Origin of the sequence: Pseudomonas sp. NFACC25, assembly GCF_900100935.1 — a bacterium.
GTDB lineage: Bacteria > Pseudomonadota > Gammaproteobacteria > Pseudomonadales > Pseudomonadaceae > Aquipseudomonas > Aquipseudomonas marginalis.
In genome coordinates this window covers 1-227,392 of sequence record NZ_FMUC01000002.1, presented here as the reverse complement: position 1 = coordinate 227,392, position 227,392 = coordinate 1, and the positions used below count along the sequence as shown (strand labels likewise).

The window sequence follows — 227,392 nt, the reverse complement described above, 5'->3', positions numbered from 1 at the left end:
GATGATTGAAATGCGATCCAAATGTGGGAGGGGCTTGCCCCCTCCCACACTAGATCTCTATTGGCTTTGAGATCCAGGCAACCCACGAATTCTAAGCGGAGCAGTTATGGTTGATCGGCACGACTACGTGGCCCTTGAATGGGTCAAGGGCGACATTGCCGAAACCCTGAAGCAGGCCCGTTCGGCGCTGGATGCATTTGTCGAGACCCACGACGATGGCGTGATCAGCCAGTGCCTGGACGCTATCCACCAGGTGCATGGTGCGCTGCAAATGGTCGAGTTCTACGGCGCGGCGCTGCTGGCCGAAGAGATCGAGGAACTGGCCCTTGCGCTCCAGGCCGGGCATGTCGGCCAGCGCGAGGAAAGTATCCGCCTGCTGCAACAGGCCTTGGGCCAACTTCCGTTGTACCTTGACCGGGTGCACAGCGCTCGCCGTGATTTACCGCTGGTGGTGCTGCCGCTGCTCAACGACCTGCGCAGTGCCCACGGCGAAAGCCTGCTGTCGGAAACCAGCTTGTTCAGCCCGCAACTGCTGTCGATTGCGCCGCTTGCCGAGGACGCCCTGGCCCAACGCGCGCCGGCCGACCTCCAGGCGCAACTGCGCCAGTGGCATCAACTGTTGCAGCAAGCCCTCGCCGGGCTGCTGCGTGAAGACCACGGGCCGAGCAACCTGGAAGACATGGCGCGGGTGTTCGCGCGCCTTGAGGCGCTGTGCCAGGGCGCGCCGCTGTTGCCGCTGTGGCAAGTGGCGTCGGCGCTGGTCGAGGGCATGCTCACCGGCGTGGTCGCCAACAGCCCGGCGCTGCGCAGCCTGCTCAAGGCCAGCGACAAGCAGCTCAAGCGCCTGCTGGCGCAGGGCATCGGCGGGATCAACCAGCCCGCACCGGATGAACTGCTCAAGAGCCTGTTGTTTTACGTCGCCAAAGTCACCCGGCCGACCCCACGCATGCAGAGTCTGAAAGAGCGCTACAGCCTGGATGAGGCCTTGCCCGACAGCGCAGTGGTGGACGCCGAACGCGCGCGCCTTGCCGGGCCGGATCGCAACGCCATGGGCTCGGTGCTCGGTGCGTTGTGTGAAGAGTTGGTGCGGGTCAAAGAGCGCCTCGACCTGTTCGTGCGCAGCGACCGCCAGCACACGAGCGACCTCGACGCGCTGCTGGCGCCCCTGCGACAGATTGCCGATACCCTCGCGGTGCTGGGGTTTGGCCAGCCGCGCAAAGTCATCATCGACCAGCTGGCCGTGGTATTGAGCCTGGCCCAGGGGCATCGCGAGCCCAACGATGCGGTGTTGATGGACGTCGCCGGCGCGCTGCTCTATGTGGAAGCCACGCTGGCGGGAATGGTCGGCACCGTCGAGCCGGAAGGCCACGAAGAAAGCCGCCTGCCCACCACCGACCTGACCCAGATCCACCAGTTGGTCATCCGCGAATCCTGCCAGTGCCTGCAGCAAGCCAAGGAGCTGGTGATCGACTGTATCGAAGCCGATTGGGACCGCCAGCGCCTGGAATCCCTGCCGGAACTGCTGAGCCAGGTGCGCGGCGCGCTGGCGATGATCCCCTTGCCCCGCGCGGCCAGCCTGATGCGCGGTTGCACCGATTACGTCGACGAACAGTTGATGGTCAACGACAGCCCGCCGTCGGAGCTGCAACTGGGGCATTTCGCTGACGTGATCAGCAGCCTGGAGTATTACCTCGAACGCATGCTCCAGGACCCGGACGCCGCCGGTGAGCGGGTGTTGGAACTGGCCACCCAAAGCCTGGCTGCGCTGGGTTACCTGCCCGCCGAAAAACCCTGGCGCCAGGCGCTGGCAGCACCCGATGGCGCGCTGTCGAGCGAGGTTGCGCCCAGCCAGTCCCAGTTCGACGCATTGGCCAACCCCACTTCGGGCCTCAATCCGCCGGCCTTGCAACGCCCCGGTAGCCTGCTGCCGCCGCCGGCCGATGAAGCGCCCATCGACGATGAACTGCGCGACGTCTTCCTCGAAGAAACCGAGGAAGTCCTTGAGGTGCTGCACCGTCACCTGCCCAACAGCGCGGACAAAACCGCCCAGGGCGAAATGCGCCGCGCCTTCCACACCCTGAAAGGCAGCGGCCGCATGGTGCGCGCCCTGGTGCTGGCAGAATTGGCCTGGGCCGTGGAAAACCTGCTGAACCGTGTGCTCGAGCGCAGCGTGGCCCTCGGCCCCGAGATCCAACAGGTGCTGGATGACGCCGTGGCCCTGCTGCCGGCATTGATCGCCGACTTCGCGACGGGCGAGCAACACCAGCGCGATGAGGTCGACGCCCTGGCCGCCCGCGCCCACGCCTGGGCCAACGGCGCCCCAGCGTCGGTCGGCGAACCCCACGATCCGATGCTGCTGGAGATCTTCCGCAACGAAGCCCAGAGCCATCTGGACAGCCTCAACCACTTCCTGCAGCAGGCCGCCGAGCATGTGCCGCTGCAAGTCAGCGATGAACTGCAACGCGCCCTGCACACCCTCAAGGGCAGCGCCTACATGGCCGGCGTGTTGCCGATCGCCGAGCTGGTGCGCCCACTGGATCACCTGACCCGCGAATACAAGGCCCATCGCCTGCCGCTGGACCTGGACGAAGTCGAGTTGCTGCTGGAAGCCGAAGGCCTGTTCCAGCGTGGGTTGCGTCAACTGGACCGCGATCCCCTGGTGTCGATCAAGGGCGCGGATGACTTGATCCGCCGGACCCAGGCCCTGCTCGACCATCAACTGGCCGCGCTGCTCGACGCCCCCAACACGGGGTTGCGGATCAAGCGCGACCCGCAACTGATCGCCAACTTCCTGGCCCAGGGCATGGACATTCTGCTCGACGCCGAAAACCTGCTGCGCCGCTGGCAGCAGCACCCCGGCGAACGCCAGGAACTCACCGCGCTGCTGGATGAATTGACCACGCTGGGGGAGGGCGCCCATGTCGCTGACCTGCAGGCCATCGATGAACTCTGCGAAGCCTTGCTCGACCTCTACGGCGCCGTGGAAGAAAGCAGCCTGGCGGTCAGCGAGCGATTTTTCCATGAGGCCGAGCAGGCCCATGAAGCGCTGATCAACATGCTCGATCAATTGGCCGCCGGCCAGGAAATCATCCCGGCACCGGCACGTGTACACGCCCTGCGCGAACTGTTGGACGATGCACTGGACCCTTCTGCCACCGGCCTGATCAAAAGCGACGGCAGCCGCGCCCTGAGCATCTCCGAGCTGGGCGCCGCCACCGCGCAACTGCAGGATGAAACGTGGATCGACGATGAACTCGTGGAAATCTTCCTCGAAGAAGCCGTGGATATTCTCGACAGTGCGGGGCAGTCCCTGAAACGCTGGCTGCTGGAGCCGGACAGTGCCGCGCCGTTGTCGTCCCTGCAGCGCGACCTGCATACCCTCAAGGGCGGCGCGCGCATGGCCGACATCGGACCGGTGGCCGACCTGGCCCATGAACTGGAATGCCTGTACGAAGGCCTGGTGGATCGGCGCTACAGCTACTCCAGCGAGTTGTCGCAGGTGCTGATGGCCAGCCATGAGCGACTGGCCTTGCAACTGGAGGAACTGCAGCACCATCAACCCTTGAGCGACAGCGCCGAACTGGTCGCCCGGTTGCGCGCGCTACGCCAGGGCGGCATGCCGGCTGTACAGGCCGCCCCACCTGCGGAAACGCCGGGCACCGACCCCGAGTTGCTGGACATCTTCCTCGAAGAAGCCGCCGACATTCTCGACAGCTCCGGCAGCGCCTTGCTGCGCTGGCAGGCCGAGCCGAACAATCGCCAGGAAGTCGAAACCCTGCTGCGCGACCTGCACACCCTCAAGGGCGGCGCGCGCATGGTCGAGATCGGGCCGATCGGTGACCTGGCCCATGAGCTGGAATTTCTCTACGAAGGGCTGTCCGCCGGTTTGCTCGCGCCGTCCGCCGAACTGTTCGCGTTGCTGCAGGGCTGCCACGACCGCCTGGCGCAGATGATCGACGCCGTGGCGGATGGGCTGCCGGTGGGTTCGGTGGACAAGCTTATCGAACGTATCAAGAGCCTGGTGCACCCCAGCGATGAGCCCGTGACGCCCGTGGCGCTGCCCGCAGGCAAGGCCGAAGCGGTGGTTGATCCCGGCGCCGACATGGTGAAGATTTCCGCTGACCTGCTGGACGACCTGGTCAACCTGGCCGGCGAGACCTCGATCTTCCGTGGTCGTATCGAGCAGCAAGTCAACGACGCGCGCATTGCCCTGCATGAGGTGGAAACCACTATCGAACGCATGCGCGACCAACTGCGCCGCCTCGACACCGAAACCCAGGGGCGAATCCTCAGTCGTCAACAGGCCGAGGCCGAGCGCCTGGGCTATGAAGAATTCGATCCGCTGGAAATGGACCGTCATTCGCAGTTGCAGCAGCTGTCCCGGGCGCTGTCGGAATCGGCCTCCGACCTGCTCGACCTCAAGGACACCCTCGACCGCCGCAACGAGGACGCCCATGGCCTGTTGCAGCAACAGGCGCGCATCAACACCGAGTTGCAGGAAGGCCTGATGCGCACGCGCATGGTGCCCTTCGAGCGCATGCTGCCGCGCCTCAAACGCATCGTGCGCCAGGTGGCGGGCGAGTTGGGCAAGGACGTGGAGTTCATCGTCGGCAACGCCGAGGGTGAAATGGACCGCAATGTGCTGGAGCGCATGGCGGCACCGCTGGAACACATGCTGCGCAACGCCGTCGACCATGGCCTGGAGCCCCGCGATGCGCGGCTGTTGGCCGGCAAGCCGGAGAAGGGCCGCATCACCCTGGACCTGACCCACGAAGGCGGCGATATCGTTTTCGACATGCGCGACGACGGTGCCGGTGTGCCTCTGGACGCGGTGCGGCGCAAGGCGATCAAGCGCGGTTTGCTCGCCCCTCATCAAGAGATGAGCGACCGTGATGTGTTGCAGTTCATTCTGCAGCCGGGGTTCTCTACGGCGGAAAAGATCACGCAGATTTCCGGGCGTGGCGTGGGCATGGACGTGGTGCACGAAGAAGTGCGCCAGCTCGGCGGCTCGATGTTCATTGACTCGACACCGGGGGAGGGCGTGCACTTTCGCATCCGCCTGCCGTTTACGGTGTCGGTCAATCGGGCGTTGATGGTGCACTGCGCGGACGATCAATATGCGATCCCGCTCAACACCATCGAAGGTCTGGTGCGGGTGCTGCCCCATGAGCTGGCGGGGCACTACCAGCAGGATCCGCCGTGTTATGAATATGCCGGCCAACGCTACGAGCTGTTTTACCTGGGTGACCTGCTGCACACCGTCGGTCGCCCGAAATTACTGGGCCAGTATCAACCCGTGCCGGTGTTGCTGGTGCAGTGCAACGAGCGCCGTGTGGCGGTGCATGTGGACGCCATGGCCGGCACCCGGGAGATTGTGGTCAAGGGCCTGGGCCCGCAGTTTTCCGGGGTGCAGGGGTTATCCGGCGCGACCATCCTGGGGGATGGGCGCGTGGTGTTGATCATCGACCTGCTCGCGCACATCCGCGCCCGGCAACCGGCCTTGCCGGCCCAGGCGGTGGATGCTCCGTTGATCCTCAACGACCCGCTGAAAAAGCGCCCGCTGCTGGTGCTGGTGGTGGACGACTCGGTCACCGTGCGCAAAGTCACCAGCCGCCTGTTGGAGCGCAACGGCATGAACGTACTCACCGCCAAGGACGGCATCGACGCCCTTGCCGTGCTCGAGGAACATACCCCCGACCTGATGCTGCTCGACATCGAAATGCCGCGCATGGACGGCTTCGAAGTGGCCATCCAGGTGCGCAATGACCCCCGGCTGATGCGCCTGCCGATCATCATGATCACCTCCCGCACCGGCCAGAAACACCGCGACCGCGCCATGGCCATCGGCGTCAACGACTACCTGGGCAAGCCGTACCAGGAATCGGTGCTGCTCGAAAGCATCGCCTACTGGAGCAAATCCCGTGCTTGACCACCGCACCAGCCAACTCACCGGCCTGCTCCTGCCCCTGGCCGACCGCCACCTGATACTGCCCAACGTCGCCATCGCCGAGTTGATCGACTTCCAGCGCGGCGAACCGGCCAGCGATGCGCCGCCGTGGTATTTGCGGCAAGTGACGTGGCGAGATCGACAAATCCCGTTGATCAGCTTTGAAGCGGCGTGCGGCGAGGCCGGCGTGACCGGCGAACGCTCGCGGATCGTGGTGTTGAATGCACTGGGCGACCGACCGACGTTGAAGTTCATTGCGCTGGTGATCCAGGGGATTCCACGGTCGTACAAGCTCGATAGCGAATTGAGCTACGTGGACGTGCCGCTGTGCCCGCTGGAACTGGCGGCGGTGCAGGTGGGGGAACATGTGGCTAAGGTGCCGGATTTGATGGGGCTTGAAGCCTTATTGGTCGAGTCCGGACTGGCCTGAATCTAAGTCATGTGAGGATCCCCTGTGGGAGGGGGCTTGCCCCCGATGGCGGTATGTCAGTCACTGCATCTGGTGGCTGACCCACTGCCATCGGGGGCAAGCCCCCTCCCACATTAAAGTGCCGGTGTTTGACGGATTGCGGGTGGTCTTAGGATTTTTCCTGCAAGATTTTGGGCTGTGCATGAACTTGTCGCGTGCAGCCCGCGCGCCTAGTCTTCGTCCCGTCATCGCAAAAAACGGTGACACGGACGTGCAAGTCCGACGAAACTGTTTAGGCGTACAAACGCCCTGCCAACCAACGGGCGTTTTTTGTGCTCGCTGCTTTATGGCGGCTGCGCGCAGGAGGTCTTCGGACCTGCTGGGTGTCCTAAACAGGCCCGGTCTTGCACACCTGCGCACGGTCGCCACCCTCATTCGCGTGCAAGCGAACGGTGGCGCTCCTTACTGACTGTTTAGGAGTTTCATCATGATCAAACCTACCCCTAATCTGCCTCTCTTCGCCGTAAACCCCCACCAAACCACCGAAACGCTGCTGGTCAACGCCAGCGAAACCCTGTCCTCCCTCAACGCACTCACCTGCAACCTGGCCTTCGACCTGGACACTTCCCAGCGCGCCATCATGCTCGGGATCCAGCAAATGGCCGAGTTGGGGCAGTTGTTGGTGGATCGGGCGCTGGAGCAGGTCAGCCCTTCGCTGGAAAAGGTCCCAAACAGGGACTGATCAGCCCCTGTTTGGGACCGCTATCTAACAGGCATCACTGAACAAATGTGGGAGGGGGCTTGCCCCCGATGGCTGAGTGTCAGTTGATACATCACTTAGCTGACCCTCCGCTATCGGGGGCAAGCCCCTCCCACATTTAGATCATCTTTTGGCTCGGATCAGTGTTTGCTGATTCTCCATTACTCCAACCGTAACGATCCACCGCTAAGCTTGATTGATGGCCCCCCGAATCACTCCTAAGGTACAGCCCACGACAGCAAACCCGTGGAGCGACCATGACAACAATAACTACCCCCGACTCGCGCTGGACGCGGCGGCGTGACGAGAAGCAGCGGCGGCTCGGGCGGGTTTTGCAGTATGCAGACGGGGCGGTTTTGCCCAGTGACAGGATTGTCGAAGCGCTTGAGGCCCTGATCCTCCCCGGCGACCGCGTGGTGCTGGAAGGCAACAACCAGAAGCAGGCCGACTTCCTCTCGCGCTCCCTGGCCAAGGCCGACCCGGCCAAGCTCCACGATTTGCACATGATCATGCCCAGCGTCGGGCGGTCCGAGCACCTGGACCTGTTTGAAAAGGGCATCGCGCGCAAGCTGGACTTTTCCTTCGCCGGCACCCAATCCCTGCGCATCAGCCAACTGCTCGAAGACGGCCTGCTGGAAATCGGTGCGATCCACACTTACATCGAACTCTATGCACGGCTGGTGGTGGACCTGATCCCCAACGTCGTACTGTCCGCCGGTTTCATGGCCGACCGTGCCGGCAATATCTACACCGGCGCCAGCACCGAAGATACTCCCGCGCTGATCGAACCCGCCGCGTTCAGCGATGGCATCGTGATCGTGCAGGTCAACCAGTTGGTGGATGACGTCAGCGACTTGCCCCGCGTCGACATCCCTGCCAGTTGGGTGGATTTCGTGGTGGTGGCCGACAAGCCGTTCTACATCGAGCCGCTGTTCACCCGCGACCCGCGCCATATCAAGCCGGTGCATGTGCTGATGGCGATGATGGCGATCCGCGGCATCTACGAAAAACACAATGTTCAGTCCCTCAACCATGGGATCGGCTTCAACACCGCCGCCATTGAATTGATCCTGCCCACCTACGGTGAATCCCTGGGCCTGAAGGGCAAGATCTGCCGTAACTGGACCCTCAACCCGCACCCCACGCTGATCCCTGCCATCGAAAGCGGCTGGGTGGAAAGCGTGCACTGCTTCGGCACCGAACTGGGCATGGAGAACTACATCGCCGCGCGCCCGGATGTGTTTTTCACCGGCCGCGACGGTTCGATGCGTTCCAACCGAATGTTCTGCCAGCTGGCCGGCCAATACGCGGTGGACCTGTTTATCGGTGCGACCCTGCAAGTCGACGGCGACGGTCATTCCAGCACCGTGACCCGTGGCCGCCTCGCCGGTTTCGGTGGGGCGCCGAACATGGGCCACGACCCGCGCGGTCGTCGTCACGGCACGCCGGCATGGCTGGACATGCGCCACGGCGACGCGCCGGAAGCGCTGCTGGAACGCGGCAAAAAGCTCGTGGTGCAGATGGTCGAGACCTTCCAGGAAGGGGGCAAGCCCACCTTCGTCGACACCCTCGACGCCGTGGAAGTGGCGCGCAAAAGCGGTATGCCCCTGGCGCCGATCATGATCTACGGTGACGACGTCACCCACCTGCTCACCGAAGAAGGCATCGCCTACCTGTACAAGGCGCGGTCCCTGGAAGAGCGCCAGGCGATGATCGCCGCCGTCGCCGGGGTGACCGCCATCGGCATGCGCCACAACCCCAAGGACACCGCGCGCATGCGCCGCGAAGGCCTGATCGCCTTGCCCGAAGACTTGGGCATCCGCCGCACCGACGCCACCCGCGAGTTGTTGGCCGCCAAGAGCGTGGCCGACCTGGTGGAGTGGTCCGGTGGCCTGTACAACCCGCCCGCCAAATTCAGGAGCTGGTAAATGCACGCCCTTAAACTGCACGAACTCAGCCTCGCGGATCGCCTGGCGGATATGGCCGTCGATGCGCTGATCGATGAAGCCGACCTGTCACCCAAGCCCGCCTTGGTGGATCGCCGCGGCAACGGCGCCCACAGTGATCTGCACCTGGGGCTGATGCACGCTTCGGCGCTGTCGCTGTGGCCGATGTTCAAGGCGATGGCCGAGGCGGCGCTTGAATTCGGCGAGGTCGGCTTGCCGCTGCGCGAAGCGCTCGGCCGTATCGGGCGCGAAGGCGAACAGGCGATGCTCGTCACCACCCACGGCGTGAACACCCATCGCGGTGCGATCTGGGCCCTCGGCCTGCTGACCGCAGCGGCTGCCCTGGAACCGCGTGCCATAACGCTGAACGCCGCCAGACTGGCCCTGCTCAACGACCGTTACGCGCCGCAAACCCCGAGCCACGGCGCCCAGGTCGCCCAGCGTTATGGCGCACGCGGTGCCCGTGAAGAAGCGCAACTGGGCTTCCCCGCCGTGACCCAACGTGGTCTGCCGCAACTGCACAAAAGCCGCCAGCAAAATGCTGGTGAACAGAACGCGCGCCTGGACGCCTTGCTCGCGATCATGACCGAGCTGGCCGACACCTGCGTGCTCTATCGCGCCGGCGTGGAAGGCCTGCATGCCATGCAGCGCGGCGCCCAGGCCGTGCTGGACGCCGGCGGCAGCGCAAGCCTCGCCGGGCGCCGCCAATTGCATGAACTGGACCACCAACTGCTGGCCCTGAATGCCTCCCCCGGCGGCGCCGCCGACCTGTTGGCCGCCTGCCTGTTTATCGACCGCCTCGACGGAGCGTTGTGATGGAAACCTTATCCTTTGAATTCCCCGCCGGGCAGCCGCCAAAAGGCCGTGCGCTGGTGGGCTGCGTCGGCTCGGGCGACCTGGAAGTGCTGCTGGAGCCGGGCACGGCCGGCACGCTGACCATCCAGGTCCAGACCTCGGTAAATGGCGCCGAACAACGCTGGCAGCACCTGTTTGAACGCATCTTCCAGGAGCAGACGCCCCCGGCCCTGAACATTGATATCCACGATTTCGGCGCCACCCCCGGCGTGGTGCGCCTGCGCCTGGAGCAGGGTTTCGAGGAGATCGACCATGACTGACTTGCTGGCTAAACACAGCTTCGTGGAACTGGGGGCGCGGCAGCGGGCCAAGGCCTTGTTGGATGCCGGCACCTTTCGCGAACTGATCGACCCGTTCCAGCGGGTCATGTCGCCTTGGCTCAGCCGCCAAGGTGTGGTGCCCCAGGCCGATGACGGCGTGGTGATCGCCAAGGGCAGCCTCGGCGACTTGCCTGTGGTGATTGCGGCCATTGAAGGCAACTTCCAGGGCGGCAGCCTCGGTGAAGTGGGCGGCGCGAAAATCGCCGGCGCCCTGGAACTGGCGGCCGAAGACAACCGCAAGGGCATCCCGACCCGCGCCGTGCTGCTGCTGGAAACCGGCGGCGTGCGCTTGCAGGAAGCCAACCTTGGCCTTGCAGCGATTGCCGATATACACGCGGCGATTGTCGACCTGCGCCAGTACCAGCCGGTGATCGGCGTAGTGGCGGGCAGCGTTGGCTGTTTCGGCGGCATGTCCATCGCGGCCGGGCTGTGCAGTTATCTCGTCGTCACCCGTGAAGCGCGCCTGGGGCTGAACGGTCCGCAGGTGATCGAGCAGGAGGCCGGGCTGGAAGAGTACGACTCCCGCGACCGTCCTTTTATCTGGAGCCTCACGGGCGGCGAACAGCGTTTTAACAGTGGCCTGGCCGACCGTTACGTGGCCGATGATGTGGCGCAGATCCAGCAGACGGTCAGCGCGTTGCTGCAGCAGGGTGTGCCCGCACAACAGCGCAGTCGCCAGGCTGATGATTACCTCGCACGCTTGGCCGAGTTGGACGCCGTAGCGCAAATCGACCCGGCGACGGTGCGCGAGCTGTATCAGGGAGAACGCTCATGAGAGGCTTGCAGTGGTTCAACGCATTGAGCGCCGGCGCTCCAGTTGTAGACGATTTGCCGGCGTCGCTGAGGGTGGCCGACGGTGTATTGGGTGAGCAACAGGTGCGCTTTGTCGCCGTAGTGACCGACGCGCAAAACCGCTTCCCTCGGGCACGCAATGGCGAAGTCGGTTTGTTGGAGGGCTGGGGGTTGGCCAAGGCCGTCGATGAAGCCATCGCCCGGGGTGACAAGCGCCCGATCATCGCCATCGTCGACGTGCCCAGCCAGGCCTACGGCCGTCGTGAAGAAGCCCTCGGCATCCATCAGGCCCTGGCCGCTGCCGCCGACAGTTATGCCCGCGCGCGCCTGGCCGGGCACCCGGTGATTGCGCTGCTGGTGGGCAAGGCCATGTCCGGTGCGTTCCTGGCCCATGGCTACCAGGCCAACCGCCTGATTGCCCTGCGCGATCCCGGCGTGATGGTGCACGCCATGGGCAAGGCCTCGGCCGCGCGGGTGACCCTGCGCAGCGTCGAAGAGCTGGAAGCCCTGGCCGCCAGTGTGCCGCCCATGGCCTATGACATCGACAGCTATGCCAGCCTCGGCTTGCTGTGGGAGACCTTGTCGGTCTGCCAGATTGAACAGCCCACGGCGGACGATGTAGCGCGGGTCAGCGATTGCCTGGTGAATGCGATCAAGGACGTCGGCAGCGCCGATCTGCGCGGACGCCTCGGCGCGACTAATCGCGCAGCCTCAAGCCAGGTTCGCCAACTGCTGCGGGAACAATGGTGAACGCCCACGACTTGCTCTGGGGCATGACCCCGGCGCATGCGTCCGTCGATGCACCGGCCTGGGTGCTGGAGGCGCTAGGCGCCGGCCACCCGGTGGTGGTGCGCCGCGCCATTGCCGCGCCGGGGCATGTGGCGGTCGGCGTGCGCGGGCGTTTGCGTGAGCAGCGGTTCGCCGCCGAGATGCCGCTGGCGGCGGTGCAGCGGCGCGTTGCACCGGAAGCCCTGCGCGACGTGGTTTCGCTACGGGACGTACCCGCACTGCAAGCGCTTGCTCAATTGCGTTCGGTGCTGGTGCACGAGGCATGGGGCGTCAGCGGTAGCGCAGGCTTTGAATTGGCCACCGGCATCGAAGCACTGCATGCCCAGAGTGATCTGGATTTGATCCTGCGCACGCCCAAGCGCCTTGAACGCGCCGATGCCGAGGACCTGTTGGCGAGCCTGGACACGGCGGTGTGCCCTGTGGACCTGCAACTGCAAACCCCGTTTGGCGCCGTGGCCTTGCGCGAATGGGCTGGCGGATCACGTCGCGTGCTGTTGAAAACCATCAGCGGCGCGCGCCTGGTCGACGATCCCTGGCAGGCCGTGGCATGAGCAGCCTCCTGGTGTTTCCGGGGCAGGGTGCCCAGCGACTCGGCATGCTCCAGTCGCTGCCCGAACCTGTGCTGGAAGAAGCCAGCGATGCCCTGGGCGAAGACGTGCGCCGGCTCGATTCAGCGCAAGCCCTGGCCAGTACCCGCGCCGTGCAACTGTGCCTGTTGATCGCCGGCGTCGCCCACGCCCGCCTGTTGGAGCGCACCCCGGATTACGTGGCGGGCCTGTCCATCGGCGCCTACCCGGCTGCGGTCATCGCCGGGGCCCTGGATTTTGCCGATGCGGTAAAGCTGGTCAGCCTGCGCGGCCAACTGATGCAAAACGCTTATCCACACGGCTACGGCATGACCGCGATCATCGGCGTGGAGTTATCCACCGTCGAAACACTCCTCGCCGACATCCACAGCCCTGAAACCCCGGTGTACCTGGCCAATATCAACGCCGATAACCAGAGCGTGATCGCCGGCAGCGACGAGGCCATGAAGCGTGTCGCCGCGCGCATCAAGGGCAACGGCATCGCCAAACGCCTGGCCGTCAGTGTGCCGTCCCATTGCGCGCTGCTGGCGCAGCCGGCCGAGGCCCTGGCCCAGGTATTTGTCCCGCTCAAGGCGCCGCGCATCACCTACCTGAGCAGCACCCGCGCGCGGCCGATCCACCACCCCGAACACCTTCGCGACGACCTGGCCTTCAACATGTGCCGCGTCGTTGACTGGCGCGGCACCGTACAAGGCGCCTACGAGCGCGGTGTGCGCCTGCAAATCGAACTGCCCCCGGGCGCCGTGCTCACCGGCCTGTCACGCCGCGTGTTCGAACAAGGCACCGTGATCGCCTGCGAAGGCGCACGCCTGGATACCTTGCAGGCCCTGCTGGAAGAGGAGGAGCGCCACCACCGATAAAGCACCACCCAAGGCTGTCGAAGCACAAAAACAACAATTTCGATCGAGCACTTCGAGGACAACAACAATGATTATTTACGGTGTGGCATTGCTGGCGATCTGCACGCTGGCAGGTGTGATCATGGGCGACATGCTCGGCGTGTTGCTGGGCGTCAAATCCAACGTGGGCGGGGTGGGCATCGCCATGATCCTGCTGATCTGCGCCCGCCTGTGGATGCAAAAACGCGGCGGCATGACCAAGGAATGCGAGATGGGCGTGGGCTTTTGGGGCGCCATGTATATCCCCGTGGTGGTGGCGATGGCCGCGCAACAAAACGTCGTGACCGCCTTGCACGGCGGCCCGGTCGCGGTACTGGCGGCGATTGGTTCGGTAGTGGTCTGCGGTTGCACCATTGCGTTGATCAGCCGTACCCACAAGGGCGAGCCTCTGCCCGCCGAAGAGCCGCTGATCGTGCCTGCGGGAGGTCGCTGATATGTGGGATCTCATCGAAAAAGGCCTGGAACATAACGGCCTGATCACTGCGTTTGCGTTTGTTGGCGTGGTGATGTGGATTTCCGTGGTGCTGTCCAAGCGCCTGACGTTCGGGCGCATCCACGGCTCGGCGATTGCCATCGTCATCGGCCTAGTCCTGGCCTGGGTCGGCGGCACCCTTACCGGCGGGCAAAAAGGCCTGGCTGACCTGGCGCTGTTCTCCGGCATCGGCCTGATGGGCGGCGCGATGCTGCGCGACTTCGCCATTGTTGCCACGGCGTTCGAGGTACAGGCCACCGAAGCGCGCAAGGCCGGGATGATCGGCGTGATTGCGCTGCTGCTGGGCACGATCCTGCCGTTTATCGTCGGCGCCAGCATGGCCTGGGTGTTTGGCTATCGCGACGCTATCAGCATGACCACCATCGGCGCGGGTGCCGTGACCTACATCGTCGGCCCGGTGACCGGTGCGGCGATTGGCGCGACTTCGGATGTGATGGCGCTGTCCATTGCGACCGGGTTGATCAAGGCGATCCTGGTGATGGTCGGTACCCCGGTGGCGGCGCGTTGGATGGGCTTGGACAACCCGCGTTCGGCGATGGTGTTCGGTGGCCTGGCCGGCACCGTGAGCGGTGTGACGGCAGGGCTGGCGGCGACGGATCGGCGCTTGGTGCCGTATGGCGCGTTGACGGCGACGTTCCATACCGGGCTTGGGTGTTTGCTGGGGCCTTCGTTGCTGTACTTCATTGTGCGTGGGTTGGTGGGCTGACCTTGGGGATTGCGGAGTGTCAGGCTGTTCCCTGCCGATTGGCATACATCCGACACTCCGCCAACAACGCCAGTAAATTCGGATCACGCTCCTTGGCCTTCAGGAACACCACGCCGATATGCTGCTGCAACCGATACCTGGGTTGCAGCGGTATCAGCTTCACGCGGTTCTCGTACACCGCCGCGATCCTTCCCGGCAGCAACGCATAACCCACCCCTGAACTGACCATGCTCAGCAGTGTGAAGATGTCATTGACCTGCATCGCCACCTTCGGCTCGAACCCCGCCTGCTTGAACACCCGGTTGCCATCCTGATGAGTGGCGAAGCCTTGGGTGAGGGTGATGAAGGTGGCGTCGCGCACGTCGGCCAGGTCGATTTCCTGGGCGCGGTCGAAGGGCGAGTCGGCCGGGGTGGCGAGGAAGATGTCGTCGCAGAACAGCTCGATCTGTTCGCAGTCGGGGTCGTTGGCGTGTTCGTCGAGGGAGATGAGGATTGCGTCGACTTCCATGTTCTTGAGCTTGTACAGCAGGTCGAAATTGGAGCCGAGGATCAGGTCGATATTGAGTTCGCTGCGCCTGATCTTCAGGCCCATGATCAATTGCGGCACGGTCTTGACGGTCAGTGAATACAACGAGCCGAGCTTGAAGCGTTCGGCGGAGAAACCGGCGGCTTCGCGGGTCAGGCGTACGCTGTCGACGACATCGGCGATCAGTTTCTGTGCGCGTTCTTCCAGCACGTAGGCGCTTTCCAGCGGCGTGAGGTTGCGGCCCTCGTGTTTGAACAGCGGGCAGCGCAAGGCATTTTCCAGTGAGTGGATGGCGCGGTGGACGCTGACATTGCTGGTTTGCAGCTCGGCGGCGGCGCGGGCCAGGTTGCCGGTGCGCATGAATGCCAGGAAGATTTCCAGCTTCTTGAGGGTGAATTCTTCGTCGATCAGCATGGCCGTGGGCTCTTGTTCGAATGCGTCCGATTGTGCCCGCAAAACCCGGCGGCGTCCTCGGAACGTCACAAGTCGCTTGCACTCTTATGCGCAAGGCTGGACGCTTGCCAGCCAGTTCCAGCGGCTACAGGAGGTCAGTGACAGATGTATCACGGGGAACGATTCAACGCCTGGAGCCATTTGCTCGGTGCAGTCGCGGCGTGTATTGGCGCCGTGTGGATGTTGGTGGTGGCGAGCCTGGATGGCAGCCCCTGGAAGATCGTCAGCGTGGCGATTTATGGCTTTACGCTGATGGTGCTGTACAGCGCGTCGACCGTGTACCACAGCGTACAGGGGCGGCGAAAAGAGATCATGCAGAAGGTCGATCACTTTTCGATCTACCTGCTGATCGCCGGCAGCTACACGCCGTTTTGCCTGGTGACGTTGAGAGGCCCTTGGGGCTGGACGCTGTTCGGCATCGTGTGGGGGCTGGCGGTGATCGGCATCCTGCAGGAGATCAAGCCGCGCTCCGAGGCGCGCATCCTGTCCATCGTGATCTACGCGGTGATGGGCTGGATCGTGCTGGTGGCGGTCAAGCCACTGATCGCCGCGCTGGGCACCGCCGGGTTTATCTGGCTGGCGGCGGGCGGCGTGCTGTACACCGTCGGCATCATCTTCTTTGCCCTGGAGGATCGCCTGCGGCATTCCCATGGGATCTGGCATTTGTTTGTGATCGGCGGCAGCCTGCTGCATTTCGTGGCGATCATGCACTACGTGTTATAGGCGCTCCAGCAGCTCCCGAGCCCGGTTGCCGAGGATCTGTAGCAGATTGGCCAGCATATGCGGCGGCGGTTCATCGGCACGGGTCAGGGCGTAGAGGGTGATCGGCAGCGGCGGTGTAAGCGTGCGGATGCAGGTGGTCGCCGTCGATGCGCCGAGGGCGGTAAAGGGGTCGATGACCGTCAATCCGGCGCCGGACTCCACCATCGCCCGTGCCAGGGAATAGGTTTGCACCGATATCGTCACCCGAGGCGGCGGGTCGACGCTCTCCAGGTAGTTGTCGAGCCTCGCCGCCAGTGGGTCGGCGCTGGACAGGCCAATCAACGGTGCCCCCGCCAGGTCTGCCAGGGGCAGGGCTTGATGCAGCTCAGCGTCCGGCCAGTAGTTTTTCGACGCCAGGGCCACCAACACACCGTTGGCCAACACTTGTGTGGTCAACCCGGGATGGCCGGAGAAGCTGAGGGTCAGTGCCAGGTCGATCTCGCGCATCAACAGTTTTTGCACCAGCTCGCGGCTATGGTCGCTGGACAGTTCGCAGGCGATGTCCGGGTAGTCGCGCTTCCATTCCAGGATCGCCGGGGGCAGCAACGACAGTGCCAATGCCGGGATTGCACCAATCCGTACACTTTGCCCCGGGGCGCGGCGCAGGCTCTTGGCCAGGCGCCGCACGCCTTGCAGGCTCGCGGTGACTTTTTCGACTTCACTTTCCAGCGCCAGGGCTTCGGGCGTGGGCTGCAATTTGCCGCGTACCCGCAAAAACAGCGGGAAACCCAATTGTAACTCGGCATGTTGCAACACCTTGGTCACCGCTGGTTGGGAGACATGCAGCAACTGCGCGGCGGCGCTGATGGAGCCGGTCTGGCGGATGGCCTGGAAGATTTCGATATGACGCAAGCGCATGGCAGGTCCATAACCTTTGTTTATAGGTGCCCCATCTTTATTCATTGTCGGCGGCCTGTCACCTGCACCTACCCTGGGGCTTTCTTGGATCAAGGGCTGGGGGTGTTGAATGGCCAGGCAGGTTTGCATCATTGGTGGAGGCGTTATCGGCCTGGCGAGTGCCTACGCGTTGGTACGTGCAGGTCATGAAGTGACGGTGATCGACGCGCGTGACACCGTGGGCAGCGAAACCAGCTTCGCCAATGGCGGGCAATTGTCCTACCGCTACGTCGCACCGCTGGCGGATGCGGGAGTGCCGCTACAGGCGATTGGCTGGTTGCTGCGCGGTGACTCGCCACTGAAGCTGCGCCCACGCCTGGATCCCCGACAATGGCGCTGGATGGCCGCGTTCATCGGCGCCTGCCGTGGCTCGGTGAACAAGCGCAACGCCGCGCACTTGCTGCGCCTGGCGAGCCTGAGCCAAAACACCTTGCAGCAATGGCGCGTCGACGATCGCCTGGACACGTTCAATTGGCGGCGTAACGGCAAGCTGGTGACCTTTCGCAATGCCGATACCTTTGAGCGTGCGCGCAGCAAGGTCACCGACATCCTGCAACAACAGGTGCTGTCGGCGCTGGATTGTGCGCGGCTGGAGCCGGCGCTGGCGCAGGTGGCGGGTGAGTTTGTCGGTGGTATCTATACGCCCAATGAAGAAGTGGCGGACTGTCATGCCTTCTGCCAACAACTGGCGGCACGCCTTGAAGCGTCGGGGCGCTGCACCTTTCTGCTGGGGCGCAAGGTCACCAGGATTCGCCATGCCGACGGCGCGGTGCAAGCCATCGAGCTGGGCGACGAAGTGATGCCGGTGGAACACCTGGTGCTGGCGGCCGGCCATCGCAGCGCCGAGTTGGCATTGCCCGGCGTGTCACTGCCACTGTATCCACTCAAGGGCTATAGCCTCAGCGTGCCGATTGGCGCACAGCATCAGGCGCCGAATGTGAGCATCACCGACTACGACCGCAAGATGGTCTACGCGCGTATCGGCGAACAGCTGCGGGTGGCGGCCATGGTGGATATCGTCGGCTTTGACGCCAGCCTTGAGCCCAAGCGCCTGGCGCTGATGAAACGCCAGGCGGTCGAGACATTTCCTACGGCTGGCGACTATGCCAATGCTGTGGAATGGGCCGGTATGCGTCCCGCCACCCCGACCGGTGTGCCGCTGATTGGCCCCAGCGTGTATCGCAACCTGTGGCTGAACCTGGGCCACGGCGCCCTCGGCTTTACCCTGGCGTGCGGCAGCGGCCAATTGCTGGCCGAGCTGATCGGCCACCACCTACCTTCCATAGATATGCAGGGCCTGGCGCCCCGCGCCGCGTGAGGATTGACCCATGACCATCAACCGAATCAGCAGCAACGACCGACTGTCCGGCGCCGTTACGTTCAAGGATCTGGTATTCCTTTCGGGCCAGGTGCCCGGCGAAGGCCAGGATGTGGCGACGCAGACCCGCGAAGTGCTGGCCAGGATCGATGCGCTGCTGGCCCAGGCCGGCAGTGACAAGGATCATTTGCTCAATGCGACCATTTACTTGAAAGACATCGGCAGCGGTTTCGCGCCGATGAATGAGGTATGGGCCGCCTGGCTATCGCCCGGGATGGCGCCTACGCGCACCACCCTGCAGGCGGAGCTGGCGCGGCCGAGCGTGCTGGTGGAAATCAGCGTGATTGCGGTACGAAAATAACGTCAAAAACCAACGGAGAATAACAATGAAAAAAATCCTGTTGACCGGCTGCATCGGCCTTTTGCTGGGAGTACACGCCCATGCCAACCAGGCGCCGCTGGACGGTACGCTGGGCAAGATCGCCAGCACCCAGTCCATCACCCTGGGCTATCGCGATGCGTCGGTGCCGTTTTCCTACGTGGGGGATCACACCGGTAAGCCGATGGGCTATTCGGTGGACCTGGCCAGCAAGATCGTCGAGCGTATCCAGCAGAAAACCGGGGTGCCTGACCTGAAGGTGAAGTACAACCTGGTGACCTCTCAAACGCGGATTCCGCTGGTGCAGAATGGCACCGTCGACCTGGAGTGCGGCTCCACCGGAGTCACGGCCGAGCGGCAGAAACAGGTGGCATTTTCCTACGGGTTTATTTACGTGAAAGGCCAGTTGCTGACGGCTAAGGACAGCGGCATCAAGGGCTTCGCCGACCTGGCGGGCAAGAACGTGGTGACTACCGCCGGCACCACCAACGAGCGTTTTCTAAAGAGCTACAACGCCGAGCATAAGAGCAATATGTTCGTGATCAGCGCCAAGGACCACGGCGAGGCGTTCAAGATGCTCGAGACGGGCCGCGCGGCCGCGTTCTATATGGACGATGCATTGCTCTACGGCGAACGTGCCAAGGCCAAGGACCCACACAACTGGGTGGTGGTGGGCGAGGAGCAGTCGCGGGAGATCTACAGCTGCATGGTGCGCAAGGATGACCCGCAGTTTCTTGCGGTGGTCAACGAGACCCTCGGCGACCTTTACCGTTCGGGGGAGATCAACGGGATTTACCAGCGCTGGTTTGAACAGCCGATTCCGCCCAAGGGCTTGAACCTGGAATTCCCGATGACCAGTGAGTTGAAGGCGATCATTGCCAAGCCGATCAGCGATCCGGTGGACTGATCACCCCTCCCACATTTAGAAGTCGCCCCAGAGTTGTTGGGCAACCGCCAACGCGACGACGGGCGCAGTCTCGGTGCGCAACACGCGCGGGCCGAGGCGGGCGGCGTGGAAGCCAGCGCCTTGGGCGGTGTCGACTTCGTTGTCGGTCAGCCCGCCCTCCGGGCCGATCAGAAACGCCAGGCTCGCAGGTTTGGCATGGCTGACCAGCGGCTCGGCCACCGGGTGCAGCACCAGTTTCAGGTCCGCCTCGACCTGCTTCAACCAGTCCGCCAGCAGCAACGGCGGGTGAATCACCGGTACCGTCGAACGCCCGCACTGCTCGCACGCGCTGATCGCCACCTGGCGCCAGTGCAGCAGGCGTTTGTCGGCGCGTTCGTCCTTCAGACGCACTTCGCAGCGGTCGCTGAAGATCGGCGTGATGGCATTGACACCCAGTTCGGTGGCTTTCTGGATCGCCCAGTCCATGCGTTCGCCCCGGGACAGGCCCTGGCCGAGGTGGATGTGCAGCGGCGATTCGGCCTGGCCGGCGAAGCTTTCCGTCAGTTGCACGGTGACGCGTTTCTTCCCGACTTCCAGCAGGCTGCCCAGGAATTCCTGGCCGGAGCCGTCGAACAATTGCACGGCGTCACCTTCGCCCATGCGCAGCACGCGGCTGATGTAGTGCGCCTGGGCTTCGGGCAGTTCGTGATCGCCGAGGCTCAGCGGGGTGTCGGTGAAAAAGCGGGACAGTCTCATGTCGGTTCTCTGGAAAAAGGTGTAGGTGTGCCGGCAATCAACCCGGATCGCGGAAACCAGGGTGGAAATCCTTCGGCACCGCTACGCTGACTTTGCTGTTGGTGGCGATATCGATGCCTTCGCTGGCGACTTCGGCGAGGAAGTCGATCTGCTCCGGTGTAATCACATAGGGCGGGAGGAAATACACCACGCTGCCCAACGGCCGCAACAACGCACCGCGTTCCAGGGCGTGTTCGAACACCTTGAGACCACGGCGCTCCTGCCACGGGTAAGCGGTCTTGGTGGCCTTGTCCTGGACCATCTCGATGGCCAGCACCATGCCGGTCTGGCGTACTTCCGAGACATGCGGATGGTCGACCAGATGAGCCGTTGCCGTGGCCATGCGCCGGGCCAGGGCCTTGTTGTTTTCGATGACGTTGTCTTCTTCGAAAATATCCAGGGTCGCCAGGGCCGCCGCACACGCCAGCGGGTTGCCGGTGTAGCTGTGGGAGTGCAGGAAGGCGCGCAGGGTCGGGTAGTCGTCGTAGAACGCGTCGTAGACGTCATCGGTGGTGACCACGGCGGCCAACGGCAGGTAGCCGCCGGTCAGGGCCTTGGACAAACACAGGAAGTCCGGGCGGATGCCGGCCTGTTCACAGGCGAACAGGGTCCCGGTGCGGCCGAAGCCCACGGCGATTTCATCGTGGATCAGGTGCACGCCATAGCGGTCGCAGGCCTCGCGCAGCAGCTTGAGGTACACCGGGTGGTACATGCGCATGCCGCCGGCGCCCTGGATCAGCGGCTCGACGATCACGGCGGCGACGCTGTCGTGGTGCTCGGCCAGGGTCTGTTCCATGGCCAGGAACATCGTGCGCGAGTGTTCTTCCCAGCTCATGCCCTCGGGGCGCAGGTAGCAATCCGGGCTCGGCACCTTGAGGGTGTCCAGCAGCAGCGCCTTGTAGGTCTCGGTAAACAGCGGCACGTCGCCCACCGACATCGCGGCGATGGTTTCGCCGTGGTAGCTGTTGGTCAGGGTGACGAAGCGTTTTTTGTTTGGCAGGCCACGGTTGAGCCAATAGTGAAAGCTCATCTTCAGCGCGACTTCAATGCACGACGAACCGTTATCGGCATAGAAGCAGCGGGTCAGGCCCTCGGGGGTCATCTTGATCAGGCGCTCGGACAGCTCGATCACCGGCTGGTGGCTGAAACCGGCGAGGATCACGTGTTCCAGCTGGTCGACCTGGTCCTTGATGCGCTGGTTGATGCGCGGGTTGGCGTGGCCGAAGACGTTGACCCACCAGGAGCTGACGGCGTCGAGGTAGCGCTTGCCTTCGAAGTCTTCCAGCCAGACGCCTTCACCGCGCTTGATCGGGATCAGCGGCAGTTGCTGGTGGTCTTTCATCTGGGTGCAGGGATGCCACAGCACCGCGAGGTCGCGTTGCATCCACTGGTTGTTCAAGCCCATCGGTGATCTCCTCGAAGCGGTCCTGCGAGCGGCGCAGGTAAAACAATCGCGCAAGCCTATGCAATGGGCGGCGGTGTCACAACCCATAACGCATGAATTGGCAGTAAACACAGGACGGACTGTCACGTTTCTTCTGGATAGTCCTTAATCCTTGGTTAATTTACTGTTCATACCCTCAAGATCATATTTCTCGATATTTCAAAGCGAAATTTTCCGCTTTAATTCGATAGGTAAATCGCTAGTCTTGGGCGCAGCTCTTACGGGATTAAGTACATGCAGCTACGTAACTCACCGGCCCGTTACGGCTGGGTCAGTATGGTTTTGCACTGGGGCGTGGCCCTGGTGGTGTTCGGCCTGTTCGCCCTGGGCTTGTGGATGGTGGGTCTGGACTACTACAGCGCCTGGCGCAAGGACGCACCGGACCTGCACAAGAGCATCGGCATCACGCTGTTCGCCATCATGCTGGTGCGTATTGTCTGGCGCCTGATCAGCCCGCCGCCTCCGCCGCTGGCCAGTTACAGCCGCTTGACCCGTATCGGTGCCGCGTTTGGCCACGCGTTCCTTTATCTCGGGCTGTTTGCCGTGATGATCGCCGGTTACCTGATTTCCACCGCAGACGGTGTCGGTATCCCGGTGTTTGGCCTGTTCGAAATTCCTGCCGTGGTTTCCGGTCTACCGGACCAGGCAGACACAGCCGGCGTGGTGCACCTGTACCTCGCCTGGGTGTTGGTAGTCTTCGCCGGCCTGCACGGCGTGGCTGCGTTGAAACACCACTTTATCGATCGTGATGCGACCCTCACGCGAATGCTGGGGCGCAAAGCCTGATGTTCAACCTCGACTCACAAGGAATAGAAAGCATGTTGAAAAAGACCCTCGCCGCTCTGGCAATCGGTACAGCGCTGCTGTCTGCAGGTCAGGTGATGGCTGCCGACTACAAGATCGACAAGGAAGGCCAGCACGCCTTCATCGACTGGAAAATCAGCCACCTGGGCTACAGCTACATCCACGGTACCTTCAAGGACTGGGATGGTACGTTCAGCTGGGATGCCGCCAAGCCTGAAGCCAGCAAAATCGCGGTCGACGTGAAAACCGCCAGCCTGTGGTCCAACCACGCCGAACGTGACAAGCACATCGCCAGCAAGGACTTCCTGGATGTCGGCAAGTTCGCCGATGCCAAGTTCGTCTCCACTGCGGTTAAATCCACCGGCGAGAAAACCGCTGATGTGACCGGCGACCTGACCTTCCACGGCGTGACCAAGCCTGTGACCTTCAAGGCCACGTTCAACGGTGAAGGCAAGGATCCATGGGGCGGCGAACGTGCCGGCTTCAACGCCAAGACCACGCTGAACCTGAACGACTTCGGCATCAAGGGCCCTGGCCCGACTTCCCAGACTGTCGACCTGGACATCTCGCTGGAAGGCGTCAAGCAGAAGTAATTTCTGTCCGCACACAAAAAACCGGATCTCAGGATCCGGTTTTTTTTGGCCTGTATTTCCTGTAGTGAGCGAGCTTGCTCGCGCTGGGGCGCGAAGCGGCCCTAATCAGATACACCATGATTCTTCTGGCAGAACACGGTGACAGGTGTTGGGGCTGCTGCGCAGCCCAGCGCGAGCAAGCTCGCTCACCACAGCAAGCTCGCTCACCACAACCAGTTCGCTCATCCCAGGGAACGTGTGGGGAGGAGATAAAAAATGCCCCGCATCTTTCGATGCGAGGCATTTTTCATGGCGCTTTGAAACTCAGCGGTTGCGGGTCAGCAATGCTGGTTTTTCACCACGCGGACGGCCTGGCAGTTGATCCAACTGCTCGGGTGTCGGGAAGCGGTCGGCTTTCGACTCCTTGTGGATGATCTTCGGCGCCGGGCCACCGCGCGGGTTCTGCACGGCTGGCTCGGACAAACGCGGCTGGTCGTCACGGGCCGGGCGGCGGTTGTTGCTGCGCGAATCTTCGCGACGCGCCTGGCCGTCACGCGGTGCACCGTTACGCGGGCCGCTGCGCTTGGCCGGTGGAGTGCCGGTCGTGCCGCCGCTGCTGTTGCGCGGGCCGTTCTGACGACCGCCCTGGGGCTGGCCGCCACGTGGAGCGCCGGCGCCTGCGCCCTGTGCCGGAGCACCTGGACGACGGCCGCGGCCCTGGGCCGGTTTGGCCTGGGGCACGTAGTCCACGCGGTTACCGAAGTTATCCACGTCGTCGTCGAGGAATTCGTCCGGGGCGCGGTCGGCTGCGGCGCGTGGGGGCTGGCTCGGCTGGCGCTGTTCGCGGGCCGGGGTGCCTTCACGGGGCTTCTGCTCACGGGCCGGGCGTTCACCACGGCCGTTGGTTGGCGCTTTTTCCTTGCCGCCCTTGTCCTTGCCCTTGTCGCGACGACCACCGCCACCACCGCCGCCGTTCGGGCCATCGCCCTTCGGACCGCGTGGATTGCGCGGGTTGCGCACGTCCGGACGTTCGCGCACTTCAGGCTTTTCGGCCTCAACGGCGCTGGCATCGAAGCCCATCAGGTCGCCATCGGCGATTTTCTGCTTGGTCATGCGTTCGATGCTTTTCAGCAGTTTCTCTTCGTCCGGGGCAACCAGGGAAATGGCTTCACCCGAACGACCGGCACGGCCGGTACGGCCGATACGGTGCACGTAGTCTTCGTCGACGTTTGGCAGCTCGAAGTTGACCACGTGTGGCAACTGGTCGATGTCCAGGCCACGGGCGGCGATATCGGTGGCCACCAGGATGCGCACTTCACCGGCCTTGAAGTCGGCCAGCGCCTTGGTGCGTGCGTTCTGGCTCTTGTTGCCGTGGATGGCGACGGCGGTGAGGCCGTGCTTGTCCAGGTACTCGGCCAGGCGGTTGGCGCCGTGCTTGGTGCGGGTGAACACCAGTACCTGTTCCCACGCGCCGGCGGTGATCAGGTGGGCCAGCAGCGCACGCTTGTGGCTGGCGGCCAGGCGGAATACGCGTTGCTCGATACGCTCGACCGTGGTGTTCGGCGGCGTGACCTCGATGCGCTCCGGGTTGTGCAGCAGCTTGCCGGCCAGGGCGGTGATGTCGTTGGAGAACGTTGCCGAGAACAGCAGGTTCTGACGTTTGGCCGGCAGGCGGGCGAGGACCTTCTTCACGTCATGGACAAAGCCCATGTCGAGCATGCGGTCGGCTTCGTCCAGCACGAGGATTTCCACGTGGGACAAATCAACGCTGCCTTGGCCGCACAGGTCGAGCAAACGACCGGGGCACGCCACCAGCACGTCAACACCACGGGACATGGCCTGAACCTGTGGGTTCATGCCAACGCCGCCGAAGATGCAGGCGCTGACGAACTTCAGGTCGCGGGCATACAGCTTGAAGCTGTCGTGCACCTGGGCGGCGAGTTCGCGGGTAGGGGTCAGGACCAGTACGCGCGGTTGGCGCGGGCCGTGACGCTGGGATTTGTCCGGATGACCGTTGGGGAACAACCGCTCCAGAATCGGGAGGGCGAAGCCGCCGGTTTTACCCGTACCTGTCTGAGCCGCAACCATCAGGTCGCGACCTTGCAACACGGCGGGAATAGCCCGCTGTTGCACCGGAGTAGGCTCGGTATAGCCCGCTGCCTCGATGGCGCGGACTAAAGCCTCGGAGAGACCGAGGGAAGCAAAGGACATGAGTAATCCTGTTTTAGTTAGGGCTTGGCCCAGAGGGATAATCTTGCCGGGCGTGAATGGCGCTTAGGGGAGCGCAATCCCGTCCGGTCCTGCTGCGTCTGGCGGGCACTCCACCGGCTCGCGCGGGCTGAAAGCTGCGCAGTAGCGGGGTTGGGTGCCTTTTTCAGGACCTCAGCGGCCGGGCGTAAGCCTGGCGGAAAGGCCGGAGTATAACAGAGCAATCACTGTGCGCCGCTTTCCTGCTGCTCAACGGTGTGTCCGGACGCGGTTATGGCTTGGATTCCACCATATTTGGCGCTTAAAGCGGCGTAGGCCGGTTCCTGTTTGAAGCGCTTGAGCTCGGCGGCAAAGCGTTGCACCAGCAGGTCCATCCCCGCGCCACGGCGTACCGCGAGGTATTGCTGCTGGCGGCTGACCACGATGGGCGCCTGGCTGACCTTGCCTTCCAGGCCCAGGGCCTTGATCACATGTTGGCCGACCCGGCGGTCGGTGATCAGCAGGTCGATGCGTCCCAGCAGCAATTTACCGAAGTTGGCCTCGTGGCTGGGGGCCGGCTCGCGGCTGAACCGGGTGGAGTCGCTGAATGGCGCGCCGTACAGGTAGCCTGGCGAGGTGCCGACAGTGAGGCCGTCCAACTCGTCGAGGCCTTGGACCGGATGAGGGCGTTCGTTGGCGTAGAACATCACGAATTCCACTTCCGACAACGGTTCGCTGGGGTACAGCAGCAGGGCGTCGCGTTCGTGGCTGTGGAAAATATCCAGTGCGCCATCGGCATGACCCTGATCGAGCATGGCCAGACAGCGCTTCCAGGGCAGGAACTGCCATTGCACCTCGACCCCCAGGCGCTGGAACACGATCACCGTGGTTTCGTAGTCCAGCCCGTGCATGGCGCCGTGCTCTTCGTACACATAAGGCGCCCAGGGCTCGGTGACAATGCGCAATTTCTCGCCATAAGCGGCGAGGCTCAAGCAAGTAAAAAGCGCAACGGTCAACAGCTTCAGAGTGACGGGCATGCCCCGAGGTTACGACGCCCGTGCGCTAAAGAGAAGCGCTGGCACACGCATCTGCGGGCGACGCTATTTTGTGGGTGAGGTCATCAGGTGCTCATAGATGGCTGCACGTCGCTCGCCCAGAATCAGGCGCACCACTGGGTTGGCGAACCAATGTTCGAGCTGGTGCGCATCGACCGGGCTTTTTTGCCGCTCTTCCTGATTCTGCAAAGCCTTGTCCCACCAAACCGGGCCACAGGCCTGGTCGAATTCATTTTCGTGCTCGTAGCAGCCGTAGAGAATTTCGCGGATGAACTGCTGCTTGCGTTTGGGCAAGGCCAGGGTGATCAGCTTGTACATCAAGCGTTGCAATCGCGGCGGGCGGGGCAGGTGGGCAGACACATTGCGGGTGTCGGCCAGGGCCTGGGCGCAGATGGGGTCCGCGGCGTGCTTGGTGACCCACGCCTTGACCTTGGCCCGGAACAACTGCTTGCGGCTCCAGTAGTGGTGGATCAGGTCGGGGCACTGGCGCACATTGAGCGTACGGTACGCGGCCACCGACAGGCAGAACTCTTCCAGGGTGTAGGCACCGTGGGCCATCGGGAACAGCTCGTCCATCAACTCGATCGAGCGATCAAGGATGTGCGCATCTTGCCGGGTCAGGCCCATGACGCCGGAGTTGAGCAGCCACATGTCGTCGTCGGCCAGGCCTTTGTCTGCAAGGTGCCTGGCCAGGGCTTCATACAGTACGCTTTCGCGGTTGTCGCCGTACTTGGCGTGGAAGGCATTGCACAGCACGGTGCCGGGCGCGACACGTTCGAACAGCGCCATGGGCGAGTCGTGAAAAAAGGTATCGGTGTCGATCAACAGCGCCCGTTCCGCTGTTTCCAGCACCTGGCGCAACAGCACGTGCTTGGTGCGGAAATGGTAGCCGTGGGGCTCGCTCCAGCGTCTGCGCGTGGCGTCGTCCAGGGTGTGAACCTGTACCGGCAAGCCGCGATAGGGGGCCGGATTGTCGCTGAACACCTGGATGTCCAATGGCATGCCCTGGGGACCGCCCAGGTGGGCCAGGGCGCTGGCGATGCTGAATACGGCTTCCTGATGATAGGTCTCGGCGCCGAATACCAGGTACACCAGCTGCGGGCGGGGAGTCGGGGACGCTGTATTCATGTACTGCAGGCTTCCTTTCCGGGGATATATAGACGAAAAAAACCCCCGTAATAACGAGGGCCGGGTACAGCGATTAAACCGGCCTAACGTGGCAGTTTAAGGTTGTTCCAGATCGCGAGGCTGGGTTCAGCCTGGTTCAGGGTATAGAAGTGCAGGCCTGGTGCGCCACCTTGCAACAATTCTTCACACATATTGCTGATCACCTGTTCGCCGAACGCCTGGATGCTCTTGACGTCGTCGCCATAGGCTTCCAGTTGCTTGCGCACCCAACGTGGGATCTCAGCACCGCAGGCGTCGGAGAAGCGCGCCAGCTTGCTGTAGTTGGTGATCGGCATGATGCCCGGCACGATCGGGATGTTCACGCCCATGGCGCGTACACGCTCGACGAAGTAGAAGTAGCTGTCGGCGTTGAAGAAGTACTGGGTGATCGCGCTGTCGGCGCCGGCGTTGGCTTTGCGTACGAAATTCTGCAGATCGTCTTCGAAATGGCGCGCCTGGGGGTGCATCTCCGGGTAAGCGGCCACTTCGATATGGAAGTGATCGCCGCTTTCTTCACGAATGAAGCTCACCAGGTCATTGGCGTAGCGCAGCTCACCGCTGGCCATGCCCATACCGGACGGCAAGTCGCCACGCAGGGCAACGATGCGCTTGATTCCGGCGGCCTTGTATTGAGTGAGCAGGCTGCGCAGGTCGGCCTTGCTGTCGCCCACGCAGGACAAATGCGGAGCGGCGGGAATGTTGACTTCGCTTTCAAGCTGCAACACGGTGTTGATCGTACGATCGCGGGTCGAGCCGCCGGCGCCGTAGGTGCAGGAGAAGAAATCGGGGTGGTAAGTGGCCAACTGCTTGGCAGTCGCCATTAGTTTTTCATGCCCAGCATCGGTCTTGGTGGGGAAGAACTCGAAGCTGTAGCGACGGTCTTGGGACATGGTCATACCCTTGGGAACTCGAAAGCCTGTAAGGCGAACCCGCCCCTGAAGGGGCGGGCAGCCAAGCCGATCAGTAGCGGTAAGCGTGCGGCTTGAACGGACCTTCGACGGTCACGCCGATGTAGTCGGCCTGGGTCTTGGTCAGCTGAGTCACCACGCCGCCGAAGCCGCGGACCATTTCCAGGGCCACTTCTTCGTCGAGTTTCTTCGGCAGTACTTCCACGGTCAGGCGCTCGGCTTTCTGGGCTGGCGACAGGTCGGCGTATTTCTGGCCGAACAGGAAGATCTGGGCCAGTACCTGGTTGGCGAACGAGCCGTCCATGATGCGGCTTGGGTGGCCGGTGGCGTTGCCCAGGTTAACCAGGCGGCCTTCAGCCAGCAGGATCAGGTAGTCGTCGTTCTGTGGGTCGAAATCGCCAGCGCCGGTACGGTGAACCTTGTGTACCTGCGGCTTCACTTCTTCCCATGCCCAGTTCTTGCGCATGAAAGCGGTGTCGATCTCGTTGTCGAAGTGACCGATGTTGCACACCACGGCGCGCTTCTTCAGGGCCTTGAGCATGTTGGCATCGCAGACGTTGACGTTACCGGTGGTGGTCACGATCAGGTCGATCTTGCCCAGCAGGGCCTTGTCGATGCTGGCTTCGGTGCCGTCATTGACGCCATCGATGAACGGCGAAACCACTTCGAAACCGTCCATGCAGGCTTGCATGGCGCAGATCGGGTCGACTTCGGAGACTTTAACGATCATGCCTTCCTGGCGCAGGGACTGGGACGAACCCTTGCCCACGTCACCGTAGCCGATCACCAGGGCTTGCTTGCCCGACAGCAGGTGGTCGGTGCCGCGCTTGATGGCATCGTTCAGGCTGTGACGGCAGCCGTACTTGTTGTCGTTCTTGCTCTTGGTCACCGAGTCGTTGACGTTGATGGCCGGGATTTTCAGCTCGCCCTTGGCCAGCATGTCCAGCAGGCGGTGTACGCCGGTGGTGGTTTCTTCGGTCACGCCGTGGACGCGGTCGAGGATCTGCGGGTACTTCTTGTGCAGCAGCTCGGTCAGGTCGCCGCCGTCGTCGAGGATCATGTTGGCATCCCAAGGCGCGCCATCTTTAAGGATGGTTTGCTCCAGGCACCACTCGTACTCTTCTTCGGTCTCGCCTTTCCAGGCGAATACCGGGATACCGGCAGCGGCGATGGCGGCAGCGGCCTGGTCTTGCGTCGAGAAGATGTTGCAGGACGACCAACGCACTTCGGCACCCAGGGCAACCAGGGTTTCGATCAGCACGGCGGTCTGGATGGTCATGTGGATGCAGCCGAGGATCTTCGCGCCCTTGAGCGGTTGCTCGGCGGCATACTTGCGACGCAGGCCCATCAGGGCTGGCATTTCGGATTCGGCGATAAAGGTTTCGCGACGGCCCCAGGCGGCGAGGGACATGTCGGCGACTTTGTAGTCGTTGAAATCTGCAGGCGTAATTACAGCGCTCATGAAGAGCCTCCATTCGTAGTGTGCGAATGGGCGCCGTTGTGCGTTTAGTATCAGGCCAGGGCAACCAGGCCGGACAACGCCCCATCCGAGCCTGACAGGTTGAACCTGCTGCAGCGCCCCTCGGACAGGTGGCGGGAGAAACGGTATCAACTGAAGATGACCGTTTTGAAGCGGGGGCGATTATAGCCGTGTACGCGGCACTTCCCAAGCCTTTCTGTCGGCCATATGAAGATCGCACATGGGGTTGATAGGCAATGGCGCATAGAGCTTGGGGGCAGGCTCTGCCATGATGTTGCCCATCATTCGGCAAGACGCTTTGGAGTGACCATGAACTTCCACACCCGCAAATGGGTAAAACCTGAAGACCTCAACCCCAACGGCACCCTGTTCGGCGGTAGCCTGCTGCGTTGGATCGACGAAGAAGCAGCCATCTACGCCATCGTCCAACTGGGCAACCAGCGTGTTGTGACCAAGTACATCTCCGAAATCAACTTTGTCAGCGCCTCGCGCCAGGGCGACATCATCGAACTCGGGATCACTGCTACCGAGTTTGGCCGCACCTCCATCACCCTCACCTGTGAAGTGCGTAACAAGATCACCCGCAAAAGCATCCTGACTGTAGAGAAGATGGTCTTCGTCAACCTCGGCGAAGACGGTTTGCCGGCACCGCATGGTCGTACCGAGATCAAGTACGTCAAGGATCAGTTCCAGGACGACGGCATCAGCGAGTAAACCTGCGCCGGGCCAGTGAACGCTCTTGATCAACCATAGGTCGTACCTGAACATCGCCCCCCGTTCAGGTATCACCATGGCCACGCAAGAAGACGGCAAGACCCCCAACCTGTCCCAGGAAGAGCAGCAGGACGTCGACAAGAACCAGCCGCCCCGCGCGGCGGTGCTGCATGAAATTATCCGCACCCAGGGCGATCAGGAGCTGGAGCGAAGCGTCGCCGCCTTGTGGTGGTCGGCACTTGCGGCCGGCCTGACCATGGGCCTGTCATTGATGGCCATGGGGCTGCTCAATTCACGCCTTCCGGACGGAGAGGCCTTCAAGGTGATCGCCAGCTTCGGCTACTGCGCAGGCTTTCTCGCGGTGATCCTGGCGCGCCAGCAACTGTTCACTGAAAACACCCTGACCGCCGTGCTGCCGGTGATGAGCAAGCCGACCCTGGCCAATGCCGGACGCCTGTTGCGGTTGTGGTCGGTGGTGCTGGTGGGCAACCTCTGCGGCACCCTGCTGGTGGCCTACGTGATGCTGCACCTGCCGATCTTCGACACCAAGACCGACCTGGCCTTCCTCGAAATCGGGCGCAAGATCATGGAAAACGACGCCGGCCAGATGTTTGCCAAGGGCATCGTCTCCGGTTGGATGATCGCGACCATGGTGTGGATGATCCCGTCGATGGAAAGCGCCAAGATGTGGATCATCATTCTGATCACCTACCTGATGGCCCTGGGGGATTTCACCCATATCGTGGTGGGTTCGGCGGAAGTGTCATACCTGGTGTTTGCCGGCGAGTTGCCGTGGAAGGATTTCTGGCTGGTATTTGCTGGCCCAACCCTGGCCGGCAATATCATCGGTGGCAGCTTTATCTTTGCGTTGATCAGTCATGCGCAGATTCGCAGCGAGAGTAGCTTGCCGGGCAAGCACGCTGCGGACCCGAGGCATCCGCAGCGGATCAACAAGGATCAGTGAACGTCAGGTGCGGCCTGGGGTTCGCCCTGGGTCACGCGCTTGACCAGCTTGCCGATGCTCAGCCCCTGCAACAGGATCGACGACAGCACCACGATGTAGGTGATGCTCAGCAGCAGATCGCGCTCCGGGCCCAGTGGCAGGGCCAGCGCCAGTGCCACCGAGACCCCGCCGCGCAGGCCGCCCCAGGTCAGGATACGGATGGTGCCGCGCGGCACTGTGCGCCAGCGGCGCAGCAACAGGATCGCCGGGGCCACGGTCAGCAGGCGCGACAGCAGGATCGCCACCGCCAGCAAACTGGCCGCGAACACGTGCAGCCAGTTGAACGGCAACAGCAGCAGCTCCATGCCGATCAGCGCGAACAGCAGCGCGTTAAGCATGTCGTCCAGCAGTTCCCAGAAGCCGTCCAGGTAGCGCCGGGTCATGTCGTTCATCGCCAGCTTGCGCCCCAGGTTGCCGATGATCAGCCCGGCCACCACCATCGCGATCGGTGCGGAGACGTGCAGTTCGGTGGCCATCGCCGAGCCGCCGATGACCAGGGCGAGGGTCAGCATCACTTCGATCTGGTGCTGTTCGATGCTCTTGATCATCAGGTACACCAGGTAGCCGATGAGCCCGCCGAAGACCACGCCGCCAATTGCCTCATGGGCGAACAGCAAGGCCGTGGCGCCCACGGTAGGCGTCTCGCCCAACTGCGCGATGCCCAGCAATACGGTAAACACCACCACTGCCGTGCCGTCGTTGAACAGGCTCTCGCCCACAATCGTGGTCTTCAGCGGTTTCGACGCATTGGCGGTTCGCAGCACGCCCAGTACCGCAATGGGGTCGGTGGGCGAGATCAGTGCGCCGAACAACAGGCAGTAAAGGAAGCTCACGTGCCAGCCAAACAGGGCGAAGATGTAATACGCCAGGCTGCCGATCACCACGGTGGCGATCAATACGCCGAAGGTGGCCAGCAGGCCGATGGGCCAGCGGTAGCTGCGCAGGTCGTTCAAGTTGACGTGCAAGGCGCCGGCGAACAGCAGGAACGACAGCATCCAGTTCATCAGCAGGTCGCCGAAGTCGATCTGGCCGATCAATTGCTGGATGCGCTCCTCAAGGCCTGGGTAGCCGAGCACGCTCAGGCCTTGCAGGATCAGGGAGAACAGCAGGGCCGTGACCATCACGCCGATGGTGGGCGGCAGGCCGATAAAGCGGAAGTTCACATAGGTGAGCAGGGTTGTGAGGCAAATAAAGGCGGCGACAAGTTCAAGCATCCGGGGTCCTTGGAAGGTGGGGGTGGGTTGTTAATGGGGGATGGACCGCAGTGGCGGCGTGAGGTTGCAACGTCTTGGGTGAAAGTGCGGTAGAACCTTTCGGTGTCGCGCGGCTCATAGCGGTTAGGTGCGATATCGGGTTTTTAGTGCTAGAACTCTAATCGCTGCATAAAACGACAAAAGGACTGAGTGATGACGGCTGCTTTCTGGTGTGTGTTGATCGCGATTTTCCTGCCTTACCTGTGCACGGGCGTGGCCAAGTTCAGTGGCGGCAAGTTCGGGCCGCGGCAGAACCACGACCCGCGTGCTTTCCTGGATACCCTTGAAGGGGTTGCCAAGCGCGCCCACAGTGCGCAGCTCAACAGCTTTGAAGTCACCCCCGCCTTTGCCGCCGCGGTGATTATCGCCCACCTGGCCGGCACGGCCGCACTGGTGACCATCAATGTGCTGGCGGTGCTGTTTATCACCAGCCGCCTGCTGTACATCATTTGCTACCTGGCCGACTGGGCGATACTGCGCTCGCTGGTGTGGGCGGTGGGCATGGCGTTGATTGCGAGCTTCTTCTTCGTGTCGATCTGACTTGTGACGCAGATCCAGTTGTGGGGGGCACCCCTCCCACATTTGAACTAGAGCGTCTCCGGCACCTGCGGCAACGCCGCGCCCTTGGGCCACAGCATCCAGATCTGCCCTTGCTGCTTCATATTTCCCGCCAGCTCTCCGGCAGCGTCACCCGTGCCCCAGAACAAATCCGCGCGCACTTCTCCGGTGATTGCACCGCCGGTGTCCTGCGCGGCGACCGGGCGTGCCAATGGCGAGCCGTCGGGCTTGGTAGTCGACAGCCACAACAGGCTGCCCAACGGAATCACCTTGCGATCCACCGCTACGCTGTAGCCGGCGGTCAACGGCACATTCAGCGAACCGCGCGGGCCGTCATTACTGTCGGGGCGAGCGCTGAAGAATACGTAGCTGGGATTGCTGGCCAGCAGTTCCGGGATGCGCTCCGGGTGCGCCTTGGCCCAAGCGCTGATGGCGCCCATGGTCACGTCTTCTTTCTTCAGTTCGCCTTGCTCCACCAGCCAACGGCCGATAGGGCGATAGGGGTAGCCGTTCTGGTCGCCGTAACCGACGCGTAGCTGGCGACCGCCCTTGAGTTGAATGCGCCCCGAGCCCTGGATCTGCAGGAATTGCAGGTCCATCGGGTTGGTCAGCCAGGCAATCGGCTTGGCGGTGGAGCCCTGGCCGTTGATGGCGCTGGCATCGTCATAGGGCTTGAGCACGCGCCCTTCGAGGCGGCCGCGCAGGCGCTTGCCCTTGAGTTCCGGGTAGATGCTTTCCAGATTGACGATGATCAGGTCATCCGGTACGCCATACACGGGAACATGGGCGGCGGCGGTCCTGGTCAGGCTGCCGGGGTAGACCGGCTCGTAGTAGCCGGTGATCAAGCCGTTGGGGGTGTTGTCAGCCGAACGCAGGCCGAACACGTCCAGGCGCTCCTTGAGAAAACCGCGCACCGCCACGGCATCGGCTGGCACGGGACCCGCTGCTGCGCAGGTGGCCCCCCATATAGGGTCGGCCTTGAGGCGTTGGCAGGCGCTGCGCCAGGATTCGAAGCCGGCCAGCAGGTCGCTGTCGGACACGGCGGGCAACGCCTCCCAGGGAGCGCTTACATAGGTGGCGACGGCGTGGGGCTTGGCAGCTTCTTCTTTAGCCGTGTCTTTACCGCTGTCCTTGCCCGCGTCACAGCCTGCCAGCAGTGCAATCATCGGCAGAGCCCATGCCAGACGGCGGCTCAAGTGTTTCAATGTGAGATTCATACAAACGGTTCCTGAAGCGATTGCCCGCGCCTTAGCGCCTGTGGACAACCCTTATTATTAATAGGGCTATTGGTCTTTACGGGCAGGGCGAGGATACTGGCCGCCGTTTCCCGTGACCCTGAGCCGCCATGACTTTTAAAAAAATGACGCTTGTGCTGTTGGCCTGCCTGGCACTGTCCGCCTGCGGCGGCGTCGATCCGAATTCGCCCCTGGGCCAGCGCAAGGCGATCTTCAAGCAAATGCTCAAGACCGCTGAAGACCTGGGCGGCATGTTGCGCGGGCGCATTGCCTTCGATGGCGCGAAATTCGCCGAGGGCGCGGTCAAGCTCGATGCGCTGTCCCATGAACCGTGGAAACACTTTCCGAGTGTGCGCGAGGAGGATCACACCAGCGCCAAGGACGACGTGTGGCAAAAACAGGCGCAGTTCCAGCAACTGGCCCGCGATCTGGAAGCGGCCACCGGTGAGTTGGTGATCGCCAGCCAGGTGCAGCCCTACAAGGCCAGCAACCTTACGCCTGCCGTACAGAAAGTCGAAGATGCCTGCAGTGCCTGCCATAAACAATTTCGCGACCACTGACCGGTTTTACTGGTCGAGTTCTTCCACGGCGTCCTGCAGTTCCTTGCGTGACTCGGCGAGTTTGTCCTTACGCTTGTTGATCTTGTCCGCGTCGCCTTTTTTCATCGCCTTGTCGAGGTCGGCCTGACGGCGGCTGACCTCGTGCTTGGCGTCGAGTACCTTGTTTTCGCGCTCCTTCCTCAAGGCGGCATCCGTGCAGTTGGCGGTGACTTCGCTCAGGGCTTTTTCCAGGCCGGCTTGCTGGTCGCTGTTGCCGTGGGCCTTGGCCTGTTCGAGCTGGGTGCTGATGGCCTGGCGCTTGGCGGCACAGCCGGTGAGTGGAGTGGCTTCTTCGGCGGCGAGCAGTGGCGTGGCCATGAAGCTTGCGACGGTCAACAGGGCAAAAGGGGCGAGGAATTTCATGTGGAGCTCCGGGGTCGCAAATAGCAGGGTGAATTCTGCTGTGATTTAAAGGTGGCTGGGTCTGGTTCAAAACCCGTCTATTCCGGCCACACGTAATGTTTCAGCCAATGTCTGTACGTGTGGGTCGCGAAAAAAAGCGCTCAGTTGCGCCGCGCGACCCGGGCCGATGCCATCGATGGCCAGCCAGGCCTGGGTGTCTCTGGCGACCAGCGTCTGCCAGTTGCCCTCCAGGTTACCGCGTGCCGCAGGCGGTACACCCAAGGCCTTGAGCCATTGTACGAAGGGGCGTTGCCGAGCGCTGTGAAGGCTGTCGAGCAGCCGCGTGCGGCTGCGCTCACCGAAGCCATCAATGTTAGCAAGCTCTGCCGCATCCAGGGTTAACCAATCGAGAAAGCCTGCGATTAGACCGGCCTGGATCAATATGTTCCACGTCTCGCGGCCTATGTGCGGCAATGCCAGGCCCTGGTTGCCGCTCAGCCAGGTAAGGCGTGCGAGCAGCTGTTCTTCGCAGCCGGGGTCCAGCTGCCAGCAACTCAAGGCGTGAAAGTCCCGAGGGTCGGGCACTGGCAGGTCGACCCTGGTGGTATTGCGCAGGATCACCTGGTCCAGCCGAGGGATCACTTGGCCAGCCAGGCTGATGGACACCTGGTCGCCCGGGCGAATATCCAGGGCCTGCCAGCGCTTCAAGGAGCCGGCGCTGACCCGGCTGATCCGGCGGTCGTCCAGGCGCACCGGCTCCAGTTCCAGAATGGGGGTGATGCGTCCGGTGCGGCCGATCTTGAATTGCACCTGGCGTACCAGGGCCAGGGCTTGGGAGGCGGGGTACTTCCAGGCGACCGCCCAATAAGGCGCACTGGCCTGCCAGCGCTCAGCGGGTGCGCGCTGCGCCTGGTGCAGCACCACGCCGTCACTGGCAAAGGGCAGGGGGTGGTTGTACCAATAGGTGCGCCAATGTGCTGCTTCGATGATGTCCTGGACGGGCTGGCTGTAGCGCTGGCTGTCGGTGAACCCCCAGCGTGCCAGGGTGGCCAGGCGTTCGGTAAAGGCTGCGGGGCCATTCGGCCAGGCCCAGACAAACAGGCCGATGCCGGCGGCGTCGGTGTCGCTCAACTGCCGACGGTTCATCATCCCGGCCACCTTGCTGCGCGCGTTGAGCCCGCCGCGTGCCGATTGCACATGCTCGTCGAGGCGCCAATAAAGTTCGCCTTGCAGCACCAGGTCGATGGGTTCCGGCAGTTGCTGGACAATGCCGGGGATCTTGCGCGCGGAGGCCGACCAGTCCTGGCCCAGCTTGCCATCGCCACGGCTGATCAGCTGTTTCAACCGCCCCTGGCGGTACACCAGAGTCACCGCAACGCCGTCCACCTTGGGTTGGATCCATACATCCCGGCGCGTGCCCAGCCAGGCGCCCACGGCTTGCTCATCCAGGCGCTTTTCCAGGCCGGTATGGGCGACCGGGTGCGGCAAGGTGCCCCGTGAACTGGCCAGCGGATCATCAGGCGCGGTGGGGTTGGGGACGCACTGGCGCCAGTGGGCCAGGCGCTGGCGAGCCTGGTCGTAGAGTTCATCACTGACGGGGGATTGGCCGAGGCGGTGGTAACTGTCGTCCCACAGGCGGATTTGTTCGGCCAGGGTGTCGACCTGGGCCCGGGCATCATCAGGGCAGTTTTCAGCCCAGGCCGAAAAGGGTAGAGCGCTGAGTAGCAGAACAATCAGTAAACGCATCATGAGCATCCTTGCTCGGAAGGGGCGCCCAGCCTAAATGATCCGTTCACCCACAAAAAAGCCCCGACGCTGCGGGGCTTTTTACCGGGTGTTTCGGCTTACTTGAACAGGCCGCCCAGTGCTTTCACGGCATCAGGCTTATCAGCCTTGGCTTCCTGGGTTTGCTGCTTGGCGTCGGCTTTGGCCTGGGCTTCGGAGAGTTTGTCACAACCTTTGTTGATCTGGTCCTGCGCTGCTTTGAAGGCCTTCACTTTCAAGCTGTCTTTGCTGGCTTCGGCCGCATCGATCTTGGTTTGCAGGTCTGCGGATTGCTTTTGGCAGTCGCCGGAATTGCCGACACCCAGCTGGGAGCCCAGGGCGCCACTCAGTGCGCTCAGGTCGGCGGCGTGGGCCGGCAGGGCGAACAGGCTGAGCAGAAGGGCGGCAGGGGCGAGCGTGGAGATGCGCATGAAAAACCTCAATGTTCGATTGCCTGCGCACTTATGAATCCCGGGCGGGTGCAGGGCAATATCCAAAATAAGGTGAAGGCCCGAGAGGGCGCGGATTCTAGAGGGCCATTATTGTGCCTGCAAGCTTTGGATCCAAAAAATGTGAAGGCGCTCCCGCAGGCAATAAAAAGCCCCGCCGGGCAAACCCGGCGAGGCTTTATGTACCGTGTGCGATTACAGGCCGGCGGCAGTGCGCAGGTCGTTGGCGCGGTCGGTTTTTTCCCAGGTAAAGGTGGTGAAGGTGTCGTCGCCGACGGTCTTCTGCGCAGGGGTACGACCGAAGTGGCCGTAGGCTGCGGTTTCCTGGTACATCGGGTGCAGCAGGTCGAGCATGGTGGTGATCGCGTAAGGGCGCAGGTCGAAGATCTCGCGCACCAGCTTGACGATCTTGTCATCGCTGATCTTGCCGGTGCCGAAGGTATTCAGCGAGATCGACGTAGGCTGAGCCACGCCGATGGCGTAGGACACCTGAATCTCGCAACGCTCGGCGAGGCCGGCAGCAACGATGTTCTTGGCCACGTAGCGACCGGCGTAGGCAGCGGAGCGGTCAACCTTGGATGGATCCTTGCCGGAGAACGCGCCACCGCCGTGACGGGCCATGCCGCCGTAGCTGTCGACGATGATCTTGCGACCGGTCAGGCCGCAGTCACCGACCGGGCCGCCAATGATGAACTGGCCGGTCGGGTTGATGTGGAACTGGGTGTCCTTGCTCAGCAGTTCGGCCGGCAGCACGTGCTTGACGATCAGCTCCATCACGCCTTCGCGCAGGTCGGCGTAGGAAACGTCCGGGTTGTGCTGGGTCGACAGTACGACCGCGTCAATGCCGACCACCTTGCCGCCTTCGTAGCGGCAGGTCACCTGGGACTTTGCGTCCGGGCGCAGCCAAGGCAGCACGCCGGATTTACGCGCTTCGGCCTGGCGTTGCACGAGCTGGTGCGAGAAGGTGATCGGTGCCGGCATCAGCACCTCGGTTTCGTTGCTGGCGTAGCCGAACATCAGGCCCTGGTCGCCGGCGCCCTGGTCTTCCGGCTTGGCACGGTCGACGCCCTGGTTGATGTCGGGCGACTGCTTGCCGATGATGTTCATCACGCCGCAGGTCGCACCGTCGAAACCGACGTCGGAGCTGTTGTAGCCGATGTCGGTGATCACGTCACGAACGATCTGCTCCAGGTCAACCCAGGCGGTAGTGGTCACTTCGCCGGCGATGATCGCTACACCGGTTTTCACCAGGGTCTCGCACGCCACACGGGCGAACTTGTCTTCAGCGATGATGGCGTCCAGCACCGCATCAGAAATCTGGTCGGCGATTTTGTCCGGATGCCCTTCAGACACGGACTCGGAGGTGAAAAGGGAGTATTCGCTCATCTCGATGTTTTCCTGATATTTACCGATGGTGAGTGTCGCCAGTCGGTCGCTGAAAGTGGCGGACCTGGATCTGGAAACCATTACGTAAACCTACATAGAGGCTTTCCCCGGGAACGAGTCCCGCAGCGGTGGCCCAACGGGCCAGATCGTCCTGTTCAAAACCCAACCAGAGATCACCGCAGGCCTCCCTGGCCCAATTCTGGTTGTGGCTGCATAAATCCGTAACCAACAGGCTACCGCCGGGGTGCAGCAACCCGGCCATTTGCTTTAAAGCGTCGGCGGGGGCGGCGAAATGGTGCAAGACCATGTTCAGCACCACGCAGTCGGCCTTGATCGTTGTGCTGCTCAGGGCGTCAGCCAACTGCAGGCTGACATTGCCCAATGCCTCGCGCTCACAGAGCTGGCGTGCCAGTTCGAGCATCGCCGGGCTGTTGTCCAGCGCCGTGACCTGCCGAAAGCGGCGGGCCAGTTCCGGCAGGAAGCCGCCATCTCCAGGCCCGACTTCCAGCGCCGTCGCTTCTTCACTGAAGCTCAGCTTGTCCAGCAGCGCCAGTACGCTGTCGCGGTATTGGGCCAGGCCTGCGATCAAGTCCTGCTGGGCGCGAAATTTTTCGGCAACCCGTGCAAAAAAGTCCTGGCTCGCGGCGGCACGTTGCCCATGGACCTGGCCGATGCGTGACTGCACGTCATGGGGCAGGCTCAGGCTGTCCACTTCCTCAAGCAGGGCCGCGTGCAACTTGCCGCCGAGCAGGTCGGCGTGGGGCAGGGCGCGGCGGTAGAAAATCGCATTGCCTTCGCGGCGGGTGGCGACCAGGTCGGCCTGGGCCAGCACCTTCAGATGGTGGCTCATGCCCGACTGGCCGATGGCGAAGATCTGTGCCAGTTCCAGCACGCCGAATGAATCGTTGGTCAGTGCGCGCAATACGTTCAGACGCAATGGGTCGCCAGCGGCCTTGCACAAGGCTGCCAGCTCTTCGCCGTCGTCAGGACGCAGGGTGGGCACGGGTAGGTTCATAAGGCCAGCAGTCTAGTGACGGGTGAGTATCCCCGCAAGGCCAATATCAAAAAGTTTTGATATTGGTCGATAAGTGGCGGTTATAAGCAGCCGCTATAACCTTTAGACGAAGCGGTTAAAGGTTTCTGCAAGCGATTGCCGCCCAAAGCACAGGAAAAACACCTGCAAGTGACTATCTGTCATTGCCCGCAGGCGGTGGCTGAGGGAAAATGCCGATCCTTTTTTCCGTTTCTTTTAATCATTCACTCTTCAAAATCCTCAGGAGAACAGCGATGCCCAGCCGTCGTGAGCGTGCCAACGCCATTCGTGCCCTCAGCATGGATGCCGTGCAAAAAGCCAACAGCGGCCATCCCGGTGCCCCGATGGGCATGGCGGATATCGCCGAGGTACTTTGGCGTGATTACCTGAAGCACAACCCGAGCAACCCGTCGTTCGCCGACCGTGACCGCTTCGTGCTGTCCAACGGCCACGGCTCGATGCTGATCTACTCGCTGCTGCACCTGACCGGCTACGACGTCACCATCGATGACCTCAAGAGCTTCCGCCAGTTGCACAGCCGCACCCCGGGTCACCCTGAATTCGGCTACACCCCAGGCGTCGAGACCACCACCGGTCCCCTGGGCCAAGGCCTGGCCAACGCCGTAGGTTTCGCGCTGGCCGAAAAAGTCCTGGGCGCGCAATTCAACCGCCCTGGCCACGACATCGTCGATCACCACACCTATGTGTTCCTGGGTGATGGCTGCATGATGGAAGGCATTTCCCACGAAGTCGCGTCCCTGGCCGGTACCCTGGGCCTGGGCAAGCTGATCGCCTTCTACGATGACAACGGCATCTCCATCGACGGCGAAGTCGAAGGCTGGTTCACCGACGACACCCCCAAGCGTTTCGAAGCCTACAACTGGCAGGTAATCCGCAATGTCGACGGCCACGATCCGGAAGAGATCAAGACTGCCATCGACACCGCCCGCAAGAGCGCGCAGCCGACCCTGATCTGCTGCAAGACCACCATCGGCTTCGGCTCGCCGAACAAGCAAGGCAAGGAAGACTGCCACGGCGCCCCATTGGGTGACGCTGAGATCGCCCTGACCCGCGAAGCGCTGAAGTGGAACCACGGCCCGTTCGAAATCCCGGCCGACATCTACGCCGAATGGGATGCCAAGGAAAAAGGCCTGGCCACCGAAGCCGAGTGGGATCAGCGTTTCGCTGCCTACTCCGCCGAATTCCCTGAGCTGGCCAATGAACTGGTGCGTCGCCTGGCCGGTGACCTGCCTGCCGACTTCGCGGAAAAAGCCTCGGCCTACATTGCCGAAGTCGCGGCCAAGGGCGAGACCATCGCCAGCCGTAAAGCCAGCCAGAACACCCTGAACGCCTTTGGCCCGCTGCTGCCTGAGTTCCTCGGTGGTTCGGCCGACCTGGCCGGTTCCAACCTGACCCTGTGGAAAGGCTGCAAAGGTGTCTCGGCCGAAGACGCCAGCGGCAACTACATGTACTACGGCGTGCGCGAATTCGGCATGAGCGCCATCATGAACGGCGTGTCCCTGCACGGCGGCCTGGTGCCTTACGGCGCGACCTTCCTGATGTTCATGGAGTACGCGCGCAATGCCGTACGTATGGCTGCGCTGATGAAGAAGCGCGTGATCCATGTGTACACCCATGACTCCATCGGCCTCGGCGAAGACGGCCCGACGCACCAGCCGGTCGAACAACTGACCAGCCTGCGTACCACGCCGAACCTGGATTGCTGGCGCCCAGCCGACGCGGTGGAATCCGCGGTGGCCTGGAAGCACGCGATCGAGCGCAAGGACGGCCCTTCGGCGCTGATCTTCTCCCGTCAGAACCTGCAACACCAGGTGCGTACCGACGCGCAGATCGCCGACATCAGCCGTGGCGGCTACGTGCTCAAGGACTGCATCGGCGAGCCGGAGCTGATTTTGATCTCCACCGGTTCCGAAGTGGGCCTGACCGTTCAGGCGTACGACAAGCTGACTGCCCAAGGCCGTAACGTGCGCGTTGTGTCCATGCCGTGCACCAGCGTGTTCGAGGCCCAGGACGCCGGCTACAAGCAATCGGTGCTGCCGTTGCAGGTCAGCGCGCGTATCGCCATCGAAGCGGCGCACGCCGACTACTGGTACAAGTACGTGGGCCTGGAAGGCCGCGTGATCGGCATGACCACCTACGGTGAGTCGGCGCCGGCGCCAGCGTTGTTCGAAGAGTTCGGTTTCACCCTGGAAAACATCCTGGGTCAGGCTGAAGAGCTGCTGGAAGACTAAGTCAGTCTGCGTTGTCTGTACTGGCGCTATCGCGGGCAAGCCCGCTCCCACATTTGGATCGCGGTCTGATGTGGGAGCGGGCTTGCCCGCGATAGCGTCAGAACATTCAACACCGAACTAACCTTGATCGAGAACCCCATGCCCCAACCGCGTCCCTACAAAGTTGCACTCAACGGCTACGGCCGCATTGGTCGTTGCGTCTTGCGTGCTCTGTTCGAGCGAGGGGCGGCAGCCGGGTTTGAAATTGTCGCGATCAACGACCTGGCCGACATGGCCAGCATCGAATACCTGACACGCTTTGATTCCACCCACGGCCGCTTTCCCGGCGAAGTGCGGGTCGAAGGCGATTGTCTGCATATCAACGGCGACTGCGTGAAAGTGTTGCGCAGCGCCACACCCGAGGGCATCGACTGGGCGGCGCTGGGCGTCGACCTGGTGTTGGAATGCTCCGGTGCCTATCACACCCGTGCCGATGGCCAGCGTTTCCTCGACGCCGGCGCACCGCGTGTGCTGTTTTCCCAGCCGATGGCCAGCGAGGCGGATGTCGATGCCACCATCGTCTACGGCATCAACCAGGATTGCCTGACCGGCAGTGAGCTGCTGGTGTCCAACGCCTCCTGCACCACCAACTGCAGCGTGCCGCTGTTGCGCCTGCTGGATCAGGCGATCGGCCTGGACTACGTGTCGATCACCACCATCCACTCGGCGATGAACGACCAGCCGGTGATCGACGCCTATCACCATGAAGACCTGCGCCGCACGCGCTCGGCGTTCCAATCGGTAATTCCGGTATCCACCGGTCTGGCGCGCGGCATCGAACGCCTGCTGCCGGAACTTGCCGGGCGAATCCAGGCCAAAGCCGTACGGGTGCCGACGGTGAACGTGTCCTGCCTGGACATCACCATGCAAACCGTCAGCGACACGGATGCGACGGAGGTCAACCGGATCCTGCGCGACGCCGCCACCAGCGGCCCGCTCAAAGGCTTGCTGGCCTACACCGAGTTGCCCCACGCCAGTTGTGATTTCAACCATGACCCGCATTCGGCGATTGTCGATGCCAGCCAGACCCGCGTTTCCGGCCCGAGGCTGGTGAACATCCTGGCCTGGTTCGACAACGAATGGGGCTTTGCCAACCGAATGCTGGATGTTGCGGAACATTATCTGCATATCGCCTCTAAACAACCTCAACAGTAATTCAGGAACTGCCACCCATGACCGTGTTGAAGATGACCGACCTCGATCTGCAAGGTAAGCGCGTACTGATTCGCGAAGACCTCAACGTCCCCGTCAAGGACGGTGTTGTCACCAGCGATGCGCGAATCCTGGCCTCGCTGCCGACCATCAAGCTGGCCCTGGAAAAAGGCGCGGCCGTGATGGTCTGCTCCCACCTGGGTCGCCCGACCGAAGGTGAGTTCTCCGCCGAAAACAGCCTCAAGCCGGTAGCCGACTACCTGAGCAAGGCCCTGGGCCGTGATGTGCCGCTGGTGGCTGACTACCTGGGCGGTGTCGACGTTAAGCCTGGCGACATCGTGCTGTTCGAAAACGTGCGCTTCAACAAAGGCGAGAAAAAGAACAGCGACGAACTGGCCCAGCAATACGCCGCCCTGTGCGACGTGTTCGTGATGGACGCGTTCGGCACCGCCCACCGTGCCGAGGGTTCGACCCACGGCGTGGCCAAGTTCGCCAAGGTGGCGGCTGCCGGCCCATTGCTGGCGGCTGAACTGGAGGCATTGGGCAAGGCCCTGGGCGCTCCGGCCCAACCGATGGCTGCCATCGTTGCCGGCTCCAAGGTGTCCACCAAGTTGGACGTGCTCAACAGCCTGAGCCAGATCTGCAACCAGTTGATCGTTGGCGGTGGCATTGCCAATACCTTCCTGGCGGCAGCAGGCCACCCGGTGGGCAAATCCCTGTACGAGCCGGACCTGCTCGACACCGCCCGTGCCATCGCCGCCAAGGTCAGCGTGCCGTTGCCGGTGGACGTGGTGGTTGCCAAGGAGTTCGCTGAAACCGCCGAAGCCACCGTCAAGCTCATCGCCGACGTGGCCGCCGACGACATGATCCTGGACATCGGCCCGCAAACTGCAGCCAATTTTGCAGAACTGCTGAAAGCCTCCCAGACCATCCTGTGGAACGGTCCGGTCGGCGTGTTCGAGTTCGACCAGTTCGGCAACGGCACCAAAGTGCTGGCCAAGGCCATCGCAGACAGCTCGGCATTCTCCATCGCCGGCGGCGGCGACACCCTGGCGGCCATCGATAAATATGGCGTTGCCGACCAGATCTCCTACATTTCTACCGGTGGCGGCGCATTCCTCGAATTCGTCGAAGGCAAAGTCCTGCCCGCCGTTGAAGTGCTGGAAACCCGAGCCAAAGGCTAAGGCTCGTGATCCGGAAAAGGAGTGTTCCCATGATCAAGTCGTTGGCAATGGTGATCGCAGCGGGCCTGTTGGCCGGCTGCGGCAGCACGCCAAGCGCAGCGCCGGCGGCAGGCAAACCTGCCACGGAGCAGAAAAAAAGCTGCTATCAGGCTGACTGGCAAGCCGAGACCATGCCGGTAATCAACAAGCGCATCGGCAACGAACGGCTGGAGAAATACGACTCCGCGCCCAACGGTCAGGAACAGGGTTGCCCTTGACGGGTCTGATCAACTAACCGACGGCATCGGCGGCCTTTGGCCCCGCTGCGAGGATTGGCAATGAAAGGCGTTTTCGCCCTGGCAGCCCTGGCCCTATTGGCCGGTTGCAGCAGCATGAACATGTTCAACAAGGCAGAGCCGGAAGGTAAGTGGACCACCTGGACCTGCGACAGCAAGGCCGAGGTCAACTGGCGCTTCGCCAACCAGGCCCGCAGTGAGGTGGATGTACGCCTCGGCGGTTCCGACCAGGTTTATCGCCTCAAACAGGATGTGGCGGCTTCGGGCGTGCTGTACAGCAACGACCAGTTGGCGTTTCACACAAAAGGTGAGGAAGGCCTGGTTTACTGGGTTGCCACTGACGATTTGATCGGGCGGGGCTGCAAGGCCCAATAAGATTTCAACTTTGATGAGATCCAAATGTGGGAGGGGGCTTGCCCCCGATAGCGGTTTGTCAGCACCCCCATGTGCTGACTGAGGCACTGTCATCGGGGGCAAGCCCCCCTTCCACATCAGCAATAACGATTCAGCACGCCAGGCATGCAAAGCCTGACCTGCAATAACTTGAATAGCAGCCGCTGCTACGGCAGGCTTGCACGATTAACGACCCTCGACCGGGAGAGACAACACAATGGCACTTATCAGCATGCGTCAAATGCTGGACCACGCAGCCGAGTTCGGCTACGGCGTCCCAGCCTTTAACGTCAACAACCTTGAGCAGATGCGCGCCATCATGGAAGCCGCTGACAAGACCGACTCCCCAGTGATCGTCCAGGCTTCGGCCGGTGCGCGCAAATACGCCGGTGCCCCGTTCCTGCGTCACCTGATCCTCGCCGCGATCGAAGAATTCCCGCACATCCCGGTGTGCATGCACCAGGACCACGGCACCAGCCCTGACGTGTGCCAGCGTTCCATCCAACTGGGCTTCAGCTCGGTGATGATGGACGGCTCCCTCGGCGAAGACGGCAAGACCCCGACCGACTACGAGTACAACGTACGCGTAACCCAACAAACCGTGGCCATGGCCCACGCCTGCGGCGTTTCGGTTGAAGGCGAACTGGGTTGCCTGGGCTCCCTGGAAACCGGCATGGCCGGTGAAGAAGACGGCATCGGCGCCGAAGGCGTGCTGGATCACAGCCAGATGCTGACCGACCCGGAAGAAGCCGCCGACTTCGTCAAGAAGACCCAAGTGGACGCCCTGGCGATCGCTATCGGCACCAGCCACGGCGCCTACAAGTTCACCAAGCCACCGACCGGCGACGTACTGGCCATCGACCGCATCAAGGAAATCCACAAGCGCATCCCTAACACCCACCTGGTGATGCACGGTTCTTCCTCGGTCCCGCAGGAATGGCTGGCGATCATCAACCAGTACGGCGGCGACATCAAAGAAACCTACGGCGTACCGGTTGAAGAAATCGTCGAAGGCATCAAGTACGGCGTGCGCAAGGTCAACATCGACACCGACCTGCGCCTGGCGTCCACCGGCGCGATGCGCCGCCTGATGGCCACCAACCCGAGCGAGTTCGACCCGCGCAAGTTCTTCGGCGCGACTGTGACCGCGATGCGTGATGTGTGTATCGCTCGTTACGAAGCCTTCGGCACTGCGGGCAACGCTTCGAAGATCAAGCCGATCTCGTTGGAAGCGATGTACCAGCGTTATCTGAAAGGTGAGTTGAACGCTAAGGTGAATTGAGCCTCAGGCGTTAAAAAAGAAGCCCGCAGCGATGCGGGCTTTTTTTTGGCAGGAAATCAGTCTTGCGCCTATCGGGCATTGCCTGCTCGAATCGAGGCCGATCCGTTCACTCGTGATCAATATCCAACTTGGCAAACGTCACCTTCGCGCCTTCCTTGCTGTCCCCGCTGTTGTCCTGCACATATGCGCCCGCCTTGAAGTACAAGGGCTTGGCGGCCCACGCCGCACCAATGCGCTCGTTCCACTCACTGTCAGCGGCGTACACGCTGAGCAGGCCGGCCTTGTTGAGGTTGATCACGTAGGTGAAGCTTTTCTCCAGCGGCACATTGGACGCGACGATGATCACGCGGCTTTCATCTTCGTCCGGGCGCATGCGCACCTTGGCGACGATGTTGCCGGTCTGGGTCTTTTCCTTGAACTGGTATTCGAGCTTGATCAGCGGTTTCTGGCTGTCGTAGGCGTGGATCTGGCCGATGACGATCTTGCCGCTGGAGGGCACCTGGTTGACCGCCAGGGTGGCGCGCAGGAAGTTGTCGGCTTCGGGGTAGGTCCAGTTGCGCAGGCGGCCGTCGGCGTAGGTTTCGCGCAGTTCGCTGCGCGGGTACACGGCGTTTTCGGTGCGGGTGCCGGTGACGGGGGTCCAGAATTGCACGTTGCTGCCTTCGGCCTGGAAGTATTGGTCGTTGAAGCCGCTGAGTAGCTTTGGCGTGTCGATGGTCGCGGGGGGCGAGCCGACCGGAATGCTCAGGTTCCAAGTGGAGAGGTCGATCATGGCATTGGCCTTTTACAGGGGGTGAAGGCTTTGGCCCGGGGGCCTGACAGGTTCTTTATAGGCGGTGGTCAGCCAGTTGTTAAACACTTGCTGGCAATTTATTGGCGCCAAGGGAATGCCAAAAAGCCATGTTTCCCATGAACCGTGGGCTGTAGAGGTTGACCGTTAGTCGGCTGACTGAACTTTGGCGCAATGATGGCGTCCACGTCACTTCTGATTTTCAGGATCCGGGGCTAGAGTGAGGCCTCAATGTTTGTCCGGGTTTTCTCTCAGAAGTGACCGGAGTAGACCCAAGGAAGAGACCTAGCATGGAATGCGCTCCACCTCATGGCGATGGCAGTTCGGTTCTTCTGGTGGTCGATGACTACCCGGAAAATCTGATCAGCATGCGTGCGCTTCTGCAACGTGATGATTGGGTGGTGATCACCGCCGCGTCCGGGGTGGAAGCCCTCGAGTTGCTGCTGCAGCATGAGGTCGACCTGGTGCTGCTGGATGTGATGATGCCCGGCATGGACGGTTTCGAAGTCGCTCGCTTGATGCGCGGCAGCCAGCGCACGCGCATGACCCCGATCATCTTTCTGAGTGCCAACGCCCAATCCCCCGCCGCCGTGCTGGAAGGCTACGCCAGCGGCGCCATCGACTACCTGTTCAAGCCCTTCGACCCGCACATCCTCAAGCCCAAGGTCCAGGCGTTGCTGGAGCACCAGCGCAACCGCCGGGCCTTGCAGCGCCTGAGCCATGACCTGGAGTCCGCCCGGGCGTTCAATGCCTCGGTATTGGACAACGCCGCCGAGGGCATCCTGGTGGTGAGTGAAGAGGGCGTGATCGAATACGCCAATCCGGCGATTTCGCGCCTGCTCAATGCCACGATCCAGGAACTGCAAGGCCAGGACTTCCTGAGTTTCCTGCAAAAGCCCCATGTGCCCACATGGCCAGATTCGCAAATGTACGCCGACTACCGCCGCGGTGAAACCTGGCGCCTGCACGATGCGCTCCTGCGCACCAGCCGTGGCCAGCAAGTGCCGGTGGCGTTGTCCTGCGCGCCGCTGCCCGCAGAACAGAAGGCCATGGTGGTGACGGTGCTGGATATGTCCGAAGTGCGCCACCTGCACCAGCAGCTGGAATTCCAGGCCGTGACGGATCCGCTGACCGGGCTGTTGAACCGGCGCGGTTTCTACCAGGCGGTGGAAAACACCTTATCCCGCAGTGAGCGGACAGAGCAGTCCCTGGTGTTGCTGTACCTGGACCTTGACGGTTTCAAGCGGGTCAACGATTCCCTGGGCCATGATGCCGGCGACCGTGTATTGCGCTGGGTCTCGGAGCAATTGCAGGGTTGTCTGCGCTCCTACGACATTATCGGCCGCATGGGCGGCGATGAATTCACGGCGTTGCTGGAGCTGGAGTTTCCGGAGCAGGCGGCAAAGATCTCGGAAAAGCTGATCGAGCGAGTGTCGGTGTGCCAGCAGGTCGACGGTTTGGATGTGATGCTCGGCGTCAGCATCGGCATTGCCACCTTCCCGGATTGCGGCTCGGATTTGAGTGGGTTGCTGCGCGCGGCCGACATCGCCATGTACGAAGCCAAGCGCGCCGGCCGCCAGCAATATCGTTATTACGACCAGGAAATGAACGGTCGCGCCCGCTCGCGGTTGATGCTTGAAGACAGCGTGCGCACGGCGATTCAAAACAAGGATTTCACCCTGGTCTATCAGCCCCAGGTTTCGCTGGTGGATGGGCGTTTGCGCGGCGTTGAGGTGTTGTTGCGCTGGCGGCACCCCAGCGTCGGCGATGTGCCGCCGGGGCTGTTTTTACCCTTGCTGGAAGAGGCGCGGCTGATCAGTCAACTGAGCGCGTGGATCTATCAGCAGATCGCCGCCCAGCGCCAGGCGTGGCAAGCCGCGTTCGACGATGAATTGGTGCTGAGCGTGAGCCTGAGCAGCAGCCAGTTCAATATGCCTAACCTGGTGAACCAACTGCAGCAGATGCTGGAGCGCTATGGGCTGGAGGGGTACCAGTTGGAGGTGGAAATCAGCGAGGACTGCCTGATGAGTAACCTGGAAGAGGCCGCCAAGCAGCTCAAGTTGCTGCGCCGTATCGGGGTGCGTATCGCCCTGGATGACTTCGGTTCGGGGCAATGTTCCCTGGCGCATTTGCGCGACCTGGCCTTCGATACGCTCAAGCTTGATCCGCAATTGGTTGCGCGGCTGCCGGGCTCGGTGCGGGACGCGGCGATGGCGCGCAGTATTATCGAGCTGTGCAGGCATTTTGAGGTGGTCGTGGTGGCCGAGGGCGTGGAAACCCAGGAGCAGGCCCAGTGGCTCAAGGCCCAGGGTTGCCCGTTTATCCAGGGGCCGTGGGCGGCGCAGCCCCTGATGGCTGAAGAAGTGGTCGACTGGTCACGCGCCCGCGTGCGCTGAATTCGCTACACTGGCGCCCATCCGAATCCTGTTGCAGACCCCAATGACCGCGCTGAAATACCTCCAGGCCTACCCCGCTGCCCTCCAGGAGCAAGTGCGCCAACTGATCGCCAAGGACCAGTTGGGCGCCTACCTGGAACAGCGTTACCCCGACCGCCATGGGGTGCAGAGCGACAAAGCCCTGTACGCCTATGCCCAGGCCTTGAAGCAGGAACACCTGCGCAACGCGCCGGCCATCGACAAAGTGCTGTTCGATAACCGCCTGGACCTGACCCACCGCGCCCTGGGCCTGCACACCACGATTTCGCGGGTGCAGGGCGGCAACCTCAAATCCAAGAAAGAGATCCGCATTGCCTCGCTGTTCAAAGAGGCCGCGCCGCAATTCCTGCGCATGATCGTGGTTCACGAGCTGGCGCACTTCAAGGAATCGGACCACAACAAAGCGTTCTACAAACTCTGCGACTACATGATGCCCGGCTACCACCAGGTGGAATTCGACCTGCGGGTGTACCTCACGTATCGCGACCTGCAGGGCAAACCCTGACCGCACAAGGCGACTGACCATGGATGTGAGCAAGACCAAAAGCAGCTTCTACCGCCGGCTGTACGTGGCGTACCTGATCGACAGTGGGCTGGCCAGCAGCGTCCCGGCGCTGACCGAGGTCACCGGCATGCCCCGGCGCACCGCGCAGGACACGATTGCGGCGCTGGCGGACCTGGATATTGTGTGTGAGTTCGAGCAGGAGGATGGGGCCCGCAACCATGCCGGGCATTATCGGATTCGCGATTGGGGCGCGATTGATCGGGGGTGGATCGAGGTGAATCTCAGCCAGATCAAGCGGGTTTTGGATTACCCCTGAGTTCAGCGGTGGCGGGGCCGACGCTATCGGGAGCAAGCCTCAAGTACGCCGCATCCCGATATGCGGAATGTCATCCTCCAGGTATTCCTCACCCGCCACCACAAACCCATACCGCCCGTAATACCCCTGCAGATGGGCCTGGGCTGACAGGAAGATCGGCGTCTCAGGCCAGATATCGTCAATCTGCCTGAGGGTTTCTTCCATCATCTGGTGCCCCAGCCCGGTGCCCCGTGCAACCGGCGCCACGATCACGCGGCCGATCACCACGTCGCCGCCCTGGGACTCCGGATCCAGCAGCCGCAGGTAGGCCACCAGCTCGTCGTCTTTCCAGGCCATCAGGTGATGGGTATCGCCCGCCAGGTCTTGCCCGTCGATATCCTGGTAGACGCACTTCTGCTCGACAACAAAGACCTCGCCGCGCAAACGCAAAATGGCGTACAGCTGCTCCTTGCCAAGGTCGGTGTGATGTTTACAGACCCAATCGACTGTCATGGTGTGTTCTCGCTTGAATGTCTGTTCTGGATAGTAAGCGCAGCGGGCGACTCTGTCTAAATCGACTATTTTTGTGAATGAAATCAATTTGCCATCATTGAGTGCTCTCGACGTCCGTTTCTTTGTGTAATCTGAGCTAATGTTAGAACCTCAGGCCCTGCCTGAGCCAAGGCCACCGCCTGCCGCCAAGGATTTTGAGCATGCCGCGATTGTCTCGTGCCGTTGCTTTGATTGGAGTGTTGTTGCTGGCGACACCTGTGTTCGCACAGCGTCTGCGCCTGGTCGCGGATGCCTGGCCACCGTTTACCGATGCCACCTTGATCAACGGTGGCCTGGCCACCGATATAGTCACCACGGCCCTAGCCCGTGCGGGCTATGCCAGCGACTTCCAACAGGTGCCCTGGGCGCGGGCGCTGATGGGGGTGGGCGACGGGCGCTATGACGTGCTGGTCAACGCCTGGTACGACGAGGCCCGTACACAATTGGGGCAGTTTTCCGGCGAATACCTGCTCAATCGCGTACGTTTTATCAAGCGCCGTGACGATCCCATCGAGTTCCAGAACCTGGAGCAGTTGCACGACTATCCCATTGCCGTGGTGCGCGGTTATGCCTATTCAGCGGCGTTCGATGGGGATGGGCAGTTGCAGAAAGTGCCGGTGCATAACTTCGCCATGGCGGTGCGCATGCTGGCGGCGCAGCGGGTGCGGTTGACCGTGGAGGATGAGTATGTGGCGCGCTATTACTTGTCGCGCGAGTCGGTGCGGGTGCGCAATGCGGTGGAGTTTCTGCCCACACCGCTGAGCGAAAACAGCCTGCATATCCTGGTCAGCCTGAAGAACCCTGAGCATGCGCAGATCGTTGCCGGTTTTGACCGCGAGATTGCCAGGATGAAGGCGGATGGCAGTTATGAGCGGTTGATGAAGGCCCATGGCATGTAGGGCCTGTGCGGGCCTCATCGGGGGCAAGCCCCCTCCCACAGTTTTGATTTGTAAACACAGTCAACATGTGGGAGGGGGCTTGCCCCCGATAGCGGTCTAAGCCGCGCTGGTGTCCTTGATCAAATGCGCCGCCAGCGTGCGCAACGGTCCCAACTGTCTGCATATCAACGCCAACTGCGTCTGCACCAGCCGCTGCCCTTCATCAATCTCATCCGGCATCTGCTCCAGGTCCGCCGCCAAGGCCTCCTCGGCATCGCTCTGAATCGCAATCGGCTGCTTGTTCGCCAGCCCGGTGGCGATTTCGTCAATGCTCGCCGCCAGGCTATTGCCGGCGCCATCGATCAAGTGCGCGCGCACCTCGGCCGGCAGTTGGGTTTCGCGGTGTGCCCCGAGCCCCGACAGGTAGCTGAGCAAGGTGTGCGACAGCACCAGGAAGCGGAAGCCCACATCCGCTTCCTTACGGAAATGCCCAGGCTCCATCAGCATATTCGCCAGGGTGGTGGACAGCGCCGCATCGGCGTTGTGGGCATTGCGCCGGGCCAGGCGGTAGGCCAGGTCGTCGCTCTTGCCGGCGGCGTATTGCTGCATGATCTGGCGCAGGTAGATGCTGTTGCAGGTCAGGGTGTTGGCCAGCACTTTGTTCAGTCGTCGGCCTTGCCAGTCCGGGAGGAACAGGAACACCGCCAGGCCCGCGATCAGGCTGCCGAGCAGGGTATCGAACAGGCGTGGCAGGAACAGTCCGTAGCCATCGCCCACCTGGTTGAAGCAGAACAGCACCATCAGGGTGATCGCCGCCGTGGCCAGGGTGTAGCGGGTGGTGCGGTTGATAAAGAACACCAGGCCGGCGGCGATTGCGAACATTGATTGCACCAGCGGGCTTGGGAACAGGTCGAACAGCGCCCACGCCACGGTGAGGCCGATGGCGGTGCCGATGATTCGCTGGCCGAGCTTGCGCCGCGTGGCACCGTAGTTCGGTTGGCAAACGAACAGCGTGGTGAGGATGATCCAGTAGCCCTGGGAGGCGTGGATCGCATGCAGCATGCCGTAGCCGACGGTCAGCGCCAGGGACAGGCGCAGCGCATGGCGGAACAGCAGCGATGTCGGCGTGAGTTGGGTACGCAGGCGCGTCCACATTTCCTTCAGGTTGCGTGGGGCGCGGTCCAGCAGGTTGCTGTCGGTGGCATCGGCCAGGGCGTCTGGGTTGCTGGCGTCGCCGAGCAGGCGGTCGAGGGTGGACAGGTTGGCCGCCAGGGCGCGCAAGGAGCGCAGCAGGCCGCGCCAGGCCGGGTTGCTCTGGATGCGCAGGTGTTCCAGGGAGGCGTTCAGGTCGCTGAGGGCTTCGGCGAAGCTGTCGTCATAGATGAACGGCTGACGCAACTGGATCGACTCGGCCAGGGACTGGCAGGCCTTGCCTTGCTGGCGCAACAGGCGTTGGCAGCGGAACAGCACATCGCTGTGGAAGAACGCATCGGCCAGGGCGTTGTAAGGATAGTGGGACGAGCTGGCGCGTTCGTGGATGTCCTGGGCCAGGAAGTACAGCTTGAGGTAGCGACTGACCTTCGAGCCGGGTCGGCCATTGCCGACGCGGTGCAGGATGATTTCCTTCGCCGCATTCAGCGCCGCCACCACCCGGCCGTTTTGCTGGGCCAGTTCCAGGCGGCGGGCTTCCACGTCCAGTTGGCGAATCGGTTCGAACAACGACGACTTGAGCTTCAGGTAGCGCCCCAGCTCACGGAACAACCGCGCCAGGCTCTGCTGCACCGGCTGGTTGGAAAACAGCGCCTGCCACAGCACCGATAACGCGCCGTACCAGGCGGCGCCGGCCACCAGCAGCAACGGCTCATGCCAGAAATCACTGACGGCGCCGCCGCGCTGGTCCACGCCGATCATGGTGTAGACCGACAGGATCAAGGTGGCCGAAGCAATCGCACCATAGCGTTCGCCCAAGGCGCCGAGCATGGTCAGGCAGAACGTGGCCAGGGCCAGGGAGATGGCGAAAATCCAGGGGTAGGGGAACAACAGCTCCACCGACAGCGCGGCAATGCTGAAACACACCAGCGTCACCGCCAGGGCGTTGAGGCGGCCTTGCCAACTGTCGTCGGTCTCGGCCAGGGCGCTGGCGATAATCCCCAGGAACAGCGGGATCAGCAGGGTCATTTCATCCTGATACCAGCACAGCGCCATGCTGCCGGTGAGGGCGATAAACACCCGGATGCTGTAGCTGAATTTATCCAGCGCCCACAGGCGCCGCATGGACTGCTTGAACGAGGTCGATGACATGAAGTCTGGAGTCTTCCGGGACGATGCCGCTAAATTGAGCCATCAGTGACGCCACGGCAAGGGTGGTGATCACATCTGGCAGCAAATTATTCCCAGGCATACCGCAAATCAAATGTGGGAAGGAGCCAGCCCCCTCCCACATTCATCAGGCGTACTGCGCTGCGGCGTAACCCGAGGCCCACGCCCACTGGAAGTTAAACCCGCCCAGATGCCCGGTCACATCCAGCACTTCCCCAATAAAGTACAAGCCCGGGCTTTTCAGCGATTCCATGGTCTTGGACGAGACTTCCCGCGTATCCACCCCGCCCAAGGTCACCTCGGCCGTGCGGTAGCCTTCGGTGCCCGCCGGCACCAGCTGCCAGCTCGAGAGTTTTTGCGCGATATCGGCCACTTCAGCGTGGGTGTACTGCTTCATCGGCTTGGACGCGAACCAGGTGTCCGCCAGCAGGTTGGCCATCTTCTTGGTGAAGATTTCACCCAGCAGGGTTTTCAGCTCGCTGTTGGGGCGCTCGACCTGCTGCTGTTGCAGCCAGGTGTGGGCGTCGTGGTCGGGCAGCAGGTTGATCTCCAGCGTGTCGCCGGACTCCCAGTAGGAGGAAATCTGCAGAATCGCCGGGCCGCTGAGGCCGCGATGGGTAAACAGGAGGTTTTCGCGAAAGCTCTGGCCGTTGCAGCTGACCAGGCAATCCACCGAGGTCCCGGACAGCTCGCCACACAAGTCCTTGAGCTGGTCGGTGATGGTGAACGGCACCAGCCCGGCGCGGGTCGGCAACAGCTCATGGCCGAACTGCCTGGCGACTTGATAGCCAAAGCCGCTGGCGCCCAGGGTCGGGATCGACAGGCCGCCGGTGGCGATCACCAGGGATTCGCAGCGCAGTTCACCCAAGGTGGTCTGCAACTGGTAGCCGCTGTCGAGCTTGGCGATTTCTTCAATCGAAGTGTCCAGGTGCAGGCTCACGCCGGTCTGGATGCATTCGTCCAACAGCATGCCGAGGATGTCGCTGGATTTGTTATCGCAGAACAGCTGGCCGAGTTTCTTCTCGTGGTACGGCACGCCGTGCTTGGCCACCAGGCCGATGAAATCCCACTGGGTGTAACGGGCCAGGGCCGACTTGCAGAAGTGCGCGTTGTGCGAGAGGAAATTGGCCGGCTCGGTGTACATATTGGTGAAATTGCAGCGGCCACCGCCGGACATCAGGATCTTCTTGCCGGCCTTGTTCGCATGGTCGAGCAGCATCACCTTGCGCCCACGCCCGGCGGCGGTCAGTGCGCACATCAAGCCTGCGGCACCGGCGCCAATGATCACAACTTCGGTCGAGCGCACAGCAATGTCCTCACAAAAATACGGGTCTGAAATGCAATCAAAATTGTGGGAGGGGGGCTTGCGCCCCGATTCAATGGGGCTGCTTCGCAGCCCAGCGCGGGGCAAGCCCGCTCACCACAGCAAGCCCGTTCACCACAGCAAGCTCACTCACCACAGCAAGCGCCCTCCCACATTGGATCTCCATATAGGTCGGAGATCGTGTTACAGGATCCGCACACGCAACGAGCGGCCTTTGATCTTGCCGTCGTTCAAGCGCTGCAACGCCTGCTTGGCGATGCCGCGTTCCACGGCCACGAAGGCCTGGAAGTCGAAGATCGCGATCTTGCCGACCTGGGCACCCGGGATGCCGGCTTCGCCCGTCAATGCGCCGAGGATGTCGCCCGGGCGCACCTTGTCTTTGCGTCCGGCGGCGATGCACAGGGTGCTCATCACCGGCAGCAGCGGACCACCGCTTTGCGGCTTGAGGTTGTCCAGTTGGTCCCAGTTCAGCGGCGACTTCTGCAGTTGCTCGATGGCTTGGGCGCGGTGTGCTTCGGACGGCGCCACCAGGCTGATGGCGATGCCGGTCTCACCGGCGCGACCGGTACGGCCCACGCGGTGGATGTGGATTTCCGAGTCGCGGGCCAGTTCGACGTTGATGACCATGTCCAGCGCGTCGATGTCCAGGCCGCGGGCGGCGACGTCGGTGGCCACCAGCACCGAGGTACTGCGGTTGGCGAACATCGCCAATACCTGGTCACGGTCGCGCTGTTCCAGGTCGCCATGCAGGCCGACGGCGGAAATGCCCTTGGCCGTCAGGTGGTCGACGGTTTCCTGCACTTGCTGCTTGGTGAAGCAGAACGCCACGCAGGAGGCCGGGCGGAAATGCGCCAGCACCTTGGTCACGGCGTCCATGCGTTCTTCCGGGGAGATCTCGTAGAAACGCTGCTCGATCTGGTCGTCGGAGTGGAACGCTTCGGCTTTCACTTGCTGCGGCGCGCGCATGAATTTCGACGCCAGTTGCTTGATGCTCACCGGGTAGGTGGCCGAGAACAGCAGGGTCTGGCGGCGCGGCGGGGTCTTGCTGATGATGTCTTCGATGGCGTCGTAGAAGCCCATGTCGAGCATGCGGTCGGCTTCGTCGAGGATCAGGGTGTTCAAGCCGTCCAGCACCAGCGAACCCTTGCGCAGGTGTTGCTGGATACGGCCCGGGGTGCCGACGATCACGTGGGCGCCGTGCTCCAGGGAAGCGATCTGCGGACCGAGGGACACGCCGCCGCACAGGGTCAGGACCTTGATGTTGTCTTCGGCGCGGGCCAGGCGGCGGATTTCCTTGGCGACCTGGTCGGCCAGCTCACGGGTCGGGCACATCACCAGGGCCTGGCAGCCGAAGTAGCGCGGGTTGATCGGGTTCAGCAGGCCAATGCCGAACGCCGCGGTCTTGCCGCTGCCGGTCTTGGCCTGGGCAATCAGGTCCAGCCCCTTGAGGATCACCGGCAAGCTTTGCGCCTGGATCTGCGTCATCTCGACATAACCCAGCGAGTCGAGGTTAGCCAGCATGGTGGCGGACAGGGGCAAAGTATTAAAAGCGGTGGCGATGGTAGTCACGGGACTGGCTCTGCAAAACAAAATGTCGCGCAGTGTACCAGCCCTGTGGGAATTTCCCCGCAAGTTCTAGACGAGACGCCGGTTAATGCTCGATATGCTGTTCCGGGCTGGCCGCCCGTTTGCCGTCTTGGGGCGACAGTTGCAGGAAGATCGCCGCCGCCAGCATTGCCATGATGCCCACGGTGAGGAAGGTCAGCTGGAACGCGCCGAGCACCGTGCTCACGCCGTCGTTGCCCGACTCGGCGGTAAACCCGCCGAGCAATGCACCGGCGCAGGCCACCCCCAGGCTCAGGGACAGTTGCGCCACCACCGACAGCAGACTGTTGCCGCTGCTGGCCTGGGCGTCATCGAGGTCGATGAGGGTGACGGTGTTCATCGCGGTAAATTGCAGCGAGTTGATCGCCCCCAGCACCGCCAGCATGGCCAGCAGCAGCGGGTAGGGCGTCTGTTCGCTGACCAGGCCCATGCTCGCCAGCATGATGCCCAGGGCCAGGGTGTTGCCGGTCAGCACCACGCGATAACCCAGACGCTCGATCAACGGACGCGCCACCGACTTGGCGAACATCGCCGCCGCCGCCAGGGGCAGCATGCTCATGCCGGCCTGGGACGGCGAGTACCCCAGGGCCACCTGCAGCAGCAACGGCACCAGGAACGGCAAGGCACCGCTGCCCAGGCGCGCGAACAGGTTGCCGAGGATGCCCACCGCGAAGGTGCGGGTCTTGAACAGCGCCGGTGAAAACAGCGGGTTATCGATATGCCCGGCGCGCAGCCAGTACGCCGCCAGGCACGCCAACCCGCCGAACAGCAGCAGCATCACCCGCAGGTGCGGCAGGTGCAGCTCGCCCAGGCCTTCCATGGCAATGGTGATCAGCACCATCGCCGCGCCGAACAACAGAAAGCCGAGGCCATCGAAGCGTGTGCGCTCGCTGCCGCGCAGGTCAGGGATGAATTTCCACACGGCGTAGCAACCGATCATGCCCACCGGCAGGTTGATCAGGAAGATCCAGTGCCAGGTCAGGTATTGCACCATCCAGCCGCCCATGGTCGGGCCGAGCAAGGGCCCGAGCAGACCGGGGATGGTGATGAAGCCCATGATCCGCACCAGTTCGGAGCGGGGGTAGGCACGTAGCACCACGAGCCGCCCGACCGGCAGCATCAGCGCACCGCCGAGGCCCTGGATGACCCGCGCGCCCACCAGCATGGTCAGGCTGCTGGACAGGGCGCACAGCAAGGAGCCGATGCTGAACAGCATGATCGCACCGAAGAAAATCTTCTTGGTGCCGAAGCGGTCGGCGATCCAGCCCGAGGCCGGGATCAGCAGGGCGACGGTGAGCATGTAGGCGATCACCACCCCTTGCATGCGCAGCGGGTTTTCCGCCAGGTCCCGGGCCATGGCCGGCAGTGCCGTGTTGAGAATCGTCCCATCCAGCGATTGCATGAAGAAGGCAATCGCGACCACCCAGGGGAGCCAGCGGGCGGTCTTGGCATCGAGAGGGGCACGATCTGGCATGGGGTACCTTTTTGTTAGCCGGCTATGTGTCGGCGATTATGCGCCATTCGTCGCTCCTTTTCCCACTGGCGGTTCATCTAAGTCCGACAAGTTCGCGTGCTCTCCCACCAGGAAATCCAACAACGCCCGGTGCACCGCCAAAGCCGCCTCGCGGGACTCCAGGTCGAGTAAATGCCCAGTGTGTTCGGCCACCGCAAAGCTGCTGTGGCCCACGTACTGTTGGAACAGTCGGGCCTCGGCGGCGGGGGTGTATTCGTCCAGCGCACCATTGAGAAAGTGCACCGGGGTTTCGATCTGCCGCAGCGCCGGCAGGTAGTTGCCATCACCCAATGCCAGCACCTGGTGGATATGAAAGCGCGCCTGACGGTACTCGGTGGTGGCCATGTTCGACAGGTGCCGATGGTTGTTGCGCTTGAGGCGTGGCGACAGGTATTTGCCGACGGTCTCGTTCAGCAGGTGGCCGACGGCGGATTTGTCATCGGCCTCGATCAGCACCCGCACGCGCTCCACATAGTCGAGCATGGCCTGGTTGAGGTTGGGCGCCAGGGCCATCACCACCGAGCTTTCGATCGACGGCGGGTTGTGCGCCAGGGTCAGCAGCGTGGAGATGCCGCCCCAGGAGGCCGAGACCAGGTGGTTGACCTGGAAGCGCTCGACCAGGGCGCGCAGGATTTGCACCTCGTCATCCTTGGTCACCAGATCCAGGTCGGTGTTGTGTTCGCGGGAATAGCCCGAGAAGGGCAGGTCGAACAACAACACATTGAAATGCTCGGCCAGGCATTTGCTGGTACGGGCGAATGAGCGTGTGGTGGACAGTGCGCCATTGACCATCAGGATGGTCTTCTTTTCCGAATCGTTTCCCAACTGCTCAACATGAACGTTGTAGTGCTTGAACAGCTTTTCTATGACAAAACTTCCATGGTTCATGTCAACGCTCCAGCTTGCCCTTCCCGGGCAAGGTCGTGCTCTCGTGGGTGAGGTGGCGGGGTGCCACTAACCGTTATAACGAGGTTTTCCGCAGGCGACAACAGGCTGCCCGTGCAGACTGGGAGGAAGAGAATCTACGGTAGGAAGGGCTGAAACCGGGATGTCTGAAATCAGCACAGGACAAGGTGGGAGAGGGCAAGCCTGCTCCCACAGGGGGGTGTATCTACAGGGTCAGGGTCAGGCGTTTAACCAGGGCACCCGGTAACAGGTTGGACGCGGTATTGCGCTGGCTATAAGTGCTGGCCGACAACAGCAGTTCCCGCTCGGCGGTCAGCGCTTCCAGTTGCGAACCGAGCAACTGGTAGACGCTGTCATCAAAACGCATGGTGCTGACCGGCGCCTTGATCTCGCCGTCTTCCACCCAGAACGTGGCGAAGCGCGTCATGCCGGTCAGGCGTGCGGCGGGCAGGTCGGAGTAGTTCAGGTACCACAGGTTGCTGATGTAGAGCCCGGTGCCCAGTTGCTTGAGGATCTCGGCCTGGGCCAGGTTGCCCGCCGCGATCTGCAAGGCGCTCGGTGACTCATCGCCGCTGGCGCCGTTGGCGCTGAGGCCATATTCGGCGGCGCTGCGGGAGTTCACCAGTTGGCCCTCGGCCTGGCCGGCATTGATCAGGGTGACGTCACTGCGCGGGTAGCCTTCGCTGGAGAACGCCTGGCTCAGGGAGTCGGTGATATGTTCTTTCACCGTCACCAGGGGGCTCAAGGACTGCTCGCGGGCATACAGCCGTTGCAACGAGCTGCCTTTGCTGGCGATGGCCTGGGCGGAAAAACCACCCCAGGTGATGATGCTGATGATTTCTTCCAACGCCGCCGGCGCGAGGTAGGCGCGGTACTGCCCGGGCGCCACGGTGTGCAGCGGGCGGCCGAGGAATTCCAGCTGTTCACGCGCCAGCTGGAAGCGCCGGGCGAACTCGGCGCTGTCCCAGGCGTCGCCGGCGTAGCTGGCTTTTACAGCCTCGCCATTGGCGTGGAACAGGCTGAAATCGAAGTTGAAGCTATTGGCCTGATGCCAGCCAAACGCACCGTCCGAACTGGCGAAGCCCCGGCTGATCGGGCCGGCGGCATAGAAGCCGACCAGGTCGAGGCCATCGGCGGCCTGGCTGATTTCTTCCAGTACCTGGGCCAGGTCGGGCAAGGGGCGGGCCTGTTCGTGGTGGCTTTGCCAGGCGTTGTGGTTGAGCAGCAGGTACGGGTCATGGGGCAGCAGCGGCAGGGTTTCGCGCAATTGCCGCAGGCCATCGGCGAGGCGCTGGCGATCCAGCTCGGGCTCGCCGGCCAGGGTGATGCCGAGGTCGGCATGGCGGCCATCGTTGATCAGCTTGAGGTTGAGGCTGGCCTGCTGCACGTGCCCGGCCTGACGCACCTTGGCGTGGTTGAAGCGCACGAACTCGGACGATTCTGCCGCATAGCCCAGGTGGAATTGTTCCTTGTCGGTGATGGCCTGCTTGAGCCACTGCACCAATGCCTTGAAGGTGTTCATTCGGCATCTCCTCCAAATACGTCAACGTTGCTGAACACACAGGCCGGCGACGCATGGCCGACGCGGATCACCTGGTTGGGCTCGCCCTTGCCGCAGTTCGGCGTGCCCAGCACCTTGAAGGTGCTGGCGTCGCCCACGGCGCTGAGGTTGCGCCAGAACTGCGCGGAAATCGCCCGGTAGTTGGGGTTCTTTACCACGCCCTTGAGCTCGCCGTTTTCAATCAACTGGCCCCACTCGCAGCCGAACTGGAACTTGTTGCGCGCATCGTCGATGGACCACGAGCGGTTGGTCGACATCAGGATGCCGCTGTCGATGCCGCCGATCAGTTGCGCCAGGCTCTTATCGCCGGCTTCGATATTCAGGTTGGCCATGCGGTCGATCGGCGCGCGGTTCCAGCTGCTGGCGCGGCTGTTGGCCACGCCGCCCATGCCCGAACGGAACTGCGACAACGCCCCACCCAGCGGCTTGAGCAGCAGCCCTTCGCGGATCAGGAATTGCTTGCTGGCGGCGGTGCCGTCGTCGTCATGGCCGTAGCTGGCCAGTTGCTCGGGAATGTCCGGGTCGAACGTCACGTTCAACAGCTTGGAGCCGTATTGCAGCTGGCCGAAGTCGCTGGCCTTCACAAAACTGGTGCCGGCGTAATTGCGCTCGTCGCCGAGAATGCGGTCGAGTTCCAGGGGGTGGCCGATGGACTCGTGGATCTGCAGGATCATCTGGTCGGGCATCAGCAGCAGGTCGCGCGGGCCCTGGGGCGTGTTGGGCGCCAGCAGCAGTTGCAGGGCTTCGTCGGCAATGCGCGGCGCGGCGCCCACCAGGCCGAAGCGGCTGATCACGTCAAACCCGCCTTGCTGGCCGAAGTTACTGCCGCCGAGGGTGCGCGATTGGCTGTCGGTGCCGTCGTAGGCGGTGACGTTGACGCCGGGGAACACAAACCGCTGGGCCTGGCGCAGTTCGGCGCCGGCACTGTTGAGGTAGATCTGCTCGACATGGGTCAGGCCGAGGCTGACTTCCCAGTTCACCAGGCGCTCGTCCTGGGGCACCGCAGAGGACTCATCGCCGAGCAGTTGGTAGCAGTCGCTCAAGGACGGGAAGGCGTGCTCGAGGTGCGGCGACAGGTAGTCGGCGACGTCGCTGGACACCGGTTGGTCGCGCAGGTCGAGCAGGGCGTGAGGTTTTATCAGGCGTGCTTGCTGTTCGGCGCGCTCGAGGGCGGCTTGCAGGCCAGGCAGGGAAATATCGTGGGTCGCGGCGTAGGTTTCCACACCGTTCAAACGCACGGTGAGCATGGCGCCTTCGTCGTGGTTCAGGTGCGGCGGTTCGGCGACGTTCTTGCGCACCGACAGGTACTGGCCGGACTCGCGCACGTAACGCAGGGAGAAAAATTCGGCGGTGGTGCGCAGGGCACTGAAGTGCTGCTTGAGTGTGGCGTGGTGTTCGAACATGGGGCCTTCCTTGTGGGCGGCTCAGCGCGGGCAGGCACACAGAGTAGGCCGGGGCTGGGGAGCGATCAAGGAGAGGTGATTCTTTGTGGCAAGTGCCCCTGTGGCGAGCGGGCTTGCCCCGCGTTGGGCTGCGCAGCGGCCCCCAAAAGCTTGGGAGCGCTGCGCACTCCAGCGCGGGGCAAGCCCGCTCACCACAGGGTTTGGCGTTATTGCGCCAATGGTCCCACTTCACGCAACGGCTTGCCACGTACCGGCGCATCGCCGGCCACGTAGTAGTCGGCAGTGCTGCGCGGCAGCGGCTGGCGGCCACGGATCTTGTCGGCGATTTTCTCGGCGATCATGATCGTCGGTGCGTTCAGGTTGCCGGTGGTGATGATCGGCATGATCGACGCATCGACTACGCGCAGGCCCTGCATGCCATGCACGCGGCCTTCGCCATCGACCACGGCCATCTCGTCGTCGCCCATCTTGCATGAGCAGGACGGGTGGAACGCGGTCTCGGCGTGCTCGCGGATGAACTTGTCCAACTGCTCATCGGTTTGCACCTCGATGCCCGGGCTGATTTCGCGGCCACGGTACGGGTCCAGTGCCGGCTGCTGCATGATTTCACGGGTCAGGCGGATGCCGTCGCGGAATTCCTGCCAGTCCTGCTCGGTGGCCATGTAGTTGAAGAGGATGCTCGGGTAGTCCCGTGGGTTCTTCGACTTCAGTTGCACGCGGCCACGGCTCGGCGAGCGCATGGAGCCCATGTGCGCCTGGAAACCGTGCTCTTTCACACCGTTGCTGCCGTTGTAGTTAATCGCGACCGGGAGGAAGTGGTACTGGATGTTCGGCCATTCGAATTCTTCACGGGTACGGATAAAACCACCCGCTTCGAACTGGTTGCTGGCGCCGATGCCGGTGCCGTTGAACAGCCACTCTGCACCGATGGCCGGCTGGTTGTACCAGAGCAGCGACGGGTACAGCGACACCGGCTGGGTGCATGCATATTGCAGGTACAGCTCAAGGTGGTCCTGCAGGTTTTCGCCGACGCCGGGCAGGTCGTGGACCACCGGGATGTCGAGGCTTTCCAGCAGCTTGGCCGGGCCGACGCCGGAGCGTTGCAGCAGCTGCGGCGAAGCGATTGCGCCGCTGCACACCAGCACTTCTTTACGCGCACGGGCTTCCACGCGCTCTTCGGCGGCACCGATCAGGTAACGCACGCCAACGGCACGCTTGCCTTCGAACAACACCTTGTCGGTGAGGGCGTGGGTGACGATGGTCAGTGTGGAGCGCTTCTTGGCTATGTCCAGGTAACCGCGCGCGGTGCTGGCGCGACGGCCGTTAGGCGTGACGGTGCGGTCCATCGGGCCGAAGCCTTCCTGCTGGTAGCCGTTCAAGTCTTCGGTGCGCGGGTAACCGGCCTGCACGCCCGCTTCCACCATGGCGTGGAACAGCGGGTTGTTGCCGGCTTTAGGCGTGGTCACGCTGACCGGGCCATCGCCGCCGTGCCAGTCGTTGGGGCCGATGTCGCGGGTTTCGGCCTTGCGGAAATACGGCAGGCAGTCGAGGTAGCTCCAGTCTTCCAGGCCTGGCAGTTTCGACCAGTTGTCGTAGTCCATGGCGTTGCCACGGATGTAGCACATGCCGTTGATCAGCGAAGAGCCACCCAGGCCCTTGCCGCGACCGCATTCCATCCGGCGGCCGTCCATGTGTGGCTCCGGATCGGTTTCGTAGGCCCAGTTGTAGCGCCGGCCTTGCAGCGGGAAGGCCAGGGCGGCGGGCATCTGGGTACGGAAGTCGAGGCGGTAGTCGGGGCCGCCGGCTTCCAGCAGCAGGACGGTGACGCCTTCGTCTTCGGTCAGGCGGGTTGCCAGGGTGTTACCGGCGGAGCCGGCACCCACAATGATGTAGTCGTATTCTTGGGACATAAATGCACCCTCTTTGAAGTGTGGTCAGCAGGTCGGGCCTCATCGGGGGCCTGCCCCGATGACGGCCTCAAAGGCACGACAAAACCCGGGTCTTAGAACACCGAGGCGTAGTCGCCCAGCTCAACCTGTACCGATTTGATGCGGGTGAAGTTGTTCAGCGAGCTGATGCCGTTTTCACGGCCCACACCGGATTGCTTGTAGCCACCCACCGGCATCTTCGCGTCGGATTCGCCCCAGGCGTTGATCCAGCAGATGCCCGCTTCCAGCTGGTGAATCACGCGGTGGGCGCGGTTCAGGTCCTTGGTCACAAGGCCCGCAGCCAGGCCGAAGTCGGTGTCGTTGGCGCGGCGGATCACTTCTTCTTCGGTTTCGTAGGTGAGGATGCTCATCACCGGGCCGAAGATTTCTTCACGGACGATGGTCATCTCGTCGGTGCAGTCGGTGAACACGGTCGGGGCCACAAAGGCGCCTTTGGCCAGGTCGCCGTCGGTCAGGCGGTCGCCGCCGCACAGCACGCGGGCGCCTTCTTCCTTGCCTTTGGCGATGTAGCCCAGCACGCTTTCCATGTGGGCGAAGCTGACCAGCGGACCGAAGTTGGTGTTGGCGTCCTGCGGGTCGCCAACGCGGATGCGCGCAACACGCTCAACGATCTTGGCTTCGAATGCCGCTTGCAGGTGCTTGGGCACGAACACGCGGGTGCCATTGGTGCAGACCTGGCCGGAGCTGTAGAAGTTGGCCATCATCGCGATGTCGGCCGCACGATCCAGGTCGGCGTCTTCGAACACGATCAGCGGCGACTTGCCGCCCAGTTCCATGGTCACTTCCTTGAGCGACGAGCTCGAAGCGCTGGCCATGACTTTCTTGCCGGTGTCGGTGCCGCCGGTGAACGAGACTTTCTCGATGCGCGGGTGCTCGGTCAGCCAGGTGCCGACTTCACGGCCGCTGCCGGTCAAGACGTTGAACACGCCTGCTGGAACGCCGGCTTCGGTGTAGATCTCGGCCAGTTTCAGGGTGGTCAGCGAGGTGACTTCGCTTGGCTTGAAGATCATCGCGTTGCCGGCGGCCAGGGCCGGTGCGGATTTCCACAGGGCGATCTGGATCGGGTAGTTCCAGGCGCCGATACCGGCGACCACGCCCAGGGGCTCGCGGCGGGTGTAGACGAACGAGGTGTCGCGCAGCGGGATCTGCTCGCCTTCGATGGCCGGTACCAGGCCTGCGTAGTATTCCAGCACGTCGGCGCCGGTGACGATGTCGACGTACTGGGTTTCGGAGAAGGCTTTACCGGTGTCCAGGGTTTCCAGGGCGGCCAGTTCGTCGTTGCGCTCGCGCAGGATGTCGACGGCACGACGCAGGATGCGCGAACGCTCCATGGCGGTCATGGCGGCCCAGATTTTCTGGCCTTTTTCCGCGCTGACCACGGCACGTTCAACGTCGTCGAACGTGGCGCGTTGCACTTGGGCGAGAACTTCACCGTTAGCCGGGTTGATGGCGTCGAAGGTGGCATCGCTGCCAGCGTCGCTGTAGCCGCCGTCAATGTAGAGTTTTTGCAGGTCGAAACGGGCCATAAAGTCCTCGCAAGTGCATAAGTGGTTGGCGTTACCCACCGCAAAGTGGGCCATGAGGGTGTGGCAACACTGGGCGGCGGACGTTCAGGGGTTGAGCGTTTATAAGGGCTCTAACTCACCTGCTTGGCCAATTGGAAATCCATGTATTCGTAAGCGATCCGTTGCGCCTGCGCCGTGTCGAAAGCGTCCCCCGACAGGGCACCGCGCAACCACAAACCGTCGATCAGGGCCGCCAGGCCTCTGGCTGCTTTGCGTGCGTGCGGCAGCGGCAGCACTCGGCGGAACTGGCAGCACAGGTTGGAATACAGACGTTGATCGTTGATCCGCTGCAACCTGTGCAATGACGGGTGATGCATGCTGGTGGCCCAGAAGGCCAGCCAGGTTTTCATTGCCGGGCCATTGACCTGGCTGGCGTCGAAGTTGCCCTCGATGATCACCCGGAGGTGCGCCCGTGGGCTGTCGTCCTTCAGCGCAAGCCTGCGTTCGTGGACGTTCTCGATCAGCATGTTCATCAGGTAGCGCATCGTCGCGGCGATCAGGCCGTTCTTGTCCTGAAAGTAGTGACTGATGATGCCGTTCGAGACCCCGGCCAAACGGGCGATCAGCGCAATGCTGGCATCTCCCATTCCGACCTGGTCGATGGCCGTCAACGTGGCTTCGATCAACTGTTGGCGGCGTATGGGTTGCATACCGACCTTGGGCATGTAGCACCTCTCCTTAGGCCTGCCGACGGGCGATGAACGTTCGTCGACTTGAAGGCCAGTCTATTTTGTTTTGATTGAACGTTCAATCAACAAAGAATAAGCTCTGCGACAAATGGTCGCTGTCTACAGGTATTTCCTACGTGAGGGCCGCGACATCCGGCACCTGCAAAAACCTTTGAAACAGGCGGTATCAAGGCCTGCCCACTGCCTGGTGGGGCTCAAGGATTTTCGGGGTGTCTTTATAACACCCGTCCGTCGACTGCCGAAAAATCGATAGGTCGGGATAACCGCTGCCTTGTGTTTCTCTCTCGCACTGCCCGGAGCATCTGCGCCATGAGTTCTGCCTCTCTTATAAAGACCCCGCCGGAAAAGGTACGGGTCAACGGTTGGGTGTTCTACACCTCCACCGCACTGATTCTGTTGTTGACCGCCATTCTGATCATCGCCCCGCAGGAGGCCGGGCGCATGCTCGGCGTAGCCCAGGCCTGGCTTTCCAAAAGCTTCGGCTGGTACTACATGGTGGTCATCGCCGCTTACCTGGTGTTTGTGGTCGGCCTGGCGTTTTCGTCCTATGGCAAGTTGAAACTGGGCAGCAAGGACGACACCCCGGACTTCAGCTACGGCGCCTGGGCCGGCATGCTGTTCTCGTCGGGCATCGGTATCTCGTTGCTGTACTTCGGTGCCTCCGAGCCACTGGATCACTACTTCAACCCGCCCGAAGGCGCCGCCGCCAGCAACGGCGCGGCACGCCAGGCGTTGCAGTTGACCTTTTTGCACTGGGGCCTGCATGGCTGGGCGATCTATGCGCTGGTCGGCCTGGCGGTGGCGTACTTCGCCTACCGGCATAACCAGCCGCTGGCCTTGCGTTCGGCGTTGTACCCGCTGGTGGGTGAGCGTTGGGTGAAGGGCGCGGCCGGTCACGCGGTGGACGGTTTCGGCATGTTCGTGACCCTGCTGGGCCTGGTAACGAACCTGGGCATCGGTTCGATGCAGGTGTCGTCCGGCCTGGAAAACCTGTTCGGCATGGCGCACAGCAACACCAACCTGCTGATCGTGATCATTGTGATGAGCACCGTGGCGACCATCGCCGCCGTGTCGGGCGTGGAGAACGGCATCCGCCGCCTGTCCAACCTCAACATCGTGCTGTTCAGCGGCTTGCTGATCTTCGTGCTGCTGTTCGGCCCGACCCTGCACCTGCTCAATGGCCTGGTGCAGAACACCGGCGACTACCTCAACGGCATCGTGCTGAAAACCTTCGACCTCTATGTGTACGAAGGCGACGGTGACAAGACCGAACGCTGGATGGGCCTGTGGACCCTGTTCTACTGGGCCTGGTGGATTTCCTGGGCACCGTTCGTGGGCATGTTCATCGCGCGGATTTCCCGTGGCCGTACGGTGCGTGAACTGGTGGCCGGCGTGTTGCTGATTCCCCTGGGCTTTACCCTGGCGTGGCTGTCGATCTTCGGTAACTCGGCGCTGGACCTGGTGTTGAACCATGGTGCGGTGGAGTTGGGCAAGACGGCGCTGGAACAACCGTCCATGGCTATCTACCAGTTGCTGGAGCATTACCCGGCGTCGAAAATCGTTATCGGCGTGTCGATCTTCGTGGGCTTTGTGCTGTTCCTGACCCCGGCGGATTCCGGCGCGGTGATGATGGCCAACCTTTCCTGCAAAGGCGGTAATGTGGATGAAGATGCGCCGCACTGGCTGCGCATCTTCTGGTCGGCGGTGATCACCCTGGTGACCATCGGCCTGCTGTTTGCCGGCAACTTCGAAGCCATGCAAACCATGGTGGTGCTGGCGGGGCTGCCGTTCTCGGTGGTGCTGATTTTCTTTATGTTCGGTTTGCACAAGGCGATGCGCCAGGACGTGGCGATCGAACAGGAGCAAGCGCAACTGGCTGAACGCGGGCGTCGCGGCTTCAGCGAGCGCTTGACGGCACTCGACCTGCAACCGAGCCAGGGCACTGTGCAGCGCTTTATGGACAAGCACGTCACGCCGGCGCTGGAAGAAGCGGCGACGGCGTTGCGTGAACAAGGTTTGGAAGTGCAGACGCTGCTGGGTAAATCCAAGCGCTGCATCGGTGTGCGCATCGAGATGGAAGAGGGCAACCCCTTCGTTTATGAGGTGAGCCTGGATGCTTACTCGTCGGCGCCGAGCGACCTGCCCGAAGAAGAACGCACCCGCTATTACCGGGCCGAGGTGTACCTGCACAACGGGCCTCAGGAATACGACCTGATGGGCTTCGCCCAGGAACAGATCACCCGGGACGTGCTCGATCAGTTTGAAAGCCATCGGCAGCTCCTTGGCCGTGTCTATAGCTGATGCGTTGAAAGCCCGGTGGTGTCACTGACGCCACTGGGGCAAAAAATGTGGGAGGGGGCTTGCCCCCGATTGCAGTGTGTCAGTCAGTCCATCTGTTACTGATCCACCGCTATCGGGGGCAAGCCCCCTCCCACAGTTGTTTTGCAGTGTGTGTTAGCCCAGGTTTTTGCCCAACAGGGCGTGGTAGAGCTCACTGTCGCCGAGGATCCCCACCACCTGGTTGTTGTCATGCAACACCAGCTTGTTCCCCGTCTGGTAACGAATCTGCAGCGCATCACGCATGCCGATATTCGAATCCACCAGGGTCGGTACCCGGCCCAAACCTTCCACCGGTTGCCCCGGTGCCCAGTTTTGCAGGTTCATCACCACGCCATTCTGGCGGGCGCCCTGGATGGTGTTGCCTTCGGACAGGTCCAGCCACGAATCGCCGCCCGGGTCGAGGCACACCGAGCCGTTGACGCGTTTGCAGTTGTCCAGCGTGCGCATCAGGCTGCGGCCGCACAGCACGTTCAGCGGGTTGGTATGGGCGACGAAGGTGCGTACGTAGTCGTCCGCCGGGTTCAGCACGATCTCTTCCGGCACGCTGTACTGGATGATCTTGCCGTCTTTCATGATCGCGATGCGGCTGCCCAGCTTGAGCGCCTCGTCGAGGTCGTGGCTGACGAACACGATGGTCTTGCTCAGTTTGCTTTGCAGTTCCAGCAACTCGTCCTGCAGGCCCTGGCGGATCAGCGGGTCGAGGGCGGAGAAGGGCTCGTCCATCAGCAGGATGTCGGCATCCATCGCCAACGCGCGGGCCAGGCCGACGCGTTGTTGCATGCCGCCGGACAGCTCATCGGGCTTCTTGTTGCGCCACTGGGTCAGGCCCACCAGCTCGAGTTTCTCGTCCACCAGCTTGCGCCGTTCTTTTTCCGGGCGGCCCTGCATTTCCAGACCAAAGCTGATGTTCTCGCGCACCGTCAGCCAGGGCATCAGGGCAAACTTCTGGAACACCATGGCGATGCGCTTGGTGCGCATCATTTTCAGCTCGGCGGGGCTGCAGGAGGCGATGTCGATCTGGCGACCTTCATGCTCGACGAACAGCTGGCCACGGCTGACGGTGTTGAGGCCGTTGATGCAGCGCAGCAGGCTCGACTTGCCGGAGCCCGACAGGCCCATCAGCACGCAGATCTCGCCTTTTTCCACATCCAGGCTGGCCTTTTCAACGCCGACAATCTGCCCGGTCTTTTTCAGGATTTCGTTACGGCTCATGCCCTGGTCCAGCAGCTTGAGCGCTTCGCGTGGGTCTTTGGAGAAGATCACGTCGACATTGTCGAATCGGATAATGCTCATGCATCACCCCCTACTTTGGCGTCGGGTTGTTTGCAGATGCGGTCGAGCATGATGGCCAGCAGCACAATCGCCAGGCCGGCTTCGAAGCCCAGGGCGATATCGGCGGTGTTCAGCGCGTTGACCACCGGCTTGCCGAGGCCGTCGGCGCCCACCAGGGCGGCGATCACCACCATCGACAACGACAGCATGATGCATTGGGTAATACCGGCAGCGATGCTCGGCATGGCGTGGGGCAGTTCAATGCGCGAGAGCAACTGACGGCGCGAGCAGCCAAAGGCCTTGCCGGCGTCCATCAACTCTTGCGGTACATCACGGATACCCAGGTAGGTCAGGCGGATCGGCGCGGCAATCGCGAACACCACCGTGGAAATCAACCCAGGCACCACACCCAGCCCGAAGAGGGTCAGGGTAGGGATGAGGTAGACGAAGGTCGGTACGGTCTGCATCAGATCGAGCACCGGCCGCATCATGGTGTAGAACAGCGGTTTGTGCGCGGCAACAATGCCCAGCGGCACACCGATGACCACGCAGACCAGGGTGGCGAACAGCACCTGCGCGAGGGTCTCCATGGTTTCCTGCCAGTACCCCAGGTTGAGGATCAGCAGGAAGGAGGCGATGACAAAAACAGTCAGTCCCCATTTACGTTGAATAAAGTGAGCCAGCAGCGCAATCAGACCGATCAATGCCAGCGGATTGAACCAGGTCAGCGCGAACGTCACGCCGTGGATCATCGTTTCCAGTGTCGATGCGATTGCGTCGAAGTAGTTGGCGCCGTGTTGGGTCAACCATTCGACGAAGGCAGCGATGTACTGGCCTAGTGGGATTTTCTGTTCAGTCAGCATGGTAGTGAATGTCCACATGCGAAGAGGGAAAACATCCCGGGGCAGCGCACCGCCCCGGGGTCAGCGGGATTACTTGGCGAGATACGCTTTGACGGCCTCCAGGCCTGGTTTGCCATCGACGGTATTGACTCCGGCGAGCCAGGTGTCGAGGACTTGCGGGTTCTTTTTCAGCCAGGCCTTGGCGGCGGCATCGGGCTTCATCTTGTCGTCCAGGACGTTACCCATCAGGGTGCTTTCCATGTTCAAGGTGAACACCAGGTTTTTCAGCAACTGACCGACGTTGCTGCATTCCTCGGTGTAGCCCTTGCGGGTGTTGGTGTAGATGGTGGCCTGGCCGTAGTTGGGGCCGAACGAATCGTCACCTCCGGTCAGGTACTTCATCTTGAAGCGGGTGTTCATCGGGTGCGGTTCCCAGCCGAGGAACACGATGGCCTGGTCACGCTTGGTGGCGCGCTCAACCTGGGAAAGCATCCCGGCTTCGCTGGATTCGACCACTTTGAAACCGGCGGTCTTGAGGCCGAAGGCGTCTTTGTCGATCAGCGTCTGGATGGTGCGGTTGCCGTCGTTACCCGGCTCGATGCCGTAGATCTTGCCGCCCAGCTCATCCTTGAATTTGGCGATATCGGCGAAGTCTTTCAGGCCCTTGTTGTACAGCGCCTCGGGTACCGCCAGGGTGTACTTGGCGTTTTCCAGGTTGGCGCGCACGGTTTCCACGGTGCCGGCATCACGGTACTGCTTGATGTCGTTTTCCATGGTCGGCATCCAGTTGCCGAGGAACACGTCCATGTTCTTGCCGTCGGCCAGGGACTTGTAGGTCACAGGAACGGAAATCATCGTGGTCTTGGTCTTGTAGCCCAGGCCCTTGAGGATTTCGCTGGTGGTCGCGGTCGTGACGGTGATGTCGGTCCAGCCGACATCGGAGAAGTTGACGGTCTTGCACTGTTCCGGTTCTGCGGCGTGCGCCATGACTGGCAGACTCAGCATGGCGGCCAACAACAACGAGGGTGAACCTTTCATCTGGGTAGACTCCTGTGTTTTTTCTGGCGGCATTCGCCGCGCTTTATAAGTGTTGCGGTTGGAGCGTGCGGCAACAGCTCTGCCACGGTGCCTTGCAAACGAGTCGAGACTGATCATGTACCAGTGAAAATCTGACGCCTACAGGGGGCGTCGTATCCAGTACAGGGAGGGTCGTATCCAGTGTCGGTGACGTCGCTTACAGGTTTTTCCCAAGGTAAAACCGCTGTTTTTGCCCATCTGCACCGCTAAAAACGGCTGAAACAGGCGATCGCACGGGAGCGACGCTGGTGAGCATGGGTGCGTCGGTGTGAGACGCCGTGAGCGACAGCAAAAGCTTGATGATGCCGCCATCTGGGCGATCTGAGCGTAGCACCTCGTTCAAGCCTGGCCGTGCTTATCGAGGAGTTCTACCGCAATGGCTATCAGTGTTTTCGACCTGTTCAAGATCGGCATCGGGCCTTCCAGTTCTCACACCGTCGGCCCCATGCGCGCCGCGGCGTTGTTCGTCCAGGGGTTACGTGAACGTGAACTGTTGGAACAAGTCAGGCGTGTCGAAGTTCAGCTGTACGGTTCGCTGTCCGCCACCGGCATCGGCCACGGCAGCGACACCGCCACCATCATGGGCTTGATGAGCGAGTGGCCGGACGCGATCGATCCGTCGCAGATCGGCCTGCGCATCCACACCCTGCGCGAAACCGACACATTGCTGCTCGACGGGCGTTTGCCCGTGCCGTTCGTGTGGGCCCGGGACATGCGCCTGCTCGACGAAAACCTGCCGTTCCACCCCAACGCCATGACCCTGCTGGTGTACGGCGATGAAGGCGAGCTGCACCGCGACACCTACTACTCAGTGGGCGGTGGTTTCGTGGTGGATGAATCCCAGGCGCAGAGCGGCGTGGCAGACATGGACCGCACCGAGTTGCCCTATGATTTCTCCAGCGCGGTGGAACTGCTGCACTTGTGCAAGACCCACAACCTGCGCGTTGCCGAGTTGATGCTGGCCAATGAAAAAGTCTGGCGCTCCGAAGACGAAATCCGCAGTGGTCTGATGAAACTCTGGCGCGCTATGCAGGCGTGCGTGGAGGAGGGCCTCAAGCACGAAGGCATCCTGCCCGGCGGCCTCAATGTGCGCCGTCGCGCCGCCAAGTTGCACCGCAGTCTGCAGGAGTTGAACAAGCCCAATGTGATCGGCTCGACCTTGAGTGCGATGGAGTGGGTCAACCTGTTCGCCCTGGCGGTGAATGAAGAAAACGCCGCCGGTGGACGCATGGTCACGGCGCCCACCAACGGTGCGGCGGGGATCATTCCGGCGGTGCTGCACTACTTCATGAAGTTCAGCGACGAAGTCACCGAAGCCAACGTGGTCGACTACCTGCTCAGTGCGGCGGCGGTGGGGATCCTGTGCAAGAAGAACGCCTCGATCTCCGGCGCCGAAGTCGGTTGCCAGGGTGAAGTGGGTTCGGCCTGCGCCATGGCCGCTGCCGGGCTGGCGGAGATCCTCGGCGCAACCCCGGAGCAACTGTGCAACGCCGCCGAGATCGGCCTTGAGCACAACCTCGGCCTGACCTGCGACCCGGTGGGCGGGCTGGTGCAAGTGCCGTGCATCGAGCGCAATGCGATTGCCGCGGTGAAGGCGATCAACGCGGCGCAGATGGCCCTGCGCGGTGATGGCCAGCACTTTATCTCCCTGGACCGCGTGATCCGCACCATGCGCGATACCGGGGCGGATATGCATGACAAGTACAAGGAGACGTCCCGGGGCGGGTTGGCGGTCAGTGCGGTGGAGTGCTGATTAGCTTGTTGTGATGAACAGGGCCTTTGTGGTGAGCGGGCTTGCCCCGCGCTGGGTAAAGGCACCACATAGTTTCAGATAAAACCCGGTCGCCTGATTTTGGGGCGGCTTCGCCACCCAGCGCGGGGCGAGCCCGCTCACTACAAGTGAACACTCCAACCAAAATCGCCACCTTTTAGCGCGTCGCAAACAGATAAGTAGCTTCCAAACGATTTTCCCCTCGACCACCCGTCACCTGTGCGTGCGGTGACAGACTTTTCCTACGCGCTGAAAGCGCCTTCCCACAAGTGATACCGAACTGCTCACACACCTTGAGCAGGGCCGCTCCGACGTCTATTTCAGCCATATCCCGTACTCCTCGCGTGGGCTTATTTAGACGCGTCATCAGGTCGTTTTCAGGATTTGTTGAATGGCCATTCAAATTTAGGCATGGCATTTGCTCTACCAATTCAAAGCCTCTCGCCTTGCCGGATGAAGAGCGCAATAACAAGAGCCTCGCCTGAGGCCATCACCCGCTTTGTGTGAGGAGATACCGCGATGACGTCGTTCAACTCAGGGGCCCAACCCCAGAACCGTGCGCCTCAATCCATCGGCTTTTTGCTGCTGGACAATTTCACGCTGATTTCCCTGGCGTCGGCCGTGGAACCGCTGCGCATGGCCAACCAGCTGTCCGGCCGCGAGCTGTATCGCTGGACAACCCTGAGTGTCGACGGCAACCAGGTATGGGCCAGCGACGGTCTGCAGATCACCCCCGATGCCTCCATGCACAAAGCCCCGGTCCTGGACACTGTGATTGTGTGCGGCGGCGTGGGTATCCAGCGTACCGTGACCCGTGAGCATGTGTCGTGGCTGCAAAGCCAGGCGCGCCAGTCCCGTCGCCTTGGCGCGGTGTGCACCGGCAGCTGGGCCCTGGCCTGTGCCGGTCTGCTCGACGGCTTCGATTGCAGCGTGCACTGGGAATGCCTGGCGTCGATGCAGGAAGCCTTCCCGCGCGTGTCGATGAGCACCCGTTTGTTCACCCTCGACCGCAACCGCTTCACCAGTTCGGGCGGCACCGCGCCGCTGGACATGATGCTGCACCTGATCAGCCGCGACCACGGCCGCGAACTGTCGGCGGCTATCTCCGAGATGTTCGTGTACGAGCGCATCCGCAACGAACAGGATCACCAGCGTGTGCCGCTCAAGCACATGCTGGGCACCAACCAGCCGAAGCTGCAGGAAATCGTCGCGCTGATGGAAGCCAACCTCGAAGAGCCGATCGACCTCGACGAACTGGCGGTGTACGTCGCCGTGTCGCGTCGCCAGCTGGAGCGGCTGTTCCAGAAATACCTGCACTGCTCGCCGTCGCGCTATTACCTCAAGCTGCGCCTGATTCGCGCGCGGCAGTTGCTCAAGCAAACGCCGATGTCGATCATCGAAGTGGCCTCGGTGTGCGGGTTTGTCTCCACGCCACACTTCTCCAAGTGCTACCGCGAATACTTCGGCATTCCGCCACGGGATGAGCGCGTAGGCTCCAACACCACCCAGCAGGTGGCGATGATGCCGATTCCGCAGGCGCTGGTGTTGTCACCGCTGTCGGGACCGATGGCGGCGCTGAGCCAGGCGCGCAATGAGTCGACGTTTGCGAGCGTACGGCTCTAAACCGAGTTGACTGCATCGGGGGCAAGCCCCCTCCCACACTTGACCGAGTTGTCATGACGAACATGGCCAGATGTGGGAGGGGGCTTGCCCCCTGATAGCGGTCTGTCAGGCGCCGGAGTTCTGCTTGAACTGCATCAGCGCTGGTAACAACTGCTTGTCGATCGCCTGGCGCACCGCCGGCAAAATCGTCGCACTGCCGGTGTACATCTGCTCAACCATACCCTTGAGGGCCTTGGCCCGCGCTTCGCTCAAACCGCGTACCGCGCACTCGCAAGCCTGTTCGGCGCTGGCGCCGCTGGACACCTCGAAACCCAGGGAGCGCAGTTGGCTCAGCAGGTCATCCTGGTCAATCAAATCCGCATGCATCATGACGTTTATCCTGGTGAAGGGAGCGGGGATCGACTTGGATTCTGGTAGGCCCCCGGCCGGTCGGCAAGGGCAGAATGCACGAATGGCTCAGATGGCTATGAGCGTGTCGTTTTCGGGCCATTTACCCACTGAAGTAATAGGCACACTGTCCATCAGCAAGCAGCTTGAAGGTTTGGTCACCCTCGGGATGTACGGCTCACACAAGGCACTCTGCCCCGATCCAGTCACGGCTGGACCGGGGCTTTTTTAGCGCTGCAGCACCAGGATTCGTGAAAGCAGTTCGTCCCGGTCGATATAGCAACCCTGAAAGTGCCGCGCCCCGGAGGTGGGATCAAACGCATTGCGCGCATGCAACGTGCGGCGGTTATCGAAGCACCACAGCTCGCCCGGGTCCAGGCGCTTGACCAGCCGAAAGCGCGCCTCGCGCGTCATCGCGATAAAGCGTCGATAAGCCCGATACAGCAACGGCATCTGCGCCACCGACGTCTCGAACGGCCCACGCAAGAAGTTGGCCATGCGAATCTCTGCCACATCCCCCAAGGCGTCCAATGCGATGATCGGCGCGAGGCGACGATAGTCGCTGTGGCGGTCTTTGTTGCGAAACTCCACGGGTATTTCACACAAGGCACGAAACGCTTCGGGATCTTCCTCGCGCAGGGCATTGGCGATGGCAAACCCATCGACAAAAATACTTTCGCCCCCGTCGGCATCGTTGACCAGGCAATGCAGGAATTGCAGCCCCGGTTGCAGCTCCCGGGTCGGCAAATCACTGTGCAAGGGCAGGTTGAAAGCGGTGTAGGCATTGCTGTCGGCATCGGCCTTGGATTGCACGTTGAACAGCACGCCGAAATTGCTCTCGCGGATAAATGAAATACGCTGGGCGACACGCGCCAGGGAGCCGGGTTCGGTGGGTACGCCGCGCATTTGCGTCAGGCCCGCGTCACGCAAGGCCAGCAGCCATTGCAGCAGCGCCGCAGGGTCTTGCATGACCGTCGCGTAGTCGAATATAGGCAGTTCGAAGGTGTTGTCCCAGAGCCGCGATTTTGCTTTCGCCGCCCGGCGTTCGGCGCGGGATTCATCGTCGTAGGCATGGGCCCGCAGCCAGCCGGGATCGTACCGGCTGCGATGACCGCCGTGCCATTCCACGCTGAGGAGGCCCTGGTCGATACGCACGCTGATGGCGCCGAGGTTTTCATCCACATCGACAATTTCCAGCACTTGCTCGCGGGTCACGCTGTACACGCATTGCGTGCACGGGCAGTTGTCCCGCAGCCACTGATGGTGAAACGGGCTGACCCGACCATCGGCCCATATCACGCGAACCTGATCGTCCAGCACCTGTGCATCGGCGAGGTCGCAGAGTTTCGGGTAAGTACGGAAATCGGCAACAGCGGCGGCGGTTTGCATGATGGCTCCTTATTTTTTCGGGGGCAGTCCAATCACTCGGCCGAGGAGGGCGGGCCTTGGCAGGTCGGCTTGCTCAGCGCTGATCGCAATGAGTTTCTCCAATGTCGCCTCGGCAAACGGAGCCGAATGCGGACCGGCCAGGTCGACGTGCAGCAGCATCTGTTCGTTGCCGGCCAGTTCTTTCTCATCGCCCACTAAATGCAGGCTGTGATAAAGATGCAGGCGCTTGGCATCGTGGGCGATCAGTTGCGTGTGCACCTCCACTTCGGCACCGAGTTTCACTTCGTGCAGGTAGTTCAGGTGCAGTTCCAGGGTGAACAGCGAATGGCCGCTGGCTTCGCGGTTTTCGCTGTCCAGGCCGAGGGTGTCCATCAGCGCGTCGGTGGCGTAGCTGAAGATCAGCAGGTAGAACGCGTCGCGCAGGTGGCCGTTGTAGTCCACCCAGTCGGCAAGGACTGGGGTGGTGTAGGTGGTCAGTGCAGGCATGGTGAGGGTTCCGTTATTCGGCGAAGGTCATGCCGTGCTTGGCTTTGGTGGTTTTCACCGCTTCCAGCACCGCCAGCAGGCAATCATCACGATAGCGTTCCAGCGCCGAAATGCTGTGTTTGCCCAGCTGGTCGCTGGTGCCATCGACCACATCGTCGATCAACTTGTCGGTCAGCTCCGGAGCCGGCAGGTAGGTCCACGGCAATTGCAACGCCGGGCCGAACTGCGCCATGAAGTGGCGCATGCCCGCATCGCCACCCGCCAGGGTGTAGGTGAGGAAGGTGCCCATGAACGACCAGCGCAGGCCGGCGCCAAAGCGGATGGCATCGTCGATCTCGCCAGTGGTGGCCACGCCGTCATTGACCAGGTGCAACGCCTCGCGCCACAGGGCTTCGAGCAAGCGGTCGGCGATAAACCCGGGGACCTCCTTGCGCACATGCAGCGGGCGCATGCCGAGGGATTCATACACCTTGATCGCGGCCTGGATCGCTTCCGGCGCGGTGTGCTTGCCGCCGACCACTTCCACCAGCGGCAGCAGATAGACCGGGTTGAACGGATGGCCGACCACACAGCGTTCCGGATGGGTCGAGCCCTCGTAGAACTCACTCGGCAACAGCCCCGAGGTACTTGAACCGATCAATGCATCGGGCTTGGCCGCGGCGCTGATCCTGCTGTGCAATTCCAGCTTCAGTTCCAGGCGTTCCGGGGCGCTTTCCTGGATGAAGTCGGCGTCTTTCACGCATTCTTCGATGGTGGCCACAAAGCGCAGGCGGTCTTGGGATGCGCCGGGTGCCAGGCCCTGTTTTTCCAGGGCGCCCCAGGCATTGGAGACGCGCTTGCGCAGCGCCGCTTCGGCACCCGGCGCCGGGTCCCAGGCCACCACATCCAGGCCGTGGGCCAGGGCACGGGACACCCAGCCGCTGCCGATGACACCGCTGCCCAGGGCGGCGAAGGTTTTGATCTCAGTGATAAAGCGCATGGCAAATTCCTAAAGCGTTCGGTGGTTCCCTGTGGGAGGGGGCAAGCTCCTCCCACATTTTTTGATTCGGTTAGCCGCGTTTGGTCAGGCCCATCTTGATGCGACCCTCCGCCGGGGTCATGACCCGCGCGCCCAGGCGACTGAGGATTTCGCCGGCGCGTTCCACCAGTTGACCGTTGGTGGCAAGTACGCCTTTGTCCAGCCACAGGTTGTCCTCCAGGCCGACCCGCACGTTGCCGCCCAGCAGCACCGCTTGCGCGGCCATGGGCATTTGCATGCGGCCGATCCCGAACCCGGCCCACACCGCATCGGCCGGCAGGTTGTCGACCATGGCCTTCATGGTGGTGGTGTCGGCCGGCGCGCCCCATGGGATGCCCAGGCACAGTTGGAACAGCGGGTTGTCGAGCAGGCCTTCCTTGATCATCTGCTTGGCGAACCACAGGTGGCCGGTGTCGAAGATCTCCAGCTCGGCCTTCACGCCCAGTTCCTGGATGCGCTTGGCGCCCGCCCGCAACTGCGCCGGGGTGGAGACGTAAATCGTGTCGCCGTCACCGAAGTTCAGGGTGCCGCAGTCCAGGGTGCAGATTTCCGGCAGCAGCTCTTCCACATGGGCCAGGCGGGTCAGCGGGCCGACCAGGTCGGTATTGGGACCGAACTCCATCGGGTGCTCGCCGCCGCCGATCTCGAGGTCGCCGCCCATGCCGGCGGTGAGGTTGACGATGATGTCGATGTCGGCCTCACGGATGCGCTCCATCACCTCGCGGTACAGGGCGACGTCGCGGCTGAACTTGCCGGTCTCGGGGTCGCGCACATGGCAGTGCACCACGGTGGCGCCCGCCTTGGCGGCTTCCACCGCAGCGGCGGCGATTTGCTTGGGGGTGACCGGCACGTGTGGGCTTCTGGCGGTCGTGTCGCCAGCACCGGTGAGTGCGCAGGTGATGATGACGTCGTGGTTCATGGGGCGGTTCCTTACGGGCGTAGTGGTGCCGTTCGCAGCCAGGAGCGGCTGCGACACGGTGGTTCAAATCAGGTTATTTGCTGGTGAGTTGCAGGTTGGCTGCAGCCGGTTTGCCGTCGAAGGTGGTCACGCCTTCGAGCCAGCGCGCCTGGTCCTGGGGGTGATCCTTGAGCCACTGCCTGGCGGACTCGAGGGCATCCTTGTGATCCAGCAACGGCTGCATCATCCGGCTCTCGTCGGCGGCGGTGAAGGTCAGGTTGGTCAGCAGCTTGTGCACGTTGGGGCACTGTTCGGCGTAGGTCGGCGCGGTCACGGTCCAGACGGTGGCCATGCCTTCGTTCGGGCCCAGGGCGTCGTCGCTGCCGGTGAGGTAGGTCATCGCGATATTGACGTTCATCGGGTGCGGCGCCCAGCCGAAGAACACCACGGCTTCCTTGCGGCGTACCGCACGGTCCACGGCGGCAAGCATGCCGGCTTCGCTGGATTCCACCAGTTGGAACTTGCCCAGGCCGAACTGGTTCTTGGCGATCATCGCCTTGATCTGGGTGTTGGCCCCCGAGCCCGGCTCGATGCCGTAGATCTTGCCGCCCAGCTCCTTCTCGAATTTGGCGATGTCGGCAAAGGTCTTCAGGCCTTTGTCCGCCAGGTAAGTCGGCACCGCGAGGGTCGCGCGGGCGTCTTCCAGGCTGGGTTTGTCGAGGACTTTGACCTGCTTGGCGTCGACGAACGGCGTGATGGTCTGGGTCATCAGCGGGTTCCAGTAGCCGAGGAACAGGTCCAGGCGCTGGTCACGGATACCGGCGAAGATGATTTGCTGGGAGGCGCTGGTTTGTTTGGTCTTGTAGCCGAGGCCGTCGAGCAGCACTTGGGTCATGGCGCTGGTGGCGATGACGTCGGTCCAGTTCACCACGCCCATGCGCACGTTCTGGCAGGATGCCGCGTCGGCAGCCCATACGTTCGTGCTCAAGATGGCGCTGGCGCTGAGTGCAAGCACGCAGCGGCGAATCAGTCGGTTCATGGTGGATCCCTCGGCAGGTCGTTATTGTGGGGGCCGGCGTCTTTGTGCGCCGTGAGGCCAAGTTACGTAGCTTTGGAGGCGACAAAACGCACGGCGGCGACCAGCTCTTGCACTGCAGCGACCTGCCCCCTTGAATCCACCCGAGAACGGGAGTATCACAGTGCCACGCTGCCCGTCCTACGAGAGCGCCACCATGTCCCAGGATTTCTACTTTCTGCTGATGCCGGGGTTCTCGGCCATCGGTTTTATTTCTGCACTGGAACCTTTACGCGTGGCCAACCGCTTTCGTGGCGAGTTGTACCGCTGGCATGTGCTGAGCGCCGATGGCGGCGCGGTGCTGGCGAGCAATGGCATGTCGGTCAACGCCGACGCCGCGCTGGAACCGCTGAAAAAGGGTGCGACGCTGTTGGTGGTGGCCGGCTTCGAACCGCTGCAGTTCGCCACGCCGGCGCTGGAGCACTGGCTGCGCCGTCTGGACCATGACGGCGTGACCCTCGGCGCCATCGACACCGGCGCCTGCGTGCTCGCCGAAGCCGGCCTGCTCGACGGTCATCGCCTGACCCTGCACTGGGAAGCCATCGATGCCTTCAAGGAGTCGTACCCGCACCTGAGCGTGACCCAGGAACTGTTCGAAATCGACCGCCGCCGCATCACCTGCGCCGGCGGCACCGCCTCCATCGACCTGATGCTCGACCTGATCGCCCAGGCCCACGGCGCCGACCTGGCGATCCAGGTCTCCGAACAGTTCGTACTCGGCCGCATCCGCCCGCGCAAGGACCACCAGCGCATGCAGATCGCCACGCGCTACGGCATCAACAACAAGAAGCTGGTGCAAGTGATCGGCGAGATGGAGCAGCACACCGAACCGCCCCTGAGCACCTTGGCGTTGGCCGACGCGATCAAAGTTACCCGGCGCCAGTTGGAGCGTCTGTTTCGCCTGCATTTGAACGATACCCCGAGCAACTTCTACCTTGGCCTGCGCCTGGAAAAAGCCCGGCAGCTGCTGCGCCAGAGCGATATGAGCGTGCTGGAGGTGAGCATTGCCTGCGGGTTCGAGTCGCCGTCGTATTTCACCCGGAGTTATCGGGCGAGGTTTGCCAAGTGTCCGAGGGAGGATCGGCGACGGGAGGTGGTTTGACGGGCAATTATAGTGAATTATACTCATCACTATAATTTATAGTTGTTTTCATAATTGAGTATAAATCCATGTCCAAGCACAGCGGCTTCGTGTTCCGTCGCCCCGCCCTGGCAAGCAGTATTGCCGATGGCCTGGTGGGCGCCGGTATTCAGGATTTCACCTCTGGCCTGTTCCTCGCGGCGCCCCGTCGCACCGGCAAAAGCACTTTCCTGCGCGAAGACCTGATTCCGGAATGTCAGCTCCGGGGCTGGCTGGCGGTGTATGTGGATCTCTGGGCTGACAAGGAGAAAGATCCTGCGGAGTTGATTGCCAGTGCTATTGCGGCTGCCCTGGTTCCCTATGAAAAGGGCATCCGCAAACTGGCCAAGAATATTGGCATCGAGAAACTGAGCTTTCTGCGGACGCTCTCCTGGGACTTTACCCAGCCACAATTGCCTGTCGGTGCGACGCTGACCCAAGCCCTGGAATTGCTCCACAGTGCTGCAGAAAAACCCGTTGTGCTGGTGATTGACGAAGCGCAGCACGCCTTGACCACCGAGTCGGGTATCAATGCGATGTTCGCGTTGAAGGCTGCCCGGGATCAGCTCAACCAGGGCCGTGACGAAGAGGGCAGCGGCTTGCGCCTGGTGTTTACCGGTTCCAATCGCGACAAACTCGCCCATTTGGTATTGGGTAAAAGCCAGCCGTTCTTCGGTTCCAGCATCACGCCGTTTCCGCTGCTGGGTAAAGAGTTCACCCAAGCCTACACTGTGCACCTCAACGCGCACCTGGCCGAGACCAACCAGTTCAACGCGGCTGATATTGATGAGGCGTTTGAGCTGGTAGGCCGGCGTCCCGAGATGTTGCGCACGATCATCGGTGAAGTCGCGTTGGAACTGGGCGAGGCGAGCAATCTGGGCCAATTGCTGCACAGTCGCGCCGAACTGCTGCGCGCGGGTGTATGGACCGAGTTCGAAAGCGCCTGGAACGCCCTGACCATCCCGCAGCGCGCCGTGCTGGAGGTGATGGTGGAGCGCTCCCAGAACAACGAACCCTTCGCGCCCTTCACCGACAGCACCCTCACGGCTGTCAGCAAGGCGCTGGAAGCCATGGGCAGTGACGTGGTGCCGGGTACCCAGACCGTCCAGGCCTGCATCGATGCCTTGCGCGACAAGGAGTTGGTGTGGAAGTCGGGCCGCGGTGGTTATGCCCTGGAAGACAAGTCGTTCGGGGATTGGCTGCGGCACAAGCGCCATACACCCCACTGAAAACACCCCACATCTAATGTGGGGGCTTGCTCCCGATGACGGACTGTCAGTTGATACAGCTTTGGCTGACTCACCGCTATCGGGGGCAAGCCCCCTCCCACATAGGATTGTGGTGTAGCTTACTTCTTCAGCAGTGCCGAACACGCCGCCTTGAAGGCCTCATGCTGATATTTGTTCAACGTCGCCGGCAGTTCAAAGTTGTGCTTCTTGTTCTGCGCATTGATGGTCTGCGGCGACAGCAACGTCACCTCAACCCCCTCCAGCAATTGAAACACCCCTTCAATCTTGAACGTGGTCGGGCCACCGGCGAATTCGCCTTTTTTGCTGCGCTTCTTGATCGCGATGCGAGTGACGGCGTTGGCCTGCACGAAGGCCTTCACCTGGGCGGCAAAGGCTTTGACGTTGGCCGCTTCATCATCGTCTTCAAGGGCGATTTTCTTGGTAGCCAGGGCGACGTGGCCCAGCGCCTGGTTGTCCAGGGAGGCGACAGCGATGATGGCTTCGCTGCCTTTGATTTCGATGCCACAGATAGTCATGAAGGGCCTTGGTTCAAAGAGAAAGTGGCGGGATTGTCGCTTATTCCTGCCCAATCGACTCCAAAAACTCCGACCGCTCATCACTCATCCGCGCCAGGCAGTCATTTTGCGCAATCGCATAGGCTTTGGTGCCGGTCACTGCCGGGAAGGTGTCCACCGCGCAGTCGGCGTCACGCAGTTTTTCCCATTTCTGCTGGGCATCCTTCAGACGAGCGGTAATGTCGGCGAGCTTGGTCTTGTCGCTGCCATAGGTGGAATGCATGCGTTCCAGCAGGCCTTGATAATTATCCTTGAGCAATTGCTCGGCAGTGGTTTTGTTATAGGTGGCGCATTCCAGGGTTTGCTTGTCGTTTTCGATGCCATCGCACGGCGTGCTGTCGGTGTCTTCGGCCGCGTGGACGCCGGTTGCGATGAGTGCCAAAGCCAGGAAAATCGATTTCATTGCGCCGTCTCATATCAGGTGATGCGGGAATTCTGGCTCAAGCGTAAGACAAATAACAGCCGCCAGTCAGACCACTCATAACAGCCTTTGTCGTGGATTGACGCTTTCGGCAATTCCCCTGTCGTTTTTGCACCCGGCTCGGTCGGCCCCTGGGCATATGCTGGCCCCAAAGCGCCGGCAGACGATTCGGCGCATGAATCGCCAAAATAAGGGGACGCCTGATGAGCCCAGCCGAATTGCACGCCGACAGCATCGTTATCGACGGGCTGATCATTGCCAAGTGGAACCGCGACCTGTTCGAGGACATGCGCAAAGGTGGCCTCACCGCCGCGAACTGCACCGTGTCGGTGTGGGAAGGGTTCCAGGCCACGATCAACAACATCGTCGCCAGCCAGACCCTGATCCGCGAGAACAGCGACCTGGTGATCCCGGTGAAAACCACCGCCGACATCCGCAAGGCCAAGGAACAGGGCAAGACCGGCATCATCTTCGGCTTCCAGAACGCCCATGCATTTGAAGACCAGCTCGGGTATGTGGAGATCTTCAAGCAGCTCGGCGTCGGTGTGGTGCAGATGTGCTACAACACCCAGAACCTGGTCGGCACCGGTTGCTACGAGCGCGACGGCGGCCTGTCGGGCTTCGGGCGCGAGATCGTCGCCGAGATGAACCGCGTCGGCATCATGTGCGACCTGTCCCACGTCGGCTCCAAGACTAGCGAAGAAGTCATCCTCGAATCGAAAAAACCGGTGTGCTACTCCCACTGCCTGCCGTCCGGCCTTAAAGAACACCCGCGCAACAAGTCCGATGAAGAACTGAAGTTCATCGCCGACCATGGCGGTTTTGTCGGCGTGACCATGTTCGCGCCGTTCCTGGCCAAGGGCATCGATTCGACCATCGACGACTACGCCGAAGCCATCGAATACACCATGAATATCGTCGGCGAGGACGCCATCGGCATCGGCACCGACTTCACCCAGGGCCATGGCCAGGATTTCTTTGAAATGCTGACCCATGACAAGGGCTACGCCCGCCGCCTGACCAGCTTCGGCAAGATCATCAACCCGCTGGGCATCCGCACCGTCGGCGAGTTCCCCAACCTGACAGAGACCCTGCTCAAGCGCGGCCACCCCGAGCGTGTGGTGCGCAAGATCATGGGCGAGAACTGGGTCAACGTCTTGAAGGACGTTTGGGGCGAATAAGCCAAGCACCCACGGGCAACATCACAACGAATTTTTCTGGAGTTAAGTTTCCATGGCCAAGATCGCCCCGCAATTGCCTATTGAAGTCGACAGCGAAACCGGTGTCTGGACGTCCGACGCCCTGCCGATGCTGTACGTGCCGCGTCATTTCTTCGTCAACAACCACATGGGCATCGAAGAAGTGCTGGGCGCCGAGGCCTACGCCGAGATCCTCTACAAGGCCGGCTACAAATCCGCCTGGCACTGGTGCGAGAAAGAAGCTGAATGCCATGGCCTGGAAGGCGTCGCGGTGTTCGAGCACTACATGAAGCGCCTGTCGCAACGCGGCTGGGGCCTGTTCAAGATCCAGGACATCGACCTGGATAAAGGCACCGCCAGCGTCAAGCTCGAACACTCGGCCTTCGTCTATGTGTACGGCAAGGTCGGGCGCAAGGTCGACTACATGTTCACCGGCTGGTTTGCCGGCGCCATGGACCAGATTCTGCAAGCCCGTGGCAGCCAGATCCGCACCGTGGCCGAACAAGTCTACGGAGGCTCCGAAGAGGGCCACGATGACGGCTTGTTCACCGTCAAGCCGTTGTAAGCCGAGGACCGTGCCATGGCTTTCGAAGCAATGTTCCAGCCGATCCAGATCGGCAAACTGACCATCCGCAACCGCGTGCTCAGTACCGCCCACGCCGAGGTGTATGCCACCGACGGCGGCATGACCACCGACCGTTATGTGAAGTACTACGAAGAGAAAGCCAAGGGCGGTATCGGCCTGGCGATCTGCGGCGGTTCCTCGGTGGTCGCCATCGACAGCCCCCAGGAATGGTGGAGCTCGGTGAACCTGTCCACCGACCGCATCATCCCGCACTTCCAGAACCTGGCGGATGCCATGCACAAGCATGGCGCCAAGATCATGATCCAGATTACCCACATGGGCCGTCGCTCCCGTTGGGATGGCTTTAACTGGCCGACCCTGATGTCGCCGTCCGGCGTGCGCGAGCCGGTGCACCGTGCCACCTGCAAGACCATCGAGCCGGAAGAAATCTGGCGCGTGATCGGCAACTACGCCCAGGCCGCGCGGCGTGCCAAGGCCGGTGGCCTGGACGGTGTGGAACTGTCCGCCGTGCACCAGCACATGATCGACCAGTTCTGGAGCCCACGGGTCAACAAGCGTACCGACGAGTGGGGCGGCACCTTCGAAGGCCGCATGAAGTTCGGCCTCGAAGTGTTGAAGGCCGTGCGTGCCGAAGTCGGTGACGACTTCTGCGTGGGCATGCGCCTGTGCGGTGACGAGTTCCATCCGGACGGCCTGTCCCACGAGGACATGAAGCAGATCGCCAAGTATTACGACGACACCGGCATGCTCGATTTCATCGGCGTGGTGGGCTCGGGTTGCGACACCCACAACACCCTGGCCAACGTGATCCCCAACATGAGCTATCCGCCGGAGCCGTTCCTGCACCTGGCGGCCGGTATCAAGGAAGTGGTCAAGGTCCCGGTGCTGCACGCACAGAACATCAAGGACCCGAACCAGGCCACGCGCATCCTCGAAGGCGGCTATGTGGACATGGTCGGCATGACCCGTGCGCACATCGCCGACCCGCACCTGATCGCCAAGATCAAGATGGGCCAGATCGACCAGATCAAACAGTGCGTCGGCGCCAACTATTGCATCGACCGCCAGTACCAGGGCCTGGATGTGCTGTGCATCCAGAACGCCGCGACGTCCCGTGAGTACATGGGCGTGCCGCATATCATCGAGAAGTCCACCGGGCCGAAACGCAAGGTGGTGGTGGTCGGTGCCGGCCCTGCCGGGATGGAAGCCGCGCGGGTGGCCGCCGAACGTGGCCACGACGTGACCCTGTTCGAGAAGAAAGAATTTATCGGCGGGCAAATCACCACCGCCTCCAAGGCGCCGCAACGCGACCAGATCGCCGGTATCACCCGCTGGTTCCAGCTGGAGCTGGCGCGTTTGAAAGTCGACCTGCGCCTGGGCGTGGCCGCCGATGCCGAGACCATCCTGGACCTGCGTCCGGACGTGGTGGTGCTGGCGGTCGGCGGGCATCCGTTTATCGAACAGAACGAACACTGGGGTGCCGCCGAAGGCCTGGTGGTGAGCAGCTGGGACGTGCTCGACGGCAAGGTCGCACCGGGCAAGAATGTATTGGTGTACGACACCATTTGCGAATTCACCGGCATGTCGGTGGCGGACTTCCTGGCCGACAAAGGCTGCCAGGTGGAAATCGTCACCGATGACATCAAGCCGGGCGTAGCCATCGGCGGTACGTCGTTCCCGACCTACTACCGCAGCATGTACCCCAAGGAAGTGATCATGACCGGCGACATGATGCTGGAAAAGGTCTACCGCGAGGGCGACAAGCTGGTGGCGGTGCTGGAGAACGAATACACCGGCGCCAAAGAGGAGCGGGTAGTGGACCAGGTGGTGGTGGAAAACGGCGTGCGTCCGGACGAAGCCATTTACTACGGGCTCAAGGAAGGTTCGCGCAACAAGGGCCAGATCGACGTCGAAGCCCTGTTCGCGATCAAGCCGCAGCCGTGCCTGAGCGAGACGGGCGAGGGGTACTTGCTGTTCCGCATCGGTGACTGTGTGGCGCAGCGCAATACCCACGCTGCCATCTACGACGCCCTGCGCCTGTGCAAAGACTTTTGATGAGGTGAACGCGGTCAAATGTGGGAGGGGGCTTGCCCCCGATAGCGGTGGTTCAGCGACAACTGTACCAACTGACAGTCCGCCATCGGGAGCAAGCCCCCTCCCACATTCGGGCCAGTTTCACAGTAGACCTGTGCGGTCTGTGGGAGCTTCACCATGTTGAACACCTTGCTGCCTATTCTCTTATTTACCGCCCTGGGCCTTGCCGTCCTCGGCGCCCTGCGCCGTGTGAACATGTGGCGCCGCGGCCGAGCCTCCAAGGTCGACCTGCTGGGCGGCCTGCTGGCCATGCCCAAGCGCTACATGGTCGACCTGCACCACGTGGTCGCCCGCGACAAATACATCGCCAACACCCACGTCGCCACGGCCCTGGGCTTTGTGCTGTCGGCGCTGCTGGCAATCCTGGTGCACGGCTTCGGCCTGCATAACCGTATCCTCGGCTACGCCTTGCTGCTGGCGTCAGTGTTGATGTTTGTCGGCGCCACCTTCGTTTACCTGCGGCGGCGCAATCCACCGTCGCGCCTGTCCAAGGGCCCGTGGATGCGCCTGCCGAAAAGCCTGATGGCGTTCTCGGTGAGTTTCTTCCTGGTGACGCTGCCGGTGGCGGGGATCCTGCCCGCCGACTTCGGTGGCTGGCTGCTGGCCGCGCTGCTGAGTGTGGGTGTGCTGTGGGGCGTGTCCGAGATGTTCTTCGGCATGACCTGGGGCGGCCCGATGAAACACGCCTTCGCCGGTGCCCTGCACCTGGCCTGGCACCGTCGCGCCGAACGCTTTGGCGGTGGTCGTTCCACTGGTTTGAAACCCCTGGACCTGAGCGACAAGAGCGCCCCCCTGGGCGTGGAAAAACCCAAGGATTTCACCTGGAACCAACTGCTCGGTTTCGACGCCTGCGTGCAGTGCGGCAAGTGCGAAGCGGCGTGCCCGGCCTTCGCCGCCGGCCAGCCGCTGAACCCGAAAAAGCTGATCCAGGACATGGTGGTCGGCCTGGCCGGCGGCACCGATGCCAAGTTCGCCGGCAGCCCTTATCCAGGTAAACCGATTGGCGAGCACAGCGGCAACCCGCACCAGCCGATCGTCAACGGCCTGGTGGACGCCGAGACCCTGTGGTCGTGCACCACCTGCCGCGCCTGCGTGGAAGAGTGCCCGATGATGATCGAGCACGTCGACGCCATCGTCGACATGCGCCGCTACCTCACCCTGGAAAAAGGCGCGACCCCGAACAAGGGCGCCGAAGTCCTGGAAAACCTGATCGCCACCGACAACCCCGGCGGCTTTGCGCCGGGCGGTCGCCTGAACTGGGCGGCGGATCTGAACCTGCCACTGCTCAGCGAAAAAGGCAGTGCCGACGTGGTGTTCTGGGTCGGCGACGGTGCCTTCGACATGCGCAACCAGCGCACCCTGCGCGCATTCGTTAAAGTACTGAAAGCGGCCAAGGTCGACTTCGCGGTGCTCGGCCTGGAAGAACGCGACAGCGGTGACGTGGCGCGACGCTTGGGCGATGAAGCGACGTTCCAGCTGCTGGCCTCGCGCAATATCCAGACGCTGGCCAAGTACAGCTTCAAGCGCATCGTCACCTGCGATCCCCACAGCTTCCATGTGCTGAAAAACGAATACGGCGCCTTCAACGGCAACTATCTTGTGCAGCACCACAGCACCTTCATGGCCGAGCTGATCGGCGAGGGCGCGCTGAACCTGGGCCAGCACAAAGGCAACAGCGTGACCTACCACGACCCGTGCTACCTGGGCCGCTACAACGGCGAATACGAGGCGCCGCGCCAAGTGCTGCGGGCGCTGGGCATCGAGGTCAAGGAGATGCAGCGCTCGGGCTTCCGTTCCCGCTGCTGCGGCGGCGGTGGCGGCGCGCCGATTACCGACATCCCCGGCAAGCAACGTATCCCCGATATGCGCATGGAAGACATCCGCGAGACCGGCGCCGAACTGGTAGCGGTCGGTTGCCCGCAATGCACGGCGATGCTCGAAGGTGTGGTTGAACCGCGCCCGTTGATCAAGGACATCGCCGAGCTGGTGGCCGATGCATTGCTGGAAGACGTCGCACCGGCCAAAGCTCCCAACAAGCGTGAACCTGCGGAGGTGCACTGATGAGCGACATTATCCGCCGCGACCCACGGGCCGAATGGATCGCCCGCAACCGCCTGCACCCGCTGCATGCGGCGATGCAGCCGCTGCAACACAGTTGGATGGGGCCTAACGGCGTCATCCGCAAGAACGTGCATGGTGTCGGTTTTATCGGCCCCAACGGCATCAAGCGCATCGACCGCAGCGGTGCCCAGCAGGGCGGTGCGGCCAAGCGTACGGCGGCGATTGAAGTGCAGTTGCCGCTGCATCAGGTGCCTGCGCCTGCGTTCTACATCAACGTAGTGCCGGACATGGTCGGTGGCCGCTTGAGCAGCCACGACCGCGACCTGCTCGGCCTGGCGCGGCAACTCGCCGGCAACGACGGCGCGGTGCTGGTGGTGGTGTTTGGCGAACACAAGGAAAGCGCGTTTGCCACGGCCGGTGTCGATCGCCTGCTGGTGCTCGACGGCCACGAATTCGACGGTTATTCACCGGAGCAACGCGTGCAGGGTTTGCGCGCTGTGGATAACCAGTTCAACCCGCGCCACTGGTTGCTGCCCGACAGCCGCAGTGGTGGCGGCGAGTTGGGTCGGCGCTTTGCCGCCAGCCTCAAGGAACGCCCGGCCACTCGCGTCTGGCAGATCAAGGGCGATGAGTGCATCGGCCGCGCCGGTGCGGGCCGGGAAGACTTGGCGCGGCCGCTGCCACGCCTGATTCTGGCCGCCGCCGAATGCGCCGATCCGGTCAGCGACACACGCCATGAGGTGCTGCCCGTGGAGTTATCCACAAGCCTGGCGCGCAGCCTGCCGCGTATCGAGGATCTCGGTGCGGTGGCGGTGGACCCGGCGGCGATTCCCATGGCCGAGGCCGAGTTTATTTTCTCCGGCGGCAACGGCGTGAAGGACTGGGCGCTGTTCCACCAGACCGCCGCGGCATTGGGGGCCACCGAAGGCGCCTCGCGGGTGGCGGTGGACGATGGATTCATGGCCCGTGATCGCCAGGTCGGCGCCAGCGGTACCTGGGTGACGGCGCGGGTGTATGTGGCCGTGGGGATTTCCGGGGCGATCCAGCACCTGCAAGGCATTGGCGCCTGCGACAAGGTGGTGGCGATCAACCTCGACCCGGGCTGCGACATGATCAAGCGTGCCGACCTGTCGGTGATCGGCGAAAGCGCCGCGATTCTGCAAGCCTTGATCGCTGCGGTCGAGGCCTACCGCAACGGCGCCAAGCGCGATGCGGCTTGAGGACATGACCATGACCACGAATGTAATCAGCCTGGTGTCCATCGGCGCCCACCCCACCTCCGGCCGGCCACGCCGCGCCGAACAGGATGCGCGCGCCGTCGAACTGGGTCTGCAGATGGCTGGGGATAAGTTGCAGGTGCTGCACGCCGGCAACATCGCCGAACCGACCCTGCGCAGCTACCTGGGCATGGGCCTGCCACAGTTGCACGTGCTGGAACAACCGGAGGGCAGCGATGCGTTGCCGGTGCTCGGCGAGTACCTGCGCCACGCCGGTGCCCAGGTGGTGCTTGCCGGCAGCCAGGCCGAAACCGGTGAAGGCTCGGGCATGTTGCCGTTCCTGTTGGCCGAGCAATTGGGCTGGCCGCTGATTGTCGGGCTGGCCGAGGTGGAGTCCATCGACGGCGGTGTGGCCCGTGTGCTGCAAGCCTTGCCCCGTGGGCAGCGCAGGCGCTTGAAGGTGCGCCTGCCATTCCTGGCGACGGTGGACAACGCCGCGCCCAAGCCTCGGCAGAGTGCCTACGGCCCGGCACAGCGCGGTGAGCTGGCGGCCCATGAGGTCGAGGTTGAAGACGATGAGTTATTCGCCAGCGCGCTGTTGCAACCGGCCAAGCCCCGGCCCAAGCGCCTCAAGGTGATCAAGGCCAAGAGCGGCGCCGACCGCATGAAAGCCGCCACCGCCAAGGCCAGTGGCGGCGGTGGGCAGGTGCTCAAGGGTGTGAGCGCCGAGGAAGGTGCCCAGGCAATCCTCAAGTTGCTCATAGAAGAAGGCGTCGTGCGCTAACCCACCAACACTGCAAAACAAATGTGGGAGGGGGCTTGCCCCCGATTGCAGTGTGTCAGTCTCAGTATCTTTAACTGAAGCACCGCTATCGGGGGCAAGCCCCCTCCCACATTGGATCTTCATTGGGGCGCAGGTTCGGGCGCAGGCTTGGGCACCAGATCCGGCAGCGGTGGCGGCAGGGGTTGCCAGGTGGCATCCGGCTGTTGCATCGGCGGTGGCAGCGCCGGCGTGGGGTCGCCGCCAATCGGCTTGAGGATCATTTTGTCGGTGGTGTCGCGCAGGATCATGCCCTGGGTCGAACTGCGCGCCTCGGTGCCGCTGTGGAAGGTACTGATCTGGGCAATCGGCAGGTCCAGGTTGCGTTCGATCCTCGGGGTCAGCAGCAGAATGATCTCAGTCTTCTGCTGGGTATTCTGGTTGGTGCCGAACAGCTTTTTGCCGATCCACGGGATCTGGCTCAACCACGGCAAACCCGAGCCCTCGTCGACGTCCGCCGTGCGGATCAGCCCCGAGACGATCTGGGTTTCATTGTTGCGCGCGGTCAGCAGGGTCTTGGTGGCCCGTGAGCCGAGTTCGAAGGTGGCCGGTACGTTTTCCGAGCCGGGAATACGCTTGGTGATATGGCTCATTTCCACGTTCAGCTCCAGGTTCACCTCATCGCTCAGGCTGATATTCGGCTTGACCGTGATCTGCAGCCCGACGTCCTGGTAGGACACCGACGAGGTGGTGATCTGGTTGGCGGTGGTGGTGGTCACCACGGGGATCTTGTCGCCGATGTTTACCTGGGCTTCTTCGCGGTTGCGCACCCGCACCCTGGGGTTGGCCAGGGTCACGGTGTTGCCGCTGCGTTGCAGCATATTGATGCGCGCCGAGGTACTGCCCGCGTCGAGCAGGATGTTGTCGCCATTGATCCCGCGCAATGCGCTGAGCGGGATGCCTGCCAGCCCGGCAGGCACGTTGGCCAGGTTGCCCACGGACAGGCCGATGCTCTCCGGGTACTGGATGCCCAGGTTCAACTCGTCGGTCAGGCTGACCTCCAGCACCTGGATGTCGATGGTCACTTCCGATTGTGCGATATCAATGGCTTCCACCAGTTTTTCCACCGCGCTCAGGGTGTCCAGTCCATCGCGCACGATCACCGCGTTCAGGCGTTCGTCCACCAGCACCTCCTTGGGCTTGAGCACCTGTTTGATCTCGGCGGCGATGACCTTGGGGTCGCCATGGCTGAGGTAGAAGGTGCGCACGGCCAACTCGCGGTATTCCCGTTCCTTGTCCGGGCGGCGGGGGTAAACCAGGATGGTGTTGGCGTTGAGGACCTTCTTGTCCAGCCCCTGGGTGGTCAGCAGCAGGTTCAGCGCGTCTTCGGCGGTGGTTCGGCTCGCGGTCATGCTCGCCGAGGCACTGGGATTGACGTCCTTGTCGATGACGAAGTTGACCCCCGACAGGCGCGCAATGGTCTCGAAAATCGTGGTCAGGCTTTGGGCGCTGAACTCCAGGCTCAGGGGTTTGCGCATGGCCTCGGAGAGGTCGGCGCTGAGGTAATCGGCGCTCACCAGTTCACGGGTCAGGGCATTGCGAAAGTCCAGGGCCTCTCGGTAGTTGGGCTTTTGCGCGATGATCCGGCGCACCAGGTTGAGGGCTTCCACCGGGTTGGAACGCTTCATTTCGTAGGCCTGGGCCAGTTGCGGGCGCAGTTGTTTCATCGCCTGGATGCTCTGGATTTCCTGGCGCGCGCCGAGGTTGCTGGGGTCGTATTTGAGGATGGTTTCCAGGGCGCGGATGGCAGCGGCATCGTCGCCACGCATCAGCGCGGTGCTGGCTTCGCGGCTGTATTGGGCCACCAGCAATTCCAGCTTGCTGAAGTTGGCGGTGCGCAGTTGCACATCGTCGGGGGCCTGTCTGGCTTCGGCTTGCAGCACTTCGACCGAACGGATGATGTCGCCCTTCTGGCGCAACTCGTCGCTCTCCTTGATCGCCCGTTGGGTCTGGCAGGCGCTGAGCAGGGCCACGGCCAGGCTCAAGGGTATCCACGTGCGTATGGCCATGATCGTGTCCTGCGCCGGTCAGTGAGTGTCCAGCCGCAAGGTGCTGACATGCTTGAGGGGCATGTAGGTCAGCACCACGGCGGTGTCGGTGAGTTTGTCCAGCCGGTAGTGCGCGTCGAGCATCTTGCCGGGCACGATGCGCCCGGGTACCGAGCAACGGTTGCACAGGGTGTACTGGCTGCCATTGCCGCTGAGCACGACGATTTTCGCCTGGTTCTCGTAGCGCCATTGCGCGCTCACGGTGAAGGGCAGGGGCGGTGGCTTGGGCGCTGAGGTGTCGACCGGCATGGGCGGCGGTGCAGGTGTCCAGGTCTGGGCGGGGAACAGGTCGATGGCTTCGGCCACCGCCGGCGCAGGTGCTGCGACCGGTGCCGAGGGCACCTGTACAGGGCGGGCGATCACTGGCACCGGCGAGGGCGTGGGAGTGTCCGCAGTGTCCTGCCAGAACAGCCAGCCGCAGCCGATCAAGGTCAGCAGCAACAGCACGCGCAGATACAGCGGCAGCGTCATTCCACCACCCCCAGCACACTCACCTTGAGGCTGATGTTCAACATGCCGCTGGTGATTTCCTTGCGCTCCAGGGCCAGGCGTTCGATGCGTACGGCCGGCTCGTTGGCGACGTCGTCCAGGGCATCGCGCAGCAAGGCGTAGGGGCCGACGAGGGGAATGTCCACGTCCAGCCGTTGCAGCCCGGTGTCGCCGGGCGCGGAGTAGGCCAGGGTGGTCTGTTCGATGATAAAGCCGCGCCGGGTGAGGACGTCCAGCAGCTTTTCCAGGCGTGGGGCGAAGTCCTGTGCACTGGGCAGGCGTTCGACCACGGCCGGTTCGGTCACCTGCACATCCTGGGGCTGCTCGGCGATACCGGCCTCCAGTTCCTGGCGCCGCAGGCTGTCGGCAATGCCTGCCGGATGAATCACTGTGACTTCGATCAGCAACGTTGCCGCCATCAGCCCTAATGCCAGCAGCCCCCAAAAGCCCAGGCGCTGTTGCCATTGCATCAAGTGCCAGCGCACGCGCGGGAGGTGGCGGGTCAGTGCGTCCATGGGCGACTACCCTGCACCAACCGCAAGTTTGACCTGCACCGGGTGTTGCGGGTCATTGGCCTTGCGTGCGCTTTGTTGCAGGTTCACGTGCACCCCTGGCTGGGCCTTGAGCCGTTCGACAAAGCGAAAGGCATCCCCCAGCACCTTGGCTTCCAACTCCAAGTGAATCAGCCGGGCCTGGGTGTCGACCTCCACGCGCGTCAGCGCGACTTCCGCGGACCAGGCCCGGGCCACGGCGTCCATCAGCGCGAAGGGCGTGTCCTGCTGTCGGGAAAAGGCGGCCAGTTGTTGTTTCTGCTGGGGTGACAAGCGAATGGCGGCCTGGATCAATTGCTCCTGGCGACGTGTCAATTCGATAAAGCGCTGCTCCAGTGCGTCGGTCTGTTGTTGCTGATGCTCCATGCGCTGCCAGTGTTGCCAGGTGACGAAGACAAGCCCGGCGGCGACCAGCCACAACACACTCACCAGCGGCCGATAGACGGCGTTGGGGTGCAGGAAGTCGACGTCCGGCGCCTGCCGCTGTCGCCAGGCACCGGCGAGTTGTGATTTCAGCTGAGCGATCATGCCAGCGGCTCCCCCAGCCAGGGATGCAGTGGCCCCAGCCAATGTTCAGTGGGGTGATTGGCGACGACCCATATGGCCGCCGCGTGCCGTTGCGCCAGCAGGTCGGCGGTGAAGAGGTTGTCGCTCAAGTGGCTGCCGGGTGGGGTTTGCAGCACGCAGACTTGTTGAGCCACACCCCGTTGCCGGTAAAGGCAACTGAGACCTCGCGCCTCAGGTACCGCCAGCACGCAATCGTCAGGCAATTGCTGCCAATACCGTTGGGCCACGGCCGTCAACAATGGCGTGCATGTCACCAGCGGCAGGTGCTGTTGCTTGAACAACTCCCGCAGGTCTTGCAGCAAATTCCGTGGCGTCGCGACCGCCAGGCGTTCATCTCCAAAGGTGCTGTTGGCGACTTGCACTTGCCACTGTCCGGGGTCGATGCCTGCCTGTTGGTTGAAGGTCACTTCGGCCAAGCCTTGCCAGTCGGCCTGGCTGTACACGCCGGTTTGCCACGCCAGCATCAGGTAGTGCACATGGGGGAAGCCCAGCAGCACCGTGGTCCGGTCCAGAAACCCGATGCGGCCGCGCGGCGCCTGTTCCAGCAGTTCGGCACAGGCGGCCAATGGTTCGCCAGCCTGTTGCGCACGCCATACTGCTGCACCGCGCCAGCGCGGCCGTGCGGCCCATTCGGCGCCGTCGCTGTGCAGCCACACCACATGCTCAATAAAGGGAAATGACACGGTGGATCTCCTTGAGCGTGGTGTCGCCCTGGGCGGCGTGGGCCAGGGCGATGTCGCGGATAAACACGTGGCCGGCTTCACGTGCCAGTTCGCGCAGGGTGGAGGCCGAACTGCGGTTGAGCAGGCCCTCCTTGATGCTGTCGGTCAGTGTCAGCACTTCGGCCAGGGCGAGTCGGCCGCGATAGCCGGTGTGACGGCAGGCCTCGCAGCCTTTGCCCACGCGGTAGTGACCCTGCTGGAGTTGAGCCTCGGCGAGTTGGGCGAGGTGGGTGATCTCGGGGTCGGGGGCGGCATCCGTGCCGCAGTCCGGGCAGATGCGCCGCACCAGGCGCTGGGCGACCACGCCGTTAAGGGCTTCGACAAAGCTGGCCGGGTCCACGTCCATGTAGGTAAAGCGCTCCAGCACACTGAACGCGCTGTTGGCGTGCACCGACGACAGCACCAGGTGCCCGGTCAACGCTGCCTGCACCGCAATGCCGGCCGTTTCACCGTCGCGTATTTCCCCCACCAGGATGGTGTCCGGGTCGTGGCGCAGGATCGAGCGCAGGCCACGGGCAAAGGTCAGGCCCTTCTTGTCGTTCACCGGGATTTGCAGGACCCCGGGCAGTTCGTATTCCACCGGGTCTTCGATGGTGATGATCTTTTTCTCGCCGGTATTGGTCTCCGACAGGGCGGCATACAGCGTGGTGGATTTGCCGCTGCCGGTGGGGCCGGTCACCAGCAACATGCCATAGGGTTCGCCGGCCAACACACGGATGCGCGCGATGGTCTCGGCGTTCAACCCCAGGGTTTCCAGGCTCAGGGACTCGCCGCGCTGGGACTTGTCGAGAATCCGCAGCACCGCATCCTCACCGTGGATGCTGGGCATGATCGACACGCGAAAGTCCACTTCGCGACCCTGGATTTTCATCTTGAAACGCCCGTCCTGGGGCACCCGCCGCTCGCCGATATCCAGCTCCGACAACACCTTGATCCGCGACAGTGCCTGCTCGGCCATGTCCATGCCGCTGGCCTGGCCCATCTGCTGCAACACGCCGTCGATGCGGTACTTGATCACCAAGCCCTGGGGCGTGGTTTCCACATGGACATCGCTGGCGCGGCTTTGCAGGGCATCGAACAGCATGGAGTTGACCAGGCGCACCACCGGGTTGTCGTCGCGGGCGATGCTGCTCAGGGAAATTTCCTGGGCGGCCTGGCCGACGCGGGCATGCTCGTCGTCCTCACCGAAAGGTTGCATCACCCGTTGGCTGGCTTCGGCCAGGCTCAACTGGGCCTTGACCGCGCCGGGCAGGCTCATGGCCAGGGGCAGTTGACGCAAGGTTTTCGAGGATTGCAGCCAGTGCCGGCTGGCCAGGGTGAAAGGGTCTCCCAGTACCAGGCACGGCTGGCCGTGGTTATCCACCGGCAGCACGTTATGGATCAGCGCCTGGGGCAGTGCCAGCAGGTCGAAGCGCCAGTGTTCACTGAGGTTTTCCGGGGGGATGGCAAGCAGGCCCAGGGGCTGGGCGATCGTGCTTAATTGGTCGGGCGCCTTCTCCAGCACCTCCAGCAGGTAATTGGACAAGCTCAGCCCGCGTTGCTCTGCAAGGGCCTGCCATTGCCGTGTCTGTTCGCTCATCGCACTACCCCTGGATGGAGCCCGCCAGTTCGAAAATCGGCATGTACAGCATGAACACGATCAGGCCGATCAGCCCGCCCACCACCAGCATCAACAAGGGCTCGAAGACCTTGCTGAACAGCTCGATGGCACGCTCCAGCGCTTCATCGTGGAACTGCGCGATGCGCTCGCACATCGCCGCCAGCTCGCCGCTTTGTTCACCCACGCGTAGCAGGCGTTCGGCGACGGCGGTGGTCAATCGATGGCGGGCGAGGGCAGTGGACAGTGGCTGGCCGGCCTGGATGTCGGTCATGGCCTGGCGCAGGTCCGCCTGGTGTTCCACGGGCAGCAGCGCACCGGACAGCTCCACCGCAGTAACCACCGGCATGCCGCCCATCAGCAACATGCCGGCGGTGCGATAAAAGCGCGCGAGGATAAACAGCGTGCGCTGGGCGCCCAGGCTGGGGATCTTCCAGAACAGCTGGGCGATGCGGCGCTTGAACCCGGCGCTGCGCAACAACAGCACCAGCGCGGCAATCGCCAGCACCAGGCCAAGCAACAACTCCATGCCGTGCGCGTCTACCAGTGCGCCCCACCACACCATAAAGCGTGCCGTGGCCGGCAGGTCGGCCACGGCGTCGAACACCGAGGCAAAGCGCGGGATCACGAAGAACAGCAGGAACAGCAGGATCAACGCGCCGACGCTGAGTACCACCAAGGGGTACATCAGGGCGCCGCTGACGCGCTTCTTCACGGTTGCCAGGTGGGCTTCAAAATGATGGTAACGGCGCAGGGCCACGGCCAATTGGCCGCTGTGTTCCGAGGACGCCACCGTGGCAATCAACAGCGGCGGGAAGGTCTGCGGCTTGAGCAGCATCGCCCTGGACAGCGAGTTGCCCTCATACATCGAGGCGAGCAGCTCGCTCATGACCTGCCGGTTGATGCCGGCGGGCGCCTTGTCGCGCAGGGTCTCCACGGCTTCCACCAGCACCAGGCCGGCATCGAGCAGGACTACCAGCTCCTGGATAAACAGGCCGAGGGCGAACGTACTGCGGCGCCTGGGGAGTTTGAGTGGGCGGCGGGCTTTCAGCGAGATGACCTGGGCGCCGTCGGCCTGCAGTTGCTGGCGCGCCTGGGCGACGTCAACGGCTTGCAGGCGCAGGGTCTGCACATGGCCACCACGGATGATGCGCACGTCAAAGTCGGTCATGGCATTTGCCCCGCCCGTTGTTGGCGCTGTTGCAACAACACCGCGTAGTAACGCCACACCGCCAGGGCGTAGCGTGAGCGCCGTGCTTCCCGGTCCGGCTTGGCCCCGGCGTTATAGGCGCCCACGGCCTGCCAGCCATAACCCTGCTCGCGGATAAACCCGGCAAGAATCCACGCGCCCACCATGACGCTGGTGCAGGGCTGGGTGATCAGGTGCTGCTCGGTGATACCGAACCGGGCCAGTGCGGGCAAGTGGCGGCTGTTGATTTGCATCAAGCCGATATCCTGGCTGCCATCGCTGTTGAGGTTGCGTGCGCTGGGGTTGAGGCCGGATTCGACCTTGGCGATGGCGTACAGCAACAGCGGGTCGACGTGGTAGCGGCTGGCTGCCAGTTGCCAGCAGTTGGCCTGTGCGGTACCCGTTAGGCACAGCAGTATCAGGACCCGCCGCAGCGTGTACATGTCAGAGGCCGTACACAATGTCGGCGTAGGTATTCACCCCGCCGGCCTTGCCGTCACGGCCCAGGCAGATGATCTCCGCATCGTTGGGCGGTGTGCCGGGGTTCTTGTAGAGATACGGGTTGCCCCAAGGGTCTGGCGGCAGCGTCTTCACATAGGGGCCCTGCCAATGGCTGGCGGTGGCGGGCCGGGCGGTGAGGGCGTCGAGGCCCAGGGTTTCGTCGGGGTAGTTGCCGTTGTCCAGGCGGTACTGGTTCAAGGCATCGGCAAGGGCTTTCATCTGGCCCTGGGCGGTTTGTACCTTGGCCAGTTCCAGGCGGTCGAACATCTTCGGGCCGACGTAGCCGGCGAGCAGGGCGATGATCAGCAGGACGACCAGCAGCTCCAGCAAGGTGAAGGCACGCTGGGGGCTGTGGATAAATGAGTGAATACGCATGGAAATACCCTGTTGGGAGTGCCAAGGTACGGCGGTTGTGTATAACTCTCCCGGCCCGCTGTGAAGCGGGCACCGCCGGTAGGACTGCGTTAGAACCTTTTCAATTCAAGTACATCTTCAACTGTAGCGTTGCTCGATATAAGGCGCCGTGAGGCGCCCTATAACGTTTGGCTCTTATGCTTATCGAGTAACTGAATATGCGTTCGAGCGGGTCATCGAACTTCGTCCCAGGCCTGGTCCCACGCTGTGCCCGTGCCGGGGGCATACGCCCAGGCGGCGCCTGCGCACCACGCGGTGTAGGGGTGAGGTTTGCACTTATAGTTTTTGCCGTTATTGCTCACGATGTCGCCGGCGTTGTACGCAGTGCCTTCTTTGTAGGCCGGATAGTCCCCGCCGCCACTGGAAGGGGTCACGGTAAAGGTCTGCCGCGCCAGGCCGGTCTTGCCATTCTGCTCGTCCCGTACCAGCAATCGCACCTCGTGCTGCGTCGGCTGAGGAACGTTAACCGCCACACCGCTTACAGTCATCTGGTTGTAGGGCCGGTTCATTCCGATAACAGTCCAGCTGTAGAGCAATGGACCGTTGTGCCCCACGGACTGACTGGCGCTGAAGGTAAACGGCCGGCCGGATTGCATGGTGGTGGGCCCGGTTATTTTCGCGACAGGCGCCGTAGGGTTTATCGGGGTTTCGCTGCCAGGGATGATCGCCATTGCACGGCTGTAACCCTTCGCCAATGTGTAAACCGAGTTGGCGCTGGCATCGCTGGTATTGAATACAATATTGCCGGTTTTTTTCTCTCCTACCTTCGCAATGCTTGGGTTGATCTGATTCGCCAATTGCTGGCCCCATATGTTCGGGTCGAGGTTGCTCGCGGTAATGGGCAGGGTAATGTCCACCACTTCCCTGGCCGCCGGTGTGTTGTCGAGGATGCGGAAGTGGACTGAGTCACCCGGTTTGAGGGTCTCCATGACCTGATCGATGAATTGGCCGATATCGACCCACTGCTCCGGGATTCCGGCACCGACGATGTTGATGTCACTGCAGTTATAGAACCCTTCACCCGCTGGATCGATACGCTGCCACTGCACGAACAGCGTGGCTTTGCCCGTTTGCCCCGATGGGATAGGTACAGCGAACTTGAAGTACCCCGTGGCCCCCGCAATGATGGGTGGATCATTGCCCCAGTCGGTTTGCGCGATCTGGAACGGCTGAGTGTGGATGAGTGTCAGGTCATTCCAGGTCAGCGGCGACCTGGTCGGGTCAAAGCCCGGGTTTGTGAGAAAGACCTTTGCGAAACTGGGCACGTGTGGCGCAGTGCCGATGATGCGCACATCCATCATGCCATTGGTGGGCGTAACGTCGGTGCGATGCCACTGGTCCGACACAATGTTCAGGCCATCTTTCTTGCTGTCAGCCGCCGAACAAAGTTTGCCATCGGGCACTTCTCGTTTGACGATTTCAGGGTCGTTGTAACCCGGTTGCCTGATCAAATGGGCCACTTCATTCCATTGCTGGCCTGGATACTGCTTACTCACTTTAGACAGGGCCGCGCACCCTGCATCACTGGGGCTGCCTGACCAGAAATCCGGGAGTGCCCTGCAATAGACCTGTCGTGCGACGGGCGTGTCCACCGCACCGTGGGCCATGACCAGCGTCGGTGCCAACAAGACCGCCGCCAACAACCATTTCATTAAGCGCTGTAAGTTACTCATGCTTGATCCACCTCAATTCAGATAAACAAGTTCCGAACGGCTGGAACGATCAGTGTGCTTATTCAATCGGCATCATTTGCTCAGTTGATCTCCCTTGGGAGCGATGCGGGTTGCAGGGTTGTTCTGCCCAGGGCCAAACAGAAACACCCACCCTTGATAACTGCCTTGTCCTGTAAAACTCTGGTTGATGACTGAAAAGTTGCCTTGTTTGAACGGTGTGCCCTTTGCCGTGCTGAACACACCCATGATGCTTTCGCCGGGCCCGGCCACCACGCCCCACTCGGCGTCGCCGGTCAGCGGGTCGGTATAGGCGCGGCGCAGATAGCGCTGGGGGGTGGGCTGGCGACGGTCGAGCAGCAGGTCTTCGAGGGACCTGGGGTAGGTATTGCCGGCGGCGTAGTACAGGCCGATCGCCCGGCGGATTTCATTGCCCCGCGCCAGCAGTTCCAGCTCGCGTTCGCGCTGCAGCACGCTGGACCACAGGGTGCCGACTTCCATCAGCATCACGGCCACCACCGCCACTGTCACCAACATGCCCATGAACACCGAGCCCTGCTGGCTGTGCTTACCAGTCGGCATAAGCGTTCCCGTTCGTGTCGGTCCCCGTGGCACCGCTGCGTGCATCGCCCAGGCCTTGTTCGTCCGAAGGTTGCAGTTGCCAGGTATCACGCCTGCCGGTCAGCGGGTCCATGGGGATCTCGCGCAGGTAGCGGCGGTCGACCAGGGCTTGCAGGGACTCGGGGTTGGCGCCGTGGTCCTCGCGGTATTGGTCCAGGGCCTGGCGAATGGAAGACAGGTTGTGGCGCAGCACGGTTTCCTGGGCCTTGGTGTGCTGGCGGAAGTACTGCGGGGTGACCAGGGTCATGAGGGTGGCGATGATCGCCATGACCACCAGCAACTCAATCAGGGTAAAGCCCCGATCACCATTGGCTGTATGACGTTCCATTCAAGCTCTCCCGGGTGCTTCGGGATGAAACGTCGAATACATCTTCTCCCTCTTGTGGGTTATCCGCAGTGCTCTTGTAGCTGCGCAGTTGCCAGGTTTCTGCGGGCGCACGTTCAGGGCACTCGCACACGGGATCGCGGGGAATGCGTCGCAGGAAATAGAGTTTGTTGCCCTGAAGGTTGGTCTTGTCCGTCACCCCCTCGACCAATACGTGCAGGGAGGGTGGATAACCGCTGTCAGTGATGCTCTTTTCAATGCGGCCATCGTCACTGGCGTCTTTGTAGGCATCGATCGCACGCCGGATTTCCCGCAGCGAGCGTTGCAGGTCCAGTTCTCGATCACGTTTACCCATCAATGCTGTCAGCGGATAAGCCACTGTCGCAAGCGTGGCCAGCAGGGCCAGCGTCAGTAGTAATTCAATCAGCGTAAAACCTTTGGCGCAGTGATGGCTGGGCTTGCCCTGCCACATCACCGTTCTTCCTCCCGATCAGGCTGCCAAGGACTTCCGCGTTAACCCAGGCCATGGAATTGACTGCAAGGATGAGTGTAGATGCTGGGTGTTTTTTGTACAGGTTGTGGGTTTACCCACAAACGCTGTGAGCGTAGCTGTGGATAAGATGTTCGTGAGTCTCCACAACCCCCGTAAATCAACGTCTGTAAGCCGTTGTACGAAAAATAACCAAGCTAAGTCACGGTTTTTAGGTGCTTTTTCGTGTGGATAAGGTTGAAGCGGTGTTCGGACTTGCCCCCAAAGTCTGTTGGCGCTTCTGTGGATAAGATGTTTGCTATCCGCTACAGGCCTTATGAATAGAGGCGTTCCGTCGTCTGGTTGTTTATTGATCAAATTGCCGTTAAACCCCAGGAATATAGCTGAAACCCTTGGTATATGAAGGTTTGACGCGGTTTTCCACAGCGCTGCCGAAGTTGCCCCCAAAGTCTGTTGGCGGTTCTGTGGATAAGGTGTTTGCGTACCGCTACAGGTCACGTTCTACGTGGCTTTTAGGGTTTTGATCAATAAATGATCAATATGCCGCTGGAACCGTCAACTTGAATAAGTCACGGATTTTCTTCAATTAATTTTGATGGGATAGCGCAGTTGCCCACAATTGCTGTGGGTGGCTTTGTGGATAAGTTGTTGGGTAAAGGCTGGAGGGCAGGCTGGCAGTGGTCTGCGAGACAGTCGATCAAATATTAAGCAGTGTGAGGTTCAAGTGTGGGAGGGGGCAAGCCCCCTCCCACAGTTTTGAGCTGTGGGTATCGGTTACTCGTGCGCAGCCACGCCTTTCAGGTAAGGCGCCGGGGCTGCGCCGAGGTTGTTCAACATGCGTTCGCTGTACCAGTCCACGAAGTTCACCACGCCGAACTCATAGGTCTTGGAGTACGGGCCAGGCTGGTAGGCGGTGGAGTTGATCCCGCGCTGGTTCTCTTCGGCCAGGCGACGGTCCTGGTCGTTGGTGGCGTCCCACACCTGGCGCATGCGCTCCACGTCGTAGTCCACGCCTTCCACGGCGTCCTTGTGCACCAGCCACTTGGTGGTCACCATGGTTTCCTGGGCGCTGATCGGCCACACCGTGAACACGATGATGTGATCGCCCATGCAGTGGTTCCAGGAATGCGGCAGGTGCAGGATGCGCATCGAGCCGAGGTCGGGGTTCTTGATGCGGCCCATCAGCTTGGCGCAGCCCTGCTTGCCGTCCAGGGTCATCGACACGGTGCCCTTGAGCAGCGGCATGCGCACGATACGGTTACGCAGGCCGAAGCTGGCGTGGGCGTAAGGGATCTTCTCGGCATCCCAGGCAGCGGCCGAAGCGGCGACATGGTCCTTGAAGGCCTGGTCGGCGCGTGGGTCGGTGACGTCGTCCCATTCCAGCAGGGTTTTCAACAGCTCGGGGTGCGACGCATTGCAGTGGTAGCACTCGCGGTTGTTTTCCAGCACCAGCTTCCAGTTGGCCTTTTCCATCAAGGTGGTTTGCACCGCCACCTTGGTGTTCTCCATGTCGTAGGGTTCCATGTAGTGGTTCAGCGTCGACAGGAAATCATCGATGGCCGGCGGGTTCTCGGCCAGGCTGATGAAGATGTAGCCGCCGGCGGTCTTCACGTTCACCGGCTTGAGGCCGTATTGCTTCATGTCGAAATCGGCGCCCATCTCGGTGCCGGCGAACAGCAGGCGACCGTCCAGCTCGTAGGTCCACTGGTGGTAGTGGCACACCAGCTTGGCAACCTTGCCCTTGTCGCTGGTGCACAGGCGCGAGCCACGGTGGCGACACACGTTATGGAACGCATGCACCACGCCTTCGGCGCCACGGATCACGATGATCGGGTTCTTGCCCACTTGCAGGGTCAGGTAGTTGCCCTTGCTGGGGATCTCGCAGGTCATGCCGGCGATCAACCACTCTTTCTGGAAGATCTCCTGCATGTCGATATCAAACAGCCGCTCATCAGAGTAGAACGGCTGCGGCAGCGAAAACGTGCGCTCGCGCTCTTGCAGCATTTGCGCGGTGGCCTTGCGTGCGGGTTCCAGCGGATCGCCCAAGCTTAAGGTTGCGGTGACGTCCATCGTGTGTGTCCTCATGGCCATTCTGTGTGGCCGACGAATAGTGGCTGATCAGGTTTGCAGCAAGGCGTAAAGAAAACGTCGTTGTTGGGAGCGAGTGTGGGGCTGCTGATGCGCCGAACCTTATCCATGAGCGACATGGCCCACTCTGTTCCCGACGCGCAACCCCCGTGGCATGGGGGCTGGTCGCGATAAGTATGTGAATGTCGCAGATAGGTAAATGGGCGGTTCCCGCGTTACGCAGAATCGCCACCATAAGGCCGACGTCGGCGGTGGAGAACAACATGTCCAATAATTTCCTGAATCCGGTAACCACCCAGACCTGGGCCAATGGTCGGCACATCGTCCGTTGCGTCAAAGTCATCCAGGAAACCTGGGATGTGCGCACCTTCTGCTTTATGGCCGACCAGCCGATCCTGTTCTTTTTCAAGCCGGGGCAGTTCGTCACCCTGGAGCTGGAAATCGACGGCCAGCCGATCATGCGCTCGTACACCATTTCCAGTTCGCCGTCGGTGCCCTACAGCTTCTCGGTGACCATCAAGCGTGTGCCGGGCGGCAAGGTGTCCAACTGGCTGCACGACACCCTGCATGAAGGCCAGGAATTGGCGGTGCACGGGCCGGTCGGGCTGTTCAATGCCATCGACTTCCCCAGCCCGAAAGTGCTGTACCTCAGTGGCGGCGTGGGGATCACGCCGGTGATGTCCATGGCCCGCTGGTTCTACGACACCAACGCCAACGTCGACATGACGTTTATCCACAGTGCCCGTTCGCCCAAGGACATCATCTACCACCGCGAGCTGGAGCATATGGCGTCGCGGATCGACAACTTCAGCCTGCACCTGATCTGTGAGAAGCACGGCCTGGGTGAGCCCTGGGCGGGTTATCGCGGTTACCTGAACCACAAGATGCTCGAACTGATGGTGCCCGACTTCCTTGAGCGCGAAGTGTTCTGCTGCGGCCCGACGCCCTACATGAATGCGGTGAAACGCCTGTTGGAAGTCGCCGGTTTCGACATGGCGCGCTACCACGAGGAATCCTTCGGCGCCACGCCGCCGGAAGCCCGCGCCGACGCGGTGGAGCAGGCCGAGCAAGCGGCGGATGCGCCGGAAATCGATCTGGCGGATCTGCACCAGGTGGAGTTCATCGCCTCAGGCAAGAGCATTCGCGTCGCACCTGGCGAGACCGTCCACGCAGCGGCGGCCAAGCTTGGGCTGTTGATTCCGAAAGCCTGCGGCATGGGGATTTGCGGAACGTGCAAGGTGATGAAGCTGGGCGGTGAGGTCGAGATGGACCACAACGGCGGGATTACCGAGGAAGACGAAGCCGAAGGCTACATCCTGTCGTGCTGCAGCGTACCGAAGGGCGATGTGCGCATCGAGTTCTGATTGCTCGAGCAGGCACAACACAATCCAAATGTGGGAGGGGGCTTGCTCCCTCCCACATTTGTTTTATGTACATCAGTGAGTCATTGTCAGGCGCCCATGACTTCGCGGATGTCTGCGGCCAATTCCCGTACTCGCTCTTCGTCGGTATCCCACGCGCACATGAACCGCGCCCCGCCTTTGCCGATGAAGGTATAGAAGCGCCAGCCCTTGGCCGTCAGCGCGGCAATCGCCGGTTCCGACAGTTGCAGGAACACGCCGTTGGCCTGCACCGGGAACATCAACTCCACACCGGGAATATCCGCCACCAGGCTGCTGAGCAATTGTGCGCAGTGGTTGGCGTGGCGCGCATGTTTGAGCCAGGCGTCGTTTTCCAGCAAGCCCACCCAGGGGGCGGAGAGGAAACGCATTTTCGAGGCCAGTTGGCCGGCCTGTTTGCAGCGGTAGTCGAAATCTTCGGCCAGCTTGTGGTTGAAGAACAGGATGGCCTCACCCACGGCCATGCCGTTCTTGGTGCCGCCAAAGCACAATACGTCCACTCCGGCTTTCCAGGTCAGGTCGGCGGGTGAGCAGCCGAGGAACGCACAGGCGTTGGAAAAACGTGCGCCGTCCATGTGCAGGTTCAGCCCCAGTTCCTTGCAGGTCGCACTGATGGCGCGGATTTCTTCCGGGGTGTAGACGCTGCCGACTTCGGTGGCTTGGGTCAGGGTCACTACGCGGGGTTTGGGGTAGTGGATGTCCTGGCGCTTGAGGGCGATCTCGCGGATCGATTCCGGGGTCAGCTTGCCGTTTTCGGTGCGGGCGGTGAGCAGCTTGGAGCCGTTGGAGAAAAACTCCGGCGCGCCGCATTCGTCGGTTTCGACGTGGGCGGTTTCCGAGCAAATCACGCTATGGTAGCTCTGGCACAAGGAGGACAGCGCCAGGGAGTTAGCGGCCGTTCCGTTGAAGGCGAAGAACACTTCGCAGTCGGTTTCGAACAGGTTGCGGAAACCGTCGGCGGCGCGGTGGGTCCATTCATCATCACCGTAGGCACGTTGATGACCCTGGTTGGCTTGTTCCATGGCGGCCCAGGCTTCGGGGCAAATGCCCGAATAGTTGTCACTGGCGAATTGTTGGCTCTTGTCGGTCATGGCCCATTCCTGTGGTCGATGTTGGTGCGCACTGTAACCAAGAAGGTTGGCGCTGCGCACGCACTGTAAATGCAAAGTCACTGGGGAATTATGCACGGTTCTGAAACGATGCCTGTCGGACGCGTCCGTGATGGCGCTTTGGATTTGCTCAAGTGGCTGGCGCTGCTGAGCATGGTGCTCGACCACCTGCGTTATGTCGGTTTGAGCCTCGATGGCCTGTATGTGCCGGGGCGCCTGGCGTTCCCGTGGTTTTGCCTGGCGATTGCGGCGAACCTGCACCGGGCCCGAAATGCGCCGGTGACCGGGCAATGGCGCTACCTGGGCTGGCTGTTGCTGTTCAGCGTGATCAGCGAAGTGCCGTATCGGCTGTTTATCGAGGATGCCGATACGTTGAACGTGCTGCCCACCTTGGCGTTGGGGCTGCTGGTTGCCCGAGGATGGCAGCAGAAGGCGTTTGTTGATCGAGGATTGGCGTTGATCGCCGTCACGATAGCGGCGGTATTTTCGTCGCACTTAATGTTCGGTTTCTTTGGTGTGTTGCTGCCAGTGGCGATGTTGCTGGTGTTTCGCCGGCCTTGGTACTTCAGTGTGTTGCCAGGATCGGTCTGCGTGGCCGCCAACCAATGGCAGATCCTGCTCAATAGCGCCACGCCGGTGGCGCACCTGGGATTGGTCGCGTGTCTGATCGCGCCATTGGCGGGCCTGGTCTTATTGCGACATGCCCATAGCACCTCGCCGCCAGCAATGCGCCGCTGGGCCTACGCCCTTTATCCGCTGCACTTCCTCCTGCTGCTGCTCCTGCGCCACATCATCGCCTGACACACCGCTGTCGGGAGCAAGCCCCCTCCCACATTTGTTTCGTGTTGTTCCGGCAATGTCGTAAACGCACCTTTGCGTGGCGTGCGCAGGCATTTGACCTGTCTGCGCCAGCCCTACCATCGCATCAAAGGGCCCTGCACGGGCCTCAACAATACGAAAGGCTGGGAGAGACGCGATGTTCAGCAAACAAGACCAGATCCAGGGATATGACGACGCACTGCTGGCGGCCATGAACGCCGAGGAGCAGCGTCAGGAAGATCATATCGAGCTGATCGCGTCGGAGAACTACACCAGCAAGCGTGTGATGGAAGCCCAGGGCAGCGGCCTCACCAACAAATACGCCGAAGGCTACCCGGGCAAGCGCTACTACGGTGGCTGCGAGCACGTGGACAAGGTCGAAGCCCTGGCCATCGAACGCGCCAAGCAGCTGTTCGGCGCCGATTACGCCAACGTACAGCCACACTCCGGTTCGTCCGCCAACAGCGCCGTGTACCTGGCGCTGATCAATGCGGGCGACACCATCCTGGGCATGAGCCTGGCCCACGGCGGTCACTTGACCCACGGCGCCAAGGTGTCGTCCTCGGGCAAGCTGTACAACGCGGTGCAGTACGGCATCAACACCGATACCGGCCTGATCGACTACGACGAAGTCGAGCGCCTGGCGGTGGAGCACAAGCCGAAAATGGTCGTGGCCGGTTTCTCCGCCTACTCCAAGACCCTGGATTTCCCACGCTTTCGCGCTATCGCTGACAAAGTAGGCGCGCTGCTGTTCGTCGACATGGCCCACGTCGCCGGCCTGGTCGCTGCCGGCCTGTACCCGAACCCGCTGCCGTACGCCGATGTGGTCACCACCACCACCCACAAGACCCTGCGCGGTCCCCGTGGCGGTCTGATCCTGGCCAAGGCCAACGAAGAAATTGAAAAGAAACTCAACGCCGCCGTCTTCCCCGGCGCCCAGGGCGGTCCGCTGATGCATGTGATCGCCGGCAAGGCGGTGTGCTTCAAGGAAGCGCTGGAGCCTGGCTTCAAGGCGTACCAGCAGCAAGTGATCGACAACGCCCAGGCCATGGCCAGCGTGTTTATCAAACGCGGCTACGATGTAGTGTCCGGCGGCACCGATAACCACCTGTTCCTGGTCAGCCTGATCCGTCAGTGCCTCACCGGCAAAGAGGCGGATGCCGCCCTCGGTCGCGCCCACATCACCGTCAACAAGAACGCCGTGCCGAATGACCCGCAGTCGCCATTCGTGACCTCGGGCCTGCGCATCGGCACCCCGGCGGTGACCACGCGCGGTTTCAAGGTGCCGCAGTGCATCGAGCTGGCCGGTTGGATCTGCGACATCCTCGACAACCTTGGCGATGCCGACGTCGAGGCCAACGTGGCCAAGCACGTGTCTGCCCTGTGCGCTGATTTCCCGGTTTATCGCTGAGCGCGGTTTTGGAGTAATGACTATGCAACGCTACTCGGGCTTCGGCCTCTTCAAGCACTCCCTCAGCCACCACGAAAACTGGCAGAAGATGTGGCGCACGCCGACCCCCAAGAAGGTCTACGACGTGGTTATCGTCGGCGGCGGCGGGCATGGTCTGGCGACCGCCTACTACCTGGCGAAAGAGCACGGCATCACCAACGTGGCCGTGGTCGAGAAAGGCTGGCTGGGCGGCGGTAACACCGCGCGCAACACCACCATCGTGCGTTCCAACTACCTGTGGGACGAGTCGGCGCACCTGTACGAACACGCGATGAAACTGTGGGAAGGCCTGTCCCAGGACCTGAACTACAACGTGATGTTCTCCCAGCGTGGCGTCTACAACCTGTGCCACACCCTGCAGGACATCCGTGATTCCGAGCGTCGTGTCAGCGCCAACCGCCTTAACGGCGTGGATGGCGAGCTGCTGAATGCCAAGCAAGTAGCCGACGAGATTCCGTACCTGGATTGCTCGAAAAACACCCGCTACCCGGTGCTCGGCGCCACCGTGCAACGGCGCGGCGGCGTGGCCCGTCACGATGCCGTGGCCTGGGGCTTTGCCCGCGCCGCCGACGCACTCGGCGTGGACCTGATCCAGCAGACCGAAGTGATCGGTTTCCGCAAGGAAAACGGCGTGTGCATCGGTGTGGAAACCAACAAAGGCTTCATCGGCGCCAAGCGCGTCGGCGTGGTGACCGCCGGTAACTCCGGCCACATGGCATCCCTGGCGGGCTTCCGCCTGCCGATCGAATCCCACCCGCTGCAAGCGTTGGTGTCGGAGCCGATCAAGCCGATTATCGACAGCGTGATCATGTCCAACGCCGTGCACGGTTACATCAGCCAGTCCGACAAGGGCGACCTGGTGATCGGCGCCGGTATCGACGGCTACAACGGCTACGGCCAGCGCGGCTCGTACCCGGTGATCGAACACACCATCCAGGCCATCGTCGAGATGTTCCCGGTGCTGTCGCGGGTGCGCATGAACCGTCAGTGGGGCGGCATCGTCGACACCACGCCGGATGCGTGCCCGATCATCTCCAAGACCCCGGTACCGAACATGTTCTTCAACTGCGGCTGGGGCACCGGTGGCTTCAAGGCCACGCCGGGCTCAGGCAACGTATTTGCCGCCAGCCTCGCCAAGGGTGAAATGCACCCATTGGCGGCGCCTTTCTCCATCGACCGTTTCCACAACGGTGCGTTGATCGATGAACACGGCGCTGCGGCCGTCGCCCACTAACAGGAGAAATTCCCTATGTTGCATATCTTCTGTCCTCACTGTGGCGAACTGCGCTCCGAAGAGGAATTCCACGCGTCCGGCCAAGCGCACATCCCGCGCCCGCTGGACCCGAATGCCTGCACCGATGAAGAGTGGGGCGACTACATGTTCTTCCGCGACAACCCCCGTGGCCTGCACCACGAACTGTGGATTCACGCTGCCGGTTGCCGCCAGTACTTCAACGCGACCCGCGACACCGTGACCTACGAAATTCTTGAAACTTACAAGATCGGTGAGAAGCCTCAGTTCACCGCCAAGGCCTCTGGAGAGAAGGTATGAGCCAGATCAATCGCCTGTCCAACGGTGGCCGGATCGACCGTAACAAAGTCCTGACCTTCAGCTTCAACGGCCAGAGCTACAAAGGCTTCGAGGGCGACACCCTGGCCGCTGCTTTGCTGGCCAACGGCGTCGACATTATCGGCCGCAGCTTCAAGTACTCGCGCCCACGGGGCATCTTTGCCGCCGGTGCCGAAGAGCCGAACGCCGTGCTGCAGATCGGCGCTACCGAAGCCACGCAAATTCCTAACGTGCGCGCCACGCAACAGGCGCTGTACCAGGGCCTGGTCGCCACCAGCACCAACGGCTGGCCGAGCGTCAACAACGACATGATGGGCATCCTCGGCAAGGTCGGCGGCAAGCTGATGCCACCGGGGTTCTACTACAAAACCTTCATGTACCCGCAATCGTTCTGGATGACCTACGAGAAGTACATCCGCAAGGCCGCCGGCCTGGGGCGCTCGCCGACCGAGAACGATCCGGACACCTACGACAACTTCAACCGTCACTGCGACGTGCTGGTGGTCGGCGCCGGCCCTGCCGGCCTGGCTGCCGCATTGGCCGCCGCCCGCAGCGGCGCGCGCGTGATCATCGCCGATGAGCAGGAAGAGTTCGGTGGTTCGCTGCTCGACTCCCGCGAAAGCCTCGACGGCAAGCCGGCCATCGAGTGGGTTGCCAGTGTCATTGCCGAATTGAAAGCCCTGCCGGACGTGGTGCTGCTGCCCCGCGCCACGGTCAACGGCTACCACGACCATAACTTCCTGACCATCCACGAGCGCCTTACCGACCACCTCGGTGACCGTGCGCCGATTGGCGTGGTGCGCCAGCGTATCCACCGTGTACGTGCCAAGCGCGTGGTCCTGGCCACCGGTGCGTGCGAGCGTCCGCTGGTGTACGGCAACAACGACGTGCCGGGCAACATGCTGGCCGGTGCGGTCTCTACTTACGTGCGCCGCTACGGCGTGGCACCGGGCAAAAAACTGGTGCTGTCGACCAACAACGACCACGCCTACCGCGTTGCATTGGACTGGCTGGACGCGGGCCTGCAAGTGGTGGCAGTGGCCGATGTGCGTCACAACCCACGCGGTGCACTGGTTGAAGAAGCCCGCGCCAAAGGTATTCGTATCCTCACCGGCAGCGCCGTGATCGAGGCCCGTGGCACCAAGCGCGTGACCGCTGCGCGTATCGCCGCGATTGACGTCAAGGCGCATAAAGTCACCAGCCCCGGCGAATGGCTGGACTGCGACCTGGTGGCCAGCTCCGGCGGCTACAGCCCGGTGGTCCACCTGGCCTCGCACCTGGGCGGCAAGCCGACCTGGCGTGAAGATATCCTCGGTTTTGTACCGGGTGAAGCCCCGCAGAAACGCGTGTGCGTCGGTGGCATCAACGGCGTCTACGGCCTTGGCGATTCCCTGGCCGATGGTTTTGAAGGCGGCGTGCGCGCCGCCAGCGACGCCGGTTTTGCCCCGGTGGAAGGTACGCTGCCAAAAGCCTTGAGCCGTCTGGAAGAGCCGACCCTGGCGCTGTTCCAGGTGCCTCACGAGAAAGCCACTGCACGGGCGCCGAAGCAATTTGTCGACCTGCAAAACGACGTCACCGCCGCTGCCATCGAACTGGCCACCCGCGAGGGTTTCGAGTCGGTGGAACACGTCAAGCGCTACACCGCGCTGGGCTTCGGCACCGACCAGGGCAAACTCGGTAACGTCAACGGCCTGGCGATTGCCGCGCGCTCGCTGAACGTGACCATTCCGCAGATGGGCACCACCATGTTCCGCCCCAACTACACGCCGGTGACCTTCGGCGCGGTGGCGGGCCGGCACTGTGGGCACATCTTCGAGCCGGTGCGCTACACCGCCCTGCAAGCCTGGCACGTGAAAAACGGCGCCGAGTTCGAAGACGTCGGCCAATGGAAACGTCCATGGTACTTCCCGCGCAACGGTGAAGACCTGCACGCCGCGGTGAAACGCGAATGCCTGGCCGTGCGCGACAGCGTCGGCCTGCTGGATGCGTCCACCCTCGGCAAGATCGATATCCAGGGCCCGGATGCCCGTGAGTTCCTCAACCGCATCTACACCAACGCCTGGACCAAGCTCGACGTGGGCAAGGCGCGCTACGGCCTGATGTGCAAGGAAGACGGCATGGTCTTCGACGACGGCGTTACCGCCTGTCTCGCCGACAACCACTTCCTGATGACCACCACCACCGGCGGCGCCGCCCGTGTGCTGCAGTGGCTGGAAATCTACCAACAGACCGAATGGCCGGACCTCAAGGTGTACTTCACCTCGGTCACCGACCATTGGGCGACCATGACCCTGTCCGGCCCCAACAGCCGCAAGCTGCTGGCGGAAGTCACCGACATCGACCTGGACAAGGACGGCTTCCCGTTCATGACCTGGAAAGAAGGTTTGGTGGGTGGCGTACCGGCGCGGGTGTTCCGTATCTCGTTTACCGGTGAGCTGTCGTACGAAGTCAACGTGCAGGCCGACTACGCCATGGGCGTGCTGGAGCAGATCGTCGCGGCCGGCAAGAAGTACAACCTGACCCCGTACGGCACCGAAACCATGCACGTACTGCGGGCCGAGAAGGGCTTCATCATCGTCGGCCAGGACACTGACGGCTCGATGACCCCGGACGACTTGAACATGGGCTGGTGTGTCGGTCGCACCAAGCCGTTCTCGTGGATCGGCTGGCGCGGCATGAACCGGGAAGACTGTGTGCGTGAAGAGCGCAAGCAACTGGTGGGCTTGAAGCCGATCGACCCGAACGTGTGGCTGCCGGAAGGCGCGCAACTGGTGTTCGATCCGAAGCAGACGATCCCGATGAAGATGGTGGGGCATGTCACCTCCAGCTACGCGCATAACTCCCTGGGTTATTCGTTTGCCATGGGCGTGGTGAAGGGCGGCTTGAAGCGCATCGGTGAGCGGGTGTTCTCGCCCCAGGCGGATGGCAGCGTGATCGAGGCGGAGATTGTGTCCTCGGTGTTCTTCGACCCTAAGGGTGATCGGCAGAACATCTGATAGACCCAGTCGCCTGCATCGGGGGCAAGCCCCCTCCCACAGGGGAATGCATTCCAAATGTGGGAGGGGGCTTGCCCCCGATGAGGCCAGAACAGTCACCCCAGAATTCAATACAGGTGCTTTATGACAGCAGCCAATGTTTACCAGCAACGCCCCACCTCCGGTGCCAAGGCCGAGTCGTCGCTGCACCATGCCGACCTCGCCAGCCTGGTCGGCAAGGGCCGCAAGAACGCCGGCGTGACCGTGCGCGAAAAGAAATTGCTTGGTCATCTCACGATCCGTGGCGACGGCCATGACGCCGCTTTCGCGGCTGGCGTGCACAAGGCCCTGGGCATCGAACTGCCCGGCGCCCTGCAGGTCATCGTCAAAGGCGAAACCAGCCTGCAATGGCTCGGCCCGGATGAGTGGTTGCTGATCGTGCCAGGCGGTGAGGAATTCGCCGCCGAACAAAACCTGCGCGCCGCCCTGGGTGACCTGCATATCCAGGTCGTCAACGTCAGCGGCGGCCAGCAGATCCTCGAACTCAGCGGCCCGAATGTGCGCGATGTGCTGATGAAGTCCACCAGCTACGACGTGCACCCCAACAACTTCCCGGTGGGCAAGGCGGTGGGCACAGTGTTCGCCAAGTCGCAGCTGGTGATTCGCCATACCGCTGAAGACACCTGGGAGCTGGTGATTCGCCGCAGCTTCTCGGATTACTGGTGGTTGTGGTTGCAGGACGCCTCGGCCGAATTTGGCCTGAGCGTTCAAGCCTGAGGAATAACCCATGAGCCGCGCACCCGATACATGGATTTTGACCGCCGACTGCCCCAGCGTGCTCGGCACGGTGGACGCGGTTACCCGCTATCTGTTCGAGCAGGGCTGCTACGTCACCGAGCACCATTCGTTCGATGACCGCCTCTCGGGCCGGTTTTTTATTCGCGTGGAATTCCGTCAGCCGGATGGCTTCAATGAGCAGGCGTTCCGCGATGGCCTGGCCTCGCGGGGTGAAGCCTTTGGCATGATCTTCGAGCTGACGGCGCCGAACTACCGGCCAAAAGTGGTGATCATGGTCTCCAAGGCCGATCACTGCCTCAACGACCTGCTGTACCGCCAGCGTATCGGCCAACTGTCGATGGACGTGGTCGCGGTGGTGTCCAACCATCCCGATCTCAAACCTTTGGCCGACTGGCATCAAATTCCCTACTACCATTTCCCCCTCGACCCTAACGACAAACCGTCCCAGGAGCGTCAGGTGTGGCAAGTGGTGGAAGAGACCGGCGCCGAACTGGTGATCCTTGCGCGCTACATGCAAGTGCTGTCGCCGGAGCTGTGCCGCAAGCTGGACGGCAAGGCCATCAATATCCACCACTCGTTGCTGCCGGGGTTCAAGGGCGCCAAGCCGTATCACCAGGCCTACAACAAGGGGGTGAAGCTGGTGGGGGCCACGGCGCATTACATCAACAACGACCTGGACGAAGGCCCGATCATCGCCCAGGGCGTGGAGGTGGTGGATCACAGTCACTATCCCGAGGATCTGATTGCCAAGGGGCGGGACATCGAAGGGCTGACATTGGCCCGGGCGGTGGGGTATCACATTGAGCGGCGTGTGTTCTTGAATGCCAATAGGACTGTGGTGCTCTGACTGCCGCCGATGAGGCCCTCACAAACAACACAAGAAACAGCATCTGTACCCGAGCACTTAAACGCGCTGCCCACCCAAAAGGGCAACGCAGTTCCATAAAAACAACAGCGAGGTGAAAGCATGTCTGGTAATCGTGGTGTCGTGTATCTCGGCAACGGCAAGGTCGAAGTACAGAAAATCGACTATCCCAAAATGCAGGACCCCCGTGGCAGGAAGATTGAGCACGGCGTCATCCTGCGCGTGGTCTCCACCAACATCTGCGGCTCCGACCAACACATGGTGCGCGGCCGTACCACCGCCCAGACCGGCCTGGTGCTCGGTCACGAGATCACCGGTGAAGTGATCGAGAAGGGCAGCGACGTCGAAAACCTGAAGATCGGCGACCTGGTTTCCGTGCCCTTCAACGTCGCCTGCGGCCGCTGCCGCTCGTGCAAGGAGCAACACACCGGCGTGTGCCTGACCGTCAACCCGGCCCGTGCCGGTGGCGCCTACGGCTATGTCGACATGGGCGACTGGACCGGCGGCCAGGCCGAGTACGTGCTGGTGCCGTACGCCGACTTCAACCTGCTCAAACTGCCGGACCGTGACAAGGCCATGGAGAAAATCCGTGACCTGACCTGCCTCTCCGACATTCTCCCCACCGGCTACCACGGCGCCGTCACTGCCGGCGTTGGCCCTGGCAGCACCGTGTACATCGCCGGTGCCGGTCCGGTCGGCCTGGCGGCTGCCGCGTCTGCACGCCTGCTGGGTGCCGCGGTGGTGATCATCGGCGACGTCAACTCCATCCGCCTAGCCCACGCCAAGGCCCAGGGTTTTGAAACCGTCGACCTGTCCACCGATACGCCGCTGCATGAACAGATCGCCGCGCTGCTCGGCGAGCCGGAAGTGGATTGCGCCGTCGACTGCGTGGGCTTTGAAGCACGCGGTCATGGCCACGACGGCGTCAAGGCCGAAGCCCCGGCCACAGTGCTCAACTCACTGATGGGCGTGGTGCGCGTGGCGGGCAAGATCGGTATCCCAGGCCTGTACGTCACCGAAGATCCGGGTGCCGTGGATGCCGCTGCAAAAATGGGCAGCCTGAGCATTCGCTTCGGCCTGGGCTGGGCCAAATCCCACAGCTTCCACACTGGGCAAACGCCGGTGATGAAGTACAACCGCCAACTGATGCAGGCGATCATGTGGGACCGCATCAACATCGCCGAGATCGTCGGCGTGCAGGTGATCAGCCTGGATGACGCACCGCGTGGGTATGGCGAGTTCGATGCGGGCGTGCCGAAGAAGTTTGTGATTGATCCGCATAAGTTGTTCAGCGCGGCATAAATCCCGGGCACAAGAAACCCAAATGTGGGAAGGGGCTTGCTCCCTCCCACATTTGGGTTTTCGTGTTTGGGATATCTACGGTTGGCCAACGCACTTGGTATACGGTCGTGCCCGTTGGCCGCTTACTCACTGATCCTCCTTTGCTTTCCGAGCTCACTATCAGTCCCCCGGGGTTGCTGATCGATTGCTGCTGACGCGGATTCAGGCCGGCTTATTCCGATGGGGTTGCAGAGGTGCCTGGAACAACCGACGGGATACCCAGTCCAACGCCTGCGTTCACCCCTACATCCAGAGGTTGCTCCAATGAAGATTTCACGCGGTTTCGCCCTTTCCTGCCTGATGAGCCTGGCCGCCACTCCGGTGTTTGCCGCGGGGTTCAGCCTTGGCGATGCGGCCAATGCCATCGCAGGCATGCAAGGGGGCAATAACAAAGCCGCAGCTGCCGCACCGTCGTCTGAAACGGCTGGCCTGCTCAGCGCCCTGACCTCGCAACTGAACATCACCCCCGAGCAGGCCGTTGGCGGTACTGGTGCCATGCTGGGCCTGGCCAAGAACAAATTGAGTGGCAACGACTATTCGCAACTGGGCAACAGCGTGCCGGGCCTCGACCAACTCTCGGGTAACAATGCATTGGGCAGCCTCGGGGCCTTGAGCGGGATGCTCGGCCAGGCCGGCGGCAGCAAGACCAGCGGCCTGGATGGCTTGCTGGGTAACGTGAAGAACACCAATGACCTGAACACCGCGTTCAGTGCGCTGGGGATGGACAGTGGCATGGTCGGCCAGTTTGCCCCGGTGATCCTGCAATATCTGGGCGGGCAGGGTGCCAGTAGCTCCGTGCTCGGCAAGCTGGCGCAAGCGTGGGGCACCGGTAGCTGATACATCCGTCGAAGTCGACGCAATGGCGCTCCTACAATCAGGACGCCTTTGTTTGTCTCGAAATGCCGAGTTTTCCCGCGAAACGTTTTCTGATGAGAGGGCAGGAACCGTAGGAAAGAAGAGCACCACCCAGGACTGTCCTTACTCGCTATCGCAACAAGCGACTGCTGGACGCCAATCCAACTGACTTCAATGGTGCTCTCATGAATTCAACCGCCACGCCGGGACTGTCCCTGCCCTCTCACTTTACCTATGACCGTTATGAGCCGAACCACACAGTTGACGTTGCCAAGAATCAGCGGCTTGGCCTGCCGTCCGGGTTGATCTCGGATTTACGCAATGCCCTGGATGCTGTGATGCATGGCAAGAACCCTGAGCAGGCCTCGAAGCATTTGCTCGCGGACTTGCGCCGTTTACATCAGCACCTCGTGCCGGAAAGGTCGCCTGAACATCCGCGCAACCAGCCACACCAACCGCTCATCATGACGGTCGATGATCTGAAGGCGCAGGCCAAATTGGCGGAGCAACTGCAAAACGATCCGAACCTCAAGCTTGAGAGTTTGCCTGGCAATAGCGGGAAAAAAGGCGTGACGGTCGATGATCTGAAGGCGCAGGTCAAGTTGGCGGAGCAACTGCAAAACGATCCGAACCTCAAGCTTGAGAGTTTGCCTGGCAATAGCGGGCAAAAAGGCGTGACTGACGATGATCTGAAGGCGCTGGCCAAATTGGCGGAGCAACTGCAAAACGATCCGAACCTCAAGCTTGGGATTTTGCCTGGCAATAGTGGGCAAAAAGGCGTGACCGACGATGATCTGAAGGCGCAGGCCAGGTTGGCGGAGCAACTGCAAAACGATCCGAATGTAATAAGAGACCTGGAAGGTCGAAAGGTGGATCTGGCCAGCTGGGACGCACTGACAGAGCATGCGAGCTTCCTTCATGACCATCCAGTCGCGGATAAGGTAATTTGCGAGCTGCGGGCTTTCCTCGATGCTGACCGTTCGGGAAAGGATATTGATCGGTTCGTTGCGGCCCTGCGGACCGACCTGGAAGCGTTCCTTGCGAACACCCAGCGCAGTGATGCTGACTTACAGCTGGAACTCATGGCAGCCCTCAGGAATACGTAAGACGCAGGCACCTTCGGAACGTTTAGCCACGCAGTCGCCGAATACGCTGATCCTTTTCGCTCCAGAGCTGGTTGACCCAGTTCTGGACGGTCTGGCGAAACGCCGGATCATTCTCGTAATCCCCCTGCCACAACGCCGGGTCCAGCTCACGGGTCTGGATGTCGATGATCACCTTGGGCACCGCGCCGCTGATCAACTCCCAGAACCCCGGAATCTTTTGCTGCGGATACACCACGGTCACGTCGAGCACGGCGTCCAGTTGTTCGCCCATTGCCGCCAGCACAAACGCCACGCCGCCCGCCTTGGGCTTGAGCAAGTGAGTGAATGGCGAAGCCTGCTGCTTGCGCTTGGCCTCGCTGAACCGCGTGCCTTCGAGGTAATTGACCACGGTCACCGGCTGGCGCTTGAACAGCTCGCACGCCTCCTTGGTGATCTTCAAGTCCTGCCCTGCCAGCTCCGGGTGTTTGGCCAGGAACGCCTTGGTGTAGCGCTTCATGAACGGGTAATCCAGGGCCCACCAGGCCAGGCCCAGGAAGGGCACCCAGATCAGCTCTTTTTTCAGGAAGAATTTGAAGAACGGCGTGCGGCGGTTGAGGGCCTGGATCAGCGCCGGGATGTCCACCCAGGATTGATGGTTGCTGATCACCAGATAGCTGGTGTCGCCGCGCAGCTCATCACCGCCGCGAATGTCCCATTGGGTGGGGATGCACAAGGCGAAAATAAGCTTGTCGATCTCGGCCCAGGTCTCGGCGATCCACATCACCGCCCATGAGGCGTAGTCCCGATAACGACCGGGTGCCACCAGTTTGAGCAGGGCAAACACCAGCAGCGGCCCGATCAGGACGAGGGTGTTGAGCAACAGCAGCAGTGAAACCAAACAGCCGGTGAGCAGGCGGCGCATAAGTAACTCTTGGAATCGTGTGGGCGGGCCATCATAAGCAAGCTGAGTCTAGAGGCCAAATCGCAAATGGCCGTACGAATGTTTCACAATGTGCCGGTTATGGTGGGCGTGACTAACTAAGTGCTGTCTTTGCGGTCTAGAATCCGCCTACTTCTTTCCGAGGAAATCACTTCGTGAAACTGCTTCTTGCCTCCCTCGCCCTGGCTGCCCTGCCTGTCATGGCCGCCGAGCCGACCCTTTACGGTCGCTACGAATACATCCAGTTGCCGGAAATCGGCGAAACCTTCAAGGCCAAGATGGACACCGGCGCGCTGACCGCTTCGCTGTCGGCCCGTGACATCGAGACCTTCACCCGTGACGGTGACGACTGGGTGCGCTTCCGCCTCGGCGGCAAGGACGCCACCAACAAGGTCTACGAACACAAGGTGTCGCGCATCAGCAAGATCAAGAGCCGCGCCGATGAAGACGACGACAAGGACGAAGCCACTGTGGCCAAACGCCCGGTCATCGACCTGGAAATGTGCCTGGGCAACGTCAAGCGTACCGTCGAGGTCAACCTCACCGACCGCAGCAGCTTCAATTACCCGTTGCTGATCGGCGCCAAGGCCTTGCGTGAATTTGGCGCAGCAGTAAACCCGGCCCGTCGCTACACTGCCGACAAACCGGACTGCTGATTTGAACCCATGCCCCACATCCTGATTGTCGAAGACGAAGCGGCGATAGCCGACACGCTGATATTCGCCCTGCAAGGCGAGGGCTTTACCACCACCTGGCTGAGCCTCGGCCAGGAGGCGTTGGCCCATCAGCGCCAGACCCCCGCCGACCTGATCATCCTCGACATCGGCCTGCCGGACATCAGCGGTTTTGAAACCTGCAAGCAATTGCGCCGTTTCAGTGAAGTGCCGGTGATGTTCCTCAGCGCGCGGGATGGCGAGATCGACCGCGTGGTGGGGCTGGAGATCGGCGCCGACGATTACGTGGTCAAGCCGTTCAGCCCACGGGAAGTGGCGGCGCGGGTGCGGGCGATCCTCAAGCGCGTCGGCCCCGGTGTGGCGCCGGCGCTGTTCCAGGTCGATCTGGAGCGCATGCAGATCAGCTATCGCGGCCAACCCCTGAGCCTGACCCGGCATGAATTCCGCCTGCTGCAAAGCCTGCTGGAGCAACCCGAGCGGGTGTTCAGCCGCGAGCAGTTGCTGGACGCGGTGGGCGTGGCGGCCGACGCCGGTTACGAGCGCAATATCGACAGCCATATCAAGAGCCTGCGCAGCAAGTTACGCAGCGTGGCCGCCGATGCCGAGCCGATCCAGACCCATCGCGGCCTCGGCTACAGCTACAGCCCGAGCAACAGCTGATGCGCCTGGGGCTGCGGATTTTCCTGGTGTATGCGCTGTTTATCGGCCTCACCGGTTACTTCGTGCTCAGCACGGTGATGAAGGAAATCCGTCCCGGCGTGCGCCAGTCCACCGAAGAAACCCTGGTGGACACCGCCAACCTGCTGGCCGAAATCCTGCGCGAAGACGTGAAGCACGGCACCCTCGGCCAGAGCCACTGGCCCGAATTGCTCAAGGCCTATGGCAACCGCCAGCCCGGCGCGACCATCTGGGGCTTGCCGAAAAACCAGGTCAACCACCGTATCTACGTGACCGACGCCAAGGGCACCGTGCTGCTCGACTCCACGGGCGAAGCCGTGGGCCAGGACTACTCGAAGTGGAACGACGTCTACCTGACCCTGCGCGGCGAATACGGCGCGCGCTCCACTCGCAGTGCAGCGGATGACCCCACCTCATCGGTGATGCACGTCGGCGCGCCGATCCGCGATAACGGGCAGATCATCGGCGTGGTCACCGTGGCCAAGCCCAACAGCTCGTTGCAGCCGTATGTCGACCGCACTGAGCGCCGCCTGCTGTGGTACGGCGCGGGCCTGGTCATCCTCGGCCTGTTGCTCGGTGCGTTGCTGTCGTGGTGGCTGAGCGTTGCACTGCGTCGCCTGACCGCCTACGCCGAAGCCGTCAGTGAAGGCCGAAGGGCAGAGCTGCCGCATTATCGCGGCGGCGAGCTGAAGCAGCTGTCCACCGCCGTCGAGCACATGCGCACGCAACTGGAGGGCAAGGCCTACGTCGAACATTACGTGCACACCCTGACCCATGAATTGAAAAGTCCGCTGGCTGCGATTCGCGGCGCGGCCGAGCTGTTGCAGGGCGAGATGAGCCGCGAACAGCAGCAGCGCTTCGTCGGCAATATCGACAGCGAAAGCGCGCGCCTGCAGCAGTTGATCGAACGCCTGCTGAACCTGGCGCAGGTCGAGCAACGCCAGGGGTTGGAGGCGCAGGCGAGCATCCCGCTGGCGGCCTTGGTCGACGATGTACTCAACGCCCAGTGTGCGCGAATCGAAAGCGCCGGGCTGCACGTCGAGCAAGGGATTGCGGCGGATGTGAGGGTGTTTGGCGAGCCCTTCCTGTTGCGTCAGGCACTGGGCAACTTGCTGGACAACGCGCTGGACTTCACACCGCCCGGTGGCGTGTTGAGATTCAGCGCACAGACGCTGCACAACGACGTGCAGGTGAGCCTGTTCAACCAGGCCGCACCGATCCCCGACTACGCCCTGCCGCGCCTCAGCGAGCGCTTCTATTCCTTGCCGCGTCCCGGCAGCGGGCGCAAGAGCACCGGCCTGGGCCTCAACTTTGTCGAGGAAGTCATGAAGCTGCACGGCGGTGCCTTGCAGATCGGCAATGTGTCGGGCGGTGTGCACGTGGTGCTGCATCTCCACACAGTCTCCACATTGCCCACATAAATCCCCCACACAGGCTGCCCAGACTCTCCCCATCAAAACAGGGAGAGACCCATGAACCGCAGCCTGCTTTTCAAACTTGGCGCGATTGCGCTGCTGATCCTGCTGTTGCTGATTCCGTTACTGATGATCAACGGTATCATCAGTGACCGCCAGCAACTGCGCGACGGCGTCCTGATGGACATCGCGCGCAGTTCCAGCTACGCCCAGCGCCTCACCGGCCCGGTGATGGTGGTGCCGTATCGCAAGACCGTGCGCGAGTGGAAGCTCAATGAAAAGCTCAACAAGCGCTACGAGGTCACCCGTGAAGAGCGGGGTCGCCTGTATTTCCTGCCGGACCGTTTTGAACTCGACGGCAAGGTGCAGACCGAACTGCGCGCACGGGGGATTTACCAGGCGCGGCTGTTCCATGCCGACAACCGTATCAGCGGGCGTTTCGAGCTGCCTGCGCAGTTGGGCATCACCGAAGACTTTGCCGATTACCGCTTTGAGCCGGCGTTTCTGGCGGTGGGGATCAGCGATATTCGCGGCATCGAAAATGCGCTGAAGCTGGAGCTGGGCAGCCAGCGCCTGGAGTTCGAACCGGGCTCCCAAGTGGACTGGCTGGGGGAGGGCGTGCATGTGGCATTGCCGGAGCAGGACAGCAGGAAACCGGCTGTAGTGGACTTCGCCTTCGACCTGCGCCTGCAAGGCACCGAGCAACTGCAAGTGGTGCCGGTAGGCAAGACCAGCCAGGTGTCCCTGGCCTCCAACTGGCCGCACCCCAGCTTTATCGGCAACTTCCTGCCGGCCCAGCGCGAAGTGACTGACAACGGCTTCACGGCCAACTGGCAGACCTCATTCTTTTCCACCAACCTCGAACAGGCCCTGCAAACCTGCCTGGACGGCCAGGGCTGCAACGACTTCAACAACCGCAGCTTCGGCGTGAACTTCATCGACCCGGTGGACCAGTACCTCAAGAGCGACCGGGCGATCAAATACGCGCTGCTGTTCATCGCCCTGACCTTTGCCGGTTTCTTCCTGTTCGAAGTGCTCAAGAGCCTGGCGGTGCACCCCGTCCAGTACGCATTGGTGGGCGTTGCCTTGGCGTTCTTCTACCTGCTGTTGTTGTCGTTGTCCGAGCACCTGGGCTTTGCCTTGGCCTACCTGATTTCGGCGAGTGCCTGTGTGCTGTTGATCGGGTTCTACGTGTGCCACGTGCTGCGCAGCGTTGCCCATGGCCTGGGGTTTTCGGCGGGGCTGGCGGCGCTGTATGGCTTGCTGTACGGGCTGTTGAGTGCCGAGGACTACGCGCTGCTGATGGGCTCGCTGCTGCTGTTCGGGCTGCTGGGGACGGTGATGGTGCTGACGCGTAAACTGGATTGGTACGGCGTGGGCAAGCGCAAGGCGGCCGAGCCCCTGCAGTTCGACCTGGAGGCGGTGCAATGATCGGGTTGCGGGAGGATCAGCAAGTGGGGGCGTATTTAGCCGCAAGGATCGTTACATTCCTCAATATCACCACCGTCCAATGTGGGAGTGGGCTTGCCCGCGATAGCGGTGGTTCAGAAACAGATGTGCTGAATGACATACCGCGATCGCGGGCAAGCCCGCTCCCACATTGGGTCGGTGTGAACGTCACACGGGCGGCTGGGTCTCCAGCATCGAAGGCCGCTGGCTGACCTCGGCGTACCAGGCGGCCAGCTTGGGGTTGTCCGAGCGCCAGTGCATGTCCGGATGGCGGAAGTCGAGGTAACCCAAGGCGCAGGCCACGCTGATCGAGGCGATATCGAAGTGGCTGGTCAGCTCGGCGATGGCGTCCTGTTCCAGCTCGGCGAGGGCGCGGTGGATCTTGTTGCGCTGCTCGTCGAGCCACGGCGCCCAGTGTTTTTCCACCGGGCGCAGGGCGGTCTCGTAGCGCACCAGCACGGCGGCATCCATGATGCCGTCGGCTATCGAAGCCAGGGTCAGGCGCCGCCAGCGGGCCGAGCCATCGCGGGGGATCAGCGGGTTGCCGACGTGCTGGTGGTCGAAGTAATCGAGGATCACCCGGCTGTCGTGCAGCACGCTGCCGTCGGCCAGGCGCAGAGCCGGGATCTTGCCCACGGGGTTGTCTTGCACCAGCTGCGCATCGGGGTTGACCGGGGTCGGCATGCAGCCATGCAGGGCGACGCGGTCCTGCTGGCCGGTTTCAGCCAGCAGCACGCGGACTTTACGCACGAACGGTGACGCGGGGTTGTGGAATAAGGTCATGCTGGGAGCGGACATGGGCGAACCTCACAATGGACTGTGGCTAGCCTAGAGGGTTGCGCGGTGGCTGGCGAGGGGGAGTGCGGGTGTTTTTGAGGGCCTCATCGGGGGCAATCCCCACATGTGTCCCGCGTTCGTCATAACCACGCGGTCAACTGTGGGAGGGGGCTTGCCCCCGATAGCGCCCTCAGCCACGCCGCTTGAACAACGCCCAAATGCCAATGGCGGCCGGGATACCCAACCCCACCCAACTCAACGAATCCCACAGCCCATCCCCCAGCAACGCCGCAAACAACCCGGCGGCGCTGAGCAGGCCAATCCCCAGGGGAATGCCAAATACCTTCCAGAAACTCGACTGCCTTGGCTTCATGCCTTGCCCGCCTTGCGCCGCACGATCCACAAGTAAATCCCACTCACCAGCACGACGATGGTCAGCACATCCAGCGCCGCCCAGAGGATCTTCATCGGCATGCCGCCGTAGTCGCCGAAGTGCAGTGGCTGAGACATGCCCATGGCGTCCATGTACCACGGCCGTTCGGCGATGGCGGTGACGGCCAGGGTGCTGGCGTCGATCAGGACCGGCGTGAGCAGGTGCGAGGTCAAGTGTGTGCTGCCCTTCATGAACACCGCGTAATGGTGCTCGCTGGAAAAGCGTGTGCCGGGGAAGGCGATAAAGTCCGGCTGCATGCCGGGCGCGGCCTTGGCGGCGATGCTCAGCAGCTCGCTCGCGGGGGCGCGTTGGGTCAGAGGCGGGGCGTTTTTGTAGGGTTCGATCATCGCGCTGAGGCTGTCGGTGCGCCAGGCGGCGATGATCAAGTCGGCACAGGCGCTGATCACGCCGGTCACGCCCACCACCAGCGCCCAGGTCAACGTGACCACGCCAATCAGGTTGTGCAGGTCGAGCCAGCGCAGGCGCGTGGACTTGTCCTGGCGCACGGTGGCGAACTTCAAGCGGCGCATGAACGGCAGGTACAGCACCGTGCCCGAGACAATCGCCAGCACAAACAGAACGCCCATGAATGCCAGCAGCAACTTGCCCGGCAGGCCGGCGAACATATCCACATGCAGGCGCAGCAGGAACAGGGTGAACCCGCCATTGGCCGACGGCATCTCGACCGCATCACCGGTGCGCGCGTCGAGCATGAAGGTGTGGGACGAGTTGGGCTCGGTCCCCGCTGTGGCGGCCATGATCGCGATCACGCCGTTCTTGTCATCTTCATCCCACGCCAGGTATTGCATGGCCTCGCCCGGGCGATGGGCCTGGGCCTTGCTCACCAGTTGCTCAAGGTCGAGCTGTGGCGTATCGGCAGGCATCTGCGCCAGCTCGGGCTCGTTGCCCAGCAGGTGGTCGATCTCATGGTGAAACACCAGCGGCAGGCCGGTGAGGGCGAGCAGCAGCAGGAACACCGTGCAGATCAGGCTGGTCCAGGTGTGGATGAAGGACCAGCGGCGGAGGGTTTTGCTTTTCATCACGGCTCCAAAGGCAAAAGGGCCGCGGTTCAGGCGGCCCTTCATTGGCGGTTTTCTACCGTCTTAGAATTTGTAATTCACGCTGGCGACCACGTTGCGCTGGTCGCCGTAGTAGCAGTAGAAACCATCGCAGGTGGACAGGTAGTCCTTGTTGAAGATGTTCTTGGCGTCGACGGCTACGGTCACGCCTTTCATGGTGCTGTTCAAACGGCCGAGGTCGTAGTGCACCGAGGCGTCGTACACGGTGTAGGAGCCTACGTGGCCCAGGTCGGTATTGGCCGCGTTGCCGTAGGTGTCGCCAACGTAGCGCACGCCTGCACCGATGCCAAAACCGTCCAGCAGACCTCTGCGCCATGTGTAGTCAGCCCAGCCTGTGGCCTGGTTGCGAGGCAGTTGGTTCAGGCGGTTGCCTTTTTCAGCGGCAGCGCCTTGAGTGATTTCGCTGTCGTTATAGGTGTAGGAACCCACCAGCTTAAGGCTTTCGGTGACGTCGGCACTGGCTTCCAGTTCCAGGCCGCGCACCTGCACTTCACCCACCTGGCGAGTGATGCTGCCCTCGGTGACTGAGGTGTTTTGCTGGGTCAGGTCGAACACGGCAGCGGTGAACAGTGCCTTGGTGCCTGGAGGCTGGTACTTGATACCGGCTTCGTACTGTTTACCTTCGGTGGGTTTGAATGCCCCGGTACTGGCCACTTGGGTGCCTGAGCCGGCCTGGAATGATTCGGCGTAGGACAGGTACGGGGTGATGCCATTGTCGAAGACGTAGCTCAGTGCTGCGTTGCCGCTGAAATGCTTGTCACGCTGAGTGTTGGTTGCGTCATTCAAATTGTGGAAAGTGGTGCCGGTATGCACCCAGTCTTCACGGCCGCCGAGGGTCAGGCGCCAGTTGTCGAGTGCCATCTGGTCCTGGACGTACAGGCCGGTCTGCTGGGTCTTTTGGGTGTAGTCGTACATGGTGAAGTACTGGACCTTGGAGAAGTCCTGCCCGTACACCGGACGGTTGAAATTGATCGTCGGCACTCCTGCAGAGCCCCACAGCCAGCGGGCATCGCTGGTGGAGCGCTGATGGTCGAGGCCCAGCAACAGCGTGTGGTTGACCGCACCGGTTTGGAAGTCGGCCTGGAAGTTGTTGTCGACGGCGAACTGACCGATATTTTCATCGACCTTGCCGGCGGAGCGACTCACGTTGCCGTCGGCGTCGACCGCCACTTCAGGACCATTGGGAAAGAATGCGCCACCGGCAGTGATGCCCTGGAACGACAGATCGTTCTTGGTGTAGCGCAGGTTCTGATGGAACTGCCACGTGTCGTTCAGGCGCGTTTCGAAGGCGTAGCCCAGCGCGTAGTAGGTGCGATCGTAGAATTCCCAGTCCGGATCACCCAGGTTCTTGTGATGGGAAATCTTGCCGGCCGGTGAACTCAGTTTGGTGCCTTGCAATGGCAGGAACTGCCCGGTGATACCGGTATCGTCACGGGTGAACTGGGTGAGCAACGTCAGCTTGGTGTCGTCGTTGATATTCCAGGTCAGGCTCGGGGCGATGTTGTAGCGTTTGTCCGGGATGTGATCCACGGCAGTGTTGCTGTCGCGCACCACGCCGCTGACGCGGTAGAGGAACTTGCCCTCGTCGTCGATCTTGCCGGTGCTGTCAAAGTTGATCTGTTTGTGGTTGTTGCTGCCTGCCTGTACTTCGATTTCATTCGAGCTTTCGGCCTGGGGGCGGCGGCTGACCATGTCCAGCAAACCGCCGGGTGGGGTTTGCCCGTAGACCGAGGATGCAGGGCCGCGCAGGACGGCAATGCGTTCCAGGTTCCACGTGTCGATCTTCGGTGTGGCGTAGTTGCCTTTGGGTAACGGCAGGCCGTCGAGGAATTGGGTCGGGACAAAACCGCGTACCAGCAGCCAGTCACTGCGCGAGTCGGAACCATAGCCGCTGCTTTGCACACCTGCGGTGTAGCGCAATGCATCGTTGAGGTTGAGAACAGAGCGGTCTTCCATCTGCTGGCGAGTGATCACTGTGACTGAGCGCGGCAGCTCGGCAATCGGTGTATCGGTTTTGGTGCCGGCTGCGGTGCGTGTTGCGACATAACCGTCCACCGGGCCCCAGGCGCTTTCGTAGCTGCCTTGGCCGGTGATGTTAGTCACCGGCAGCGCCATCACACCCTCCGGAACCGCCACCAGCGTGTACGTGCCCGCGCTGCTCTGCTCCAGCTGCAACCCGGTGCCACGCAAGGCTTCACGCAGTGCACCCGGTGCATCGAACTGGCCCTGGACCGGGGCCGAGGTCTTGCCTGAGGCCAACGCTGGGTTGAGGGTCAGCGCCAGGCCGGCCTGGCTGGCGATCTGGTTCAGGGTGCTGGCCAATGAAGCGGCCGGCAGGTTGTAGGCGCGCACGCTGGAGGCTTGTTCGGCGGCAATCAGCGCAGTGCTGGCCAGCGGGGCGCTGAGGGCAATGGCCACGGCTAACAGGCTGGGGCGCAACAAGGTGTCTAGCGTGCGGGACATAGGGCGGCTCCTGAATGGAAGTAATTCGCAATTGCCTATGTGCCGAGCGAGATTTCAAAAGTGATAGGGCCGGTGGAAAATATTTTTTATTTGGCCTCAGGTGTCTTGGCGACAACCGTCACCCACCACGGCGTGTGCTGTTCGATCTGCACCGGCAGGGTGGGCAGCAGCGCGTTGAGCGCCAGGGTGGTGTCGTGCAGCGGGAAGCTGCCGGTGATGCGCAGGTCCGCCACGGTTTTATCCACACCCAGATGGCCGGTGCGGTAGCGACTGAGTTCCTGCACCACATCGCCCAGACGGGCGTTGTCGACCACCAGCATACCGCGCGTCCAGGCATCGCTGGCGGGGGTGACGGCCAGTGCGGGGCCGAGGCCGTCGCTGCGCATCAACACTTGTTGGCCTGCCTTGAACACCTGTTCCTGTTGCAGCGCTTCGGGCTGGGCGCCCACCGCCGATTGCAGCACGCTCAGGCGCGTGGCGTCGTCTTCGCGCTTGACGATAAACCGCGTGCCCAGCGCGCGCAGGCTGCCGTCGCGGGTTTGCACATAAAACGGGCGCGCATCGTTGTGGCCGGTTTCGACGAGGATTTCGCCTTCCTGCAACACGATCAGCCGGCGCTTCTCATCGAAGCGCACGTCGATGGCGCTGTGGGTGTTGAGGTTGATCAACGTACCGTCCGCCAGTTTCAGCGTGCGCTGCTCCCCGGTGGCGGTGCGCTGGTCGGCCAGCCAATAGTGGATCGGCACGTAGCGCTCGCCGGCAAACAACGCCAGGCCGCACACCAGGGCAATGCTCGCCAGGCCGCTGCCGAGCTTGCGCACGCGCTGGCGAATGCCCTCGCGCGACTGTAACAACGCTGAGCGCGCCGGGCCCGAGGCCACGCTGAAACGCTGGTCGAGCATGCCCAGTTGGCGCCAGGCACGGGCGTGCTCTTCATCGCTGGCCAGCCATTTGCTGAATTCTTCGCGCTCTACCGCGCTGCCATCACCCGAATCGAGGGACAACTGCCAGGCAATCGCCGCATCCAGCACCCGTGCTGAGACCGGTTTGGCGCTGATCAGGGTCATAGCGGCTCGCCATACAGGGCGATGTAGCACTGGCGAATGCCCTGGGCCAGGTACTGGCGCACACGCGGCACCGACACCCCCAGGCGCTGGGCAATTTCGGCATGGCCCAGGCCGTCGAGGCGGTTATACAGGAAGGCGGCGCGGGCCTTGCTCGACAGCTTGCCGAGCAGGCGGTCGATGGCCTTGAGGTCTTCGAGGATCAGTTGCTGTTCTTCCGGCGATGGGTGTTCGCTTTCCGGGATCAGCATCAGTTCGCTGAGGTAGGCCTGTTCAAGGGCCGCGCGGCGGAAGTAGTCGAACAGCAAACCCTTGGCGATGGCCACCAGAAACGCCCGTGGTTCGCGGGGCTCGCGCAACTCGTCACGCCCGAGCAGGCGCATGAAGGTGTCCTGGCTCAGGTCTTCGGCACGGCTCGGGCAGGCTACGTTGCGCCGCAGCCAGGCCAGCAGCCAGCCACGATGGTCGCGATACAACGCACCAACAAGCTCACTGTGTGGGTTCTGGACCGACGACAAGGCATCACCGAATAAACAAAAGGTTTAAACTAACGAGAATTATTCGCGATTGTGTCAGAGGCGTGGAGCGGGCGCAATTAGCGTCCGTCGGGAGATGACATTAAAACGATGGCGCGTGTTTACGCCGTTTCCATTGGCTCAAACGCTCCTGCAGCGCCTGAGGCGTGTCGATCTGCTGCTGACGCGCGCGGCTGAACAGGATCAGCATCAGCTCCGCCGTGGCCAGGGCATCGGCGCTGGCGTGATGGCGTTCGCCCACGTGCAGGTTGAAGTGGTTGATCCAGTCGTCCAGGCCGGCCTCGCGGATATGCGCCTCGGGGCACAGCAGCGGGGCGATGTCGGCTACATCGAGGAACGGATGGGCCAGGCGATACCCCAGGCTGTCCTTGAGCGCGCGGCCCAGCATGTGTTGATCGAATGGTGCGTGGAAGGCGAGCAGCGGGCTGTCGCCGACGAACTCCATGAAGTCCAGCAGGGCCTCGGCCGGGTCGCTGCCCGCCGCGATGGCGCTGGGGCCGAGGCCGTGGATCAGCACACTGGGGCTGAGTTTGGTGTCGGCGCGGTGCAGGGTGCGCTCGAACAGTTGGGAAAAATCCACTGCGCCGTCCTCGATCACCACCGCGCCGATGGACAGCACCTGGTCACGGTTGAGATTCAGGCCGCTGGTTTCCAGGTCCACCACCACCCAACGCTGGCTGCGCAACGTGCTGTCGCCCAACACTACGGGCCTGGGTAATTGCTCCAGGCGCCGTTGTTGCGTTGTATCGAGTCTGGGCTTGGCCGCGCGCAGCCAGTCAAACAAGCTCACAGCTGATACCGCAAGGTCAGGCTGCTTTGCAGGCGCTGGGCCTGGCGCAGGGATTCGCGCAGGATGCGGCGGTCCAGGTGGTTGAGGCTGTCGGGGTCGACGCGGTTGGAGTACGGCTGGTTCTCGCGGGTCTGCAACTGATGCTGCTGCATACGGGTTTGCTGGATAAAGTGATAGGCCTCTTCATAGGCGGCGCCGTCCAGGGGCTCGATCACTTCCTTGACCACCAGCTGGCGCAGGCGCTCCAGGGTATTATTGGCGTGGATGCCGTTGGCCAGGGCCAACAGGCGTGCGCCGTCGACAAAGGGGGTCAGGCCCTGCACCTTGAGGTCGAGGGTGGCCTTTTCCGCGCCTTTGCGGGTCAGCACAAAATCGCGGAAACGCCCTACAGGCGGGCGCTGGCGCAAGGCATTCTCGGCCAGCATGCGCTGGAACAGCCGGTTATCCCCGACCTGGTCGAGAATGCCCTGGCGCAGTTGCTCACAGCCGCGTTCATCGCCCCACACCACGCGCAGGTCGAAATAGATACTCGAGCCCAGCAGGTTCTCCGGCGTCGCCTCGCGAATAAACGCCGCAAACCGCCGCGCCCATTCCGCCCGCGAGAGGCACAGCTCGGGATTACCGGCCATGATGTTGCCCTTGCACAGGCTGAACCCGCACAGCGCCAGGCTCTGGTTGATCTGCTGTGCCAGGGGCAGCAACCGCCCGCGAATCTCGGCGGCTTCCACCGCGTCCCTGGCTTCGAACAGGATGCCGTTGTCCTGGTCGGTGTACAGCGTCTGCTCGCGCCGGCCTTCGCTGCCGAAACACAGCCAACTGAACGGCACGCCGGGGTCGCCTTTTTCGGCCAGGGTCAGCTCGATCACCCGGCACACGGTGTGATCGTTGAGCAGGGTAATGATGTGGGTGATCTGGGTCGACGACGCGCCATGGGCGAGCATGCGCTCCACCAGTTGGCCGATCTCACCGCGCAGCGCTACCAGGTTCTCCACCCGTGGCGCATTGCGGATGGTGCGGGCCAGGTGCACCAGGTCGACCCGTTGCAGGGAAAACAGGTCGCGCTCGGACACCACGCCGCACAGGCGCTGGTCCTTGACCAGGCAGACGTGGGCGATATGCCGCTCGGTCATGGCGATGGCCGCATCGAAGGCGCTGTGGTCCGGCGTTAAAAAGAACGGCGCCTGGGTCATATGGCCTTCAATGCCCTGGCTGAAGTCGCCGGTGCCGTCGGCCACCACCTGGCGCAGGTCGCGCAGGGTGAAAATGCCCAGGGGCGCCTTGTGTTCATCGACAATCACAATGCTGCCCACCTGCTGCTCATGCATCAGCGTTACCGCTTCACGCAACGGTGTCTGCGGGCTGCAGGTGACCGGATGGCGCATCGCCAATTCGCCCAGGCGGGTATTCAAGGAATATTGGGTGCCGAGGGTTTCCACGGCTTTTTGCTGCACTTGCTGGTTGACCTGGTCGAGCAGGCTGCTGACACCGCGCAGGGCGAAGTCGCGGAACGGGCTGGACAGCGCGAACAGCTTGATAAAGGCCGGCTTGTTCAGTTGCAGGCAGAAGGTGTCTTCGGCGGCTTTATGCTCGGTGCGGGTGGCACGTTCACCTAACAATGCAGCGAGGGGGAAACACTCGCCGGTGGTGATTTCGAAGGTGGCTTGCGTGGCGTCCGGCCGTTCACCCACGACGCGGCCCTGCTTGACGATGTAGAAGTGTTCCACCGGCCCGCCCGACGGCTTGAGGATGCTCTCGCCGGGGCCGAAGAAGCGCAGTTGGCACTGTTCCACCAGAAACGCCAGGTGCGCGTTTTCCATCTGGTTGAACGGTGGGAAGCGTTGCAGGAACTGCAGGGTGCCGTGGATGTTCTGCAAGACAGCAGTTTTTCCCGCCTGGGCGAAGGCATCAGCTTTACTCATAACCATGACCGCAATTTTTTTGTCGTTATCGTCCTGCATGGTCGACTCCTGAGCGGCGGGTGCCCATTGGACGTAAGTCTAGGTCGATGAAAACGCCGCAGAACTAGGGAAAAACCTTACACGACTATCGTCCAAACCCCGTAGAACACCCACTAGGCAAACTTTCCGACGAAGTGCACATTGAACGCCCTTCCGCAGATGTCTGACGAGTGTGCTGGAAGATTGTCGAAAACCGCTGAGAAACGTATGTCCGACCACGATATTTTGAGTGATGCCGAGCGCGAGGCGCTCAGCGCCGTGATGCTGGAGCCTGATTTACCGCCACAACGCGTGTTGATTGTTGATGACGACAAGGACGCGCGTGAACTGCTGGCGGAGATCCTGGGCTTGGACGGTATTCGCTGCATGACGGCCGACAGTGGCGAGGCCGCGTGGGATTTATTGAAGTCCAGCAGTTCCATCGGTTTGCTGATCACCGATCTGCGCATGAAACCCAGCAATGGTCTGGAGTTGATCAAGCAGGTGCGCGAATCCACCCGCGCGGCGCTGCCGATCATCATCATGTCGGGGGATGCCGAAGCGCCGGATGTGATTGATGCGATGCATTTGAGTGTGGTGGATTTTTTGCTCAAGCCGATCGACAGCGTGAAGTTGGCGAAGCTGGTCAAGCGGGAGTTGGGGATGGCGCAGTAGACGGCTGACACCGTTGGTCGGGACTGTCAGATTTCACAGTATCGGCGTTTTAAGTGTGGCCTGTTTAATCGTTGCGAGGGGGCTGGTTGGGATCGATGCCCCTACTTGATGAGTTAAACAGGAGTTTATCATGAGTACTGAAAAACAAACGGTTAGCAAGATTGAGCAGTCCCATCGTGGCTCCGGGTCATCAACCATCACCGTCGTAACGGACGGGCACTCTGAAGGCTTTCACGCGAATTACTTTTCTGGAGATCGATTTTATATTCATATGGAAGTGAATAGCGTGGAGCTGCGTATTCAATACGGCAAGCGCTTGTCGGATGGACTGAATGAACTGCCAGCGGGGTCTTTTGGTCTCGAGTACAAGAGTCCGGCAGGCGCAGATTTTGACAATGTAACCGGTGGAACAATCAGCGTGACTGTTACCGGTGGAACCTTTAAGGGTGAGCTGAAAAATGTGACCGTTACCGGGTCGGGTGGAACTGCGACGTTCTATGGTAAATATGATATGACGGTCTAGTTATTAGCTTTTTTCAATGTAAATAAAGAGTCCTTATCTTCAGGGCTCTTTATATTCAGCAGTTATTTATGAGGTTTTGGATTAAGCAAGTCAGTTGCTGGGGTTGCAAAGTTTCTAATCGACCTGCGGTCTCTGATTCAAGCTGGTCTTGATAATAGGCAATTCTGATTGAGTGCCGCGATTAAATAATGGTGGATATCAAGACCGAAGCCCTGATCGAGTGATCAGGGCTTCGGCATTGCTAGCTTTTACTCAAAGGCCATTCCTGGCCTTGAACTCCCGACGCCGACGGTGCAACACCGGCTCGGTATAGCCATTCGGCTGTTTGGTCCCTTCAATCACCAACTCCACCGCTGCCTGGAACGCGATATTGCTGTCGAAATCCGGTGCCAGTGGGCGGTACAGCGCATCCCCGGCATTCTGACGGTCCACCACCGGCGCCATGCGCTTGAGGCTTTCCATCACCTGGGCTTCGTTGACGATGCCGTGGCGCAGCCAGTTGGCAATGTGCTGGCTGGAGATGCGCAGGGTGGCGCGGTCTTCCATCAGGCCGACGTCATTGATGTCCGGCACTTTCGAGCAGCCCACGCCTTGGTCGATCCAGCGCACGACATAGCCGAGGATGCCCTGGGCGTTGTTGTCCAGTTCGTTACGGATTTCTTCGTCGGACCAATCGGTGTTGCTGGCCAGGGGAATGGTGAGGATGTCGTCCACCGACGCGCGTTCGCGCTTGGCCAGTTCGGCCTGGCGTGCGAATACGTCGACCTTGTGGTAGTGCAGCGCGTGCAGTGCGGCGGCTGTCGGCGATGGCACCCAGGCGGTGTTGGCGCCGGCCAGTGGGTGGGCGATTTTCTGTTCGAGCATCGCCGCCATCAGGTCGGGCATCGCCCACATGCCTTTACCGATCTGTGCACGGCCTTGCAGGCCGGTGCTCAAGCCGATATCGACGTTCCAGTTCTCGTAGGCGCCGATCCATTTTTCCGCCTTCATCGCCGCCTTGCGCACCATCGCGCCGGCTTCCATGGAGGTGTGGATCTCGTCGCCCGTGCGGTCGAGGAAGCCGGTGTTGATAAACACCACGCGTTCGCTGGCCGCCTTGATGCAGGCCTTGAGGTTGACCGTGGTGCGGCGCTCCTCGTCCATGATCCCGACCTTGAGGGTGTTGCGCGGCAGGCTCAGCACGTCTTCGATGCGGCCGAACAGCTCGTTGGTGAACGCGGCTTCTTCCGGACCGTGCATCTTCGGCTTGACGATGTACACCGAGCCGGTGCGGCTGTTCTTGCGTGTGTTGTTGCCGTTGAGGCTGTGGATCGCCGCCAGGCTGGTGAGCAGGCCGTCGAGGATGCCTTCCGGTACTTCGTTGCCGTGTTTGTCGAGGATCGCGTCGATGGTCATCAAGTGGCCAACGTTACGCACGAACAGCAGCGAACGGCCGTGCAGCGTCACGTCCTGGCCGTCGACGCCGGTGTAGACGCGGTCGGCGTTCATGGTGCGGGTGAAGGTCTTGCCGCCCTTGGCCACTTCTTCGGCGAGGTCGCCCTTCATCAGGCCGAGCCAGTTGCGGTAGATCACCACCTTGTCATCGGCATCGACGGCGGCGACGGAGTCTTCGCAGTCCATGATGGTGGTGAGTGCGGCTTCCATCAGCACGTCTTTGACACCGGCGGCATCGGTCTGGCCAACCGGGGTGCTGGCGTCGATCTGGATTTCGAAGTGCAGGCCGTTGTGTTTCAGCAGGATCGCGATCGGCTCGGCCGCAGGGCCCTGGAAACCGATCAACTGGGCGTCGTCACGCAGGCCGCTGTTGCTGCCGCCCTTGAGGCTGACGATCAGCTTGCCGTCGGCGATCTTGTAGCCGGTGGAATCGACGTGGCTGCCGGCGCTCAGTGGCGCGGCTTCGTCGAGGAAGGCGCGGGCGAAGGCAATGACCTTGTCGCCACGCACTTTGTTGTAGCCCTTGCCCTTCTCGGCGCCGTCGGCTTCGCTGATGGCGTCGGTGCCATACAGGGCGTCGTACAGCGAGCCCCAACGTGCATTGGACGCGTTGAGGGCGAAGCGGGCGTTCATCACCGGCACCACCAGCTGCGGGCCGGCCATGCGGGCGATCTCGTCATCGACGTTTTGGGTCGAGGCCTGGAAGTCTGCGGCTTCTGGCAGCAGATATCCGATGTCTTGCAGGAAGGCTTTGTAGGCCACCGGGTCATGGGCCTGGCCGGCGTGGGTCTGGTGCCAGGTATCGATCCGCGCCTGGAAATCGTCGCGTTTGGCGAGCAGGGCTTTGTTCTTCGGTGCCAGGTCGTGGATGACCTTGTCGGCACCGGCCCAGAACTGGTCGGCAGTGATGCCGGTACCGGGAATGGCTTCGTTGTTCACGAAGTCGAACAGGACTTTGGCGACCTGCAGGCCACCGACTTGAACGTGTTCAGTCATTGCTTGCCTCACTCTGCGGAGCTTATGCGCTGTTTCGGATTTTCATTATGTAGTGCACGGGAGGGCATACTACATGATGACTTGCGGTTGTGAAAATTAGACTAAATACGTCGTTTAGCGACCCACTTTGGTCGTACGGTCACAGCGGAGAACCGGATGTTCTCAAAAAACTATTGGATTGTTCCAGATAAATATAAAAATGGTACACGATTTGTTTTCGCGGGCCCCCGGGTCCACCTTGTAGATTGAATTCAGAGGGCTTCGCCATGGACCATCTTGTACTCACTATTATCGCCGCCGACAAACCCGGCCTGGTGGAACGCATCGCGCAGAACATCGCGGCCCACGGCGGCAATTGGCTGGAAAGCCGAATGGCGCATATGGCCGGGCAGTTCGCCGGGATCCTGCGGGTCAGCGTGCCTGCCGAGAGTCGTCAGGCCTTGGTGGGGGCTTTGGAGGATTTATCCACACACGGTATTCGCGTGCTGGTGGGCGAGGGCAGCAGTGGCCAGGCATCGGCGTCCAAGTCGATCGTGATGACGCTGCTGGGCAACGACCGCTCGGGCATCGTGCGCGAGATCACGGCGCTGTTGAGCAAGCAGGGCGTCAACCTGGAGCGCTTGAGCACCGATGTACGCCCGGCACCGATGAGCGGTGATCCGCTGTTCAGCGCCGAGGCGCTGTTGCAGGTGCCGTCGAGCTTGTCCTTGGAGGCGTTGCAGGAATCCCTGGAAACCCTGGCGGATGATCTGATGGTGGAACTGCACAGCGAGGAATAACCATCCGCAAGGTTATGCATGGAAATCTTGCATGGGCCTGTGGATAACCTGTAGAGACCCGGCGCCAGGCCACGCCCACCGGGCTTCTCCGCCAGCTGAGCAAAAAACGAGCAGTTTCAAGGGCTTGTGCACAAATGGCGGGGACCAGGTTGTGGATAACCTTGGGGTGGATCTCTGCAAGCCAGGCCGGCTGGGGCTTGCAGAGGTTTGTACGTTATTTGATCAGCGTTTGCGCACGCTCAACCAGGCATCGACGCTGTAGACCACCAGCCCGGCCCAGATAAAGGCAAACGCGATCAGCGTGCTTGACGCCAGGTGCTCACCGAACAGCAGCACCGCTTCCAGCAACACCAGGGTCGGTGCCACATACTGCAAAAAGCCCAGGGCGGTGTAGGGCAAATGCCGTGCGGCGGCGTTGAAGCATACCAGCGGGATCAACGTCACCGGGCCGGCCGCCACCAGCCACCAGGCTTCGGATGTGCTCCAGAACGCCAGTTGTGCACTGTGGGCCGACGGGTTGAACAACAACCAGGCCACCGCAATCGGCACCAGCATCCAGGTCTCCACCACCAGCCCCGGCAGCGCCTTGACCGGCGCCTGCTTGCGGATCAGGCCGTAGAAACCGAAGGTCAGCGCCAGTACCAACGATACCCACGGCAAGCTGCCCACCTGCCACACCTGTTGCGCCACACCCACTGCGGCCAGCCCCACGGCCACCCATTGCAGGCGGCGCAGGCGCTCGCCGAGGAGCAGCATGCCCAGCAGCACATTCACCAGCGGGTTGATGTAGTAACCCAGGCTGGCTTCAAGCATACGCCCGCTGTTCACCGACCACACATAGGTCAGCCAGTTACCGGCGATCAACGAACCGCTGAGTGCCAGGATTGCCAGGCGCCTGGGGTTGTCGCGCAGTTCGCGGAACCAGCCCGGGTGCTTCCACACCATCAGCAGCAAACCACCGAACAGCGCTGACCACAGCACCCGGTGCACGATGATTTCGGCGGCGGGCACACTGGCGATGGCTTTGAAGTAGAGCGGGAACAGACCCCAGATGACATAGGCGCTCAGGCCCAGGATGTACCCCTTGCGGGGGTTGGCGGCTTGCATGCGTAATCCTTGCTTAGGCAGCTAACAAAGGGCGATTGTAAGGATATTTGTCAACCAATGGGACTGGCTTGGTAATGCGGTCTGCTTTGTGTGGGAGGGGCTCCCTCCCACATTAAAAGCAATCAGAAGAGTTTCAGCGGCTCTTCGTTGAGCGCTGAGAGTTGCTCGCGCAGCGCCAGCACCTGGTCGCCCCAATACCGCTCGCTGCCGAACCACGGGAAGCTGTGGGGGAACGCCGGGTCATCCCAGCGCCGTGCCAGCCACGCGCTGTAGTGCATCAGGCGCAACGCGCGCAGCGGCTCGATCAGCGCCAGTTCACGCGGGTCGAAGTCGTGGAATTCCTGGTAGCCGTCCATCAGTTCCGACAGCTGGCCCAGGCATTCCTGGCGATCACCGGCGAGCATCATCCATAAGTCCTGCACCGCCGGGCCCATGCGGCAGTCGTCGAGGTCGACGATGTGGAACATCTCATCACGGCACATCATGTTGCCGGGGTGGCAATCGCCGTGCATGCGGATGTTCTTGTGCGGCGTGGCTTTGTAGACCTCTTCCACGCGCTTGAGCAGGTCGCGGGCCACGGACTCGTAGGCTGGCAGCAGGCTCTTGGGAATGAAATTGCCTTCGAGCAACGTATTGAGCGAGTCGTGGCCGAAGTTCTTCACACCCAAGGCTTCGCGGTGTTCGAACGGGCGGGTGGAACCCACGGCGTGCAAGCGGCCGAGCAGTTGCCCAAGGCGATAAAGCTGGTCAAGGTTGCCCGGCTCCGGTGCGCGGCCGCCACGGCGGGGGAACAGGGTGAAGCGGAAACCGGCGTGTTCGAACAGGCTTTCGCCGTTATGAATCATCGGCGCGACCACCGGCACGTCGCACTCGGCCAACTCGAAGGTGAAACGGTGCTCTTCGAGGATCGCTTCGTTGGTCCAGCGCTGGGGGCGGTAGAACTTGGCGATCAGCGGTTCGGAGTCTTCGATGCCCACCTGATACACGCGGTTTTCGTAGCTGTTGAGCGCCAGAACGCGAGCGTCGCTGAGGAAACCGATGCTTTCGACAGCGTCGAGTACCAGGTCGGGTGTGAGGGTTTCAAACGGATGGGCCATGCGAACTCCTGCGCGCAGCAGGGCGCCGCGTCCGGCCGGGTATGGTACCGCACCAGGCTGGAGATAGGGGGCGCCTGTGCCATTGTCATCGGGGGCAAGCCCCCTCCCACAGGTGACCGCGTTTATCTCCAGTGTGGGAGGGGGCTTGCCCCCGATAGCGGTCTATCAGGCGCCGACAATCCCGCCATCATCCCGCCGAATCGCCATCACCGAGGAGCGCGGCTTGCCATTCGGCAGATGCTCCGGCCAGGTCGAACCCCCGGTTTCACCCGGGTGCTGGATCCCCACAAACAGGGTTTTCTGATCCGGCGAGAAGCTGATGCCCGTCACCTCACAGGCCACCGGCCCGACCATGAAGCGACGGATTTCACCGGTGCTCGGGTCGGCGCAGAGCATCTGGTTATTGCCCATGCCCGCGAAGTCGCCGGCGTTGCTGTAGTCGCCATCGGTGAGGATCCACAGGCGCCCGGCCTTGTCGAACCCCAGGCCGTCGGGGCTGTTGAACATGTTCTGCGGGTTGATGTTGGACGAGCCGCCTTTTGGCGTGCCGGCATGCGCGCCCGGGTTGCCGGCCACCACAAACAGGTCCCAGCTGAAGTCCGCGGCGCCATGGTCATCGGCGTTGGCCTTCCAGCGCAGGATCTGGCCGTAGACGTTTTTCTCACGCGGGTTGGGCCCGCCCACCGGTTGGCCGTCTTCGCCGCGCTTGGCGTTGTTGGTCAGGGTGCAGTAGACCTGGCCGTCGGTGGGGCTGACCACGATCCATTCCGGGCGGTCCATGCGCGTGGCTTTCACCACACTGGCGGCCAGCCGTGCGTGGATCAGCACTTCGGCCTGGCTGGCGAAGCCGGTGCTGGCGTCGATGCCGTTTTTGCCATGGGTCAGCTCGACCCATTGCCCTTTGCCCTTCGGATGATCGGCGTTGCCATCGCCCGCATCGAAGATGGCCACGTACAAGGTGCCGTGGTCGAGCAGGTCTTTGTTGGCCTTGGGGTTCTTGTGGTTGATCTTGTCGCGGCTGACGAACTTGTAGATGAACTCGCCGCGCTCGTCGTCGCCCATGTACACCACGGCGCGGCCGTCACGGGTTTGCGCGAGGGCGGCGTTCTCGTGCTTGAAGCGGCCCAGGGCGGTGCGTTTTGCCGGGGTGGATTGCGGGTCGAACGGATCGATTTCCACGACCCAGCCGTGGCGGTTGAGTTCATTGGGGTTCTTGGCCAGGTCGAAGCGCGGGTCGTGCAGGTGCCAGTTGATCTCTTTGCTGGCGGCCACCACGCCATAGCGTTTCTGCCCGGCATCGAACGCTTGCTGCGGGTTGCTGCTGCCGAAGCAGTCGGTGAAGTTCTCTTCACAGGTCAGGTAAGTGCCCCATGGGGTCTGGCCGTTGGCGCAGTTCTGGAAGGTGCCGAGGGCTTTTTTGCCGGACTTGTCGGCGCTGGTTTTCAACCATTCATGGCCGGCGGCGGGGCCGCTCAGGCGGATCGGCGAGTTGCCGTGGATGCGGCGGTTGTAGCGCGAGTCCTGGACGAACTGCCAGGTGTCACCTTTGCGCCGCACTTCGATCACCGACACGCCTTCACTGGCCTGGGCCTTGTGCACGTCTTCGGCCGATTGCGGCGCGCCGCCGTGGGCGAAGAGGTAGCGGTAGTTGGTGTATTCGTTGTTGATCGCCATCAGTGCGCGGTTGTCGTCGCCGGGGAAGGCGAACAGGCTCATGCCGTCGTTGTTGTCGCCGAACTGTTGTTCCTGGGCCTTGGCGGTGCCGTTGCCGGACGGGTTGAAGGCCGGCGCGCTCTTGTGCAGCGGCTGGCCCCAACTGATCAGCACCGAAGCGCTGTAGCCCGGCGGCAGGGTGATGGTGTCGCTGGTGGCCGCGGCGATGCTGGTAAAGCCCAGCAGCGGGCTGGCGGAGGCGGCGTTGACGGCCAGGGCGCTGCGGCTCAGCAGGTTGCCGCCGAGGAACATCGCCGCACCGCACAGGGCGCCGGCACCGATGAAGCGGCGGCGGGTGAGGCCGACCATCTGTTCGAGGTCGGTGGCTTGGTTTTCTTCTAATAGGTTCATGTCAGGCTCCCTGCGGTTTTTGCAGACACCATAAGGAGCGGGCGTGACGAAATTGTTGCAGTTTGAAGAGCTATTTGGCTCAGACCGGCGTGCCGAGCAGCACATTGCTGGCGGCAAATTGCACTTGGAGCGTCCTGCCAGCGGCGGCGCCCAGGGCCTCGAGTGCGGCGGGCTGCGCCAAGGCGCATAAAACCTGGCCATTGGGCAGGGCGATGCGCACTTCGCTGGGGCCGTCCTCGGCGGCGAGAATCGCGTCGACGGTTCCGCTCATGCAATTGTGTCCAGGTGTTGCAGGTTTGTCGGGCGCCAGCAATTCCAGCCAGCCGGCCTTGATCAGCGCAACAACTTCCACGCCGACCTCCAGCTCCAGCCGTTGCGTACTGTCATGGGTGATTTGTGCCGCCAGGGTCAGCCCTCCGGCGAGCTGCAAGTGAATCAGGTCGTTGCGGCCAAGCTGTTCAATCGCAATGACCTGGCCATGCAACTGGTTACGGGCGCTGGTGCGCAGCATCAAGCGGCCGAGCAGGTTGAAGTCGCTGGCGGCTTCGTCCGAGCCAAGCACTTCGGCCTGCAACACTTGCAGGCGCTGGTAGAGGCGCAACACCCGTTCACCCTCGGCTGTGAGTTTGGCGCCGCCGCCGCCCTTGCCGCCGACACTGCGTTCGACCAAGGGTTTTTGCGCCAGGTTGTTCAGCTCGTCAATGGCGTCCCAGGCAGCCTTGTAGCTCAAGCCCGCACTTTTGGCGGCGCGGGTGATGGAGCCCTGCTCGGCGATATGCCCCAGCAGGGCGATACGCTGGGGGCGGCGGACAATATGTTGGCTGAGCAGAGTCGGTAGGGACATGGGCATTCGCTGTAGTGGGATGAGCGGACGTTGCGGCCGCGAGGCATGAGAGTCAAGTGCCAGGCTTTGGTGTGCGGGCCAGGCAGTACACGTCTACCTGTCGCGCGCCGGCGTTGATCAATAACCGCGCCAGGCTGTGGGCGGTGGCGCCGGTGGTGAACACGTCGTCCACCAGCGCCAGGTGGCGGCCGCGCACCTCGGCACCGGGGGCCAGGGCGAAGGCGTTGAGCAGGTTGCGTTTGCGCGTCTTGGCGTCGAGGGCTTGCTGCGCGACGGTTTCATAAGGGCGTAGCAATAGATGTGCATCGTGGGGAAGGTCGAGGTCGGCGCTGAGCCAGCGCGCCAGCATCAGCGCCTGGTTATAGCCCCGTTCACGCAGGCGCCTGCGGGCCATGGGCACCGGCAGCAGCATGTCCGGGCGGGTGAGTGAGTGGTTGTCGAAGCGATGTTGCAAGTAGTGCCCCAGCAAGCGCCCCAGCATATGCCCGAGGGGCCAGCGTGCCTGGTGCTTGAAGCGACTGATCAGGGTGTCTACCGGAAAGCTGTAGGTCCAGGGTGCGATCACGTGTTTAAAGGCGGGCGGTTGTCTCAGGCACTGGCCGCAGACCAGGCCGTCCATCGCCAAAGGCAAGGCGCAGATTTCGCAATGCTCCATCAGCCAGGGCAGCTCGGTTTCGCAGACGTTGCACACACAGTCGGCGGTTTCAGTCGTCTCGTCGCAGATTAAACATTTCTGTATGTTTTTTGACCAGATGTAAACTTCGTGTTTGTAGCTTGGTTGACAGTGCATGAATCTTCCTTAAATATGCCGAGCATCCGTGTCGTGCCTGTGGGTATTGCCCTTCCCGCAGCGTTTGCCAAAGCATAATCAAGGAATCGCCCATGAGCGCCAGCACCACCGCCACCTTGCGTCACGATTGGTCTTTAGCCGAAGTCAAAGCGTTGTTCGTGCAGCCGTTCAATGACCTGTTGTTTCAGGCGCAGACCGTGCACCGCGCGCATTTCGATGCCAACCGTGTACAGGTGTCGACACTGCTGTCGATCAAGACCGGTGCCTGCCCGGAAGATTGCAAATATTGTCCGCAGTCGGGCCACTACAACACGGGCCTGGAAAAAGAAAAGCTGATGGAGGTGCAGAAGGTCCTCGAAGAGGCCGCTCGCGCCAAGGCCATCGGTTCGACCCGTTTCTGCATGGGCGCCGCCTGGAAACACCCGTCGGCCAAAGACATGCCCTATGTGCTGCAGATGGTCAAAGGCGTGAAGGCCATGGGCCTGGAAACCTGCATGACCCTCGGCCGTCTCGACCAGGACCAGACCGAAGCCCTGGCCCAGGCCGGCCTGGATTACTACAACCACAACCTGGATACGTCGCCGGAGTTCTACGGCAGTATCATCACCACCCGTACCTACAGTGAGCGCCTGCAAACCCTGGCCTATGTGCGTGAGTCGGGAATGAAGATCTGCTCCGGCGGCATCCTCGGCATGGGCGAGTCCCTCGACGACCGCGCCAACCTGCTGATCCAGTTGGCCAACCTGCCGGAGCATCCGGAGTCGGTGCCGATTAATATGCTGGTGAAAGTCGCCGGTACACCGTTGGAAAATGCCGAGGACATCGACCCGTTCGATTTCATCCGCATGCTGGCCGTGGCGCGCATCCTGATGCCGCAATCCCATGTGCGCCTGTCGGCGGGGCGCGAAGCCATGAACGAGCAGATGCAGGCCCTGGCGTTCTTTGCCGGTGCCAACTCGATCTTCTACGGCGACAAACTGCTGACCACCGCCAACCCGCAGGCCGACAAGGACATGCAACTGTTCTCGCGCCTGGGCATCCTGCCGGAAGCCCGTGAAGAGCATGCGGATGAAGTGCACCAGGCGGCCATCGAACAGGCGTTGGTGGAGCAGAAGAGCAGCGAGCAGTTCTATAACGCCGTTGTTTGATTCCCACCTGTTTTGACCGAGTTGCACCTGCCACCCCGAGGCCTGCATGTCTTTTGATCTCTCCGCGCGCCTCGCTGCCCGCCGTGCCGAACACCTTTACCGTCAACGCCCGCTGCTCCAGAGCCCCCAAGGCCCGGAGGTGGTGGTTGACGGTCAACCCCTCCTGGCATTCTGCAATAACGATTACCTGGGCCTGGCCAATCACCCGCAAGTGATCGAGGCCTGGCGCGCCGGGGCGTCCCGTTGGGGCGTGGGCGGCGGGGCTTCGCACTTGGTGGTGGGCCATGCCACGCCGCACCATGAGCTGGAGGAGGCGCTGGCCGACTTTACCGGGCGCCCGCGAGCGTTACTGTTTACCACCGGCTACATGGCCAACCTTGGTGCGGTCACGGCGTTGGTGGGGCAGGGCGATACGGTGCTGGAAGACCGGCTCAACCATGCTTCGCTGCTGGATGCCGGCTTGCTGTCCGGTGCGCGTTTCAATCGCTACCTGCACAACGACGCGATCAGCCTGGCCAAGCGCCTGGAGAAAGCCACTGGCAATACGCTGGTGGTCACCGATGGTGTGTTCAGCATGGACGGCGACCTGGCCGACCTGCCGGCACTGGCCCGTGCAGCCAGGGCCAAAGGCGCCTGGTTGATGGTGGATGATGCCCATGGCTTTGGTCCGCTGGGTGCCAATGGCGGCGGGATCGTCGAGCATTTCGGCTTGAGCCAGGACGACGTGCCGGTATTGGTCGGCACCCTGGGCAAAGCGTTCGGCACGGCGGGCGCGTTTGTCGCGGGCAGTGAGGACCTGGTCGAAAGCCTGATCCAGTTTGCCCGGCCATATATCTACACCACCAGCCAACCGCCGGCGCTGGCCTGCGCCACCCTGAAGAGCCTGGAGCTGCTACGCACCGAACATTGGCGGCGCGAGCACCTCGACCGGCTGATTCGTCAGTTTCGCCAGGGCGCCGAGCAGCTTGGCCTGGACTTGATGGACAGCTTTACACCGATCCAGCCGATCCTGATCGGCGACAGTGCCAAGGCCGTGCGCCTGTCGCAGATGCTGCGTGAGCGCGGCCTGATGGTCACGGCGATCCGCCCGCCCACCGTTCCCGCCGGCAGCGCGCGTTTGCGCGTGACCTTGACCGCAGCCCACAGCGAGGCGCAGGTACAGCTATTGTTAAACGCATTGGAAGAGTGTTTCCGCTTGTCTGGTGCCACGGAGCCCGACCATGCGTGATCGACTGATCCTGCTGCCCGGCTGGGGGCTCGGCGTATCGCCGCTGGAGCCTTTGGCCGCCGCCTTGCGTGGCCTGGACGCACACCTGCAGGTGCAGGTCGAGCCATTGCCGGCGCTTGCTTCCAGCGACCTCGATGAATGGCTCGACGAACTCGACGCCACGCTGCCCGACAACGCCTGGCTGGGCGGCTGGTCCTTGGGCGGCATGCTCGCTGCCGAACTGGCGGCGCGGCGCGGCGAGCGTTGCTGCGGCTTGCTGACCCTGGCGAGCAACCCGTGCTTCGTCGCCCACGACGGCTGGCCCCATGGGATGCCCGCCGAGACCTTCGATGCGTTCCTGGCCGGCTGCCATGCCGACTCCCAAGTCACCCTCAAGCGCTTCGGCCTGTTGTGCGCCAAGGGCGCCGAAGACCCGCGCGGGCTGTCGCGCCTGCTGGTCAGTGGCGCGCCGCATTCAGCGTCCAGCGTGTTGATGCCCGGCCTGGAACTGCTGGCCCAACTGGATACCCGCGAAGCCTTGCTGGCTTATCGCGGCCCACAGTTGCACCTGTTCGCCGGCATGGACGGGTTGGTGCCCGCCGAAGCCGCCAGCGACCTGCTAAGGCTGCTGCCGGATGTGGAAATCGGCCTGATTGAACAGGCTGGTCACGCTTTTCTTCTGGAAGACCCCCACGGTGTAGCGGGGGCCATCCAGGCTTTTTTGCATGAGTGCGTCGATGACTGATTTATCCCAGCCCTCCCTGCCGGGCGCCTTGCCGGACAAACGCCAGGTGGCGGCGTCGTTTTCCCGTGCGGCGGCCAGTTACGACAGCGTCGCCGAGTTGCAGCGCGCCGTAGGGCATGGGCTGCTGGCCCGGCTGCCATCAGCGTGTGCGCCACGTCACTGGCTGGATATGGGCTGCGGCACGGGTTATTTCAGCCGTGTGCTGGGCGAGTTGTTGCCCGCCAGCCAAGGTGTGGCGCTGGATATTGCCGAGGGCATGCTTAACCATGCGCGGCCTTTGGGTGGCGCACATCATTTTGTCGCGGGCGATGCAGAACGCTTGCCGCTGAAAGCCGAGAGCTTCGAGCTGCTCTTCTCCAGCCTGGCGGTGCAGTGGTGTGCGAACTTCGAGGCGGTGCTCAGCGAGGCCTATCGCGTGCTGCGGCCGGGTGGCGTGCTGGCGTTCGCCAGTTTGTGCGTCGGGACGCTGGATGAGCTGCGCGAAAGCTGGCGGGCGGCGGATGGCCTGGTGCACGTCAATCGCTTCCGCACCTTCGAGGCGTACCAGCACTTGTGCGCGGCCAGCGGTTTGCGCGTGGTCAGCCTGGAGCGACGTCCCCATGTGCTGCATTACCTGGATGTGCGCAGCCTGACCCATGAGCTCAAGGCGCTGGGGGCGCATAATCTCAACCCAGGCCGCCCGGGAGGGTTGACGGGCCGTGCGCGGATTGTTGCACTGGTAGACGCCTACGAGCAGTTCCGTCAGGCCGAGGGACTGCCGGCCACGTATCAAGTGGTGTACGCCGTCCTGGAGAAGCCCCTATGAGCGCCGCCTATTTCATCACCGGCACCGATACGGATGTCGGCAAGACCACTATCGCCGCCGGCCTGTTACACGCCGCCCGGCAAGCGGGCAGAAGCACTGCGGCTGGAAAGCCCGTGGCTTCCGGCTGCCAGGTCACGGCCAAGGGCTTGCGCAACGCCGATGCCCTGGCGCTGCTGGCCGAGTGTTCATTGCCGTTGAGTTATGCCGAGGTCAACCCGGTGGCGTTCGAACCCGCCATCGCGCCCCACCTGGCCGCGCGGGAGGCCGGCGTCGCGCTGACGGTGCAGTCGTTGTTGAAACCCATGCAGCAGATTCTGGCGCGTCAGGCGGATTTCACCCTCATCGAAGGCGCAGGCGGTTGGCGGGTGCCGTTGGCTGACCAGGACAACCTGTCGGACCTGGCCATGGCGCTGCAACTGCCGGTGATCCTGGTGGTGGGCGTGCGCCTGGGATGCATCAGCCATGCCTTGCTCACCGCCGAAGCCATCGCCCGGGACGGTTTGCCCTTGGCCGGTTGGGTGGCGAATATCATCGACCCCAAGACCTCTCGTCTGGAAGAAAACCTCGCGACCCTGGCCGAGCGTTTGCCCGCACCATGCCTGGGCCGAGTGCCAAAGCTCAAGCACGCCGGCGCCGAGGCGGTAGCTGAGTACCTGCAACTGGACCTGCTTGACTGATTCTGGCTATCGGCAAGGCATTATGCCATTAGTGTTTTTAACGGGCTTTTTGCCAGTATGTCTGCTTCAATTCAACTTCACGATTCTCTAAAGGCAGGTTGAAGCCATGGACATCTCTGGCAGCAGCGCGTTTTACTCGGGGCTGAGCACCATTCAGGCCGGGCAGAGCCGTGTCGACCAGGCCGCCGGCAGGATTGCCAGCGCCGCGACCACCCAGCCGTCTGACGCACAGAGCGACCGGTTGCAAGCCAATGACCGCGCCCAGCCGACGAATTCGGCGAGCAATATGGTTGAAATGGCCCAAGGCAAGTTTCAAGTGGAGTTGGGCGCCAAGGTCGCCAAGGCTTCAGACGAAATGCTCGGTACCCTGATCGACACCTTCGCTTAACCCCTCTTTCGTACGACCGGCTTCTTCCTGGGGCTGGTCGCCTTTGCGCAATCCTCCATTTTCTTCTGAACACCTTGTGGCATCCCGCCGCAGGCCTCGCCATGCCTGCCATTGACCCGCGTCATGACAAACGGTGTCTGGACGACGCTTGACATCCCCAGGTCGTAAACGTATGTTTCAAACACCTGTTTGACCGCCACAACACATCCACGCGGTTGTTCATTCCAGATACATCAGCAGAGGTTTATCGCTATGCCTGACTACAAGGCCCCCTTGCGTGATATTCGCTTCGTTCGTGACGAACTGCTCGGCTATGAAGCGCACTATCAGAGCCTGCCGGCTTGCCAGGACGCTACCCCGGACATGGTTGACGCCATTCTCGAAGAAGGCGCCAAGTTTTGTGAGCAAGTGCTGGCACCGTTGAACCGCGTGGGTGACATCGAAGGGTGCACCTGGAGTGAGTCTGGCGTTAAAACCCCTGCTGGTTTCAAAGAAGCCTACAAGCAATTCGTCGAAGGCGGCTGGCCAAGCCTGGCCCACGACGTGGAGCACGGTGGCCAAGGCCTGCCGGAATCCCTGGGCCTGGCCGTGAGCGAAATGGTCGGCGAAGCCAACTGGTCATGGGGCATGTACCCGGGCCTGTCCCATGGTGCGATGAACACCATTTCCGAGCATGGCACCCCCGAGCAGCAAGAGGCTTACCTGACCAAGCTGGTATCGGGCGAGTGGACCGGCACCATGTGCCTGACCGAACCACACTGCGGTACCGACCTGGGCATGCTGCGCACCAAGGCCGAGCCTCAGGCTGACGGTTCCTACAAAGTCTCCGGTACCAAGATCTTCATCTCGGCCGGTGAACACGACATGGCCGACAACATCGTCCACATCGTGCTGGCCCGCCTGCCGGACGCACCGGCGGGTACCAAAGGCATCTCGCTGTTCATCGTGCCCAAGTTCCTGCCCAACGCCGACGGCTCGATCGGTGCGCGCAACGCGGTGAGCTGCGGTTCCCTGGAACACAAGATGGGTATCCACGGTAACGCCACCTGTGTGATGAACTTCGACGCGGCCACCGGTTTCCTGATCGGCCCGGCGAACAAAGGCCTGAACTGCATGTTCACCTTTATGAACACCGCTCGCCTGGGCACCGCGCTGCAAGGCCTGGCTCACGCCGAGATCGGCTTCCAGGGCGGCCTGAAATACGCCCGCGATCGCTTGCAGATGCGTTCCCTGACTGGCCCGAAAGCGCCGGAAAAGGCCGCCGACCCGATCATCGTGCACCCTGACGTGCGCCGCATGCTGCTGACCATGAAAGCCTTCGCCGAAGGTAACCGTGCGATGGTGTACTTCACCGCCAAGCAAGTGGACATCGTCAAATACGGCACCGACGACGAGGCCAAGAAACAGGCCGACGGCCTGTTGGCATTCATGACCCCGATTGCCAAGGCGTTCATGACCGAAGTCGGTTTTGAATCCGCCAACCACGGCGTGCAGATCTATGGCGGCCACGGCTTTATCGCCGAGTGGGGCATGGAGCAGAACGTTCGCGACAGCCGTATCTCCATGCTGTATGAAGGCACCACCGGCATCCAGGCACTGGACCTGCTCGGCCGTAAAGTGCTGATGACCCAGGGCGAAGCGCTCAAGGGCTTCACCAAGATCGTGCACAAGTTCTGCCAGGCCAACGAAGGCAACGACGCGGTCAAGGAGTTCGTGGCACCGCTGGCTGCGCTGAACAAAGAGTGGGGCGAGTTGACCATGAAGGTCGGCATGGCCGCGATGAAAGACCGCGAAGAAGTGGGGGCCGCTTCGGTGGATTACCTGATGTACTCCGGTTACGCCTGCCTGGCTTACTTCTGGGCCGACATGGCGCGCCTGGCTGCCGAAAAACTCGCCGCCGGTACCAGCGAAGAAGCGTTCTACACCGCCAAGCTGCAAACCGCGCGCTTCTACTTCCAGCGCATCCTGCCGCGGACCCGTACTCACGTGGCCACCATGCTGTCGGGCGCCAGTAACCTGATGGACATGAAAGAAGAAGACTTCGGCCTGGCTTACTAAGCCTTACCGGGTTCATCTGAAACCGTCGCTTCCCTTGGGAGCGGCGGTTTTTTCATTGGGGGATAAAAAACACAGTGCAGCGCTCAGGGATTTTCTCCGGCTGCCGTTACAGTGATGGCAATGTGATACATGGCGGGCAGGGTGTGCTTAACTGTTCGCATCAAGGCACAGTGCCACTACTTTTTGCGGGTCGGAGTTTTACCCTTGTCACGCGTGTCTGCTTTACGTTTCAGTCACTTTCTTCCTTCGTTGCTGCTGTTGCTGGCCGGGCTCTCGGCTGCGTACGTCAAGGACCTCAGCGTCTTCTTCACCTCGCTGTTCAATGTGTTGCCGACCCTGGTGCTGTTGCTGGGCGGTTCGTACTGCGCGGTTTATCGCCGCCAGCGTGAATTGTTCCTGATGATCACGGTGTACATCGCCTACTTCCTGCTCGATACCCAGACCGATTTCTATCGCGACAATGGCCGCGTGCGCGAAGACGCGGCCGTGGTGTTTCACCTGTGTTGCCTGTTATTGCCGTTGCTGTTCAGCATCTACGCGCTGTGGCAGGAGAAGACCCACCTGTTTCGCGACTTCGTTGCCCGTTGTGCGGTGCTGCTGGCAATCGGCAGTGTTGCGCTGGCCCTGGAGCAAAGTTATCCCCAGGCACTGCTGAACTGGCTGGCGGAGATCCGCTGGCCAGCCCTGCATGGGACCTGGATGAGCCTGATCCAGCTGTCATACCCGATGTTCCTGGTCGGCTTCCTCACTCTGGCGGCGCAATACTGGTACCAGCCGCGTCCGCTGCATGCGGCGCAACTGGTCGGGTTGCTGGGGATGTTCTGGATGTTGCCGCAGACCTTCATCCTGCCGTTCACGCTGAATATCATGTGCAGCCAGGTCATGCTGATGATCGCCGCCGGCGTGGCCCACGAGGCTTATCAAATGGCATTCCGCGATGAACTGACCGGCCTGCCGGGGCGCCGAGCCTTGAACGAACGCATGCAGCGGCTGGGGCGCAATTATGTGCTGGCGATGACCGACGTCGATCACTTCAAGCGCTTCAATGACACCCATGGTCACGATGTGGGCGACCAGGTGCTGCGCCTGGTGGCGAGCAAGCTGTCCAAGGTCAATGGGGGTGGGCGTGCCTACCGCTACGGCGGTGAAGAATTCGCCGTGGTGTTTGCCGGCAAGACCCTGGATGAGTGCATGCCGCACCTGGAGGAAATCCGCGAGATCGTCGCCAACTACGACATCAAGCTGCGCAATTCGGACCGGCCCCAGGATGATCAACAAGGCCGTCAACGCCGGGCGGGCAGCGGCGCGTCGAGTGTGTCGGTGACGGTCAGCATCGGCGTGGCCGAACGCCAGATCGACCAGCGCACGGCGGAAGAAGTGCTCAAGTCCGCCGACCAGGCGCTGTACGCCGCCAAGGGCGCGGGGCGTAACTGTGTGGTTGCGGCCGGGCAGACCCGCCGTGGCGCGGTGCGCATGCAGAGCGCTGCCGGTTGAGTGATGGCGCTGTATTCAGCGGTTCTACAATGATTGTCCGAGGCGCTGGCCGGCAGTAGGTTGAAAGGATCTGCCGCCGGAGACACCGCCATGCCTGAGTACAAAGCTCCCCTGCGCGACATGCGCTTTCTGATCGACAACGTGTTTGATTTCCACGGCCACTACGCTGCCCTGGGCGCCACTGATGCCAGCCCGGACATGGTCAGTGCAATCCTGGAGGAAGGCGCCAAATTCTGCGAGAACGTGCTTTCGCCACTCAACCGCAGTGGTGATGAAGAGGGCTGCCATTTCGACAACGGCGTGGTGACCACGCCCAAGGGCTTCAAGGAAGCCTTCGCCCAGTACGTCGAGGGCGGCTGGCACGGGGTGGCGGCAGACCCGGCCTACGGTGGCCAGGGCCTGCCGCAATCGTTGGGCCTGGTGCTCAGCGAGATGATCGGCTCCAGCAACACCTCGTGGGGCATGTATCCGGGCCTGACCCACGGCGCGATGTCGGCGATCCACGCCCACGGCACCGAAGAGCAGAAGGCCACGTTCCTGAGCAAACTCACCGCAGGCGAATGGACCGGCACCATGTGCCTGACCGAAGCCCATTGCGGCACCGACCTGGGCCTGATCAAGACCCGTGCCGTGCCCCAGGCGGATGGCAGCTACGCGATCACCGGCAGCAAGATCTTCATCTCGGCCGGTGAGCACGACATGAGCGCCAATATCATCCATCTGGTGCTGGCCAAGCTGCCGGACGCGCCGGCGGGCACCAAGGGTATCTCGTTGTTTATCGTGCCCAAGTTCCATGTGGATTCGGCTGAGCGCAATGCGGTGCACTGCGGCTCCATCGAGCACAAGATGGGCATCAAGGCCTCGGCCACGTGCGTGCTCAACTTCGACGGCGCCAAGGGCTTTTTGATTGGCGAGGCGAACAAGGGCCTCAACTGCATGTTCACCATGATGAACCACGCCCGCCTGGGCACCGGCATGCAGGGCCTGTGCAATGGCGAGGCGAGCTTCCAGGGCGCGATCAAGTACGCCAACGACCGCCTGCAGATGCGCGCGCTGACCGGCGCCAAGGCCCCGGAGAAAGCCGCCGACCCGATCATCGTGCACCCCGATGTGCGCCGTATGCTGCTGACCATGAAAGCCTTCAACGAAGGCAACCGCGCACTCACCTATTTCACCGCGCAGTTGCTCGACACCGCGCACCTTTGCAACGACGCCGGCCAGCGCCAGGAGGCCGAAGACCTGTTGGCGTTCCTCACCCCCATCTGCAAAGCCTTTATGACCGACACCGGGCTGGAGGTGACCAACCACGGCATGCAGATATTCGGCGGCCATGGCTACATTCGTGAGTGGGGCATGGAACAACTGGCACGCGATGCGCGGATTGCACCGATCTACGAAGGCACCAACGGCATCCAGGCCCTCGATCTGTTGGGGCGCAAGGTGCTGGGCAGCCAGGGCAAGCTGCTGCGCGGTTTTACTAAAATAGTGCATAAGTTTTGCGCGGCGAATGCCGAACATGCGCAGCTCAAGGGCTATGTGGTGCAGCTTAATCAACTGAATCAGGAATGGGGCGAGCTGACTACCCAGGTCGGTATGGCCGCGATGAAAAACCCGGATGAGGTGGGCGCAGCGGCGGTGGATTACTTGATGTACAGCGGTTACATCATCCTCGCCTACCTGTGGCTGCGGATGGCCATTGCCGCGCTGGCGCAGGATGACACTGAGTTTGCCAAAGCCAAGCTGGCCACTTGCGACTTTTACTTCAAGCGTCTGCTGCCACGTACCGCAACCCATCGCGCCGCCGTGGAAGCGGGCAGCGAATGCCTGATGAGTCTGCCTGCGGAGTCGTTTGCGTTGTGATGACTTAAAAATACCAATCAGTCACAAGTGGACCCTATGTGTCTGAAAAGTTGTTCGGGTACACTCGGAGCCTGTAAAACCGATCCTATCGAATCACTTTTCACGTTCTCACGAGGTTTGCCATGGCTGATTACAAAGCGCCGCTGCGTGATATGCGCTTCGTCCTCAACGAAGTCTTTGAGGTCGCCACCACTTGGGCCCAATTGCCGGCATTGGCAGACAGCGTTGACGCCGAGACCGTAGAGGCCATCCTCGAAGAAGCCGGCAAGGTCACCGCCAAATCCATCGCCCCGCTCAGCCGCGGTGGCGATGAACAGGGCTGCCGTTGGGATAACACCGCGGTGTTTACTCCGGAGGGTTATCCACAGGCCTACAAGACCTACGCTGAAGGTGGCTGGGTCGGCGTAGGCGGCGACCCCGTGTTTGGCGGCATGGGCATGCCCAAGGCGGTATCGGCCCAGGTCGAGGAGATGATCAACTCGTCAAGCCTGGCGTTCGGCCTGTACCCGATGCTGACCTCCGGCGCCTGCGTGTCGATCAACACCCACGCCAGCGAGGAACTCAAGGCCATCTACCTGCCGAAGATGTATTCCGGCGAGTGGGCCGGCTCCATGTGCCTGACGGAAGCACACGCCGGTACCGACCTGGGGATTATCCGCACCAAGGCCGAGCCGCAGGCAGACGGTTCCTACAGGATCAGCGGAACCAAGATCTTTATCACTGGCGGTGAACACGACCTCACCGAGAACATCATTCACCTGGTACTGGCCAAGTTGCCGGACGCACCGGCCGGTCCGAAGGGGATTTCGCTGTTCCTGGTGCCGAAGTTCATGGTCAACGCCGACGGCAGCCTGGGCGCGCGCAACCCGGTGAGCTGCGGCTCCATCGAACACAAGATGGGTATCCAGGCATCCGCCACCTGCGTGATGAACTTCGACGAAGCCGTGGGTTACCTGGTGGGCGAACCCAACCGTGGGTTGGCGGCGATGTTCACCATGATGAACTATGAGCGCCTTGGCGTGGGTATCCAGGGCCTGGCGTCCGGCGAGCGCTCCTACCAGAACGCGATTGAATATGCCCGCGACCGCCTGCAAAGCCGTGCGCCGACCGGTGCCCAGGCCAAAGACAAAGTGGCCGACCCGATCATCGTCCACCCCGACGTGCGCCGTATGCTGTTGACCATGAAAGCCGCCAACGAAGGCGGTCGCGCGTTTTCCACCTATGTGGCGACGCAGCTGGACATCGCCAAGTTCAGTGAAGATGCCGCTGCCCGCGAGCGGGCCGATAACCTGGTGGCCTTGTTGACGCCGGTCGCCAAGGCGTTCCTCAGCGACCTGGGCCTGGAAACCACCGTGCTCGGCCAGCAAGTGTTTGGCGGCCACGGTTACATTCGCGAATGGGGCCAGGAGCAACTGGTGCGTGATGTACGCATCACGCAGATCTACGAAGGCACCAACGGCATCCAGGCACTGGATTTGATGGGGCGCAAGATCGTCGGTAGCGGCGGTGCGTTCTACACCTTGTTCGCCGACGAGATTCGCCAGTTCATCGCCTCGGCGGGGCCCGAACTGGCTGAGTTCAGCCAACCGTTGAGCGCAGCGGTGGATAACCTGGACGAATTGACCGCCTGGGTGCTGGATCGCGCCAGGACCAACCCGAACGAGATCGGCGCAGCCTCGGTGGAGTATTTGCATGCATTTGGTTACATGGCCTACGCCTATATGTGGGCACGTATGGCCAAGGCCGCGTTGGGCAAGGAGACTGAGGAAGACTTCTACGCCAGCAAACTGGGCACCGCGCGCTTCTACTTTGCGCGTCTGTTGCCACGTATTCACTCGCTGAGTGCGTCGGTAAAAGCCGGTAGCGAATCCTTGTTTTTGCTGGATGAGGCACTGTTCTAAGGGCTCGGAGGGCGTGTAAGCATTCTCTTACATGACGTACTGCTAATCGTCCTCTATCGCCAAATTGGATCCACGGATAATCTACTTCACATGGACGTCGCGCAGGAAGCGCAAAGCAACAACACGGACACGTAGGATTCTGCCAGGATGGCGGAGTGAAATGGATGTCAGGGAAACAGTCTGCAAAGCCCCGCTTCGGCGGGGTTTTCTTTTGCCCGCGAAAAAGTCAGGCGCCGAATTTCACGGCAGTGCCTGCGGCGCATTCATCACGTCTTCCAGCAAGGTGCGCAGCAGCGCCATGGTTGCCTGCTGGCGCTGTACATCGCGACACACCAAACCTACCTTTAGTGGCACCCTGGGTTCACTCAAGGGCTTCCAGAGCAGCGACTGGCTGTTGTGTTCGTCCTGGGAGCGTCCCGGCAGCACCGTGGCCAATTTGGTGTTAGGCAAGCTGTCGAGAATCCCCACCATGGTATTCAACTCCGCCTGTACCTGCGGCCGGCGTCCGAGGTTGGATAACTGACCCTGCCAGATCTGTCGAACCTGGAACTCTTCCCCCAGCAACAACATCGGCAGTTCGGCGGCCTGTTTCAGCGAGACTTTCTTGAATTCGCGCAGGGGATGGTCCTCGGGGATGACCACCTTCAGCTCATCCTCATACAACAACACGCCGTGCAGCCCCGGCTGGCGTGGCGGCAGATAGCTGATGCCGATGTCCAGCGAGCCGTTAAGCAACCGCCGTTCAATCTCGATCCCGGTCAATTCGTAGATCTGCACCACCAGGTGCGGCTGGGCCTTGCGCACGCGCTCGAGCATTTGCGGGACCAGGCTGGTGTGCACGGTTTGCAGCACGCCGATGGCCAGGGTGCGCATGGCCTGGCCCTTGAAGTTACGCAAGGCTTCGACGGCTTGCTGCATGCCATCGATCAGCGGCAAGGCATGGTTGTACAGCGTATGGGCGGCCAGGGTGGGCAGCAGGCGTTTGCTGCTGCGTTCGAACAGGCTCACATCGAGGTTGCGCTCCAACTGGCGGATCTGTTGTGAGAGCGCCGGCTGGGAGATCGACAGGCGTTCAGCGGCACGGCCCACATGGCCTTCTTCATACACCGCGACGAAATAACGCAGTTGCTTAAAATCCATAAGACTTACTTATCGAAAAAGCTGGAAAAACGAAATGGCCGGTGGCCCCCGAGGCGCCTAGTCTAGCGCCTATTCGCAGGGCTTACAGGGCCGGATCGGGCAATGAACAGCGTTTATGTTGATGGCGTTTACATAGGCAAGGCAACACACCCGCAGACAGTGATTGCAGGGAAAACCGACCAAGGTCCGGTTGCCACTGGGGGCAAGCTGTGAATCTTTTCAATATGCGTCGCCCTGTACCCAGCCTGGACGACCTGGTGCTGGAGGCTTCACCCGATACGCTGTCCAGCGAGGCGCTGATGCCCACCGTGGCGAGGCCGCCTCAGGTTTTCGTACGTGGCCAGGGCTCCTGGCTGTGGGACAGCGACGAGCGTGCCTACCTGGATTTCAGCCAGGGCAACGCTGCCAACAGCCTCGGCCACAGCCCGCAGGTCTTGATCAAAGCCCTTGCCGACCAGACCCAGGCCCTGATCAATCCAGGCCTGGGTCTGCATAACCGCGCTCAACTCAATCTTGTCGACCGCCTGTGCCATCGTACCGGCAGCGACCAGGCCTACCTGCTCAACAGTGGCGCAGAGGCCTGCGAAGCGGCGATCAAGCTGGCGCGCAAGTGGGGCCAACTGCATCGCGGCGGGGCCTACCGCATTATCAGCGCGAGCAATGGTTGCCATGGTCGCAGTTTCGCGGCACTGGCGGCGTCGGGGGGAACGCTGGAAAACCGCTTTGAACCGCAATTGCCCGGCTTCAGCCATGTGCCGTTCAACGATCTGCCGGCCCTGCATGCTGCGGTCGACGCACAGACAGTCGCCATCCTGCTGGAGCCGGTCCAGAGCGAAGCCGGTGTGATCCCCGCGACGGAGCATTACCTCAAGGGGGTTGAACGGCTGTGCCGCGAACTGGGGATCTTGCTGATCCTCGACGAAGTACAAACCGGCCTTGGCCGTTGCGGCACCTTGCTTGCCGAACAGCAATACGGCGTGCGAGCCGACATCATCACCCTCGGCAAAGGCCTGGGCGGCGGCGTGCCATTGGCTGCGCTGCTGGCGCGCGGCAACGCCTGTTGCTTCGACGTGGGTGAGCTGGAAGGTACCCATCATGGCAACGCATTGATGGCATCGGCCGGGCTGGCGGTACTCGATACGGTGCTGGAGCATGGCTTCCTGGAACACGTACGTGAATCCGGCCTTTACCTGGGCGAAGGCCTTGCCCGGCTGGCCTACCGCTACGACCAGGGCCCATTGCGCGGCCACGGCCTGATGTGGGGCCTGACGTTGTCGGATGATTCTGCAGATGCAGTGGTAAAAGCCGCCCTGCACGAAGGCCTGATCCTCAACGCCCCGCAACCTGACTGCCTGCGCTTCACCCCGGCGCTTACGGTGAGCAAAAGCAACATCGACGAAATGCTCCTGCGCCTGGCCCGCGCTTTTTCCCGGGTGCGCACCGCCCAGTTGCAATGCCGCAAGGGCATCGCCGTCTGACCCACATTCCTGAACCGTCTCGCGGTATACGCGGCGCCTCCAGCCTGATTTTTTCGGCTGGGGGCGTTTTTTTGCGTGTGAAATTTTTGGATTGAAAGCGTTGATTGATCGCCTGTGAAAACAATGGCTTTTAGCGTGCGTCGATAAGGACTGTCGACGGAGCACGGGTTGCTCCACTTCTAATCTATACCACTGGGTGGTATGTTTGTGGGAAGGGATATCCATGAGGCTTAGGTTATTTAAAACACGGCAGTTTGCTGGTGCGGCCAGCAAGTCCTGGATCTACGATTCGGAGTTGAGGGACGCGTTTGGCCAATTGCTCAGGGGACAAGCTGACAATTTGGGAGGCGGTGTCTGGAAGAAACGCCTCAACCAGAATAGGCATCGCTCCATAGTGTTGGCCAAGGGCAGGCAATACTGGGTTTATCAGTTGCTGTTCGCCAAGCAAGACCAAAGCAATATCAGTCAGAAAGATTTGGCTTGGTTTCGGGCGATGGCAAAAGTTTATGAAGGCTTAAACGAAACGCAGATCCAGCAGCTCTTGGATCTCAGGGAGTTTGTGGAGATACATCATGACCAAAAAATATGAAAGTGAAGCGCTGGAGTCCATTCACCAATCCGCCAAAGCGCTTTATGCCATCGGTGCTATTAGTAAAACTACCCTTCGTGAATACGACGAAGCGTGCTTCTCTGCCGTCCCGGAACAAATACCTGCCGAACAGATCAAGCAGCTACGTGAAAGTAGCCATGTCAGCCAACCGGTGTTTGCTCGTTACCTGAATACCAGCGCCTCCACGGTGAAGAAATGGGAATCTGGCGAGAAGCAACCCAGCGGCATGGCGCTCAAACTTCTTAGCATCGTGCAAAAGCATGGGTTAGAAATTCTGGCCTGAAGGATGGCCCGGTGCCAGATCCCACTGAACCCTCACGAACGCCCAAGGTCGATTAGCTACACGGTTCACACGAGCCGATTTTCTGGAGCTGACCCATGGACTTCATTCGTATCATCATCGCCATTCTGCTGCCGCCACTGGGTGTGTTCCTGCAAGTGGGTTTCGCTGGCGCGTTCTGGCTGAATATTCTGCTGACCTTGTGCGGTTACTTCCCAGGCATCATTCACGCCGTGTACATCATCGCCAAGCGCTGAGCCCGTCAGCCTTTTGCGATGAGCCGTGAATTGCGCTCATTGCGAAAGGCCAGTTGCTCGATGGTCTGGGTAGCGTGCTCGGCTTCTTCCCGCGCCTTGAGGATGATGCCGTGCTGCTCGGACTTGCTGCACACCGGGTCGGCATTGCTCGCATCCCCCGTGAGCATGAAGGCCTGGCAACGGCAGCCACCGAAATCCTTTTCCTTTTCATCGCACGAACGACACGGCTCGGGCATCCAGTCGTAGCCGCGAAAGCGGTTGAACCCGAAAGAGTCGTACCAGATGTGCTGCATGCTGTGGTCGCGCACATTGGGAAACTGCACCGGCATCTGTCGGGCGCCGTGGCAGGGCAGGGCGGTGCCGTCTGGCGTCACGGTCAGAAAGATACTGCCCCAGCCGTTCATGCAGGCTTTCGGGCGTTCCTCGTAGTAATCCGGCGTCACGAATATCAACTTGCACGGATGACCTTCGGCTTCGAGCTTGGCGCGGTATTCGTTGGTGATGCGTTCGGCGCGCACCAGTTGTTCCTTCGTCGGCAATAAACCCACGCGATTGAGTTGCGCCCAGCCGTAGAACTGGCAGGTGGCAAGCTCTACAAAATCCGCCTCCAGCGCAATACACAGCTCGATGATGCGGTCGATCTTGTCGATATTGTGCCGATGGGTGACGAAGTTCAGCACCATCGGGTAGCCATGCGCCTTCACTGCGCGGGCCATTTCCAGCTTTTGCGCGAAGGCTTTTTTCGAACCCGCCAGCAGGTTGTTCACCTGTTCGTCGCTGGCCTGGAAGCTAATCTGGATATGGTCCAGGCCGGCTTTCTTGAAATCGCTGATCTTCTGCTCGGTCAGGCCGATGCCCGAGGTGATCAGGTTGGTGTAGAACCCCAGCTTGCGCGCCTCGGCGATCAACTCGGCGAGGTCCTGGCGCACCAGCGGCTCACCGCCGGAAAACCCCAGTTGCGCCGCGCCCATCTCGCGGGCCTCGCGAAATACCTTGACCCACTGCTCGGTGCTCAGCTCCTTGCCCTGCTCGGCAAAGTCCAGCGGGTTGGAGCAATACGGGCATTGCAGCGGGCAGCGGTAGGTCAACTCGGCGAGCAACCACAGCGGCAGGCCGATGGCGGGTTTCTCAGGCAAGGGTGATCCAGTGCTCAGCACGGGCGACCTCCATGAATTGCTCGATGTCGTCACCCAGCTCAGGCACGCCGGGGAACTGTTCTTCGAGGGCAGCAATGATCGCCGCCACGTCGCGCTCACCGTCAATCAGGCCACCAATCAGCGCGGCGCTGTCGTTGAGCTTGATCATGCCTTCGGGGTAGAGCAACACATGGCCTTTTTGCGCGGGTTCGTACTGGTAACGGTAGCCCTGGCGCCAGGTCGGTTTTCTGCTGCGATCGAAGCTCATAGGGTGATCCCTTTATGCCACACCCGCTGCTCGGTCACGCTGTGATACGGCGGGCGTTTCAGTTCGTAGGCCATGCTCATGGCATCCAGCATGCTCCACAGGATGTCGAGTTTGAACTGGAGGATTTCCAGCATGCGCTCCTGGCCTTCACGGGTGGTGTAGTGCTGCAAGGTGATTGCCAGCCCATGCTCCACGTCGCGCCGCGCCTGGCCCAGGCGGGTGCGGAAATACTCGTAGCCGGTGGGGTCGATCCACGGGTAGTGCTGCGGCCAGCTGTCGAGGCGCGATTGGTGGATCTGGGGCGCGAACAGCTCGGTGAGGGAGCTGCTGGCGGCTTCCTGCCAGCTGGCGCGGCGCGCAAAGTTGACGTAGGCGTCTACCGCAAAGCGTACGCCGGGCAGCACCAGTTCCTGGGAACGCAACTGGTCGGGGTCGAGGCCGACCGCCTGGCCCAAGCGCAGCCAGGCTTCGATGCCGCCGTCCTCACCGGGTGCGCCATCGTGGTCGAGCAGGCGCTGGATCCATTCGCGACGGATCTCGCGGTCCGGGCAGTTGGCCAGGATCGCCGCATCTTTCAGCGGGATGTTCACCTGGTAATAGAAACGGTTGGCGACCCAGCCCTGGATCTGCTCGCGGGTGGCACGGCCTTCATACATCGCCACATGGTACGGGTGATGAATATGGTAGAAGGCGCCTTTGGCCCGCAAGGCGGCTTCGAACTCGGCGGTGCTCAATGGTGTGTCAGTCATGTCGTCTGCTCCTACAATTCAATGCTCATGCCGTCGTAAGCGACTTCGACATTGCGCCGCACCAGTTCCGCGCGCTCGGGAGAATCTTCATCGAGGATCGGGTTGGTGTTGTTGATGTGGATAAGCACCTTGCGCTGCTTGGGCAATTGCTCCAGCACTTCGAGCATGCCGCCGGGGCCATTCTGCGCCAGGTGGCCCATCTCGCGGCCGGTACGGGTGCCGACGCCACGGCGCTGCATTTCATCGTCGTCCCACATCGTACCGTCCACCAGCAGGCAATCGCTGCCGGCCATGATCTCCAGCAACGGCGCGTCGACTTTGCCCAGGCCCGGGGCGTAGAACAGTTTGCCGCCGGTGCGCAGGTCTTCGACGATCAGGCCGATATTGTCGCCTGGGTGCGGGTCGAAGCGGTGCGGTGAGTAGGGCGGGGCAGCGCTGCGCAGTGGCAGCGGGGTGAAGCGCAGGTTGGGGCAGGCCGGGATGGTGAAGCTGGCATCCAGCTCGATGCGGTTCCAGGCCAGGCCGCCGTTCCAGTGGGTGAGCATGGTGAACAGCGGGAAGCCGGTGCTCAGGTCTTCATGGACCATGTCGGTGCACCACACCTGGTGCGGGCAACCTTCGCGCAGGCTCAACAGGCCGGTGGTGTGGTCGATCTGGCTGTCCATCAGGATGATGGCACTGATGCCGGTGTCGCGCAGTGCGCGGCCGGGCTGCATCGGCGCAAAACCCTGGAGTTGCGCGCGGATATCCGGTGAGGCATTGCACAGTACCCAGTTCACGCCATCGTCGGAAATGGCGATGGACGACTGGGTCCGCGCCTGCGTCCGCAGGCTGCCGTCACGAAAACCTGCGCAGTTCACGCAGTTGCAGTTCCACTGCGGGAAGCCGCCGCCAGCGGCGGAACCTAGAATCTGGACAAACATGGCCGCTCCATCAAGCAAAGCTCAAAACAAAAACGCCCCGGGCGAACCGAGGCGTTGTATTACCCAGCGGCTTAGCGGCTGGCGAAGTACATGGTGACTTCGAAGCCGATGCGCAGATCAGTGTAAGCAGGTTTGGACCAGGTCATATTCTTACTCCTACGAAGGGATGGGACGTTTACTACCAAGTAATACATATAGTCCACCTCCAGTCGGAGATGTTCAGATGTGTGCGTGGGAATGTTACGCAATTCTTCTCAAGTTAGCGCTGTCTTGGTGGAAAAAGCCTGTTGCAGGGTTGGCAATGATCAGCTCGCCGGTTGCCAGCTCTCGTCGACAGGCGGGCCGTTGGCGATGCAGCGCCAGCCGCCGGTCGCATCCTGCAGCTGTTGGGCCGCGTGTTGCAGGTCCTCCCGTGTGCGGGCCTGGATCAGTTGTTGAAGCCGGTACAGGTAATCCGACGGATGGCCCGCCAGGCGCGCGTGCCAAAGCAGTTCGGCGCTTTGGGTGATCGGTAACGTCGCAGCGCAGAACTGCTGTGCCAAGGCGTGATTGCCCACGTCATCGGTGCCGTCGATCAACAACGGTAGGTGTTTCAGGAAGGCTTGCAGGTGATCGACGATACCTGCCAGTGAAACGCTGGGTGATTGCACACCCAACAGCAGGCCGGTTTGCCCGTTGATCTGTCGGACACCGCTGAATACGGCGTAGCCCAATTGCAACTCGACCCTCAGGCGTTGGTAGAACGGCCCTTGGAGCACGTGCCCAAGCAGCCGCCATGAGGCTTCATCGGCCAGGGATTGGCTGGGTGCCGGGCAAAACAGCAGCACGGCGGCTTCGGTTGAGTCAGTTTTAACCGTATGCCACACACGTTGACCGCCGAGGTGTTGAAGAGAAGGTTCGAAGTGTGCAGGTTGCCCAGGCAGACGGGCGGCGGCTGCCTTTATCAACGTTTCACATGCGGCGGGCAGACTCAGCCCCAGGCCGTGCCAGCGCGCAGTGGCCCAGGATCCAGGCTGTTCGCTGGCGTCGGCACGGCCGGTGGCGCAGCACGCGGGCAGGGCCTGGAGCAGTTTCCGGATAGCGATCATGGGCGCAGGTGCCGGGGCAGTTTCCTGCGGCAGGTTCAGGCGCTGCGCCAACGCCTCCAGCACGGCCGGCATCGGCTCGTGCAGCCCAGTCATCTTCACCAGCCAATCATGGCCGGTGGCTTCGAGAGATAATTCGACGCCCGCCTGGCGCGCATATTCACGCAATGGCTGCAAGGTGTTTTCCAGCCCGGCAGGCGCTGGCGCGTCGAAGCGCCACTGCACATACAGCGCACCTTCATCGCCGTCATCCGCCAAGGCCTGGCTGAAGGTCAGCGCCGATACGTCCCTTCGCCCCCGTGAACGATCCTGGGCAAACGTGCGCAAGCCTCGGTGAGCGCTGGTTTGGCCACGGATCAGGCCGGCGCGTTCTTCTTTGACCGGTGGGCGCAGGAACGGGTTGTTCGGGGGCAGTTGCCAACGGTGTTCGGCGGGCGGCAAGTGCAGTGAATCAAGCAGGGCCTTGAGCGCGGCGACGCCCAGTTCACTGAGGTCTTCGCTGTTGTTTCGAGCCAATGCCAGGGCGCCCTGGACCTGTTGTTGGCGAGCGTTCAGCAGGGCGAACTCTTCGCGCAGTGGCGTCCAATCGCTGTGTGCGAAAAAGCTCAGCCAGTCGTGCAGCAGCGCCTCAATGGGTGTGGTCGGTTCGTCCTTGCTATCGAGTGTAAAGTCGATGTCCAGCACGGCTTGTCCGGCGAAGTGGTACAGCACCGATGCCTGCAGGGCGCTGGCCAAGTGTCGGGTTTTTAACTCGGCGAGCAGCCCGCCCGGCGCAGAGGCATTGAGCCAGGTGCAGAGGAAATCCAGGGCTTCACGGGGCGCGTCACAGGTGATGACGTGGTGCAGGTGGTTGTTGTCGATGTGTTGATAGCGCCGAGCCTGGCCTCGCATCAAGGCCGGTGGTGAGGCCTGCGGATGCAAGGGGCCAGCGATCAGTTGCGCGCTGAAACGCTGCGCCAGGGCTTCCAGTTCTTGCAGCGGTTGCGGGCCGGCGAGGCTCAAGGTCATCTGCCCGCTTTGATAGAAATATCCGTGGAATTCCCTGAGTGCCTTTTGAAATTCCTCGCGCTCCACCGGCAGGCTGTCGCGGTTGCCCGCGTGAAAGCCGCGCAGTGGATGATCCGCTGCCAAGCCTTCTAGCAGCGCCACCTGCTGCTGTGCCTTGGCATCCTGGGACCAGGCGACGTACTCGGCGTGCAGCACTTCGCGCTCGCGCCGTTGATCTTCCGGGGTCAGGCGCGGATGGGTCAGCATGTCCGCCAGCCGCTCCAGCCCGTGGGCAAAGACTGAAACCGGGAGTTCAAAGAAGAAGTCCGTGGTGCGTTCGCGGGTGCTTGCATTCACTTGGCCGCCGTGGCGCTGCACGTAGGCCATCAGCCCTTCTCCGGCGGGAAAACGCTCGGTTCCCAGAAACAACAAATGCTCAAGAAAATGCCCCAACCCCGGCCAGGCCAACGGCACGTCGTGGCTACCGGCAGCCACCCGCAGCGCCGCCGCGCAACGTTTTAAGCGCGGTGCATGGCGCAGGGAAACCCGCAGGCCATTGGCCAGGGTCAGGTGAACGGGATAAAGGTGGGCCGGGGCGGGCATGGGCACTTCCAGAACGGGGCAAGTGCCTATGCTAACAAACCCATTCAATCAGGGCTTGTGCAGCGGGCCGTAAAGCTCGGGACGCCGGTCTTGCAGGTAATGGTTGGCGGCGCGGGCGTCGAGGATCGATTGCCGGTCCACTGTCCCGACAATCAAGGCTTCATCCAGGCCCGCCTGGGCGATTCGCTGGCCATCCGGTGCGGCAATGCTGCTTTGCCCGCAGTACTGGATATCGCCTTCGTGCCCGCAGTAATTGGCGTAGGCCACATAGCACTGGTTTTCGAAGGCCCGCGCCCGCACGGTGACATCGGCGACAAAGTCGAACGGCGCCATATTGGCGGTGGGCACCAGGATCAGCTCGGCACCGGCCAGGGCCAGGCGTCGGGTGTTTTCCGGGAACTCCAGGTCATAGCAGATCAGGAACCCCAACTTCCATCCGTTGAGTTCCACCAGCGGGAAATCATCGTCGCCGGCACTGAACATCGAGTGATCCAGATCCCCGAACAGATGGGTCTTGCGGTAGTTGCACAGGCGCTGGCCGTGGGCGTCGATCAACTGCACGGCGTTGTAGATCTGCCCGTCTTGGGCCCGCTCCGGATAGCCGTACAGAATGGCCCGCCCGGCGTTTTGTGCGATTTCGGCAATGGCTTGCGCAGACTCCCCATCCTGCGCTTCGGCCAATGCACCTACGGCTTCGGCGCCGATGTTGTAACCGGTGAGGAACATCTCCGGTAGCACCAGCACATCGGCATCGGTCGCTTCATGCGCTAGCTGGTGCAGGCGCTTGAGGTTCCCGGCTACATCCAGCGGTAGCGGCGGGCATTGGTACAGGGCGACACGCATGGCGTAACTCCTTAATCGGCCAGGGCGATCGGCCCGATCTCATCGAACACATCACCCGGCCCCGGGTTCTCGGGGTGAGTGCTGCCACCAAAGTGGGTCATGATGCCCCACACCGCGTTCAATGAGGTTTGTACCGCGCCCTCCACCCATGCTGGAGTCCAGGACACGTCGTCACCGGCGATAAAAATCCCACGCTGTTCAGCGGGCATGTCCTTCTGCATGAAGTGCGCATACATACGCTGGTTGTAGCGGTAGTGACCTGGCAACGCGCCTTTGAAGGCCCCGAGGAAATGCGGGTCGGCTTCCCAGGACACGGTGATCGGGTCGCCGATGATGCGCGCCTTGATGTCGACTTTCGGGTAGATCTTGTTCAATGCGTCCAGCGCCAGTTTCACCCGCTTGTCGATGGGCTGCGGGAGCATTTTCAGCGCGTCGCTCATCCACGAGTACGACAGGCAGATCACCCCTGGTTTGTCGTCGCCGTTGTCGAATAGGTAAGTGCCGCGCGTGAGGCGATCGGTGAGGGTCATGCTCATCAGGTCGCGGCCGGTCTCCGGGTCTTTGTCTTTCCAGAATGGGCGGTCGACCATCACGAAGGTCTTTGACGATTGCATGTAGCGGGTACGGTCCAGGGCCATCCACATCTTTTGCGAGAACAAGGTTTCATCGCACTCGATCTGGGTGGTCAGCAGCCAGCTTTGGCAGGTGGTGAGCACGGCCGCGTATTCGCGGGTATCGCCGTAGTTGTCGGTCACCGCGAAACGGCCATCGGCAGCATGGGCGATGCGTTTTACCCCGGCCCGTGGTGCACCGCGGTGCAGCGAGCTCAGGCTGGTACCGGCGGGCCAGTGGGCGCATCGTTCCGGCACATGGCGCCAGATGCCCAGCGGCACCTGGGCTACGCCGCCGACCACCAGGTGCTGGTGATCGTCACAGTTGGTCATGACCACGCGGAATATTTCCAACATGGAGTTGGGGAAATCCGAGTCCCAGCCGCCGGTGCCGAAACCTACCTGGCCAAACACCTCGCGGTGGTGGAACGACAACTTGGCGAAGGCCTTGGAGGTGGCTACGAAGTCGTAGAAGGTGCGGTCGTCCCACAAGGGCACCAGCTTGTTCCACAACGCTTTGAGGCGCGGCACATCACGATCGCGGATGGCTTGCTGGATATCGCCGAACTGCGAGCCGGCTTCCAGGGCGTAGGCCCAGGCGTCAGCCACTTCCTGGAACAGCGCGGGTAAATCGGACAGCTTTTGTGCGTAGTGGGTCTGGCCTTCCAGATCGATCACCGTACTGCCGGAAGCTGGCGTCAGCGGGTTGGGGAAGGGTTTGGTTTCCAGGCCCAGCTTGTCGACGTAGTGATAGAACGCGGTGGACGACACCGGAAAGCGCATGCCGCCCAGCTCGGCGATGATGCCTTCGGCGCCTTCGAAGGCCTGGGAACGCAAACGGCCGCCCATCTTCGAGGCCTCATACACCACGGGCTTGAGGCCCAGCTTCATCAGCTCGTAGGCGGCGACCAACCCGGCGATACCGGCGCCGACGATGGCCACTTCGGCGCCATGGTTGGCGGCGGGGATACTGCCGAGTCCGGCGGGGTGTTCGATCCAGTCATCGAAGGCGAACGGGAAATCCGGGCCAAAGATGGTGATGGGTTTTTTACCGTCGGCAGGGTGGCGATGGGTCTTGCTGATGGTGCTGGACGGAATGCTCATGGCGGGCCCTTGCTGACGACTCGGCGGGAAGTGACCCGCTGAGTATAGGAAAAGATGGCAGCCAGTTTAGGGAGCGTTACGTTCGTTAATAAGACGCAAAGTGTCGTCGGAATGAATTGTTTTTAGTCATAGTGACGAATTAGGTGGTCAGATGGGTTGGCCGCGATCCAATTTGTTACTGAGGATGATCGATGTGGTGGTTTTCTCTACGCCATCGACACTGCCAATCTGGTCCAGCAATTGATCGAGCTGTTCCGGCGAATCGGTGCGCAACCAGGCCACGTAATCGAACTCGCCGCTGACCGCGCACAATTGTTGAACCTGGGCCATGGCGCTCAGCCTGCGCAGCACTTCTTTGCCCGAGCGCGGTTGCCCGGTGATCCCCACATAGGCCTGCAAGCCCCCATCTACCACGCGTTGACCCAGGCGCACACCATAACCGGTGATCACCTGGGTTTTCTCCAGGCGCGCAAGGCGCGACGTCACCGTGGTGCGCGCAATGCCCAACTGCCGGGCGAGCATGGCCACGCTTTCGCGGGCGTTGATCTGCAGGGCGGCGATCAACTGGCGATCGATTTCATCTAGAACAGGCACGTGAGGCTCCGTGACGGGCGGCAATGGGAACGCATGTTACAGGCTTGGATCGGCCAGCAGGCAGCGGGCAAACAGTTGTGGCACCGGCAGGTGACGTTGGCTGTAGCGGCCCAGCAGGATGATCTCGCGGAAAAAAGTCAGCTTGCCCAGCGGGATTATTCTTACTTGGGGCGAGCGCTCCAGCCACAAGCCTGCCTTTGGAATCAACGATACGCCCAGGCCACACTCCACCATCCTGACGATGGCTTCGAGTTCATCCAGCTCCAGCGCCACTTGCATCTCAAGCTTCTGCTCGCGCAGAAACCGGCTCACGAGTCGGCCGCCAAACGAAGCACGGTCATAGCGCACATGGGGCTGGGTGTTGAGTAGGTGCAAAGGGTCGTCGCCCACCAATGTGTTCGGCACGACCAACACGAACGGCTCCTTGCGCAGCACCTGCACATACAACTCCTTGGGCAGGTCGAAGGGCGGTCGAATGATGATTGCCGAATCCAACTCTCCAGCGTCGACCTGGTTCAACAGCTCCAGGGAGACACCAGGCACCAACTTGCACTCAACCGTTGGTGCGGCCTGGCGCAAGCGCACCAACGCCTGGGGCAGCAAACCGGTTTGAGCCGTAGTGATAGCACCGACTTTCAACTCACCCCGGTATTCATTGGTATTCACCGGCACCGCCATGCGGTTGAAGGTCTCCAGAATCTCCTTGGCCAAGGGTAATGCGCGCAAACCGGCGGCATTCAGGGTGGCCTGGCGGCCGGTGCGGTCGAACAACTGCACGCCCAGCGCTTGCTCCAACTGACGAATCTGGGCACTCACCGCTGACTGCGTCAGCCCGATATGCATGCCCGCTGCCGCAAACGTCCCGTGGCGCGTTACCGCAATAAAGGTCTTCAATTCACGCAACATGGGGGTCTCGATTCATCAAAATTTTTTGAGCTCGACGCAAAAACTATCGTCTTTTCATCGTTGGGAGCAAGGCTAAACTCGGCTAACTAACGCCCATAGAGGTTTGAACTGATGACACTCGCGCCCTTTCACCTGGCCATTCCGGTATTCGATCTCGCCGCTGCACGGCACTTCTACGGCGACGTCTTTGGGTTGGAGGAGGGCCGCTCCAGCGAACACTGGGTCGACTTCAACTTCTTCGGCCATCAACTGGTGATTCACGAACACCCGAAAACCGCCTCCCAGGAAGCCGCCCACACTAACGCTGTCGACGGCCACGACGTGCCCGTGCCGCATTTTGGCGTGGTGCTGGGCTGGGAAGATTGGCACGCCCTGGCAGACCGTTTACAGGCGCGGCAGACGACGTTTGTGTTGGAACCGCATATTCGGTTCAAGGGACAGGTGGGTGAGCAGGCGACCTTGTTCCTGTTCGACCCGTGCGGCAATGCGTTGGAGTTCAAGGCATTCAGGGATATTGGGCAGTTGTTTGCGAAGTAAGGTTGTAGGCCGCCCCCCACGCAAAACGTCTGTGCCAGACACACAAAAGCCGCGCAATGCGCGGCTTTGGAGTTGGTGGGCCCACACGGACTTGAACCGTGGACCAAAGGATTATGAGTCCTCTGCTCTGACCAACTGAGCTATAGGCCCTCAGTAGGTCGCGGATTATAACGATGGTTTCTCCACTGTGCTATCCGAAAAATCCTCAATGCTCCTGCGAAGGAAGGTCGTCGCAAAAAGCTCGGGCGGTAGCGGCAGGCTGACGATGTAGCCCTGCATCTGTTCGCAGCCTTCAGCAGCCAGGAAGGCTTGCTGCGCGGGGTTCTCCACGCCTTCTGCGATGATGGTGAATTGCATGCTGTGGCCCAGCGCGATGATGGCGCGCACGATGGCTGCGTCGTGGGGGTCGTCAGGCAGGCCGCGGACGAAGGACTGGTCGATCTTCAGGAAATCCAGTGGCAGGCGCTTGAGATAGCTGAGGGACGAATAGCCGGTGCCGAAATCGTCGATCGCCAGCTGTACGCCCAGGCGCTTGAGTTGGTGCAGGACTGCCAGCGCTTCTTCGGCCTGGCTCATGATGAAGTTTTCAGTGATCTCCAATTGCAGGCAGCCCGGTTCGAGGCTGTAGTCGCGCAGTAGCTGTTCGATACGAGCCAGTAAACCAGGGTGGCGCAGTTGCGCGCCGGCGAGGTTGACCGATAGTGGGCCAAAGTCATCGAAAGTGCTTTGCCAGGTGTGCATTTGCCGACAGGCGTGCTCCAGCACCCAGTCGCCAATCTGCAGGATCATGCCGTTCTCTTCGGCCAGGGCAATGAAGTGTTCGGGCGAGACGTCGCCAAAGGTGGGGTGGTGCCAGCGGATCAAGGCTTCGGCGCCGATCAATTCTTGTGTCAGCAGGCTCAGTTTTGGCTGGTAATACAGGACCAACTCATCACGTTCGATGGCTCGCCGCAGTTCGTGCTCCAGTGCCACGCGCTCGTTGGCCTGGGCTGTCAGGTCGCGGGTGTAACTTTCGACCCGGTTACGGCCCTTGGCCTTGGAGCGGTACATCGCGGCGTCGGCGTTCTTGACCAGGGTGGCCACGTCGGTACCGTCCTGGGGGTACAGGCTGGTGCCGATGCTGGCGCTGATGAAGAACTCGTGTTCGCCGGCCTGGAACGGTGGGGTGAAGCAGGCCAGCAGCTTATTGGCCAGTTGCTCGGCGTCGCTGGCGTGTTGCAGGCCGGGTAGAAGGATGATGAATTCATCGCCGCCCAGGCGCGCGACGGTGTCGATGTCACGCAGTTGCTCCTTGAGGCGTACGGCGATGTCTTTGAGCAGCAGGTCGCCGATCGGGTGGCCGAGGCTGTCATTGATGTGTTTGAAACGATCCAGGTCGAGAAACAGCACCGCGCCTTGTTTGCCGGTTTCCTGATGGCCGTTGAGGGCCGCCTGCAGCCGACTTTCAAACAGCGTGCGGTTCGGCAGGCCGGTCAGTGGGTCGTGGTGCGCCTGATAGTCGAGGCGCGCCTGGGCCAGCTTGAGGCTGGAGATGTCGGCAAACACCGCGACAAAATGCGTGATCAACTGGTCGCGGTTGCGCACGGCGCTGATGGTCAGCCAGCTGGGGTACAACTCGCCGTTCTTGCGGCGGTTGGAGATTTCGCCCTGCCAATGACCTTGGGCCGTCAACTGGTGCCACATGGCGGCGTAGAAGGCGCTGTCATGCAGGCCGGAGGCGAGCAGGCGCGGTGTCTGGCCCAGGGCTTCGGCTTCACTGTAGCCGGTGATCTCGCTGAAGGCGCGGTTGACGGCGCTGATGTTCTGGCGCGTGTCGGTGATCAATACGCCCTCGGCGGTACTCTCGAATACCGTGGCGGCCTGTTGCAGTTTTTCCTGCATCAGCTGGCGCTCGGTGATGTCCCGGGCGATGGTGAGCATGCAGTCTTCACCGGCAATTGGCAGTGGGCGGCTGGAGACTTCGCACAGCCGGATCTGCCCGTCGCTGCGGCGTATATGGCAGATGAAGTCACGCACGTATCCATCTCGATGCATCAACTCCAGCATGTGCTTGCGTTCGTTAAGATCGACCCAGATGCCCAGGTCAAGGGTCGATTGGTCGAGGGATGTCGTACTGTTGAAGCCGGTGATGCGACTGAAACCATCGTTCACTTCAATCAGCAGGCCATCCCGCTGGCGGCTCAGCAGCAAGCCATCGGGAGAGGCGTGGAAGGCCTTGGCGAATTTCTCTTCGGAGATTTGCAGTTGTTGCTGGGTTTCCTTGAGTTGGGTGATGTCGCGGACCACCACCACAATGGCTTCGGTGGTGTCGAGTTGAAACGGTTCGGCGGAAATCAGCCCGATAAAGGCCTGGCCATTGCTGCGCAGAAAGGGCATTTCCAGGTTGCGAATGCTGGTGGTTTGCACGCGTTTCAACAGATCGGGGCCGATACCGGGGATGCCCCAGATATTCAGGGCGGTCGCGGTTTTTCCGATCACCTCTGCGGCTTTCAGGCCCACTTGGTCCTCAAATGCTTTGTTGACCTCAAGCAGGCAGCCATCGGACAGTCGCGCGATCACCAGGATGTCGGGGCATTGCTGAAACACGGAAGCAAACTTTTGCTCGGAAAGCTGCAGCGCCTCTTCAGTACGTTTGGCTTCGCTGATGTCGATCATCAAGCCCCGCAACACTGGTTCATGGCCGTGTTCGATCAGGCTCACAATGTCACGCACCCAAAGGCAGCGGCCGTCCGCCGTGATCACCCGATAGTCGATGCTGTGGTCGCGGTTGGCGCGGGTTTCCCGGTAGCAATAGGCTTCGGTGCGGATGAGGTCGGCGGGGTGAATGATGTTGCGCCAGAAGCCCGGAATCAGCCAATGGGCGCGCGGGTAACCGAGCAGGTCCTCGGCGTGGGGTGACACATAGCTGTAGGTGAAATCGGTAACGCTGGCTTCCCAGGCGATGGCGGACAGGCTCTCCACCAGGCCGCGATAATGGTATTCGCTGCTGCGCAGTTCCTGTTCGAGGGCGACGCGGCGGGAAATTTCCGAACTCAGCCGGCGATTGATCCGAATGACGATGGCCAAAACGGTGCTCAACAACAGCACCGCGGGCAGGCCGTACATCAGCAGGTCGGTCCAGAACGTACGATGGTCGGTGAGGCTGCCCACCCAGTGTTGCTGGATGGCTTCTGTTTCAGCAGGGCTGAGGTCGGCGAGAACCTTGTCCAGGATACCCACCAGTATTTTGTTGTCCCGTGGTACGCCCATCGCCAATTGATAGCGGTACGGCGTTTCGCCACTTACGTACAGGCCATCGAGCTTGAGCTGGCGCAGACTCCAGACGCTCGACGCGAGGTCGCCCACCACGGCGTCGACTTCGTCGGTGGCCAAGGCCTGCAGCGTCGAACTGACATTGGGCAGGGCCACCAGGTTGAGGTCTGGATGGTGGGTGCGTAGCAGTTCATGGGGGGCATAGTTTTCCACCACGGCAATCTTCAGCCCATAAAGGTCATTGAGGTTGCGTGGTCGGGCGCCGCCTTCATGGGCGAGGATGACAATGGGAAAGTCCAGGTAAGGGCGTGTGAATGCCATGAAGTCCTGGCGTTCGGGGGTAGACATGATGCCCGGCAGCAGGTCGAGTTGGTTGTGGCGTGCCTGCTCCAGCAAGGCACTCCAATTGACCGGCTCAATCAGTTTGATCCTGACCCCCAGGCGTTCCTGGATCAGGCGTACGTAGTCCGCCGCCAAGCCTTGGTAGCGGCCCTCTTCATCACGGTATTCGAAGGGTGGCCAGGAGGCATCCACCCCCACGCGCAACTCCTGATGGTCCGCCAGCCAGCCACGCTCATCATCGCTAAGAGTCAACGCGCCAGCCGTTGCGGTCCAGGTCAGCAGCGACAGCAGTAACACAGTCGGCAATCTGGGCATAACGGTCTCGTTATGGCACGGGGAATGTTTCGAGTGTAGACGGGCATTGCGGGGGAGGGGATTTGCGCAGGATTTTATCTGTACAAAGCAGAACCCCCGGCCTGGGCCGGGGGTTCTGGTGTCACTCGTCGAGGAAGGAGCGCAGATGCTCGCTTCGCGTCGGGTGGCGCAACTTGCGCAACGCCTTGGCTTCGATCTGGCGGATCCGCTCGCGGGTCACGTCAAACTGCTTACCGACTTCCTCAAGGGTGTGGTCGGTATTCATGTCGATGCCGAAACGCATGCGCAGTACCTTGGCTTCACGGGCAGTGAGGCCGGACAGTACGTCGCGGGTCGCTTCCTTAAGGCTCTCAACAGTGGCGACATCGATTGGCGACTGCATGGTCGAGTCTTCGATGAAGTCACCCAGGTGGGAGTCTTCGTCATCACCGATCGGGGTTTCCATGGAGATCGGCTCTTTAGCGATCTTCAATACCTTGCGGATTTTATCCTCAGGCATTTCCATGCGTTCGCCCAGCTCTTCCGGGGTCGGTTCGCGACCCATTTCCTGCAACATCTGCCGGGAAATACGGTTGAGCTTGTTGATCGTCTCGATCATGTGCACCGGAATACGGATGGTGCGGGCCTGGTCGGCGATCGAGCGAGTGATCGCCTGACGGATCCACCAGGTGGCATAAGTCGAGAACTTGTAGCCGCGACGGTATTCGAACTTGTCCACCGCCTTCATCAAGCCGATGTTGCCTTCCTGGATCAGATCGAGGAATTGCAGGCCACGGTTGGTGTACTTCTTGGCGATGGAGATCACCAGACGCAAGTTCGCTTCAACCATCTCTTTCTTCGCGCGGCGGGCCTTGGCCTCACCGATCGACATGCGACGGTTGATGTCCTTGATCTCGGCAATCGTCAGACCGGTTTCGGTCTCGAGTGCGGTCAGCTTCTGCTGGCAACGGATGATGTCCGGCTGCAGGCGGCCAATGGCTTCAGCGTACTTCGCCTTGCCTTTGGCCAGGGCGTCGCTCCAGCTTTCGTCCACTTCGTGGCCCGGGAACTGGCGCAGGAAGTCGGTACGCGGCATGCGCGCATCACGGACACAGAGCTGCATGATCGCACGCTCTTGTGCACGCAGACGTTCAAGGGCGCTACGAACACGTTCAACCAGGCCTTCGAATTGCTTCGGTACCAGCTTGATCGGCATGAACAGCTCAGCCAGCGCCAGCAGCTCGGCAATTGCCAGCTTGTTGGAGCGACCGTGCTTTTTCAGGGCCTTGCGGGTGATTTCCATTTGATCGGAAACCGCGCCGAAACGCTGGGCAGCAATGATCGGGTCTGGGCCGCTTTCGACTTCATCTTCGTCGTCGGTGCTGGCTTCGGCATCGTCGTCTTCGGTGTCATCGTCCGCTTTCGCGGCTTTGGCATCGACAGGCGGCGGTACTTCTGCAGCAGGCGGCGCGATGCCGTCGTCCGGGTCGATATAACCGCTCAGGACGTCGGACAGGCGGCCACCTTCGGTGGTGACGCGAGTGTACTCGGAGAGAATGTGGTCAACCGTGCCAGGGAAGTGCGCGATTGCGCCCATCACTTCACGGATACCCTCTTCGATACGCTTGGCGATTTCGATCTCGCCTTCGCGTGTCAGCAACTCGACGGTACCCATTTCACGCATATACATGCGCACAGGGTCAGTCGTGCGACCGATGTCGGTCTCCACCGCGGCCAACGCGGCAGCGGCTTCTTCAGCGGCTGCCTCGTCGGTATCGGCGTCGGCCAACATAAGGGCGTCCGCATCCGGAGCACTCTCGTGTACGGGGATCCCCATGTCATTAATCATGCGGATGATGTCTTCCACCTGCTCTGGATCTGAAATATCCTCAGGCAGGTGATCGTTGACCTCTGCGTAAGTCAGATACTTCTGCTCACGACCAAGGGTGATCAACTCTTTGATACGAGACTGCTGTTGCGCTTTTCCGGACATAACACCCTATCCACTGAAGGTCTTGGCGGGCAAAAAACAAGCCGAGGATTATACCCGAGCTATGACCTCACACGCCAGCTGAGGTCGGGTTTGATGCGGAAACATTCTGTTTTAAGAGGTCGCGCATCTGTTTTGCTATCTGAATTTGCTCTTCAGCCGATAATCCCGGCTGTCTTGCTCTCTTGATGAGTTCATCGAGGGTCTGCGTGTGCTGGCCCGCGGATAACCTAGTAATGGTGTCTAAAAACTGTTGTTCAAGGTTATCGCCGTCAATTAGCCACTCCTTTTCCGCGAGCGCCTTCAACAAACGACCCTGTTCTGTGCCATGCCAGCGAGCCATCAGCTGAATGGAGTTTAGCTTAGGATTTTTCTGCACGGCCTCGATCAGTGCGATCAGCACCTGAGCGTAGGTATTGCTCGCGTTGGCAAAATGGTCGGCGCTTTCAACCTTGCTCGCTAATTGCGGGTGGTGGATAAGCGTGCGCAGGGCAATCAATGTGGGCGCTTCTACGGCGACCGGTGTGCGCGGGGCATAGGCTTCATCGCGATCGCCGCGCTTGCCGTTTTTGCTCCAGGGTTTCTTGTCCCATTTCTTGCCGCCGGCACCGGGCTTCTTCGGCGTCCATTCCTGCTGGGGGGCATACGCCTCCTGGGGTTGATGGAAGTCGGCATAGTCCGGCATGGCGTCATAATCCATGCCTGGGTCGTAGGCAGGCGGCGCGTCCTGCGGCGCGCTGTGCACCAGCTGGCTGACGGCCTCGCCACTCAGCCCGGTAATTTCCAGCAGGCGTTGGCGCATCAGGGTGCGCAGGTTCGCGCCTGGAACCTTGTCGATCAAGGGTGCCGCGAGGGTGGCCATATGGGCCTTGCCTTCGAGGGAGCGTGGGTCGGCTTCTTCGGTCAGTTGCTGGAAGAAATAATCCGCCAACGGTTGCGCATGTTGATTGATGCGGGCGCGGAATGCGTCGGTGCCTTCGGAGCGCACCAGGGTGTCCGGGTCTTCCCCTTCGGGCAGGAACAGAAAGCGCGCGCGGCGCCCATCCTGCAGGCTCGACAGGGTGGCTTCGAGCGCGCGCCAGGCGGCGTTGCGGCCGGCCTGGTCGCCGTCGAAGCAGAACAGCACGCTTGGCACGACGCGAAACAGGCGCTTCAAGTGTTCTTCGCTGGTGGCGGTGCCGAGGGTGGCCACGGCGTTGCGCAAACCTTGCTGGGCCAGGGCGATCACGTCCATATAGCCTTCGACCACGATGATTTCATCGAGGTTTCGATTGTTCTTGCGCGCCTCGAACAGGCCATAGAGTTCCTGGCCCTTGTGGAATACCGGGGTTTCCGGGGAGTTCAGGTACTTGGGCTTGTCATCCCCCAGCACTCGGCCGCCGAAGGCGATGATGCGACCACGGCTGTCGCGGATCGGGAACATCACGCGGTCGCGGAAGCGGTCGTAGCGCTTGCCGGTCTCGGCGTTCTCAACCAGGAGGCCGGCGTCGATCATGGCTTTTTGCTGCAGGGTATCGCTGCTCAGGTGTTTGTACAGGTTGTCCCAGCCAGGTGGAGCAAAGCCGAGGCCGAAGTCCCGGGCGATTTCGCCGGTCAGGCCGCGCCCTTTCAGGTAGTCGACGGCGGCCTTGCGCTGCGGATGGCTTTTAAGGGCCTGACGGTAGAAGTCGGCAGCGGCAGTCAGCAGGGGGTACAGCGGCGAGTCGGTGGGTTGCCGTGGTTTATGCGGGCGGCCACTTTCTTCGCGGGGGACTTCCATGCCGGCGGCTTTCGCCAGGTCCTCGATCGCCTGGGGAAAGTCCAGGTTGTCGTGGTCCATCAGGAAGCCGAGGGCGTTGCCGCCTGCGCCGCAGCCGAAGCAGTAGTAGAACTGCTTGTCGGGGCTGACGCTGAATGACGGGGTTTTTTCCTTGTGGAACGGGCAGCAGGCCGTGTAGTTTTTGCCGGCTTTCTTCAATTGCAGGCGCGAGCTGACAACATCGACAATGTCGGTGCGGTTCAGAAGGTCGTCAATAAAGCTCTGGGGAATCAGCCCGGCCATGGCGTTCTCGTCATCACTGCGTGTAAATGAGTGCCCGTGAAGTGCTCAAGCGCACGTATCGAATGGCTTGACCATCAATCGTCTGCTTGGGCTGTCAGGAAGTGTATCTGCCGAACATTCACTGACGTTAGTTTCAATCAGTGTGTCGGCCTGGAAATGTTGCCCTCGAGTCCGGCGCCGGCCAATCGTGGCCTCGGATGCTCGTCGCTGGGCACAGCCGATACAGTTGATCGCCTGCTTATAAAATGAGTGTGCTCGTCAGTAGCCTTGTTAGGCTCGTCAGAAGAGACGTGCACCGCTGGCAAAAGAGCCAGTCCTGACGTTTGAAGCAGGTGTATCAGTCGCGTGTGCGGCGTCAACGATGAAGCATCAAGCGATATCCGCAAATGCCAACAGCCCGGCTGAGGGCCGGGCTTGGCAGAAGCTTGCTACGAACGTCTGTGTATTAGTACAGACGAACGGCGCGGCGCTGTTCGCGCTGAACTTTCTTGGCGTGACGCTTAACAGCGGCTGCTGCTTTACGCTTACGCTCAGAAGTTGGCTTCTCATAAAATTCGCGGCTACGAACTTCAGCCAGAACACCGGCTTTTTCGCAGGAGCGCTTGAAACGACGCAGAGCTACGTCGAAGGGTTCGTTCTCTTTTACTTTGACGGCTGGCATCCAGAGCTACCTTCTTTCATTACCGGGAATCAACGTTCTCGTCGCAAAAAATTCGCGGCTGAGGTCGTCGGTTTTTAAGGGTTGCGGATGTTAACCCCTCATTGGCAGGAATGCAAAGCCTCTGATCGAAAACCGCTAGTCGGGAGGGGGAGTGGCGACTATTATGCGCGCCTTCGAATTCAGCCTCTACAAGGCGCAAACCCATGCTAGTACTGGGACTTGAAACCTCCTGCGACGAAACCGGTGTCGCACTTTACGACAGTGAACGCGGGCTTTTGGCCGATGCACTGTTCAGTCAGATCGACTTGCATCGGGCCTATGGCGGCGTTGTGCCGGAGCTGGCCAGTCGTGATCACGTCAAACGTATGCTGCCGTTGATTCGCCAGGTGTTGGACGAGGCCGGTTGCGTGCCGACCGAGATCGATGCGATTGCCTATACGGCGGGCCCCGGATTGGTCGGAGCCCTTCTGGTTGGCGCCTCTTGTGCCCAGGCGCTGGCTTTTGCCTGGGGCATTCCGGCCCTCGGCGTGCACCATATGGAAGGCCATTTACTGGCGCCGATGCTGGAAGAAAACCCGCCGCAGTTCCCGTTCGTCGCTTTGTTGGTTTCGGGCGGGCATACGCAGCTGGTCCAGGTCGACGGAATCGGTCAATACACGCTGTTGGGCGAGTCCTTGGACGACGCCGCCGGCGAAGCTTTCGACAAGACCGCGAAGATGATGGGCCTCAATTACCCGGGTGGGCCGGAAATTGCCCGCCTTGCCGAAAAAGGCGTTGTCGGTCGCTACACCTTCCCGCGCCCGATGTGCGATCGCCCTGGCCTGATGTTCAGCTTCAGCGGCTTGAAAACCTCCGCATTGAATACCTGGCAGCACAGTGTCAGCGCCGGGGACGACAGTGAGCAAGCCCGTTGCGACATCGCGCTGGCGTTCCAGCAGGCCGTGGTGGAGACTTTGACCATCAAGTGCAAGCGCGCCCTGAAACAGGCCGGCATGAAGCGCCTGGTGATCGCCGGTGGCGTCAGCGCCAACAAGGCGTTGCGCAGTTCATTGGAAAAGATGCTCGGTGATATGAAGGGTGATGTGTTCTACGCCCGCCCTGAGTTCTGCACCGACAACGGCGCGATGATCGCCTATGCCGGTTGTCAGCGCCTGCAGGCGGGGCAGCACGAAAGCCTGGCGATCAGCGTGCAGGCGCGCTGGCCGATGGAGCAGCTGCCGCCCTTGTAAGTGTGCAACATGAGTCGGGCTCATTGGCGGTATTTAAAAATGCCGTTCGCGCCCGGCAAACAGGTCGCGTAGATTGCCCCGGTGTCGCCAGACGATCAGCAGTGTCAGCACGCTCATCGGCAGCAGCGCCGCCGGTTCCTGCCAGGCCAGCAACGGCAGGGTGAGCGGTGTGGCGATCAGAGCTGCCAGCGAGCTGGTGCGGGTCAGGTAGAACGTCAGCAACCAGGCGAGCACGGCCAGCAATGCCGCCGGCGGGTAGATCCCCAGCAGCATGCCGGCTGCCGTGGCGACACCTTTACCGCCGCGAAAACGGAAGTACAGGGGAAACAGATGGCCGAGGACGGCGCACACGCCCACCCAGGCCTGCTGCTGCAGGGTCAGGCCGGCGAGGTTGGCGATCAGTACGGGCAACAGGCCCTTGCATACGTCGCCCAGCAGCGTCAGTACGGCGAGCTTCTTGCCGGCCAGGCGCAACATATTGGTGGCGCCGGCATTGCCTGAACCACTCATTCGCGGGTCGGGATTTCCCGTCAGGCGGCTGAGCAAAATGGCGAAGGACAGCGAGCCGAGCAGGTAGGCGAGAATCGCCAGTGACCAAAACATGCTAACTATTCCGGGCGAGGATGCCCTGATTCTAACGGGGCATCGCGCCCTTGTCGTGCTGCGGAGAAGAGCTTGGACAGAGTGTTTATCGAAGGCCTGGAAGTCGACACCGTGATCGGGGCCTACGACTGGGAGCGCGGGATCCGCCAATGCCTGCGCCTGGACCTGAGCTTCGCTTGGGATAACCGCCCGGCTGCGGCTGGCGACGACCTGGCCCTGGCCCTGGATTACGCCAGCGTGTCCGCGCGGATCCAGGCCTTTGCCGAGCAGTCCCAGTACCAGCTGGTCGAGACCTTTGCCGAACGCCTGGCCGAAGTGCTGATGAGCGAGTTCCAGATTCCCTGGCTGCACCTCAGGCTGACCAAGCCCGGCGCAGTGCCGGCTGCCAAGGGTGTAGGCGTGGAGATTGAGCGCGGATGTCGCTGACTCAGGTTTACCTTGGCCTCGGTAGTAATATCGAGCGCGAGCCCCACCTGCGCGCCGGGCTCGACGCGTTGGCGAGTTTCCTGACGGATATGCGCTGCTCGGCGGTGTTCGAGAGCCAGCCGGTGGGCATCAAAAGCGGGCCGTTCTTCAATCTGGTGGTGTCGGCCTATACCGACCTGTCGTTGGTGGAGCTGGATCGCCGGTTGAAATCCATCGAGGCTGACAATGGCCGCTATGCGCCGGATCGCAAAGGCCTGCCGCTGGATATCGACGTGCTGCTGTATGGCGAGTTGGTGGGTGACTTCGATGGTTTGATCCTGCCGCGGGCGGAGATCCTGAAAAATGCCTTTGTGCTGTGGCCGCTGTCGATGATGGCGCCGGATCGGGTGCACCCTGAAGCGGGCAAGACGATGGCTGCGTTGTGGCGTGATGCTCAGATTGATCAGGTGCTGGCGCCTGTCGGGTTTGAATGGCAGGGCCAGCAACTCACCCCGGACTCGCTCCTACAAGGGTTTGTGTAGTTCCTTGTAGGCTTTGAGTGCTCTGAGTCGTTCACGCTTGAGCGCCTCGCCCAACTCCGGCCCCTTGAATCCCCGCTCAAGCAGTGGCGCAACTGCAACCTCGCGCGCTGCTTTCGCCGCGCCGCGTAAGTAATCCGCCTGTGGGTAGCTTCTTCGCTCCAGCCCCTTGCGGCCCCGGGCATCCATTTCGCAGGCGACCACAAACTCCTCAAAGCGCTGTGGCCTGCGGTATACGTCAAAACTTTGCAGCAACTCCAGCAGCGTCGAGGCTTTCAGCTCCAGCGCGCGATGACCGTGGGTGTGATACTGGCCCACCAATAGCGCCAATTCCTGGCAATCCCTTGGCACTTTGAAGCGCTCATTGACGGCCTTGATCAGCTTCAAGCCTCGATGCTCATGAGCGATGTGCTGCGGTAACTTATCCACAGGCGTCAGGCCCTTGCCCAGGTCATGCAGCAGGCAGGCCCAGCGTACGGTCAGGGGCTGTTTGTGCACGGCAGCTTGTTCCAGCACGCTCAAGGTGTGCACACCCGTGTCGATCTCGGGGTGATGGGCCTCGGGTTGTGGCACGCCAAAGAGTGCGTCCACTTCCGGCATCAAGATCTTCAGCGCATTACAGTCCCGAAGTACCTGGATAAACACCTCTGGCTGATCTTCCATCAACGCCCTGGAGATTTCTTTCCAGCTGCGCTCTGGGGTCAGGGCTTCCAATTCACCGGACTCGCTGAGTTGACGCATCAGCTCCAGCGTCTCCGGTGCTACCGTAAAACCCAGGTGTGCGTAGCGCGCGGCAAAACGGGCGACACGGAGAACTCTGAGTGGATCTTCGGCGAATGCGGGGGAAACGTGACGAAGTATGCGGGACTCAAGGTCGCGCTGGCCGTGATACGGATCAGTCAGGTTACCGTCGTCGTCTTCGGCCATGGCGTTGATGGTCAGGTCGCGACGGATCAGGTCTTCTTCCAGCGTCACCTCGGGGCTGGCGTGAAACACAAAACCACCGTAACCCCGACCACTCTTGCGCTCGGTGCGGGCCAGGGCGTACTCATCGCCGTTTTTCGGGTCCAGGAACACCGGGAAGTCCGAACCCACTGGCTTGAAACCCTTGGCGAGCATCTCTTGGGTGCTCGCGCCGACGACCACGCGGTCGACATCGGTGACCTTGATGCCCAGCAGGCGGTCACGCACGGCGCCGCCGACTTTGTAGATTTTCATGAAAAAGCCTCCATTAGCGGCACAGGATACCGCCTGTGCCTGGCCAATGGAGGCTTTGCTGTTTCAGAGATGAACGACGGCCAGGTCCAGGCGGCCGTAGTCGTTGTCGTTGTGATCGTTGCGCGGTGGCACATGGTGGGTCTTCATCACTTGGTCGCCTTGCAGGGTTTCCAGGTGGATGTCGAAGCCCCAGAGCCGATGCAGGTGCTTGAGCACTTCTTCGGTGGATTCGCCCAGGGGTTTGCGGTCGTGCTGCTGGTGGCGCAGGGTCAGAGAGCGGTCGCCGCGCACATCGATGCTGTAGATCTGCACGTTGGGCTCACGGTTGCCCAGGTTGTATTGCGCCGCCAGGGTTTCACGGATGGTGCGGTAGCCGGGTTCATCGTGGATGGCCGGCACCACCAGGTCATCCTTGAGGTCATCATCCAGGATGCTGAACAGTTTGAGGTCGCGGATCACCTGGGGTGAGAGGTACTGCAGGATAAAGCTCTCATCCTTGAAGCTGCTCATGGCGAACTTGATCGTCGACAGCCAGTCACTGCCGGCGATTTCCGGGAACCAGCGGCGGTCTTCATCGGTGGGGTGTTCGCACATGCGCCGAATATCGCGGTACATGGCAAAACCCAGCGCGTAAGGGTTGATCCCGCTGTAATACGGGCTGTCGAAGCCGGGTTGGAACACCACGCTGGTGTGGGATGTCAGGAACTCCATCATGAAGCCGTCGGTGACCAGGCCTTCGTCGTACAGGTCGTTCATCAGCGTGTAGTGCCAGAACGTCGCCCAACCTTCGTTCATCACCTGGGTCTGGCGCTGTGGGTAAAAGTACTGGGCGATCTTGCGTACGATACGCACGATTTCCCGTTGCCACGGCTCCAGCAGCGGTGCGTGCTTTTCCAGGAAATACAGGATGTTTTCCTGGGGTTCGGCGGGGAACCGCGCGTTGTCCTTGTCGCTGTTCTTGCCGGCGCGTTTGGGAATGGTGCGCCACAGGTCGTTGATCTGCTTCTGCAGGTGCTCCTCGCGCTCCTTCTGGCGCAGGCGCTCTTCCTCGGCAGAAATAGGGTATGGGCGCTTGTAGCGGTCGACGCCATAGTTCATCAGGGCATGGCAGGAGTCGAGCAAGTCCTCCACGGCGTCGATACCGTGGCGCTCCTCGCACTGCATGATGTACTGCTTGGCGAACACCAGGTAATCGATGATCGAGCTGGCGTCGGTCCAGGTGCGGAACAGGTAGTTGCCCTTGAAGAAACTGTTGTGCCCATAGCAGGCATGGGCCACCACCAGCGCCTGCATGCAGATGGTGTTTTCTTCCATCAGGTAGGCGATGCACGGGTCGGAGTTGATCACGATCTCGTAGGCCAGGCCCATCTGGCCCCGGGTGTACGACTTTTCGGTACTGAGGAAGTGTTTGCCGTATGACCAGTGGTGGTAACCCAGGGGCATACCGACGGAGGCGTAGGCATCCATCATCTGTTCGGCCGTGATCACTTCGATCTGGTTGGGGTAGGTGTCCAGGGCATAACCCGCCGCGATGCGGCTGATTTCCCGGTCATAGGCCTGGATCAGTTCAAAGGTCCACTCGGAGCCGGTGGAAATGGGTTGGCGCTTAGTCTCTTTTTTGGCGGTCATGTCACTAACCTGCGCTGGAAGAGTTCACGGAAGACCGGATAGATATCGCCGGCCGAGACCAGTTGCTGTTGTGCGAACGTGTCGGCAAAGGCTTCGCCGATGCGCTCGTATTCGAACCACAGTGCCTGGTGCTCACGGGGGGTGATTTCGACGTAAGTGTAGTACTGCACAAACGGCATGATGTGGTTGATCAGGATGTCGCGGCAGATCGGCGAATCGTCGTTCCAGTTGTCGCCGTCGGAGGCCTGGGCCGCGTAGATATTCCACTCGTTGGCCGGGTAGCGCTCGGCCATGATCTCCTGCATCAGCTTCAAGGCGCTGGACACGATGGTGCCGCCGGTTTCCCTCGAGTAGAAGAACTCCTCCTCATCCACTTCCCGTGCGCTGGTGTGATGGCGGATGAACACCACGTCGATCTTGTCGTAGTTCCGCTTCAGAAACAGGTACAGCAGGATAAAGAAACGCTTGGCGATGTCCTTGGTCGCCTGGGTCATCGAGCCTGACACGTCCATCAGGCAAAACATCACGGCTTTTGAGCTGGGGTTGGGCTGCTTGACCAGCAGGTTGTACTTGAGGTCAAAGGTATCGAGGAACGGTACGCGGTGGATGCGCGCGCTGAGTTTCTCTATTTCCACCTCGATTTCCTGGATATCGCCGAAGTTGTCCGGCTCTTCGCGCTTTAAACGCGCCAACTCTTCCTTCGCCGCCCTCAATTTGGCGCGGCTGCTGCCCGACAGGGCGATACGCCGCGCATGGGCCGAGCGCAGCGTGCGGATGATGTTGATTCGAGAGGGGTTGCCTTCGTTGCTGATCCCGGCGCGTACGGTCTTGAAGGTATCGGTGCCGGTCAGGTTACGTTTGACCAGGTTGGGCAGTTCCAGGTCTTCGAACATGAACTCGAGGAATTCTTCCTGGGTGATCTGGAACACGAACTCGTCCATGCCTTCGCCGGAGTTGCCGGCCTTGCCCGGGCCTTTACCGCCGCCACCGCCCTGCGGGCGCTGGATATGCTCGCCGGTGGTGAACTCTTTATTGCCGGGGTGCACGACAGTCTGCTTGCCGCCCCGGCCGTGGTGCAGCACCGGTTCGTCGATGTCGCGTCCGGGAATGCTGATTTGTTCGCCATGCTCCATGTCTGTAATGGAACGGCGGCTGACGGCCTCTTCAACGGCCTTTTTGATGTGGTCACGGTAACGCCGCAGGAAACGCTGGCGGTTTACCGTGCTCTTGTTCTTGCCATTAAGGCGTCGGTCGATCACATAGCTCATGAGGAGCCCTCCGGGCAGCTTCACGTTACAAGCTTCAAGCGGCGAGCTGGAAGCTTAGAGACAAGCGGTCAACTGCCAGGTCCATGACCTGGCAGTGGACGCCCATCGCTGCCTTACTGCGATTTGCGCACCCGCAGGTACCACTCGGAGAGCAGTCGTACCTGTTTGTCGGTGTAGCCGCGCTCGACCATTCGTGTGACGAAGTCGTTGTGTTTTTGCTGGTCCTCCTTGCTGGCCTTGGCATTGAAGCTGATGACCGGCAGCAGATCCTCGGTGTTGGAGAACATTTTCTTCTCGATGACCACCCGCAGCTTCTCGTAGCTGAGCCAGGTAGGGTTCTTGCCGTTGTTGTTGGCGCGGGCACGCAGTACGAAGTTGACGATTTCGTTGCGGAAATCCTTCGGATTGCTGATGCCGGCGGGTTTTTCGATCTTCTCCAATTCTTCGTTGAGGGCTACGCGGTTGAGGATTTCGCCGGTTTCCGGGTCGCGGTATTCCTGGTCCTGGATCCAGAAGTCCGCATACAGCACGTAGCGGTCGAAGATGTTCTGGCCGTACTCGCTGTAGGACTCCAGGTACGCGGTCTGGATTTCCTTGCCGATAAACTCGATGTAGCGCGGCGCGAGGTATTCCTTGAGGAAGCGCAGGTAGCGTTCGCGGGTTTCGGCCTGGAATTGTTCCTGTTCGATCTGCTGCTCCAGCACATACAGCAGGTGCACCGGGTTGGCCGCGATCTCATGGGGGTCGAAGTTGAAGACCTTGGACAGGATCTTGAACGCAAAGCGCGTCGACAGGCCGTTCATGCCTTCATCCACGCCCGCTGTGTCGCGATATTCCTGGATCGACTTGGCCTTGGGATCGGTGTCCTTGAGGTTCTCGCCGTCGTAGACGCGCATCTTCGAATAGATATTCGAGTTTTCCGGCTCCTTGAGGCGCGACAGCACGGTGAACTGGGCGAGCATCTTCAGGGTGTCGGGTGCGCAATGGGCCTTGGCCAGCGAGCTGTTGAACAGCAGCTTGTCGTAGATCTTGATTTCATCGCTGACCCGCAGGCAGTACGGCACCTTGACGATGTAGATCCGGTCGATGAAGGCTTCATTGTTCTTGTTGTTGCGGAAGGTGTGCCATTCCGATTCGTTGGAGTGGGCCAGCAGGATCCCGGTGAACGGAATCGCGCCCAGGCCTTCGGTACTGTTGTAGTTGCCTTCCTGGGTGGCGGTGAGCAGTGGGTGCAGCACCTTGATCGGCGCCTTGAACATTTCCACGAATTCCATCAGGCCCTGGTTGGCCCGGCACAGTGCGCCCGAGTAGCTGTAGGCGTCGGCGTCGTTCTGCGGGAATTCTTCCAGCTTGCGGATATCGACCTTGCCCACCAGCGCCGAAATGTCCTGGTTGTTCTCGTCGCCCGGTTCGGTCTTGGCCACGCCGATCTGGTTGAGGATCGACGGGTAGAGTTTCACCACGCGGAACTGGCTGATATCGCCGCCAAACTCGGCCAGGCGCTTGGTGGCCCAGGGCGACATGATGGTGTTGAGGTAGCGTCGTGGGATGCCGAAGTCTTCTTCGAGGATCGCGCCATCTTCCGTGGCGTTGAACAGGCCCAGGGGCGACTCGAAGACCGGTGAGCCCTTGATGGCGTAGAAGGGCACCTTCTCGATCAGTTGCTTGAGTTTTTCGGCCAGGGACGATTTACCACCGCCAACGGGGCCGAGCAGGTAGAGGATCTGTTTCTTCTCTTCCAGGCCTTGGGCGGCATGGCGGAAGTAGGAGACGATCTGGTCGATGCATTCTTCCATCCCATGGAAGTCTTCAAAGGCCGGATAGCGGCGGATCACCTTGTTGGAAAATATTCGCGACAGGCGCGAATTGTTGGCGGTTTCCACCAGCTCCGGCTCGCCGATCGCCAATAATAGGCGTTCGGCGGCAGATGCGTAGGTGCTGCGGTCCTGCTTGCACAGCTCGAGATACTCTTGCAGCGTGAGTTCTTCCTGCTGTGTGGACGCGAAGCGTTGTTGGAAGTGGCTGAAAATACTCATGACGTCGTCACCTCGCTCGATACGTGGAGCCGACGCCGGATCTATCAGTCGATGCTGGCAGTCATTGACGAACGCCAATGGCTGTTTTCCCCCCAGAACACCCTGAAACGCTACCGATGACCCGTACGCCGGTGTACCGGCTCTCCCCTGATTCGGATGGCCTGCGCTTAAGGATAGTTCGGAATCTGAGAGGGCAAGGCGCGATGCGCAATTAGTTTGACTGCGCCGTTCGTCAGAAACGGCGCGAGCCCAAGCGTCACGCGGGGTAGCGGGGTGTGAAAAAAATTATTGCGAATCGCCGGAGGCAATTTCTGCAGGATACGTCGTACGCCACAGCTCAAAGCCACCATCCAGGCTGTAGACGTCGGAGAAGCCCTGGCTGACCAGGTAGGCGGCTGCGCTCTGGCTGGAATTGCCGTGGTAGCAGGCCACGATCAGCGGTGCATCAAGGTCGGCGGTACGGATGAAATCGGCGATGTTGACGTTGTCCAGGTGCTGGGCGCCAGCGATATGGGCGGCGGCGTAAGTAGGCTGGTCACGGATATCGACCACCACTGCACCTTGCTCGCGCAGGGCCTGGGCTTGTTCGGGAGGGATACGTTTGAATTCGCTCATGGTGGGCTCCTATGGCCTGGCTGCAGCCGGCAGGGTAACGGGAAGAGTGGGTGGGCACTGGCAGCCGTGACGCTCGCCGGTGTCGATGTTCATCAGGGTCATGGCGCCGCCCCATACGCAGCCGGTGTCGAGGGCGAATACGCCCGGTTCGTCGCACTTGCCTTCAAGGGCTGCCCAGTGACCAAAGATTATCCTGGTGTCGCGGGTCTTGCGTTCCTTGTGGGCAAACCATGGTTTGTAGCCGGGCAGTGCCGTGTCGACGCCTTCCTTGCTCTTGAGGTCCAGCTTGCCCTCGGCGGTGCAGAAGCGCATGCGTGTGAAATAGTTGGTAATCACCCGCAGGCGGGCGACGCCGGTAAGGTCGTTGTCCCACTTCACTGGCTCGTTGCCATACATGCCGTCGAGGTAGGCGGTGTACAGGCTGTCATCGGCCAGGGCGTTTTCGACTTCGGCGGCGCACTTGAGGGCTTTTTTCAGCGTCCACTGCGGCGGGATACCGGCATGGACCAAGGCCATATTGCGGCTTTCGTCGTAATGCATGATCTTTTGTCGACGCAGCCAGTCAAGCAGTTGTGCACGATCTGGCGCCTCGAGGATTTCCCGCAGGGTATCGCCCTTTTTCAGGCGCTCGATGTTATTGCCGGCCGCCAGCAGGTGCAGGTCATGGTTGCCCAGTACGCACACCAGGGAATCCCGCAGGCTATACAGGTAACGTAGCGTTTCCAGGGACTCGGGGCCGCGATTGACCAGGTCGCCTACCAGCCACAGGCGATCGTTCGCCGGGTCGAAGGCCACCCGTTCAAGCAGGCACTTGAGAGGCTCCAGACAGCCTTGCAGGTCGCCGACCGCGTACGTTGCCATCAGTGCAGGGCGCCTGGTACGGCGAGGCGGAAAGGCTTGATGATGGCGTCGAACAGTTTGCCATCAGTGGCTTTCATCTGATACGAGCCTTGCATGGTGCCGACCTTGGAGGTCATTACCGTGCCGCTGCTGTAAGTGTGGCTGGCGCCAATGTCGATCAACGGTTGTTGGCCGACAACGCCTGCGCCGCGAACTTCCTCGACCTGACCGTCACCGTCGGTGATCACCCAGTGGCGTGACAGCAGCTTGGCCGGCACCTGCCCGTTGTTTTTCACCGTGATGGTGTAGGCAAAGGCGAAGCGGTTCTGTTCAGGTTGCGATTGGTCCGCGAGGAAGCGGGTGACGACGCTGACGTCGATCTGGTAGCGAGGATCGGACATGCAAGAGGCCTTAAAAGCAAAAGCGGAGGACAGCAGATGCGGATCAGTCTAGGCCAAGAGGTGGGCACTAGGCCAGACATGTGTCTGGCCATGCCTGGGGGTTTCAGTCGGCGACTGGCGCAGGCTGGATGGCAAGTTGGTCGGCCAGGCGCACGAACGCGGCGAGGTCCAGTTGCTCGGGGCGCAGGCTGCCGTCGACGCCGGCTGCTTCGATCTCGGCGTTGCTCAGCAGGGCCTTGAGTGTGTTGCGCAGTGTCTTGCGGCGCTGGTTGAACGCTTCACGCACCACGCGTTCCAGCAATTTGTGATCCTTGGCCGGGTGTGGCAGCACGGCGTGAGGCACCAGGCGCACGATGGCCGAATCGACCTTCGGCGGCGGGTTGAATGCGCCCGGGCCGACATTGAACAGGTGTTCGACGCGGCAGTGGTACTGAACCATGATCGACAATCGGCCCCAATCACCACCACCAGGGCCGGCAGCCAGGCGTTCCACCACTTCTTTTTGCAGCATGAAGTGCATGTCGCGGATGATCCCGGCGTTGTTCAGCAGGTGGAAAATCAGCGGTGTGGAGATGTTGTACGGCAGGTTACCCACCACACGCAGGCTATTAGGCGCGGCGTTGAGGGTATTGAAATCGAACTTCAGTGCATCGCCCTGATGCAGGTTGAAGTTGGGCTTGTCGGCGAACTGCTGGTTGAGGATCGGGATCAGGTCCTTGTCCAGTTCCACCACGTCCAGTTGGCCGCCACTGGCGAGCAAGCCTTGGGTCAACGCGCCCTGGCCCGGGCCGATTTCCAGCAGGCGGTCTTCTGGCTTGGCATGGATGGAGCGCAGGATACGGTCGATCACGCCGGCGTCGTGCAGGAAGTTTTGCCCGAAGCGCTTGCGCGCCCGGTGTTGGTAATGCTCGGTCATATACGGGTCTCGGCCATCTGATAGGCGGTTTCCAGGGCCACGTGCAGGCTGCCGGTATCGATCTTGCCGCTGCCTGCCAGGTCCAGGGCGGTGCCATGGTCGACGGAGGTGCGGATGATCGGCAGGCCCAGTGTCACGTTGACTGCGGCGCCGAAGCCTTTGTATTTCAGCACGGGCAGCCCCTGGTCATGGTACATCGCCAGCACTGCGTCGCAGTGCTCCAGATATTTGGGGGTAAACAGAGTGTCTGCTGGCAGTGGGCCACGCAGGTCCATGCCTTCTTGGCGCAGACGCTCCAGGGTTGGTTCAATGATGTCGATTTCTTCATGGCCCAAGTGTCCGCCTTCGCCGGCGTGGGGGTTGAGCCCGCAGACCAGGATGCGCGGTTGGGCGATGCCGAATTTTTGTTGCAGGTCGGCATGCAGGATGCGCGTAACGCGCTCCACACGCTCGGCGGTGATGGCGTCGGCAATGTCGCGCAATGGCAGGTGCGTGGTCACCAGGGCGACCCGCAGGCCGCGTGTGGCCAGCATCATGACGACTTGAGCGGTGTTGGTCAGCTCGGCCAGGAACTCGGTGTGGCCGGAAAACGCAATGCCCGATTCGTTGATCACGCCCTTGTGGACCGGCGCGGTGATCATGCCGGCGAAGTCGCCGTCGATGCAGCCTTGCCCCGCGCGGGTCAGGGTTTCCAGGACGAACGCCGCGTTGGCCTTGTTGAGTTGCCCGGCAACGACCTTGGCTTGCAGCGGGGTGTTCCACACATACAAGCTGCCGGCGGGCGCCGGCAGGTCGGGCCAGTTGCCCGGTCCCACGTCCAGCAGATTGACGACCACACCCAGCTGCGCGGCCCGCTCAAGGAGCAGGTCGCGGCTGGTAATGGCAATCAGGGGGTGCGGCTGGGGGTGCGAGGCGAGCAGCAGGCACAGGTCTGGACCAATGCCGGCCGGCTCGCCGGGTGTCACGGCGAAACGCTGGGGTTTCACGGAGCTGCCTGGTCGGTGCCTGTTTGCTCGGCGCCTGGCAGCTTGTTTTCCACGTAGGCTTCGTCACGGATCTGACGCAGCCAGGTCTGCAGCTCTTCGTCGTATTTGCGGTTACGCAGTACGTTCAGCGCCTGCTGCTCGCGGGCCTGGCTGGTGTTGTCGGTGGCGCGACGACCAAGGACTTCCAGTACATGCCAGCCATATTGGGTCTTGAACGGCTTGGACAGTACGCCTTGCGGAGTATCGGCCATTACCTGCTGGAACTCAGGCACCAGGGCTTTCGGGTCGATCCAGTTCAGGTCGCCACCGTTGAGGGCGGAACCCGGGTCTTCCGAGAAGCTCTTGGCCAGGGTGGCGAAGTCTTCACCGCTTTCGATGCGGTCATAGATCTTCTGGGCCAGTTCCTTGGTTTGGGCCTCGGTGCGGATTTCGCTTGGTTTGACCAGGATATGACGAACATGCACTTCGTCTTTCAGCGAGGTCTCGCCACCGCGACGTTCCAGCAACTTCAGGATGATGAAGCCGCCTGGGGTGCGGGCTGGCTGGGTGATGCCACCCACTTCCATGGCACTCAGTTCACGGTCGAACGGAGGTGGCAGTTGAGCCGCTTTACGCCAGCCCATATCACCACCTTCAAGGGCGTTGTCGCTGCCGGACTGGGCAATGGCCATCTGGGCAAAGTCAGCGCCGGCTTTCAGGCGATCATAGATAGCCTGGGTTTTCGCCGCTGCCGCATTCAGCTGCTCGGAGTTGGCACTGTCCGGGGTCGGGATCAGGATATTGGCCAGGTGCAGTTCTTCGGAAAGCTGCATCTTGCCCAGGTCCGAGGCCAGGAAGTTCTTCACTTCCTGCTCGGATACCTGGACCCGCTCGGCAACGCGACGCTGGCGCACACGGCTGATGATCATTTCGCGGCGGATCTGGTCACGGGCGTCTTCATACGAAAGACCGTCGTGGGCCAGGGCCGCGCGGAATTGATCAATGCTCATGTTGTTGCGCTGAGCGATGGTGCCGACCGCCTGGTTCAGTTCTTCGTCCGAAATGCGGATGCCGGAACGCTCGCCGATCTGCAGTTGCAGGTTTTCGACGATCAGGCGTTCCAGTACCTGCTGGTCCAGCACGCTGGTCGGTGGCACGCCGCCGCCACGCTTGGCGATGGTTTGCTGCACTTCCTTGACGCGCTGGTCCAGTTGGCTTTGCATGATCACGTCGTTATCGACGATGGCCACGACTTTATCCAGTTGCTGAACCGCAGCGTGAGCCGATACGGTGCCCAGGAACAGCGCGCCCAGCACTAGCGGGCGCAGACAATCAGAAAGCTTGGTCTTCACGTTCACGATAACCTTCAATGCCTTTGTCGAGGAAGCTCTCTACCTTGGCGCCGGTCAGGCCGCCGAGTCCTTTGAGGACGATCTGCAGGAAGAGCCCGTGGTCACCCTTTTCGTTAAGCGGGGCGATCTGGCTGTATTCGTCGTTGGAAACCCAGTAACGGTTGATGACGCGCAGTTTCCAGCAGCAGTTGTCGTACTCGAAACCACCGAAGGCTTCCAGGGTACGGTTGCGAGCGTAGTCATACTGCCAGCGGGTGATCAGGTTCCACTGGGGAATGATCGGCCACATCATCGAGAAGTCGTGTTGTTGGATTTTGTAGTAATCCTTCACGTAGTTCGGATCGCCTGGTTGACCGTAGTCGCCACCGAACTGCCATTTGCCGGTCAACTGGTTGTAGACGACCTGGTCGTTACGATAGCGATAACCGACGTTGATGATCTTGTTCGGGTTGTCTTCCGGCTGGTAGTGAAGCATCGCGCTACCGGAACGAGGGCTGTGCTCCTCGGTATCCCAGTTGTAGTCGGCAGTGGCGCGCCAGTCGCGGTTGAAGCGGAACTCGTAGTCCAGGGCAACGGGCGATACGTCGGACTGTGCATCGGCACGGTCGGCCGCCAGGATGCCAGGCAGTTGTACTTCACGATCCTTGAAGTACACAGCCTGTCCCACGGATACGCGTTGACGCTCGAAACCGTTCTCTTCGATCCACCGGCTGGTCAAGCCCAGGGACAGCTTGTTCTCGTCGCCGATACGGTCGGAGCCGCTGAAGCGGTTGTCGCGGAACAGTGACGCGTAGCTGAACGAGTATTCGCTGGTGTCGAAGACCGGGATATCGGCCTGGTCCTTGTTCGGCACGTACAGGTAGAACGCACGCGGCTCGAGGGTCTGGCGATAATCCTTGCCGAACCAGTTGGTGTTGCGATCGAAGTACAGGCCGCTGTCGACGCTGGCCACCGGAACCGCACGGTCCTGGGAGCTCTTGAAGGTGCCGCCCGCGTACGGGTTGGCTGCGGTTGCCGCATTCTGATCAGCAATGATCTGGTTCTTGCCGATGTTATCCAGGTCCAGATCGTACTTGGTGTACACGTACTTGAGCTTCGGCGTTACAAAGCCGTAGGTCCAGTTCATCGGGTACTCGACAGCCGGCGCTACGTTCAGGCGCGTGCCATTGGCACGGGTAAGACCGCGGACATAAGTGTCGAGGCGGCGCTCGATGTCCCCGTTCTCATTGCTGAAATTGCCGTTTTCCAGGTCACGATCAAAGCGTACGGCTTCGGTCTCATAGCTGAAGTTCAAGCCACCCGGATGATAAGGCAGGGTACCGTTGAAGGTGATCTGCGGCAGGCGGTTATACGGCGTGACCTGGGAGATCGTCGCCAGTTGGTAAGCCTGCAGGTTCAGGCGTGCCTGGAAGGTGTCACCGCGATAAGCCACGGAGCCCTGCTGGTTGACGTAGTCGCGGCTCTCGACACCTTCCTGGTAGGACTTGAGGTCCTGGAAGTAGTAAGGGTCACTGATCGTGGTGTAGTCGACCTGGGTCAGTACACGCGAATCCAGCCCGCCCTTGTGCTGCCAATTGAGCATGTAGCGGGTTTTTTCGTAGTCGGTCTGCTTCTTGCGTTCGTCGTTGTCGTCGTTCAGGTACGCGCCGCCGAACTGGCCTTCGCTGGACTTGGTGAGGTAGCGGAATTCGCCTTCCATCATCATGCCGCGCTTGGTCATGTATTGCGGGTACAACGTGGCATCGTAGTTTGGTGCCAGGTTGAAGTAGTACGGCGTGACCAGGGTAAAGCCGGTTTCGCTGCCGGTGCTGAAGCTCGGTGGCAGGAAGCCGGACTGACGACGGTCGTCGATCGGGAAGTAGATGTAAGGGGTGTACAGGATCGGAATGTTCTTGATCCGCAGCGTCGCGTTGGTGGCAGTACCGAAACCGGTGGCCGGGTTCAACGTGATGTTGTTGCCCCTGAGCTGCCAGGCGTTGCTGTCCGGCTCGCAGGTGGTGTAGGTACCGTCCTTGAGGCGGATGATCGCGTTTTCGGCGCGCTTGGCGTACAGCGCGTTACCGCGGATACGCGACTTGTGCAGCACGTATTCGGCGTTGTCGATCTGCGCAGCGCCGGTATCCAGTTGAACCTGGGCGTGGTCGCCGACGATCAATGCACCGTTGTCGCGCAGTCGCACGTTACCGTTCAGCTCGCCCCGGTTCTCGGCCTGGTACAGGCTGGCTTCTTCCGACTCCAGCTGCATGCTGCCCTGGCGCATGACGACGTCACCGGCCAGGGTTGCGACTTGTTGTTCCTGCTCGTAACGAGAGGCCTTGGCACCGATGAAGGTGGGCGCATCGCTCTTGTTCGTCTTGTCGTTCATGCCAGGACGAGTTGGCTCGATGTACGCACCGCCGCAGTAAGGACCGGTTTCCGCCAGCTGGGCTGCGGTCAACTTTTCGCGAGGCACCCAGTCCAAGTGGCTGTAGTCGGCGCTGCGCGAACGCAGGCCACGGCCCTTGGACTCGGTGACCAGTGCGGTCTTCGGCTCGGCTTCGGCACTGCCGCCAGCGTCGGCCTGCGCCGTGCTGTTGGCCGAGCTGACGGCTGCGCCGTCATGCACCGGGCGCGGTGGCAATGGGGCGGCGGCGGTCTTCGGCGCGCAGTCCCAGGCACCCGAAGCAGAGACTGAGCAGTCATACTGTTCCGCGGCGACCACGAATGAGGTGGCGAAGGGTTGCATGACCAGCAGACTGCCGGTTACCAGCAACGGAAATTTTCTACGAAACGCGGGGGATTTCAATGCCATCTTATTAGTCCGGGCTTCCTGCGTGCCATCTGCCCGCGGTTTGGGCCGCACGCCTCTCGATGGTCTGAAAAAGATGCGTGATAATAAAGCATGACCCGCTTGACGGCTAGCGCCGTCGGAGACCCTTGTAATGCCCGAGCAAGATCTACGTTTACAGCAGCTGGAAGTCTGGCTGGATGAGCAGTTGCCGATCCTTTTCAACGCTCAAGGCTGGGGTGCCGTACCCCCGGCCACATTGACCGCGGCCAGCAGCGACGCGAGTTTCAGGCGCTATTTCCGTTGGGAAGGCGGCGGTCGGACTTTCGTGGTAATGGACGCGCCGCCCCCTCAGGAAAACTGCAAGCCTTTCGTCGATATCGCTTATTTGTTGTCGACGTCGGGAATAAATGTTCCAAAAATTTATGCACAAGACTTGCCGCGAGGCTTTCTTTTGCTCAATGACCTGGGCAGAAAAACCTACCTGGACGTGATAAACGACGAAAACGCCGATCAATTGTTTGCCGATGCCATTGACGCCTTGCTGGCTTATCAGCAGTTGCCGATGGACGCACCACTGCCCAGCTATGACGTCGCCTTGCTGCGCCGTGAACTCGAATTGTTTCCCGAATGGTACGTGCGCCGACACTTGGGTCTCGAGCTGGATACCCGGCAGCAGGCACTTTGGCAGCGTGTCAGCGATCACTTGATCGACAGCGCCCTGGCGCAACCCAAAGTGCTGGTGCACCGCGACTATATGCCACGCAACCTGATGATCAGCGAGCCTAACCCTGGCGTGCTGGATTTTCAGGACGCGGTGTATGGTCCGGTCACCTACGACATTACCTGCCTGTTCAAGGACGCCTTTCTCAGCTGGCCCCAGGCCCGTGTGCGGGAATGGCAGCGCGACTACTGGGAACGTGCGGGCCAGGCCGGCATTCCGGTACAGCCGGATTTCGAAGACTTCCTGCGCGCCAGCGACCTGATGGGCGTGCAGCGCCACCTCAAGGTCATCGGTATCTTTGCGCGCATCTGCCATCGCGACGGCAAGCCACGCTACCTGGCCGACGTACCGCGCTTCTTTGCTTATATAGAGGCGGTGCTGGCCGATCGCCCGGAGTTGAGCGAACTGGCTGAGTTACTGACCAGCCTGCGGCAGCCCGCAGAGGCCAGCGTATGAAGGCCATGATCCTGGCCGCCGGCAAAGGCGAGCGGATGCGTCCGCTCACCTTGCACACGCCCAAGCCGCTGGTGCAGGCCGGCGGCAAGCGCCTGATCGAGTACCACCTGGAGGCGCTGGCCAAGGCCGGCTTTACCGATGTGGTGATCAACCATGCCTGGCTCGGCCAGCAGATCGAGCGCTACCTGGGGGATGGCGCGCAGTTCGGCTTGCGTATCCGCTATTCCCCGGAGGGCGAACCGCTGGAAACCGGCGGCGGGATTTTCCAGGCGCTGCCGCTGCTGGGGGATGAGCCGTTCCTGGTGGTCAACGGCGATATCTGGACCGACTACGACTTCACCCGACTCAAGCAGCCGCTTAAGGGCCTGGCTCATCTGGTGATGGTCGACAACCCGGCACATCACCCCTCGGGCGGTGATTTCTACCTTGATCAGGGCTTGCTTCATGATGCGGCGCCCGGTGCCGATAACCTGACCTTCAGTGGCATTTCAGTGCTCGACCCCCGGCTGTTCGAGGGTTGCAGCGCCGGTGCCTTCAAGCTGGCGCCGCTGCTGCGTGCGGCCATGGCGAAAGGTTTGGTAACGGGGGAACACATGGCGGGACGCTGGATTGATGTCGGCACGCTGGAGCGCCTGGCGCACGTCGAAACCCTGCTGACAGCGGGGCAGTAGCATGTTGTGGCCAGGGACGCTGATCGGCGCCGGGGCTGGCTTTGCCATTGCCAGTATTCCGGGGGCCTTGTTGGGTGCGCTGTTGGGGCAGGCGCTGGATCGCCGCCTGCAACTGCACAGTTGGGCACAGTTGCGCGAGCGCTTGGGCGGGCGTCCGGCGTTACGCAATGACGAGTTATTGTTTGTGTTGCTCGGGCGCCTGGCCAAAAGCAACGGGCGTGTGGTAGACGGGCATATCCAGCAGGCGCGGCAGGAAATGCGCTCACTGGACATGACCGAGTCGGCCCAGCGCCGCGCGATTGCGGCGTTCAACCGCGGCAAATCCGGTTCCGACCGGGTACGCCGCTACCTGCGTGTGCTCAAGGCCCAGCCCCATGCGGCGGAAGGGGTGTTGCGGGCGTGCTGGCGGATGGTCTGGGCGGACGGCAAGGCGGATGCCGCCGAGCGCGACTTGATCGACCTGTGGGGGAAGTGGTTGGGCTGGACACCGCAACAGCTCCAGGCGTTGGCGGCCGACTACACACCTGAGCGCAAGCCGCTGGTCAATCGTGGCACGACCTACCAGGAAGCGTTGCGCTTGCTCGGCGTGACCGCTACCACCGAGCCGTCGGTCATCAAGCGTGCCTATCGCCGCCTGCTGAGCCGTCACCACCCGGACAAGGTGGCCGGCAGTGGCGCCAGCCCCGCGCAAGTGCGTGAGGCGACCGAGCGCACCCGTGAATTGCACAATGCCTATTCATTGATTCGCGAGCGCCGGGATTTTCGTTAGAGGCCAGTCTTTCACGGATAACCACATTGGTTCTGTGCTGATCCTCAGTCGGCGCTGGCCTGCGGGCTCAACCAGCCGCGAACCCGGCGATACAACTGTTCCTGCTCGGCGGCGCTGTTGCCGGGCAGGGTCTTCAATGACACCTGCTTATAGCCGTCATTCTTCAAGCGCTTCGCGGCCTGGGCGCGCGCCAGGGCGTTGTTGCGTGCTTGAGCGGTGTCTTGATAGAAGACGTCGGCCGTCGGCAGTTTCAGCGCCGGCGCCAGTTGTTGTACATCCGGATGACGCCCGGCAGGCGTCTGGGCGGCAACCATCACGAGCTTCTGCACCTGGGAGGGTTGTTTTTCAGTCAGGTAACGCGCCGCCCACCAGGCGCCAGTGCCATGGCCCACCAGCACCACCGTGCGTGCGCTCTGGGTCTGGGCAAAAGCCACGGCGGCATCGATGCGCGCGAAGATGCGCGAGGCGTCGGTCTTGTCCTGTTCGTCGGCACCCGGGACCACCGCCGGGTCGGTGCCTTCCGCCTCGGCGCTGGCGGCTTGCTCGATCGGCTTGTCGGCGGTGCTCGCGTCTTTACTGCTGGTGTCGACGGTGGCGTTGGGTGCTTCCATGACACGCGGTGGCAGGGTGTCCATGCTCACGTCCGGTAACGACAGGCTGAGGCTGCCCCAATTGGCATCCGGCAATTTACGTCGCAACGGGCCGATTGCTTGCGGCCAGTCAGCATTTTCGCCGGCGCCCGGTACGATAATCACCACGCCTTCGGGTTCGGCGCTGTTGGCCGGTTTCCACAGGGCAAGGAATGAATCACTGCCGGCCTGCAACTGTTGCTGCTCTTGCTGCGGGATTTTGCGTTCCAGGGCGCTGGCCTCTTCCTGGCTACGCTCGGGCAGGGGTTGGCGTTCGACGGGTTTTTCGGCAGCCGGTGCCGGTGCGTCTTCAGCCTGCACAGAAAAGGCACTGGTAAACAGCAGTGACAGGCACAATGCTGGCAGTGCCGAACGGTTTCGATAGGACATCGTTGATTTCCGGCCAGAAGTGATTCCAGCAGCCTAATGGGTTGGTCAGTATTTGTCAGTGATGTGAGACGTGGATCATGGGTTTTCGCTGTCTGCTGGTTATCGGCTGTTTGTGCCTTGCCTTGATGGCAAACGCCTCCCCCGCGCCCGCCACACCGCAGGCGCAGCTGAATGCGCCGCAGCGCGAATGGCTGGCCCGGCACCCGGAGTTGCGGGTGGGCGTGGTGTTGCAGGCGCCTTACGCGCAATACGACCGACGCCTGCAGCGCTTGTCCGGGGCGAATGTCGAGTTGATGCAGTGGCTGGCCAAGGCGCTGAATATCGAGCTGACCTGGCGCAACTTCCCTGATCAGGAGCAGTTGGAGGCGGCCGTACGCGATGACGAGGTAGACATTGCCCCTGGCCTGCAGCAAACCCCGGCCGGTTTGCGCCTGTGGCAGTTCACCGACCCGTATATGCGTGTGCCTCAACACATTGTCGGCATCCGCGAGGGCGGTGGTGCCGTGGAGCTGGAGAAGCTCGACGGTCAATCCCGGGTTGCCGTGCGCATGCCCAGCGCCGTGGCCGATTACCTGCGCAGTACCTATCCCGGCCTCAACCTGCAAGGCGTGCCCATGGAGCGCCAGGCCTTGCAACTGTTGGTCAGCCAGCAGGCGCGTTATGCCGTGGTGGATGAAGCGCAATTAAGCCGCTTGTCTGCAGAGGCCGAGTTCAGCGGGCTGGCGGTGGTCGGGGACATCGGCCTGCCGCAATTGCTGCGGGTCGCCACGCGCCGGGATTGGCCGGAACTGGCCGGCATCATGGAAAGTGCCCTGAGCGCGATCCCGGCCCGCGACCTGGATCAACTGCACAGTCGCTGGCTGCAACCCAAATACCCACGTTTATCCGAATCCAAAGGCCTTTGGCAGAACCTCAGCCTGCTGCTCGGCCTGTTGCTGCTCGCCAGCCTGGCCGTGGTGTTCTGGCAGCGCCGCCAGCAACGTGTGCTGGAGCATGGCTTGCTGGCCGCCCGCGAAGAAAGCGCCGCCCGTGCCGCCGGTGCCGAAGCGTTGCGCTTGACGCAGTTCTCCATCGACCAGAGCACCGTCGGCATCCTGTGGGTCAACTGGGACAGCCACGTGCGCTACGCCAATCGTGCGGCCGAGAGCATGCTGGGTTACGAGCCCGGTGCACTGATCGAACGGCCGCTGGTCGACCTCGACCCGACCCTGGATATGGACCGCTGGCTCAATTTGTGGAAGCGCGCACGGGCCAGCGAGGAGGGGCCGCAGAATTTCGCCACCGATTGTTTGCGCGCCGATGGCAGCATCCTGCCGGCCAACGTGTCCTTGAGCTTTGTGCGATTTGCCGAGGCTGAATACCTGGTTGTCTACCTGAACGATGTCACCGAACTGCGCCGCACCCTGGCCGCCTTGATGCAAAGTGAAGCGCAACTGCGCGAGTTGTCCGCTCACCTGGAAACCGTGCGCGAAGAAGAAAAGGCGCGCATCGCCCGGGAAGTTCACGACGAACTCGGGCAAATGCTCACGGTGCTCAAGCTGGAAACCTCCATGTGCGAGCTGTCCTATGCGCAACTGGATCCTGGCCTGCACGAGCGCTTGAACAGCATGAAGCGCCTGATCGCCCAACTGTTCCAGTTGGTGCGGGACGTGGCGACGGCGCTGCGCCCGCCGATTCTCGACGCCGGGATTGCCTCGGCGATTGAATGGCAAGCCCGGCGTTTCGAAGCGCGCACGCAGATTCCCTGCCTGGTGCAGGTACCGGATAACCTGCCGACCTTGAGCGATGCCAAGGCCATCGGCCTGTTCCGTATCCTGCAAGAGGCGCTGACCAATGTGATGCGCCATGCCCAGGCGCATACTGTCGAACTGACCCTGGCGGTGGAAGGCACCGACCTGCGGCTGACCATCAGCGACGATGGCGTCGGTTTCGTCCAGGCCCAGGGGCGCCCGGTATCGTTTGGCCTGGTGGGGATGCGCGAGCGCGTGCTGATCATGGGCGGGCAACTGAGCCTGGACAGTCAATTGGGCGAGGGCACCACCCTGAGTGTCACCGTTCCGTTGGATGCATAACGATAAGAGGAAGCCCTTGTGATCCGTGTACTGGTAGCCGAAGACCACACCATCGTTCGTGAAGGCATCAAGCAATTGATCGGCCTGGCCAAGGACCTGCTGGTGGTGGGGGAGGCGAGTAATGGCGAGCAGTTGCTCGAGACCTTGCGCCATGTGCCTTGCGAGGTGGTGTTGCTGGACATCTCGATGCCAGGCGTGAATGGCCTGGAAGCGATTGCGCGCATTCGTGCGCTGAGCAATCCGCCGGCGATCCTGGTGCTGTCGATGCACGATGAGGCGCAAATGGCCGCCCGCGCCTTGAAGGTGGGCGCTGCGGGCTACGCCACCAAGGACAGCGACCCGGCGCTGCTGCTGATGGCGATTCGCAAGGTCGCCGCCGGCGGGCGTTACATCGACCCGGACCTGGCGGACCGCATGGTCTTCGAGGTCGGCCTGACGGATTCAAGGCCCTTGCATTCGCTGCTGTCCGAGCGTGAATTTTCGGTGTTCGAGCGCCTGGCCCAGGGCGCCAACGTCAATGACATCGCCCAGCAACTGGCGTTGAGCAGCAAGACCATCAGCACCCACAAGGCGCGGCTGATGCAAAAGCTCAATATCACCTCCCTGGCGGAGCTGGTGAAGTACGCCATGGAGCACAAGCTCCTCTAACCACATACCCAATAACGACAACCCCAAAACACCGCCGAACCCATTCTTGCCGCGTGCAGCTCGCCTCTTGCCGCTGCCCTGTCCCATCCCCGCCATCCGTGTAGGGCGATCCCTACCCCAAACCTTCCATCCGGCTGATGCCATTCTCTCCTGGCCCCCGATTTCCGGGGGCTCGCGCCTGGACTACGCTTGTGCCACAGCAGTCCAAAATACAAAGGTGCGGGTATGAGCGAGGTGGATTCAAATGATGTGCTGGTCAGCTTTCGTGGCGTGCAGAAGAGCTACGACGGCGAGAACCTGATCGTCAAAGACCTCAACCTGGAGATTCGCAAGGGCGAGTTCCTCACCCTGCTCGGGCCTTCCGGTTCGGGCAAGACCACCAGCCTGATGATGCTGGCCGGCTTCGAAACGCCGACCGCCGGTGAAATCCAGCTGGCCGGACGCTCGATCAACAACGTGCCGCCGCACAAGCGCGACATCGGCATGGTGTTCCAGAACTACGCGCTGTTCCCGCACATGACCGTTGCCGAGAACCTCGCGTTCCCGCTGTCGGTGCGGGGCTTGAGCAAGACCGATATCAGCGAGCGGGTCAAACGCGTGCTGAGCATGGTCCAGCTCGATGCCTTCGCCCAGCGCTACCCGGCGCAACTGTCCGGCGGCCAGCAACAGCGCGTGGCCTTGGCCCGGGCGCTGGTGTTCGAGCCGCAACTGGTGCTGATGGACGAACCCCTCGGCGCCCTCGACAAGCAACTGCGCGAACACATGCAGATGGAGATCAAGCACCTGCACCAGCGCCTCGGCGTGACCGTGGTGTACGTGACCCATGACCAGGGCGAAGCCTTGACCATGTCCGACCGCGTGGCGGTGTTCCACCAGGGCGAGATCCAGCAGATCGCCGCGCCACGTACCTTGTATGAAGAGCCGAAGAACACCTTCGTCGCCAACTTCATCGGTGAAAATAACCGCCTCAATGGTCGCCTGCACAGCCACACCGGCGAGCGCTGCGTGGTGGAGTTGGCGCGCGGCGAGAAGGTCGAGGCGCTGGCGGTGAACGTCGGCCAGATCGGCGGCCCGGTGACCCTGTCGGTGCGCCCTGAGCGTGTCAGCCTCAATGGCTCCAGCGAAAGCTGCGTCAACCGTTTCTCCGGGCGGGTGGCGGAATTCATCTACCTGGGCGACCACGTGCGCGTGCGCCTGGAAGTCTGCGGCAAGACCGATTTTTTTGTGAAACAACCGATCGCCGAGCTGGACCCGGCGTTGGCGGTCGGCGACGTGGTACCGATTGGCTGGCAAGTCGAGCACGTTCGCGCACTCGACCCACTTCTAGAGGCGAATTGATCGCCCCATGGCTTCACCAACCCTGCACGTGGAGAGAACAACAATGTTGAGATCCCTGAAGTATTCCGTCCTGGCCCTGAGCTTGATGGGCGCGACACAGGCCATGGCTGGCCCGGACCTGACCGTCGTGTCCTTTGGCGGTGCGAACAAGGCTGCACAGGTCAAGGCTTTCTATGCACCTTGGGAAAGCGCGGGCAACGGCAAGATCGTCGCCGGCGAGTACAACGGTGAGATGGCCAAGGTCAAAGCCATGGTCGACACCAAGAGCGTGTCCTGGGACCTGGTGGAAGTGGAGTCGCCGGAACTGTCCCGTGGCTGTGATGAAGACATGTTCGAGCCGCTGGACCCGAAACTGTTTGGCAACACCGCCGACTACGTGAAGGGCGCGATCCAGCCGTGCGGCGTGGGCTTCTTCGTATGGTCGACCGTTCTGGCCTACAACGCGGACAAACTGGCTTCTGCGCCAACCAGTTGGGCGGATTTCTGGGACACCAAGAAATTCCCGGGCAAGCGCGGCCTGCGCAAGGGCGCCAAGTACACCCTGGAATTCGCCTTGATGGCCGACGGTGTTGCACCGAAGGACGTGTACAAAGTGCTGGCCGGCAAAGATGGCCAGGACCGTGCGTTCAAGAAACTCGACGAACTCAAGCCCTCGATCCAATGGTGGGAAGCCGGCGCACAACCGCCGCAATACCTTGCCTCGGGTGACGTAGTGATGAGCTCGGCCTACAACGGCCGCATCGCCGCGGTGCAAAAAGAAAGCAACCTGAAAGTGGTGTGGAACGGCGGCATCTACGACTTCGACGCGTGGGCCATCCCTAAAGGCCTGTCCAAGGAACGTGCCGAAGCGGCGAAGAAATTCATCGCCTTCTCGGTGCAGCCGCAGCAGCAGAAGACCTACTCGGAAAACATCGCCTACGGCCCGGCCAACACCCAAGCCGTACCGTTGCTGGCCAAGGACATCCTCAAGGATATGCCGACTACGCCGGAAAACATCGCCAACCAGGTGCAGATCGACGTGAGCTTCTGGGCGGATAACGGCGAGCAGTTGGAGCAGCGCTTCAACTCCTGGGCTGCCAAGTAACACTGCATAACCCTGGGGGAGGGGGCTTGCCCCCTCCCACAAGGGATTTCTTGTGTGTGAAAGATTGCATTCATTTTCAAGATTCGGAGTCAGCCATGGCCATCGCCGTTCCCTCAAACGAGGTCAACAGCCCCACCCTCAAGCAGCGCCTGGCGCGTGCCGAGCGGCTCAATCGCTGGAAGGCCCAGGCCTTGATTGCGCCGCTGGTGCTGTTTTTGCTGCTGGTGTTCCTGGTGCCGATTGTTGCGCTGCTGTTTAAAAGCGTCGGCAACCCGGAAGTGGTGGGCGGTCTGCCGCGTACCGTGGTGGCGGTGACGGCCTGGGACGGTCGTGGTCTGCCGGGTGAGCCGGTGTACCAGGCCCTCAGTGAAGACCTGGGCGAGGCGCGCAAAAACCAGACCCTGGGTGATCTGTCCAAACGCTTGAACATGGAACTGGCCGGCTATCGCAGCCTGCTGACCAAAACCGCGCGGGCGCTGCCGTTTACCGAAGCGCCCGGCTCTTATAAAGAAGCGCTGGAAAACCTCGACGAACGCTGGGGCGACCCGGCGTACTGGCAGGCGATCCGGCGCAATACCAGCAGCCTGACACCGTTCTACCTGCTGGCGGCCGTCGATCACCGCATCGACGACCTCGGCGAAGTGGCCCCGGCCACCCCGGACCAGGCGATTTACCTGGACATCTTCGCCCGCACCTTCTGGATGGGCCTGGTGATCACCGCCATCTGCCTGCTGCTGGCTTATCCGCTGGCGTACTTGCTGGCCAACCTGCCGGCGCGCAAAAGTAACCTGCTGATGATTCTGGTGTTGCTGCCGTTCTGGACCTCGATCCTGGTGCGGGTGGCGGCGTGGATCGTGCTGCTGCAATCCGGCGGGCTGATCAACAGTGCGCTGATGGGCATGGGCCTGATCGACAAACCCCTGGAGCTGGTGTTCAACCGCACCGGGGTCTACATCTCCATGGTGCATATCCTGCTGCCGTTCATGATTTTGCCGATCTACAGCGTGATGAAAGGCATTTCGCCCACCTACATGCGTGCGGCGATCTCCCTGGGCTGTCACCCGTTCGCCAGCTTCTGGCGCGTGTACTTCCCACAGACGTACGCCGGTGTCGGCGCCGGCTGCCTGCTGGTGTTCATCCTGGCGATCGGTTACTACATCACCCCGGCACTGCTGGGCAGCCCGAACGACCAGATGGTCAGCTACTTCGTGGCTTTCTACACCAACACCAGCATCAACTGGGGCATGGCGACGGCGTTGGGCGGCTTGCTGCTGCTGGCGACCGTGGTGCTGTACCTGATCTACAACCGGCTGGTGGGCGCCAGCCGCCTGCGCCTGAGCTGAGGAGACCTTGCGATGCTGAGTCCTTATATGTCACCGGTGGAGCGGGTGTGGTTCTACAGCTTGCGGATCCTCTGCGGCTTGATCCTGTTGTTCCTGATCTTGCCTGTGCTGGTGATCATCCCGCTGTCGTTCAACAGCGGCAGTTTCCTGGTGTACCCGTTGCAAGGCTTCTCGCTGCACTGGTACCAGGATTTCTTCGCCTCGGCGGAATGGATGCGTGCGTTGAAGAACAGCATCATCGTCGCCCCGGCCGCCACGGTATTGGCCATGGTGTTCGGCACCCTGGCGGCGATCGGCCTGACCCGTGGGAATTTTCCCGGCAAGGCGTTGGTGATGGCCCTGGTGATTTCGCCGATGGTGGTGCCGGTGGTGATTATCGGTGTGGCCAGCTACCTGTTTTTTGCGCCATTGGGGCTGGGTAACAGTTTCTTCTCGCTGATCGTGGTGCATGCGGTGCTTGGGGTGCCGTTTGTGATCATCACCGTGTCGGCGACCTTGCAGGGTTTCAACCATAATCTGGTACGGGCCGCGGCCAGCCTGGGGGCCTCGCCCTTGACGGCGTTTCGCCGGGTAACCTTGCCGTTGATTGCACCTGGGGTGATCTCCGGCGCGCTGTTTGCCTTCGCGACGTCGTTCGATGAGGTGGTGGTGACCCTGTTTCTCGCCGGCCCCGAGCAAGCGACCCTGCCGCGCCAGATGTTCAGCGGCATCCGCGAAAACCTCAGCCCGACGATTGCGGCGGCGGCGACCTTGCTGATCGCCTTCTCGGTGTTGCTGTTGCTGACCCTGGAGTGGCTGCGTGGGCGTAGCGAGAAACTGCGCACGGCCCAGGTCTAAAGCCCAGCACAGCCCCCTCCCACAGGGGGGCTGTGACCATTCAGCGCCTGAATGGAAGACAACCCGATCCAGTCAGCTACTCTTGTGCCAGCCCATCACCGATAAGAGGCCGCGCACATGAGTACTTCCTCATTCAAGATCGCCCACAAACTGCTGACCGGCGCTGGCGCCATTGAACAACTGGCCGCCGAGTTGACGCGCCTGGATGTGGATAACCCGTTGATTGTCACCGATGCGGCGCTGGTCAAGTCCGGTACGGTGGCGCTGGCACTCGAACACCTGGGTGAGCGCCCTTACGAGATTTTCGACCGCGTGCTGCCCGACCCGGAAATCTCCATCGTCGAAGACTGCATGCAGGCGTACCGCGACGGTGGCCACGACGGCCTGATCGGCCTGGGTGGAGGCAGTGCCATCGATATTGCCAAAAGCGTTGCCGCCTATGCCGGTTACCACGGCGCCCTGGCGGACTTATTCGGTGTCGACCAGGTGCCGCGCAAGGGCCCGCCGCTGATCGCCATCCCGACCACGGCCGGCACCGGCTCGGAAGTGACCAATGTGGCGATCCTCTCCGACAAGGTCGCGCAGTTGAAGAAAGGCATCGTCAGCGACTACCTGCTGCCGGACGTCGCGCTGATCAGCCCGCAAATGACCCTGACCTGCCCGCGCAGTGTCACCGCCGCCAGTGGCGTGGATGCGCTGGTGCACGCGATTGAGTCCTACCTTTCCCTGAACGCCTCGCCGATCACGGATGCCCTGGCCATTGGGGCGATCAAGCTGATCGCCAAGGCGCTGCCCAAGGCCTACGCCAACCCGGCCAACCTGCAGGCCCGCGACGATATGGCCACCGCCAGCCTGATGGCCGGCATGGCCTTCGGTAATGCCGGGGTGGGCGCCGTGCATGCGTTGGCCTACCCGCTGGGCGGGCGATTCAATATTGCCCATGGCGTCAGCAATGCGCTGTTGCTGCCCTACGTGATGCACTGGAACAAACTGGCCTGTGTCGAGCGTATGCAGGACATTGCCCAGGCCATGGGCGTGAATGTCAGCGGCCTGAGTGTCAACGATGCCGCCGACCAGGCCGTCGAGGCGATGACGCGATTGTGTGCCGCCGTGGAGATTCCTTCCGGCCTGCGCAGTTTCGGGGTTCCCGAGGACGCCATCCCGGCCATGGCCACGGAAGCGGCGGGTATCGAGCGCCTGATGCGTAACAACCCGCGCAAGCTCAGCGCGGCCGATATCGAGAAAATCTATCGGGCGGCGTACTAGCCGTTGAGTTAGGTCACGGTGCGCAGGGCAAAGCATGAGGTATACAATGCGCGCCATCGTGATTTAGCTCAAAAAAGGTGCGTCATGCAGCCCTTCGTTATTGCTCCATCGATTCTCTCCGCCGATTTCGCCCGCCTGGGTGAGGAAGTGGACAAGGTGTTGGCCGCCGGTGCCGACTTCGTGCACTTCGATGTCATGGACAACCACTACGTGCCCAACCTGACCATCGGTCCGATGGTCTGCGCGGCGCTGCGCAAGTACGGCATCACCGCGCCGATCGATGCGCACCTGATGGTCAGCCCGGTGGATCGCATCATCGGTGATTTCGTTGACGCCGGCGCGACCTACATCACCTTCCACCCGGAAGCCTCGCTGCACGTCGACCGCACCTTGCAACTGATCCGCGAGGGCGGTTGCAAGGCCGGCCTGGTGTTCAACCCGGCCACCCCGCTGGACGTGCTCAAGTACGTGATGGACAAGGTCGACATGGTGCTGCTGATGAGCGTCAACCCAGGCTTCGGCGGGCAGAAGTTCATCCCCGGTACCCTCGACAAGCTGCGTGAAGCCCGTGCGCTGATCGATGCGTCGGGTCGCGACATCCGCCTGGAAATCGACGGTGGGGTCAACGTCAACAATATCCGTGAAATCGCGGCTGCCGGCGCCGACACCTTCGTGGCCGGCTCGGCGATCTTCAACGCCCCGGACTACGAGGAAGTCATCGCCAGGATGCGCGCCGAATTGGCGCTGGCGCGTCCATGAGCGGCTTTGAGCAGCTGTTCCCCGGCAAACTGCCACGGCTGGTGATGTTCGATCTGGACGGTACCTTGATCGACTCGGTGCCAGACCTGGCGGCGGCGGTGGACGAGATGCTGCTCAAGCTGGGACGCAAGCCGGCGGGGCTTGCGTCGGTACGCGAATGGGTCGGCAATGGCGCGCCGATGCTGGTTCGCCGGGCCCTGGCCAATCACATCGATGCCGAAGGTGTCGATGAGGTTGAGGCCGAGCACGCCCTGGAACTGTTCAACGCAGCCTATGAGCGCAGCCACGAACTGACCGTGGTCTACCCCGGCGTACGCGACACCCTCAAGTGGCTGAGCAAGCAGGGCGTGGAAATGGCCCTGATCACCAACAAGCCGGAGCGCTTTGTCGCGCCGCTGTTGGACCAGATGAAAATCGGCCGTTATTTCCGCTGGATCATTGGTGGCGATACCTTGCCGCAGAAGAAACCCGACCCGGCGGCGCTGTTTTTCGTGATGAAAATGGCCAATATTCCGGCGTCCCAGTCGCTGTTTGTCGGCGATTCACGCAGTGACGTGCTGGCGGCGAAAGCGGCCGGCGTGCAGTGCGTGGCCCTGAGTTACGGCTACAACCATGGTCGTCCGATCGCCGAAGAGTCGCCGTCGCTGGTGATTGATGATCTGAGACTGCTAATCCCCGGTTGCTTGGGAGCTGGCGCTGAGATAACGTTGCCCGACATCGATCCGTCCCCTTCTGGAAATTCCATCGTGGTGGTCACTCGCAAACTCTGGATGAAAGTCATCAAGGCCCTGGCCCGCTGGCGTTGGCGCGCCTGACTGATCCTGGCCGCGCCATGCGGCACGTTTGCATACCTGACTGTTAGACCCTCACGCCACGAGGCACCTCATGATCCGCGAAGAATTCCTGCGTTTGGCCGCTGCCGGCTATAACCGTATCCCCCTGGCCTGCGAAACCCTGGCCGACTTCGACACGCCGTTGTCGATCTACCTGAAACTGGCCGACCAGCCCAACTCCTACCTGCTGGAGTCGGTACAGGGCGGCGAGAAATGGGGCCGTTACTCGATCATCGGCCTGCCATGCCGCACTGTGCTGCGGGTGCACGACCATCATGTGAGCATCACCCATGATGGTGTCGAGATCGAAAGTCATGAGGTCGAAGACCCGCTGGCCTTCGTCGAAGCCTTCAAGGCGCGCTACAACGTGCCGACCATCCCTGGCCTGCCGCGCTTCAACGGCGGCCTGGTGGGGTACTTCGGCTACGACTGCGTGCGCTATGTGGAAAAACGCCTGGGCAAATGCCCGAACCCTGACCCCCTGGGCGTGCCGGACATTCTGCTGATGGTCTCCGATGCGGTGGTGGTGTTCGACAACCTCGCCGGCAAGATGCACGCGATCGTGCTCGCCGACCCGTCCCAGGCCGACGCCTTCGAGCAAGGCCAGGCCAGCCTCGAAGCGCTGTTGGAAAAACTGCGCCAGCCGATCACCCCGCGTCGCGGCCTGGACCTCAGCCGTCCGCCGGCGGCTGATCCGGTGTTCCGCTCCAGCTTTACCCAGGATGACTATGAGCGCGCGGTCGATACCATCAAGGAATACATCCTCGCCGGTGACTGCATGCAGGTGGTGCCGTCGCAACGCATGTCCATCGACTTCAAGGCGGCACCCATCGACCTGTACCGGGCGCTGCGCTGCTTCAACCCGACGCCGTACATGTACTTCTTCAACTTTGGTGACTTCCACGTAGTGGGCAGCTCGCCGGAGGTGCTGGTGCGTGTCGAGGACAACCTGATCACCGTGCGCCCGATTGCCGGCACACGCCCGCGTGGCGCGACCGAAGAAGCGGATCTGGCGCTCGAAGAAGACCTGCTCAGCGACGACAAGGAAATCGCCGAACACCTGATGCTGATCGACCTGGGCCGCAATGACACCGGGCGTGTCTCGGAAATCGGCTCGGTGAAGTTGACCGAGAAGATGGTCATTGAGCGTTATTCCAACGTGATGCACATCGTGTCCAACGTCACCGGCGAGCTGAAGGCCGGGCTGACTGCGATGGACGCGTTGCGGGCGATTCTGCCGGCAGGCACCTTGTCGGGGGCGCCGAAGATCCGTGCGATGGAAATCATCGACGAACTGGAGCCGGTCAAGCGCGGTGTCTATGGCGGCGCCGTGGGGTATTTCGCCTGGAACGGCAACATGGACACTGCCATTGCGATTCGCACTGCGGTGATCAAGGACGGGGAGCTGCACGTGCAGGCCGGTGGCGGGATTGTCGCCGACTCGGTGCCGGCCCTCGAATGGGAAGAAACCCTGAACAAGCGCCGCGCGATGTTCCGCGCCGTAGCGCTGGCTGAACAGACCCCCAATTCTTGAGGTTTCCCCCATGTTGCTGATGATTGATAACTACGATTCCTTTACCTACAACGTTGTGCAGTACCTGGGGGAGCTGGGCGCCGAGGTCAAGGTGGTTCGCAATGACGAACTGACCGTGGCCGAAATCGCCGCCCTGAACCCGGAACGTATCGTGGTTTCGCCGGGCCCCTGCACGCCGACCGAGGCGGGTATCTCCCTCGAAGCCATCAAGTACTTCGCCGGCAAGCTGCCGATCCTGGGCGTCTGCCTGGGCCACCAATCCATCGGCCAGGCCTTTGGCGGTGATGTGGTGCGTGCGCGCCAGGTGATGCACGGCAAGACCAGCCCGGTGTTCCATAAAGACCTGGGCGTATTCCAGGCACTCAATAACCCGGTGACCGTGACCCGCTACCACTCGCTGGTGGTCAAGCGCGAAACCCTGCCGGAATGCCTGGAGCTGACGGCCTGGACCCAGCTGGAAGACGGCTCCGTCGACGAGATCATGGGCCTGCGTCACAAGACACTGAATATCGAAGGGGTGCAGTTTCACCCTGAATCGATCCTGACCGAGCAGGGCTACGAGCTGTTCGCCAACTTTCTCAAGCAGAGCGGCGGCACGCGCTAAGGACTTTCCATGGATATCAAGACTGCCCTGAGCCGTATCGTCGGCCATCTGGACCTGAGCACCGCTGAAATGAGCGATGTGATGCGCGAAATCATGACCGGTCAATGCACCGACGCGCAGATCGGCGCTTTCATGATGGCAATGCGCATGAAGAGTGAAAGCATCGACGAGATCGTCGGCGCCGTATCGGTGATGCGTGAGCTGGCGGACAAGGTCGAGCTCAAGACCCTCGACGGCGTGGTCGACGTGGTCGGCACCGGCGGTGACGGTGCGAACATCTTCAACGTCTCGACGGCCTCGTCCTTTGTGGTGGCGGCGGCGGGCTGCACCGTGGCCAAGCACGGTAACCGCGCGGTGTCCGGCAAGAGCGGCAGTGCCGACCTGCTGGAAGCGGCCGGTATCTACCTGAACCTCACGCCGGTACAAGTGGCGCGCTGCATCGACAACGTCGGCATCGGCTTTATGTTTGCCCAGTCCCATCATGGTGCAATGAAGCACGCCGCCGGCCCACGCAAGGACCTTGGCCTGCGTACCCTGTTCAACATGCTCGGCCCGCTTACGAATCCGGCCGGTGTGAAGCACCAGGTGGTAGGCGTGTTCAGCCAGGCGCTGTGCCGGCCATTGGCTGAAGTACTCCAACGCATGGGCAGCAAGCATGTGCTGGTGGTGCATTCCAAAGACGGCCTGGACGAGTTCAGCCTGGCGGCGCCAACGTTTGTGGCGGAGCTGAAGGATGACCAGATCAGCGAATACTGGGTCGAACCGGAAGACTTGGGCATGAAGAGCCAGAGCCTGCACGGCCTGGCGGTGGAAAGCCCGGCGGCGTCCCTGGAGCTGATTCGCGATGCCCTGGGGCGTCGTAAGACCGAGAACGGTCAAAAAGCCGCGGAAATGATTGTTCTGAATGCTGGCGCGGCACTTTACGCAGCCGATCATGCCTATAGTCTTAAGGAAGGTGTCGAATTGGCCCACGATGCGCTGCACACCGGTCTGGCTCGTGAAAAGCTCGAAGAGCTGGGAGCATTCACCGCTGTATTCAAGATGGAGAATGAAGGATGAGTGTGCCGACCGTTCTGGAAAAAATCCTGGCCCGCAAGGCTGAAGAAGTCGCCGAACGCCGTTCCCGTGTGAGCCTGGCCGAGTTGGAAGCCCAAGCGAAAGCCGCTGACGCACCGCGTGGATTTGCCAAGGCACTGATCGCCCAGGCCAAGCTCAAGCAGCCGGCCGTGATCGCCGAGATCAAGAAAGCATCGCCGAGCAAGGGCGTGATCCGCGAAAACTTTGTACCGGCGGAAATCGCTCTCAGCTACGAGAAGGGTGGGGCGACGTGCCTGTCGGTACTCACTGACATCGATTTTTTCCAGGGTTCCGACCTGTTCCTGCAGCAGGCCCGCGCCGCGTGCAAGTTGCCGGTGATCCGCAAGGATTTCATGGTCGATCCGTACCAGATCGTCGAAGCCCGTGCCTTGGGTGCCGACTGTGTGTTGTTGATTGTCTCCGCATTGGATGACGTGAAGATGGCCGAGCTGGCGGCCGTGGCCAAAAGCGTTGGCCTGGATGTGCTGGTGGAGGTGCACGACGGCGATGAGCTGGAGCGCGCGCTGAAAACCCTCGACACACCGCTGGTGGGGGTCAACAACCGTAACCTGCACACCTTCGAAGTCAGCCTGGAAAACACCCTCGACCTGCTGCCGCGTATTCCGCGCGATCGCCTGGTGATTACCGAAAGTGGCATCGTCAACCGTGCCGATGTGGAGCTGATGGAAATCAGTGACGTTTATTCGTTCCTGGTGGGTGAGACCTTCATGCGTGCCGAGAACCCGGGGGCGGAACTGCAGCGTCTGTTCTTCCCGGAGCGTGGCGTGGCGGTCAGTGGTTCCACTCTCGATTGATTTGAAATGCGATCAACGTGTGGGAGGGGGCTTGCCCCGATGGCGGCGGTTCAGTTGGAGCATTCTCGACTGACACACCGCTATCGGGGGCAAGCCCCCTCCCACATTTGGGTTTGTGTTTATTCAGATAGGTAGGTGCCCATTGATCCAGCCAGTGTCGATGCGTGTTGAAGCAGGCCTTGCCGCCGAGCAAGCCTTGCTGGCCGCCGTTTGCGCGGGTGAGCAGGCGTTTGGGTTGTTGTTCTGGCAGCCCAGCGACCAGGCACTGGTGATGCCACGCCGCTTGAGCCGATTGCCTGCTTTCGATGTCGCCAGCCGCGTGTCTGCGGATGCCGGTTGGCCGGTGCTCTTGCGCGAAACCGGCGGCGAACCGGTGCCGCAGTCCAGCGCCACGGTCAATATCGCCCTGGTCTACGCTCCGCCGCGCAGTGAGGGTGATCAAGGTCGCATCGAAACCGGTTACCAGCGTCTATGCCAGCCGATCTGCGATTTACTTATCGAGTTGGGGGGCGATGCCTCCGTCGGGGAAATCGACGGTGCATTCTGCGACGGTCGTTACAACGTCAACCTCAACGGGCGCAAAATGGTCGGTACTGCCCAGCGCTGGCGGCAAAGCGGGGGGCGCCCGGTGGGGTTGGTGCACGGTGCGTTGTTGCTGGATAACGATCGTGAAGAACTGATCGCGGCGGTCAACCGCTTCAACCAAGCCTGCGGCCTGGAGCAACGGGTTCGCGCCGACAGCCATATTGCCCTGCACGAAGCCTTCCCCGCGCCGGACGCAATCAGCCGGCTGGACACCTTGTACCGACAAATGCTGGCCAGCTTCCTGCCGGCTTAACGGGTACCGAACACCACCATCGTCTTGCCTTTGACGTGCACCAGGTTGCGCTCTTCCAGATCCTTGAGCACGCGGCCGACCATCTCCCGTGAACAACCGACAATGCGCCCGATTTCCTGGCGGGTGATCTTGATCTGCATGCCGTCGGGGTGAGTCATTGCATCGGGCTGCTTGCACAGCTCCAGCAAGCAACGGGCCACACGTCCGGTGACGTCGAAGAACGCCAGGTCGCCAACCTTGCGCGTAGTGTCTCGCAGGCGCTGGGCGATCTGACCACTGAGGGCGTAGAGAATATCGGGGTCCTGCTGGGCGAGTTCGCGAAACTTTGCGTAACTGATCTCGGCCACTTCGCACTCGACCTTGGTCCGCACCCAGGCGCTGCGCTCCTGCTCCTTGCCTGCTTGTTCAAACAGCCCCAGCTCGCCGAAAAAATCCCCGGTGTTCAGGTAGGCGATGATCATTTCGCGGCCGTCTTCATCCTCGATCAGGATGGTGACTGAGCCCTTGATAATGAAAAACAGTGTTTCGGAGCGCTCACCGGCGCAGATGATGTTGTGCTTGGCGGGGTGGCGCCGGCGCTGGCAGTGCATCAGCAACTTGTCGAGATTCTTGATCTTGGGTATGGGCGTAAGAGCAACCATGGTTGTATCCCGAAAGGCAGCGCGAGGGGGTTGGAGTTGTTGTACTCAGCGGTATCGGCATTGATACACGTTGTATAAGGGTGGCAATACGCCACTCCTTTGGCGCCAGCTTAACAGACACATTCTGACTCGATTAGCGAATTTTCCGAGTCAGCTCCGTTATTGATCGCTTTGATGGGAAGCGCGGTTGCGCCCGGGCCCTGTGCTAAGCTGGCGACCCTTTTTTAGCAGTGGAGTCTGGGCGATGAAGGCACGCATCCAATGGGCGGGCGAAGCCATGTTCCTCGGTGAGTCGGGCAGTGGCCATGTGGTGGTCATGGATGGCCCGCCGGAAGCCGGTGGCCGTAACCTGGGCGTACGCCCGATGGAAATGCTCCTGCTTGGTGTGGGCGGTTGCAGCAATTTCGACGTGGTCAGCATCCTGAAAAAATCCCGCCAGGCCGTGGAAAGCTGCGAAGCCTTCCTGGAAGCCGAGCGCGCCACTGAAGATCCCAAGGTGTTTACCAAGATCCACATGCATTTCGTGGTGAAGGGCCGGGCGTTGAAAGAAGCCCAGGTCAAGCGTGCTATCGAGTTGTCGGCCGAGAAATACTGCTCGGCGTCAATCATGCTCGGCGCGGCGGGTGTGGCCATCACCCATGACTACGAGATCATCGAGTTGGGTTGACCGCCAATCGGCAAAAGAAAAGGGCGCTTCGATAGCGCCCTTTTTTGCAGCCGCAGGTTTAGTCAGATGCGGTAGGTGCTTTTGGTCATGACCTTGGCCAGCAGGCTCATGCCGAATCGCACTGGCGCCGGGAAGCGGAAACCGCCGGCATCCAATGCACTTTCGGCGTGGTGCGCTTCATCGATACGCATCTGCTCAAGAATCGCCCGGGACTTTTCGTCATCGGCCGGCAGTTGCTCCAGATGTTCATCCAGGTGCTTGCACACTTGATGTTCCGTCGCGGCGACAAAGCCGAGGCTGACCTTGTCGCTGATCAAGCCGGCAGCCGCGCCGATGCCGAATGACAAACCGTAGAACAGCGGGTTGAGCACGCTGGGATGGCTACCCAACTGGCGAATACGTTGCTCGCACCAGGCCAGGTGATCGATTTCTTCCTCGGCCGCATGCTCCATGGCCGCGCGCACCTGCGGCAGCTTGGCGGTCAGGGCCTGGCCCTGGTACAGCGCCTGGGCACAGACTTCACCGGTATGGTTGATACGCATCAGGCCTGCGACATGGCGGGTCTCGGTCTCGCTCATCTGCGCGTCAGGCTGCACGATGGCGGGCGACGGGCGGTACGGTTGGCCGCTGAAGGGCAGCAGTGTGCGCATGGCCATGTCGGCTTGCAGCAACAGACGGTCAATGGGCGAGTAGTGACGTTGGGTAGTCATGCTGACCTCCGGGAAGAATCTCGGCGGCCAGTTTACCGCAAGAGAGAGGAACGCGTTTGCCCTGAGTCAAGGGCATGGGGTCGCAGCCTTGGGCTGCGCCCCTTGTAGCGGGCTATTTCAGCCCGGCGGCCAGTTCATCTGGCGCTGGCCCAGCACATGCATATGGATGTGGTAAACGGTCTGCCCGCCTTTCGGGTTGCAGTTCATCACCACCCGGAAGCCTTCTTCACAGCCTTGTTCCACCGCCAGGCGCTGGGCCGTGAACAGAATATGGCCGGCCAGGGCTTTGTCTTCCTCGGTCAGGTCATTGAGGGTGGGGATGTGTTTTTTCGGGATGACCAGGAAATGCACGGGCGCTGCCGGGTGGATGTCCTTGAAGGCCAGGACTTGATCATCTTCATAGATGATATCCGCAGGTATTTCCCGGTTGATGATTTTGGTGAACAGAGTATCCACAGCTGTTTCTCCATTATGAAAGTGCAAGGTGAGTGTACCCAGGCGATCAGCGCGGGCAATAGGCCTTGTTGATCGCCCCGGCGATCTTGCGAGTCAACCAGCGCGGGCTGAAACGCGGGCTGAAGGCCAGCCAGCGATTACGTCGTCCAGGAATGATGATGGCTTTGTTCTTTTCCAGTGCGCGCACGGTATAGAGCGCCACTTCTTCCGGGCTCATCAATTGCTCGCTGCGCTCGAGTCTGGCGGTGTCCATCTGCGCCGTACCGAAGAAGGCGGTGCGCGTAGGACCGGGGCAAAGCACCGAGACCTTGATGCCACAGGTCTTCAGTTCTTCGCGCAAGCCTTCGGAGAAATGCAGCACGTAGGCCTTGCTGGCGTAGTAGCTGCTCATCCACGGGCCGGGTTGGAACGCGGCGACCGAGGCGACGTTGAGAATCTGCCCGCCACCGTGCAGCGCCATGGTGTTGCCCAGGGCGTGACACATGCGGGTGAGGGCAAGGATGTTGACTTCGATGAGGTCTTGTTCGGTCATCCAGTCCTGGGCCAGGAATGGCCCGCTGGTGCCAATGCCGGCGCAGTTCACCAGCAAATCGATCTGCCGCTCGCCTTCTTCCAGCTCCAGCAGGAACCCGGACAAGCGCAATGGCTCGCCGAGATCGCATGCCCGAAACAGCACCTCGACGCCGAAGCGTTGGGTCAATTCGATTGCAATGTTTTCCAACTGATCACGCTGGCGGGCCACCAGAATCAAGCTGCGGCCGCGACGGGCCAGGGCTTCGGCCAAAGCCAGGCCGATGCCGCTGGAGGCACCGGTGATCAGAGCGTAACGGGTCATGCCTTTCTCCATCGCAACACGCCGCGCCTGGGATGGAGGCATCGCAGGCGCGGCGCGTTTCTTTACTGTTCTGGAGAGTCTACAGGTTCGGCCGCGTCGTCAGCACTTTGCGCGTCTTCTTCGTCGACGATCACGCTTTGATCGGCGTCTTCATCGGAAGTGATGGAGCTGCTTTCGTAGCTGCTGTCCACGTTGGTTTCGAGTTGATCCAGGTAGCCGTTCATGCCCAGCGACACCACGATGATGAGCATCAGCGGGATGAATGCCAGCCACAGCGAGGCCAGGACCTTCACCGCGGTGGAGTTGCGCGGTGGCGGTGCGCCGTACTGGTTGGCGCCGGTGTTACCTGGCATGACCAACAGCAGCAGCGGGAAAATACTGTTCACCAGCGGTACCAGGTTCAGCAGGTACAACCAGCCGGACCAGCCCAGATCGTGCAGGCGCTGCACGCCGATCTGCACGCTCACGACCACAACCGCGACGAACAGCGCGAAGCCCAGCAGCGAGCCGAGGATAATGGCTATCGTTGGCGACGCGGTTGCGATGGCAAAGCCCACAGTACTGAGGATGCCGGCTGCGACGAGCATGGCGACTGTCAGTACCAGCGTCCATGCCAGGTACCGCAGACGACCAATACGGCCATTGATGGTGAAGACCTTGAGGGTGGCGTATTCCGGCAGGCTTTCACCTACGGCGGCACGCGGTGGTGCGTACGGCGAAGCCGCAGGACGGGAGAAGTCCGCAGCGCTGGAATCTGTTTCGTGGGTTTCGGCAAGGCTGAAGGCTACGGGCTGTTCGGCCTCGATACGCGCGTCGACCCCGGCGTTTTTCAGCGCGGTGAGGTAGGTTTCGGCGTCGGGGCGGGACAGGTCGCGTTTCAGTGCAACAACGCGGCCGGTGAAGAGTTTCTCGATGTCCTCGACCGTGCTCTTGAACAGTTCAGCCAGGTTCAGCTTGGCTGTGGTGCTTTCGACACCCGGGAGCAGGGCCCCATCAAACACAATCTTGAAACGGTTGTCGCTCATGCGGGCATCCTTGTCACTGAATCAGTGGGGTAGTGCAGGCCTGCTCGATCGGCAGGCCTTGCGGTTGGGTCAGCGTGGCCAGCGCAACTGTGTCGCCTGCTCGCGCGCCTTGCGGTATTCGGCATCCAGGCGGGCAACGAGTTCATCGACGCCGGGTAAATCATTAATCTCACCGACACCTTGGCCTGCAGACCATACTGTCTTCCAGGCCTTGGCTTCGTCGCTCAGCGGCTTGAGCTTGGAGCCGAAGTTTACTTCGCCTTTGCCCTGCAGGGCAGCGAGGTCGAAACCGGCATTTTCCAGGCTCTGGCGCATAAAGCTTGCGGGCACGCCGGAGACTGCGGGAGTGTGCACGATGTCGGCGGCGCGCGATGTGAGCAGCATCTCTTTATACGCATCCGGGGCGTGGCTTTCGGTGGTACCGATAAACCGGGTGCCGAAATACGCCAGGTCTGCCCCCAGCAACTGGGCGGCGAGTATCTCATGGCCGTGGTTAAGGCAGCCGGCCAGCAGCAGGGTTTTGTCGAAGAATTGGCGAATCTCCGCGATCAGCGAAAACGGGCTCCAGGTACCGGCATGGCCACCGGCGCCTGCGGCCACGGCGATCAGGCCGTCGACACCGGCTTCAGCGGCTTTTTCGGCATGGCGACGGGTAGTGACATCGTGAAACACCAGGCCGCCATAGCTGTGCACCGCATCTACCACTTCTTTCACTGCGCCCAGGCTGGTAATCACGATCGGCACCTTGTGCTCAACACAGATCGCCAGGTCAGCCTCAAGGCGAGGGTTGCTGTTGTGCACGATCAGGTTGACGGCGTAGGGGGCAGGATTGTCCAGCTGCGCCAGGCCCGCTTCGATTTCCTCCAGCCAGGCCTTGAAGCCACTGCTCTCGCGCTGGTTGAGCGCCGGGAAGCTGCCGATCACGCCGTTGCGGCAGCAGGCCAGCACCAATTGCGGATTGGAAATCAGGAACATCGGCGCCACCACCACGGGCAGGTGCAGACGTTGTTCAAGCAGAGTGGGCAGCGACATTGGAGGTACCCCGAGTAATGACGTTAGAACGGTTTGACCACGACCAAAATTACGATAGCCAGCAATATCAGAACCGGGACTTCATTGAACCAGCGATAAAAGACATGGCTGCGGGTGTTTTCGCCACGGGCGAAACGTTTTACCTGCGCGCCGCACATATGGTGGTAGCCAATCAGGAACACTACCAGGGTCAACTTGGCGTGGATCCAGGCGCCCGATTGAAAGATGCCGGGGTTAAGGGCTATCAGCCAGATACCGAACACCAGGCTGGCCAGCATCGCCGGGCCCATGATGCCGCGGTAGAGCTTGCGCTCCATGACGCTGAAGCGTTCCTTGCTGACAGTGTCCTCGCTTTGAGCGTGGTAGACGAACAGGCGCGGCAGGTAGAACAGCCCGGCAAACCAGCAGACGATGCTGACGATATGGAAGGCTTTGACCCATAGATAAAGCATTTTTAGTTATTCCCAGGTTCACGGTAGCGCAGATAGTAGTGGCTCATGCGCCCATACGTCACGCTGACGGTTGTCGCAGGACGATACGGCCCCTATTATCGACGGCTTTCCAGTGGGTTCGTTGAGGGCAGGTTTATGGTCAAGGTCGGTATCGTCGGCGGCACGGGTTACACCGGTGTCGAATTGCTGCGTCTGTTGGCCCAGCATCCGCAAGCTGAGGTGGTGGTCATTACCTCTCGATCCGAGGCCGGCCTGGCCGTGGCCGATATGTACCCGAACCTGCGAGGCCACTACGACGGCCTGGCGTTCAGTGTTCCGGACATCAACACCCTTGGTGCCTGCGATGTGGTGTTCTTTGCCACCCCCCATGGCGTTGCCCATGCGTTGGCTGGCGAACTGCTGGCCGCTGGCACCAAGGTCATCGACCTGTCGGCGGACTTCCGCCTGCAAGACGCCGACGAATGGGCCAAGTGGTACGGCCAGCCTCACGGTGCACCGGAACTGTTGGAAGAGGCGGTGTACGGCCTGCCGGAAGTCAATCGTGAGCAGATCAAGCAGGCACGCTTGATCGCCGTGCCGGGTTGCTACCCGACGGCGACGCAACTGGGCTTCCTGCCGTTGCTCGAGGCCGGGCTGGCGGATGCTTCGCGCCTGATCGCAGACTGTAAGTCGGGTGTCAGCGGTGCCGGTCGTGGAGCAGCGGTAGGTTCCTTGTACTCCGAGACGTCGGAAAGCATGAAGGCTTACGCAGTAAAAGGGCATCGCCATCTGCCGGAGATTCGTCAGGGGCTGCGTCGCGCCGCCGGCAAAGACGTAGGCCTGACCTTCGTGCCACACCTGACGCCGATGATTCGTGGCATTCATTCCACGTTGTACGCCACCGTGGTCGAACGTTCGGTAGACCTGCAGGCGTTGTTTGAAAAGCGTTATGCCAACGAGCCGTTCGTCGATGTGATGCCTGCTGGCAGCCATCCGGAAACCCGCAGTGTGCGAGGCGCCAACGTGTGTCGGATTGCGGTGCATCGTCCGCAGGATGGTGACCTGGTGGTGGTGTTGTCGGTGATCGACAACCTCGTCAAGGGCGCGTCGGGCCAGGCGGTGCAGAACATGAACATCCTGTTTGGCCTGGATGAAAAGCTGGGTCTGTCCCACGCCGGCATGCTGCCTTAATACCATTGGCAGAGTGTGCAAAAGGCCCGTTGATCGGGCCTTTTGTGTTTCTAATGGCGGCGATGCAGATTGATATACCGTAACAATAGTTGACCGCTTTTCTAGGAGAAGCGGATAATGCCCGCCATTACGCATATGGCGGCGCTACGCCGGGAGATTATCAGCATGAGCGTTGAATCCTTCACCCCCACGGCTTTGCAATTTACCCACGGTGCTGCGCACAAGGTGAAGAGCCTGGTCGATGAAGAGGGTAATGATCGCTTGAAGCTGCGCGTATTCGTTACGGGCGGCGGTTGTTCAGGGTTTCAGTACGGTTTCACCTTCGATGAAGATGTGGCCGACGATGACACCATCGTTGAGCGTGAGGGCGTTAGCCTGGTCGTGGACCCGATGAGCTTCCAATACTTGGCAGGTGCCGAGGTGGATTACCAGGAGGGTCTGGAGGGTTCGCGTTTCGTGATCAAGAACCCTAACGCGACCACCACCTGTGGTTGCGGCTCTTCGTTCTCGATCTGATCGACAGCCTGATCTACAACGAATAAAAACGCCGCGTGGCTTTGATCGGCCAAGCGGCGTTTTGCTGTCTGCGATTCTGGCGAGGTGTTCGTCAGGCGGGGTAGATCGCGCCAAGTACCCTTAGCCCGCGTGCGCCGGTGACACTGGGCCGGTTGGCGGCAATGCCTTCCAGGCAGCAGTGAGCCAGCCAGGCGAAGGCCATGGCTTCGACCCAGTCCGGGTCTACGCCGTGGGTGGCGGTGCTGCTGACTTGAGTGGATGGCAACAACGCGGCCAGACGATTCATCATTGTGGTGTTATGGGCGCCGCCGCCACAGACGAGTAACGTTTCTGTCTCGGGCTGCGCGGTTTGCAGGGCCTCGACGATGGTCAGGACAGTCAGCTCCAGCAGGCTGGCCTGTACGTCCTGGGGTTCAAAGGCGGGCAGGCGGCCAAGATGCTGGTGCAGCCACTCGAGGTTGAACACTTCACGGCCGGTGCTTTTCGGGCCTTTGGTCAGGAAGAATGGATCGCTGAGTAGGGCCGTGAGTAGTTGAGGCTCGACCTTGCCACTACCCGCCCACTGCCCATCACGGTCAAAGTGTTCGCCGCGCTGCTGTTGAATCCAGGCGTCCAGCAGCACATTGCCTGGGCCGCAGTCGAAGCCGGCTACGGGCTTGCCGGTTTCGATCAAGCTGAGATTGCTGAAGCCCCCAATATTCAACACTGCACGGTTGCCGGTGCTTTCGCCAAACAACGCCTCATGAAAGGCGGGCACCAGAGGCGCGCCCTGGCCGCCAGCGGCAACGTCGCGGCTGCGGAAGTCGCTGACTACGCTGATGCCCGTCAGCTCCGCAAGCAATGCCGGGTTGCCGATCTGCACGGTAAAGCCTCGGGCGGGTTCGTGACGGATGGTCTGGCCATGGCTGCCGATCGCGCGTATGTCTTGAGGCTTGAGGTCGTGCTGGTCGAGCACCGTGTGAATGCCGTGGGCGGCGAGTGTGACCCAATGCTGCTGGGCTATCGCTGAGCGGGCAATCTCATCCGGGCCGCTGGCGCACAGGCTTAACAGCTCTGCGCGCAGGGTGTCCGGCATCGGTGTGTAGTGGGTGGCGATCAGATTGATCGCCGAGCCTTGTTCGATCAGGGCGATGTCCAGGCCATCGAGGCTGGTCCCGGACATTACACCTATATAGAACGGCATACCTTAACGCTTCGCCGAAGCAAGCAGGGTGGAGCGCTCCTGGTCCATGCGCGCCATCAGCGGCTGGCTCTGTTGCATAAAGCGTGCGCGCTCGGCCTTGGCAATCGGGTCGGCCATCGGCAGCTTCTGTCCCAATGGGTCAACGTGCACACCATTGACCTGGAACTCGTAGTGCAAGTGCGGGCCGGTGGACAGGCCAGTGGTGCCGATGTAACCGATTACTTGGCCTTGCTTCACGTTGCCGCCGGTTTTCACACCCTTGGCGAAACCTTGCATATGGCCATACAGGGTGCGGTAGGTGTTGCCGTGCTGGATGATCACCGTGTTGCCGTAGCCACCGCGGCGTCCTGCGAGCAGGACCTTGCCATCGCCGGCCGCCTTGATAGGCGTACCGCGTGGGGCGGCATAGTCGACGCCTTTGTGGGCGCGGATTTTGTTCAGAATTGGATGCTTGCGACCCATGGAGAAACGCGAGCTAATACGAGCGAAATCCACCGGGGTGCGGATAAAGGCCTTGCGCATGCTGTTGCCGTCGGCGGTGTAGTAGCTGCTGTTGCCTTGCTTGTTGGTGTAACGCACTGCGGTGTAGGTCTTGCCACGGTTGGTGAAGCGTGCGGAGAGAATGTTGCCGGTGCCGACCACTTTGCCGTTGGCGACTTTCTGCTCGTAGATCACGTCGAATTCATCACCCTGGCGGATGTCCTGGGCGAAGTCGATGTCGTAGCCAAACACGCTGGCCATGTCCATGGTCATGCTATGGGACAAGCCGGCGCGCGCGGCAGATTGCGACAGTGAGCTGTTGATCACGCCGTGAACGTAGGCAGAGCGCATGACTGGCTTGGTGGTAATACGGTTGAAGGCAAAGCCTTTGGCGCCCTTGGTCAGGGAGATGCTCTCGAGGTCACTGACGCTGGTGTGCAGGTTGTTCAGCTGACCGTCTGGTGTCAGTTCGAACTCCAGTTTCTGGCCGTGTTTGAGCTGGGTGAATTGCTTGGCTTGTTTATCGCTGGCCAGTACATCGTTAACGGTGGCTGCGGGAAGGCCTACCTTCTCGAACAGGGTCGAAAGCGTATCGCCTTTCGCCACGATCACTTCGCGGTGTTGAGGGTTCTTGGCAGTGTCTACTACGGGTTTTCTCTGTTCTTGAACGGCTTGCTGGGTGTCTTCCTGCGTGTTTTCGATCTGGGCAAACGGCGATTCAGTGGGAGCATTTGTGGCTTGTTGGACGTCGGAAGCGTCTTGATCTTGTGTCAGTTGTTCAACTGGACTCTCCAAGTCAAGGCTCAGGGATGTTCGTTTGGCTTCTACGTCACTGGAAGGGAATACCAGGAGTGCCAGGCTGAGAAGGGCGGCGATACCACTTGCTGCGAGCAGGTGGGTCTTCGGGTAAAGCGGCGGCGCTTTAGACGGTTCAGTGGTCATAGGTAATTTGACTTTGAAGATGAAATGGAAAAGATGAATGACATGATGAAGATGAAATAACTGTATAAAATATAACCAAATCATCTGTGGCGCAAGCTCGCGAACGCTGGGCTTGCTGAACGGTGTCCGTGCGCAGGGCAAAACTTGTAATTAGTCCCTGATCTTGTATGGTTGGTTCCCTTTTGAATCTGAGCCTTGCGGGTCTGTTATGAAGTCGGTTGAAGAACAGCTAGCGCTGATAAAACGTGGTGCGGAAGAACTGTTGGTCGAGGCCGAGCTGATCGAAAAGCTCAAGCGTGGCCAACCCCTGCGTATTAAGGCTGGTTTCGATCCGACGGCGCCCGACCTGCACCTGGGTCATACCGTGCTTATTAATAAGCTGCGTCAGTTCCAGGAGTTGGGGCATCAGGTGATCTTCCTTATAGGTGATTTCACCGGGATGATCGGCGATCCGAGCGGTAAGAGTGCGACGCGCCCGCCGCTGACCCGTGAGCAGGTTCTCGATAATGCCGAGACCTATAAGACCCAGGTATTCAAGATTCTTGATCCGGCCAAGACCGAGGTGGCGTTTAACTCCACCTGGATGGATCAGATGGGGCCGGCGGACTTCATTCGCCTCACTTCCCAGTACACCGTGGCGCGCATGCTTGAGCGTGATGACTTCGATAAGCGCTATTCAACCAATCAGCCGATCGCGATTCATGAGTTCCTGTATCCGCTGGTTCAGGGTTATGACTCGGTAGCGCTGCGCGCGGATGTTGAGTTGGGTGGTACCGACCAGAAATTCAACCTGCTGATGGGGCGTGAGTTGCAGCGTGCTTATGGTCAGGAGGCTCAGTGCATCCTGACCATGCCGTTGTTGGAAGGATTGGATGGCGTCAAGAAAATGTCCAAGTCCCTGGGCAACTATGTCGGCATCCAGGAAGCTCCGGGTGTGATGTACGGCAAGCTGGTCTCTATCCCGGATGCCTTGATGTGGCGCTACTTCGAACTGTTGAGCTTCCGCTCGATGGATGAGATCGATGCGCTGCGTGCGGATGTAGAGGCGGGTGCCAATCCGCGTGACGTGAAGATCAAGCTGGCGGAAGAGATCGTTGCGCGCTTCCATGGTGAAGAGGCTGCGGCCAGTGCTCACCGTGCGGCGGGTAACCGCATGAGAGATGGCGAGCTGCCGGATGATCTGCCTGAGATTGAATTGACGGCTACTGAGGCCATGCCGATTGCGGCAGTCCTTAATAAGGCTGGTCTGGTGAAGAACTCGGCGGTCGCGCGTGACCTTCTGGGGTCTGGCGGTGTGCGTATAGATGGTGAGGTGGTGGATCGCACCTTTATATACGAACTGGGTGCTACCCACGTTTGTCAGGCGGGGAAGAAGGCATTTGCGCGTATTACGCTCAAATCCGAATAAACCTGAAATTAAGTGTTGACGGCGAATTGTATCTGTCTATAATTCGCCCCACTTCCGGCGCAGTCGAAACGTAAAACTCCTTGATAAACAATGAGTTATGCAGAATAAAGCAGCGGATTGCTTCAGTTCATCGAAGCCCAGAAGGCGTTGGTAGAGTCGTGTTGTTTGGCGCTATTAACGATTCGATCTTCTCGGTCGAAAGCGGAGAAAGAGAGGTGTTGACAGCAGCGTGTAACGCTGTAGAATTCGCCTCCCGCTGACGAGAGATCGCAAGCGCAAGTGGTTGAAGTTGTTGAAGAAATCTTCGAAAGCTTCTGAAAATAATCACTTGACAGCAAATGAGGCTGCTGTAGAATGCGCGCCTCGGTTGAGACGAAAGCTCTTAACCAACCGCTCTTTAACAACTGAATCAAGCAATTCGTGTGGGTGCTTGTGGAGTCAGACTGATAGTCAACAAGATTATCAGCATCACAAGTTACTCCGCGAGAAATCAAAGATGTAACCAACGAT

The 227,392-nt window shown here is 61.6% G+C and carries 208 protein-coding genes, 1 tRNA gene and 1 riboswitch (1 of these 210 cut by a window edge); of the genes, 101 read left to right on the top strand and 108 right to left on the bottom strand.

Translation table 11 applies throughout. The features are described 5' to 3' along the window. The 13 genes from BLQ09_RS05110 to madM all read left to right on the top strand — a co-directional run. Window positions 1-9: the 3' end of a methyl-accepting chemotaxis protein gene (locus BLQ09_RS05110; protein ID WP_027606079.1), read on the top strand. Its footprint begins 2,043 nt before the window's first position; 9 of the gene's 2,052 nt are visible here — the last part of the coding sequence; its start codon lies beyond the left edge, outside the window; it ends in the stop codon at window positions 7-9. Between the two features lie 97 nt (window positions 10-106). Further along, the gene (locus BLQ09_RS05105; RefSeq protein ID WP_092355670.1) at window positions 107-5,929 is read left to right on the top strand and encodes an Hpt domain-containing protein; all 5,823 of its coding nucleotides are present in this window, start codon (window positions 107-109) and stop codon (window positions 5,927-5,929) included. Next, window positions 5,922-6,377, top strand: a complete 456-nt coding sequence (locus BLQ09_RS05100; RefSeq protein ID WP_092355666.1) for a chemotaxis protein CheW — start codon at window positions 5,922-5,924, stop codon at window positions 6,375-6,377. The genes BLQ09_RS05105 and BLQ09_RS05100 overlap by 8 nt, the downstream gene beginning before the upstream one ends. 466 nt (window positions 6,378-6,843) lie before the next feature. Continuing rightward, the gene (locus BLQ09_RS05095) at window positions 6,844-7,098 is read left to right on the top strand and encodes a DUF6124 family protein (protein WP_092355663.1); all 255 of its coding nucleotides are present in this window, start codon (window positions 6,844-6,846) and stop codon (window positions 7,096-7,098) included. Between the two features lie 275 nt (window positions 7,099-7,373). Then, window positions 7,374-9,044 (top strand): malonate decarboxylase subunit alpha, encoded by a 1,671-nt coding sequence (gene mdcA / locus BLQ09_RS05090; protein ID WP_065938129.1) that lies wholly within the window; start codon window positions 7,374-7,376, stop codon window positions 9,042-9,044. Next, window positions 9,045-9,878: a triphosphoribosyl-dephospho-CoA synthase gene (locus BLQ09_RS05085; protein ID WP_092355660.1), complete on the top strand. Its 834-nt coding sequence runs from the start codon at window positions 9,045-9,047 to the stop codon at window positions 9,876-9,878. It abuts the gene before it with no gap. Next, the gene (locus tag BLQ09_RS05080; RefSeq protein ID WP_027606073.1) at window positions 9,878-10,177 is read left to right on the top strand and encodes a malonate decarboxylase subunit delta; all 300 of its coding nucleotides are present in this window, start codon (window positions 9,878-9,880) and stop codon (window positions 10,175-10,177) included. The genes BLQ09_RS05085 and BLQ09_RS05080 overlap by 1 nt, the downstream gene beginning before the upstream one ends. After that, the gene (locus tag BLQ09_RS05075; RefSeq protein ID WP_027606072.1) at window positions 10,170-11,012 is read left to right on the top strand and encodes a biotin-independent malonate decarboxylase subunit beta; all 843 of its coding nucleotides are present in this window, start codon (window positions 10,170-10,172) and stop codon (window positions 11,010-11,012) included. Before BLQ09_RS05080 ends, BLQ09_RS05075 begins: the two co-directional genes overlap by 8 nt. Beyond that, window positions 11,009-11,779 carry a biotin-independent malonate decarboxylase subunit gamma gene (gene mdcE / locus BLQ09_RS05070; RefSeq protein ID WP_027606071.1) on the top strand — a complete coding sequence of 257 codons (771 nt, stop codon included), beginning with the start codon at window positions 11,009-11,011 and terminating at the stop codon, window positions 11,777-11,779. Before BLQ09_RS05075 ends, mdcE begins: the two co-directional genes overlap by 4 nt. After that, a complete protein-coding gene (locus tag BLQ09_RS05065; RefSeq protein ID WP_092355657.1) occupies window positions 11,773-12,369 on the top strand; it encodes a malonate decarboxylase holo-ACP synthase in 597 nt (198 codons plus the stop codon). The genes mdcE and BLQ09_RS05065 overlap by 7 nt, the downstream gene beginning before the upstream one ends. Beyond that, the gene (gene mdcH / locus BLQ09_RS05060; protein WP_092355654.1) at window positions 12,366-13,265 is read left to right on the top strand and encodes a malonate decarboxylase subunit epsilon; all 900 of its coding nucleotides are present in this window, start codon (window positions 12,366-12,368) and stop codon (window positions 13,263-13,265) included. Before BLQ09_RS05065 ends, mdcH begins: the two co-directional genes overlap by 4 nt. A 67-nt stretch (window positions 13,266-13,332) precedes the next feature. Then, a complete protein-coding gene (madL, locus tag BLQ09_RS05055; protein WP_027606068.1) occupies window positions 13,333-13,737 on the top strand; it encodes a malonate transporter subunit MadL in 405 nt (134 codons plus the stop codon). A gap of 1 nt (window position 13,738) precedes the next feature. Then, on the top strand, window positions 13,739-14,503 hold the full coding sequence (gene madM, locus BLQ09_RS05050; RefSeq protein ID WP_027606067.1) for a malonate transporter subunit MadM: 765 nt from the start codon (window positions 13,739-13,741) through the stop codon (window positions 14,501-14,503). A 19-nt stretch (window positions 14,504-14,522) separates the two neighbouring features. On the opposite strand, the gene BLQ09_RS05045 is transcribed toward madM, so the two are convergent. Beyond that, window positions 14,523-15,443 carry a LysR family transcriptional regulator gene (locus BLQ09_RS05045; RefSeq protein ID WP_065923829.1) on the bottom strand — a complete coding sequence of 307 codons (921 nt, stop codon included), beginning with the start codon at window positions 15,441-15,443 and terminating at the stop codon, window positions 14,523-14,525. 144 nt (window positions 15,444-15,587) lie between these two features. On the opposite strand from BLQ09_RS05045, the gene BLQ09_RS05040 reads away from it, so the two are divergent. Next, window positions 15,588-16,205 carry a PAQR family membrane homeostasis protein TrhA gene (locus BLQ09_RS05040; RefSeq protein ID WP_027606065.1) on the top strand — a complete coding sequence of 206 codons (618 nt, stop codon included), beginning with the start codon at window positions 15,588-15,590 and terminating at the stop codon, window positions 16,203-16,205. Here the strand turns inward: BLQ09_RS05040 and BLQ09_RS05035 are convergent. Beyond that, a complete protein-coding gene (locus tag BLQ09_RS05035; protein WP_092355651.1) occupies window positions 16,200-17,102 on the bottom strand; it encodes a LysR family transcriptional regulator in 903 nt (300 codons plus the stop codon). The genes BLQ09_RS05040 and BLQ09_RS05035 overlap by 6 nt on opposite strands. Window positions 17,103-17,211: 109 nt before the next feature. Here BLQ09_RS05035 and BLQ09_RS05030 point away from each other — a divergent pair, with 109 nt between their 5' ends. The 3 genes from BLQ09_RS05030 to BLQ09_RS05020 are packed head-to-tail and all read left to right on the top strand — an operon-like array spanning window position 17,212 to window position 19,745. After that, entirely contained in the window at window positions 17,212-18,459 is a 1,248-nt protein-coding gene (locus tag BLQ09_RS05030; RefSeq protein WP_027606063.1) for a D-amino acid dehydrogenase, read from the top strand. 10 nt (window positions 18,460-18,469) lie between these two features. Further along, window positions 18,470-18,820, top strand: coding sequence for a RidA family protein (locus BLQ09_RS05025; protein WP_027606062.1), 351 nt, complete (start codon window positions 18,470-18,472; stop codon window positions 18,818-18,820). A 25-nt stretch (window positions 18,821-18,845) separates the two neighbouring features. Further along, the gene (locus BLQ09_RS05020) at window positions 18,846-19,745 is read left to right on the top strand and encodes a transporter substrate-binding domain-containing protein (RefSeq protein ID WP_092355648.1); all 900 of its coding nucleotides are present in this window, start codon (window positions 18,846-18,848) and stop codon (window positions 19,743-19,745) included. 15 nt (window positions 19,746-19,760) lie between these two features. Here BLQ09_RS05020 and BLQ09_RS05015 read toward each other — a convergent pair whose 3' ends face one another. Then, window positions 19,761-20,480, bottom strand: a complete 720-nt coding sequence (locus BLQ09_RS05015) for a 16S rRNA (uracil(1498)-N(3))-methyltransferase (RefSeq protein WP_027606060.1) — start codon at window positions 20,478-20,480, stop codon at window positions 19,761-19,763. A 37-nt stretch (window positions 20,481-20,517) separates the two neighbouring features. Then, window positions 20,518-21,924, bottom strand: coding sequence for an adenosylmethionine--8-amino-7-oxononanoate transaminase (locus BLQ09_RS05010; protein ID WP_092355645.1), 1,407 nt, complete (start codon window positions 21,922-21,924; stop codon window positions 20,518-20,520). Between the two features lie 273 nt (window positions 21,925-22,197). Here BLQ09_RS05010 and BLQ09_RS05005 point away from each other — a divergent pair, with 273 nt between their 5' ends. After that, window positions 22,198-22,749 (top strand): cytochrome b, encoded by a 552-nt coding sequence (locus BLQ09_RS05005; protein WP_027606058.1) that lies wholly within the window; start codon window positions 22,198-22,200, stop codon window positions 22,747-22,749. A gap of 32 nt (window positions 22,750-22,781) precedes the next feature. After that, complete coding sequence (locus BLQ09_RS05000; protein ID WP_027606057.1) at window positions 22,782-23,360, top strand: YceI family protein; 579 nt, start codon at window positions 22,782-22,784, stop codon at window positions 23,358-23,360. A gap of 303 nt (window positions 23,361-23,663) precedes the next feature. On the opposite strand, the gene BLQ09_RS04995 is transcribed toward BLQ09_RS05000, so the two are convergent. From BLQ09_RS04995 to ahcY, 5 genes are all read right to left on the bottom strand, one after another. Beyond that, window positions 23,664-25,550 (bottom strand): RNA helicase RhlE2, encoded by a 1,887-nt coding sequence (locus tag BLQ09_RS04995; RefSeq protein ID WP_027606056.1) that lies wholly within the window; start codon window positions 25,548-25,550, stop codon window positions 23,664-23,666. A gap of 221 nt (window positions 25,551-25,771) precedes the next feature. Next, entirely contained in the window at window positions 25,772-26,563 is a 792-nt protein-coding gene (locus BLQ09_RS04990) for a substrate-binding periplasmic protein (RefSeq protein WP_092355642.1), read from the bottom strand. Window positions 26,564-26,626: 63 nt separating this feature from the next. Continuing rightward, window positions 26,627-27,709, bottom strand: a complete 1,083-nt coding sequence (locus tag BLQ09_RS04985; protein ID WP_027606054.1) for a hypothetical protein — start codon at window positions 27,707-27,709, stop codon at window positions 26,627-26,629. Between the two features lie 83 nt (window positions 27,710-27,792). Continuing rightward, window positions 27,793-28,638: a methylenetetrahydrofolate reductase [NAD(P)H] gene (gene metF / locus BLQ09_RS04980; RefSeq protein WP_027606053.1), complete on the bottom strand. Its 846-nt coding sequence runs from the start codon at window positions 28,636-28,638 to the stop codon at window positions 27,793-27,795. Window positions 28,639-28,708: 70 nt separating this feature from the next. Continuing rightward, window positions 28,709-30,118, bottom strand: coding sequence for an adenosylhomocysteinase (ahcY, locus tag BLQ09_RS04975; RefSeq protein WP_027606052.1), 1,410 nt, complete (start codon window positions 30,116-30,118; stop codon window positions 28,709-28,711). A 21-nt stretch (window positions 30,119-30,139) separates the two neighbouring features. Next, a riboswitch (S-adenosyl-L-homocysteine riboswitch) is annotated at window positions 30,140-30,246 on the bottom strand. 199 nt (window positions 30,247-30,445) lie between these two features. Between ahcY and BLQ09_RS04970 the strand changes: the two genes are divergently transcribed. Both BLQ09_RS04970 and BLQ09_RS04965 read left to right on the top strand, forming a co-directional pair. Then, entirely contained in the window at window positions 30,446-30,850 is a 405-nt protein-coding gene (locus tag BLQ09_RS04970; protein WP_027606051.1) for an acyl-CoA thioesterase, read from the top strand. Window positions 30,851-30,926: 76 nt separating this feature from the next. Then, complete coding sequence (locus BLQ09_RS04965) at window positions 30,927-31,814, top strand: formate/nitrite transporter family protein (RefSeq protein ID WP_027606050.1); 888 nt, start codon at window positions 30,927-30,929, stop codon at window positions 31,812-31,814. Here BLQ09_RS04965 and BLQ09_RS04960 read toward each other — a convergent pair. Beyond that, complete coding sequence (locus BLQ09_RS04960; RefSeq protein ID WP_027606049.1) at window positions 31,808-33,067, bottom strand: cation:proton antiporter; 1,260 nt, start codon at window positions 33,065-33,067, stop codon at window positions 31,808-31,810. The two genes, BLQ09_RS04965 and BLQ09_RS04960, sit on opposite strands and share 7 nt — an antisense overlap. Before the next feature lie 192 nt (window positions 33,068-33,259). Here BLQ09_RS04960 and BLQ09_RS04955 point away from each other — a divergent pair, with 192 nt between their 5' ends. Next, the gene (locus BLQ09_RS04955) at window positions 33,260-33,646 is read left to right on the top strand and encodes an MAPEG family protein (protein ID WP_027606048.1); all 387 of its coding nucleotides are present in this window, start codon (window positions 33,260-33,262) and stop codon (window positions 33,644-33,646) included. 47 nt (window positions 33,647-33,693) lie between these two features. Here the strand turns inward: BLQ09_RS04955 and BLQ09_RS04950 are convergent, their stop codons facing one another. Next, window positions 33,694-34,881: a murein transglycosylase A gene (locus BLQ09_RS04950; RefSeq protein ID WP_092355638.1), complete on the bottom strand. Its 1,188-nt coding sequence runs from the start codon at window positions 34,879-34,881 to the stop codon at window positions 33,694-33,696. 128 nt (window positions 34,882-35,009) lie between these two features. Here BLQ09_RS04950 and BLQ09_RS04945 point away from each other — a divergent pair, with 128 nt between their 5' ends. Then, window positions 35,010-35,459: a c-type cytochrome gene (locus BLQ09_RS04945; protein WP_092355635.1), complete on the top strand. Its 450-nt coding sequence runs from the start codon at window positions 35,010-35,012 to the stop codon at window positions 35,457-35,459. Window positions 35,460-35,465: 6 nt separating this feature from the next. Here the strand turns inward: BLQ09_RS04945 and BLQ09_RS04940 are convergent, their stop codons facing one another. The 5 genes from BLQ09_RS04940 to BLQ09_RS04920 all read right to left on the bottom strand — a co-directional run bounded on the left by BLQ09_RS04940 (window position 35,466) and on the right by BLQ09_RS04920 (window position 40,454). After that, window positions 35,466-35,861, bottom strand: a complete 396-nt coding sequence (locus BLQ09_RS04940) for a DUF1090 domain-containing protein (RefSeq protein WP_027606045.1) — start codon at window positions 35,859-35,861, stop codon at window positions 35,466-35,468. A 66-nt stretch (window positions 35,862-35,927) separates the two neighbouring features. Further along, window positions 35,928-37,589 carry an NAD-dependent DNA ligase LigB gene (gene ligB, locus BLQ09_RS04935; protein ID WP_092355633.1) on the bottom strand — a complete coding sequence of 554 codons (1,662 nt, stop codon included), beginning with the start codon at window positions 37,587-37,589 and terminating at the stop codon, window positions 35,928-35,930. 95 nt (window positions 37,590-37,684) lie between these two features. After that, complete coding sequence (locus BLQ09_RS04930) at window positions 37,685-38,035, bottom strand: hypothetical protein (RefSeq protein WP_027606043.1); 351 nt, start codon at window positions 38,033-38,035, stop codon at window positions 37,685-37,687. A gap of 213 nt (window positions 38,036-38,248) precedes the next feature. Beyond that, window positions 38,249-39,439 carry a methionine adenosyltransferase gene (metK, locus tag BLQ09_RS04925; RefSeq protein ID WP_092355630.1) on the bottom strand — a complete coding sequence of 397 codons (1,191 nt, stop codon included), beginning with the start codon at window positions 39,437-39,439 and terminating at the stop codon, window positions 38,249-38,251. A 19-nt stretch (window positions 39,440-39,458) separates the two neighbouring features. After that, a complete protein-coding gene (locus BLQ09_RS04920; RefSeq protein WP_027606041.1) occupies window positions 39,459-40,454 on the bottom strand; it encodes an ArsR/SmtB family transcription factor in 996 nt (331 codons plus the stop codon). A 272-nt stretch (window positions 40,455-40,726) separates the two neighbouring features. Between BLQ09_RS04920 and tkt the strand changes: the two genes are divergently transcribed. From tkt to fba, 6 genes are all read left to right on the top strand, one after another. After that, window positions 40,727-42,724, top strand: coding sequence for a transketolase (tkt, locus tag BLQ09_RS04915; protein ID WP_027606040.1), 1,998 nt, complete (start codon window positions 40,727-40,729; stop codon window positions 42,722-42,724). A gap of 138 nt (window positions 42,725-42,862) precedes the next feature. Next, window positions 42,863-43,918, top strand: a complete 1,056-nt coding sequence (gene epd / locus BLQ09_RS04910; protein WP_027606039.1) for an erythrose-4-phosphate dehydrogenase — start codon at window positions 42,863-42,865, stop codon at window positions 43,916-43,918. A gap of 17 nt (window positions 43,919-43,935) precedes the next feature. Beyond that, on the top strand, window positions 43,936-45,099 hold the full coding sequence (locus BLQ09_RS04905) for a phosphoglycerate kinase (RefSeq protein WP_027606038.1): 1,164 nt from the start codon (window positions 43,936-43,938) through the stop codon (window positions 45,097-45,099). 29 nt (window positions 45,100-45,128) lie between these two features. Beyond that, entirely contained in the window at window positions 45,129-45,356 is a 228-nt protein-coding gene (locus BLQ09_RS04900; protein ID WP_027606037.1) for a hypothetical protein, read from the top strand. A 60-nt stretch (window positions 45,357-45,416) separates the two neighbouring features. After that, window positions 45,417-45,749, top strand: coding sequence for an MliC family protein (locus tag BLQ09_RS04895; protein ID WP_027606036.1), 333 nt, complete (start codon window positions 45,417-45,419; stop codon window positions 45,747-45,749). Window positions 45,750-45,984: 235 nt separating this feature from the next. Continuing rightward, the gene (fba, locus tag BLQ09_RS04890) at window positions 45,985-47,049 is read left to right on the top strand and encodes a class II fructose-bisphosphate aldolase (protein ID WP_003177554.1); all 1,065 of its coding nucleotides are present in this window, start codon (window positions 45,985-45,987) and stop codon (window positions 47,047-47,049) included. A 106-nt stretch (window positions 47,050-47,155) separates the two neighbouring features. On the opposite strand, the gene BLQ09_RS04885 is transcribed toward fba, so the two are convergent. After that, window positions 47,156-47,821, bottom strand: a complete 666-nt coding sequence (locus BLQ09_RS04885) for a polysaccharide lyase family 7 protein (RefSeq protein WP_027606035.1) — start codon at window positions 47,819-47,821, stop codon at window positions 47,156-47,158. A 308-nt stretch (window positions 47,822-48,129) separates the two neighbouring features. Between BLQ09_RS04885 and BLQ09_RS04880 the strand changes: the two genes are divergently transcribed. Genes BLQ09_RS04880 through BLQ09_RS04870 form a run of 3 tightly spaced genes read left to right on the top strand, consistent with a single transcriptional unit; the run spans window position 48,130 to window position 51,095 of the window. Further along, window positions 48,130-50,235: a putative bifunctional diguanylate cyclase/phosphodiesterase gene (locus tag BLQ09_RS04880; protein WP_027606034.1), complete on the top strand. Its 2,106-nt coding sequence runs from the start codon at window positions 48,130-48,132 to the stop codon at window positions 50,233-50,235. A 43-nt stretch (window positions 50,236-50,278) separates the two neighbouring features. Beyond that, window positions 50,279-50,779 (top strand): M48 metallopeptidase family protein, encoded by a 501-nt coding sequence (locus tag BLQ09_RS04875; protein WP_027606033.1) that lies wholly within the window; start codon window positions 50,279-50,281, stop codon window positions 50,777-50,779. 19 nt (window positions 50,780-50,798) lie between these two features. Further along, window positions 50,799-51,095, top strand: coding sequence for a winged helix-turn-helix domain-containing protein (locus BLQ09_RS04870; protein ID WP_027606032.1), 297 nt, complete (start codon window positions 50,799-50,801; stop codon window positions 51,093-51,095). A 39-nt stretch (window positions 51,096-51,134) separates the two neighbouring features. Here BLQ09_RS04870 and BLQ09_RS04865 read toward each other — a convergent pair whose 3' ends face one another. After that, window positions 51,135-51,587 (bottom strand): GNAT family N-acetyltransferase, encoded by a 453-nt coding sequence (locus tag BLQ09_RS04865; RefSeq protein WP_027606031.1) that lies wholly within the window; start codon window positions 51,585-51,587, stop codon window positions 51,135-51,137. 200 nt (window positions 51,588-51,787) lie between these two features. On the opposite strand from BLQ09_RS04865, the gene BLQ09_RS04860 reads away from it, so the two are divergent. Next, window positions 51,788-52,525, top strand: a complete 738-nt coding sequence (locus BLQ09_RS04860) for a substrate-binding periplasmic protein (RefSeq protein ID WP_027606030.1) — start codon at window positions 51,788-51,790, stop codon at window positions 52,523-52,525. A 96-nt stretch (window positions 52,526-52,621) separates the two neighbouring features. Here the strand turns inward: BLQ09_RS04860 and yccS are convergent, their stop codons facing one another. The 10 genes from yccS to betI all read right to left on the bottom strand — a co-directional run bounded on the left by yccS (window position 52,622) and on the right by betI (window position 67,314). Next, the gene (yccS, locus tag BLQ09_RS04855) at window positions 52,622-54,805 is read right to left on the bottom strand and encodes a YccS family putative transporter (protein ID WP_092355627.1); all 2,184 of its coding nucleotides are present in this window, start codon (window positions 54,803-54,805) and stop codon (window positions 52,622-52,624) included. A gap of 145 nt (window positions 54,806-54,950) precedes the next feature. Beyond that, window positions 54,951-56,129 carry a BaiN/RdsA family NAD(P)/FAD-dependent oxidoreductase gene (locus tag BLQ09_RS04850; protein ID WP_027606028.1) on the bottom strand — a complete coding sequence of 393 codons (1,179 nt, stop codon included), beginning with the start codon at window positions 56,127-56,129 and terminating at the stop codon, window positions 54,951-54,953. Window positions 56,130-56,330: 201 nt separating this feature from the next. Further along, window positions 56,331-57,668 carry an ATP-dependent RNA helicase DbpA gene (gene dbpA / locus BLQ09_RS04845; RefSeq protein WP_235865629.1) on the bottom strand — a complete coding sequence of 446 codons (1,338 nt, stop codon included), beginning with the start codon at window positions 57,666-57,668 and terminating at the stop codon, window positions 56,331-56,333. A gap of 130 nt (window positions 57,669-57,798) precedes the next feature. After that, complete coding sequence (mdtD, locus tag BLQ09_RS04840) at window positions 57,799-59,226, bottom strand: multidrug transporter subunit MdtD (protein ID WP_027606026.1); 1,428 nt, start codon at window positions 59,224-59,226, stop codon at window positions 57,799-57,801. A 36-nt stretch (window positions 59,227-59,262) separates the two neighbouring features. After that, a complete protein-coding gene (locus tag BLQ09_RS04835; RefSeq protein WP_092355624.1) occupies window positions 59,263-60,153 on the bottom strand; it encodes an alpha/beta fold hydrolase in 891 nt (296 codons plus the stop codon). Window positions 60,154-60,376: 223 nt separating this feature from the next. Next, window positions 60,377-61,693: a TldD/PmbA family protein gene (locus BLQ09_RS04830; protein ID WP_027606024.1), complete on the bottom strand. Its 1,317-nt coding sequence runs from the start codon at window positions 61,691-61,693 to the stop codon at window positions 60,377-60,379. After that, complete coding sequence (locus tag BLQ09_RS04825) at window positions 61,690-63,135, bottom strand: TldD/PmbA family protein (RefSeq protein WP_027606023.1); 1,446 nt, start codon at window positions 63,133-63,135, stop codon at window positions 61,690-61,692. The genes BLQ09_RS04830 and BLQ09_RS04825 overlap by 4 nt, the downstream gene beginning before the upstream one ends. 206 nt (window positions 63,136-63,341) lie before the next feature. Further along, window positions 63,342-65,045 carry a choline dehydrogenase gene (gene betA, locus BLQ09_RS04820; protein ID WP_027606022.1) on the bottom strand — a complete coding sequence of 568 codons (1,704 nt, stop codon included), beginning with the start codon at window positions 65,043-65,045 and terminating at the stop codon, window positions 63,342-63,344. Between the two features lie 92 nt (window positions 65,046-65,137). After that, on the bottom strand, window positions 65,138-66,610 hold the full coding sequence (gene betB / locus BLQ09_RS04815) for a betaine-aldehyde dehydrogenase (protein ID WP_027606021.1): 1,473 nt from the start codon (window positions 66,608-66,610) through the stop codon (window positions 65,138-65,140). A gap of 110 nt (window positions 66,611-66,720) precedes the next feature. Continuing rightward, window positions 66,721-67,314, bottom strand: a complete 594-nt coding sequence (gene betI / locus BLQ09_RS04810; RefSeq protein ID WP_027606020.1) for a transcriptional regulator BetI — start codon at window positions 67,312-67,314, stop codon at window positions 66,721-66,723. A gap of 390 nt (window positions 67,315-67,704) precedes the next feature. Between betI and BLQ09_RS04805 the strand changes: the two genes are divergently transcribed. After that, window positions 67,705-69,639: a BCCT family transporter gene (locus BLQ09_RS04805; RefSeq protein WP_223841653.1), complete on the top strand. Its 1,935-nt coding sequence runs from the start codon at window positions 67,705-67,707 to the stop codon at window positions 69,637-69,639. A gap of 153 nt (window positions 69,640-69,792) precedes the next feature. Here the strand turns inward: BLQ09_RS04805 and choV are convergent, their stop codons facing one another. The 3 genes from choV to BLQ09_RS04790 all read right to left on the bottom strand — a co-directional run bounded on the left by choV (window position 69,793) and on the right by BLQ09_RS04790 (window position 72,830). Next, window positions 69,793-70,971 (bottom strand): choline ABC transporter ATP-binding protein, encoded by a 1,179-nt coding sequence (choV, locus tag BLQ09_RS04800; RefSeq protein WP_027606018.1) that lies wholly within the window; start codon window positions 70,969-70,971, stop codon window positions 69,793-69,795. Beyond that, the gene (gene choW / locus BLQ09_RS04795) at window positions 70,968-71,813 is read right to left on the bottom strand and encodes a choline ABC transporter permease subunit (protein WP_016972877.1); all 846 of its coding nucleotides are present in this window, start codon (window positions 71,811-71,813) and stop codon (window positions 70,968-70,970) included. The genes choV and choW overlap by 4 nt, the downstream gene beginning before the upstream one ends. 69 nt (window positions 71,814-71,882) lie before the next feature. Then, window positions 71,883-72,830, bottom strand: a complete 948-nt coding sequence (locus BLQ09_RS04790) for a choline ABC transporter substrate-binding protein (protein WP_027606017.1) — start codon at window positions 72,828-72,830, stop codon at window positions 71,883-71,885. Window positions 72,831-73,245: 415 nt separating this feature from the next. Here BLQ09_RS04790 and BLQ09_RS04785 point away from each other — a divergent pair, with 415 nt between their 5' ends. Together BLQ09_RS04785 and BLQ09_RS04780 are read left to right on the top strand one after the other, a co-directional pair. Then, window positions 73,246-74,622, top strand: coding sequence for an L-serine ammonia-lyase (locus BLQ09_RS04785; protein ID WP_092355621.1), 1,377 nt, complete (start codon window positions 73,246-73,248; stop codon window positions 74,620-74,622). Window positions 74,623-75,159: 537 nt separating this feature from the next. Next, window positions 75,160-76,263: a choline metabolism transcriptional regulator GbdR gene (locus BLQ09_RS04780; protein ID WP_027606015.1), complete on the top strand. Its 1,104-nt coding sequence runs from the start codon at window positions 75,160-75,162 to the stop codon at window positions 76,261-76,263. A 105-nt stretch (window positions 76,264-76,368) separates the two neighbouring features. Here the strand turns inward: BLQ09_RS04780 and BLQ09_RS04775 are convergent, their stop codons facing one another. From BLQ09_RS04775 to BLQ09_RS04745, 6 genes are all read right to left on the bottom strand, one after another. Beyond that, the gene (locus BLQ09_RS04775; RefSeq protein ID WP_027606014.1) at window positions 76,369-76,632 is read right to left on the bottom strand and encodes a hypothetical protein; all 264 of its coding nucleotides are present in this window, start codon (window positions 76,630-76,632) and stop codon (window positions 76,369-76,371) included. 246 nt (window positions 76,633-76,878) lie between these two features. After that, window positions 76,879-78,039, bottom strand: a complete 1,161-nt coding sequence (locus tag BLQ09_RS04765) for a gamma-butyrobetaine dioxygenase (protein WP_092355618.1) — start codon at window positions 78,037-78,039, stop codon at window positions 76,879-76,881. A 9-nt stretch (window positions 78,040-78,048) separates the two neighbouring features. Continuing rightward, the gene (locus BLQ09_RS04760) at window positions 78,049-78,525 is read right to left on the bottom strand and encodes a thioesterase family protein (protein ID WP_027606011.1); all 477 of its coding nucleotides are present in this window, start codon (window positions 78,523-78,525) and stop codon (window positions 78,049-78,051) included. Window positions 78,526-78,538: 13 nt separating this feature from the next. Then, window positions 78,539-79,504: an L-carnitine dehydrogenase gene (locus tag BLQ09_RS04755; protein ID WP_027606010.1), complete on the bottom strand. Its 966-nt coding sequence runs from the start codon at window positions 79,502-79,504 to the stop codon at window positions 78,539-78,541. A 70-nt stretch (window positions 79,505-79,574) separates the two neighbouring features. Then, on the bottom strand, window positions 79,575-80,462 hold the full coding sequence (locus tag BLQ09_RS04750; RefSeq protein WP_027606009.1) for a 3-dehydrocarnitine:acetyl-CoA trimethylamine transferase CdhC: 888 nt from the start codon (window positions 80,460-80,462) through the stop codon (window positions 79,575-79,577). A 73-nt stretch (window positions 80,463-80,535) separates the two neighbouring features. Further along, window positions 80,536-81,480, bottom strand: a complete 945-nt coding sequence (locus BLQ09_RS04745; protein WP_065947495.1) for a choline ABC transporter substrate-binding protein — start codon at window positions 81,478-81,480, stop codon at window positions 80,536-80,538. A 193-nt stretch (window positions 81,481-81,673) separates the two neighbouring features. On the opposite strand from BLQ09_RS04745, the gene BLQ09_RS04740 reads away from it, so the two are divergent. Both BLQ09_RS04740 and BLQ09_RS04735 read left to right on the top strand, forming a co-directional pair. Continuing rightward, entirely contained in the window at window positions 81,674-82,618 is a 945-nt protein-coding gene (locus BLQ09_RS04740; RefSeq protein WP_027606007.1) for a GlxA family transcriptional regulator, read from the top strand. Window positions 82,619-82,686: 68 nt separating this feature from the next. Further along, entirely contained in the window at window positions 82,687-83,865 is a 1,179-nt protein-coding gene (locus BLQ09_RS04735) for an AAA family ATPase (RefSeq protein ID WP_027606006.1), read from the top strand. Between the two features lie 119 nt (window positions 83,866-83,984). Here BLQ09_RS04735 and BLQ09_RS04730 read toward each other — a convergent pair whose 3' ends face one another. After that, window positions 83,985-84,401: a DUF3010 family protein gene (locus tag BLQ09_RS04730; RefSeq protein WP_027606005.1), complete on the bottom strand. Its 417-nt coding sequence runs from the start codon at window positions 84,399-84,401 to the stop codon at window positions 83,985-83,987. A gap of 40 nt (window positions 84,402-84,441) precedes the next feature. Then, window positions 84,442-84,843, bottom strand: a complete 402-nt coding sequence (locus BLQ09_RS04725) for a lysozyme inhibitor LprI family protein (protein ID WP_027606004.1) — start codon at window positions 84,841-84,843, stop codon at window positions 84,442-84,444. A 221-nt stretch (window positions 84,844-85,064) separates the two neighbouring features. Between BLQ09_RS04725 and BLQ09_RS04720 the strand changes: the two genes are divergently transcribed. The 6 genes from BLQ09_RS04720 to BLQ09_RS04695 all read left to right on the top strand — a co-directional run bounded on the left by BLQ09_RS04720 (window position 85,065) and on the right by BLQ09_RS04695 (window position 92,802). Further along, complete coding sequence (locus tag BLQ09_RS04720; protein WP_010207105.1) at window positions 85,065-86,042, top strand: dipeptidase; 978 nt, start codon at window positions 85,065-85,067, stop codon at window positions 86,040-86,042. Between the two features lie 52 nt (window positions 86,043-86,094). Next, a complete protein-coding gene (locus tag BLQ09_RS04715) occupies window positions 86,095-86,625 on the top strand; it encodes a DUF5943 domain-containing protein (protein WP_027606002.1) in 531 nt (176 codons plus the stop codon). Window positions 86,626-86,640: 15 nt separating this feature from the next. Continuing rightward, complete coding sequence (gene dgcA, locus BLQ09_RS04710) at window positions 86,641-88,701, top strand: dimethylglycine demethylation protein DgcA (RefSeq protein ID WP_027606001.1); 2,061 nt, start codon at window positions 86,641-86,643, stop codon at window positions 88,699-88,701. Between the two features lie 156 nt (window positions 88,702-88,857). After that, the gene (dgcB, locus tag BLQ09_RS04705) at window positions 88,858-90,801 is read left to right on the top strand and encodes a dimethylglycine demethylation protein DgcB (protein ID WP_027606000.1); all 1,944 of its coding nucleotides are present in this window, start codon (window positions 88,858-88,860) and stop codon (window positions 90,799-90,801) included. Further along, complete coding sequence (locus tag BLQ09_RS04700; RefSeq protein WP_092355610.1) at window positions 90,801-92,021, top strand: electron transfer flavoprotein subunit alpha; 1,221 nt, start codon at window positions 90,801-90,803, stop codon at window positions 92,019-92,021. Before dgcB ends, BLQ09_RS04700 begins: the two co-directional genes overlap by 1 nt. A 10-nt stretch (window positions 92,022-92,031) precedes the next feature. Beyond that, window positions 92,032-92,802: an electron transfer flavoprotein subunit beta gene (locus BLQ09_RS04695; RefSeq protein WP_092355607.1), complete on the top strand. Its 771-nt coding sequence runs from the start codon at window positions 92,032-92,034 to the stop codon at window positions 92,800-92,802. A 119-nt stretch (window positions 92,803-92,921) separates the two neighbouring features. Here the strand turns inward: BLQ09_RS04695 and BLQ09_RS04690 are convergent, their stop codons facing one another. From BLQ09_RS04690 to gbcA, 14 genes are all read right to left on the bottom strand, one after another. Next, window positions 92,922-94,847 (bottom strand): secretin N-terminal domain-containing protein, encoded by a 1,926-nt coding sequence (locus BLQ09_RS04690; protein ID WP_092355604.1) that lies wholly within the window; start codon window positions 94,845-94,847, stop codon window positions 92,922-92,924. Window positions 94,848-94,865: 18 nt separating this feature from the next. After that, a complete protein-coding gene (locus BLQ09_RS04685) occupies window positions 94,866-95,357 on the bottom strand; it encodes a hypothetical protein (protein WP_092355601.1) in 492 nt (163 codons plus the stop codon). Further along, entirely contained in the window at window positions 95,354-95,890 is a 537-nt protein-coding gene (locus tag BLQ09_RS04680; protein ID WP_092355598.1) for a hypothetical protein, read from the bottom strand. The genes BLQ09_RS04685 and BLQ09_RS04680 overlap by 4 nt, the downstream gene beginning before the upstream one ends. A 6-nt stretch (window positions 95,891-95,896) precedes the next feature. Beyond that, window positions 95,897-96,454 carry a hypothetical protein gene (locus tag BLQ09_RS04675; RefSeq protein ID WP_175472295.1) on the bottom strand — a complete coding sequence of 186 codons (558 nt, stop codon included), beginning with the start codon at window positions 96,452-96,454 and terminating at the stop codon, window positions 95,897-95,899. Beyond that, on the bottom strand, window positions 96,451-97,176 hold the full coding sequence (locus BLQ09_RS04670; protein ID WP_256568682.1) for a hypothetical protein: 726 nt from the start codon (window positions 97,174-97,176) through the stop codon (window positions 96,451-96,453). The genes BLQ09_RS04675 and BLQ09_RS04670 overlap by 4 nt, the downstream gene beginning before the upstream one ends. Further along, entirely contained in the window at window positions 97,157-98,794 is a 1,638-nt protein-coding gene (locus BLQ09_RS04665; RefSeq protein ID WP_092355593.1) for a GspE/PulE family protein, read from the bottom strand. Before BLQ09_RS04665 ends, BLQ09_RS04670 begins: the two co-directional genes overlap by 20 nt. A 4-nt stretch (window positions 98,795-98,798) precedes the next feature. Further along, window positions 98,799-99,983, bottom strand: coding sequence for a type II secretion system F family protein (locus BLQ09_RS04660; protein ID WP_092355590.1), 1,185 nt, complete (start codon window positions 99,981-99,983; stop codon window positions 98,799-98,801). After that, complete coding sequence (locus BLQ09_RS04655) at window positions 99,980-100,444, bottom strand: transglycosylase SLT domain-containing protein (protein ID WP_043293568.1); 465 nt, start codon at window positions 100,442-100,444, stop codon at window positions 99,980-99,982. Before BLQ09_RS04655 ends, BLQ09_RS04660 begins: the two co-directional genes overlap by 4 nt. A gap of 1 nt (window position 100,445) precedes the next feature. Then, complete coding sequence (gene gspG, locus BLQ09_RS04650; RefSeq protein ID WP_027605989.1) at window positions 100,446-100,877, bottom strand: type II secretion system major pseudopilin GspG; 432 nt, start codon at window positions 100,875-100,877, stop codon at window positions 100,446-100,448. A gap of 212 nt (window positions 100,878-101,089) precedes the next feature. Continuing rightward, entirely contained in the window at window positions 101,090-102,589 is a 1,500-nt protein-coding gene (locus BLQ09_RS04645; RefSeq protein WP_092355587.1) for a lytic polysaccharide monooxygenase, read from the bottom strand. Window positions 102,590-102,661: 72 nt separating this feature from the next. Further along, complete coding sequence (locus BLQ09_RS04640; RefSeq protein ID WP_027605987.1) at window positions 102,662-103,168, bottom strand: hypothetical protein; 507 nt, start codon at window positions 103,166-103,168, stop codon at window positions 102,662-102,664. Then, window positions 103,155-103,535, bottom strand: coding sequence for a type II secretion system protein (locus BLQ09_RS04635; protein WP_092355584.1), 381 nt, complete (start codon window positions 103,533-103,535; stop codon window positions 103,155-103,157). Before BLQ09_RS04635 ends, BLQ09_RS04640 begins: the two co-directional genes overlap by 14 nt. Next, a complete protein-coding gene (locus tag BLQ09_RS04630) occupies window positions 103,510-104,004 on the bottom strand; it encodes a prepilin-type N-terminal cleavage/methylation domain-containing protein (RefSeq protein ID WP_027605985.1) in 495 nt (164 codons plus the stop codon). Before BLQ09_RS04630 ends, BLQ09_RS04635 begins: the two co-directional genes overlap by 26 nt. 792 nt (window positions 104,005-104,796) lie before the next feature. Continuing rightward, a complete protein-coding gene (gbcA, locus tag BLQ09_RS04625) occupies window positions 104,797-106,092 on the bottom strand; it encodes a glycine-betaine demethylase subunit GbcA (protein ID WP_027605984.1) in 1,296 nt (431 codons plus the stop codon). A 281-nt stretch (window positions 106,093-106,373) separates the two neighbouring features. Between gbcA and gbcB the strand changes: the two genes are divergently transcribed. Beyond that, window positions 106,374-107,474, top strand: a complete 1,101-nt coding sequence (gbcB, locus tag BLQ09_RS04615) for a glycine-betaine demethylase subunit GbcB (protein WP_027605983.1) — start codon at window positions 106,374-106,376, stop codon at window positions 107,472-107,474. 86 nt (window positions 107,475-107,560) lie between these two features. On the opposite strand, the gene BLQ09_RS04610 is transcribed toward gbcB, so the two are convergent. After that, the gene (locus BLQ09_RS04610; RefSeq protein WP_027605982.1) at window positions 107,561-108,601 is read right to left on the bottom strand and encodes a threonine aldolase family protein; all 1,041 of its coding nucleotides are present in this window, start codon (window positions 108,599-108,601) and stop codon (window positions 107,561-107,563) included. 90 nt (window positions 108,602-108,691) lie between these two features. Here BLQ09_RS04610 and BLQ09_RS04605 point away from each other — a divergent pair, with 90 nt between their 5' ends. The 10 genes from BLQ09_RS04605 to BLQ09_RS04560 all read left to right on the top strand — a co-directional run bounded on the left by BLQ09_RS04605 (window position 108,692) and on the right by BLQ09_RS04560 (window position 120,398). Further along, entirely contained in the window at window positions 108,692-109,420 is a 729-nt protein-coding gene (locus BLQ09_RS04605) for a TraX family protein (RefSeq protein WP_092355580.1), read from the top strand. A gap of 175 nt (window positions 109,421-109,595) precedes the next feature. Next, a complete protein-coding gene (gene glyA / locus BLQ09_RS04600; RefSeq protein ID WP_092355577.1) occupies window positions 109,596-110,849 on the top strand; it encodes a serine hydroxymethyltransferase in 1,254 nt (417 codons plus the stop codon). Between the two features lie 22 nt (window positions 110,850-110,871). Continuing rightward, window positions 110,872-112,122, top strand: coding sequence for a sarcosine oxidase subunit beta (locus BLQ09_RS04595; protein ID WP_010207084.1), 1,251 nt, complete (start codon window positions 110,872-110,874; stop codon window positions 112,120-112,122). A gap of 15 nt (window positions 112,123-112,137) precedes the next feature. After that, window positions 112,138-112,440, top strand: coding sequence for a sarcosine oxidase subunit delta (locus tag BLQ09_RS04590; RefSeq protein WP_027605979.1), 303 nt, complete (start codon window positions 112,138-112,140; stop codon window positions 112,438-112,440). Next, window positions 112,437-115,454, top strand: a complete 3,018-nt coding sequence (locus BLQ09_RS04585; protein ID WP_092355574.1) for a sarcosine oxidase subunit alpha — start codon at window positions 112,437-112,439, stop codon at window positions 115,452-115,454. The genes BLQ09_RS04590 and BLQ09_RS04585 overlap by 4 nt, the downstream gene beginning before the upstream one ends. Before the next feature lie 123 nt (window positions 115,455-115,577). Next, window positions 115,578-116,210 (top strand): sarcosine oxidase subunit gamma, encoded by a 633-nt coding sequence (locus BLQ09_RS04580; protein WP_027605977.1) that lies wholly within the window; start codon window positions 115,578-115,580, stop codon window positions 116,208-116,210. A gap of 10 nt (window positions 116,211-116,220) precedes the next feature. Next, entirely contained in the window at window positions 116,221-117,078 is an 858-nt protein-coding gene (gene purU, locus BLQ09_RS04575; RefSeq protein ID WP_027605976.1) for a formyltetrahydrofolate deformylase, read from the top strand. Window positions 117,079-117,198: 120 nt separating this feature from the next. After that, window positions 117,199-118,398, top strand: a complete 1,200-nt coding sequence (gene fdhA, locus BLQ09_RS04570) for a formaldehyde dehydrogenase, glutathione-independent (protein WP_092355571.1) — start codon at window positions 117,199-117,201, stop codon at window positions 118,396-118,398. Between the two features lie 303 nt (window positions 118,399-118,701). Beyond that, window positions 118,702-119,274: a DUF2780 domain-containing protein gene (locus tag BLQ09_RS04565; RefSeq protein WP_092355568.1), complete on the top strand. Its 573-nt coding sequence runs from the start codon at window positions 118,702-118,704 to the stop codon at window positions 119,272-119,274. Window positions 119,275-119,477: 203 nt separating this feature from the next. After that, on the top strand, window positions 119,478-120,398 hold the full coding sequence (locus BLQ09_RS04560) for a hypothetical protein (RefSeq protein ID WP_092355565.1): 921 nt from the start codon (window positions 119,478-119,480) through the stop codon (window positions 120,396-120,398). A 22-nt stretch (window positions 120,399-120,420) separates the two neighbouring features. Here BLQ09_RS04560 and BLQ09_RS04555 read toward each other — a convergent pair whose 3' ends face one another. Continuing rightward, window positions 120,421-121,299 carry an acyltransferase gene (locus tag BLQ09_RS04555; RefSeq protein WP_027605973.1) on the bottom strand — a complete coding sequence of 293 codons (879 nt, stop codon included), beginning with the start codon at window positions 121,297-121,299 and terminating at the stop codon, window positions 120,421-120,423. A gap of 173 nt (window positions 121,300-121,472) precedes the next feature. On the opposite strand from BLQ09_RS04555, the gene BLQ09_RS04550 reads away from it, so the two are divergent. From BLQ09_RS04550 to creD, 4 genes are read left to right on the top strand one after another with little or no spacing between them, the layout of a single operon-like run. Next, window positions 121,473-121,973 (top strand): retropepsin-like aspartic peptidase RloA2, encoded by a 501-nt coding sequence (locus tag BLQ09_RS04550; protein ID WP_053131000.1) that lies wholly within the window; start codon window positions 121,473-121,475, stop codon window positions 121,971-121,973. Between the two features lie 9 nt (window positions 121,974-121,982). After that, entirely contained in the window at window positions 121,983-122,651 is a 669-nt protein-coding gene (gene creB, locus BLQ09_RS04545) for a two-component system response regulator CreB (protein ID WP_027605971.1), read from the top strand. Continuing rightward, complete coding sequence (gene creC, locus BLQ09_RS04540) at window positions 122,651-124,090, top strand: two-component system sensor histidine kinase CreC (RefSeq protein WP_092355562.1); 1,440 nt, start codon at window positions 122,651-122,653, stop codon at window positions 124,088-124,090. The genes creB and creC overlap by 1 nt, the downstream gene beginning before the upstream one ends. Window positions 124,091-124,141: 51 nt before the next feature. After that, on the top strand, window positions 124,142-125,515 hold the full coding sequence (gene creD, locus BLQ09_RS04535; RefSeq protein WP_027605969.1) for a cell envelope integrity protein CreD: 1,374 nt from the start codon (window positions 124,142-124,144) through the stop codon (window positions 125,513-125,515). 186 nt (window positions 125,516-125,701) lie between these two features. Here the strand turns inward: creD and BLQ09_RS04530 are convergent, their stop codons facing one another. The 8 genes from BLQ09_RS04530 to BLQ09_RS04495 form a co-directional block, all read right to left on the bottom strand. Beyond that, window positions 125,702-126,331 (bottom strand): glutathione S-transferase, encoded by a 630-nt coding sequence (locus BLQ09_RS04530; RefSeq protein ID WP_092355559.1) that lies wholly within the window; start codon window positions 126,329-126,331, stop codon window positions 125,702-125,704. Between the two features lie 169 nt (window positions 126,332-126,500). Further along, window positions 126,501-126,683, bottom strand: coding sequence for a hypothetical protein (locus BLQ09_RS04525; RefSeq protein ID WP_092355556.1), 183 nt, complete (start codon window positions 126,681-126,683; stop codon window positions 126,501-126,503). Next, a complete protein-coding gene (locus BLQ09_RS04520) occupies window positions 126,680-127,783 on the bottom strand; it encodes a PepSY-associated TM helix domain-containing protein (protein WP_092356081.1) in 1,104 nt (367 codons plus the stop codon). The genes BLQ09_RS04525 and BLQ09_RS04520 overlap by 4 nt, the downstream gene beginning before the upstream one ends. A 63-nt stretch (window positions 127,784-127,846) precedes the next feature. Then, window positions 127,847-130,285 carry a TonB-dependent siderophore receptor gene (locus tag BLQ09_RS04515; RefSeq protein ID WP_092355552.1) on the bottom strand — a complete coding sequence of 813 codons (2,439 nt, stop codon included), beginning with the start codon at window positions 130,283-130,285 and terminating at the stop codon, window positions 127,847-127,849. 86 nt (window positions 130,286-130,371) lie between these two features. After that, complete coding sequence (locus tag BLQ09_RS04510) at window positions 130,372-131,352, bottom strand: FecR domain-containing protein (RefSeq protein WP_092355549.1); 981 nt, start codon at window positions 131,350-131,352, stop codon at window positions 130,372-130,374. Further along, complete coding sequence (locus BLQ09_RS04505; protein WP_027605963.1) at window positions 131,349-131,867, bottom strand: RNA polymerase sigma factor; 519 nt, start codon at window positions 131,865-131,867, stop codon at window positions 131,349-131,351. The genes BLQ09_RS04510 and BLQ09_RS04505 overlap by 4 nt, the downstream gene beginning before the upstream one ends. Before the next feature lie 100 nt (window positions 131,868-131,967). After that, window positions 131,968-132,675 (bottom strand): 3'-5' exonuclease, encoded by a 708-nt coding sequence (locus BLQ09_RS04500; protein WP_027605962.1) that lies wholly within the window; start codon window positions 132,673-132,675, stop codon window positions 131,968-131,970. After that, a complete protein-coding gene (locus tag BLQ09_RS04495) occupies window positions 132,672-134,594 on the bottom strand; it encodes a putative nucleotidyltransferase substrate binding domain-containing protein (protein WP_043293577.1) in 1,923 nt (640 codons plus the stop codon). Before BLQ09_RS04495 ends, BLQ09_RS04500 begins: the two co-directional genes overlap by 4 nt. Window positions 134,595-134,840: 246 nt before the next feature. On the opposite strand from BLQ09_RS04495, the gene BLQ09_RS04490 reads away from it, so the two are divergent. After that, on the top strand, window positions 134,841-135,287 hold the full coding sequence (locus BLQ09_RS04490; protein WP_027605960.1) for a response regulator: 447 nt from the start codon (window positions 134,841-134,843) through the stop codon (window positions 135,285-135,287). A 130-nt stretch (window positions 135,288-135,417) separates the two neighbouring features. Further along, window positions 135,418-135,810: a hypothetical protein gene (locus tag BLQ09_RS04485; protein ID WP_027605959.1), complete on the top strand. Its 393-nt coding sequence runs from the start codon at window positions 135,418-135,420 to the stop codon at window positions 135,808-135,810. A gap of 252 nt (window positions 135,811-136,062) precedes the next feature. Here BLQ09_RS04485 and BLQ09_RS04480 read toward each other — a convergent pair whose 3' ends face one another. Continuing rightward, the gene (locus BLQ09_RS04480) at window positions 136,063-138,240 is read right to left on the bottom strand and encodes a malate synthase G (protein WP_092355546.1); all 2,178 of its coding nucleotides are present in this window, start codon (window positions 138,238-138,240) and stop codon (window positions 136,063-136,065) included. 266 nt (window positions 138,241-138,506) lie between these two features. Here BLQ09_RS04480 and BLQ09_RS04475 point away from each other — a divergent pair, with 266 nt between their 5' ends. Further along, entirely contained in the window at window positions 138,507-139,019 is a 513-nt protein-coding gene (locus BLQ09_RS04475) for a glycine cleavage system transcriptional repressor (protein WP_027605957.1), read from the top strand. Between the two features lie 222 nt (window positions 139,020-139,241). Here BLQ09_RS04475 and rarD read toward each other — a convergent pair whose 3' ends face one another. The 5 genes from rarD to BLQ09_RS04450 all read right to left on the bottom strand — a co-directional run bounded on the left by rarD (window position 139,242) and on the right by BLQ09_RS04450 (window position 144,921). After that, the gene (rarD, locus tag BLQ09_RS04470; protein WP_027605956.1) at window positions 139,242-140,126 is read right to left on the bottom strand and encodes an EamA family transporter RarD; all 885 of its coding nucleotides are present in this window, start codon (window positions 140,124-140,126) and stop codon (window positions 139,242-139,244) included. Between the two features lie 122 nt (window positions 140,127-140,248). Beyond that, window positions 140,249-141,223 (bottom strand): serine/threonine protein kinase, encoded by a 975-nt coding sequence (locus tag BLQ09_RS04465; RefSeq protein WP_015886213.1) that lies wholly within the window; start codon window positions 141,221-141,223, stop codon window positions 140,249-140,251. A 165-nt stretch (window positions 141,224-141,388) separates the two neighbouring features. Next, on the bottom strand, window positions 141,389-143,287 hold the full coding sequence (locus BLQ09_RS04460; RefSeq protein WP_092355543.1) for a PhoX family protein: 1,899 nt from the start codon (window positions 143,285-143,287) through the stop codon (window positions 141,389-141,391). A gap of 79 nt (window positions 143,288-143,366) precedes the next feature. Further along, complete coding sequence (locus tag BLQ09_RS04455) at window positions 143,367-144,131, bottom strand: TOBE domain-containing protein (RefSeq protein WP_092355540.1); 765 nt, start codon at window positions 144,129-144,131, stop codon at window positions 143,367-143,369. 52 nt (window positions 144,132-144,183) lie between these two features. Then, window positions 144,184-144,921, bottom strand: a complete 738-nt coding sequence (locus tag BLQ09_RS04450) for a ComF family protein (RefSeq protein ID WP_092355537.1) — start codon at window positions 144,919-144,921, stop codon at window positions 144,184-144,186. A 92-nt stretch (window positions 144,922-145,013) separates the two neighbouring features. Between BLQ09_RS04450 and bioB the strand changes: the two genes are divergently transcribed. From bioB to BLQ09_RS04395, 10 genes are all read left to right on the top strand, one after another. Further along, complete coding sequence (bioB, locus tag BLQ09_RS04445) at window positions 145,014-146,069, top strand: biotin synthase BioB (protein ID WP_010207025.1); 1,056 nt, start codon at window positions 145,014-145,016, stop codon at window positions 146,067-146,069. A gap of 46 nt (window positions 146,070-146,115) precedes the next feature. Then, a complete protein-coding gene (bioF, locus tag BLQ09_RS04440) occupies window positions 146,116-147,297 on the top strand; it encodes an 8-amino-7-oxononanoate synthase (RefSeq protein ID WP_092355534.1) in 1,182 nt (393 codons plus the stop codon). Continuing rightward, window positions 147,290-148,021 carry an alpha/beta fold hydrolase gene (locus BLQ09_RS04435; RefSeq protein ID WP_092355531.1) on the top strand — a complete coding sequence of 244 codons (732 nt, stop codon included), beginning with the start codon at window positions 147,290-147,292 and terminating at the stop codon, window positions 148,019-148,021. Before bioF ends, BLQ09_RS04435 begins: the two co-directional genes overlap by 8 nt. Then, window positions 148,014-148,826 (top strand): malonyl-ACP O-methyltransferase BioC, encoded by an 813-nt coding sequence (gene bioC, locus BLQ09_RS04430; RefSeq protein ID WP_027605948.1) that lies wholly within the window; start codon window positions 148,014-148,016, stop codon window positions 148,824-148,826. Before BLQ09_RS04435 ends, bioC begins: the two co-directional genes overlap by 8 nt. Then, a complete protein-coding gene (bioD, locus tag BLQ09_RS04425; protein WP_027605947.1) occupies window positions 148,823-149,503 on the top strand; it encodes a dethiobiotin synthase in 681 nt (226 codons plus the stop codon). Before bioC ends, bioD begins: the two co-directional genes overlap by 4 nt. Before the next feature lie 106 nt (window positions 149,504-149,609). After that, window positions 149,610-149,891, top strand: coding sequence for a hypothetical protein (locus tag BLQ09_RS04420; protein WP_027605946.1), 282 nt, complete (start codon window positions 149,610-149,612; stop codon window positions 149,889-149,891). A 252-nt stretch (window positions 149,892-150,143) separates the two neighbouring features. Then, entirely contained in the window at window positions 150,144-151,949 is a 1,806-nt protein-coding gene (locus tag BLQ09_RS04410; RefSeq protein WP_027605944.1) for a phenylacyl-CoA dehydrogenase, read from the top strand. 204 nt (window positions 151,950-152,153) lie between these two features. Continuing rightward, window positions 152,154-153,443: a GGDEF domain-containing protein gene (locus tag BLQ09_RS04405; RefSeq protein WP_027605943.1), complete on the top strand. Its 1,290-nt coding sequence runs from the start codon at window positions 152,154-152,156 to the stop codon at window positions 153,441-153,443. 90 nt (window positions 153,444-153,533) lie between these two features. Further along, complete coding sequence (locus BLQ09_RS04400; protein WP_027605942.1) at window positions 153,534-155,303, top strand: acyl-CoA dehydrogenase C-terminal domain-containing protein; 1,770 nt, start codon at window positions 153,534-153,536, stop codon at window positions 155,301-155,303. Between the two features lie 122 nt (window positions 155,304-155,425). Next, entirely contained in the window at window positions 155,426-157,204 is a 1,779-nt protein-coding gene (locus BLQ09_RS04395) for an acyl-CoA dehydrogenase C-terminal domain-containing protein (protein WP_092355529.1), read from the top strand. Window positions 157,205-157,444: 240 nt separating this feature from the next. Here BLQ09_RS04395 and BLQ09_RS04390 read toward each other — a convergent pair whose 3' ends face one another. After that, complete coding sequence (locus BLQ09_RS04390; RefSeq protein ID WP_027605940.1) at window positions 157,445-158,344, bottom strand: LysR family transcriptional regulator; 900 nt, start codon at window positions 158,342-158,344, stop codon at window positions 157,445-157,447. Window positions 158,345-158,553: 209 nt separating this feature from the next. Between BLQ09_RS04390 and BLQ09_RS04385 the strand changes: the two genes are divergently transcribed. The 4 genes from BLQ09_RS04385 (at window position 158,554) to BLQ09_RS04370 (ending at window position 160,969) form a co-directional block, all read left to right on the top strand. Further along, complete coding sequence (locus tag BLQ09_RS04385) at window positions 158,554-159,822, top strand: aspartate aminotransferase family protein (protein WP_027605939.1); 1,269 nt, start codon at window positions 158,554-158,556, stop codon at window positions 159,820-159,822. 223 nt (window positions 159,823-160,045) lie between these two features. Then, entirely contained in the window at window positions 160,046-160,411 is a 366-nt protein-coding gene (locus tag BLQ09_RS04380; protein WP_027605938.1) for a type II toxin-antitoxin system RelE/ParE family toxin, read from the top strand. Further along, on the top strand, window positions 160,395-160,715 hold the full coding sequence (locus BLQ09_RS04375; protein WP_027605937.1) for a helix-turn-helix domain-containing protein: 321 nt from the start codon (window positions 160,395-160,397) through the stop codon (window positions 160,713-160,715). Before BLQ09_RS04380 ends, BLQ09_RS04375 begins: the two co-directional genes overlap by 17 nt. A gap of 95 nt (window positions 160,716-160,810) precedes the next feature. Next, window positions 160,811-160,969: a YqaE/Pmp3 family membrane protein gene (locus BLQ09_RS04370; RefSeq protein ID WP_024077743.1), complete on the top strand. Its 159-nt coding sequence runs from the start codon at window positions 160,811-160,813 to the stop codon at window positions 160,967-160,969. Window positions 160,970-160,974: 5 nt separating this feature from the next. Here the strand turns inward: BLQ09_RS04370 and pqqE are convergent, their stop codons facing one another. From pqqE to BLQ09_RS04320, 10 genes are all read right to left on the bottom strand, one after another. Beyond that, window positions 160,975-162,105, bottom strand: coding sequence for a pyrroloquinoline quinone biosynthesis protein PqqE (pqqE, locus tag BLQ09_RS04365; protein ID WP_051429358.1), 1,131 nt, complete (start codon window positions 162,103-162,105; stop codon window positions 160,975-160,977). Then, complete coding sequence (gene pqqD / locus BLQ09_RS04360) at window positions 162,098-162,373, bottom strand: pyrroloquinoline quinone biosynthesis peptide chaperone PqqD (RefSeq protein ID WP_027605935.1); 276 nt, start codon at window positions 162,371-162,373, stop codon at window positions 162,098-162,100. Before pqqD ends, pqqE begins: the two co-directional genes overlap by 8 nt. Next, the gene (gene pqqC / locus BLQ09_RS04355; RefSeq protein WP_065938223.1) at window positions 162,370-163,122 is read right to left on the bottom strand and encodes a pyrroloquinoline-quinone synthase PqqC; all 753 of its coding nucleotides are present in this window, start codon (window positions 163,120-163,122) and stop codon (window positions 162,370-162,372) included. Before pqqC ends, pqqD begins: the two co-directional genes overlap by 4 nt. A gap of 11 nt (window positions 163,123-163,133) precedes the next feature. After that, window positions 163,134-164,045 (bottom strand): pyrroloquinoline quinone biosynthesis protein PqqB, encoded by a 912-nt coding sequence (gene pqqB / locus BLQ09_RS04350; protein ID WP_027605933.1) that lies wholly within the window; start codon window positions 164,043-164,045, stop codon window positions 163,134-163,136. Window positions 164,046-164,116: 71 nt separating this feature from the next. Further along, window positions 164,117-164,191 (bottom strand): pyrroloquinoline quinone precursor peptide PqqA, encoded by a 75-nt coding sequence (pqqA, locus tag BLQ09_RS04345; RefSeq protein WP_003194766.1) that lies wholly within the window; start codon window positions 164,189-164,191, stop codon window positions 164,117-164,119. 159 nt (window positions 164,192-164,350) lie between these two features. Next, window positions 164,351-166,720: a pyrroloquinoline quinone biosynthesis protein PqqF gene (pqqF, locus tag BLQ09_RS04340; RefSeq protein ID WP_027605932.1), complete on the bottom strand. Its 2,370-nt coding sequence runs from the start codon at window positions 166,718-166,720 to the stop codon at window positions 164,351-164,353. 48 nt (window positions 166,721-166,768) lie between these two features. Beyond that, complete coding sequence (locus BLQ09_RS04335; protein ID WP_027605931.1) at window positions 166,769-167,563, bottom strand: carbon-nitrogen hydrolase family protein; 795 nt, start codon at window positions 167,561-167,563, stop codon at window positions 166,769-166,771. A gap of 11 nt (window positions 167,564-167,574) precedes the next feature. Continuing rightward, window positions 167,575-169,257 (bottom strand): flavin monoamine oxidase family protein, encoded by a 1,683-nt coding sequence (locus tag BLQ09_RS04330; protein ID WP_092356078.1) that lies wholly within the window; start codon window positions 169,255-169,257, stop codon window positions 167,575-167,577. A 168-nt stretch (window positions 169,258-169,425) separates the two neighbouring features. Then, window positions 169,426-169,872 (bottom strand): Lrp/AsnC family transcriptional regulator, encoded by a 447-nt coding sequence (locus BLQ09_RS04325; protein ID WP_092355526.1) that lies wholly within the window; start codon window positions 169,870-169,872, stop codon window positions 169,426-169,428. Between the two features lie 36 nt (window positions 169,873-169,908). Beyond that, window positions 169,909-170,778, bottom strand: a complete 870-nt coding sequence (locus BLQ09_RS04320; RefSeq protein ID WP_027605928.1) for a LysR family transcriptional regulator — start codon at window positions 170,776-170,778, stop codon at window positions 169,909-169,911. A 111-nt stretch (window positions 170,779-170,889) separates the two neighbouring features. On the opposite strand from BLQ09_RS04320, the gene BLQ09_RS04315 reads away from it, so the two are divergent. Further along, complete coding sequence (locus tag BLQ09_RS04315; RefSeq protein WP_027605927.1) at window positions 170,890-171,315, top strand: VOC family protein; 426 nt, start codon at window positions 170,890-170,892, stop codon at window positions 171,313-171,315. 73 nt (window positions 171,316-171,388) lie between these two features. Here BLQ09_RS04315 and BLQ09_RS04310 read toward each other — a convergent pair. The 5 genes from BLQ09_RS04310 to rpsU form a co-directional block, all read right to left on the bottom strand. Next, window positions 171,389-171,465, bottom strand: a tRNA-Ile gene (locus BLQ09_RS04310). Between the two features lie 15 nt (window positions 171,466-171,480). Then, window positions 171,481-175,224 carry an EAL domain-containing protein gene (locus tag BLQ09_RS04305; protein WP_092355523.1) on the bottom strand — a complete coding sequence of 1,248 codons (3,744 nt, stop codon included), beginning with the start codon at window positions 175,222-175,224 and terminating at the stop codon, window positions 171,481-171,483. Window positions 175,225-175,345: 121 nt separating this feature from the next. After that, on the bottom strand, window positions 175,346-177,196 hold the full coding sequence (rpoD, locus tag BLQ09_RS04300; protein WP_027605925.1) for an RNA polymerase sigma factor RpoD: 1,851 nt from the start codon (window positions 177,194-177,196) through the stop codon (window positions 175,346-175,348). Between the two features lie 67 nt (window positions 177,197-177,263). After that, a complete protein-coding gene (gene dnaG / locus BLQ09_RS04295; RefSeq protein WP_027605924.1) occupies window positions 177,264-179,234 on the bottom strand; it encodes a DNA primase in 1,971 nt (656 codons plus the stop codon). 445 nt (window positions 179,235-179,679) lie between these two features. Further along, on the bottom strand, window positions 179,680-179,895 hold the full coding sequence (rpsU, locus tag BLQ09_RS04290) for a 30S ribosomal protein S21 (RefSeq protein ID WP_002551877.1): 216 nt from the start codon (window positions 179,893-179,895) through the stop codon (window positions 179,680-179,682). A gap of 203 nt (window positions 179,896-180,098) precedes the next feature. Between rpsU and tsaD the strand changes: the two genes are divergently transcribed. After that, window positions 180,099-181,124 carry a tRNA (adenosine(37)-N6)-threonylcarbamoyltransferase complex transferase subunit TsaD gene (tsaD, locus tag BLQ09_RS04285; RefSeq protein WP_027605922.1) on the top strand — a complete coding sequence of 342 codons (1,026 nt, stop codon included), beginning with the start codon at window positions 180,099-180,101 and terminating at the stop codon, window positions 181,122-181,124. A 33-nt stretch (window positions 181,125-181,157) separates the two neighbouring features. Here the strand turns inward: tsaD and plsY are convergent, their stop codons facing one another. Continuing rightward, window positions 181,158-181,727 carry a glycerol-3-phosphate 1-O-acyltransferase PlsY gene (plsY, locus tag BLQ09_RS04280; protein WP_053131126.1) on the bottom strand — a complete coding sequence of 190 codons (570 nt, stop codon included), beginning with the start codon at window positions 181,725-181,727 and terminating at the stop codon, window positions 181,158-181,160. A 72-nt stretch (window positions 181,728-181,799) separates the two neighbouring features. Here plsY and folB point away from each other — a divergent pair, with 72 nt between their 5' ends. Together folB and folK are read left to right on the top strand one after the other, a co-directional pair. Then, the gene (gene folB, locus BLQ09_RS04275; protein WP_027605920.1) at window positions 181,800-182,153 is read left to right on the top strand and encodes a dihydroneopterin aldolase; all 354 of its coding nucleotides are present in this window, start codon (window positions 181,800-181,802) and stop codon (window positions 182,151-182,153) included. Continuing rightward, complete coding sequence (folK, locus tag BLQ09_RS04270; protein WP_092355520.1) at window positions 182,144-182,674, top strand: 2-amino-4-hydroxy-6-hydroxymethyldihydropteridine diphosphokinase; 531 nt, start codon at window positions 182,144-182,146, stop codon at window positions 182,672-182,674. The genes folB and folK overlap by 10 nt, the downstream gene beginning before the upstream one ends. Here the strand turns inward: folK and BLQ09_RS04265 are convergent. The 11 genes from BLQ09_RS04265 to BLQ09_RS04215 all read right to left on the bottom strand — a co-directional run bounded on the left by BLQ09_RS04265 (window position 182,657) and on the right by BLQ09_RS04215 (window position 196,702). Next, window positions 182,657-183,889 (bottom strand): multifunctional CCA addition/repair protein, encoded by a 1,233-nt coding sequence (locus BLQ09_RS04265; protein ID WP_027605918.1) that lies wholly within the window; start codon window positions 183,887-183,889, stop codon window positions 182,657-182,659. The two genes, folK and BLQ09_RS04265, sit on opposite strands and share 18 nt — an antisense overlap. 63 nt (window positions 183,890-183,952) lie before the next feature. After that, complete coding sequence (locus BLQ09_RS04260; RefSeq protein ID WP_027605917.1) at window positions 183,953-185,518, bottom strand: SpoVR family protein; 1,566 nt, start codon at window positions 185,516-185,518, stop codon at window positions 183,953-183,955. After that, entirely contained in the window at window positions 185,515-186,786 is a 1,272-nt protein-coding gene (locus tag BLQ09_RS04255) for a YeaH/YhbH family protein (RefSeq protein WP_027605916.1), read from the bottom strand. The genes BLQ09_RS04260 and BLQ09_RS04255 overlap by 4 nt, the downstream gene beginning before the upstream one ends. A 113-nt stretch (window positions 186,787-186,899) precedes the next feature. Continuing rightward, complete coding sequence (locus BLQ09_RS04250) at window positions 186,900-188,822, bottom strand: PrkA family serine protein kinase (protein WP_003194732.1); 1,923 nt, start codon at window positions 188,820-188,822, stop codon at window positions 186,900-186,902. A 285-nt stretch (window positions 188,823-189,107) separates the two neighbouring features. Further along, window positions 189,108-189,437, bottom strand: coding sequence for a thiosulfate sulfurtransferase GlpE (gene glpE, locus BLQ09_RS04245; RefSeq protein ID WP_092355517.1), 330 nt, complete (start codon window positions 189,435-189,437; stop codon window positions 189,108-189,110). A gap of 9 nt (window positions 189,438-189,446) precedes the next feature. Further along, entirely contained in the window at window positions 189,447-190,298 is an 852-nt protein-coding gene (locus BLQ09_RS04240; protein ID WP_027605914.1) for a symmetrical bis(5'-nucleosyl)-tetraphosphatase, read from the bottom strand. Next, window positions 190,298-190,678: a Co2+/Mg2+ efflux protein ApaG gene (gene apaG, locus BLQ09_RS04235; protein WP_027605913.1), complete on the bottom strand. Its 381-nt coding sequence runs from the start codon at window positions 190,676-190,678 to the stop codon at window positions 190,298-190,300. Before apaG ends, BLQ09_RS04240 begins: the two co-directional genes overlap by 1 nt. A gap of 103 nt (window positions 190,679-190,781) precedes the next feature. Continuing rightward, window positions 190,782-191,594, bottom strand: a complete 813-nt coding sequence (gene rsmA / locus BLQ09_RS04230) for a 16S rRNA (adenine(1518)-N(6)/adenine(1519)-N(6))-dimethyltransferase RsmA (protein WP_027605912.1) — start codon at window positions 191,592-191,594, stop codon at window positions 190,782-190,784. After that, window positions 191,591-192,580 (bottom strand): 4-hydroxythreonine-4-phosphate dehydrogenase PdxA, encoded by a 990-nt coding sequence (gene pdxA, locus BLQ09_RS04225; RefSeq protein WP_027605911.1) that lies wholly within the window; start codon window positions 192,578-192,580, stop codon window positions 191,591-191,593. The genes rsmA and pdxA overlap by 4 nt, the downstream gene beginning before the upstream one ends. Then, entirely contained in the window at window positions 192,577-193,917 is a 1,341-nt protein-coding gene (locus BLQ09_RS04220) for a peptidylprolyl isomerase (RefSeq protein WP_027605910.1), read from the bottom strand. The genes pdxA and BLQ09_RS04220 overlap by 4 nt, the downstream gene beginning before the upstream one ends. Further along, on the bottom strand, window positions 193,892-196,702 hold the full coding sequence (locus BLQ09_RS04215) for an LPS-assembly protein LptD (protein WP_027605909.1): 2,811 nt from the start codon (window positions 196,700-196,702) through the stop codon (window positions 193,892-193,894). The genes BLQ09_RS04220 and BLQ09_RS04215 overlap by 26 nt, the downstream gene beginning before the upstream one ends. 130 nt (window positions 196,703-196,832) lie before the next feature. Between BLQ09_RS04215 and BLQ09_RS04210 the strand changes: the two genes are divergently transcribed. The 3 genes from BLQ09_RS04210 to BLQ09_RS04200 are packed head-to-tail and all read left to right on the top strand — an operon-like array spanning window position 196,833 to window position 199,298. Next, window positions 196,833-197,858: an aminoglycoside phosphotransferase family protein gene (locus BLQ09_RS04210; protein WP_092355514.1), complete on the top strand. Its 1,026-nt coding sequence runs from the start codon at window positions 196,833-196,835 to the stop codon at window positions 197,856-197,858. Further along, the gene (gene murU, locus BLQ09_RS04205) at window positions 197,855-198,529 is read left to right on the top strand and encodes an N-acetylmuramate alpha-1-phosphate uridylyltransferase MurU (RefSeq protein WP_027605907.1); all 675 of its coding nucleotides are present in this window, start codon (window positions 197,855-197,857) and stop codon (window positions 198,527-198,529) included. The genes BLQ09_RS04210 and murU overlap by 4 nt, the downstream gene beginning before the upstream one ends. 1 nt (window position 198,530) lies before the next feature. Further along, a complete protein-coding gene (locus BLQ09_RS04200; RefSeq protein WP_027605906.1) occupies window positions 198,531-199,298 on the top strand; it encodes a TerB family tellurite resistance protein in 768 nt (255 codons plus the stop codon). 44 nt (window positions 199,299-199,342) lie between these two features. On the opposite strand, the gene BLQ09_RS04195 is transcribed toward BLQ09_RS04200, so the two are convergent. Then, window positions 199,343-200,317, bottom strand: a complete 975-nt coding sequence (locus tag BLQ09_RS04195) for an alpha/beta hydrolase family protein (protein WP_092355511.1) — start codon at window positions 200,315-200,317, stop codon at window positions 199,343-199,345. A gap of 77 nt (window positions 200,318-200,394) precedes the next feature. On the opposite strand from BLQ09_RS04195, the gene BLQ09_RS04190 reads away from it, so the two are divergent. The 14 genes from BLQ09_RS04190 to BLQ09_RS04125 all read left to right on the top strand — a co-directional run bounded on the left by BLQ09_RS04190 (window position 200,395) and on the right by BLQ09_RS04125 (window position 215,365). Then, complete coding sequence (locus BLQ09_RS04190; RefSeq protein ID WP_027605904.1) at window positions 200,395-202,389, top strand: PAS domain-containing sensor histidine kinase; 1,995 nt, start codon at window positions 200,395-200,397, stop codon at window positions 202,387-202,389. Between the two features lie 18 nt (window positions 202,390-202,407). Continuing rightward, complete coding sequence (locus BLQ09_RS04185; RefSeq protein WP_027605903.1) at window positions 202,408-203,037, top strand: response regulator; 630 nt, start codon at window positions 202,408-202,410, stop codon at window positions 203,035-203,037. Between the two features lie 225 nt (window positions 203,038-203,262). Next, window positions 203,263-204,375: an ABC transporter ATP-binding protein gene (locus tag BLQ09_RS04180; protein WP_027605902.1), complete on the top strand. Its 1,113-nt coding sequence runs from the start codon at window positions 203,263-203,265 to the stop codon at window positions 204,373-204,375. A 43-nt stretch (window positions 204,376-204,418) separates the two neighbouring features. Continuing rightward, entirely contained in the window at window positions 204,419-205,459 is a 1,041-nt protein-coding gene (locus BLQ09_RS04175; RefSeq protein ID WP_027605901.1) for an ABC transporter substrate-binding protein, read from the top strand. Window positions 205,460-205,554: 95 nt separating this feature from the next. Next, complete coding sequence (locus BLQ09_RS04170; RefSeq protein ID WP_027605900.1) at window positions 205,555-206,802, top strand: ABC transporter permease; 1,248 nt, start codon at window positions 205,555-205,557, stop codon at window positions 206,800-206,802. A 12-nt stretch (window positions 206,803-206,814) separates the two neighbouring features. Continuing rightward, complete coding sequence (locus tag BLQ09_RS04165; protein WP_017739612.1) at window positions 206,815-207,639, top strand: ABC transporter permease; 825 nt, start codon at window positions 206,815-206,817, stop codon at window positions 207,637-207,639. Between the two features lie 117 nt (window positions 207,640-207,756). Continuing rightward, the gene (locus BLQ09_RS04160; protein ID WP_065925379.1) at window positions 207,757-208,905 is read left to right on the top strand and encodes an iron-containing alcohol dehydrogenase; all 1,149 of its coding nucleotides are present in this window, start codon (window positions 207,757-207,759) and stop codon (window positions 208,903-208,905) included. Window positions 208,906-208,989: 84 nt separating this feature from the next. Next, window positions 208,990-209,664 carry a ribulose-phosphate 3-epimerase gene (gene rpe / locus BLQ09_RS04155; protein WP_027605898.1) on the top strand — a complete coding sequence of 225 codons (675 nt, stop codon included), beginning with the start codon at window positions 208,990-208,992 and terminating at the stop codon, window positions 209,662-209,664. Next, a complete protein-coding gene (locus BLQ09_RS04150) occupies window positions 209,661-210,479 on the top strand; it encodes a phosphoglycolate phosphatase (protein WP_065925377.1) in 819 nt (272 codons plus the stop codon). Before rpe ends, BLQ09_RS04150 begins: the two co-directional genes overlap by 4 nt. 70 nt (window positions 210,480-210,549) lie before the next feature. Beyond that, the gene (trpE, locus tag BLQ09_RS04145) at window positions 210,550-212,031 is read left to right on the top strand and encodes an anthranilate synthase component I (protein WP_027605896.1); all 1,482 of its coding nucleotides are present in this window, start codon (window positions 210,550-210,552) and stop codon (window positions 212,029-212,031) included. 10 nt (window positions 212,032-212,041) lie between these two features. Further along, complete coding sequence (locus BLQ09_RS04140) at window positions 212,042-212,635, top strand: aminodeoxychorismate/anthranilate synthase component II (protein WP_024077700.1); 594 nt, start codon at window positions 212,042-212,044, stop codon at window positions 212,633-212,635. A gap of 9 nt (window positions 212,636-212,644) precedes the next feature. Then, window positions 212,645-213,694, top strand: coding sequence for an anthranilate phosphoribosyltransferase (trpD, locus tag BLQ09_RS04135; RefSeq protein ID WP_027605895.1), 1,050 nt, complete (start codon window positions 212,645-212,647; stop codon window positions 213,692-213,694). Continuing rightward, on the top strand, window positions 213,691-214,527 hold the full coding sequence (gene trpC, locus BLQ09_RS04130) for an indole-3-glycerol phosphate synthase TrpC (RefSeq protein WP_027605894.1): 837 nt from the start codon (window positions 213,691-213,693) through the stop codon (window positions 214,525-214,527). The genes trpD and trpC overlap by 4 nt, the downstream gene beginning before the upstream one ends. 142 nt (window positions 214,528-214,669) lie before the next feature. Beyond that, window positions 214,670-215,365, top strand: coding sequence for a lipoate--protein ligase family protein (locus BLQ09_RS04125; protein WP_065938246.1), 696 nt, complete (start codon window positions 214,670-214,672; stop codon window positions 215,363-215,365). Here BLQ09_RS04125 and crp read toward each other — a convergent pair. After that, entirely contained in the window at window positions 215,362-216,006 is a 645-nt protein-coding gene (gene crp, locus BLQ09_RS04120) for a cAMP-activated global transcriptional regulator CRP (RefSeq protein WP_027605892.1), read from the bottom strand. The two genes, BLQ09_RS04125 and crp, sit on opposite strands and share 4 nt — an antisense overlap. A gap of 244 nt (window positions 216,007-216,250) precedes the next feature. On the opposite strand from crp, the gene BLQ09_RS04115 reads away from it, so the two are divergent. Beyond that, window positions 216,251-216,673: an OsmC family protein gene (locus tag BLQ09_RS04115; RefSeq protein ID WP_005792019.1), complete on the top strand. Its 423-nt coding sequence runs from the start codon at window positions 216,251-216,253 to the stop codon at window positions 216,671-216,673. A gap of 62 nt (window positions 216,674-216,735) precedes the next feature. On the opposite strand, the gene coq7 is transcribed toward BLQ09_RS04115, so the two are convergent. The 6 genes from coq7 to hemJ all read right to left on the bottom strand — a co-directional run bounded on the left by coq7 (window position 216,736) and on the right by hemJ (window position 221,183). Then, a complete protein-coding gene (gene coq7 / locus BLQ09_RS04110) occupies window positions 216,736-217,383 on the bottom strand; it encodes a 2-polyprenyl-3-methyl-6-methoxy-1,4-benzoquinone monooxygenase (protein WP_092355508.1) in 648 nt (215 codons plus the stop codon). Between the two features lie 117 nt (window positions 217,384-217,500). Beyond that, on the bottom strand, window positions 217,501-217,839 hold the full coding sequence (locus BLQ09_RS04105) for a histidine triad nucleotide-binding protein (RefSeq protein ID WP_010206940.1): 339 nt from the start codon (window positions 217,837-217,839) through the stop codon (window positions 217,501-217,503). A 46-nt stretch (window positions 217,840-217,885) separates the two neighbouring features. Further along, window positions 217,886-218,674, bottom strand: a complete 789-nt coding sequence (locus BLQ09_RS04100; protein WP_027605890.1) for an SDR family NAD(P)-dependent oxidoreductase — start codon at window positions 218,672-218,674, stop codon at window positions 217,886-217,888. Window positions 218,675-218,736: 62 nt separating this feature from the next. Continuing rightward, window positions 218,737-219,699: a DUF805 domain-containing protein gene (locus BLQ09_RS04095; protein WP_027605889.1), complete on the bottom strand. Its 963-nt coding sequence runs from the start codon at window positions 219,697-219,699 to the stop codon at window positions 218,737-218,739. Between the two features lie 69 nt (window positions 219,700-219,768). Then, on the bottom strand, window positions 219,769-220,731 hold the full coding sequence (locus BLQ09_RS04090) for an NAD(P)H-dependent flavin oxidoreductase (RefSeq protein ID WP_092355505.1): 963 nt from the start codon (window positions 220,729-220,731) through the stop codon (window positions 219,769-219,771). Window positions 220,732-220,754: 23 nt separating this feature from the next. Then, window positions 220,755-221,183: a protoporphyrinogen oxidase HemJ gene (gene hemJ / locus BLQ09_RS04085; protein WP_027605887.1), complete on the bottom strand. Its 429-nt coding sequence runs from the start codon at window positions 221,181-221,183 to the stop codon at window positions 220,755-220,757. Between the two features lie 135 nt (window positions 221,184-221,318). Between hemJ and argC the strand changes: the two genes are divergently transcribed. Both argC and erpA read left to right on the top strand, forming a co-directional pair. Beyond that, on the top strand, window positions 221,319-222,353 hold the full coding sequence (gene argC / locus BLQ09_RS04080) for an N-acetyl-gamma-glutamyl-phosphate reductase (protein ID WP_092355503.1): 1,035 nt from the start codon (window positions 221,319-221,321) through the stop codon (window positions 222,351-222,353). Window positions 222,354-222,518: 165 nt separating this feature from the next. Next, window positions 222,519-222,869, top strand: coding sequence for an iron-sulfur cluster insertion protein ErpA (gene erpA, locus BLQ09_RS04075; protein WP_003176443.1), 351 nt, complete (start codon window positions 222,519-222,521; stop codon window positions 222,867-222,869). Between the two features lie 91 nt (window positions 222,870-222,960). Here the strand turns inward: erpA and BLQ09_RS04070 are convergent, their stop codons facing one another. Together BLQ09_RS04070 and BLQ09_RS04065 are read right to left on the bottom strand one after the other, a co-directional pair. Further along, window positions 222,961-224,052, bottom strand: a complete 1,092-nt coding sequence (locus BLQ09_RS04070) for an anhydro-N-acetylmuramic acid kinase (protein WP_092355500.1) — start codon at window positions 224,050-224,052, stop codon at window positions 222,961-222,963. Between the two features lie 3 nt (window positions 224,053-224,055). Then, window positions 224,056-225,474 carry a peptidoglycan DD-metalloendopeptidase family protein gene (locus tag BLQ09_RS04065; RefSeq protein WP_092355498.1) on the bottom strand — a complete coding sequence of 473 codons (1,419 nt, stop codon included), beginning with the start codon at window positions 225,472-225,474 and terminating at the stop codon, window positions 224,056-224,058. 208 nt (window positions 225,475-225,682) lie between these two features. On the opposite strand from BLQ09_RS04065, the gene tyrS reads away from it, so the two are divergent. Then, window positions 225,683-226,882: a tyrosine--tRNA ligase gene (gene tyrS, locus BLQ09_RS04060; protein WP_027605883.1), complete on the top strand. Its 1,200-nt coding sequence runs from the start codon at window positions 225,683-225,685 to the stop codon at window positions 226,880-226,882. Between the two features lie 122 nt (window positions 226,883-227,004). Here tyrS and BLQ09_RS31395 read toward each other — a convergent pair. Then, window positions 227,005-227,392: hypothetical protein (locus BLQ09_RS31395; protein ID WP_256568681.1), on the bottom strand; the 388-nt coding region annotated here is incomplete at its 5' end.

Bases quoted from the DNA above. Each gene is read 5' to 3' on its own strand.
- BLQ09_RS05105 (WP_092355670.1), top strand. From the start codon at position 107: ATGGTTGATCGGCACGACTACGTGGCCCTTGAATGGGTCAAGGGCGAC.
- BLQ09_RS05095 (WP_092355663.1), top strand. From the start codon at position 6,844: ATGATCAAACCTACCCCTAATCTGCCTCTCTTCGCCGTAAACCCCCAC.
- mdcA (WP_065938129.1), top strand. From the start codon at position 7,374: ATGACAACAATAACTACCCCCGACTCGCGCTGGACGCGGCGGCGTGAC.
- BLQ09_RS05085 (WP_092355660.1), top strand. From the start codon at position 9,045: ATGCACGCCCTTAAACTGCACGAACTCAGCCTCGCGGATCGCCTGGCG.
- BLQ09_RS05080 (WP_027606073.1), top strand. From the start codon at position 9,878: ATGGAAACCTTATCCTTTGAATTCCCCGCCGGGCAGCCGCCAAAAGGC.
- BLQ09_RS05075 (WP_027606072.1), top strand. From the start codon at position 10,170: ATGACTGACTTGCTGGCTAAACACAGCTTCGTGGAACTGGGGGCGCGG.
- mdcE (WP_027606071.1), top strand. From the start codon at position 11,009: ATGAGAGGCTTGCAGTGGTTCAACGCATTGAGCGCCGGCGCTCCAGTT.
- BLQ09_RS05065 (WP_092355657.1), top strand. From the start codon at position 11,773: ATGGTGAACGCCCACGACTTGCTCTGGGGCATGACCCCGGCGCATGCG.
- mdcH (WP_092355654.1), top strand. From the start codon at position 12,366: ATGAGCAGCCTCCTGGTGTTTCCGGGGCAGGGTGCCCAGCGACTCGGC.
- madL (WP_027606068.1), top strand. From the start codon at position 13,333: ATGATTATTTACGGTGTGGCATTGCTGGCGATCTGCACGCTGGCAGGT.
- madM (WP_027606067.1), top strand. From the start codon at position 13,739: ATGTGGGATCTCATCGAAAAAGGCCTGGAACATAACGGCCTGATCACT.
- BLQ09_RS05045 (WP_065923829.1), bottom strand. From the start codon at position 15,443: ATGCTGATCGACGAAGAATTCACCCTCAAGAAGCTGGAAATCTTCCTG.
- BLQ09_RS05040 (WP_027606065.1), top strand. From the start codon at position 15,588: ATGTATCACGGGGAACGATTCAACGCCTGGAGCCATTTGCTCGGTGCA.
- BLQ09_RS05035 (WP_092355651.1), bottom strand. From the start codon at position 17,102: ATGCGCTTGCGTCATATCGAAATCTTCCAGGCCATCCGCCAGACCGGC.
- BLQ09_RS05030 (WP_027606063.1), top strand. From the start codon at position 17,212: ATGGCCAGGCAGGTTTGCATCATTGGTGGAGGCGTTATCGGCCTGGCG.
- BLQ09_RS05025 (WP_027606062.1), top strand. From the start codon at position 18,470: ATGACCATCAACCGAATCAGCAGCAACGACCGACTGTCCGGCGCCGTT.
- BLQ09_RS05020 (WP_092355648.1), top strand. From the start codon at position 18,846: ATGAAAAAAATCCTGTTGACCGGCTGCATCGGCCTTTTGCTGGGAGTA.
- BLQ09_RS05015 (WP_027606060.1), bottom strand. From the start codon at position 20,480: ATGAGACTGTCCCGCTTTTTCACCGACACCCCGCTGAGCCTCGGCGAT.
- BLQ09_RS05010 (WP_092355645.1), bottom strand. From the start codon at position 21,924: ATGGGCTTGAACAACCAGTGGATGCAACGCGACCTCGCGGTGCTGTGG.
- BLQ09_RS05005 (WP_027606058.1), top strand. From the start codon at position 22,198: ATGCAGCTACGTAACTCACCGGCCCGTTACGGCTGGGTCAGTATGGTT.
- BLQ09_RS05000 (WP_027606057.1), top strand. From the start codon at position 22,782: ATGTTGAAAAAGACCCTCGCCGCTCTGGCAATCGGTACAGCGCTGCTG.
- BLQ09_RS04995 (WP_027606056.1), bottom strand. From the start codon at position 25,550: ATGTCCTTTGCTTCCCTCGGTCTCTCCGAGGCTTTAGTCCGCGCCATC.
- BLQ09_RS04990 (WP_092355642.1), bottom strand. From the start codon at position 26,563: ATGCCCGTCACTCTGAAGCTGTTGACCGTTGCGCTTTTTACTTGCTTG.
- BLQ09_RS04985 (WP_027606054.1), bottom strand. From the start codon at position 27,709: ATGAATACAGCGTCCCCGACTCCCCGCCCGCAGCTGGTGTACCTGGTA.
- metF (WP_027606053.1), bottom strand. From the start codon at position 28,638: ATGTCCCAAGACCGTCGCTACAGCTTCGAGTTCTTCCCCACCAAGACC.
- ahcY (WP_027606052.1), bottom strand. From the start codon at position 30,118: ATGAGCGCTGTAATTACGCCTGCAGATTTCAACGACTACAAAGTCGCC.
- BLQ09_RS04970 (WP_027606051.1), top strand. From the start codon at position 30,446: ATGAACTTCCACACCCGCAAATGGGTAAAACCTGAAGACCTCAACCCC.
- BLQ09_RS04965 (WP_027606050.1), top strand. From the start codon at position 30,927: ATGGCCACGCAAGAAGACGGCAAGACCCCCAACCTGTCCCAGGAAGAG.
- BLQ09_RS04960 (WP_027606049.1), bottom strand. From the start codon at position 33,067: ATGCTTGAACTTGTCGCCGCCTTTATTTGCCTCACAACCCTGCTCACC.
- BLQ09_RS04955 (WP_027606048.1), top strand. From the start codon at position 33,260: ATGACGGCTGCTTTCTGGTGTGTGTTGATCGCGATTTTCCTGCCTTAC.
- BLQ09_RS04950 (WP_092355638.1), bottom strand. From the start codon at position 34,881: ATGAATCTCACATTGAAACACTTGAGCCGCCGTCTGGCATGGGCTCTG.
- BLQ09_RS04945 (WP_092355635.1), top strand. From the start codon at position 35,010: ATGACTTTTAAAAAAATGACGCTTGTGCTGTTGGCCTGCCTGGCACTG.
- BLQ09_RS04940 (WP_027606045.1), bottom strand. From the start codon at position 35,861: ATGAAATTCCTCGCCCCTTTTGCCCTGTTGACCGTCGCAAGCTTCATG.
- ligB (WP_092355633.1), bottom strand. From the start codon at position 37,589: ATGATGCGTTTACTGATTGTTCTGCTACTCAGCGCTCTACCCTTTTCG.
- BLQ09_RS04930 (WP_027606043.1), bottom strand. From the start codon at position 38,035: ATGCGCATCTCCACGCTCGCCCCTGCCGCCCTTCTGCTCAGCCTGTTC.
- metK (WP_092355630.1), bottom strand. From the start codon at position 39,439: ATGAGCGAATACTCCCTTTTCACCTCCGAGTCCGTGTCTGAAGGGCAT.
- BLQ09_RS04920 (WP_027606041.1), bottom strand. From the start codon at position 40,454: ATGAACCTACCCGTGCCCACCCTGCGTCCTGACGACGGCGAAGAGCTG.
- tkt (WP_027606040.1), top strand. From the start codon at position 40,727: ATGCCCAGCCGTCGTGAGCGTGCCAACGCCATTCGTGCCCTCAGCATG.
- epd (WP_027606039.1), top strand. From the start codon at position 42,863: ATGCCCCAACCGCGTCCCTACAAAGTTGCACTCAACGGCTACGGCCGC.
- BLQ09_RS04905 (WP_027606038.1), top strand. From the start codon at position 43,936: ATGACCGTGTTGAAGATGACCGACCTCGATCTGCAAGGTAAGCGCGTA.
- BLQ09_RS04900 (WP_027606037.1), top strand. From the start codon at position 45,129: ATGATCAAGTCGTTGGCAATGGTGATCGCAGCGGGCCTGTTGGCCGGC.
- BLQ09_RS04895 (WP_027606036.1), top strand. From the start codon at position 45,417: ATGAAAGGCGTTTTCGCCCTGGCAGCCCTGGCCCTATTGGCCGGTTGC.
- fba (WP_003177554.1), top strand. From the start codon at position 45,985: ATGGCACTTATCAGCATGCGTCAAATGCTGGACCACGCAGCCGAGTTC.
- BLQ09_RS04885 (WP_027606035.1), bottom strand. From the start codon at position 47,821: ATGATCGACCTCTCCACTTGGAACCTGAGCATTCCGGTCGGCTCGCCC.
- BLQ09_RS04880 (WP_027606034.1), top strand. From the start codon at position 48,130: ATGGAATGCGCTCCACCTCATGGCGATGGCAGTTCGGTTCTTCTGGTG.
- BLQ09_RS04875 (WP_027606033.1), top strand. From the start codon at position 50,279: ATGACCGCGCTGAAATACCTCCAGGCCTACCCCGCTGCCCTCCAGGAG.
- BLQ09_RS04870 (WP_027606032.1), top strand. From the start codon at position 50,799: ATGGATGTGAGCAAGACCAAAAGCAGCTTCTACCGCCGGCTGTACGTG.
- BLQ09_RS04865 (WP_027606031.1), bottom strand. From the start codon at position 51,587: ATGACAGTCGATTGGGTCTGTAAACATCACACCGACCTTGGCAAGGAG.
- BLQ09_RS04860 (WP_027606030.1), top strand. From the start codon at position 51,788: ATGCCGCGATTGTCTCGTGCCGTTGCTTTGATTGGAGTGTTGTTGCTG.
- yccS (WP_092355627.1), bottom strand. From the start codon at position 54,805: ATGTCATCGACCTCGTTCAAGCAGTCCATGCGGCGCCTGTGGGCGCTG.
- dbpA (WP_235865629.1), bottom strand. From the start codon at position 57,668: ATGCTGGCTAACCTCGACTCGCTGGGTTATGTCGAGATGACGCAGATC.
- mdtD (WP_027606026.1), bottom strand. From the start codon at position 59,226: ATGCCAGATCGTGCCCCTCTCGATGCCAAGACCGCCCGCTGGCTCCCC.
- BLQ09_RS04835 (WP_092355624.1), bottom strand. From the start codon at position 60,153: ATGAACCATGGAAGTTTTGTCATAGAAAAGCTGTTCAAGCACTACAAC.
- BLQ09_RS04830 (WP_027606024.1), bottom strand. From the start codon at position 61,693: ATGAACACCTTCAAGGCATTGGTGCAGTGGCTCAAGCAGGCCATCACC.
- BLQ09_RS04825 (WP_027606023.1), bottom strand. From the start codon at position 63,135: ATGTTCGAACACCACGCCACACTCAAGCAGCACTTCAGTGCCCTGCGC.
- betA (WP_027606022.1), bottom strand. From the start codon at position 65,045: ATGTCCCAAGAATACGACTACATCATTGTGGGTGCCGGCTCCGCCGGT.
- betB (WP_027606021.1), bottom strand. From the start codon at position 66,610: ATGGCCCGTTTCGACCTGCAAAAACTCTACATTGACGGCGGCTACAGC.
- betI (WP_027606020.1), bottom strand. From the start codon at position 67,314: ATGCCCAAGGTCGGTATGCAACCCATACGCCGCCAACAGTTGATCGAA.
- choV (WP_027606018.1), bottom strand. From the start codon at position 70,971: ATGAGCATTATCCGATTCGACAATGTCGACGTGATCTTCTCCAAAGAC.
- choW (WP_016972877.1), bottom strand. From the start codon at position 71,813: ATGCTGACTGAACAGAAAATCCCACTAGGCCAGTACATCGCTGCCTTC.
- BLQ09_RS04790 (WP_027606017.1), bottom strand. From the start codon at position 72,830: ATGAAAGGTTCACCCTCGTTGTTGTTGGCCGCCATGCTGAGTCTGCCA.
- BLQ09_RS04785 (WP_092355621.1), top strand. From the start codon at position 73,246: ATGGCTATCAGTGTTTTCGACCTGTTCAAGATCGGCATCGGGCCTTCC.
- BLQ09_RS04780 (WP_027606015.1), top strand. From the start codon at position 75,160: ATGACGTCGTTCAACTCAGGGGCCCAACCCCAGAACCGTGCGCCTCAA.
- BLQ09_RS04775 (WP_027606014.1), bottom strand. From the start codon at position 76,632: ATGATGCATGCGGATTTGATTGACCAGGATGACCTGCTGAGCCAACTG.
- BLQ09_RS04765 (WP_092355618.1), bottom strand. From the start codon at position 78,039: ATGCAAACCGCCGCCGCTGTTGCCGATTTCCGTACTTACCCGAAACTC.
- BLQ09_RS04760 (WP_027606011.1), bottom strand. From the start codon at position 78,525: ATGCCTGCACTGACCACCTACACCACCCCAGTCCTTGCCGACTGGGTG.
- BLQ09_RS04755 (WP_027606010.1), bottom strand. From the start codon at position 79,504: ATGCGCTTTATCACTGAGATCAAAACCTTCGCCGCCCTGGGCAGCGGT.
- BLQ09_RS04750 (WP_027606009.1), bottom strand. From the start codon at position 80,462: ATGAACCACGACGTCATCATCACCTGCGCACTCACCGGTGCTGGCGAC.
- BLQ09_RS04745 (WP_065947495.1), bottom strand. From the start codon at position 81,480: ATGAACCGACTGATTCGCCGCTGCGTGCTTGCACTCAGCGCCAGCGCC.
- BLQ09_RS04740 (WP_027606007.1), top strand. From the start codon at position 81,674: ATGTCCCAGGATTTCTACTTTCTGCTGATGCCGGGGTTCTCGGCCATC.
- BLQ09_RS04735 (WP_027606006.1), top strand. From the start codon at position 82,687: ATGTCCAAGCACAGCGGCTTCGTGTTCCGTCGCCCCGCCCTGGCAAGC.
- BLQ09_RS04730 (WP_027606005.1), bottom strand. From the start codon at position 84,401: ATGACTATCTGTGGCATCGAAATCAAAGGCAGCGAAGCCATCATCGCT.
- BLQ09_RS04725 (WP_027606004.1), bottom strand. From the start codon at position 84,843: ATGAAATCGATTTTCCTGGCTTTGGCACTCATCGCAACCGGCGTCCAC.
- BLQ09_RS04720 (WP_010207105.1), top strand. From the start codon at position 85,065: ATGAGCCCAGCCGAATTGCACGCCGACAGCATCGTTATCGACGGGCTG.
- BLQ09_RS04715 (WP_027606002.1), top strand. From the start codon at position 86,095: ATGGCCAAGATCGCCCCGCAATTGCCTATTGAAGTCGACAGCGAAACC.
- dgcA (WP_027606001.1), top strand. From the start codon at position 86,641: ATGGCTTTCGAAGCAATGTTCCAGCCGATCCAGATCGGCAAACTGACC.
- dgcB (WP_027606000.1), top strand. From the start codon at position 88,858: ATGTTGAACACCTTGCTGCCTATTCTCTTATTTACCGCCCTGGGCCTT.
- BLQ09_RS04700 (WP_092355610.1), top strand. From the start codon at position 90,801: ATGAGCGACATTATCCGCCGCGACCCACGGGCCGAATGGATCGCCCGC.
- BLQ09_RS04695 (WP_092355607.1), top strand. From the start codon at position 92,032: ATGACCACGAATGTAATCAGCCTGGTGTCCATCGGCGCCCACCCCACC.
- BLQ09_RS04690 (WP_092355604.1), bottom strand. From the start codon at position 94,847: ATGGCCATACGCACGTGGATACCCTTGAGCCTGGCCGTGGCCCTGCTC.
- BLQ09_RS04685 (WP_092355601.1), bottom strand. From the start codon at position 95,357: ATGACGCTGCCGCTGTATCTGCGCGTGCTGTTGCTGCTGACCTTGATC.
- BLQ09_RS04680 (WP_092355598.1), bottom strand. From the start codon at position 95,890: ATGGACGCACTGACCCGCCACCTCCCGCGCGTGCGCTGGCACTTGATG.
- BLQ09_RS04675 (WP_175472295.1), bottom strand. From the start codon at position 96,454: ATGATCGCTCAGCTGAAATCACAACTCGCCGGTGCCTGGCGACAGCGG.
- BLQ09_RS04665 (WP_092355593.1), bottom strand. From the start codon at position 98,794: ATGAGCGAACAGACACGGCAATGGCAGGCCCTTGCAGAGCAACGCGGG.
- BLQ09_RS04660 (WP_092355590.1), bottom strand. From the start codon at position 99,983: ATGACCGACTTTGACGTGCGCATCATCCGTGGTGGCCATGTGCAGACC.
- BLQ09_RS04655 (WP_043293568.1), bottom strand. From the start codon at position 100,444: ATGTACACGCTGCGGCGGGTCCTGATACTGCTGTGCCTAACGGGTACC.
- gspG (WP_027605989.1), bottom strand. From the start codon at position 100,877: ATGCGTATTCACTCATTTATCCACAGCCCCCAGCGTGCCTTCACCTTG.
- BLQ09_RS04645 (WP_092355587.1), bottom strand. From the start codon at position 102,589: ATGAGTAACTTACAGCGCTTAATGAAATGGTTGTTGGCGGCGGTCTTG.
- BLQ09_RS04640 (WP_027605987.1), bottom strand. From the start codon at position 103,168: ATGCCGACTGGTAAGCACAGCCAGCAGGGCTCGGTGTTCATGGGCATG.
- BLQ09_RS04635 (WP_092355584.1), bottom strand. From the start codon at position 103,535: ATGGAACGTCATACAGCCAATGGTGATCGGGGCTTTACCCTGATTGAG.
- BLQ09_RS04630 (WP_027605985.1), bottom strand. From the start codon at position 104,004: ATGTGGCAGGGCAAGCCCAGCCATCACTGCGCCAAAGGTTTTACGCTG.
- gbcA (WP_027605984.1), bottom strand. From the start codon at position 106,092: ATGGACGTCACCGCAACCTTAAGCTTGGGCGATCCGCTGGAACCCGCA.
- gbcB (WP_027605983.1), top strand. From the start codon at position 106,374: ATGTCCAATAATTTCCTGAATCCGGTAACCACCCAGACCTGGGCCAAT.
- BLQ09_RS04610 (WP_027605982.1), bottom strand. From the start codon at position 108,601: ATGACCGACAAGAGCCAACAATTCGCCAGTGACAACTATTCGGGCATT.
- BLQ09_RS04605 (WP_092355580.1), top strand. From the start codon at position 108,692: ATGCACGGTTCTGAAACGATGCCTGTCGGACGCGTCCGTGATGGCGCT.
- glyA (WP_092355577.1), top strand. From the start codon at position 109,596: ATGTTCAGCAAACAAGACCAGATCCAGGGATATGACGACGCACTGCTG.
- BLQ09_RS04595 (WP_010207084.1), top strand. From the start codon at position 110,872: ATGCAACGCTACTCGGGCTTCGGCCTCTTCAAGCACTCCCTCAGCCAC.
- BLQ09_RS04590 (WP_027605979.1), top strand. From the start codon at position 112,138: ATGTTGCATATCTTCTGTCCTCACTGTGGCGAACTGCGCTCCGAAGAG.
- BLQ09_RS04585 (WP_092355574.1), top strand. From the start codon at position 112,437: ATGAGCCAGATCAATCGCCTGTCCAACGGTGGCCGGATCGACCGTAAC.
- BLQ09_RS04580 (WP_027605977.1), top strand. From the start codon at position 115,578: ATGACAGCAGCCAATGTTTACCAGCAACGCCCCACCTCCGGTGCCAAG.
- purU (WP_027605976.1), top strand. From the start codon at position 116,221: ATGAGCCGCGCACCCGATACATGGATTTTGACCGCCGACTGCCCCAGC.
- fdhA (WP_092355571.1), top strand. From the start codon at position 117,199: ATGTCTGGTAATCGTGGTGTCGTGTATCTCGGCAACGGCAAGGTCGAA.
- BLQ09_RS04565 (WP_092355568.1), top strand. From the start codon at position 118,702: ATGAAGATTTCACGCGGTTTCGCCCTTTCCTGCCTGATGAGCCTGGCC.
- BLQ09_RS04560 (WP_092355565.1), top strand. From the start codon at position 119,478: ATGAATTCAACCGCCACGCCGGGACTGTCCCTGCCCTCTCACTTTACC.
- BLQ09_RS04555 (WP_027605973.1), bottom strand. From the start codon at position 121,299: ATGCGCCGCCTGCTCACCGGCTGTTTGGTTTCACTGCTGCTGTTGCTC.
- creB (WP_027605971.1), top strand. From the start codon at position 121,983: ATGCCCCACATCCTGATTGTCGAAGACGAAGCGGCGATAGCCGACACG.
- creC (WP_092355562.1), top strand. From the start codon at position 122,651: ATGCGCCTGGGGCTGCGGATTTTCCTGGTGTATGCGCTGTTTATCGGC.
- creD (WP_027605969.1), top strand. From the start codon at position 124,142: ATGAACCGCAGCCTGCTTTTCAAACTTGGCGCGATTGCGCTGCTGATC.
- BLQ09_RS04530 (WP_092355559.1), bottom strand. From the start codon at position 126,331: ATGTCCGCTCCCAGCATGACCTTATTCCACAACCCCGCGTCACCGTTC.
- BLQ09_RS04525 (WP_092355556.1), bottom strand. From the start codon at position 126,683: ATGAAGCCAAGGCAGTCGAGTTTCTGGAAGGTATTTGGCATTCCCCTG.
- BLQ09_RS04520 (WP_092356081.1), bottom strand. From the start codon at position 127,783: ATGAAAAGCAAAACCCTCCGCCGCTGGTCCTTCATCCACACCTGGACC.
- BLQ09_RS04515 (WP_092355552.1), bottom strand. From the start codon at position 130,285: ATGTCCCGCACGCTAGACACCTTGTTGCGCCCCAGCCTGTTAGCCGTG.
- BLQ09_RS04510 (WP_092355549.1), bottom strand. From the start codon at position 131,352: ATGACCCTGATCAGCGCCAAACCGGTCTCAGCACGGGTGCTGGATGCG.
- BLQ09_RS04495 (WP_043293577.1), bottom strand. From the start codon at position 134,594: ATGAGTAAAGCTGATGCCTTCGCCCAGGCGGGAAAAACTGCTGTCTTG.
- BLQ09_RS04490 (WP_027605960.1), top strand. From the start codon at position 134,841: ATGTCCGACCACGATATTTTGAGTGATGCCGAGCGCGAGGCGCTCAGC.
- BLQ09_RS04485 (WP_027605959.1), top strand. From the start codon at position 135,418: ATGAGTACTGAAAAACAAACGGTTAGCAAGATTGAGCAGTCCCATCGT.
- BLQ09_RS04480 (WP_092355546.1), bottom strand. From the start codon at position 138,240: ATGACTGAACACGTTCAAGTCGGTGGCCTGCAGGTCGCCAAAGTCCTG.
- BLQ09_RS04475 (WP_027605957.1), top strand. From the start codon at position 138,507: ATGGACCATCTTGTACTCACTATTATCGCCGCCGACAAACCCGGCCTG.
- rarD (WP_027605956.1), bottom strand. From the start codon at position 140,126: ATGCAAGCCGCCAACCCCCGCAAGGGGTACATCCTGGGCCTGAGCGCC.
- BLQ09_RS04465 (WP_015886213.1), bottom strand. From the start codon at position 141,223: ATGGCCCATCCGTTTGAAACCCTCACACCCGACCTGGTACTCGACGCT.
- BLQ09_RS04460 (WP_092355543.1), bottom strand. From the start codon at position 143,287: ATGAACCTATTAGAAGAAAACCAAGCCACCGACCTCGAACAGATGGTC.
- BLQ09_RS04455 (WP_092355540.1), bottom strand. From the start codon at position 144,131: ATGTCCCTACCGACTCTGCTCAGCCAACATATTGTCCGCCGCCCCCAG.
- BLQ09_RS04450 (WP_092355537.1), bottom strand. From the start codon at position 144,921: ATGCACTGTCAACCAAGCTACAAACACGAAGTTTACATCTGGTCAAAA.
- bioB (WP_010207025.1), top strand. From the start codon at position 145,014: ATGAGCGCCAGCACCACCGCCACCTTGCGTCACGATTGGTCTTTAGCC.
- bioF (WP_092355534.1), top strand. From the start codon at position 146,116: ATGTCTTTTGATCTCTCCGCGCGCCTCGCTGCCCGCCGTGCCGAACAC.
- BLQ09_RS04435 (WP_092355531.1), top strand. From the start codon at position 147,290: ATGCGTGATCGACTGATCCTGCTGCCCGGCTGGGGGCTCGGCGTATCG.
- bioC (WP_027605948.1), top strand. From the start codon at position 148,014: ATGACTGATTTATCCCAGCCCTCCCTGCCGGGCGCCTTGCCGGACAAA.
- bioD (WP_027605947.1), top strand. From the start codon at position 148,823: ATGAGCGCCGCCTATTTCATCACCGGCACCGATACGGATGTCGGCAAG.
- BLQ09_RS04420 (WP_027605946.1), top strand. From the start codon at position 149,610: ATGGACATCTCTGGCAGCAGCGCGTTTTACTCGGGGCTGAGCACCATT.
- BLQ09_RS04410 (WP_027605944.1), top strand. From the start codon at position 150,144: ATGCCTGACTACAAGGCCCCCTTGCGTGATATTCGCTTCGTTCGTGAC.
- BLQ09_RS04400 (WP_027605942.1), top strand. From the start codon at position 153,534: ATGCCTGAGTACAAAGCTCCCCTGCGCGACATGCGCTTTCTGATCGAC.
- BLQ09_RS04395 (WP_092355529.1), top strand. From the start codon at position 155,426: ATGGCTGATTACAAAGCGCCGCTGCGTGATATGCGCTTCGTCCTCAAC.
- BLQ09_RS04390 (WP_027605940.1), bottom strand. From the start codon at position 158,344: ATGGATTTTAAGCAACTGCGTTATTTCGTCGCGGTGTATGAAGAAGGC.
- BLQ09_RS04380 (WP_027605938.1), top strand. From the start codon at position 160,046: ATGAGGCTTAGGTTATTTAAAACACGGCAGTTTGCTGGTGCGGCCAGC.
- BLQ09_RS04375 (WP_027605937.1), top strand. From the start codon at position 160,395: ATGACCAAAAAATATGAAAGTGAAGCGCTGGAGTCCATTCACCAATCC.
- BLQ09_RS04370 (WP_024077743.1), top strand. From the start codon at position 160,811: ATGGACTTCATTCGTATCATCATCGCCATTCTGCTGCCGCCACTGGGT.
- pqqD (WP_027605935.1), bottom strand. From the start codon at position 162,373: ATGAGCTTCGATCGCAGCAGAAAACCGACCTGGCGCCAGGGCTACCGT.
- pqqC (WP_065938223.1), bottom strand. From the start codon at position 163,122: ATGACTGACACACCATTGAGCACCGCCGAGTTCGAAGCCGCCTTGCGG.
- pqqB (WP_027605933.1), bottom strand. From the start codon at position 164,045: ATGTTTGTCCAGATTCTAGGTTCCGCCGCTGGCGGCGGCTTCCCGCAG.
- pqqF (WP_027605932.1), bottom strand. From the start codon at position 166,720: ATGCCCGCCCCGGCCCACCTTTATCCCGTTCACCTGACCCTGGCCAAT.
- BLQ09_RS04335 (WP_027605931.1), bottom strand. From the start codon at position 167,563: ATGCGTGTCGCCCTGTACCAATGCCCGCCGCTACCGCTGGATGTAGCC.
- BLQ09_RS04320 (WP_027605928.1), bottom strand. From the start codon at position 170,778: ATGTTGCGTGAATTGAAGACCTTTATTGCGGTAACGCGCCACGGGACG.
- BLQ09_RS04315 (WP_027605927.1), top strand. From the start codon at position 170,890: ATGACACTCGCGCCCTTTCACCTGGCCATTCCGGTATTCGATCTCGCC.
- BLQ09_RS04305 (WP_092355523.1), bottom strand. From the start codon at position 175,224: ATGCCCAGATTGCCGACTGTGTTACTGCTGTCGCTGCTGACCTGGACC.
- rpoD (WP_027605925.1), bottom strand. From the start codon at position 177,196: ATGTCCGGAAAAGCGCAACAGCAGTCTCGTATCAAAGAGTTGATCACC.
- dnaG (WP_027605924.1), bottom strand. From the start codon at position 179,234: ATGGCCGGGCTGATTCCCCAGAGCTTTATTGACGACCTTCTGAACCGC.
- rpsU (WP_002551877.1), bottom strand. From the start codon at position 179,895: ATGCCAGCCGTCAAAGTAAAAGAGAACGAACCCTTCGACGTAGCTCTG.
- tsaD (WP_027605922.1), top strand. From the start codon at position 180,099: ATGCTAGTACTGGGACTTGAAACCTCCTGCGACGAAACCGGTGTCGCA.
- plsY (WP_053131126.1), bottom strand. From the start codon at position 181,727: ATGTTTTGGTCACTGGCGATTCTCGCCTACCTGCTCGGCTCGCTGTCC.
- folK (WP_092355520.1), top strand. From the start codon at position 182,144: ATGTCGCTGACTCAGGTTTACCTTGGCCTCGGTAGTAATATCGAGCGC.
- BLQ09_RS04265 (WP_027605918.1), bottom strand. From the start codon at position 183,889: ATGAAAATCTACAAAGTCGGCGGCGCCGTGCGTGACCGCCTGCTGGGC.
- BLQ09_RS04260 (WP_027605917.1), bottom strand. From the start codon at position 185,518: ATGACCGCCAAAAAAGAGACTAAGCGCCAACCCATTTCCACCGGCTCC.
- BLQ09_RS04255 (WP_027605916.1), bottom strand. From the start codon at position 186,786: ATGAGCTATGTGATCGACCGACGCCTTAATGGCAAGAACAAGAGCACG.
- BLQ09_RS04250 (WP_003194732.1), bottom strand. From the start codon at position 188,822: ATGAGTATTTTCAGCCACTTCCAACAACGCTTCGCGTCCACACAGCAG.
- glpE (WP_092355517.1), bottom strand. From the start codon at position 189,437: ATGAGCGAATTCAAACGTATCCCTCCCGAACAAGCCCAGGCCCTGCGC.
- BLQ09_RS04240 (WP_027605914.1), bottom strand. From the start codon at position 190,298: ATGGCAACGTACGCGGTCGGCGACCTGCAAGGCTGTCTGGAGCCTCTC.
- apaG (WP_027605913.1), bottom strand. From the start codon at position 190,678: ATGTCCGATCCTCGCTACCAGATCGACGTCAGCGTCGTCACCCGCTTC.
- rsmA (WP_027605912.1), bottom strand. From the start codon at position 191,594: ATGACCGAGCATTACCAACACCGGGCGCGCAAGCGCTTCGGGCAAAAC.
- BLQ09_RS04215 (WP_027605909.1), bottom strand. From the start codon at position 196,702: ATGGCATTGAAATCCCCCGCGTTTCGTAGAAAATTTCCGTTGCTGGTA.
- BLQ09_RS04210 (WP_092355514.1), top strand. From the start codon at position 196,833: ATGCCCGAGCAAGATCTACGTTTACAGCAGCTGGAAGTCTGGCTGGAT.
- murU (WP_027605907.1), top strand. From the start codon at position 197,855: ATGAAGGCCATGATCCTGGCCGCCGGCAAAGGCGAGCGGATGCGTCCG.
- BLQ09_RS04200 (WP_027605906.1), top strand. From the start codon at position 198,531: ATGTTGTGGCCAGGGACGCTGATCGGCGCCGGGGCTGGCTTTGCCATT.
- BLQ09_RS04195 (WP_092355511.1), bottom strand. From the start codon at position 200,317: ATGTCCTATCGAAACCGTTCGGCACTGCCAGCATTGTGCCTGTCACTG.
- BLQ09_RS04190 (WP_027605904.1), top strand. From the start codon at position 200,395: ATGGGTTTTCGCTGTCTGCTGGTTATCGGCTGTTTGTGCCTTGCCTTG.
- BLQ09_RS04180 (WP_027605902.1), top strand. From the start codon at position 203,263: ATGAGCGAGGTGGATTCAAATGATGTGCTGGTCAGCTTTCGTGGCGTG.
- BLQ09_RS04175 (WP_027605901.1), top strand. From the start codon at position 204,419: ATGTTGAGATCCCTGAAGTATTCCGTCCTGGCCCTGAGCTTGATGGGC.
- BLQ09_RS04170 (WP_027605900.1), top strand. From the start codon at position 205,555: ATGGCCATCGCCGTTCCCTCAAACGAGGTCAACAGCCCCACCCTCAAG.
- BLQ09_RS04165 (WP_017739612.1), top strand. From the start codon at position 206,815: ATGCTGAGTCCTTATATGTCACCGGTGGAGCGGGTGTGGTTCTACAGC.
- BLQ09_RS04160 (WP_065925379.1), top strand. From the start codon at position 207,757: ATGAGTACTTCCTCATTCAAGATCGCCCACAAACTGCTGACCGGCGCT.
- rpe (WP_027605898.1), top strand. From the start codon at position 208,990: ATGCAGCCCTTCGTTATTGCTCCATCGATTCTCTCCGCCGATTTCGCC.
- BLQ09_RS04150 (WP_065925377.1), top strand. From the start codon at position 209,661: ATGAGCGGCTTTGAGCAGCTGTTCCCCGGCAAACTGCCACGGCTGGTG.
- trpE (WP_027605896.1), top strand. From the start codon at position 210,550: ATGATCCGCGAAGAATTCCTGCGTTTGGCCGCTGCCGGCTATAACCGT.
- BLQ09_RS04140 (WP_024077700.1), top strand. From the start codon at position 212,042: ATGTTGCTGATGATTGATAACTACGATTCCTTTACCTACAACGTTGTG.
- trpD (WP_027605895.1), top strand. From the start codon at position 212,645: ATGGATATCAAGACTGCCCTGAGCCGTATCGTCGGCCATCTGGACCTG.
- trpC (WP_027605894.1), top strand. From the start codon at position 213,691: ATGAGTGTGCCGACCGTTCTGGAAAAAATCCTGGCCCGCAAGGCTGAA.
- crp (WP_027605892.1), bottom strand. From the start codon at position 216,006: ATGGTTGCTCTTACGCCCATACCCAAGATCAAGAATCTCGACAAGTTG.
- BLQ09_RS04115 (WP_005792019.1), top strand. From the start codon at position 216,251: ATGAAGGCACGCATCCAATGGGCGGGCGAAGCCATGTTCCTCGGTGAG.
- coq7 (WP_092355508.1), bottom strand. From the start codon at position 217,383: ATGACTACCCAACGTCACTACTCGCCCATTGACCGTCTGTTGCTGCAA.
- BLQ09_RS04100 (WP_027605890.1), bottom strand. From the start codon at position 218,674: ATGACCCGTTACGCTCTGATCACCGGTGCCTCCAGCGGCATCGGCCTG.
- BLQ09_RS04095 (WP_027605889.1), bottom strand. From the start codon at position 219,699: ATGAGCGACAACCGTTTCAAGATTGTGTTTGATGGGGCCCTGCTCCCG.
- BLQ09_RS04090 (WP_092355505.1), bottom strand. From the start codon at position 220,731: ATGTCGCTGCCCACTCTGCTTGAACAACGTCTGCACCTGCCCGTGGTG.
- hemJ (WP_027605887.1), bottom strand. From the start codon at position 221,183: ATGCTTTATCTATGGGTCAAAGCCTTCCATATCGTCAGCATCGTCTGC.
- argC (WP_092355503.1), top strand. From the start codon at position 221,319: ATGGTCAAGGTCGGTATCGTCGGCGGCACGGGTTACACCGGTGTCGAA.
- erpA (WP_003176443.1), top strand. From the start codon at position 222,519: ATGAGCGTTGAATCCTTCACCCCCACGGCTTTGCAATTTACCCACGGT.
- BLQ09_RS04070 (WP_092355500.1), bottom strand. From the start codon at position 224,052: ATGCCGTTCTATATAGGTGTAATGTCCGGGACCAGCCTCGATGGCCTG.
- BLQ09_RS04065 (WP_092355498.1), bottom strand. From the start codon at position 225,474: ATGACCACTGAACCGTCTAAAGCGCCGCCGCTTTACCCGAAGACCCAC.
- tyrS (WP_027605883.1), top strand. From the start codon at position 225,683: ATGAAGTCGGTTGAAGAACAGCTAGCGCTGATAAAACGTGGTGCGGAA.